Here is a 228595-nt window from a genome sequence, read left to right on the forward strand (position 1 = left end):
ACGCGGTCGAGCTTGGCGCGCTCACGCGACATCATCAGCTTCTCGCGCTTAGCCAGTGCGGCGTAGGCGGTGTTTTCTTTCACCATCTTGTCGATGGTGGCCATCTTCTTCAGGCTCTTGCGAACCGTGGCGAAGTTGGTGAGCATGCCGCCCAACCACCGGTCGGTCACGAAGGGCATTTTCAAGCGCTCGGCTTCCGTCGTAACGATTTCCTGCGCCTGCTTTTTCGTGGCTACGAACATGATTTTGCGGCCGCTCTTCGCGATGTTGCGAATAGCCTGGGCTGCGTAGTCAAGCGAAACCAGCGTTTTGTTGAGGTCAATGATGTGGATGCCGTTCTTCTCCATGAAGATGTACGGCGCCATTTTGGGGTCCCACTTGCGGGTGAGGTGACCAAAATGGGCACCTGCGTCGAGCAGGTCCTTATAGGTTGTCTGGGCCATGATGTATTTCCTCCTGGATTAGCGTTTCGAGAACTGGAACGAACGACGAGCCTTGCGCTTGCCGAATTTCTTGCGTTCCACCATGCGCGGGTCGCGGGTCAGGAAACCTTCCTTCTTGAGAGCAGGACGGGTTTCTTCGTTGTCGCTCACGAGCGCCTTGGTGATGGCCAGACGGATGGCTTCGGCCTGAGCCGAAATGCCGCCGCCGCGCACGTTCACCTTGATGTCGTACTGGCCGACTTGCTCGAGGATTGCCAGGGGTTGGTTCACGACGTTCTCCAGCAGTTCGTTGCTGAAGTACGACTTCATGTCCCGGTCATTGATAGTGATATTCCCTTGCCCGGCCTGCATGTAGATGCGGGCCACCGAGGTTTTTCTTCTACCAGAGGTGTTGGTAATTGCCATTTAGTGGAAAAATAAAAGCGTAAGCCGGCGTTGGCTTACAGGTTGGTCAGTTCGATGGCCACGGGCTGCTGGGCCTCGTGGGGGTGCTCGGTGCCGGCGTACACGTACAGGTTGCGGTACTGTGCGGCGCCGAGGCGGTTGTCTTGCAACATGCCTTTCACAGCGTGCTCAATTACACGACGCGAGTCGCGGGCCATTTGCTCGCGCACGGTGCGGCGCTTCTGGCCGCCGGGGTAGCCCGAGTGCGTGATGTAGACCTTCTCGGTCATTTTCTTGCCCGTTACGCGCAGCTTGTCGGCGTTGAGCACGATGACGTTGTCTCCGCAGTCCGAGTTGGGGGTGAACGAAGGCTTGTGCTTGCCGCGCAGGATGTTGGCAATTTGGCTGGCAACGCGGCCCAGCGGGGCCACGCTGGCGTCTACGATAACCCAGCTCTTCTGGGCGTTGGCCTTATTGACGTGGGTCGTCTTGAAGCTCAGGTGGTCCATGAGTCGAAAAAAAGGTATGCTAAACTATTGAATAAGAGTACGGAGCCGCGAAGGCTTCGGGAAAAACGGACACAAAGGTACTGATTTATGGGGAAATAGCCAAAAGTGTCGGAATAGTTTTCTGCTGCCCTCCCCGGGCACCCGGTCTGGCGGTAGCCGGGCCGGGTGCGTCCCACATTGCCCACGCGTACATTTGAGGCTTATTATTTCTTATGAATCCCTCTGCTCGTTTATCTGCTGCTGCTGCAAATCCGGCCGATGCCCACCGTCGGGCGTTGCTTTTGCTGGCCGCGTTGCTGCTGGTTTCGGTCGTGATGGCTTTCGTCACTACTAATACTTACGACTCGGGCGACAGCATCAAGCACTACTTGTTTGCGCGCTATGCCTTTCAGTACCCCATGAACTACATGGACTCGTGGGCCAAGCCGTTGTTTACGCTGCTGGCGTCGCCGGCCGCGCAGGGCGGCTTCATCGGCATGAAGCTGTTTCAGTGCGCGATTGTGGCCCTATCGGCGTGGTGCGCCTACGTGGTGGCCCGCACCCTGCGGCTGCCCGCGCCGGAGCTGGCCATCGTGTTTGCCTACGCGTCGCCCGATTATTTCATCATCCAGTTTTCCGGGCTCACGGAGCCCTTGTTCGGCCTTATCCTGGTGGCCTCGGTGGCGCTGCTGATGACGGGCCGGCCTGGGTGGTCGGCGGCGCTGATTACCTGGCTGCCCTTTGTGCGGTCGGAAGGGTTTATCCTGATTGGGCTGTGGGTGGTGTACTTCTTGTGGCGGCGGCAGTGGCGCTATCTGCCGCTGCTGGTGCTGGGCTACGCGGTGTATAGTGCGGTGGGCGCCGCGGTGCTGGGCGAGCCCGGCTGGGTGTTTGGCCACAACCCCTACGCCACCAAATCGGTGTACGGCCACGGCGAGTGGGACCATTTTGTGTTCAGCCTGCCGGGCCTACTAGGCTGGGTGGTGCTGTTTCTGGCGGTGGTGGGCGGCGTGCGCATGGCGCTCGATTTGCTGGACCCGGAGCGGCGGCAGCGCCGCTTGTTCAGCGCCGAGCTGTTGCTCGTTTACGGCAACATCTGCGTGTTCATTGCGGCCCACACCATTTTTTGGGGCGCGGGCCTGTTCAATTCTTTTGGCATGACGCGCGTACTCGACGTGACGGTACCGCTGTTCGCTGTGGTCGCACTCAATGGCCTGACCTGGCTCGTGCAACTGGGCAAAACGCCGGCCGCTCAGCGGCGCATCCGCCTTGGGTGGGTGGCCGCTGCGGTGGTGTTTCTGTTTCTGGGCACCCGCCAGGGGTTCCGCTGGCGGCGCGACTTCACGCGCCCGCCCGACCAGGAAGTGGCCGAAAACGCCGCCGCCTGGATTCGCAAAGCCTACGGGGAAGGCACCCGGCCGCTGGCCTACGAGTTTCCCTACGTGGCCGTGGCCACCAACAACGACTTCTTCGACGCCAAACAGCACCCCGATTTTCGCGCGCACGGCGACCAGCTGGCCGAGGTGCCCGTGGGCACGCTCATCGTGTGGGACGACTGGTTTTCGCGCACCGAAGGCTACGTGCAGTTGCCCATGCTGCGCCGCGACGCCCGGTTCCGGGAAATGTGGCACGACGCCCAACCCCGCAACCGCTACCACCCAGAGCGCGACACCACGCAGGTCATTGTGTTTGAGCGGGTGCGCTAGCCCGGGGGCTTACTGGTGCTGCCGCAGGGTTTCTACCAGCACCCGAAAGTCTTTCGGGTAAGGCGCTTCCACGGCAATTTCTTCGCCGTTGAGGCCCGTGAACTGCAGCCGGAGGGCGTGCAGCGCGAAACGCTTGATAAAGGGCTGCTCTTCATCGCCTTCCTTCATGTTGAATTTCTTCTTCAACGAAGACAGGTAAAAGTCTTCGCCGCCGTAGTCTTTGTCGCCCACGATGGGCGCCTGCAAATACATCAGGTGCAGGCGAATCTGGTGCATGCGGCCGGTCACGGGCTCGCATAGCATGAGGGCGTGGCGGGTGAAGGTTTCGAGGGTGGTGAAGTGCGTCTCGGCGGGCTTGCCCTTGTAGGCCAGGCGGGCCTTGCCGCGCGAAGTGGTTTCGATGTTGCGCTCCACTACCTCGTCCTGTAGCTGCGGCGTGCCCCACACCACGGCGTGGTACTGCTTGTTCACCTCGCGGTTCTCGAACTGCATGGCGAGGTGGCGGTAGGCGGCCGGGTTTTTGGCGAAGGCCAGCGCGCCGCTGGTTTCGCGGTCGAGCCGGTGGGCGGCCTGAATGTCGTCGTGGTGCTGACGGGCCAGGCGCAGCATGTTGGGCGCGCCGCCCACCCGCTCGTCCAGCGTGGCCAGAAACGGGGGTTTGTTGACGACAACGTAGTCGTCGTTTTCAAAAATGACGAGGTCGGAGAAATGGGGAAGCTTCATACGCAGCCCCAAAGGTACGGCGTGCAACCGGCGGGCGGGGAAGCCCCGTGCCGAACGCAGCCTCGGCAGGGGGGTGGATGGCTAGCTGCCCGCGGCGCCTTTCGGCTTGCTCAGCTTGAATTCCAGCGTGGTGCCTTCGCCCACGGTGCTCTTCACTTTGATGGTGGACTTGTGCGCCTCCACAATGTGTTTGCTGATGGCCAAGCCCAGCCCAGAGCCGCCGGACTCGCGCGAACGGCTTTTGTCGATGCGGTAAAAACGCTCGAAAATGCGGTTTTGGTGTTCGGGGGCAATGCCGGTGCCGTCGTCGCGCACGGCAATGCGCACGCCCCGGCTGCCTTCGATGAGGGCCACCACCACGCGGCCGTTGTCGCGGCCGTATTTGATGGCGTTATCCACCAAGTTCACCAGCACTTGCCGGATGCGGTTGCGGTCGGCCACCACGGGCAGCTCGGCGGGCAGGTTGGGCGGAAACAGCTCCAGGGTGGTGCCCCGCCGGGCGGCCTGCTGCTCCAGCAGCTCGAATATTTCGCGCACCAGCGCCACCAGGTCGAAGCGCTGGCGGCGCATGCGCACCACGCCTTTTTCGAGCTGCGCAATGGTGACGAGGTCCTGCACCAGCGCGTCGAGCGTATCGAGGCTGGCGGCGGCTTTAGCCAAGAACTTGCGCCGGGTGGGGGCGTCGATGTCGCCGTCTTCGTCGTCGAGAATGGTGTGCACAAAGCCCTGGGCGGCGAACAGCGGCGTCTTGAGCTCGTGCGACACGTCGGCCAGAAACTCGCGGCGCAGGGCCTGCAGGCGCACCAGCTCGTCCAGCTCCTGCTGGCGCCGCTCGGCCATGAGCAGGATTTCGTCGCGCACGCGCTTCACCGGCTCGGGCCGAAAGAGAAACTTGCTGCTGAGCTTCTTGAATTCCTTGCGTTTGATGTGTTCCAGGCCCGCGTAGATGCCGTTGATTTCGCGAAAAATCAGGGCTTCAAACGATAGGTACACCAGCAGAAAACACGCCGCCACCGTGACGCCCGCTGCCAGAAACGCCTCCCGGAACGGCAGCGTGGGGCCGATGCGGGCGTAGGTGGTGAGCACGCCCGCCACCAGCAGCGCAATCAGAATGGCAATGGTGCGAGAAGAGAGGTTCATTGGGACAGTAAAATAATTGAAAAAGCACGCCGTGCAGCGCGCAGCGAAGCATCTTGCGTGCAATAGTAAATAATTACTGCCTGCGGGAAAGATGCTTTGCTGCGCGCTGCACGGCGTGCTTTCGTCAGCACATGCTGCCGGACTTAGTCCACGTTGAACTTGTAGCCCACGCCCTTGATGGTCTGGATGTGATGGTCGCCCACTTTCTCGCGCACTTTGCGCACGTGCACGTCCACGGTGCGCGCCAGCACAAAGACGTCGTTGCCCCAAATGTTCTGGAGCAGTTCTTCGCGGTTGAAGACTTTGTGGGGCGTGGCCGCCAGGAAAGCCAGCAACTCGAATTCTTTTTTGGGCAGGCTGATTTTTTTCCCGTCCTGGTACACGGCAAAGGCCGTGCGGTCGATGCGCAGGCCGTTGATGTCGATGGCATCCACGGCGCCGTGGGGGTCTTGGTCGCGGCGCTTCACGGCGGCCAGGCGGCCCAGCAGGGCGCGCGGCTTGATGGGCTTGGCGATGAAGTCGTCGGCGCCGGCTTCGAAAGCGGCCACCTCGGAGAATTCCTCGGCGCGGGCCGTCAGAAACAGGATGTAGGTGTCTTTGAACTTGGGTTGCTCGCGCAGCAGGCGGCAGGTGGCAATGCCGTCGAGGTTGGGCATCATCACGTCGAGCAGGATGATGTCGGGCTGAAAATCGGCAGCAATTTCCAGGGCTTTGCGCCCGTCCGCCGCCGAAGCGGTTAGGTAGCCTTCCTTTTTGAGGTTGAACTCCAGCAACTCAACGATGTCCGGGTCGTCGTCGACCACGAGAATCTTGTACACGGCGGATTTGGGAGCAGTCACGGCGTTACGGGCTTAAGTGAAGCAAGGGTTGCGCCTGCAAAAGTACCGCTCTCCACGGCCCGCCCGATGTTACGATTATGTGACGCCGCCCGCCGGAGCGAGTGGGCTGGCCGGTGAGGGGACCACCGGGTTCACGCACAAGGCCACGGTGTACAGCACGTTGGTGAAGATGTAGAGCAAACCGTGAATGGCCCATACCTGTATGCTCAACTCCCGCGAAAGGTTGAGCACGTAGTTGCTGGACAAGAAAATGAAGATGTTGCTAAGAAAATAAAGCAACAGCGCCGCCGACACCCACAGCATGGGCTCGCGCTCCAACCGGCGATTAATGGTTTGCCGCGTTGCCTCGCGCTGAAAGTAAACGCCCACAAAAACGAGTACCAGCACGCTCTCGATGAAGTGCTGCACCGGGCTGAATTGCAAGGTGTCGAGCCGCGGCGAGTAGGTGAACGCCGAACCCAGCAGAAATCCGATAAGCAACAGCGGAATGCAGCGGCTCAGGGCCGACGGCCGCAGCGCCCGCCGGTACATGAGGGCCAGGAAAGTGAATTCGATGGCCGTATCAATCGGGGCCAGGAACAGGTTGGGCCGATGGAAATAGCCCAAGGTGCGCGACGCAATTTCCATCAGCAAGCAGGCCACCAGCAGCGGCACCAGGTAGCGCGGGGCGGGCCCCAGCCGCCGGTAGCGCCACAGCCCCACGAGCGTAGCCACGACGACGGGGACGACCGAGAATTCGAGAATGAATTGCTGAACGGATTTCATTAGGTGAGGCGTAACGCGCACCGCGCTAGCGCAAAAGAGAAATCCGTGGGTGAGAAACGGCGATGCCAGCTTCAGGCCAAATAGCAGCAGGTGGCAAAGCCATTGGTTACGCGCAAAGGTTGAGCTAATTTACAAGGTTCAGCCGCGACTTCAGGCCTTGGTAGCGCACCATGTCCACTTTCACCGTGCCCACAAACATTTCGGCCTGAAACAGCACCGGAATCTTGTTGCGGTCGTCGGAGAAGTACACCGAAATGGCGTTTTCGCCCCGAAACAGCTTGTTGTTCGGCATCTTGGGCACCAGCTTGAAGGCGCGCACGTCGCCGGCCTTGGTTTCCACCACTTCGCGGCCTTTGAACACCACTTCCAGCATAAAGTTGTCGCCGTCGAAGTAGCCGGGCACGCGCACCACGTCGCCCACCTTCATGCGCTCAAAGTTGAGGGTGCGCAGGTAATAGAAACCGCTTACCAGTTCCAAGGTGTTGTTGGCCACCTTCACGGTGCTGCGGGCGTTGTTGTGGGTGTGGTCGGTCACCTCGGCCACGTCGTGCAGGTGGTCGAACTCCACGGTTTCCTTTTTGCGGTAGTTCTTCTCGGCAATCTCGCGCTGCGCGCGGATGGGCAGAATGCTGGTGGTGTCGATGTAGGCGCGCCACTGGTCGCGAATGCGCAGAAAAAAATCGAACGAACCCGTGGTCTTGCCGCTCACCGTGGCCTTGTAGCAGGGCCGGTCGTTGATGCGCTCCAGGCTGCCGCCGGTTTCCACGGTGGCCTCGCCGCCGTTGATGAGGCCATAGTGCACGGTGTACTTAATGACCTCGCCGCGGCCGAAGCTGGACTGCGGAATGCTACGCACGGCGTCGCCGGGGCCCAGCGCCAGCTGCGCCGATGCCAGTAAGAAGAGAATAACGGGGGTAAAAATGAGCCAGCGGCGATTCATAACGGAATAAGTAGAAGTAACGATTGCAGCCATAGACAAACGCAATGCCAGCCAAAGCATTCCCAAAGATACGGACGTAAAAAAAGCCCGTTGCGGATGGCAACGGGCTTTCATTCTTACCGGTTCTGGCGCGCTTAGAGCGTGTCTTCGCCGTCTTCAGGGCCGGCCAGGTCCACGGGGATGACGTCGGTGTCGCCCTTGGCCATGGTCCGGATTTTACCCTCGATTTCGTCGGCCAGCTCGGGGTTATCGAGCAGCAGCGTCTTCACGGCTTCGCGGCCCTGACCAATTTTCTGGTCGCCGTAGCTGAACCACGAGCCCGACTTGGCGATGATGCCCATGTCGACGCCAAGGTCCACGATTTCGCCGACTTTGGAGATGCCCTGGCCGTATATGATGTCGAACTCAACCACTTTGAAGGGCGGGGCCACTTTGTTCTTCACCACCTTCACCTTGGTGCGGTTGCCGGTCACGTTGTCCTTGTCTTCCTTGATTTGGCCGATGCGACGGATGTCGAGGCGCACGGAAGCGTAGAATTTCAGAGCGTTACCACCGGTGGTGGTTTCGGGCGAGCCGAACATCACGCCGATTTTCTCACGCAGCTGGTTGATGAAAATACAGGCGCAACCCGTCTTGTTGATGGTGCCGGTGAGCTTGCGCAGGGCCTGGCTCATAAGGCGGGCGTGCAGGCCCACTTTCGAGTCGCCCATGTCGCCTTCGAGTTCGCCTTTCGGCACGAGGGCCGCCACGGAGTCGATGACGATGATGTCAATCGCACCCGACGAAATCAGCTGGTCGGCGATTTCGAGGGCTTGTTCGCCGTTATCGGGCTGGGCGATGAGCAGGTTGGTGGTGTCGATGCCGAGTTTCTCGGCGTAGGATTTGTCGAAAGCGTGCTCGGCGTCGATGAAGGCCGCCATGCCGCCTTTCTTCTGCGCTTCGGCAATCATGTGCATGGTCAGGGTCGTCTTACCCGACGATTCCGGACCGTAAATTTCAATCACGCGGCCGCGGGGCACGCCGCCAATGCCCAGGGCAATGTCGAGCGAGAGCGAACCGGTGCTGATGCTCGGGATGTCGCCAACTTTGTTGTCGCTGAGCTTCATCACGGTGCCTTTGCCGTAGGCTTTGTCCAGCTTATCGAGCGTGAGCTGGAGGGCTTTCATTTTTTCGGCTGCGACGTTGGTCTCCGCCTTGTCGGCTTTCGAGGCCTTTTCGGTAGCTACTGCCATGGGGATGGGAAAAAGGAATTAGGTTTGGTAAAGTTAAGGGTTTTGGCGACGTCGCAATCAGATAATTCTATTCCTTGGTTAAAACTTCGGAAAGGCCCTTTTGCGACGGCTTTTTGTAACACAGAGCCCACCGGAATCGTGCCGTAGAAAGCGGAAATATATGAGGAATTATCTAAGAATTTTAGTTGGCCTTGTGGCTGTGCTAATTAGAATAGAAACAGCGCAGGCGCAACTGGACAATCGGGCGTTTTACCAGGAGGTACCGGGGCTCACCCGCAACACGGTTTATGCGGTTGACCCCGAGCATGACCGGAAATGGCGGCGCACCGACTCGGGCGATACCATCGAAATAAAACAGCCGGAGGCCGGCAGCTTGCTGCTTTCCTTCAAAGCTTTCACGTTCTTTAAGGACAACGAATACTTTAATAAGATTGTCGACGGGTATACCCTATATGGCACGCAGCTAAATCCCCAACTGGTGTATTATCCCATCAAAGACCTGCGGCTGGAGGGCGGCGTGTTTTTGTGGAAGGACTTTGGCAACCCGGTGCTGCAGCAGGTGCGGCCCACGTTTCGGGCCACCTGGACGGTGGGCAAGCAACAAATCATTTTGGGCAACATTCGGCCCCATCTGGGCCATAACTACATCGAGCCGATGTTCAACTTTGAGCGCGTGATGCTCAACCCACTGGAAGAAGGCATTCAGGTGCGCTACCAGGGCACGCGGCTGTTTGTGGACCAATGGGTGGACTGGCAGCGCCAGCAGTACCGCTACAGCAACTACCAGGAAGAAGTGGCGGGCGGCATCAGCAGCAGCTACCGCATCAGTCCCGACGGCAGCCGCTGGACGGTGGCCATTCCGTTTCAGTTCACCGCCATTCACCATGGCGGCCAGATTGATACGCTGAACAAACCGCTGCAAACGGCCTTCAACGAAGCCCTTGGGCTGGAAGCGCGCTACCGCATGGACGGCGCCACCGTGCCGGCCGTGCGTTTCAACGGTTATGTGCTGGGCTTTCAGGATTATTCATTCACCGCCGGCCAGTTTCCTTACAAGTACGGGCGGGGCCTGTACCTGAACGGCACGCTCGAAACCCGCTTCGCGGACGTGATGCTGAGCTATTGGCAGGGCTCACGGTTTATCGCGCCGCTGGGCGGCGACTTGTACCAAAGTGCCTCGCGGACGGTGTCGAATCCGGACTTTCGGGACCCCCAGCGCAAGATTGTGATGCTGCGGCTGCTGCGCGATTTTCGCATCGGCGACGCGGCGGCGCTCACGGCGCGGGCCGAACCCTTGTTCGACCTCAACGCCAAACTGCTCGACTACTCGTTTGCCATGTACCTGAACGTGCGCACCGAGTGGCTGCTGGGCAACCTGAGCAAGCGCGTGCGGGTGGGGCAGTAGCTACTCGTCGCGCGAGAGCCAGAAGCGGCGGATGTTGCTCGTGGCCTCGGTGGCCCGGAACCATTGCGGGCGTTTGGGCGGGGATTCGGGCCGAAAGCCGGCGGCTTTGGCCACGGCCTGGCCGCGGGCGTTGTCGACGAAGCAGCGAATGAGCAGCTTCTGGCTGCCCACGGGCCCAAAGCCGAAGTCGATGACGGCATGCAGGGCCTCGCGGGCAAAGCCGTGGCCTTCGGCGGCCGCCGCCAGGTAGTAGCCAATTTCGGCCTGCCCGCGGGACTGGGGCATCAGGCAGATGTCGCCCAGATAGTCCCGCGTGGCGCGGTGCCAGATGCCAAACACGTAAAAGCGGCCCGATTCCCAGTCCTGCGCAAAGGCCTGCAGGGCCGTAATGGCATCGGTGGGCACCCGCACGGCCTGAAGGCGGTCGGGGAAGGAGGTGCGAAACCGGGCCCGGTCAGAATCCAGCAGTGCAAAGAAAGCGTGGGCATCGGCCGGCTCATAGGGGCGCAGGCACAGGCGGGCAGTGAGCAGTGGAGAACGGGGCAACATGGCGGCAAATACGGCAGAAGCGCCGCCGTGGTAACCTGAACGATGCTTGTAAAGTAAGGAAAGGTAGCTCTGGCTCCAGCATTGGGCATCCTTCCTTTCCACGTAACCCCCGCCCAAGCTGGAGATTGGGCATGTTATTTTATGGCAAACAGACTGAGTGGCAAAGTGGCCATCGTGACGGGCGCGGGCGCTGGCATTGGCGAAGCCGTGGCTAAAAAATTTACAAGCGAAGGCGCGGCCGTGGTTGTGGCGGGCTTTGCCGAAGACCCGGTGCAAGCCGTGGTAGAAGAAATTCTGGCGGCCGGCGGCCGAGCCGTAGCGTTTCAGGGCGACCTCTCCCACGAGGCCACGGCCCAGGCCTGCGTGCAAGCGGCCGTAGGCCAGTTCGGCCAACTCGACGTGCTGGTAAACAACGCCGGCGTCTTTCCTGCCGCCGAAGAGCTGGATAAATACCCGGTGGAAGCTTTCGAATACATGGTGAAAAACAACATTTACAGCATGTTTCACATGAGTCGGGCCGCCCTGCCCGAGCTCAAAAAAACGCGGGGCAACATCGTGGCGGCCGGCTCGGAGGCGGGCCAGATGGGGGAGCCCATGAACACGCCGTACGGCGGCACCAAGGGTTTCGTGCACGCCTTCATCAAGGGCATTGCGGGCGAGCAGGCCAAAAACGGCGTGCGCGCCAACTGCGTAGGTCCGGGCCCCATCGACACGGCTTGGACCCACAAAGAAACCGGCCCCATGACGTCCAAAATGGAGAAGCAAACCGTGGACGGCGTGCCCATGGGCCGCCGCGGCACCGCCGAGGAAGTGGCCAATGTGTACCTATTCCTGGCTTCCGATGAAGCCAGCTTTGTCACGGGGGCCATCTATTTCGTCGACGGCGGCGTCACCATCTCCAAGAGCAGCTCGGGCGCCGAAGTGCCCAGCGACCTTAAAAAAGAGCCCGCCGGCGAGCTAAACCTGCAACACAGCAAAGACGGCCACACCGAAGTGCGCGACCAAGACGCTGGCCACATGATGGGCCGCAGCGCGCAGTAAACAGAACGCCGGCTAATGCAACAAGGCCCATCTGCACGTGCAGATGGGCCTTGTTGCGTGGGGCGAAGCCTGATTTACTTATTCACGCCCACGTACTGGCTGGGGCTGCCCAACGCCTGTTGGGTGCGCATCACGTTTACCTGCCGGGCGGCTTCGTTGAAGAATTCGAGGCGGCGGATGAGCATTTCTTTGGTCAGCACGCGGCCTTCGGGCGTGCGCATGGTGCCGCGTTTGTCGGCCAGCACGCGCTGCATGGCGGCCAGGGTCTGGCCCTCGTGCTTCATAAACTGCTGCTGAAACTCGGCCAGCCGCGCTACACCGCTGGCGGTGAGCACGAAGTCTTCGCCGGCGCCCTGGTTCAGCACCTCGCACAGCACGTATACCTCAATGGGCAGGCTGGTTTCGAGGGCGGTGGTGCGCAGGTCGAGGCCGGCGGCCAGAGCGTCGAGGATGATGCGCACGTTGCGCTCAAATTGCTGGTAATAGGCTTGGGCTTCCATTCTTAACTAAGGTCTTTGCAGCTACAAAGAACGTCATGCTGAGCGAAGCAGAGGCATCTCTACTGTCGGAGTAAATAATTACTTACCCGGCAGAGCTGCTTCGTCTTCGCTCAGCATGACAGTTATACTACTCATTCTTATAACAACTCCTTCACAATCTGCTCCACGCCCACGCCTTCGGCTTCGGCTTTGAAGTTGCGCACCAGGCGGTGGCGCAGGATGGGCACGGCCACGGCGCGCACGTCCTCAATGTCGGGCGAGTACTTGCCGTTGAGCAGGGCGTTGCATTTGGCGCCCACAATGAGGTGCTGCGACGCCCGCGGGCCAGCGCCCCATTCCAGCAGCTGGTTGGTGCGGGCGTGGGCGCGCTCAGTGTTGGGGCGGGTTTTCTGCACGAGGCCCACGGCGTATTCCACCACGTTGTCGGCCACCGGCACGCGGCGCACCAGCTCCTGGAAGGCCTGAATGTCGGCGGCGTGGAGCACTTTGTTCACCGTCGGCTTGCGGTCGGAAGTGGTATTCTTCACAATGTTCAGCTCCTCGGCGTAGCTGGGGTAGCCCAGCTCGATGTTAAACATAAAGCGGTCGAGCTGCGCCTCGGGCAGGGGGTAAGTGCCTTCCTGCTCGATGGGGTTTTGGGTGGCCAGCACGAAGAACGGGCGCTGCAGGGCGTAGCGCTGCCCGGCCACCGTCACGGCGTATTCCTGCATGCTTTCGAGCAGGGCGGCCTGCGTTTTGGGCGGCGTGCGGTTGATTTCGTCGGCCAGAATGATGTTGGCAAACACGGGGCCTTTCACAAAAGTGAAGTCCCGCTGCTGGTTCATAGTTTCCGAGCCCACAATGTCGGACGGCATCAGGTCGGGCGTGAACTGAATGCGGTTGAACGACAAGTCCAGCGAGTCGGCGATGGTTTGAATCAGCAGGGTTTTGGCCAGGCCGGGCACGCCCACCAGTAAACTGTGGCCTTGCGAAAACACGGCGGTGAGCACCAGCCGCACCACTTCGTCTTGCCCCACAATGACTTTGCCGATTTCCTGGCGCAGCTTCTGGAAGGAGGCGGCCAGGGCGTCGGCGGCTTCTTTGTCGGAGGGGTATTGGGCCATTCGGGGTCGAGTTCTAATCTGCTTAAAAACGTCATCCTGAGCGCAACAAAGGACCTTATCAATACCGAACAGTTGCAGTTAGAACTGCGGCTGACGTGATGAGGTCCTTCGCTCCGCTCAGGATGACAGGGAGAAATACTATCTGTTTTCCGTCGATTCCAGCACTTTGCACTGGGCGTATTCGGGGGCCACTTCCAAGTACACGCTGTTGCGGTTCTTCTCAAACCACTCATCCAACGCCTTGTTGCGCTTTTCGTTGAGGGCGGCGGCGGCAATTTTCTGGTAATCCTGCTCCAGGTTGGCCTGGTGGGGCGGCGTGTTCGACTTCAGCCACAGGATGCGCATGGCGTCTTTGCCGTCGTCGGTGCGGTAGGGCATGGGCGGGGTGATGTGGCCCACCTTCATGGTGTCGATGGTGAAGAACACGGCCGGGTCGAGCTTGTCGAGGGGCAGGCGCGAGCCGCCGTCCTGGCGGTTGGCCAGCAGGCCGCCGTTGGTGCTGCTTTGTTTGTCGGAAGAGTTGTCTTTGGCCGCCTTGGCAAAGCTGATGCTGTCGCTCAGAATCTGGCGGCGCAGGCGGGTGAGCTTCTTGGCGGCTTCGCTGGCATCGGCGGTGCCCGTTTCGGGCTTCAGCAGGATGTGGCGCGTCGAATACGTATTGCCCTTGCGCTCAATGAACTGAATGAGGTGAAAGCCGAACTGCGACTGCACCACCGGCGACAGTTGGCCCGGTTCCAGCTTCATCGACGCGGCTTCGTATTCCGGCACCAGCTCGCCGCGCTTGAAAAAACCCAGGTAGCCGCCTTCCTTCGCCGAGCCCGGGTCTTCGGAATACTGCTTGGCCAGCGTGGCAAAGTCGGCCCCGGCCAGCACCTGCGCCCGGATGTCGTTCAGCTTGGCCAGCGCGGCCTGCTTGGCTTTCTCGTTCACCTGCGCCGGAATCACAATCTGGCCCACTTCCACTTCGGTGTTGAAGTAAGGCAGGCTGTCCTTGGGCACGCGGCTAAAGTACTGGGCCACCTCGCGGGGCGTCACAGCCACTTTGCCCGTGATGGTTTCCTGCATTTTCTGCTGGGTGAGCTGGTCCTTTATGGACGGCCGCAAGTCATCTTTCAGCGCCTTGATGGGCTTGTTGTATTGCTCTTCCAGGCGCTTCTCGGAGCCAATCTGCTGCACGAAGTAGGCCATGCGGCGGTCCACTTCGTCGTTTACGCGCTTGTCTTCCACTATCACCGAGTCCACCTCGGCGCGGGCCAGCATCAGCTTGTTCAGCACAAGGCTTTGCAGGATTTTGCACTTCAGGTCGGGCGCCACGGGCTTGCCGGCGGCGCGGGCCATCTCCTGCATGTAGATGTTCTCCACGTCGGAGCGCAGCACAATCTGGTTGTCCACTTTTACCACAATGCCGTCGAGCAACTCCTGGCCCTTGGGGCGGCTAATGCCCAACTGGGCTTTTGAGGCGGGCACCAGGCCCACGAGCAACAACAGCGTAAGCAGGGCCGACGCCGCGGCGCGATTCACTTTAACAAGCATAAACAAATAAATAAAGCCCTTCGGCCAAATGCCGGGGCCTGAGCCATACGAGCGCATTAACACGCAAACGGTCCCACAAATTTCACGATAAATCCGTGGGCGGACAAAAACAAGGAGCGCCGCCCGCTTCAGATGGTTGCAGAGGCTTAAAATCAATGAGGAAGGAAGAATTATCCTGGGGGCAATTCTTCCTTCCTCATGCTTTACCCCCTCATGGCACTGGAGTTATTTCGTCACGAGCTTGTTGACTTCGGCCTCGTTCACCTTCACCGGGCGGGCGGCGCGCATCTGCGCAATCCACTCCTTTTCCAGGTAGGTTTGGTAGTCGGAAGTGGCCTGGCCGCGGGCTTCGGCCAACGTTTTGGGGCCGGCGGGCAAGGTCTTGTCGATGGTCACGGCGTAGTAGCGGCCGTCCTTCTGCACGTTGTAGGTGCCGGGGCCTTTGCTCATCAGCTCGTCCATCACCTTGTTGTCGCCCTTTTGGAAGATGCGCTGGCTGATTTGGACCGACAGCGGGTTTTGCTCGTTCATTTCCGCCTCAATGGCGGCGGGGTTGGCGGTGGTCAGCGCAATCTGCACCTGGCTATCGGCGGTGGCCTTTTGCACCGCTTTGCCGATGCGGCGGGCGGGCACGCCGCCGCGCGTCCGCAGGTAGCGGGCGGCCGAGTCGGCGCGAGCGGCGGCCAGACTGGCTTTTTCGCCTTTTTTCACGCGGCCAGTCAGCGTCACGCGGGCCAGGGTGTCTTGCAGCATGCGCTTGGCCACTTCCTGCAGGGCCAGTGCGCCAGTCTTGGAGAAAACGGCCGAATTGGGACGGAAGGCGGCCGTTTTGGGGACGTTGCGCGTCACGGGGAAGCGGCCGCCTTTCAATTCCTTCTGCACGCGGCTCAGCAGGGCGGGGGTGGCGGCGCTCACCACGCTGCCCTGCACGCGCTGGTCCCACTGGTACTTGGCCTGGTTTTCGGCGAAATATTTTTTCAGGCCCACGGTGTCTTCAATGGCCTTGCTCCACACCTTCTCGTCCATCAGCTGGAAGAGCAGGATGCCGTCGCGGTACTCTTTCACCAGCATGCGGTAGTCCTCGTACTTGGTTTCGAGGCTGTTTTTCTCGAAGTCGGTCAGCGACTGCTCCACGTACTGGTCGTAGAGCTGCTGCATGGCGAAGCTGGGCTGGGCGCCGGTGCGGGGCCGCTGGTTTTGCTGGGCATAGGTCAAGAAGTCCTTCACCGTGTAGGGCTTGCCCTTGATGGTGAACAGCGCCGAATTGTCGTTGCCGGCGCCTTTGGCCGGCTTGCCGGTGGCAGCAGCGGGCGCCGTATACTTGAAGCGGCCGGCCACCAGTGCCGTATCCGCTTTGCTGAAAGCGTAGGTTTTGGCGGCGGGCACTTCCACAAACTGGTCTTCCTGGCGCACGCGCTTCAGGAAAGCAGCTTTGTTGAGCTCCGAGCGCGAGTCTTTGGCCACTTTGCTTTTCAGGCCGGCTTCGAGGTCGGCGAACTTGGCCAGCGGCTGCTTTTCAATGAGCTTGATGACGTGCCAGCCGTAGGGCGTTTGCACGGGCGCCGAGAGGTCGCCGGGCTTTTGGAGCTTGAAAGCGGCTTCTTCAAACGAGGGAATCATGCGGCCGGTGCCGAAGGGCGGCAGTTCGCCGCCGTTGGCCGCCGAGCCGGCGTCTTCCGAGAACTGCGCCACGAGCTTGTCCCAGTTTTCGCCTTTCTTGAGGCGGCTGTACAGTTCGTCAATCTTCTTCTTGGCCGTGAGCGAGTCGGATTTGGCCGCGTTGGCGTTCATCCGAATCATGAGGTGAGCCACCTTGATTTCGCCCTGCGCGGCGCGCTTGTCGTTCACCTTGATGATGTGGTAGCCGAAGCGCGTGCGCACCGGCTGCGACACCTGCCCCACGGGCGTTTTGTAGGCCGCCGACTCAAACGGGTACACCATCTGCATGGCGGTGAAGTAGCCCAACTTGCCGCCGTTTTCCTTCGCCGAGGGGTCTTCGCTGTTGGCGCGGGCCAGTTGGCCAAAGTCTTCGCCGGCCAGCGCCTGCTTGCGAAGCTGCTCAATTTTCTGGTATGCCGCAAGGGTGTCCTGCGGCGTGGCATCGGGCGCCACGCGCACCAGGATGTGCGAGGCGTTCACCTCCTGGCTCATGCGGTCGTAGGCCTCGCGCACCAGCTGGTCGGTCACGCTCTTCTCCGTGAGGTAGGGCTGGGCCAGCTGCTGGCGGTAGCCGTCCAGCTCGCGCCGGAAGGCCTGCGTGGTGTCGAGGCCGCGCTTTTCGGCTTCCAGCACCTTGAGGCGGAAGTTGGTGTAGAGGTCGAGATAGTCGGTCACGCTTTGGCGGGTGCCGTAGTCGGGGGCCGAGCTGTTGTTCTTGCGGTACACGTAGGCAAACTCGTTGGCCGGCACCGGGTAGTCTCCCAAGGTTTCCACCACGGGGCCCACAGCGGTAGCAGCCGTGGTGGCCGAGGCAGCCGGTTTGGAGGTCTGGCAACCAGCCAGCAGCGTGACGACGGCAGCGCCGGCGTACAGAATGCGTTTGTGCATATAAGAGAAAAAGGAAACAAAAGCGCTGGCCCGGAAAGGAGCAGCCGCGCGGGCATAAAATTACCGGTGCGAAATTAACTAATTTCCGTACGGAATGAAAGGCAGCACACAAGGCGCAGCGGTGGGCCATAAAACGGCCGGCCAAGCGCCGCGAAGCCTCTTTGCCGTGCTAGTAACCGGAGTTACTGCGGCGGCAAAGAGGCTTCGCGGTGTTCGGCCGGCCGGAATGCGACCTCAGGCCAGGTGCTTGCTCAGGTGGCACACCGTGTGGTTGCCGCGGGTGAAAAACTCCACCCGGTCCATGAGGCGGTTGACCAAGGCCATGCCCATGCCGCCCTTGCGACCTTCCTTGATGTAGGCGCGCAAATCGGGGCTTTGGTGCGTGCCGGGCAGGTAAATGGTGTCGCCGTTGTCGGCAATTTCCACGTTAAGCTCGTGCTGGCTGAATGCCAGCTTCAGGTCCAGAAACTGCGTTTCGTCCTCGCCGTTGGCGTGGATGATGAAGTTCGCCACTACCTCGTCGATGGCCAGCACTACCTGGTTGACCGTGATTTCGGGCAGGTTGCGGCTGTTCAGGTAATTCCGCACAAAGTCTCGCACCTGCTGGAGGTGGCTGCGAGAACAGGCAATGCGGAGGGTAGACTTCATGCTGAGATATGAGTTAAAAGGGTTGAGTTAGAAGTTATCAGCTATGCGTTCGGAGGGCGTTGAAGCCCGCTTCCAACGCATAACTGATAATTTTTAACTCATCACTCAACTACGCGGCTTCGGCTTCGGCGGCGCTCGGCACGATGGTCATCAGCGCGTCGAGGCCCAGGATTTCGAACACGTTGAACACTTTTTCCTGCATGTTGAAGAACACCAGCTTCACGTTGGCATCCTGAAAACGCTGCAGGTGCGAAATGAACACCCCCAGGCCGGCTGAGGAGATATAGCTGAGCTTGGCGCAGTCAACCAGCACCTTGCGGTAATTGAGGATGTCCGGCTTGGCCAGTTCGGTGTCAAGCACAATGGCGGAGCTGGCGTCCAGCTCGCCATCAAGCAGGAGGGTGAGGGTTTCGGCGGAGGGTTGAGCAGTTACTTTCATAGTGAGGTCGATACGTCAGGCCAACGGTGGGGGTTGAGCCGACTTGAATTTAATGACCAGCAGGGTCTGGTCGTCGTGAATCGGATGCCCGTGGGTGAAGGCGTTGAGGTCCTTCAGGATAAAGTCCTTGATTTCATTCGCTTCCTGGTAATAGCTTTCTTCGAGGCGCAGCTTGAGGCGGTCCTCGCCGTACTCCGCGGTGCCGTCGCCGCCGCGGGCTTCCACGATGCCGTCGGTGTAAATCACCATCACGTCGCCGGGGCTGTAGTCGTAAAACTGGTTCTTGATGTGCTTCTCGTAGCTCTCGTTGCGGATGATGCCGAGGCCGAGGCCCTGCGACTCGAAGTAAAACACTTCTTCGCGCAACGCGTGGTAATACAACGTGTGGCAATGCCCGGCCCGGGCAAACACGAAGCCGCCCTGCTCATAATCGATGATGTAGAGCGACGAGGTGATGAAGGACGACTTCTCCAAGCAGTGGGTGAGGGCCGCGTTGGCCTGGGCCATGAAGCGGCTGGGCACTGGGAATTTGTCCCGCTCGTTCTTGGCCAGCGGGTTTTCCTGCATCAATGAGTGGAAGATGCCCTTCATCTGGGCCATGTGGAAGGCCGCCGTCACGCCCTTGCCGCTCACGTCGCCGATGATGACGGCCAGCCGCCGGCCCGGCAAATGCAGGAAGTCGTAGAAGTCGCCGCCCACTTCCTTGGCCGCCAGCGAGTGCGAACTAATGTCAAACCAGTTGTCGGTAGGGAGGTTTTTCGGAATGAGGCTGTCCTGCACCTGCGAGGCGATTTTCAGCTCCTCCTGCGTGCGCTGGTTTTCCAGCGACGTGCGCACCAGCTCCAGGTTTTCGATGCTGAGCACGGCCTGGCTGGTGAAGGTTTGCAGGATGCTCAGGTCTTCGCGGTCAAAGGTATTGGGCTCTATCTTAAGTAGATAGAGCATGCCGTAGTTGAAGTGCAGACCGCGCAGGGGCAACTGCAGCAGCGAGCGGTAGTGCTGCGTGGTGCCCTCGAACCCGATGCGGGCGTGCAGGTCGTTGGTGATGAACTCGCCCTCGGGCAGGTCGTGGCCCTGCAGGCGGGCGCGGAGGGCGTCGGCCTGTTCGGGCTCGAGATTGAAGTACTGCGTAGCCGCTGCCGCGGTCACGCCCGAGTGGCCAGGGTCGAGGTCGAGCCAGGCGGCATCGGCCTTCACCGTCTGCACCGCCGACTCCAGCAGAATGTGGTACACCTCGGCCGTGGTCTGGCCGCGCTGAATGATTTGGGTGAGGCGCTGCAGGCGCAGGATTTCGCTGCGCCGCTGCTCGATGACGTCGGCAATGGGCAGGTTGAAGAACGTCACCAACAAGCCCATCAACGCATAAAACGCCGAGAAGAAAGCCGTGAGCAGCAGAAACGCGTGCTGCGGCTGCGGAGCAATGAGCTGCGGGTCGACCTGCGTGACGCGGAAGTACTGCACAAACACGAGCACGCTAAACAGCAGGCCGGACTGCAGCAGCACCGCGCGCCACTTTTCGCGCTGGCTGAGGTAGGCCACCCATTTCTGGTGCCCGCTGAGGTAGATGCCGTACAGGCCCAGCAGCACCACGAGGGGGATGCCGACGTAGTTTGGCGGGTTGACGCCCACCAGCCGGAACAGCAGCGTGGCGCCCAGCAGCACCTCAAAAACCGTCCATTCGCGCTGCAGGCGGGGCGAAGACCGAAACAGCACCAGCGCCCGCCAAGCGTAGTTGGTGCGCGCCAGAAAAACGACGAACAGCCCCAGGTTCAGCGTGTAGATGCTGGTGAAAAACAGGCCGTTGCTGTCGAACACCGGCTGGTCCTTCATCAGGCGCTCCAGCAGGTGCAGGCCCATGCAGGCCAGCGCCAGCAGGCCCGGCCCCGTGAGCAGGCGCCGCAGCAAGCGAATAAACGCCTGCCCGTGCAGCGGCGAGCGTTGGTAACGGTAATACAAAAACACGCCCAGCACGAACACGCCCTGCGCCAGCTGCGTGGTCCATTCCGGCCAGGTGCCCAGCCACGGCCCGGCCCCCGAGTGGCTCAGGGCACTCAGCAGCAGCAATACCCAGCTCAGGAAGCTAAGTGGCAGTAGAAAAGAGGGTAAGCGTTGAGGCACAGACACAAACTAGGAATAACACAAGCCCACCAGCCCGTTGCGCCGTCGTTGGCGCTCAACCGGCATGCAAGATACAATCCCCTCCGCAAAAGCAAGTCCAACATTATGGCCTACGCAGAAGAGCCCCGCCAGCGTAGGCCGGCGGGGCTCCTTGGAGGTCAGGCTCCTAAAAAACTTCGCTTAGCGGCTCGAATAGTTTGGGGCTTCGCGGGTGATTTGCACGTCGTGGGGGTGCGACTCGCGCAAGCCCGCCCCGGTGATGCGCACGAACTGTGCCGCCTGCAGGGCCTCGATGTTGGGGGCGCCCACGTAGCCCATGCCGGCGCGCAGCCCGCCCGCCAGCTGGTAAATCACCTCGCTCACGTTGCCCTTAAACGGCACGCGGCCCACGATGCCTTCGGGTACCAGTTTTTTCACGTCGTCCTCGGCGTCTTGGAAGTACCGGTCTTTGCTGCCATCTTCCATGGCCTCCACCGAGCCCATGCCGCGGTAGGATTTGTACTTGCGGCCTTCGTAGATGATGAGGTCGCCGGGAGCTTCTTCGGTGCCGGCCAGCAGCGAGCCCACCATCACGGCGGCGGCACCCCCGGCCAGGGCCTTCACGATGTCGCCCGAGAACTTGATACCGCCGTCGGCCACCAGCGTCACGCCGGTGCCTTCCAGGCCCTTCGCGGCTTCGAGCACGGCCGAGAGCTGCGGCACGCCAATGCCGGCGATGATGCGGGTGGTGCAGATGGAGCCCGGGCCCACGCCCACCTTCACCACGTCGGCGCCGGCATCGGCCAGGGCCCGGGCACCCGCGGCGGTGGCCACGTTGCCGGCCATCACAGGCAGGCCGGGGTGGGCCGCTTTGATGGCGCGCACGGCGTCCAGCACGCCCTTAGAGTGGCCGTGGGCAGTGTCGAGGCTCACGAGGTCGACGCCGGCTTCGACCAAGGCCGTGACGCGGGGCAGCAGGTCGGCCGTGACGCCCACGGCGGCGCCCACGCGCAGGCGGCCCTGGCCGTCTTTGCTGGCGTGCGGGGCGCGGCGGCGCTTCCGAATGTCCTTATAAGTCATGAGGCCGGCCAGGCGGCCTTCGGTGTCCACGAGGGGCAGCTTGTCCACTTTGCTGTCGGTGAGCAACTGCTCGGCGGCGGCCTGGTCGATGCCGGCGGGGGCGGTCACGAGGCGGTCGAGCGGAATCATGACCGTGGTCACGGGCTGGGTCAGGTCGGTTTCGAAGCGCAGGTCGCGGCTGGTGAGGATGCCCTGCAGGGTGTGGTCCGGGGCCACCACCGGGATGCCGCCGATGTTGTGCTTGCGCATGAGCTGGCGGGCGTCGGCCAGGGTGGCGGTGGGCGGCAGCGTGAACGGGTCCTGAATCAGGGCCGACTCGCTGCGCTTCACGCGGCGCACGTGCTCGGCCTGCGCCTTGATGGACATGTTCTTGTGAATGATGCCCAGGCCGCCCTCCTGCGCCAGCGCAATGGCCATGTCCGACTCCGTAACGGTGTCCATGGCCGCCGAAATCAGCGGGGTGTGCAGCCGGATGGTGGGGGTGAGGCGGGTGCCGGTGTCGCAGTCTCGGGGAAGCACCTCGGAGTATGCCGGCAGCAGCAGCACGTCGTCGTAGGTGAGGGCCTCGAAGGCAATTTTGGGGGTTGCGGAGTCCGCCATGGCAAAAGGGGTTGGGGGTTGGTACCTTTTGCCAGTCAAAGTTACGGCGAGAAGTTGAGTTGGGCGTTGTGCCGCGGCGACTATGCACGGTTTGGGGCGCGGGCCAAACAATTCGGGGCCGCAATCCGTCTTAGCGCCTACCATTTCATAGCATTCCATCATGCCCGATTCCACTCCCAAAACCTGGTTTATCACCGGGGCCTCGTCCGGCTTCGGCGAAGCCCTGGCCGACCATGTGCTCGAACAAGGCGGCCGCGTGGCCGCCACCTTCCGCAAGCCCGAGCAGGCCGCCGACTTCACCGCCAAAACCCCCGACCGCACCCTCGGCGTGGTGGCCGACGTGACCAACGAAGGCCAGGTAAAAACCGCCGTTGCCGCCTCCATCGCGCATTTTGGCCACCTCGACGTGGTGGTGAACAACGCCGGCTACGGCTCCATGGGCAGCATCGAAGAGGTGCCGGCCGAGGAAGTGCAGCGCCAGTTCGACGTGAACGTGTTCGGAGCCCTGCACGTGCTGCGGGCCGTGCTGCCGCACCTGCGCGAACGCAAAAGCGGCCATGTGCTCAACATCACCAGCATCGGCGGGCTGCGTACCTTCCCCGGCGTGGGCATCTATAACGCTTCAAAGTTTGCCCTCGAAGCCATTGGCGAAAGCCTGAGCCTGCAGGTGGGGCCGCTCGGCATCAAAGTCACCAACATCGAGCCCAGCGGCTTCCGCACCAAGTGGGCGGGCGAGTCGGCCACCATCGCCAACACCACCATCGACGACTACCAGGCCACGGTGGGCGAAAACATCCGCGGCATTCAGGGCTACAGCGGCCGCCAGCCCGGCGACCCCGTGCGCGCCGCCAAAGCCATGTACGAAGTGGTGCACATGGAAAATCCGCCCCTGCACCTGCCCCTGGGCAAAGCCGCCGTGAAGGGCGCCCGCGACAAGTTCGCGGCCCTCACCAAAGAGCTGGAGCAATACGCCGACATGGGCGATGCCGCCGATTTTCCGGCGGGAGAGTAGCGCTGGTTGCTGAAAAAAAGGGCCTGCTGAGCGCAGGCGAAGCATCTCTGCTACGGGAGTAAATAATTACTTCCACGGCAGAGATGCTTCGCCTGCGCTCAGCAGGCCCTTTTTTTAATGATTTCTTAAACCCAATCCGGCTGCCTGCCCGGCGTATCTTCGTTTCATGCCACTTACCACCAACGACCACCGCGCCGATTCCTGGGAGGACTTGCAGCGCCTGCTGTTTCAGAACACCTGGGACGGGCGCATCGGGCGGTTTCGCTCGCCGTTTGTGTACCGGGGCAGCCGCTCGCGCCACTACCTCCTCGACACCAGCCTGCAGCGCCTCGGCGGCGAATACCACCGCCTGGAGCACCACCTGCTGCGCAACTTCCGCAAATACGCCCGCGACACGCCCATGCAGGCCGCCGGCGCCAGCACCTGGGACTGGCTGGCCCTGGCCCAGCACCACGGCCTGCCCACCCGCCTGCTCGACTGGACGTACTCGCCCTACGTGGCCCTGCACTTCGCCACCGACGACCTCGACGCCTACCACGAAGACGGCATCGTGTGGGCCCTGAACTACGTGAAAGCCGCCGAGCACCTGCCCGAACGCCTGCGCCAGGCCCTGCGCCAGGAGGGGTCCAACGTCTTCACCTCCGAGCTGCTGCAACCCGTGAGCAGCAGCCTGCACGAGCTGGAGCAGCTGCAGGCCGAACCCTACGTGCTGTTTCTGGAGCCGCCCAGCCTCGATGCCCGCATCGTGCACCAATACGCCTTGTTTTCGCTGATGAGCACCGCCCAAAGCGTGCTGCATGACTGGCTGGCCGACCGCCCCGAACTGTATTTCCGCATCATCATCCCGGCCGAGCTGAAGTGGGAAGTGCGCGACAAGCTCGACCAGGCCAACATCACCGAGCGGGTGCTGCTGCCCGGCCTCGGTGGCCTCAGCCGCTGGCTGCACCGGCACTACTCGCCCCGCACCGATGGCCGTAGCTTCTTGGATGAGAACGAGATGCGGTGATTTAGCTAGCAGTGAACAGTGAGCAGTGAGCAGTGAGCAAGGGATATTTTGTTTCAATTGCTAGCTGTTCACTGAATTTACTGCCCCAGTCGCTTTTTGGTCAGTTTGGTGGGAATGTGCTCCATGGGCTTGTCAGGCCAGGGATGCTTAGGGTAGCGGCCCTTCAAATCCTTGCGCACTTCGAAATACCCTTTTTCCCAAAAGCTACGCAGGTCGCGCGTGACCTGCGCCGGCCGCCCGCCCGGCGACAGCAGGTGCAACAACAACGGCACCCGCCCGCCCGCCACCGTGGGCGTTTCGGTGAGGCCGAACAGCTCCTGCAGCTTCACGGCCAGCACGGGCGCGGCGGGGTCGCTGTAATCGAGGGTGATGTGCGAGCCGCTGGGCACCTCCAGCTCGGCCGGGGCGAGGCGGTCGAGGGCCTGGCGCTGGGCCCAGCCGCCGGGCAAGCGGGCCAGCAGCGGCTCCGTCAGGTCGAGGCGCTGCACGTCGGCGAGGGTTTTGAGGCCGGCCAGATGCGGGCCCAGCCACTCGGCCAGCTCCTGGGTCAGCGTCTCCTCGTCGAAGGCGGGCCACGCTTCGGCCGCGCCATCTGCGGCGGCGGGGAAGTGCTGCCGCAGAAACTCCAAGCGCTGCTGCAGCTGCCGGGCGTGGGCGGTCCAGTTCAGCTTGCTCACGCCGGCCTCCTGCAGGTAGTGCAGCAAGGCCGCGGCCACCAGCTCGGCGTTGGGCTGGCCGATGACTTTTTCGTCGAGTAGTAGGGCGCCAAGGCGCCGCACCCGGCGGCCGGTCACGCGCTGGGCGGCCGGGTCATAGCGCACTTCGTCGGTGGTCGTAATCTGGTCGGCAAAGGCCAGCTCCAGTTCGTCTTGCCCCAGCGGTGCCGCCAGCGTAGCCCGCGGGGCCGAGGCCGTGCCCGCCAAATGCGCCACCGCAAAAAACGTGGCCTGCGGGTCGACGTCGGTGGTATTCAGGCTCACGCGTTGGCCGGTCACGAGGCGCAGGCGGTCATGGGTTTCGCGCTGGGCCAGCCGGTCGGGGTAGGCCAGCGCCGTGAGCAGGCCTACAGGAGCATCAGTGAGTGCGCGAGGAGCAGCGGCCGCGGCTTTACCCAGGCGGCCGGTGAGGTTGCGGGCCACGTCGCGCGCCCGTTGCAGCGTAGCGTGGTGCAAGGCCAGGCCCGGCAGGGGAGGGCGGCCGCTGGCCAGGGCTTCCAGGCGTAGGCGCAGGTCGGGCGGTGCCGGGCGCGTGTCGGTGGGCGATGCCCAGCGCAGCAAGTCACGCTCGGCCAGCAGGGCCGCCAACGCGGCCGCCGCGGCTCCGTGTCCGAGCTCCTGCCCGCGCACCACCAAGTGGCCCAGGCGCGGCGGCAGGCCCAGCGCGGCCAGTTGCCGGCCGTGCGGAGTGGGCTTTGTCGACGTTGCATCGGTTGCCAACGCCCCTAGCCGCAACAGCAGGTCGCTGGCCTGAGCAAAGGCGGCCGCCGGCGGCATATCCAGCCAGCGCAGGCCGGCGGGGTCGGCAGTGCCCCAGAGGGCCAGCTCCAGCGCCAGGCCGCTGAGGTCGGCGGTGTGGATTTCGGGCGGGCGGTGAGCGGGCAGGTTGTGGTGTTCGGCTTCGGTCCAGAGGCGGTAGCAGGTGCCGGGCGCGAGGCGGCCGGCGCGGCCCCGGCGCTGGTCGGCGGCGGCGCGGGCCACGGGCACGGTTTCGAGGGTGGTGAAGCCGGTGCGCGGCACAAAGCGTGGCACCCGCGCAAAGCCGCCGTCAATCACCACGCGGACGCCCTCGATGGTGAGGCTGGTTTCGGCAATGCTGGTGGCCAGAATGACCTTGCGCCGTCCGGGTTTCGATGGCCGCAGGGCAGCGTCCTGGGTTTCAAGCGGCAATTCGCCGTGCAGCAGGTGCAGGTCGGCGTACTCGGGCAACGCATCCTCCAGCTTGCGGGCGCTGCGCTGCAGGTCGCCCACGCCGGGCAGGAAAACCAGGATGTCGCCCTCGGCGTGGGTGTTCAGCGCGGCGCGCACCTGCGCGGGCACCAGCTCGGCCAGGCGGTCGGCAGGCTTATTGGGCAGGGCGGCGGCCCGGCGCGGGTCGAGGTAGTGCGTTTCAATCGGAAACAGAAAGCCCGCCGACGACACCACCGGCGCGGGCAGCCACTGGCCCAGCCGCTGCGCTTCCAGCGTGGCGCTCATGATGAGAATGCGCAGGTCGTCGCGCAGCACGGCCTGGGCGTCCAGCGCCAGGGCCAGGCCCAGGTCGGCGTTGAGGCTGCGCTCGTGAAACTCGTCAAACACCACGGCGGCCACGCCTTCCAGGGCTGGGTCGTCCTGCAGCATGCGCGTCAGAATGCCTTCGGTGATGACTTCCACGCGGGTTTCGGCGCTCACTTTGCTGTCGAGCCGCACGCGGTAGCCGATGGTGCGGCCCACGGGTTCGCCCAGCAGCTGAGCCAGGCGGGCCGCCGCGCCGCGCACGGCCAGCTGGCGCGGCTCCAGCACCAGAATCTTGTCTTGGGGCGCGCGCCAGGTGGCGGCCAGCAGCTCCAGGGGTACCACGGTGGTTTTGCCGGCGCCGGGCGGGGCTTCCAGCACCACGCGGCGGTTGGCCGCCAGCGCGGCCCGCAAGGCAGGCAGCGCCGCGAGAATGGGCAAGTCGGGCAGCGGCGGCAGGACAAAGGCGTTGGGCATCGGCCCAAAATTACGGCCTGAACCAGCGGGAGCAGCGGATAAGAAGCGGGTGGGGCATCTGCCGGAACGGGAAATGATTGAAACGTCGTTGCGTTTAGCTTGCGGCCGTTTCTCAGCTCTGCCATGCCTCACAACCACTCTGCCTTCCGCTCCGCCGACGCGGCCGCCCTTGCTTACTTGCCCGCCATGCGGCGGTTTTTAACCGAGATTGGCATTCCAACCCAGGAAGCTGAGTTGACCACCGATACCTTTCTGCCCGGCATTCTTATTGAGAGCGGCGGCTTGCTCATCGACCCTGCCAAGCTGCTTTACCCCGGCGACATCCTGCACGAGGCAGGCCACCTGGCCGTGACGCCCGCCGCCGAGCGGGCCCGGCTGTCGGGCAACGTGATGGCCGGTAAGCCCGAGCAGGCCGGGACCGACGGCGATGAAATCGTGGCCATGCTCTGGTCGTACGCCGCCGCCCGGGCCATTGGCGTGCCGCCCGAAGTCGTGTTTCACTCCGCCGGCTACCGCGACAGCAGTGTTTGGATGCTGGAAAATTTCAGGCAGGGCATCTTCCCCGGCCTGCCCCTGCTGGTGTGGATGGACCTGACGACCACCGAGGACTTCCCGCGCATGACGCGCTGGCTACGCGCGTAGCCACCCGCTACACCCGCTGCATGGGCCACAGCTCCACGCTCACGGGGCCGCCCGCGTGCACCAGCGGCGCCCCGGCGGGCGTGGGCAGCCCGTGACTTTCCACCAGCGTCGACTCGTAGTGCAGCACCTGCGCCGCACTCAGCGGCCAGGGCTGGTGGGCCACCAGGCCCCGGTAGAGCTTGGTGTGGGCCTTGTTGCTGGCGTAGAGGCAGTAGCGCTCAGTAAGAAAAAAGGCCAGCGAGCCGGGCTCGGCCGGGGGCAGGGGCGCCCCGATTTTCCAGGTGGCGCGGAAGCTGGCGGCTGGCATGCGCCCCTGCGCGCGCCGGGCCGTGAACTGGCGCAGCTGCGGGCCGGGGCTGTCAAGGCGCATGGTGGCGCGCAGGTAGGGCAGGTGAAAAAAGGTGCGCGCCACCCACACGGCCAGCGGGCTGGTGGCATCGAGCGAGAAAAACCACACGCCCGGCACGCCGTCGAGGTGCACGTAGGTACGCACGTTCAGCTCCAGAAACTCGTCGGTGCCGGGCACGGGCGGCGTGACGCGGGTGCTCACCTTCGACATCTTGAAGGGCACCACCGCCAGCCAGGCCAAGCCGTCGTAGGTGTCGACGCGGAGGCGGGGCGGCAGCAGCGGCTGCAGCAGCGCCGCCGGCACCGGCCAGTGCATAAACAGCAGGTCGCTCCACTGCTGGCGCAGCAGGGGCGCGCCCAAGGGCCGCTCGCGCAAGGCCAGGCGAGCCGCCAGGGTGGGGGCGTTGGGGTTGGCAACGCCCGGGGGCGCAAATGCAAAATCGGCCATAAGTAGAAGCGTTGTTCTCCTACAACGGATTCAGGCCCCAAACGATTACGGCGCGCGGCGGTGCGCCGCCGTTAGTAGGTCGGAAACGTGGGGTCCACCTGTTCGGCCCAGGCCGCCACGCCGCCGCGCAGGTTCAGCACGTTGGTGCGGCCCAGGCGCTGGCGCAGGTAGCCCGCGGCCTGGCCCGAGCGCACGCCATGGTGGCAGATGACGACCACGGGGCCCGCCTCCCGAATTTCGGCGGTGCGGCGCGTGAACTCGCTCAAGGGCACGAGCTGGCTGCCGGGCAGGTGGCAGTAGTCGTATTCTTCGGGTTCGCGCACGTCGATGAGCTGCAGGTCGTGGCCGGCTTGCAGGCGGCGGTGCAGTTCGGCGGCGGTTATTTCCAGCGGGGCGCTTTCCATGGCAGGGCGTTAGAGGGCGCAAAAGTAGGGGAGGGGCTCTACCTTGCGGCCTCGCTTGTTTCTGTTCCGTGGCTGCACTGGTTTTGTTTGATGTTTTGACGGCGGTCCGGGTTGCCGTTCAGTCGTCCTCCCCGCTGGAGGTGGCGGCGGTGGTCACCGGGGCGGCCTGCGTGTGGCTGGCGGCCCGCAATTCCATCTGGAATTTCCCCGTGGGCATTGTCAACGGCATCCTTTACCTGGTGGTGTTCTGGCAAAGCCGGCTCTACTCCGACGCCGGCCTGCAGCTGGCGTTTATTGCCTTGCTGATATATGGGTGGGTGAAGTGGTTGCGCAAAGCCACGGGGCCGGAGCTACCCATCACGCGAACGCCCCGCCGGCTGGCGGCGTGGCTGGGCGTGGCGGGCGTGCTGTACGCGGGGGTAGCAGGCGTATTATTGGCGACGTACACCAACGCCGCGCTACCCTATTGGGATAGCACCACCACGGCCATCAGCCTAGTGGCCCAGCTGCTATTGTCGCGCCGCCACCTCGAAAACTGGCTGCTTTGGATAGGGGTCGACGTGGCTTACGTGGGCATGTACTGGCACCGCGACCTCTACCTCACCAGCGGCCTCTACGTGGTGTTTCTGGGGCTGGCGGCCTACGGCTACTGGCAGTGGCGGCGCGAGGTGGCCGCGGTGGTTACTCCTTCAGAAGGAAGCAGATAGTGAAAGAAAAAGGTAATTAAGTCGTGGCTTCCTGCAATCTTTGCCATGCCACACCGCTCGGAGACACCCGCGTTATCCACCCCTAACGACTCCGAGGCGTCGGCGCCTTCCCCATCCCCGCCGCCCTCTCCACCACCCCCCTTTGCTGCGCATTTCTTTAACTGGCCCCGAATCAACGGGCAAATCGACGTTGGCTGCCCAGCTGGCGGCGCACTACGGCACGTCCTTCGCCCCCGAATACGCCCGCGAATACCTGGCCGAAACCGGCCCGCACTACACCCTCGCCGACCTGGAGGAAATGGCCCGCGGCCAGCTGCAGGCCGAAGCCGACGCCATGCGCACGGCCCACCGCGTGGTGTTTTGCGACAGCGACCTGCTGGTGATAAAAATCTGGGCCGAGCACGCCTTCGGCACCTGCCCCGAGTGGATACTGCGCCAGATTGATGAGCAGCAGTACGATTTGGTGCTGCTTATGGGCGTCGACATGCCCTGGCAACCCGACCCCTTGCGCGAGCATCCCCACCTGCGCCAGCAGTTCTACGACCTATACCAGCGCGAATTGCGGGACCGCATGTCCAACTTTGCCGAAATTTCGGGGCCGCCCGCCCGCCGGTTTGCCCAGGCGCGCTTCCTCGTGGATGAGCTCCTGCACGCCGCCGAGCACCGGTTTTCATCGCCAGAAGTTTTGTTGCCCACTGCCGCCATGCCCACCTACACCCTGCGCACGCCGCACTGCCAAGCCGTGTTTGCCGCCCACGGCGCCGAGCTCACCAGCCTCGTCACCACCGCCCACCACCTGGAATACATCTGGCCCGGCGACCCCGCCGTGTGGGCCCGCCACGCGCCCGTGCTGTTTCCGCTGGTGGGCCGCCTGCCCAACGACGCTTACCACTACGAGGGCCGCGACTACAAGCTGCCCCAGCACGGCTTCGCCCGCGACCAGGAATTTGCGGTGCTGCGCCACAACGATACCGAGCTGGTGTTTCAACTGCGGCACGACGAGGCCACCCGGACGGTGTTTCCGTTTGCCTTTGAGCTCACCATCACCTACACCCTGCGCGACGCCCAGCTCACCGTGCGCTGGGACGTGCGCAACCCCGCCGAAAACCAGCCGCTGCTGTTTAGCATCGGCGCGCACCCGGCGGTGCGCTGCCCCCTGCTGCCTGATGAGTCTTTCGACGACTATTTCTTTCAGTTCGACCACCCCGTGACCCTGGAGCGCCACCTGCTCCGGGGCGGCCTGCTCACGGGCCAGACCGCGCCCGTGCTGAACGATGAGCAGGAACTGCCGCTCAGCTACGCGCTTTTCGCCGACGACGCCTTGGTGTTCAAGCACTACGACTTCACGAGCCTCACGCTGCGCTCGCGCAAGTCGGAGCGGTTCGTGCGCTTTCAGTTCGACGGCTTTCCCTACCTGGGCCTTTGGACCAAAGGGCCCGGCGCGGGCTTTGTGTGCGTGGAGCCCTGGCACGGCGTGGCCAGCCCCGACGGTGCCCCCGGCGAACTGCGCGACAAGGAAGGCATCCTGACCCTGGAGCCGGGCCAGGTGTTCACGGCCGCCTACACCATTGAGGTGGGCTAGTTCGACGACGAGTTTTTCCGGTTCCTGTTCCCATGCCCAGCGCCGTCTCCATTCGCCCCATTGCGCCCGCCGATACCTACGCCCTGCGGCACCAAGTGCTCTGGCCCGACAAGCCGCTGGAATACGTCAAACTTGCGGACGACCACGCCGGGCACCATTTCGGGGCCTTCCGGCGGGGCGAGCTGGTGGCCGTCATCTCCCTGTTTGTGACGGGGGCGGAGGCCCGTTTTCGCAAGTTTGCCACCCGCCCCGACTGCCAGCGGCAGGGCGTGGGCAGCGCCCTGCTGCGCCGCACGTTTACGGAAGCGCAGCGGCTGGGAGCCCAGCACATCTGGTGCGATGCCCGGCAGGACAGCGCCGCGTTTTACGCGCGCTTCGGTTTGCGGCCCGCAGGCGAAATTTTTTACAAAGGCCCCATCCCGTACGTGCGCATGGCCGGCCAGCTGCAGGAACTGGCCGGCCATGAAGCAGGCGGAAACCCGGCATAAGGACCACTACACGCCGATGCGGCGGCGGTTGTACTCGGGCTCCCAGTCGTTGATGGGGCGCGAGATGCCGGGCGGCAGGTCGAGGTCGGGCAGGCCGGGGTCGTGCGGTTCGCCGCCGTCGTCGTCGCCGTCGTGGGGCGGGGGCGGGGGCAGCACACGCCGCCGACGCGGCATGACCAGCACGAACAGGAAAAAGGCGCAAAAGGCGACGGCGTAGACGAGGCTGAACATGACAAAAACGACTTGAGCGGTGCGGAATCCTACAACGCAGGCGCGCGGCCCGGCGTTGCGCGGCCGACGTCCCTAAATTAACTGACAGTCAGTAAACGTCCGCGCTTCGGGCGTGCGGAACGAGAAAAAAAGATGGCGGGCGCCCCGGGTGTTACCTTTGCGGCATGTTTAGGGGTGCTGCGGTTGAGGTCAACCGCGGCTGAGATGATACCCATCGAACCTGAACCGGGTAATGCCGGCGCAGGGAACAAACAATCCGCGGACGTTTCCGCCGCCGCTCCGACCCCTGGGGCGACGGCGCGTTCCACTCATAGTCTTTTCCTTTTTTTGAAAACTGTACTGCTTGCGGGCGCCGCCCTAATGGGGCTGGCCACTGCCCCGGCGCGGGCCCAACAACCCCCCGCCTTGCCCGATACGAGCAAGGTGCGCCGCATTCTCACGCCCGAAGCGGTGGTGACGGCCACCCGCGCCACCGACAAAACCGGCACCGCCTACCAGAACGTGAGCCGCCAGGAACTGCAGGCCCGCAACTTCGGCCAGGACATTCCCTACCTGCTCGACCAGACGCCGAGCGTGGTCACGACCTCCGACGCGGGCACCGGCGTGGGCTACACCGGCATCCGCATTCGCGGCACCGACGGCACCCGCATCAACGTGACGCTGAATGGCGTGCCGGTGAACGAAGCTGAAAGCCACGGCGTGTTTTTTGTGGATTTGCCGGATTTGGCCTCGTCCACCCAAAGCATTCAGGTGCAGCGCGGGGCCGGGCCCAGCACCAACGGCGCGGGTGCCTTCGGGGCCAGCCTGAACGTGGAAACCCTCGGCCTGCGGCCCAAGGCCTACGCCGAAGTGAACAACTCGGCCGGCTCGTTTGGCACCTGGAAATCGACCATCATGGCCGGCACGGGGCTTATCAACGGCCATTTTACGGTGGACGCCCGGGCCTCGCGGGTGCAGAGCGACGGCTACGTCGACCGCGCCTCGTCGCGGCTGAAGTCGCTGTACCTGACCGGCACGTACTCCGACGACAAGACCCTGCTGCGCGCCCTCGTGCTCACCGGCTACGAAACCACCTACCAAAGCTGGTACGGCCTGGCCGACTCGCTGCTGCGCCGCAACCGCCGCTACAACGAGGCTGGCACCGACGCCGGCCAGCACCTGCCGGCCTATAAAAACCAGACCGACAACTACCAGCAGGACTACTACCAGTTCCTGATTTCGCGCCAGCTAACGCCCACCCTCAACCTGAGCGTGACGCCCTTCTGGACGCGGGGCGGCGGCTACTACGAGGAGTACAAGGCCAATCAGGAGTTTGAGAAGTACGGCATCAGCGGGCCGGTGTACCAGCTGGCGGCCGGCGGTGGGTTCGACACGCTGCGCACCACCGACGTCATCCGGCGGCGCTGGCTGAAAACCGACATGTACGGCGCCACCTTTGCCCTGCAGGCCCGGCCCGCGAGCGGGCGCATCACCGAGGCCACGCTGGGCGGGGCCGTGGTGGGCTACCGAGGCCAGCATTTTGACGAGCTGACCTGGGCGCAGCGCGGCGCCTTCATTCCCGAAACCGGCACGCGCTACAACGACGAGCCCAACGCCCACAAGCAGGACGTGAATGTGTACGGCCGCCTGAACCTGGACCTGACGAGCCAGCTGGCGGGCTTTGCCGACCTGCAATACCGCTTCGTGCGCTACGAGCTGTACGCGCCCGACGGCCGGCCCAACGGCGCCAAAAGCCAGCAGGCAACTCGCTTCAACTTCCTCAACCCCAAGTTTGGCCTTACCTATCAGCTGCGGCCCGCTACGCAGCTGTACGCCTCCTTCGCGCTGGCCCAGCGCGAGCCCACCCGCACCGACTACACCGACACGCCCGCCGAGCGCCGGCCCACCGCCGAGACGCTCTACAACTACGAGCTGGGCCTGCGCCGCGCCACCGAAAAAGTGCAGGCCAACCTGAACTTCTACTACATGTATTACCGCAACCAGCTGGTGCTGAGCGGCCGCCTCGACGACGTGGGCAACGCCATTCACACCAACGTGGCCGAGAGCTACCGCCGCGGCGTGGAAGGCCAGGTGACCTATAAGCCCGTGTCGGCCCTGAGCCTGACGGCCACGGCCACCGTCAGCCAGAACAAAATCAACAACTACACCGATTACCTGACCGATTACGACCAGGGCGGCGAAAAAGCCACCACGTTCTCCCAAACCAACATCGCGTTTTCGCCCGGCTTCACGGCCGCCTACACCGTGGAGTACGAAGCCCTGCCGGGCCTGAAGCTGGCCACGCTGGTGCGCTACGCCGGCCGCCAGTACCTCGACAACACCAGCACCGAAGCCCGCAGCATTGCCCCCTACTACGTGCAGGACGTGCGCTTGCGCTACCTCTGGCAGCCACAGAAATGGGGCTTCCGGGAAGTGGAGCTGGCCGTGCTGGTCAACAACATTTTTGCCACCGAGTACGTGAACAACGGCTACACTTACGGCTACGTGTACGGCGGGCAGACGCAGTACTTCAACTACTATTACCCGCAGGCCAAAACCAATTTCCTGGCCTCGCTCAATGTGCGGTTTTGATGTCTGAACCACGGATTCCTGCGGATTTTACGGATTGCGCGGACTTTGTAGACGAATGCTATAATTGCCCATCTGCAAAAAGGTCACTCTGATGAGTGGCCTTTTTTGTTGAGCTTCCGCTGCTTGCTGCCCGCTGCTCCTTGGCGCCGTCCACAAAATCCGCGCAATCCGTAAAATCCGCAGGAATCCGTGGTTCAGATAATCAACCGCACGCCGCCCAGCTCCGAAATCTGATACGGAAACCGGTCGCCGGGCGAGCCGATGAACATGAAGTTTTTGGGGATGTTCCACTGCTCGGAAAGCTCCTCAATCAGGGCCGGGCCGAAGGTGCCGTGCATGGTCACAAATTCGACCTCAATCTGCTCGTAGGCGCGGTCCAGCACCCGGATGTCGTTTAGTAGCTCCTCGGGGTATTTTTCGCCTTCCCTGAGCAGGGTCACGATGCGCAGGCGGTTGGTGAATTCGTTTTCTACCACGTAGGCCATCACTTTGTTGAGGTTCGAGACGTTGTCGCCCTTGGTGAAAAACACGAATTCCTGCTGGGCCAGCTCCTTCAGCTGCCGGCGCACCTTGAGGCGGGCCAGCCGCGCCACCCGCGGCAGGTGCCGGGCCAGCGACTCAGCTGCCGACAGCGCCAGGTTGAGAATGGCAATGCGGTTGAGCATGATGGACACCACGGCCATGGCCGGCAGGAAGTACTGCAGGAACACAATCAAGTATTCGGGGTGGATTTTGACGTTGCCGAACAAAGCCAGCAGCACGCCCAGCAACGCCAGTGTGACCGTGAGAATGCCCGCGTACACGGGCCGCGGCAGGTTGGGCCGCTTGCCCTTCAGCAGGAAGTTGCCCAGCGCAAAAAAGGCCATCACCGACAAGAACGAGATGGTGTAGACGCCCGCCAGCGGGCCCAGCTGCCCCTGCGTGATGAACAGCACCGACACGCACAACAGAAAGAACACCGACAGGATGAGGTAGTTGCTGCCGCGCTTGTTTTCTTTCAGGAAGAACTGCGGCAGGATGCGGTCCAGGGTCATGCGCTTCATCAGGCCGCTCACGCCCACGAAGGACGTGAGCACGGCCCCGCTCAGCACGGCCACCGCATTCACCGAAATGGCCATGCCCAGCCACGGTCCGCCCGTCACGGTGCCCAGGTGCGAGAGCAGCGTTTCGGTGTGCTGGCCCACCTCCGCCAGCGGCAGCACCGCAATGGCCAAGAAGGCAATGAGTGGGTTGAACACCGTGACCACCACCCACATGTTGCGCAGCGTTTTCTGAAACACGCCTTGGGCCTGCTCCTCCACAAAGTTGGCCGAGCTCTCGAAGCCCGAAATGCCCAGCATGGCCGCGCTAAACCCAAAAAACAGCGCGTTGAGGATGCTGCCGCCCTTCACCGGCACCTGGAAATTGAGCGCCAGGTTGTGCAGGCCGTGGGTGGCCAGGTACCAGCCCGCCACGCCCACCAGCAGCGTGAGCGAAACCAGGTGCGTGAGAAAGATGACGACCGCCACGATGGCCGACTCCGACATGCCCAGGATGGTGAGCAGCAAAAACAGCCCCAGCAGCCCCACCGTGGCCCACAAAATGGGCAGCCCTTCCCACAGCGTGTGCAGGTAGTGCATGGCCTCGTTGGCCGAAAGCACGGCCGTGGCCATGTACGACAAGATGGTGAGGCAGGCGGCCAGCGCGGCGTTGCGCTTGCTGGTGGTGTTCAGCAGCACGTTGTAGGCGCCGCCATTCAGCGGCAGGGCACCCACCACCTCGCCGTAAATTTTACGGAACAGAAACAGCACCGCGCCCACCACCAGCAGGGCCAGCCAAGCGTACTGCCCGGCGTAGGAAATGGCCAGCGCCGATACGTAGAGGCACGATGAGGAAATGTCGTTGCCGCAAATGGCGGTGGCTTCCAGCTCGTTGAGTTTTTGGTGGGAAGGGACAGGTAGTGAGCTCGGCATAGTGGCAAGGTAGGACAAGCGCTTTTACGGCGAAGACTTTAGAGAGGACCATTTGAGATGCTGAAACGCAAGGTTTTGCCGATGGCGATTTCTTGATAATATATCCAATTATATACATGCCCTGCAATAACAACTGAGCGCAATGATGATAAAGTCAATATTTTTCAGACTGTTAGCTGTGCTGGTTTCCCTGACTGCCAACGCCCAAGGCGTGGGCATCGGCACGGCCGGCGCCCCCGATGCATCGGCGGCGTTTGAGGTTAAGAGCACTACCAAGGGGGGGCTTCTTCCGCGCGTCACCTCGGCGCAGCGCGCGGCCATTGCCAACCCCGTGACCGGACTGATGGTGTTTCAGACCAACTTTGGGCGGGGGGTCTACTATTTCGACGGCAACGTCTGGCGCAACCTGACCACCGGCGACCTCGCCGCCACCACGGCCACCGTCACCACCCTGGCCGGCAGCACGGTCGGCTACCTCGACGCCACCGGCACCGCTGCCCGGTTCAACAGCCCCACCGGCGTGGCCTGCGACGGCGTCAATGCGTTCGTGGCCGACCAAAGCAACCACCGCATCCGCCAAGTTGTGCTGGCCACGGGCGTGGTCACCACCCTGGCCGGCAACAGCACGTTCGGTTTCGCCGACGGCGTGGGCACGGCCGCCCGGTTCTTCCTGCCCTATGGCGTGGCCTGCGCCGGCGGCAACGTGTACGTGGTCGACGGCCAGCGCGTCCGGTTGGTGAGGTAAAGGCAGGCGGCAAGAACGGTACGGGGTGATGCAGACTGCTTCACGTCAGGGGAAATGGCTGGTGGGCCCCGACGTGCCCGGCGCGAGCCGAACCGCGCCTCGGTCCCGGCTGTTACCTTTGCGGCCATACTCCCACCCAATTCCCACCACCCCACTTTTCCGCTTATGTCCTCGCAAGCCGACGTACTCTCTCCCGAAGCCAAAGCCCACACCGCCCAGAAAGGCAGCACCAACGCCAACGGCTTCACCGACTATTTCGACCTCGACGGCCTGCTGACCGAGGAGCACCTGCTCATTCGCCAGAGCATCCGCGACTTCGTGAAAAAGGAGATTTCGCCCAACATCGAAAAGTGGGCACAGGACGCGCACTTCCCCTCCGAAATCGTGCGCAAATTCGGCGACGTGGGCGCGTTCGGCCCCACCATTCCGCAGGAGTACGGCGGCGGCGGCCTCGACTACATCAGCTACGGCCTCATCATGCAGGAAATTGAGCGCGGCGACTCCGGCATGCGCTCCACCGCCTCGGTGCAGGGCTCGCTGGTGATGTTCCCCATCTACGCCTACGGCTCCGAAGAGCAACGCAAAAAATACCTGCCCAAGCTCGCCAGCGGTGAGTGGCTGGGCTGCTTCGGCCTCACCGAGCCCGACCACGGCTCGAACCCCGGCGGCATGACCACGAACATCAAGGACATGGGCGACCATTACCTGCTGAACGGCGCCAAGCTCTGGATTTCGAACTCGCCCGAGTGCCAGGTGGCCGTGGTGTGGGCCAAAAACGAGCAGGGCCGCATCAAAGGCGTCATCGTGGAGCGCGGCATGGCAGGCTTCAGCACCCCCGAAATCCACAACAAGTGGAGCCTGCGCGCCAGCACCACCGGCGAGCTGGTGTTTGAGGACGTGAAAATCCCGAAAGAAAACATCCTGCCCAATATCGACGGCCTGAAAGGCCCCCTGTCCTGCCTCGATTCGGCCCGCTTCGGCATCGCCTGGGGCGCCATCGGCGCGGCCATCGACTGCTACGAGTCGGCCCTGAAATACTCGCTGCAGCGCGAGCAGTTCGGCAAGCCCATCGCCAGCTACCAGCTCCAGCAGAAGAAACTGGCCGAGATGATTACCGAAATCACCAAGGCCCAGCTCATGGCCTGGCGCCTGGGCGTGCTCAAAAACGAAGGCAAAGCCACCAGCGCCCAAATCTCAATGGCCAAGCGCAACTCCGTCGACATGGCCCTGCACGTGGCCCGCGAGGCGCGCCAGATTCACGGCGGCATGGGCATCACGGGCGAGTACCCCATCATGCGCCACATGATGAACCTCGAGTCGGTGATTACCTACGAGGGCACGCACGACATCCACCTGCTCATCACGGGCGCCGACATCACCGGCATTCAGGCATTCAAGTAAGCTGCCCATATCCTGAGTTACACAAGAGCCGCTCCAGGTATGGGGCGGCTCTTGTGGCAACAATGGGCGACTCCAATCAGCGTTTTTCCAGCAAGTAAGTGGTCTCGTTGATGACGCCCTGGAAACTATTGCCCTGCGTCACGCTGATTACGCGCCAGCCTTGGGCAGTGAGTTGGTTGATTTTGGCCAGTTCAGCCCTGTGTAAATCGACAAAGCCGGCCACGGCATTCTTGCGATTCAGAAGTTTGGTATCTACTTCTTGGGTTTGCTGCTCCCCATCGGACTGCACCACCGTAACGGCGGCCGTGTAGGAAGCCAGGCCCGAAGTGCGGCCGGTGCCAATGACCATCATGTAACCCGCCGAATCGGCGGGGGCTTTCGGGTAAAAGGCCCACGAGCCAGCCACGGCCAGCGCCAGCGCGGCGGGGAGAAACATTCTTTTCATGCGGTTTGAAGGAGTGAAGTGTGAAATGGGCGCGCAACTTACTGAAACTTTATGCTTGCAATGTCGAAGTTGCATAAAACCAAAACCCGCTGCCAGCGCCGTAATTTGGCCCCATGATGAAAATCGTGACCGACTCCGAACCCCTTGTGCTGCTCGAGTGCCTCGTGGCCGGCACCTCGCACCGCCCCAATCTGGAGAAATACGAGCCGAAGCTGCAGGTAGGGCAGGCCCTGCTGCTCACCCGCGAGCCCGATAACCACTACGACGACTGGGCCGTGCAAGTGCACACCGCCCCCGCCGACTCGGCCGACAACGTGTGGCTGGGCTACCTGCCCGAGGGCCGCAACGAAACCGTGGCCCGCCTGCTCGACGCCGGCAAGAACCTCTCGGCCCGCCTCAACCACAAATCCTGGGAAACCGACTGGCTGCACCTCGACATTGAAGTGCTGCTGCACGAGTAGTCGGCGATTGAAACCGTCTGTCATCCTGAGCGCAGCGAAGGACCTTATCACGTCAGCCAAAATCGTTTGGATGAGGCAAGGTCCTTCGCTGCGCTCAGGATGATAGCCAAATATTTACTTCCCCACGGAGCTTTTTCGCTGCCAATTCAGTTACTCATGCGCTTAGCAAGCACTGACCAATCATTTTAGCAATATCAATATGCGCGAAGCCTTTCTCACCGGCGGAACCGACGGATTCGATGCCACCGATAAGGACATCGACAAAGCCCTCCGGCCGCTCAGTTTTGATGACTTCACGGGCCAGGACAAGATTCTGGAAAACCTGAAAGTCTTCGTGGCGGCCGCCAAGCAGCGCGGCGACGCCCTCGACCACGTGCTGCTGCACGGCCCTCCCGGCCTGGGCAAAACCACGCTGTCGCACATCATTGCCAACGAGCTGGGCTCGGGCATCAAGATGACCAGCGGCCCGGTGCTCGACAAGCCCTCCGACCTGGCCGGCCTGCTCACCAACCTGGAGCCGCACGACGTGCTGTTCATCGACGAAATCCACCGCCTCAACCCCGTGGTGGAAGAGTACCTGTACTCGGCGATGGAGGACTACCGCATCGACATCATGCTCGACTCGGGCCCCAACGCCCGCTCGGTGCAGATTTCGCTGTCGCCTTTCACCCTCGTAGGCGCCACCACGCGCTCGGGCATGCTCACGGCGCCGCTGCGGGCCCGCTTCGGCATCTCGGCCCGCCTGGAGTACTACGATTCCAAGCTGCTGACCACCATCGTGCAGCGCTCGGCCGAGATTCTGGGCACGCCCATTCACGAGGACGCGGCTTTCGAAATTGCCCGCCGCTCGCGCGGCACGCCCCGCATTGCCAACAACCTGCTGCGCCGCACCCGCGACTTCGCCCAAATCAAGGGCGACGGCACCATTACGGTCGAAATCGCGCAGTTTGCCCTCAACGCCCTCGACGTGGACGCCCGCGGCCTCGACGACATGGACAAGCGCATTCTCACCACCATCATCGACAAGTTCAAGGGTGGCCCGGTGGGTATCAGCACCATCGCCACGGCCTGCGGCGAGGAAGGCGAAACCATCGAGGAAGTGTACGAGCCCTTCCTCATTCAGGAAGGCTACATCAAGCGCACCTCGCGCGGCCGTGAGGCCACCGAGGCCGCGTACCAGCACCTCGGCCGCCTGTTGCCCAACCACCTGCGTGGCAACAACGGCGTGAGCTTATTTGATGAGATAACCTCGTGATTTATTGTTGACCACACGACAACGCACCGCCAATCGGCGGTGCGTTTTTGTTTACCGATTCTAGCCATGCACACGTTTACCGCGCCGCTGGAAATAATTGGCGTAAACCCTTTCGTGCAGGTGCCCGAAGAACTATTGGCCGACATTTTTGCCCAAGCAGGGCGCAGCAAAGGTCCGATACGAGTGCACGGCACCGTGAACGGCCAGCCCTACCAGCAAACGCTGGTGCGCTACGCCGGCCTTTGGCGTTTGTATATCAACCTGCTGATGCTGGCCAACTCGCCCCGACGCGTTGGGGAGGTGCTGGCCGTTGCCATTGAGTACAACCCGGAAGCCGCACCGGTGCTGTCCTGCCCGGCCTTCGAGCAGGCGCTGGCCGAAACTCCCGAGGCCCGGGAGGTGTTTGCCCGCCTGTCGCCCTCGCGGCAACACGAAATAGTGCGCTACCTGGCCCGATTGAAAAACGAGGACACCCTGGCGCGCAACTTGGCGCGCGCCGTCGGATTTTTGCTGGGCAAAAACCGGTTTGTCGGCCGCGACCGGCCTTAACAGTTAACCCCGCTACACATGCTTCCCCAGTCGCAATGGGCCCCGTTTATCAAGCGCCGCGCGGCGGAGCTGGGCTTCATGGCCTGTGGCATTTCGAAGGCCGAATTTCTGGAGGAAGAAGCGCCGCGGCTCGAAACCTGGCTCACGCGCCGCATGAACGGCAAGATGGGCTACATGGAAAATCACTTTGACAAGCGCCTCGACCCGCGCCTGCTGGTAGACGGCGCCCAATCGGTGATTTCGCTGCTGCTCAATTACTACCCCGCGCCTGAGACCCAACAGCCCGACGACACGCTCAAAATCAGCAAATACGCCTACGGCCGCGACTATCACTTCGTCATCAAAGACAAGCTGAAGACGCTGCTGGCCGACATGGAAGCCGAAATCGGGCAGATTGGTGGGCGCTGCTTCGTCGACTCCGCGCCGGTGCTGGACAAGGCCTGGGCCAAGAAATCCGGCCTCGGCTGGGTGGGCAAAAACTCGAACCTGATAACGCCCGGCACGGGCTCGTTCTACTTCATCGCCGAGCTGATTGTGGACGTGGAGCTGCCCGCCGACGGCCCCATCCGCGACTTCTGCGGCACCTGCACCAAGTGCCTCGACGCCTGCCCCACGCAGGCCATCACCGAGCCCTACGTGGTGGACGGCAGCAAGTGCATCAGCTACTTCACCATCGAACTCAAGGACCAGATTCCAACCGAGGTGGCCGGCCAGTTCGGTAACTGGGTGTTTGGGTGCGACATCTGCCAAGACGTGTGCCCCTGGAACCGCTTCTCGACACCGCACAACGAGCCACAGTTCAACCCCGCGCCCGGCCTGAAAGACCTGACGCCCGGCGACTGGCGCGAGATTACCCACGAATTGTTTACGGAGCTGTTCCGCCAGTCGGCCGTGAAGCGTACGGGCTACGAGGGGCTGAAGCGCAACATTCGGTTCGTGACCGGGGACTAACCCAACGCCACCACCGGCGAAGTGCCTTGAGGATTGCCGAATACCTTTTTTAACACTCGCCGGTACACACGTGCAAACTGCTGGTAACACCACGCCCGAAAATCGGTGAGCTCGGCGGGCACCAGCATCTTGATGGCTTTGCGCAGCTCTTTCTCGAACAGCGCTTTGCTGAAACTGACTTTGAGCAGAATCATTTTCACGTAGTCTAGCATAGCATCAAAGAATACGGGGAGGGGAAAGGGTGGAGGGGCCTTGAGCTCCCGGGAAGAGCTTGACAGCCACCTGATAAGAAAGATACAACATGATGGCGGCGCAGCGCAAGAGAGGCAAGAGGCGCAGCCAGACCCGGGTGCCCCAATACGCAAAAAGAGCAGCCTGGGCCGCTCTTTTTCCGGACAATGCCAAAATTATGTATCGTTCTATATTACCTTACTTAGTAGAATAAATTGAGCGCAGCCTGCGCTACGGTAGTGCTTGCGGGCTCGTCAAATGCCTCTGCTGTAGAAGCTTCGCTCACGAAAGTGAGGCGTAATACGCTCAGCAGGCTAGCAAAGGGCACCAGGGCGCCGGCTTGTTGCTCTTGCGCAAGATTGTCTTCGCCACCGGTAGCGGCCGTGGCCAGCACCTGGGCCGCTGCCGGCCGCGCAATGGCGGCATCGGTGGCGCTGGGCCAGCTTTTCACGGCCACGCCGCGGTTGCGGCGCAGGGTGCGCACGTGGGCCGAGTGTTCGGCCTCCACGGCCGCTATGCTCAGGGCCGCTTTGTAGAGCTTGGGGTCGTAAGAAATGTTGAAAACTTGGCTCCGGTAGATACGGGCGCTCAGGTCTTCGAGCTGCTGCGCCAGGGCAAGGAAGTCGTCGTAGACCGTGAGCACGTTGGGGAACAGCACGGGGTTGCCGGATGCGTTGCGCTGGCCGCTAAAGTCGAAGGTGGGCATGGCGGGCATGACGGCGCCACTGTCCTGCAGGGCTTGCGTGAACAGGGCCACGTGCTGGTTCTGATGGCGCAGGATGCGCTGGAAGTCGGGAACCTGTGCCGCCGGAATCAGGCTGGGATTGGCCAGCGCCCGGGTGTAGAACGCCGACACCAGCCGCTCGAGCAGCAGGAGCTGGGTCAGGGCATCGAGGGAAGTGTCTTTGGTTTCGGCGGCGGCGGGCAGGGCAGCGCCCAGGCCCAGGGGCAGCGCGGCCACGGCGGCCCGGCCCAATTGCTGAAACAAGGCCCGACGCGGCGCTGCGGCGGAGGGGGCAGCCGCTACGTGGTCAAGAAAGGACATCAGCTTCATAGAACGGGAACGGGCAAATTGGCGACGGAAATAACGTAAGGAGCAAAAAACGGCGCCAAGGCGGTGTTCACCTCTACCGGAGTTTTGGGCTTGAGCTGGCCGGCGGCGTCCACTACGTCGTCGTTGGCAAACGAGCCGGGCGTGAGCAGGTCGCGCACCACGGCGGCGTGCCGGGCCTGCACCGAGGCGGCCTTTAGCAATAGCACGCGCTGGTAGGGGGTGCTGCTGGCCAGCAGCGGCACCACCACCGGATAAGTGGCCGCGGCCAGGTCTTCGAGCTGCTGGGCAGCGGCCAGCACCCCCGCCCGCGTGGTGAGCGTGAACGAAGTGAGCTTGAAGGCAAAGTCGGTGGGGAAAAGCTGCGCCGCCTTGGTGGGGTCGAGGTAATTAGGGTCGAGGATGAGGTGGAGCAGTTCACGGTAAGCCACCTCATGGTCGCGCAGGTCCGAAAAGATGGCGCGCTCGGCGGTCGTCAGGTCGGTGGGCGGCGTTTCGTACACCTTCTGGTACAGCGTGGCCTTGGCCAACGCCAGCAGGTAGAGGGAATACAACAGGCCATTGTCGCCGGTGGGCAGCGTTATCAGGTTCGGGTCGGGGAGCACGGGCTCCGGGGTCGAGGTGTCGCACCCCGTGGCAGCCACCAGCGCCACCGTGGCGGCCGAAGCTGCCGAAACCCGCAAAAAACCGCGCCGTCCCAGCGGCTGGGCCCGCCAGGCAGGCGAGAAAGAGTGTTCAGACATGCGTAGTTAAATCAATCGGCCGGCCCGAAACCTCGGGCCACGAGCTACTGCAAAGGTACTCGCTACCTGTTCAATGGTTGCAAAGGCCCAAAAAACAAAGCCGGTTCCGCAACAGCGAAACCGGCTTTATCAGCAAAACATGTTCAGGGCTGTGGCCCGGCAACTTAAGCGCCAATCAGGCCGCCAGCGCGCGAGTTGTCCGTCACCTCAGCGGGCGTCAGGATTTCGTCGAACGAGGCCGCGGCATCGGCCGCCGAATACGTGGTGTTCGGGGTGATGGAGTTGGCGGCAATGAGGTTCACGTTCGATTGCGTGGTGTTGCTTTCGGGAATGGCGCCGGTGTAGTGGGGCTGCGAGTCGAGGTCGCCGGTGCCCGTAATCCAAGGCGTCTGGTTGCGCATGTAGCGGATGTGGGCCGCGTGGCGCGCTTCCACCGAGTGAATTTGCAGCGCAGACTGCAGGGGATTGATGGTGCCGATGCCGGTGATGGTGACGTCGGCCAGGCCCAGCAAGTCGCCGGCGCGGCCTTTGTAGGCCCGCACGCCGGTGTCTTCCAGCAATTGTGCCACCTGCAGCTGCGCCGCAAACGACGTGAGCGAAGCAAACGTGGCTGATTTGAACGTGACGGCCGGCGTGGGCGTCCCGCCGATGCCGGTTACCACGGCCTTCAGCAGGTTCACGTGGGCGGTTTCGTGCTTGGAAATCTGACGGATGGCGGCTTGGGCAGCAGCCGACGCCGTGGAGAAGTACGGCGAGGCAATCATCTTATTGTAAAAGTCAGCCTCCAGGTACTCCAGCGTCAGGGCGTAGTTGAACACCTCTTTGGGGTCGCCGGCGGTGGTGCCTGCGTAAGCCTTGGTGAAGAACGAGGCCAGCAAGGCCGGGCCGGCGGCCATTGCGGCGCGCTTGCTCATCGACGTGAGCGAGTTGAATACCGAGCGACGGGTGTCGAGGCGGCCCATTACGTCGGGGTCCACTTCGGCCAGCTGATTGATTATATTGAAAAAATTCATGGCGAGGATTGATTACGATTGGAAGGGAATGAGCTACGCGTTGACGCCGATGCTGTCGCCGCTCAGCTTCTCCGTGATGAAGTTCTGGGCGGTATTGAGCACCTCTTTGGGCGTCATGGCCATGTCGAGGCCGGAGGCGGCGGCCACTTGGTCGTCGGCGGCAAACGAGCCGGGCGTAATCAAGTCGCGGATGTAGGCGGCGTGGCGGGCTTCCACCGACACAATCTGGCCGGCAATGACCAGGTAAGCCGGCGTTTTGATGAGCTTGCCGGCGCCGTTGTAGGCGGCCACGCCGAGGTCTTCAAACGCTTTGGCGGTGGCCAGGATGTTGGTCTTCGAGTCGAACGTGCCAGCGGGGTACTTCGGCGTGAGGTTGCGCAGCACCTGCCCGGCCGCATCGCGGGTAAGGGCGGCCTTGAAGAAGTCGCGGTGAATGGCTTCGTGCTTGGCTACTTGCTGGAAATAAGCAAATTCCGTGGCGCCGAGCAGGCTGGCGCCGTTGGACAGGGCGGCCACTTTGCTGTAGAAATCGGCTTCCAGCTGCTCCAGCGCATAGGCATAGTTGAGCACGCCCACGTCGCCCGAGCCCAAGCTGATGGAGCCATCGGCGGTGGTGGAGTTGCCGGTGGGAAGGTTAGGTTTCACTGGGTCAGAGTCTTTCGAGCACCCGGCCAGCACCAGGGCCGAGGCCCCGGCCGTGGCGCCGGCGTACATGAAGAAGGACCGCCGCTTGATGGGCGTGTACAGCGGCTGAGCGAACGTGGCGTCGTCGGAGCCGCGGGGCTGGAGATTGTCGGACATGGGTGAGAAGGATTTGGTGAAAAATGAATGACGCTTGAGAAAAGGCAAGGCGGTGCCGCAGCGGGCCAGCAGCCCGTTTCGAAAAATGAAAACCTGAACAGTGGGGGAATTGTGAAGGCAGATACGGTGGGAGAAGCTCAAAAGGATTCAATAGAGCCAAAATATATGTTGCAAGAATCCGGATTTATGATTATACCCTTAAGGTACAGCCTGCGCTGAAATCCCGATTCCACCGTTTAAACCTACTTTTAGGGGCTGCAATGGCGCCAACATCTATGGGGAGACTTTTTGGGATACTAGCGTGGCTGTGGTGGCTAGGGGCCGTCGGTTTGGCGGCAGCCCAGCCCGGCACCCCGCCCCCGGCCGCACGCCCGGCCCCCGCCGCCGACGTGGTGCTGGTGCCCGGCCCGGCCACGCTGCCGGTCACGGGCACGTTCACGCTGGGCTTCCGGGTGCGCGGCGGCACCCTCGACAAGTACTCGGACTTCCCGGAGCTTGATGGCTTCAAGAAAACCACCAAGGTGCGCACCAACACCACGCGCACGGTGCAGGGCCGCCGCTTTACGGATGTCACCATCACCCAGCGCTACGTGCCCTACGGCGAGGGCGAAGTCGTCATCAAGCCGTTTCAAATAACCGTGAATGGCGTGGTGCTGAAAAGTGCCGGCGCCACGGTGCGCGTGGGGCCCGCGCCAACTGCTCCTGCCCCGCCGGCCGCGGCCACGCCCGCCACGGCGCCGGCCCTGACCAAACCGGCCAACCCCGCCGCGCCACTGCAGGCCGTGGGCGACCTCGATAAGCTGTTTGGCAAGCCCAAGCCCGCGCTGTACCAGGACGTGCCCGACCACGCCTTTCTGGCCGTGGTGGCCGAGCGGCCCAGCGTGTTTGTGGGCGAGGGCGTGCGGGTGGGGCTGTATTTCTACCTCAAACCCGAAGACCAGGCCCTGCTGGCGTTTCACGACTTCAACGACCAGCTGCCGCCGCTGCTGCACGAGCTGCACCAGCCCACCGCCTGGCAGGAGCCCGGCCCCGACGCCAGCGTGACGCCCGACACCGTGCGCCACCTGGGCCAGCGCTACCTGCGCTTCCGGCTGGCCGAAAACGTGTACTACCCCCTCACGGCCCAGCCCCTGCGCTTCCCGTCGCTGGCCCTGACCATGGTCAAGTTCAAAATCTTGAAAAAGCCCGAAGCCGGCCAAGACAACCGCCTGGCCGGCTACAAAACCTACTACGCCCCGGCCGTGGCTGTGCAGGTGCGGCCCCTGCCCGAATCGGCCCAGCGCGGCCCCGTGCCGGTGGGTACTTACAAGGTGAAAGAAGCCATCAGCCGGACGCGGTTTCGGGTGGGCGAGTCGTTCACGTACTCGTTTGGGGTAGAGGGGCAGGGCAACCTGTCGGCGGTGCTGGCGCCGGTGTGGCCCGCCCGGCCCGGCCTGGAGGTGTACGGCCCGGAAGTGCGCGAGGAGCCAGAGCCGGGCGGCGGGCGTAAGCTGTTTCGCTACCGCCTGGTGGCCCGCCGGCCCGGCGTGCTGCCGCTCGATAGCCTGCTGCGCATTGTGGTGTTCAACCCCGCCACGGCCCGCTACGACACGCTGCGGCCGGAGCTGCGGCCCCAGGTGCGCGGCGCCGCGCAAGTGGCCACCTCGCTGCCCAAGCCCGAAGACGACCCCTTCTACGGCCCCGCCCTGGCCAGCGCCGACACCACCCTGCAGTCGGTGGACGTGTACCGCGACGTGCGCCGCTACGCCCAGTGGCTGCTGGTGGCGCTGGCCGGGGTGGCAGCGTTTGGCTGGTGGCGCGCCGGCCGGCGGGCGTAGTTTTGCGGGGCTTTTCGTGGTTGTTAGCTGCTTGGTGCTTGTTGTCGGTTTGGTAGGCAACGGGCCACGCGAGCCCTGACAACTGACAACAACCAACTGATAACCATTCTCATGTCCAATACCTTCGGCTCCCTCTTTCGCATCACCACTTTCGGCGAGTCGCACGGCGCGGGCATCGGGGTCATCATCGACGGCTGCCCGGCCGGCGTGGCCGTGGACGCGGCCCGCATTCAGGCGGCGCTGGACCGGCGGCGGCCCGGCCAGTCGGCCCTCACCACCCCGCGCAAGGAAGCCGACACGGTGCACATCCAGTCGGGCCTGTTCGAGGGCGTCACCACCGGCACGCCCATCAGCCTGTTCATTCCCAACGCCGACCAACGCTCCGACGACTATTCGCACATTGCCCACGCCTACCGTGCCAGCCACGCCGACTACACCTACGACGTGAAGTACGGCCGCCGCGACTACCGCGGCGGCGGCCGCAGCTCGGCCCGCGAAACGGCGGCCCGCGTGGCCGCCGGGGCCGTGGCCATGCAGCTGCTGGCGCATTTTGGGGTTGAAGTTGCTGCCTACGTCTCGGCTGTGGGCGAGGTGGAAGTGCCCGTGGCGTATCAGGAGCTGGATTTTGGGCGTATCGACACAAACCTGGTGCGCTGCCCGCATCCCGAAACCGCGGCCCGCATGGAAGCGCGCATCCGCGAAGCCCAGGCCGCGCACGACACGGTGGGCGGCGTGATTACGGGCGTGGCCCGGCACGTGCCCGCCGGCCTCGGCGAGCCGGTGTTCGACAAGCTGCCCGCCCTGTTGGGTCACGCGCTGCTCAGCATCAACGCCGTGAAAGGCTTTGAGTTCGGCTCGGGTTTCGAGGGCACCAAGCTGCCTGGCTCGGTGCACAACGACGAGTTTTATACCGACGAAACCGGCGCCGTGCGCACCCGCACCAACCACAGCGGCGGCAGCCAGGGCGGCATCTCCAACGGGCAGGACATCTACTTCCGCGTCGCCTTCAAGCCCGTGGCCACGCTGCTGCAGCATCAGCAAACCATCAACGACCAGGGCGAGGCCATCACGCTGGTGGGCCGCGGCCGGCACGACCCCTGCGTGCTGCCCCGCGCCGTGCCCATCGTGGAAGCCATGACCCAGCTGGTGCTGGCCGATTTGCTGCTGCGCGCCCGGGCCAACCGGCTGTAGATGAGGTTACTTTATGACATAAATAAATTTGCTTATTTGATGAATTAATTTCATTTTTATGTCGGCGTGCGTGCTCTTGCATTCCGGCCCAATTGCCTTGAGTAGAGAAAGAAAGGCGGGAAGCGCGCATCGCGGCTGCCGGACAACCAGTGGCCCTTGGTTTGGCTGTCGTTACCGCTCACTTTTCTATTTCTATCAACGCCGTGACTCCCTATCCCTCTACCCCCGTACGCCGCCTTCTGGTGGTCGTTCCCGGACTGCGTGGCAAAGCCGTGCAGTGGGAAGATTTTAAATCGGTGGCTCAGGCCCAGCCTGGCCACGCGCAAGACGAGTGGCTGTTTTATGAGCACGGCGCAACCCCGTTTAGCCGCGAGGGAGTGGCGGTGCTGGCCCAGCGGCTGCGCGACCGCATCCGCAACAAAGCAGAAGTGCAGGGGCTGCCTGATGAAATCCTGTTGCTGGGCCACAGCCTGGGCGGGCTCATCGTGCGAGAGGCCTACCTGGCCGCCGTAGACGCCACGTATGAGGGGGAAGAGGTCGACGCTTGGGCCCGCAAAGTCACGCGCATCATCTTGTTTGCCGCGCCCAACCAGGGCGTGGTGGTGCCCGGCGCCAAACTCTTCGGCGTGGTGCCTTTTCTGGGGCTGGCCCGCTGGCTTTCGCCGCTGCTCGACGACACGGTGCAAGGCGCCGATTTCATTAGCAACCTGAAAATTGGCTGGCTGCGGTATTTCCGCCGCACGCCCCCCAGCCAGCAGCCCGTGGTGCTACAATTGCTCGGCGACGCCGACAGCATCGTGGATGAATCGGAGAGCCTCGAAGTAGAGCAGCTGCCCACCGGCGAACAGCGCCGGCTGAGCGGCGCCACCCACAACAACGTGCACCGCTGGGATTGGCTGCCCGCAGGCAACGAACGGGAGGAGTACAAGCGCATGCTGATGTACTACACCTTCGAGCACCTGCCGTCGGACGCACCCTCTCCTAAGCAAGCGGAGCGCAACGCCGTCCAAAACGTGGTGTTCGTCATGCCGGGCATTCGCGCGCTCAACCCCGATTGGACCACCCAGCTGCGAGACGTGCTGAAGCAACCGGACACGGACGTGCGCATCGGGAACTACGGATACTTTTCGGCGGCCAAATTTCTTCGTTCCGGCGTGCGGCGTGCCAACACCCGCTGGTTTAAAAACAGCTACAGCGACGCGCTGGCGCAGTACCCCAACGCCAACTTTCATTTCGTGGGGCACAGCAACGGCACCTACATATTGGGCGAGAGCCTGCGGCGTTTGCCCAACATGCGCTTTCAGCGCGTGTACCTGGCGGGCACGGTGTTGCCGGTCGATTATCCCTGGGGAGACCTGTTTAAAAAACGCCAAGTGGAAACGTTGCGCAACGACAAGTCCTGCGCCGACTGGCCGGTGGGGATTTTGTGCCGGGTGATGAACAAGGTATTGGGCATCCGCGACGTGGGCACCGGGGGCATCGACGGCTTTCAGGGCGCCTACAACGGCAAGCAGGTGCAGGAATACGCCTACTTTGCGGGGGGCCACGGCGCCCCGTTGGAAGCGGGAAACCACCGCAGCATCTCGCAGTACATCAACAACGCCGACCCGAACGAGCCCGACCGGACGGCGTTTGTGGGTGAAATTTCGCCCGCGGTGAATTGGGGCGGCCGGCTGGCCCCGGCGCTGGTGGTCCTGTTGCTGGCGGCGGCGGCGATGTGGGTGGGATGGGGACTGGTCACGGGCGCCACCCCCGCAGAACGGTTTGGGCCCTTGACGACGGTGCTGGCCGCGACCATCGTCGGATATTTTGCGCTGGACAAAGTGTAACCCCATTGCCGGGCCGTCCGGGGGAGAGTCAATCAATGTAGGTACATTTGCAACCTCTAACCCCCCGTTGCGGTTGTACCTTTGCCGTTGCAAACGCGTCAAGCTTTCTCCTTGATTTTAAGCCCCCAGCCATGTCTGTTTCCATTTATGCCGAAGCTTCTCCCAACCCGGAGAGCATGAAATTTGTCCTCAACAACAACCTGCTGGCCGATGGCGTGAGCGTGGACTACCCCAACGTGGAAGCCGCCGCCAACTCGCCGCTGGCGCAGGAGTTGTTCAATTTTGACTACGTGGGCCGCGTGTTCATCGCCCAAAACTTCGTCACCGTCACCAAAACCCAGCCCGAGCTGGGCTGGACGCAACTCATCCCCGAACTGCGCCAGTTCCTGAAGAGCTACGTGGAAGCCGGCGGGCCCATTTTCACCGTCGACCCCGCCGCCGAGCAAAAGGCCGCCCAGGCCGCCACAGCCGGCGACCCCACCCAGCAGGAAGGCCAGATTGCCCAGAAGGTCATCGACCTGCTCGACAACTACGTGCGCCCCGCCGTGGAGCAGGACGGTGGCAACATCACCTTCAAAAGCTACCACGAAGGCATTGTGACCGTGAACCTGCAGGGCTCGTGCTCCGGCTGCCCCTCGGCCACCGTCACGCTGAAATCGGGCATCGAGAACCTGCTCAAGCGCATGGTGCCCGAGGTGCAAAGCGTAGTGGCCGAAGGCGTGATGGTATAATCCTCGAAACCACATAAGTACAAGCAAAAGGCCCGCTGGAGTGTTCCAGCGGGCCTTTTGCATGGCGGTCAGTTGTCTAATCCCGCGACTTTACCGTGAAGTTGCGGGCCACGGTGAAGCCGAAGAAGATGTCGCCATCGAAGAAGTTGCCCGTGGTCTGGGGCACGAAGAACTTCTCCACCATGCCGCTGGAGTTGGTGAGGTGCAGCTGGAACACGTGGCCGCCGGTTTCGATGTCGACGCCCACGCCCAGGGCGTTGCGGTAGTTGTCGGCCACGTACCCGGGCAGCAGGTAGAAGTAGTCGGCGGTGAGGGCCAGGCGCTTGGTCAGCTTCTGGCGCAGGCCCGCGCCGATGGAGTACACGTCGTTTTGCATGCCTTCCAGCGCCACGTAGTTGCGGTGAATGAGCGTGGGCATAAGCTGCACCGACAGGCTGGGGCTGAACTTGCGCGCCAGCAACACTTGGTAGGTGTAGTCGAGGCGCGAGGCGGTGCTGCGCTCGGTGGTGTTGGCGGTTTGGTTGAACTTGAGCGTGGTGATGGCCGACGAGGCGAACAGCGTGACCGAAACGGGCATGGGGTGCGCGCCGGTGCTTTGCTGCAAGGCCTTGTATTTCACAAAACCGTCAAACGTTTTCTCCTGCGAGCTGCGGCCCAGGCCCAGCGCCAGCCGGTCGGTGACGCCGTACTCGAAGCTGAGGCGCAGCACGGCGTTGTCGAGCCCAAAAAACTCGTACGGGCCGCTGTTGATGGTGCCGAAGCGGTGCTGAATCAGGAAAGCCAACGTGCCTTCGCCGGGTGTTTCTACCGACTGCGAGTTGATGATGTGCGTGCCCTTGAAGGTGGCCGCCACCGCCTCGCGCTTGGTCGAGTCGGTGGTTTGCTTTTCGAGGTCGCGCAGCAGGTCGTTTTCGGTTTGGGCGCGGGCGGCACCGGCCCAGGCCAGCAAGCAGGCCAGCAATAAGCCCTTAAGTGAAAATGCGTAAAAATTGCGGAGCATGGAATAAGATGTTAAGCGGCAGAAAATCAGTTGGTGGGGCGCGTGGTGGCACCCACGGCGGCGGGCACGGGGTCGCAGGCCAGGGCCACGCGCACGCTCACAATTTTGGCGATGTTGTTGCGCACAATCAGCGGAATCTCGATGTTATAGTCGGCCGGAGCCACCGAAAACACGGCCGCCGCCAGCAGCTGGCCGCCTTTTAGCTCCACGGTGGCCGGTACCTTGATGCGGTGCGTCACGCCGTGCAGCGTAAGGTCGCCCTCCACCTGGGCGGTGTGCGAGCCGGGGGTGGCCAGGGTCGCCGCGTCTATCCCCACAAAACGGCCGGTGAAGGTGGCTTTGGGAAATTTGTCCGACTCCATGTAGTTCTCGTTGAAATGCTCCTGCATGAGCGTGTGCTTGAACACGAACCCCTTCACGGGCAGCGAGAAAGCCAGCTGGCCGGCGCCAAAATCGAGCACGGCGGCCACCTCCTGGTTTTTGGCCTCGATATCTTCGATGGGGCTGGCCGAAAAAAACGACACCCGCCCCGCCTTGGTCATGAACTTGCTTTGCGCCCGTGCGTGGGGTTGGGCCAAGAGCAACAGCAGCAACGGCAGCAGGAAAAGGGAGCGTTTCATAGCAGTGAGAAGGAAGGGGCGTTAGTTGTTTTTCTTGCCGGCCGCTATCCAGGCTTCGATGCGCTGGATGTCGCAGTCCGACAGCTTGGGCCGGCCCTGGGGCATGGGGTCGAAGCCGGGGTCGTGCCGAATGCAGCCGAGCAGCTTGCTGGGCGAGAAGTAGCTGTTGATGGCCTGGTAGTCGCCAAAATTGTTGCCGCCACCCTTCACCGAATACACGGTACTCCCGTGGCATTCGCGGCAGTGGGCGTCGAAAATGGGCGAAATGACGTTGGCGTACGTCACGTTTTCGCGGGCCACGTCGCAGGCCGGGGCCGGGTCGCCGTGCGAGTAGGTGCAGCTGGCCGCCGCGCCCAGCGCCAGCAGGGACACGCCCGCCAACGCCGCGCGCAGCCGGGCCGATACAGTGTAATTGTCGGACATACCGAACATCGTCAGAAAGTGAATGATGAATGAACCAGGCGTGAAATTCCAACCCGCAAGCTACGGCGCAACCAGGGCATTTGAGGGCAGCTAAAAACCGTATTTCACGCCCACAAACACGCCCGCGCTGGTCAGCTTTAGCTTGTAGACGCCCACGCCGGCCAGGGGCACCTTCACGTAAGGCTCGGCGTGCAGGCTCCAGCGCGAGCTCAGGGTGCGCTCGTAGCCCACCGACAGGTTGAGGATGCTGAACAAATGCCGGTTGGCGTTCATGGCCTCGCCCTCCCAGTAGCCGGGCTTGTTGTACTCCACGTAGGCGTAGGAATAGGTTTCGCGCTGCATGAAGAACGACGACAGGCCGGTGCTGCCGTACAGCGCGTAGCCGGGCCGCGAAAGCAGGTCGTAGCGCAGGTTCAAGGGCACGTCGAGCACGGTGCAGGTGCCGTCCACGTCGTCGAAATAGCGGTGTTTTACGTAAGGCGCGTACTCGCCAAAATCGCAGTCTTCGCGCCGGGCGCTGTACTGTTTCGTTGAGCGCAGCAGGCCGGTGCTCAGGCGCAGGCGGCGGCCCAGGCGGTATTCCAGCACCACGCCCAGGTTGGGCAGCGGGCTCTCCACGCTGGCAAATTTTACGGTCGTTACATCGGGCGCCCCCACCAGGCCCACGTAAAAGCGGGGCTGCCGGGCCGGAGCGGGCACATCAGGCCGAGGCGGAGTCGGCGTTGGGGCCACCGAAGCCAGCGGGGCCGGCAGGCCATTGCCCGTGGGCAGAGTCAACCGCACTTCCTTGAGCGCCAACGCGGCGTTGTCAGAGGCGGTGGGAGCAAGGTTTCTTGAAGCCGTAGGCGCAGCGCCGTCAGCTTGCGCCACGGATAGCGCCGAGGAACCATTATCAGTCGCCTGATAAGATGGCTGGGCATGCCCCAGGCGGTGCGCTGCAGCGCGGACAACAGCAACCGGCTGCTCGTGCGCACCTCGCTGCAAGGCCCGCCGCGAAGGCCGCCGCCCAACTGCCGCCGTTGCCCAGGCCGCTTTCGGCGCGTTGTAGCGAGCTGTAGCAGCCGGTTGGGCTTCGGCTGGTGCAGCTGCATTGGGTCGTTTGGTTGGCGCAGCGGCCACCGCATCAGCTAGCACTACCCCGCCCGACCGGCCTTCGCGCGGCGCGGCAGTGGAGCGAGCCGGCTGGCTGAGCAGCAAGGCTGCCAGCGTGGGCGCTGGTTTTTTGGGCGCGGCTGGTTGCGCAGCCGGGGCCACCGTAGCGCCAGAAGATGGCGATAAGGCGGTGGTTGGTACGGTCTCCGTTGGCATTGCCGCAGCGGACGTAGTGGTGGCTGCTGAGGCCGGTGTGACAGGCGAAGCCACCGGGACGTTTGCCCCTGAAGCGGACCAAGCAGCACTCTTTCGGTTGGCTGGTTGGTGTCCGGTATGCTCGGCGTGAGTGGCGGCGTGAGTGGCGGCGGGTGTGCTCGCGGCAGCCGTCGTTGTGGCGCGCGACGCCGGGCCGGCGGGCCACCACAGCAGCCAGCCTAGCCCCATCAGTGCTACTACCAGCACTTCCGCCGCGAAAAACTTCCACATTTTCCGCCGCACCGCCCGCTGAATCTCGGCCTTGTCCAGCTGCGTTTCCAGGCGCAGCCAGGCATCCAGCGGGAAGGGCGCGGGGTCCGGCTCCGGTGGGTTTAGCCGTTGGAAAGCGTTATCAATATCGTTATCCGACCACATAGCGGGCTGAAGTAATAGGAGTGATTTGGGCCAGCATTGTGCGCAAATGGGCTCGGGCTTTAAACAAATTCGATTTGGACGTGCCCACCGAAATGCGCAGCTGTTCGGCGATTTCCTCGTGGCCAAATCCGTCAATCACCGCCAGGTTGAACACCGCGCGGTAGGCCGGGGGCAGGCGCTGCACCAGGCCCAGCAGTTCGTCGTAGCTCAGCGCGTCGAGGGGCGTGGCGCCGCCGTCGGCCTGGTTCAGGGTCACGTCGTCGAGCTCCTGCTGGTGCTGGTGGCGCTCGTTGGCGCGGTAGTGGTCGATGGCCGTGTGAATCATGATGCGCTTGAGCCAGCCCCGAAACGAGCCCAGCACGTCCTCGGGGTGGCGGGCCGCGTCGAAGCGGTACAAGTCGCGGAATACTTTCAGGAAGCCGTCGTTGGCCGCTTCCAGGGCTTGGTCGCGGTCGCGGGCGTAGCGCAGGCAAATGCTCATCGCAAAGCCGTGGAATTGTCCGTACAGCCGGCGCTGAGCCACGCGTTCCTGCCGTTGGCAGGCCGCCAGCAGCTCGGGCAGGGTAGGAGGAGCAGAGCTAGGTGAGGAGAGGTGCAGCATGCGAGCGGCGGTTGGCGAGGCTTCACTAAACGACTCGGAAGATAAGCCAAAACGGTTGCCCCAGGCACAAAAAAAGCCCGGCGCGCGGCCGGGCTTTTTTTTAACTAATCAGCTGGGTAAGCCGTGGAACACTACACGTTGGCTTGGCTCAGCTTGGGCGTGCCAGCGTCCACGCCGGTCACGTCTTCGCCGCGGGCCAGGCGCTCACGCTCCTCTTTCTTGCCGTAGGTGTCGAGGATAATCGGGGTGGCGATGAACAGCGACGAGTACGTGCCGAAAATCACGCCGATAATCATGGCGAAGGAGAACGAGCGCAGGGTCTCGCCGCCGAACACGTACATCACAAACACCACCAGGAACACCGTGGTGAACGTAATCATGGTGCGCGAGAAGGTCGAGTTCAAAGCCGGGTTCACCACCTGGGCGAAGGTCAGCTTGGGGTTCTCGCGCAGGTACTCGCGGATACGGTCGTAGATAACCACCGTGTCGTTCATTGAGAAGCCGATAACCGTGAGCAGAGCCGCCACGAAAATCTGGTCCATCTCGTAGTTCAGGCCGAACAGGCGGGCAATCGGGAAGGCCGCAATCACGAGCAGGGCGTCGTGGAACAGGGCCACTACCGCGGCCATGGAGTACTGCCAGCGCTCGAAGCGGAACAACACGTACACGAAGATGCCCAGCAGCGTGAGGCCCAGCGAGAGCACCGAGGTGCGCTTGATGTCGTCGGCAATCGTGGCGCCCACTTTCGAGGTCGACTTAATCACCGGCGCGTCGGCGCTGTAAGCCTGCAGGCCCTTGTTGAGGGCGGCCACCACTTTCTTGTCGGCCACGGGGCTTTCGTCTTCGGCCAGGTAACCGGTGGTGATGCGCAGGCGGTCGGGCGAGCCGTACTGCTTCACTTCCAAGCCAGCACCTTCGAACACGGGGCGAATTTTGTCGGCCACATCGGAGGCCACCATGGTTTTGTTGAAGTCGACCACGTAAGCGCGGCCGCCTTTGAAGTCCACGCCCAGGTTGGGGCCGCCCTGCACGGCCATCAGTACGAAGCCGGCCACGATGAACAGCGTCGAGAAGGTGTAGGCCAGCTTGCGCTTGCCCACGATGTCGAAGTTCAGGTTCTTGAACAGGTTGCGCGAAATCACCGTGCTGAAGGTCATCGGGTGGTTTTCGTTGCCCTTCACCATCCACTCGATGATGAGGCGCGACACGAACACAGCCGACAGGAACGAGGTGAGCACACCAATGCCGAGCGTGATAGCAAAGTTTTGCACCGGGCCCGTGCCGAAGAAGCCGAGAATCACGGCAATCAGCATGGTGGTCACGTTCGAGTCGAAAATGGCCGAGAACGCACGCGAGTAGCCTTTGTTGATGGCATCCGTCAGGCTCAGGCCGTGGTCGAGTTCTTCGCGAATCCGCTCGAAAATCAGGACGTTGGCGTCCACCGAGGTGCCCATCACCAGAATCAGGCCGGCGATGCCGGGCAGCGTGAGGGCGGTGCCGAACTGGGCCAGCACACCCAGAATCAGGAAGATGTTGAAGAGCAGGGCGATGTCGGCCACGATGCCGGCGCGGCCGTAGTAGAAGGCCATAAATAGCATGATAATCACCACGCCGGCCAGCGACGAGTACAGGCCTTGGTTGATGGCTTCCTTGCCGAGCGAGGGGCCTACCACGGCTTCTTCCACGATGCGCGTGGGGGCGGGCAGCTTACCGGCCTTCAGCTGGTTGGCCAGGTCCTGGGTGTCTTCAATCTGGAAGCTGCCCGTGATGCTGGTGCCGCCGCCCGTGATTTCGCCCTGCACCACCGGCGCCGAGCACACGTAGTCGTCGAGCACCATGGCCACCTGGCGGCCGATGTTGGCGGCCGTCATCTTGGCCCACTTGCGCGAGCCGGCGGGGGTCATGTTCATCAGCACTTCCGGCTGGCCGTTCTGGCCGATGTCGGCGCGGGCATCGTTCACGGCTTCGCCGCTCAGCATGGGCACGCCGTCGCGGGTTTTGCGCACCGGAATCAGCTCCAGGTACTCCTGCTTCTCAATGGTGGTGGGCTTCAGGCTCCAGAGCAGGGCCAGGGTGGGGGGCAGAGTGGCTTTGGCTTCGGGCGAGCGCAGAATCTGGTTCATGCGGGCCGTGTCGCGCAGGTTCACGCCCAGGCGGCCGGGCATGGTGAAGAGCTTGGCGAGCACGCCGCCCTGCGCCGAGTTGGCGGCCGAGTCGGCCGTGGCATCCTTGGTTTTCTTGGCCAGCTGGGCCGCCAGCGAAGTCGAGTCGCCCGCCGCGGCGGTAGCCGTGGTGTCGGTGGTCGAAGCCGTGGCAGGGGCCGCTTTGGCGGCAGCCTGCTTGGCCGAAAGCTGCTTGTCGAGGGTCACGAGGTAGGGGCCCACTTCGTTCTGGTTCCACACTTCCCAGAATTCCAGCTTGGCCTGGCCTTGCAGCAGCTTGCGCACGCGGTCGGGGTTGTCCACGCCGGGCAGCTCGATTTGCAGGCGGCCGGTGCCTTTCACGCGCTGAATGCTGGGCTGGTTCACGCCGAACTTATCCACGCGGGTGCGCAGGATGTTGAACGAGCGGTCGATGGCTTCTTCCACTTCCTTGTCGATGGCGCCAATCACCTTCTCGTTCGAGGAGTTGATGTCGATGCCGCGGCTCTTGTTGGTGGTGTTGGCGAAGATGGTGGCCAATGGCTTGCTGGGCGCCAGCTGCTGGTAGGCCTGGGCAAACAGCGCCGTAAACGGCGTGCTGGAGTTGGTCTTTTGGGCTTCCTGGGCGTTGGCCAGGGCGCGGTTGAAGGCGGGGTCTTTGCTGTTGCCGCTCATGGCGCGCACAATTTCCACCGGCGACACTTCCAGCGTCACGTGCATGCCGCCTTTCAGGTCGAGGCCGAGGCCGAGCTCGCTCTGGCGCACTTCGCGGTAGGTGAAGGGGCCGAACACGGGCGCGCGCCACACCGAATCGAGGTAGTGCTGGCGGGCGGCTTCGTCGAGCTTGCCGTTGCGCGTGGCGTAGGCCACGGCCTTGCTCTGCACCCCGCGCGAGACGTAGGTGAAGAACAGGAAGTACGCGCACAACGCCGTGACGACGAGGGTGAGCGCGATGATTAATCCTTTGTTACGCATGTGAAAATCAGTAATCAGTTAGTAGTTGTCAGTGAGCAATGAAAGCGGGAAGGGGCATGCAAGCAGCCACCAGCCGGCAGTTCAGGGCCACGCCCACCAACTGCTAACTGTTCACTGCTAACTGCCAACTGAATTTAAGGGGCCTGCGGCGACAGGGCCACGGCCAGCAGCCGCGCCCGAAACACCTCGCCCGCCCGGATGCCGGCCCGCAGGCGCGGCACGGCCAGGGCCTGGCGCAGGCTGGGCAGCCACACGGCCGGTACGGCGCTGGGCAGCCAGGCCACCATCGGCGGCGCCACAAAGTGGTCGAGGGCCGTGGTGGCTTCCAGCAGTACTTTTTGTTTCACCACCGCCACGCGGGTGGGCTGCGCCCAGCGCGTTTCACCCTTGCCCACGGGCCGCAGCACGCTCACGGCGCGCTGGTTCAGGCCCAGCACCAGCAGCACCGTGGCGGCGAGCAGGGCAAAGCGGAGCGAGAACCAAAAACGGGAAAGCAGAGCCAGCATGGGTATGGACGGGGTCTGCAAAGATACCCATTTGGCGGGAATGCAGGCAAGGCCCATTTTCGGCCCCGCAAAACGCCCTCGCCGGCGTGTAAGGCCCGCTCGCAGGCCGGTATTCCGAACCCGCACCCCGGTTTGGGCCGCTCACATGCGCGTAGGATGAACTCGCAGCTCGGTTTGACGGACTCGCACGCGTGTATGCCGAAGTCGCACCCTTGTTTGACAAACTCGCACACCGGCTCAACGAGCTTACATCCGTCTACCGGCAACATAAAAAAGGCCCCTATAACAGGGGCCAGCCAAGGCAAAATAGAAACACTAGCAGCTAAAGCTTCTCCAGACGCAGGGGCTGAATCCAAACGAAACAAAGCTTTTACCGCGGGGCCAAGTGGTATTTGACCAACTCCCAGGTGCCGAGGTTGGCGTAGGCCTTGCGCGTGTAGCCCACGCCGCGGGTGAGGTGGTAGTCGTAGCGGGCCGAATCGAACAGGAAGGGGATGCGCAGGTGCACCGAGCGGGGGAAGCGGCCGGCGGGCACGCTCACGGAAAGGGTGTCGAGCAGGATGGGGCCGGTGGCGGCGATGGGCTGGCCAATGAACCGCTGGGGATAGGACCAGAGAATTCCTAAGGGGATAGGTTTGCGGCTTCACTATTTTGAGCGACGCCCCATTGGCTTTCCTGCCCCTCCGCTTGAAAGTATTCAAGTCCGCGGAAGCCGCTATTAGGACTGACGCCGGGGAAGTAGCGGCGGTTGGAGTGCCAGCAGGTGTAGTCGTAGAGCTCGGTGCAGGTGGGCAGGCCGTAGGTGGTCTGACCCGGCTGGAACACGCGCACCCGGCTGCCGATGACGGTGACGGTGTCGACCTCGACCGGGGTGGACCCGCGCTTCTGGTAAACCCAGTAGGAGCCCTGGGGGAAGTGCCAGTAGGCCGGGAACGCGGCCGACGCCCGGGCCACTTGGGTGCATTCGGTGGGCCCGGCCGGAGACTTTTGGCAGCCGCCGGCCAGCAAAATCACTGAAAATAAAGAAATGAGTACCCGTTCCATAAGATGATGTTGGAGAGTTGGCAAGAGCCATTCAACGACGCTGGCAGCGCAATCGTGACGCGCAACAGCAACCCCAGAAGTGCCGCTGAAAAGAACCCGGAAAAGAAAAACGTTACGGGTCGGAAGCCGACAAGCAGCGTGCAAAACCAACGAGGTGCACGAACGCCGAGTGCTCTGCCTAAAGGCGCAGAGAGCCACGAGTTCGGGTGAAAACTCAGGGTGGCGGGGCGGTGGAAGGCGCCCCAAGCCGGGCGCAGTGGAAAGGGGCCGGCCAGTAGGTCAAATATATACCGACAGGCTAGTGCAGCGGAAGGCCTAATCGAGAATTATGTAAGCTTGTCAGGCCTCCCCGGTGCAAGAAAAATCGTTGCCGTAACAACAGCGCAAAGCCCCGGCTGCAACGGCAACCGGAGCTTTACTGATACACGCGCGTCCAGTTCGGCGGCGCGTTTAATAGCTTATTTCAGCGCCTCAAACGTGTACTGCGCATCGGCCCAAAAGGCATCGAGCGCCACGATGCGGGGCTTGAAAAACGAGATGAGCTTCGGCCAGTCGTCGCGGTTGAACAGGTTCACCGGCTGTAGCTCCGTGTAGATGCAGCTCAGCGGCAGGCCCTGGGCGTCCAGGGCCTCTTCTTCCCAAATCCATTCCTCGCCCAGCGTTTCGTGCAGCAGCGTTTTCAGCTCCCGAAACTGCTCAAAAAATAGCTCCCGAATGCCCGCGTCCGGGTGGTTCAGCTCAATGGCGATTTTGGCCTGCCGGTTGTCGGCCTGCATTCGAAAATACAGGTGCTTGATGCCCGTCTTGTAGTTAATCCAGTTGGTGGTTTCGCCCTCGGCCGAGGGCACGGGGGCCATGTATTGCCCAAAGGCGGTCCAGAAAGCCTGGCGCAGTTGGGTAGCTTCCGCTTTGCTATACATTTTAAGAGGAGGGAAGTAGTAAGGAAGGGAAAAGGCAAAAATAGAACGTCCTGCTGAGCGCCGCCGAAGTGTCTCTCACGCAATAGCAAAGAATCTTCTTCGCGGGCGAGATGCTTCGGCGGCGCTCAGCAGGACGTTCTACTGATTAGGTGCCTCGTTTTGCCGCCCTACAGCGGCGTGGCCCACCAGCCGGCCTCGTTGCTCTGAATGGCCACGCCACCGGCGTTGTGGTAGTATTCCTCCACACACTCTTTAAAGCCGGGGTTGTTGGTGCTGGCAAAGCACACGGCGTGGTCGGCGGTGGGTAGCGGGCCGGTGTGCATGGCAAACACGCTGCCCCGCTCGGCCTTCGTGATGATGAGGTAAGTCGTGTCGTTGAGCTTGCCCAGGCTGGCGTCGAACACCTCGCCGTAGGCTTTGTCGGGCGTCACTTCCACGCGGTAGGCGGCGTTGCCGGCCGGGTGCTGCATGATGCCGGCCTGACCGTTTTTGTCGCAGCTCAGCAAGCCCAGCACGCTCGCCGAAGCAACGACGGCGGAGGCTAGCCGGGAAAAGAGTAAAGGTGTGCGTTTCATAAGCAGCAAAGCAAAGGATGACTGGGTGGCGCTGAACCGGCTGCGGCGGCTCAGCTAGCCGCGGCCCGCTTCCGGTAAGGTGGAGATTGCAGGTCCAAGATAATCCATTTTTACTGCTATTGCGCAACGCAGCCAAAAAAAGGCCGCTCAACTGCCCGAGTGGGCAGTTGAGCGGCCATTATAGAAATGGTCAGCTGTGGCCGGCGCGCGGCTAGCGTTGCGCCGCTACTTTGCTCTGCAGAAAGCCCACCAGCACCTCCAGCCCCTTCTCGAAGTGGCGGTTGTTGGGAATCACGATGTCGGCGTAATGCTTGTAGGGCGCGATGAACTGCTCGTAAGTCGGCGCCACGTGGTGGGTGTAGCGGTAAAGCACATCGGCCAGGTCGTAGCCCCGCTCGTCGCGGTCGCGGATGATGCGGCGGTGCAGCTTCACGTGCTCCTGGGCGTCGATGTACACCTTGAGGTCGAGCAGCTTGGCAATCTCCTCGAAGTGAAACACGAAGATTCCCTCCACCACCACAATGGGCGCCGGCCGAAACACCAGCTCCTTGGGCGTCACGGCTGCGTTGTTAAAGGTGTACTCCTTGCGGCGCACCTCGTGGCCTTGGCTGATGCGCAACACGTCGTCGGCGTAGGCCGCGGCGTCGATGCTGGCGGGCAGGTCGAAGTTTTCCACGCCCTGGTCGTCGCGCAGCTGTTTTTCGCGGGGGTGGTAATAGTTGTCCTGCGAGATGAGGCAAATCTCCTCTTCGGGAAAGGACGCCAGGAGCCGGCGCAAAAACGTGGTTTTACCAGAAGCGCTGCCTCCGGTGATGCCAATTAGATACGGGGTGTGCATAGCAGGCAAAGATAATGCTGCGCTCAGGATGACAGACGATTTTAGTTGCTAACTACTCACTTCACTTCTCACTCTTCAAAAACGCCAGCAGCCCCGCCACCGCCCGTGCCCGGTGGCTGATGCGGTTTTTCTCGGTGCTGCTCATTTCGGCGAAGCTGCGCCCGTCGCCCTCGGCGGGCACAAACACCGGGTCGTAGCCGAAGCCGCCCGTGCCGTGGGCTTCTGCCGTAATGTGGCCCGCCACCTCGCCGGCAAACTCGTGTACGCTGCCATCGGCCTGGGCCAGGGCCACCACCGTGCGGAAGCGGGCCGAGCGGTCGGCGGCGCCGCGCAACTCCTGCAGCAGCTTGGCCACGTTGTCTTCGGCCCGGCGCTGGGGCCCGGCGTAGCGCGCCGAGTACACGCCGGGCTCGCCGTTGAGGGCCGTTACTTCGAGGCCGGTATCGTCGGCGAAGCAGGCCACGCCGTAGTGCTGGCGCACGTATTCGGCCTTCTGGCGGGCGTTGCCCTCCAGGGTATCCTGGGTTTCGGGCAGTTCTTCGTGGCAGCCGATGTCGGCCAGGCTCAGCAGCGTGAAGCCGGCCGGCAGCAGCGGCCGGATTTCGTCGAGCTTGTGCTCATTATTGGAGGCGAAGCAGAGTTGGGTAAGCAAGGGAGAAAGTATGTTGGGTTTAAATCAAAACGTCATGCTGAGCGCAGTCGAAGCATCTCGCGTGTGGTAGTAATTCAATCGCAAGAATTACTTCGGCACGCGAGATGCTTCGACTGCGCTCAGCATGACGTTCTCAATAAATCAGATTCCCTACCTAAACATCGACTTGATGGTGCCCCAGGAGCGCTGCACGGCGCTGGGCGTGCCGGCCAGCACCGTGAGGTAGCTCTGGTCGCCGGTGGGGCTGTGCACGGTGAGGCGGTAGGTGAAAGGCCCCCCGGCTGAGGGCGCGGGCGTGCCGGGCGTGCTGCCGGGCGCGGTGCGAAACACGTTGGCGTCGTAGTACTGGTAGCGGCGCTGCCCGTTGGGCACCACGCTGGTCACCGTGTTGTAGCTGGTTTCGGTGGCCGACTTGCGGGCCAGCTCGAAGCCCGTCACGTCGGCTTCGCTGTTCACTTCCCAGTCCACGCGCACCCGGGTGCCTTCGTAGGCGGCGGTGAACATGGTGAGCGACGCGGCCACGGCCAGCACGGCGCTGCACAACACCAGCAGCAGGGCTGCGGGGCCGGAGCGGCGAATCAGGCGACGGACGGGTACAAGTTTCAGCACACGCAGCAGCGGGCCCCGAGTGAGGGCCGAATTCAAATGTACAACCTTTTCAGAAAGGCAACAACCTCAGGAGCACGGCTTGCCCGGCCCGAAGCTGCGGAAAATGTTAGCGCCGGGGTTGGGTATTTCGGAGCTAAGCTGTACTTTTGCAGTCCCTTCCGCAAAATCGGCAGGGTTCAACCGGTAAAACTGACCCTCGATATGAAAAAGGACACCCACCCCGAGTACCAGGAAGTCGTATTCCAGGACTCTTCTTCGGATTTTAAGTTCATCACCCGCTCCACGATGAAGCCGACCGACACCATCACGATGGAAGACGGCAAAACGTACCCGCTGGTGAAAATTGAAGTGAGCTCGGCCTCGCACCCCTTCTACACCGGCAAAAACATGTTCATCGACACGGCCGGTCGCGTGGAGAAATTCCGCAGCCGCTACGCCAAGAAAGAGCAGAGCAGCGCCAACAAAGAATAGCTTTTTAGTTGTTAGTTGCTTGTTGTCAGTTATTAAGCTGATGAGCGGGCAGCCAAAAGCTCCCGGTAGCCCAGCTGCCGGGAGCTTTTCTTTTTACGATAACCGAACTTTGCCCCGGCGTTGTCTGCCCCGGCATTGGTCCGGCCCCGACAACTGACAACAAGCAACTGACAACTACCTCCATGCACGTTCTGCTTTTCGACGACCCGGCCATCCGGCCGCACCTGCTGCCCTTCACCTTCACGCGGCCCGTGGCGGCGCTGCGCTGCGGCATCCTCACGCTGGCCGAAAAGTGGCAGCGTCGGTTGGGCGTCGAGGCCGTGGGCTACCTCACGCAGCCGTACCTGCAGGCCAAGTTTCCGGCGGGTGACGTGCGCGGCGCCGCCCTCATCGTCAACGGCGCCGTGTGCCCCGACTACTTGCTCACGCGCCAGGTGCAGGCCCTGCAGCCCGGGCAGGCCCTGTATAGCGACGATCTGCTGGTGGCCGCCCGCGTGGCCGATGCCTCGCTGGTGGCCGAGCTCATTCAGGACGGCATCCCCGAAACCCGGCAGGTGGCCGAGCCCGTGACGGTGATTGACCGCCCGTGGCAGCTGTTTTTGCGCAACGGCGTGGAAATCCGCCGCGACTTTGCGCTGCTCACCCAGGGCCGCACCTCGCAGCCCGTCGGCGATGCCCACACCATTGTGTATGGCGCCGAGAATATCTTCATTGAGGAAGGCGTAAAAATCCGCGCGGCCATTCTCAACGCCGAGGACGGCCCCATTTACCTGGGCAAAAACTCGCAGGTGCACGAGGGCGCCATCATCAAGGGGCCGCTGGCGCTGTGCGAGGGCGCCCACATCAACGCCGGGGCCAAAATGCGCGGCGACAACACCGTGGGCCCGTTCTCGAAGGTGGGCGGCGAAGTGGGCAACAGCATTTTGCTGGGCTACAGCAACAAGGGCCACGACGGCTACCTGGGCAACTCCGTCATCGGCGAGTGGTGCAACCTGGGGGCCGACACCAACACCTCCAACCTCAAGAACAACTACGCGCCCGTCAAAATCTGGAGTCACGCCGCCAAGCGCTTCGTCGACACCGGCCAAACCTTCTGCGGCCTGATGATGGGCGACCACAGCAAGTGCGGCATCAATACCATGTTCAATACCGGCACGGTGGTGGGCGTGGGGGCCAACATTTTCGGGGCCGGCTTCCCGCGCACCTTCATCCCGAGCTTTAGCTGGGGCGGCGCGGCGGGCTTCGAAACATTCAAGCTGCCCAAAGTAGGCGAGGTGGCTGAGCGCGTGATGGCCCGCCGCAACCTGCCATATGATGCCGTGGAGCAAGGCATCATGCAGGAAGTATTTGCGGCTACGGAGGGCGATAGAATCTGGGAAAAGGCTAAAGCATGACCTTCGCCGAAATTCCCAACCAAACTGCCGTCAAGCAGCTCCTGCGCCAGTCGGTGCAGCGGCAGCACGTGGCGCATGCCCAGCTGTTCCGCGGCAGCGAGGGCGGCGCGGCGCTGGCGCTGGCATTGGCCTACGCGCAGTTTTTGAACTGCGAGGAGCGCACCGCCGATGCCGCCGACAGCTGCGGCCACTGCCCGGCCTGCACCAAAATAGCCAAGCTGGCCCACCCCGACCTGAACTTCATCGTGCCCGTCACCACCACCAAAACGGTGACCAAGGACGCGGTGAGCAGCAAGTTCATGGCCGAGTGGCGCAGCTTCGTGCTCGACAACCCCTACCAGGGCCTCAACGACTGGATGCAGCACATCGGAGCCGAAAACAAGCAGGGCAACATCAGCAAGGACGAGGCCGTGCAGATTCTGAAGCTGGTGAGTCTCAAAGCCTTCGAGGCGCGGTTCAAAATCGTCATCGTCTGGCTGCCCGAGCTCATGCACCCGGCCGCCGCCAATGCGGTGCTGAAGCTGCTGGAGGAGCCGCCGCCCGCCACTATTTTCCTGCTCGTTAGCCACGCGCCCGAGCAGCTGTTGCCCACCATCATCAGCCGGGTGCAGCCGGTGGTGGTGCGCCCGTTTTCCGAAGACGACATAACCGACTTTCTGCACACCGCCTACCAGGTGCCCGAAGCCAAAGCCCGCCAGGTGGCGCAGCTGGCCGAGGGCAGCTTGGGCGCCGCCATCGCCAGCCGCGACGCCAATGCTGACCACGACTATTTCGAGTTTTTTGCGAAGTGGATGCGCCAGTGCTACAGCCAGAAAGCGGCCGACATTCTCAAGCAAAGCGACGAATTCCAAAAGCTGGGCCGCGAAAACCAGAAGGAGCTGCTGAGCTACTCGCTGGGCCTGCTGCGCAAGGTGCTGCTGTTTGGCATCGACCCGAAATTTGTGCCCCACCTGGCCAGCGGCGAGCAGCAGTTCGTCACGGGTTTTGCCAAATTCGTGACCCCGAGCAACGCCGATTTACTCAGCAAAGAACTCACCGACGCCCACTACCACATCGAGCGCAACGCCAACGCCAAAATGGTGTTCGTGGACAGCTCCTTGCGGCTAGGGGGATTTTTGCGCGCCTGAACGAAAAAGCACGGTCATGCTGAGCGCAGCCGAAGCATGACGTTTTAAACGATAACTGACTGATAATGAAAATCCGCCTCGCCACCCGCGCCAGCCGCCTTGCCCTCTGGCAAACCGAACACGTGGCCGCCTTGCTGCAAGCGGCCGGTTTCGAAACCGAAATCGTGCCCATGCAAACCACCGGCGACGCCGTGCAGGACCGCAGCCTGGCCAAAATCGGGTCAAAAGGCGTGTTCACCGAAGAGCTGGAAAACAGCCTGCTGCGGGGCGAAACGCACTTGGCCGTACACTCGGCTAAAGACGTGCAAAGCAGCATTCCGCGCGAGCTGGAGCTGCTGGCGTTTCTGGAGCGCGAGCAGGTGAACGACGTGGTGCTCAGCTTCAACGAAGAGTTTTCGCTCGACAAGCCCGGCATCGTGCTGGGCACCAGCAGCACCCGCCGCAAGGCCCAGCTGCGCCGCTTCTACCCGCACGCCGAAACTGCCGAAGCCCGCGGCAACCTCCAGACCCGCCTGCGCAAGCTCGAAGAAGGCCAGTTCGATGCCCTCGTGCTGGCCTACGCCGGCGTACACCGCATGGGCTACGAGCACTTGGTGCGCCACACGTTGCCCGCCACGCAGTTTGTGCCCGCCACCGGCCAGGGCAGCATCGCCGTGGAGTGCGCCGCCGACTTGGACGAGGCCCTCAAAGCCCGCCTTAAAGCCGCCCTCGACCACCCCGCCACCCACACCTGCCTGCTGGCCGAGCGCGCCTTCCTGCACACCATGGAAGGCGGCTGCAGCATTCCCTCCTTTGCCCTGGCCACGCTCGAAAATGGCCGCCTGCGCCTACACGGCGGCCTCATTAGCCTGAGCGGCGAAGAATACGTGGAAGAAATCCAGACCGCCGACTCGCCCGCGGAAGCCCATGCCCTGGGCGTGGCCGTGGCCGATGCCGTGCTGGGCCGCGGTGGCCGCGAAATCCTGGCCAGCATCCGCGAGCAGCGCGGGTAGCCGGGGCTGGCGGTTAGTTTTGTCGAGCGTTTTACTTTCCCTCTTCTATGAAACATTCCATTCTGCGCACCACGGCGTTTTTGCTGGTGCTGCTGTGGGCTGCGGCCCCCGTTTTCGCGGCCGATAAACCCGGCAAGCCCAAAAAGAGCGGCAAAGACGAAGTCGTGACCATCACCACGCCGCAGGGCGTCATCCGCCTCGTGCTCTTCGACGACACGCCCCTGCACAAAGCCAACTTCTTGCAAAAGGCCAAAAGCGGATTCTACAACGGCACTACCTTCCACCGCGTCATCGACAACTTCATGATTCAGGGCGGCGACGCCAACACCAAAGACGCCGACCCCAGCAACGACGGCCTGGGCCAGCCCAACGACCCCACCATTCCGGCCGAGCTCGCACCCGGCCACCCGCACGTGTACGGCGCCGTGGCCGCCGCCCGCATGGGCGGCCCGCGCGGCACGCCCAGCAGCAACTCCCAGTTTTACCTGGTCGAAAACCACGAGGGCACCCACTTTCTCGATGGGCAGTACACCGTGTTCGGCCAGGTTATTCAGGGCCTCGATGTCATCGACAAAATTGCCAAGGTGAGCAAAGACGCCCGCGACCGGCCCCTCGCCGACGTGAAAATGACCATGAAAGTGGAGAAGCTGAAGCGGAAGAAAATCAGCAAGCTCTACGGGTACAAGTACGAATAGCCACCCGGCGCCCACTGCCAGCGTATGAAAATCCTCGTCACCGGTTCCAATGGCCTGCTGGGCCAAAAGCTAGTTGCCTTGCTGCGCGCACAGCCCGAAGTGGAGCTGGTGGCCACCTCCCGCGGCGCCAACAAGCTGGCTGCGCTTTACCCCGGCCTGGACTTTATGCCCCTCGACGTGACCGATGCCGCGCAGGTGCGCCAAGTGCTGGCCCAGGAGCGCCCCACCCACCTCATCCACACGGCCGCTATGACCAACGTGGACGAGTGCGAGCTCAACCACGAAGCCTGCTGGCTGCACAACGTGACGGCCGTGGCGCACCTCGTCGACGCCTGCGCCGAGTTTGGCATTCACTTCACCCACCTCAGCACCGACTTTATTTTTAGCGGCGAGGCCGGCCCCCTGGCCGAAGACGCCACGCCCGGGCCGGTCAATTTCTACGGCCGCAGCAAGCTGGCCGCCGAAGAGTTGGTGCGGGCCAGCCCCGGCCGTTGGGCCATTGCCCGCACCGTGCTGGTGTACGGCGTGGCCCACGAGTACGGCCGCACCAACATCGTGCTGTGGGTGCGCGACTCGTTGCGCGCCGGCAAAGCCATCAAAGTGGTGTCGGACCAGTGGCGCACGCCCACCCTGGCCGAAGATTTGGCGCAGGGCTGCTGGCTGCTGGCCCGCCACTCGGCGCAGGGCATCTACCACATCAGCAGCGACGAAATGCTCACGCCCTATGCCATGGCCCTACAGGTGGCCGACTTTTTTGGGCTCGACCACGGCCTCATCGAGGAAGCCAACGCCGCCACGTTTACGCAGCCGGCCCGGCGGCCGGCCCGGACCGGCTTCATCATCCATAAAGCCAAGCGCGAACTGGGCTACCGCCCCCACACTTTTGCCCAGGGCATTGAGCTGGTGGGCCGCCAGAGCGACGAGCGGTAAGGGCAAAAAAAACCCGCCGGGGTAGACGGCGGGTTAAAACTCGGCAGGGGTAGCCAGCGAGCGGTAGAAGTAGCGAATGGGTAGATAGGGTAAGGGTATTATACCAAATGCGGGAAGTTGATAGGTAATGGGTAATCGACTGGATGCGATGGCTAAGCGTTAGAGCGGAAAGGAGGAATCAGGACTGCGGCCATACGCCTACCAGCAGGCCACCCACCAGTACGGCGGTGCGGCCCAGCAGGGCAGCTTCGCCCAATGCGCGCGGCACAACCATGCCGTCGGGAGTCACGAAATCAATGCCCACCGATATGGGGCGAGCCGCCTGTGAGGTAGCCTTGGGGCGACGGGAGGAGCCCAATGATGGGTAAACGAGCAGATACATAACAGAACGGGGTAGAGAAAAAGAGGAGTTGGGAGAGCGTCGAAATGGCTTTGTGCTGAAAAGCAATACAATGTTACCACCTCATTTTACCCTTTAAAAGGACATACCTGCTCATAGTGAGACATCCAACTGCCAGGCTCCCTTATTAGAAAAATCAAACTATTAGCCGGAAAATGTACTGCTATGATTTGCCGCCACGTTTTTGTCTCATTATAAAGATTTGATTTTCATAGGATTGTAAAAAATGGGTGTTACAACTTTCTGACTTTTATTTCAGAAAAAATCGTCGATTTGAGACATCGAAACCATGAGGTTTGCGTCCTGTTCCGAGAAGTTTTCTGCCTGCTTTTTCAATCTTGCTTGGGCCATTTTGCTTTCTAACGTCGGCGCACTGATGATAGAATATACAGGCTTAAAAGACTGGAAGCCAATAGTGTCATGGGAAAGGCAAACGCCCACCACGTGCTTGTGTCGTAGCGGAATGACGCCATGAGCCGGCCCCAGCTGGCCACCTCGGGTGGCAAGCCGACGCCCAAAAACGACAAGGTACTTTCCAATCCTAGCAACCGGGCAATACTCAAGGGAAATGCGGCCCGCAACGGGCTGATTGCGTGTGGTATGGCGTGCTTCAGCCAAATTCGCCAAGTGGAAATGCCGGCAGCCTGTGCGGCTTCGGTAAACGGCAGCGCCCGTGTGCGCAGCATCTGGGCCCTGACCAACCGAGCGGGCGTCGGCCAAGCCGTGAGCGCAAGAAGCGCCAGCAGGCCCGATGCCGAGACGCCGCCTGCGCCGGCCGCAATGGCCAGTACCAGTACCAGGTGTGGAATCGTATCGAGAGCCGTGGCCACCCCCATCACTGCCGCATCGAGGGGGACGGAGGCATTGTAGGTAGAGCCATGGCGCGGGCGTAGGAACAGGCGCGCCAAGCCACCTGCGGCCACCAGCAGCCCCAACTCAGGAACGGGCAGGTGCAGCACCCACCACGCCGCGCCGGTGGCCAGCAGCCAATAGGCGGCATCTGCCCGCACCCGGTTCCCCCAAAAGCCAGCTGCGCCGCCTAGCACGCCACCCACCACGGCCGCAATCATGGCGGCGGGGAACGTAATGAATACAGCGGTATGGCTCCCGTAAACCAGCAAGCTGAGCACGTCGAGCCCCTGTGGGTCAGTGCCCAGCCAGTGTTGCCCGGACGTGAGCGGGGCCTGCGCTACGTGTGCAAGGTCGGGCACATTGGGCTGATAGGGCAGCGGCAGCAGGGGCGCAGCCACGGCCACCAGCGCCAGCAGGCTCAGCCATGCAGCAGCTGCTTTCTGCATTCGCGAAAGGGAAAGCGAACTCAGGACTGCCACCGGATGCGAGGGTCAATCCAAAAATTTAATACATCGGTGGCCAGCAACGCTAGCATGCGGGCCGCGCCCACCAGCAGCACGCCGCCCACCAGCACGGGCGCGTCGCGCGCGGCAGCGGCCCCGGCCAGCAGGCGGCCCATGCCTGGCAGCGCAAATACTACCTCAACCACTACTGCTCCAGCCACCAGCGCAGGCAGCAGCTCGGCCAGTTGTGCCAGCGAGGGCAACAAAGCATTGCGCAGGGCGTGGCGGCGGATAACGACCGGCTCGGCCAGCCCCTTGGCACGGGCCGTCACGACGTAGTGGGAGCCCAACTCCTGCAGGAGGCTGGCGTGTAGCTGCAGGGTGAGCTCGGGAAGGGCGCTGAGAACGAGGGCAGTAGTAGGCAATACCAAGTGCCATAGGTAGGCGGCCAAGTATCCCCAGGTACCGGGCGGCTGGTCGGTGGTTTGCCCCAGGCCATACCCCGGAAACCAGTCCAGCGCCTCGGGGTTGGCAAATGCTAGGAGCAGCACCAGCCCCACTCCAAATAGCGGCAGTGCCTGCAGCCCCACCAGTGCGGCCCGCACCGGGCGGTGCCACCACGGCCTGCCCGCTAAGCCCAGGGCAAGCAACAGGGCGCAGCCTACGGAGAGAGCCACCGCTAAGCCGGTGAGGGGCAGCGTAAACGCCAGTGCATCGGCCAGTTCCGCGCTTGCCGCGCGCCCCGTTCGGAAGGACTGACCAAGGTCGCCGTGCAGGAGATGTGCGGTCCAGCGGTGGTATTGGTTGTGTAGGCCGTTCCAACGCCACGAGCCGCGGGGCCCGGCGGGAGGGCTCACGTAAAAGAGCGGTTCATTGAGGCCTAGTCGCTGGTCGATAGCCTGCTCGGTGGCGGACTGAGCCGTGGCAGAAAGGGGGGCACCGCTGCCGCGTTGCTCTGACGCATCGGGTGAGGTTAGTTGCACGGCGCCTAAATCGCGGTGAATGAGCAGGAATACCACCGACACCAGCGCCCACGCCGCCAATCCTGTGCGGAACAAATGCCTGGCTATGCGCAGGACCATGATTAGGGCGTGGGTTGAGCACCCCGCTCAATGGTGGCCGCCGCAAAGCCCGGCCTGAGGCTGCCTACGTGCAAGCCGGTTAGCGCACGGTTGGCCGCAACGCGGTTGGGCAGGTAAAACAAGGGTACAATGGGGGCCTCCGTCTGCAAAAGGGCTTGGAACCGCCGCAGCAGCACCGAGCGCTGGGCAGGAGTATCGGCTCCGGCGATGGCCGCAATAAGGCGGTCGCTGGCTGGTGTACCAAACTTCGTGACGTTGGTGGCGCTTGCCGAGTGCAGCATCGGCATAAAGTTGAACATGAACGGATTGCCCCGAAGCATGCGTAGATATACGTCGAAGTCGCCGCTACGCATAGCCGTGGCAAACGTGCCCGGTTCGGTGGGCCGTAGCGTGACCGGCACGCCAATGCTGCCCGCTGCTGCCTGAAACTGCAGCGCCACCGTACCAAACAGCACTTCCTCGGCGCGGTAGCGCACCAACAGGCGCAGTTGCTGGGCGGCGCCCCGGCCCGAGCTACGGAACCATCCTTCGTGGGGAGCAGCCCGGTGCTGCCACCCGGCGCGGCGCAACAGCGCCACCGCCGAGTCGGGGGCGAAGGGCACGGGGGACAGGCTGTCGTTGTAATTGGCGCGGTCGGCGGGGCTGATGATGCCCACCGTGCGCTGGCCTTCGCCCAACTGCGTGGCGCGCAGCAGGCCCGCCGCGTCGAAACAGCGGCTGAGGGCCCGACGGGTCAGGGCATCGGCCAAGACCGGATGCCGGGTATTGAAGCCGGCCGTGGCCACGTCGTACGACGGGCTCGTGTAAAAGCGCAGCGCCGACCGGGCAGCCGGCGCGGCACGCAACCGCGCAAACTCGCGGGCCGGCATCTGCGGAAACACGTCTACGTCGCCTCGTTCCAGGGCCAAGGCGGCCGTGGCCACGTCCGGAATGATGACGTATTCGAGTTGTTGGGACTTGGCCTGCAACACCAGCGGCGCTGGCTGCAGGCGGCTGCCCCACCAGTGCGGCTTGCGCCGAAACGACAGAAACCGGTCCTTTTCCCATTTCAGCAGTTCGTAGGGGCCGCAGCCGGGTAGGCGGTTCGACGAGCGGCTTGCCACCGCCGCGAGGTACTGTTGGGCTACCGCCCGGGCGCTGGAGTCGACGGGAGGAGGCAGGGGCTGGCGCTGCAGGTCGGCCAGGGACCACCGACGCAGTAGGCCGCGGGGGTCGAGGCTGCGTTCAGGCAGAATAAAAAAGTCGCCCGATGCCTGCGCGTATTCCAGGCTCTGGCCTCGGCACAGCAGCGTGAAGCGGCGAGGGTCCTGGGGATGAGGCAGCACGGCCCGAATGAAGCCGTACTGGTTGCGGGCGGCTTCGTTGGGCAGGCTCGGGCAAAGCATCAGCTTAAGGGTAAAATCGACGTCGCTGGCCATCACGGCCCGGCCGTTGTCCCAAGTAGCGGTGGGCCTGATGCGGTACTGCAGCCGGGTGAGCGAGTCGCCCACCAACTGGACGGTGGGCAGTTGTTCGGCCAGTGCCGGGGCTAGCTGCTGAGTAGCAATGTCGCCCTGCAGCAGGCTGACGTGAAGCAGGTTGTTGGCGTCGTAAGCGGCCAGATTGGACGCAAAAAGCGGGTCGAGCGTTTCCGGGTCGCGGGCCCAGCGGATGCGCACGGTGTCGCGTTGGGCGTGCGGGCTGCCGCAACTGCACAGCAGCAGGGCTATTGCAACACGCAGCAAAAAGTTAGCTGGGAGAGAATGCTTCACGCGATACACCTAGCCTGAAAGTCGCCCCGCGGCGGTGAACAGGCAATATAGGTACGAAACGCGACCTGCGGTGGAATTAGGCTACGTCGTTGCCCCAGCCGCCGGTGCCGCCGTCGATGTCGTTGCCCCACCCGCCGGTGCCGCCGTCGGCGCTATCGATATCATTGCCCCAGCCGCCGGTGCCGCCGTCGATGTCGTTGCCCCACCCACCGGTGCCGCCGTCAAGGCTGGTGCTAATGATGTCGTTGCCCCAGCCACCCGTGCCACCGAACGCAACGATGTCGTTGCCCCAGCCGCCGGTACCGCCATCGATGTCATTGCCCCAGCCGCCAGTTCCACCGTCGATGTCGTTGCCCCAGCCGCCGGTGCCGCCATCGATGTCGTTGCCCCACCCGCCGGTGCCGCCGTCAAGGCTGGTGCCAGTACCGCCGGAGGTAGTCGAAGTGCTTGTTACAGGCACCTGCAGGGCGAGCGCTTTTTGGGGCGCGCTGGTGGCGAAGCTGGCAAACTGGAACAGGGCGATGGCGAAGAGGTTCAACATGTCTATTTGATTTATAAAGAGTGTGTCAGGCGATTGATTGACACAAAGTTGGGGGGAGCGGCCACCCTACAAAAGGACAATGTTGTTCTAAATCAGACTTGTGTATAGCTAATATTTAAAATAATTTTTGAAAGAAGTGTAACTTGACATATGCTTTCTTGAATTGCAATAAAAGTTTTTAAAGCAACAGTTTTAGAAAAAATATGCTATTTGCGACGTCAAGCCCTGAAAATGACCGTAACAAATCACGATACAAAGGTGGAGGGGTTTATTCCAGTAAAAAAGGAAAGAAGGGCTCTGTTTGCGACATCGGGTTTACAGAGGTGTTTTTTTCATAAAGGCCGAATTTGAACTCATAGAGCGCTTTTGCAATGAATGAAATTTCAAATTTGGCGCGAATTGTGACATCGCGCAGCTTGACGTCTTTGCCGGTTTTGGACCTGGCGAGCACCCGGCCGAACAAGGAAAATCAATTTGTGGCCACCCTGACCGCTACGCCGGGGGCCACGCAGCTGCAGGTGGTGAAAGCGCTGTATGGCAAGCCCACCGCCGCTAACGTGCGCGCCCTGCAACGCCTGCAGTCGCGCGTGAAAAACAAGCTGCTCAACCAACTCTATTTTCTGGACCATTCGGACCCGCGCCACTTGGTGTCGCGCCGCTACCAGATGGAGTGCCTCGACTTATTGCACAAGATAAACATTCTGTTTGCAGAAGGCGAGTATGTGCTCACCGAGCGCCTTCTCTACCGTTGCAAGCGCCTGGCCGAGGCCGGTAGCTTCACCAACTACAGCGTGGAGTGCGCCCGGCTTATGTGCACGGTGTACTCGCAGCAGCGCCAAGCCCTGCGCTACCAAAAAGCCACCCGCCAGCTCCTGAAGCTGCAGCAAACCCTGGCCTGGGAAGACGAGGCCGAGCGCATTTATTCTGACACGCAGATGGCCTTGGCTCACACCGTGCGCAGCCGCCGGGCCGTGCTGCCCCTGCTGCCCACCTACATTGCCCAGCTGGAAGCCCTGCACCGCAAGGCTCGCACCTTCAGCACCTACAACCACCTTTATCGGTTGCGCCTGGCCTACGAGGAGCTGCAGGGCAATTTCAAGGAGATGATTAAGGTGACGGCCGAAGCCTCGCGGCGCTTTCGGGAGGGCAAGCTCAATGCCCGGCGCTTTGACCTGCGCTTCAACCATTTTGTGAGCATCTACGCTTACCTGCGCAGCCGGCAGCCGGTGCAGGGCCTGCGCCTGGCCGAGCAGTACAGCCGCGACTTCCACCCGTCGTCGAGCAACTGGTTTTATTTTCAGGAACACCACGTGCTGCTTGCCCTGCACGCTGAGCAGTACGAGCGCGCCCAGCAACTGCTGACCACCATCACCAAAAACCCCGCCTACCTCATCCAGCGCGAGGCCGCTCTCGAACGCTGGGACTTATACAAGGCCTATATCGACTTTGTGCTGCCGCCCCAGCGCGCCACCGCCCGGCAGCGCCAGATGGCGCAGTGGGTGCTGCAGCTGCCTGAGTACAGCCGCGACAAGCGCGGCCACAACGTGGCCATTCTGGTGCTGCAGCTGCTGCACTTCCTGCGCGAGCGCAGCTTGGAGGAGGTGCTGCTGCGCCTCGAGCGCCTACGCAAGTACCAGCAGCGCCACCTCTACGAGGCCAGCACGCTGCGCAGCCGCTTGTTTTTGCGCCTGTTGCAGGTGATTGTGGAAAAGAACTTCGACGCGGCCGCCGCCGCTGAGCGCGGCAAAAACATGCTGCTGCAGCTGCAGGATACGCCTCCGCCCGGTGAGGCCTTTGCCGAGGTCGAAATCATTCCCTACGAACAGCTGTGGAAGCTGGTGCTGGGGCTGCTGCGCGAAGGCCGCCCCATGGCCACAGAAGCTGCCGCCTAGGCCCTGGAAAAACGGCGCAAGCCCCCGCCGCACAAGTAGTTGCGCGGCGGGGGCTTGCCATTAAGAGAGACTGTGGCCTTTAGGCAGTAGATACTAGGCGCTACGGCTCCACCACAATTTCGCGCGAGACGCAATGGCTGGCGATGCAGGCCGCCGAGCCGTAGCCGCGCATGCTGAAACGAACCTGGTAGGTGCCCGGCCGCCGGAAAACGTGTTGGGCCGTGCGGCCCTGCTGCACGGTGCCGTCGCGAAAATCCCACACGTACTGCACGTTGTTGCAGCTGAGCAATTGGGCTTCGGGCGAAGCAAAGCTGACGGGCTGGCCCACGCGCACGCGGGTGGTGGAAGCGGTGAAGTCGACGACGTCCTGCTGAACGAGGTTGATGGGAATGTATTTCTGCCCGCGGCGTATTTCGCCGGTTTTGTCCACGATGACGTCGAGCTGCACCACGTAGTTTTTGCGCTCCTTGTAGCAGTGCGTCACGGTGGGGCCGGTGAGGGTGGTACCGTCGCCCATCTGCCACTGGTAAGTGAAGGGGCCGGCGGCCTCGTCGACGGAAGGACGGCCGTCGAGGTCGACGCAGAGCATGCGCGGCAGCGGCGGTCCGCAGTTCACGCTGGTGGTGTCGCCGGCCTGCTGGGCGCGGGCGACCAGGGCGGCCAGGCTCAGCAAGAAGGCCAGGGCGGCTGCGCGGCCGCGGGAAGCTGCTGGGAAAAAGCGCATAGATAGAGCGATAAACGAAATTAAAATTTGTTGAGGCGCTGCATCACGTCGCGCAGGTAGGTTTGGCCCACCGGAATGTGCTTGGATTCCACCACCAGCGAGTTGTCTTCGAGGGCCTGGATGTGGTCGAGGTTGACGATGAACGAGCGGTGCACTCGCACAAAGCGGGTGGCCGGAAATTTCTCTTCCACGGCCTTCATGGTGCTGTACACGATGAGTTTGCTGCGGTCGGTGATGACGTGCACATAGTCGCCCAGGGCCTCCACGTAGCGCACGTCGTCGAAAGTGACGCGCACCAGTTTGTTGTCCACCTTTACGAAGGTGAAGGCGGCGTTGGGCGCCGACGCTTGGATGGCATCGGGGTCGTCGGCGGTCTGCCGCTCGGCCATTTCCAGGGCTTTTTGCGCGGCCTGCAGGAAGCGGGCGTAACTCACGGGCTTCACCAGGTAGTCCACCACGGCCTGCTCAAAGGCCTGCACCGCGTAGTCTTTGCTGCTGGTGATGAGCACCACCAGCGGCGGGTGCTGCAGGGTTCGCAGCAGCTCGATGCCCGACATGAGCGGCATTTCTACGTCCAGGAACAGCAAGTCTACCGGCTGGGTGCGCAGCGCTTCGGCGGCTTCCACGGGGTTGGTGTAGCTGCCGGCCGCGGTCAGGAAAGGGGTGTTGGCGATGCAGTTGAGCACCACTTGCACCGAAAGCGGGTCGTCGTCGACGACCAGGCAGCGAAGTACGGATGTAGACATAAAAGCAGTTACGAGGAACGTTAATTTGACGAATGTAAGACCGTCAACCGATTTACTAACTGAGGGTTCGCGCTTCCAGTTGCGGGTATAGCTCGCCCAATTGCTGGCGAATGGCTTCGACCAGCGGCGGGCAGTAGGGGCAGTCGGGGAGGCGGGCGGCGCGCTCCAACTCGTCGAGCTGGGCGTGCAGCACCGGCACGCCAAAGTACGCCACCTGGCCTTTTAGCTTGTGCGCGGTGCTGGCCAGGGCGGCGGGGTCGTGGGGGCAGGCGGCGGCCAGCAGCGCTTCCAGCGCCGGCGCTTCGGTCAAGAAGGTGCCCACAATCTGGCGCAGAAAGCCTTCATTGCCGCCGGCCAACTCTTCCAGCAAGTGCCAGTCGGGCTTGATTTTGAAAGCAGCAGGGGCGGCACTAGCGTCGTTGCCCTCGCGCCTGCCGGGCCGCTCGCCCGCCGGCCCAGCGCCGCGCCCTGTGAAATGGGCCAAGCGTGCATACAGCACGGCCGGCTCGAAGGGCTTGGCCAGGGTGTCGTTCATGCCGGCGGCCAGGGCCAGCACCCGGTCTTCGGGCAGTACCGAGGCCGTGAGGCCGATGATGGGCAGCTGCTGGGCGTCGGGGAAGAGGGCGCGCAGGCGGCGCGACGCTTCGTAGCCGTCCATTTCGGGCATTTGCACGTCCATCAGCACGGCGTCGAAGGGCTGGGCAGCGGCCGCGGCGGTTTCCACGGCCAGGCGGCCGTTTTCGGCGATGACGACCTGCACGTTCCAGGCTTCCAGGGTTTTGCGCGCCACCATCTGGTTCAGGGCGTTGTCTTCGGCCACCAGCACGCGCAGGGCGGGCTCGAAGGGCGCCAGCGGGCCGGCGTGGGCGTCGGGCTGGGCGGCGCTGGCGTCGGCCACTTCATAGGGCAGCTCAAAGAAAAACTCCGAGCCCTGGCCTTCCTCGCTGGTTACGCCGAGCTGGCCGCCGTGCAGCTGCACCAGGTTGCGGGCAATGCTCAGGCCCAGGCCCGTGCCGCCAAACTCGCGCGTGGTGGACGTATTGGCCTGCGAAAAATCTTCGAAAATGGCCCCCAGCTTGTCGGCTGGAATGCCAATGCCCGTGTCGCGCACCGCGAAGCGGATGAGCTGGTGGGCCGGTGGGGTGGTGGACTGGTCGGTTTGGGATACCGCTTCCACCGCCACCGTGACGCCGCCCTGCCGCGTAAACTTAATGGCATTGCCGACCAGGTTGACCAGAATCTGGTTCAGGCGCACCGGGTCGCCGAGCACGGCGGCGGGCACGTTATCGGCCACGTTAATGTGAAGCGCCAACCCCTTGCTCTCGGTGGCAAACTTGAACATGGCCCCCAGCCGGCGCACCGCTTCGGGCAGGCGGAAGGGCACTTGCTCCAGCGACAGCTTGCCCGCCTCCATCTTGGAGCTGTCGAGGATGTCGTTGATAATAACCAGCAGGTTTTGCGACGACGACTCGATGGCCGTGAGGTATTCGCCCTGCTCCTGCGTGGGCCGGGTGGCCTGCAGCAGGTTGGTGAGGCCGATGACGGCGTTCATGGGCGTACGGATTTCGTGGCTCATGTTGGCCAGAAACTGCGCCTTGGCCCGCCGCGAGGCTTCGGCCGCGTCGCGGGCCACCACCAGGTCGGCGTTGATGTGCTCGATGTGGGCTTTTTGCTGGCGCAGCTCGGCGGTGCGCTCGCGCACGGTGCGTTCCAGCACCAGCTGGGTGCGGCGCAGGCGTCCCTCCCGGGCCCGCACCACCCCGAACACCAGGCCGCCCAAGCCCAGCGCGGCAAACGTGGCGAACCACCACGTGCGCCAAAACGGCGTGGCAATGCCAAACGCCGCCGCCACCGCCGGGCTCCAGGGCCCGGCCGCGCCGCGCCGCACCCGCGCCTCAAACACGTACCGGCCGGCGTCGAGGCCTGGAAACTGGGCTTCGCCCGCCGCGCTGGGCCGGCTCCAGTCGTCCGACAGGCCGCGTAGGCGGTACTGGTAGGCAAGGGCTTCATTCGGACTCAGGCTGATGCCCTGGAAGGCGAAGCTGAGCCGGTGCCGGGTGGCCGAGAGCTGGCCTAGCGCGTCCACGGGCTGCGGGGCACCGTCTACTTCGGCCGCGGTGAAGGCCAGGCCGGGCGGCCGGGCTGTGGCGTAGCGCCGGGCCGCGGCCAGGTCGAGGCGCAGCAGGCCGGCGCGGGTTGGCAGCCAGGCCACGGCGGCATCAGGGCCCTGCGCGGCGAGGGCCCCGGTGCCCAGGCACTCCCGCACCAGCGGGTTGTCGGGCGCGGCCAGGGCGGCGAAGCGCAGCCGGCGCACGTCGAGCAGGGTGAGGCCCTGGCGGTGCACCAGCAGCAGTTCGGGCCGGGCCGGTGGAGCCGGCAGCGGGAGCAGGCCATACACGTAATCGGACGGCAGGGCGCCGCCCGCAAACTGCTCCCATTTGCCGGTGGGCGGGTGGTAAAACACGCCCTGCCCCTCGGTGCCCACCCAGAGGCCGCCGTCGGCGTCTTCGGCAAAGCAGCTGATGTCGAGCCCTGTGGCGGTGAGGCGGGCGTACTCGAAAGTGCGGGTGCGTGGCTGAAACACGGCCAGGCCGGTGCCGCGCGTGCCCACCCACACCCGGCCGGTGCGGTCGGCCAGCAGCGCGGTGATGGTGTTGTGCAGCAAGCCGTCGGCCGTGGTATAGTGGCGGATGGCCTGGCTCGAATCGGTCGGGACGAGGTAGATGCCATCGGCGGCGGTACCCACCCACAGGCCGCTGGTGGGGGCGTAGGCGAGGGCGGTGACGTTGTAGTCGGTATTCTTTGATAACCCAGGTACTGCCACGCCGCCCGAGCCAGGTCTGGGGACGATGTAAACCCCCGTTGACGTGCCCACCCAAAAGCCGCCGCCTAGCCGGGTCGGGCGCGGCAGTAGGGCTTTCACGGGTTCGCCGGGCAGGGGCGGCACGCGCCCATTGCCGGCATAAAGCAGCGGCGCCGAGCCTGCGAGCGGGAGCTGAAAGAAACGGTTGCCGCCGAAAGCAGCCCAAGCTTCGAGGTTGCTGTTAGCTGAAATAGTGGCCAGGGCCGGCGTTTGGCCCAGCGGGCCGGCGTGCCGCGGCAGCAGCCGCAAATGCCGGTCCGAATGCCGCCACAGGCCCTGCCCGGCAGTGCCCAGCCAGGCGTTGCCCTCCCGGTCTTCGAGTAGGGAAACAACCTCGGTGCCGGCGGGCAGGCGCAGGTGGTAGCGGCGCATATACCGCCCAATGGCAGCCGTGTCGATGGCAGGCGGGCCGTCGGCGCTCAGCTTGAGGCCGGCGGGCACGGTGGCGCGGTTGGCGTGGGTGAAGGAGCCAGTGGGCGTTTTCTTAACCGAAATGCCGCCCTGATAATGGCCTACCCACAGCCGGCCGGTGGCGGGCTCTTCGCGCAGCGACACCACAAAATCCTCAGCCAGCCCGTCTTTTTTGGTGAAGGTGACGAAGCGCGTGCCGTCGTAGCGCACTAATCCGTCGCCGGTGCCGAGCCAGAGGTAGCCCTGCCGGTCCTGCAGCAAGGCGTAGATGAACGGGGCCCGCAGCCCTTCGGCCGGCCCAAACTGGCGCACATAGGCCTGTTGCGCCTGCGCCGGCCGCACCAGCAGCAACAACAAGCCCAGCAGCGCGAGCAACAGCAGGCCCAGCCGCCGCACGTACAACAAGTGAAGGAGAGGTTTCAAGCAGAGGCAGCCGAATGGACCGGCGGGCTGGGGCCGGGTCGTTTCGGTGCACAAGGTAGAGGCCGGTGCCGGGCTGTGGTTTGGCATTCCGATTATCAATGGCCGTTTCGCGGCCAACGGCGGAATTTTCCCGGCCGCACCGGGCCTACTTGGCCGTCACCTTAAACTCGGTGCGGCGGTTGAGCTGGCGGCCGGCCTTGGTGGTGTTGGGGGCCACGGGTTGGGTTTCGCCGTAGCCGGCGGCCGTGAGGCGGGCGGCGGCAATGCCGTGCTGCGTGAGGTAGAGCACCACGGCCTGGGCGCGGCGCTGGCTCAGGTCCTGGTTTTTGGCGGCCTCGCCCACGTCGTCGGTGTGGCCGGCCATTTCCAGCTTTAGGGCCGGGGTTTCGGTGAGGAGCTTTTGCAGGCGTTCCAGCTCGGCGGTGCTTTCGGGGCGCAGGCTGGCCTTGCCCGTGTCGAAGAAAATGTTGCGCAGCACGATGGTGGTGCCCACTTCCAGCTTTTTCAGCGGAATGTCCTTCACCACTTCGGCGTAGGCCGCGCCGGTGGGCAGGTCGAAGTTTTCGGAGTGGAAGAGGTAGCCGTCCTGCCGCACCACGATGCCGTAGTTGGTGCCGGAGGGCAGGCTCACGAGGTACTTGCCCGAGGTGGCGTTGCTGCGGAAGGTGGCAATGGTCTGGCCGCTGGTGTTGTCGATGAGGTCGATGGCGGCGTCGAGCGGCTGCTTGGTGGCGTCGTCGGTCACAGTGCCTTTGAGGATGGTGACCTGGGCGGTGGCCACGGCCACGGCGGGCGCTAGCACGGTCTGCTTCACGGGGCTGAGGCGCGAGGCTAGCAATTGGTCTTCCTCGCTCAGCACGGGCAGTTTCTCAGGCCCCAGAAAGGTGATGCGGTAGATGTCTTTGGCGCCCAGGCCGCCGGGCCGGTCGCTGCTGTAATAGCCGTGCCGCCCCGACGCCGAGGTCACAAAAAATACGTCGTCGTCGGGCGTGTTGATGGGCCAGCCCAGATTCTCCGGCTCGCCCCACTTCCCGTTCTCAAACACCGATTTGAAGATGTCGTAGCCACCCATCGAGTTGTGGCCTTCGGAGGAAAAGTACAGCGTCTTGCCATCGGGCGCCATAAAAACGCCCTCTTCGCCGTAGGCCGTGTTGATGGCCGAGCCCAGATTGACCGGCTGGGTGCGGCCTTCCATGTCCACTTTATAAATGTCGGAGCCGCCGAGGCTGCCTTCCTGCCGGTCGCTCACGAAATATAGCCAGCGCCCATCGGGCGAGTAGCTGGCCGACGACTCATGGTACTTGGTGTTGATGCGCGAGCCCAGCTGCTTGGGCTTGGTCCAGGCGCTGCCCGCGAGGTTGGCTTCGAGCAGGTCGCCGCCGTTGGTGCCCACGTACACGAGCATGCGCTGGCCGTCGGGCGCCAGGCCCACGGTGGCGTTGTGGTCGTCGGTGTTCACGGGCGTGCCCAGGTTGGTGGCGCGGCTCCACTTTTTGCCCTGCCAGGAGGCTTGGTAGATGTCTTCAAAAAAGCCGTTGCCTTCCGGGTCTTTCTTGCCGCCCGTCGAGCCCGCCCGGCGCGAGGTGATGAGGATGGTCGACTCGTCGGCCGATACCACCGGGCCGTAGTCCGAGTCGGCCGAATTCAGCTCCGGCCCTGCGTTGTCGATGAACACGCGCACCGGGCGGGCCGCCAGCTGCTGGCCCGTGCGGCACTGCTGCATGTAGCGCTGCAAGTCGTTGGCCGTAAGGGTTTCGGCGCTGCCGTTGCGGGTGTTGCCGCCCACGGGCTGGGCCTGCTGGTACTCGGCCAGGGCTTCGCGCCACTTGCCGCTCAGGTGCAGGGCGCGGGCCAGCAGGAAGTGGGTGCGGGCGTCGGCGGTGGCGTCGAGCTTGGCCGCTTTTTGCAGGTAGGGCAGGGCGGCGGTTTTGGTGGGCGAGTGCAGGTAGCAGTCGCCGATTTTCACGTTCAGGGCCGCATTGTTGGGGTTGAACTGCTGCGCGGTCAGAAAGTGCGGCAGGGCCTGGGCGTAGCGCGCCGGGTCGGCGTTGTACTCGGTGTCGCCGTCCTTCAGCTCGCGGTTGGCTTCGCGCAGGCCTTCTTTGTTGTCGCCAAAGTTGTCTTTGGTGAAGGCAATGCTTTGCGCGGCCGCGGGTAGGGCGGCGCTGGCGAGGAGCAGGAAAAACAGGCGTAATAACATCGTGGATAGATAGTTTAGGGAATGTTCTGTCGGGCGCCGCGCCCCCTGCCCCCCTCTCCCAAAGCAGAGGGGGCACCGGTTAGGCTCCTCTCGGAATCGTTAGGCTCCCCTCTGCTTTGGGCTTCGCGCTTCAATGCGAATCGGGGCCGGGGGAGGCGCCACGGCCGCGCCGTATGGATTATACCAATTACTCCGTAGCCTCGCCCGCGCAGCCAGCGGCAGCGGCGTAGTCGTTGCCCACTTTCAGGCCCAGCTCGGCGGCTTTGCGCCAGTCCTGGCAGGCTTCGTCGGCTTGGCGGAGCATTTCGCGGGCGTGGCCGCGGTTGAGGTAGGCTTCGGCGTAGTCGGCTTTTAGCTTGATGGCTTCGCTGGCATCGGCAGCGGCTTCGGCGTATTTCTCCAGCTTGAGCTGGGCGGCGGCGCGGTTGTTCCAGGCGTAGGCGTATTTGGCGTCGAGCTTGATGGCCTGCGTGAAGTCGGCAATGGCGCCGGCGTAGTCCTTGTTCTCGAAGCGGGCGTTGCCGCGGTTGTTAAAAGCCAGGGCGTTGTCAGATTTTTTGGCCAGGTAGGCGTCGTAGTCTTTCAGGGCCTGGGGCAGCTGGCCGGTGCGGCGCTCGGTGGTGGCGCGGTTGAGCAAGGCCGGCAGCAGGTCGGGCTGCAGGGCCAGGGCCTGGGTGTAGTCCTGGGTGGCGGCGGCGAAGTTGCCCAGCTTCTGCTGGGTGCTGGCGCGGTCGTGGTAGGCGTAGGCCAGCTTGGGGTCGGCCTTGAGGGCGCCGTCGAAGTCGTCGCGGGCGGCTTGGTAGTCGCCTTTCTCGAAGCGCAGCACGCCGCGGTTGTACCAGGCCGGGGCGTAGTCGGGTTTGGCCCTCACGGATTCGCTGTAGTCCTGTTCGGCTTCCGGGAGGTGGTTCTGGGCTTCCTGGGCGCGGGCGCGGCCAAAGTAGCCGGCGTAGTTGCCGGGCTCCAGCTTCAGGGCCTGGTCGTAGTCGGCTTGGGCCTGGGAGTACTCTTTGAGCTCGAAGCGGGTGGCGGCGCGGTTGGTGTACGCGGCCGCGAAATCAGGCTTGGCCGCGATGGCTTGATCGAAGCTGCGCAGCGCCGCCGGGTAGCTCTGAGCCTGGAAGCTGGCCAGGCCGCTGTTATACGCTTTCTCCGCCAGCTGGGGGCCCGGCAGGGTGCTGGCCCGCACCGTATCGACCTGCGCGCGGGCGGCAAAAGGCGCCGTGAGCAACACGATAAAAAGTAGAGGTTTTTGTATCATAGCCAGATGATAAGCTAAAGCAGAAGCGTATGAAGCGAAGATATAGGATTTTTGCTTTTGGCCAATAGCGCGGCCAATAAAAAGAACGTCATGCCGAGCGCAGCGCAGCACCTCGCCCGCAGTTACTGCTTAGTGGTGACAGGCGAGGTGCTGCGCTGCGCTCGGCATGACGTACTGAAGGGCGCCTCTTACCTTTTCTCTGTTTTCTGCTTCTCCGCTTTCACCTTCCCGAAAATGCTCTTCGGGAGTAGCATGTGGGCCCCGCGGGTGCCATCCACCACCTGCGTCGTGTTCAGGTCGCCGGCCACGCTGCACAGCATGTAGGCGTCGTCGCGCGTCAGGTGCTTTTCGGCCACCAGGAAGGCTATCATTTCGCGCACGGCATCCTTGGCGGCCAGGGTCAAATCTTCGTTCAACCCCATGCTGATGTAGTGCGTGGGCGTTTCGGCGCGCGGCAGGGTCAGGTGCAGGTCCTTGCGCACAATGAACTGCAGCATGCCGGTGAGCGAGGTTTCCAACGCCGTAATGTCCACCTCGCCGTTGCCCTGCCCGGCGTGGCCGTCGCCCACAAAAAACAGTGCGCCCGCCGCGTGCACCGGCAAATACAGCGTGGTGCCGACCACCAACTCCTTGTTGTCGAGGTTGCCGCCGTGAATGCTGGGCGGCGCGCTGTTCACCCGGCCCGAAGCGGCCGGCGGCGCCACGCCCATGCTCCCGAAAAACGGCCGCAGCGGCACGTCGATGCCCGGCAGGAAGTGCGCCACCATCTTCTTCTCATCGAGCGGAATGATGCGCATTTTGGCGTAGCCAAAATCCTCCGGAATAAAGCCGCTCTTAGCCCCAAAGGCATTGTAGGCGTAAGGAATGGCCAGCTTGACGGACTGAATGCGCACCTCCAGCACGTCGCCGGGCTCGGCGCCTTCCACGAAAATGGGGCCGGTGAGGATGTGCCCGCCGGGCCCTTTGTTGGTTACGTGCGCCACGATGTCGCGCAGGTTAGGCTCGACCTGCGCCGGGGGCAGGCCGGCGCCTTCCAGGCGGGTGGGGGTGGAGGTGATGAGCGTGTGCACTTCCACGGTTTCGCCGGATTTGATGCGCAGCACGGGCGGCGCGGCGGCATCGTAGTAGCCCCAGGCGGCAGTGGCGGGCGTGATGGGCAGCTGGTGCGTGGCTTTCTGGGCGTGCGCAGCTCCGGCCAAGCCCAAGCACAGCGCCAGCAGGCGGGCCCGGGGAGCGAATGATTCGTGGAATTTCATGGCAGCAAGTACGCACCTGCGCAGGGATGGACGCCGAAAAGGCGGCCACATAAAATTCATGTCAATTATAGGATTTCATCCCGTAGATTTGGCCCGTAAACTTTAGGGGTGCTTCGCTTCGGCGCGGCTGAGAAATACCCTTGGAACCTGATTCTGGATAATACCAGCGAAGGGAAAAGTAACGGTCCGCATCGCGGCTGCCTATGGGGCGGGCCGTGGCCGGCACCCACTATTGTTTATGGATTTGATTCACTGCCAACTCATTCAGTTGCCATGGTCTGCTACGTAAACAATTCGCCCCAGGAAACCCCCGACGCCCAGACGCTTACCCAACTTCTCGCCGACCTGGCCCTGGCCGGGCAGCGCGGCCTCGCCGTGGCCGTGAACGACGAAGTGGTGCCCCGCGCCGCCTGGGCCGCGCACGAGCTGCGCGAGCACGACCGGGTCACGATTATTCGCGCCACGCAGGGCGGGTAAGGCTTTACGCTTAGTTGTCAGTTGCTCGTTGTCAGTTGTTAGGTCTTTTGTTGACGCAACGACAGCAGGTTTTTTGACAGCTGATTTCTAACAACTGACAACAAACAACTGACAACTAACCCCGTCATGAAAAAGAAAGACCAGGCCCCGCAGCAGACGCTGGTGGAACGCCAGCCGCTCACCGGCTCCCGTAAAATCTACGTGCAAGGCAAGCTGCACCCTGAAATCCGGGTGGCCATGCGCGAAATCGCCCTGGCCGACACCGAGCGCAAGTTCGATTTTGGCTTCCCTTCGGAGCAGAACGCGCCCGTGACGGTGTACGACACCAGCGGCCCCTACACCGACCCCAACGTCGAAATCGACCTGAAAAAAGGCCTGCCCCGCCTGCGCCAACAGTGGATTCTCGACCGCGGCGACGTGGAGCAGCTCAGCGGCACCACTTCCGAATACGGCCAGCAGCGCGCCGCCGACTCCAGCCTCGACCACCTGCGCTTCGAGCACATTGCAGACCCGCTGCGGGCCAAGCCGGGCTACAATGTGAGCCAGATGCACTACGCCAAAAAGGGCATCATCACGCCCGAGATGGAGTACATCGCCATCCGCGAAAACCAGCGCTTCGACGAGCTGCCCGCCGACGACCCGCTGCGCACGCAGCACCGCGGCCACAGCTTCGGGGCCAACACGCCGGAAGGCCACATCACGGCCGAATTTGTGCGCCAGGAAGTGGCCGCCGGCCGGGCCGTCATCCCCAGCAACATCAACCACCCGGAGAGCGAACCGATGATTATCGGGCGCAACTTTCTGGTAAAAATCAACACCAACATCGGTAATTCGGCCGTCACGTCATCCATTGAAGAAGAGGTTGATAAGGCCGTGTGGAGCTGCCGCTGGGGTGGCGACACGCTGATGGACCTGAGCACCGGCAAAAACATCCACGAAACCCGCGAGTGGATTATCCGCAACTGCCCGGTGCCGGTGGGCACGGTGCCCATCTACCAAGCCCTGGAAAAGGTGAACGGCAAGGCCGAGGACCTGACCTGGGAGCTGTTTCGCGACACGCTCATCGAGCAGGCCGAGCAGGGCGTCGACTACTTCACCATCCACGCCGGCGTGCTGCTGCGCTACGTGCCGATGACCGCCAAGCGCGTGACCGGCATCGTATCGCGCGGCGGCTCGATTATGGCCAAATGGTGCCTGGCGCACCACAAGGAGAGCTTTTTGTACACGCACTTCGAGGAAATCTGCGAAATCATGAAGGCCTACGACGTGGCCTTTTCGTTAGGCGACGGCCTGCGCCCCGGCTCTATTGCCGATGCCAATGACGAAGCCCAGTTTGCCGAGCTGGAAACCCTGGGCGAACTCACCAAAATTGCCTGGAAGCACGACGTGCAGGTGATGATTGAGGGCCCCGGCCACGTGCCCATGCACCTCATCAAGGAAAACATGGATAAGCAGTTGAAGGAGTGCCACGAGGCGCCCTTCTACACGCTGGGGCCTCTGACCACGGATATTGCACCCGGCTACGACCATATCACCTCGGCCATCGGCGCGGCCATGATTGGCTGGTTTGGCACGGCCATGCTCTGCTACGTGACGCCCAAGGAGCACCTCGGCCTGCCCAACAAGCAGGACGTGAAGGACGGCGTCATCGCCTACAAAATCGCGGCCCACGCCGCCGATTTGGCCAAAGGGCACCCGGGAGCCCAGTACCGCGACAATGCCCTGAGCAAGGCCCGCTTCGAGTTCCGCTGGGAGGACCAGTTCAACCTCAGCCTCGACCCCGACACTGCCCGCGAATACCACGACGAAACCCTGCCCGCCGAGGGCGCCAAAGTGGCGCACTTCTGCTCGATGTGCGGCCCGCATTTCTGCTCGATGAAAATCACGCAGGAAGTGCGCGACTATGCCGCCAAGCAGGACCTGACCGCCAGCGAGGTGCTGGCCCAGGGCCTTGTGGATAAGTCGCGTGAATTTGTGGAAAAAGGCAGCGAGATTTATCTGTAGAGACGCAATATTTTGCGTCTCGTCGTTGAACGACCAGTGCCGTGCCGGCAGGTCCCGTTCCAGCGTCACTGTTCAACGACGAGACGCAAAATGTTGCGTCTCTACACCGTTCAATCCCATGCCCCAACCCCTCCGTCCCCACGCCCTCAGCATTGCCGGTTTCGACCCCAGCGCCGGCGCCGGCCTGCTGGCCGACGTGAAAACATTAGAGATGAACGGCGTGTACGGGCTGGGCGTGTGCTCAGCCCTCACGCTGCAAAACGACGTGTCGTTTGAGCGGGTGAACTGGGTGCCGGCCGCCGAAATCCGGGAGCAGATTCGCATTCTGTTTGCGCGTTTCAAAGTCGATTTTATCAAAATCGGTCTGGTGGAAAGCCTGCCGCAGCTGCTGGAGCTGGTGGGCTGGCTGAAAGTGCAAAACCCCAAGCTGCAAATCGTGTGGGACCCGGTGCTGAAGGCTTCGGCCGGCTACGAGTTTCACCGCAAAACCGACCGCAACCTGTTGCAAGCCCTGTGCGCCGAAATGGCCCTCGTGACGCCCAACAAGCCCGAAATGCTGCGCATGTGGCCCGGCGAAGCCGCCGCCGACATCGCAGCCCAGGCGGTAAGCTCCTTCTGCCCGGTACTGCTAAAAGGCGGACACGACGAAGGCGCCCAGGCCACCGACGTGCTATTTGATAGCGGCAAGTGGCACTCGTTCACGGCGCCGCGGCTGCCGCACGGTGAAAAGCACGGCAGCGGCTGCGTGCTCTCGGCGGCGGTGCTGGCCCACCTGGCCAAGGGCAAAAGCCTGGTAGAAGCCTGCCGCGCGGCCAAGGACTACACCACCGCCTTTTTGGCCAGCAACGACACGCTGCTGGGGTACCATTCGAAAAGCTAACCAACCATGAAAATCAACGCTTTGCACTACATCACCACCAGCCCCGAAGCAGCCGAGCTGGCCTGCCAGGGCGGCGTGCGTTGGGTGCAGCTTCGGGTGAAAAACCAGCCCCCCGCCATCTGGAAGCAGCTGGCGCTGGACACGCAGGCCGTGTGCCGCCGTCACGGTGCTACGCTGCTCATCAACGACAACCCGCGCCTGGCGCAGGAAATAGGGGCCGACGGCGTGCACGTGGGCGCCACCGACATGCCGCCCGCCGAGGCCCGCGAAATGCTGGGCCCACGCTTCATCATCGGCGGCACGGCCAACACCTTTGCCGACGTGCAGCGCCTGGCGGCCGCTGGCGTCGATTACGTGGGGCTGGGGCCGTTTCGCTTCACCAGCACCAAGGAGAAGCTGAGCCCGATTTTGGGTTTGGCCGGCTACGCCGAAATTATGCGGCAGTGCCGGGCCGCGGGCCTTGCGGTGCCAGTACTTGGCATCGGCGGCATTGCGCTGGGCGATGTGGCGGCATTGCTCGAAACGGGGCTGCACGGCGTGGCCGTGTCCGGGGCCATCGGCAGCGCAGCCGACCCCGAGGAATCGGCGCGTCTGTTTATCAGGGAGTTGTCGGCCGTAAATCCCATTTAATTATTATGTTAAATAAAAATCTAGTCATTGCCGACCGCACGTTTGGTTCTCGGCTGTTCACCGGGACGGGCAAATTTAGCTCGTCGGTGCTGATGGAAGAAGCGCTGTTGGCGTCGGGTTCGGAACTGGTGACGGTGGCGCTGAAAAGGGTGGACGTGGCCGATGCCGAGGACGACATCCTGCGCCACCTGTCGCACCCGCAGTTCAACCTGCTGCCCAATACCTCCGGCGTGCGCACGGCCCGGGAGGCGGTTTTTGCCGCTCAGCTGGCCCGCGAGGCGCTGGAAACCAACTGGCTCAAACTCGAAATTCACCCAGACCCCAAATACCTGCTGCCCGACCCCATTGAGACGCTAAAAGCTGCCGAGGAGCTGGTGAAGCTGGGCTTCGTGGTGTTGCCCTACATCCACGCCGACCCGGTGCTGTGCAAGCGCCTGGAAGAAGTGGGCGTGGCGGCCGTGATGCCGTTGGGCTCGCCCATCGGCTCGAATAAAGGCCTGCTGACGCGCGAATTCCTAGAAATCATCATCGGCCAGAGCAAGGTGCCGGTGGTGGTGGATGCCGGCATTGGGGCGCCCTCGCACGCGGCGGCGGCCCTGGAAATGGGCGCCGACGCGGTGCTGGTAAACACGGCCATTGCCGTGGCCGGCAACCCGGTGGCCATGGCCACGGCTTTCAAACTGGCCGTGGAAGCCGGACGCATGGCCTACGAGGCGCGGCTGGCCGCCCCCGTAGCGCACGCCGAAGCGGTGGCCAGCTCGCCGCTCACGGCGTTTTTGGATATGTGATTTTAGTTGTCAGTTGTTCGTCGTCAGTTGTTAGTATGTCGAAAGACATAACAGTTGGTGCCCAACAACTGGCAACGAGCAACTGACAACTACACCATGAGCTTCCGACCCTTTTTTGAGGCCCACCCCTGGGACGAGGTGAAAGCCCGAATTTACGCCAAAACGGCCGCCGACGTGGAGCGCGCCCTGGCCGCGCCGCACCGCACGCTGGAGGACTTCAAGGCGTTGATTTCGCCGGCTGCGGTGCCCTATCTGGAGCAGATGGCGCAGCTCAGCCACCAGCTCACGCGCAAGCGCTTCGGCAATACGGTGCAGCTGTACGTGCCCCTGTACCTGAGCAACGAGTGCCAGAACATCTGCACGTATTGCGGTTTCAGCCTCGATAACAAAATCCGGCGGCGCACCCTGAGCAGCGTGGAAATGCTGCAGGAAGCCGCCGTGCTAAAGGACTGGGGCTATGAGCACGTGCTGCTGGTGACCGGCGAAGCCAACCAGACCGTGGGCGTCGACTACCTCGAAAAAGCCTTGCGCACGCTACGGCCGCACTTCGCGCACCTTTCCATGGAAGTGCAGCCGCTCGACCAGGAAGACTACGAGCGCCTCATCCCCGAGGGCCTGAACACCGTGCTGGTGTACCAGGAAACCTATCACCGCGACGACTACAAAAAGCACCACCCCAAGGGCAAGAAGTCGAACTTCAACTACCGCCTCGATACGCCCGACCGGCTGGGCCGGGCCGGCATCCACAAAATGGGGCTGGGCGTGCTCATTGGGCTGGAAGACTGGCGGACGGACTGCTTCTTCACCGCCCTACACCTCGACTACCTGGAGCGCACGTACTGGCAAACCAAGTACAGCCTGTCGTTTCCGCGCCTGCGGCCGGCGGAGGGGCTATTGCAGCCCAAAGTGGAGATGAGCGACCGGGAGTTGGTGCAGCTCATCTGCGCCTACCGCCTGCTGAACGAGGAAGTGGAGCTGTCAATTTCGACCCGCGAAAGCCCGGTTTTCCGTGACAACGTGGTGAAGCTGGGCATTACGAGCATCAGCGCGGGCTCCAAGACCAACCCGGGCGGCTACGTGGTGGCGCCGGAGTCGCTGGAGCAATTTGAGATTTCGGACGAGCGCAGCCCGGCCGAAATTGCGGCCATGCTGCGCCGCCAGGGGTATGAGCCGGTTTGGAAAGACTGGGACGCCACGCTGGTGGGCTTAGCCCGCTAGAAAAACGTCATGCAGAGCGCCGCGAAGCATCTCGCGGGCAGGAGTAAATCAAAACCACGAAATTGTGAGTTAGTGCTAGCACGCGAGATGCTTCGCGGCGCTCTGCATGACGTTCAGCTATTCCATGAGTCCCACCAGTTCCCCGCTCTCCCCCGCCGAAAACAACCGCTACAGCCGCCACTTGCTGCTGCCCGAAATCGGCCTAGCCGGGCAGCAGCGCATGAAAGCCGCGCGGGTGCTGGTGGTGGGCTGCGGCGGCCTGGGCTGCCCGGTGCTGCAGTACCTGGCCGCGGCCGGCGTGGGCGCGCTGGGCCTGCTCGATTTTGACACCGTGGACGACAGCAATCTGCAGCGCCAGGTGCTCTACGCCACCGCCGACGTGGGCCGGCCCAAGGCCGTTGTCGCCGCCGAGAAGCTGGCGGCCCAAAACCCGTTCATCACGCTGCAAACCCATCAAACACTGCTGTCGAGCGACAACGTGCTGGACCTCTTTACGCCCTACGACTTGGTGGTGGACTGCTCCGACAATTTCGCCACGCGCTACCTCGTGAACGATGCCTGCGTCATGTTGGGCAAGCCGCTGGTGTTCGGGGCCATCTTCAAGTTTGAGGGGCAGGTGTCGGTGTTCAATTACCAGAATGGCCCCACCTACCGCTGCCTCTACCCCGAGCCGCCCGCGCCGGGCGACGCCCCCAACTGCGCCGAAATCGGGGTATTGGGCGTGCTGCCGGGGCTGGTGGGCACGCTGCAGGCCACCGAAGCGCTAAAAATCATCCTAGACCTGGGCGAGGTGCTGAGCGGCCGCCTGCTGCTGGTGGATGCCCTGGGCATGCGTTTCCAAAACATCAAGTTTCGCGCCGTGGTGGCCAACCAGCGGCTCACGGCGCTAGCACCTGACTACGCCGCCTTCTGCGGCGAAGCGCCCCTGGAAGCCGCCCCGCGGCGCGCGCCCGAACTCTCGGCCGATGACCTGAAAGCCTGGCAACAGAGTGGCCGGCCATTGCAATTGCTGGATGTGCGCGAGCCCCACGAGGCCGCCCGGCGCAGCATTGGCGGCCGGCTCATTCCGCTGGGGCAGCTGAGTGAGCAGTTGGCCGAAATAGCCGCCGACGTGCCCGTGGTGGTGCATTGTGCCAGTGGCGTGCGCAGCCAGAAAGCGGCGCAGCTGCTGCTGGCCCAGGGTTTTGGGGAAGTGTACTCGTTGCGCAACGGGCTAGCCGATTATTGATTGCAACGCCCGAAAAGCCGCCACCGGGTCGGGGCTTTGCCACACGGCGCCCAGCACGGCGGCGCCCTCAAACCCGGCCTGCTGCACGGCGCCCAGGCGGTGCGCTTCGATGCCGCCCAGCGCCAGCACCTGCGGCGCGTAGCCGGCCCGCTGCCGCAGCTTGCGCAGCGTGGCCGCCACGTCGGCCAGGTCAAAGGCCGCGGCGTACTGCTCTTTGCTGAGGCTGTCGAAAATCGGGCTCAGAAACACGTAGTCGTAGCGGCGCCGGTACTGCCGGATTTCGGCCAGCGTGTGGAAAGACGTGGACAGCGTCTGACCCGATGCCAGAGTTGGCCGGGCCTTCGCCGCGCGGCCGGCGGCGGTGAGGTGGGCACCGCCCAGGCCCAGCTCGGCCACCAGCGCGTGGTGCGAGTGCAGCACCAGCCGGGGGCGGTAGCGGACCGGAATATCGGCCACGTAGGCGGCTATTTCGCCCTGCTCCCAGCCAGGTTTGCGCACGTGGAAGCGGGCCAGGCCAGCGGCCAGCAGTTGGCTCACCAGCGCGGTTTCGTGGGGGACGGAATGCGGGGGCGAAATGACAAGGAGCCGCATGGAGAATTGAAGCGCCCGCCTCAGGCCGCGGGGCCGGGTGTGGGCCAGTTGGCCAGCAGGGCCAGAATGTGGTCGAGCCGGGCCTGCTTGGGCGCGGCGCGGCGGGCAATGGTGGTGCGCGTCCAGAAGCGGTGGCCGGTGAGAAAATTGGCTTGCAGCTGAAACCAGGCGTGCTCACCGGCGATGAGCTGCCGGGCGGTCAACTCGTGAAACAGGCTGGTCGAAATCGGCTCGAAGTCGTCGCGGCCCAGGTAGTCGAGGTCGGCGTCGCAGAGAATTTCGGCCAAATGGCTTTGGGGCTCCTGCGGGTATTGGGTGGCCATTATCAGGGCGCAAATCTGCTCAATGTGGTCGGGCGTGTAGCCAAAGCCGGGCAGCGTGGCCCGGGCCAGCGCGCAGCCCTGCGCCTCGTGGCCCTGGTAGGCCTGCAGAAAACCGGCGTCGTGGTAGAGGGCGGCGGTGCGCAGCAGGACCCGCGGCTCGGGGTCGGTCAGGCCCTCGGCGGTGGCCAGCTCCAGGGCCACCTCGGCCACGTCGAGGGTGTGGTGCAGGCCGTGGTAATAGAGCGTGGGGGAGAGGCCGCGCCGCAGCTCGTTCACAATAAAATTTTCGGCGGCGTGGTGGTTCATGCGGCGGGAGGCGTGGCCCGGATTGGCCCGGGGCGGCGCAAAGCAACTACGTAAAATGCGAATCGGGGAAGCAATTGGTAGCCAACGGATAAGACGGGCCGACAATTACTGGGTCGGACTTGGGCCGATGCGCAGAATTCTTTCATCTTTACGGCATGACAGTGCAGGCAGTAGCTTTGGGAGTTGTGCAGGCAGCTGCCCGGGCCGGCGTTCGGCTTAGGGCGTTGCTTGCACGGTTTTTGTGTATTGCGACGGCGCCCGGCTGCGGGCGGGGCGCGGCGGGCCGGGAGCCGGCGGCGGGCCCCGCCACGGCCGGCATCGTTGCGGCGTTTGCCTGCCGCCTTCACGCTGGTTTCTACCCATGAAATGGATTTTTACGGTGTTGGCGGTGTGGGCGCTGAGCGGGGCGGCGCATGCCCAGCGGCGCTACTGGGACGCCGACGCCGACTCGCTGGCCCGCTTGCTGCCGCAGCAGCCGTCCGACTCGGCCCGGCTGCGCACGCTGGTGCACCTGCTGGACCTGCGCCCCTCCAACGCCGCCGCGCTGCCCCTGCTCGACCAGCTGCTGACCCTGAACCAGCGCCTCCAAACCCTCGACGACGAGCCCTACCGCCGCCTGCGCGCGGGGCTGGCCCTGTGGCAGCGCACCCCCAACGCGGCCGCCCTGGACGCCATGAAGGCCGCCGTAGCTGAGTTTGACCGCGCGGGCCGCCCCATTCCGTGGCTGCTGATGAACCTGGTGGGCCTCTACAACCAGCTGAACCAGCTAAAGGAGCGCAAGCAGTACTACGACGAAAAACTGGCCTACTACCGGGTGCGCGGCAATACCGAGAACGTGGCCGCCTGCTACGTATCGCAAGGCGCGTACTATCGCCGCCTGGGCGATTACAACCGTTCCATCAATAACACCCTACGCGCGGCCGACATGGCCTTGCGCTTCAGCCGCAAGCTCTACATCAACGAAATCATCGTGACGGGCGGCATCTACGCCGACTGGGGCAACCACGCCAAGGCCGTGCAGTACCTGAGCCAGGCCCAGGCGCTGCCCGAATTCCGACGGGTGCAAGGCACCAACCGCGTGTTCACGTTTCTGGCGCTTTCGAAGCTGTTTGTGCAGCTGGGCAAATATCCCGACGCGCTGCATTCGGCCGATTCGGCCCTGGCCGCCCACGTCGACGAGCCGTATGAGCGGCAGCTGGACCGGGCCTTTGCGCTGGTGCAAAAAGCGGCCGTGCTGCTCCAGATGCGCCTGCCGGCCCAGGCCCAGCCGCTGCTGCGCCGCGCCCAGCAGCTCGACGACTCCCTGGACCTGCCCACCTCCAGCGGGCCGGGCGAGTTTGAGCTGGACGCCACCTGGGCCCGCTACTACGCCACCCAAGGCAACCACCGCCAGGCCGAGCACCACTGGCTGCGCGCCTACCAAAAAGCCACCGCTGCCCGGCTCGACAAGCTGCGCCCGCGCTACCTGCAAGAGCTGGCCGCCTTCTACGATGCCCGCGGCCAGCTGGTGGAAGCCCAGCGCTACTCGCGCGCCTACATCGCCCTCGCCGATACCCTGAGCGCGGCGCAGGCCGCCTTTCACGTGGCCCAGTACGAAAACGAGCGCATGGAACAGGCCAAAAACGCCCAAATCAACGAGCTGCGCCAAGCCCAGGCCGTGCAGGCCGAGCGGCTGCGCCTCGGCAACTGGCTGCTGCTGGGGGCGCTGGTGGCGGTGCTGGTGGTATCGGGGCTGAGCGCCTTCATTTACCGGCAGCTGCGCGTGAACCGCCGCACGCTGTACCAGCTCCGCCAAACGCAGTCGCAGCTAGTGCAGGCCGAGAAGATGGCCTTCCTGGGCGAACTCACGGCCGGCATTGCCCACGAGCTGCAGAATCCGCTCAATTTCATGAAAAACTTCGCCGAAGTCAGCACCGACCTCGTCGAGGACATGAACGGCCGCGGCCCGGCCCGGTCGGCGGGCCTGGAGCAGGAAATCCTGACCGGCCTGAAGCAGAACCTGCAGCAAATCAGCCAGCACGGCCAGCGGGCGTCGTCCATCATCAAAGACATGCTGGCGCACTCGCGCTCCGGCACGGGCCCGCGCGAACTCAGCGACCTCAACGCCCTGGCCGACGAGTCGCTGACGCTGGCCTACGAAGGGCTGTGTGCCCAGGACAAAACCTTCCGGGCCACGCTGGGCAAGGATTTTGATTCCCGGCTAACCCCGGTGCCCGTGGTGGCGCAGGACCTGGGCCGCGTGCTGCTCAACCTGTGCACCAACGCCCTGCACGCCGTGCGCCAGCGCCAGCGCGAAGCCCTGGTGGCGGGCGCCGGCGCGGCCTACGAGCCCACCGTGACCGTGAGCACCCACCGCCCCGGCGGCCGAGCGGTCGAAATCCGGGTGAAAGACAACGGCACGGGCATGCCCGAAAGCGTGCAGGCGAAAATCTTCCAGCCCTTCTTCACCACCAAGCCCGTGGGCGAGGGCACGGGCCTGGGCCTGAGCCTGAGCCACGACATCGTGACCAAAGGCCACGGCGGCACCCTCACCGTGGAAAGCCGGCCCGGCGAAGGCACCGAGTTTGTGGTGCGCCTGCCGGCGTAGGGGCTTGCGGGCGCGGCGCCGGCAATGGTTCGGCGGCTGCTGATTAACATTGCCACGCACTTCGTCGGGGCCGGGTCCCGACTGCGCGCTGCATCGACTTTCATGGCAAACTATTCAAGCTTTGGCGACATTCTAATCATAGCCCCGCTGGCGTATGGCGTGGTGGGGGCGCTGCGCAAGTTCCTGGACTTGCCCCGGCGCTTGCCGCGCGGCAACAAAGCCCTGAACTGGATTTGGGTGCCCGGCGTGCTGCTGTACCTCGGTGCCCGCGCGCTCGACGTGCGCAGTACCAACCTCGACGATGCCTATTTGCTGCTGGTGCTGAGCGTGGTGGTGGCCGTGGTGGTGGCCGTGCGCGACTACCGGCCGGCCCGCTCGCTGCTGCTGGCCGTGAGCCCGTTTTTGCTCTACAAACTGGTCGAATTTGTGGTGGAATCGCCCACGGGCAAGGTGCCCAAACAGTACGACGCCGCCCTCGATACGACGCAAGGGTTTGCCATTATCTGGCTCATTACCTTCATTTTTATTGCGCGCAGCCAGAAAAAGCAGCTGGAAAAAGAGCGGCTGCTGCGCGAAGAAGAAGACAAGGCCAAGCGCCTCATCGAGGCGCAGAACGCCGAGCTGGAACGCCTGGTGAACGAGCGCACCGCCGCCCTCACCCACCAGGCCGAGGAGCTGCGCACGGCCCTCACCGAGCTCAAAACCACGCAGGCCCAGCTCATTCAGAGCGAAAAGATGGCCAGCCTGGGCGAGCTCACGGCCGGCATTGCCCACGAGATTCAGAACCCGTTGAACTTCGTGAACAACTTCGCCGAAGTCAGTGCGGAGCTGGTGACCGAGCTGGAAGAGGAGCGCGAGAAGCCTGACCGCGACCTGGAGTTGGAAGCCGACCTGCTGGCCGACCTCAAGCAGAATTTGCAGAAAATTCATCAGCACGGCGGGCGCGCGGCCAGCATTGTGCGGGGCATGCTGGAGCACTCGCGGGCCAGTTCCGGCGAGCGGGTGCCCACCGACCTCAACCAGCTGGCCGACGAGTACCTGCGCCTGGCCTACCACGGCCTGCGCGCCAAAGACAAGAGCTTCAACGCCACGCTCAAGCCCGACTTCGACCCCAGCCTGCCGCCCGTCGAAGTCATTTCGCAGGACCTGGGCCGGGTGCTGCTCAACCTGCTCACCAACGCGTTTTACGCCGTGAAGCAACGCCAGCAGCGCGGCGAGCCCGGCTACGCGCCCACCGTGAGCGTGAGCACGCGCCGCGTGGGCGACCAAGTGGAACTGCGCGTGAAAGACAACGGCACGGGCATGCCCGAAAGCGTGCAGGCCAAAATCTTCCAGCCCTTCTTCACCACCAAGCCCACGGGCGAGGGCACGGGCCTGGGTTTGTCGTTGAGCTATGACATTGTGACCCAGGGCCACGGTGGCACGCTGGCCGTGGAAAGCCGCGAGGGCGAAGGCACTGAGTTTGTAATTAGCTTGCCGGTCTAAAAGTCAATTTTTACTGGAATTAATTCCATTCGCGCGCAGAAAGCCTCTGCGCGTCGCTCGTCGTTGCCTATGCGCTACTTTTTACTGCTCGCAGCCTTGTGGCTGTTTTCCGGGGTTGCCACCGCCGCGCCGCTGCCGGCCGATACAGCGGTGCTGCGCATCGACCGCCTGGCCGCCACGGGCGGGTTCCTGCTGCAAAAAGGTTGGCGCTACCACGCCGGTGACGACCCCGCCTGGGCCCGGTCCGACTTCGACGACCGCGCTTGGGACACCCTCAATCCCACCCGGCCACGGCGCGCGCAGCCGCGGGCTGTGCAAACCGGCATCAGCTGGCTGCGGCTGCGCTTGCGCCTCGGCGACAGTTTGCGCGGGCACGACCTGCTGGTCAATTTCGGGGAACTGGGTGCTATTGAAGTATACCTCAACGGCCAACTGGTACAACGACAAGGTATCATCAATGCCGAACCCGCTCGGGTGGTGCCCCGGGGGCGCTTTCCGCAACCTGGGCAAGTGCCGGCGGGCGGGCCAGCTGAGCAGGTGCTGGCCGTGCGCTACGCGCCGTGGCAGCCGCCTTTCCTGATAGGAGCTGACCGAGGCCCGCAGTTAACAGCCTTTTTGTTCAGCCCGCAGGTATTCTGGCAGAGTCAGGCCAGGGAAAGAGATAACGCCCGGGTGTTCCTAGTGTTGCTGGGATTTTCGGTTATGCTGGCCTTGCTGCACTACGCCTTCTATCGCTACAACCCCAAGCAACGAGCCAACCGCTTTTTTGCCCGTTTTGCCCTGGCGGCGGCGCTGGCTTCATTCGGGGCATACTGCCGGTACACGATGGCTTTCGACTCGCTAGGACCCTTCTTGGTGGTGTTGGCAGCAACGAACATGCTGGCTTCCATGACCGGTTTGTGGGCCGTGCGGGCCTTGTACGACTTATTCAACGTACGGCCCGGGCGCGTTTACGCTGGCCTGTGGCTGTGGTACGGAGGGGTGGTGTTGGCGTTGCTGCTGGCTCCTTTTCACCCGATGCCTGGTTACCTGTGGGGGGCCATGAGCATTCTGTTTACTGCCGAGGAGCTGCGCCTGACCGTGAGGGCGGTGCGGCAGCGGCGGCGCGGGGCTTGGATTATTGCCGTCGGCTTTGCGGGCGGGCTGCTGGCCGCATTGGGGTATTTGGGCGTGCGGCTGCTGGCGGCGCCGTTGCTGGTGGAGAACCTGTGCATCGTGGCGGTCTTCGTGCTGCCGGCGCTGGGCATCTCGTTGTTTCTAGCGCGGGAGTTTGCCCTCGATGCCGGGCTGCTACAAGTGAAACTGGCCGAGGTGGAGCGGCTTTCGGCCCAGACCATCGCGCAGGAGCAGGAGAAGCAAGCCCTGCTGGCCCAGCAAAACGAAACCCTCGAAACCCAGGTGGCCCAGCGCACCGGCGAGCTGCAACACTCCCTGACGGACCTGCGGGCCACGCAGGCGCAGCTGATTCAGAAGGAAAAGATGGCCAGCCTGGGCGAACTGACGGCCGGCATCGCCCACGAGATTCAGAACCCGCTCAACTTCGTCAACAACTTCTCGGAAGTGAGCACCGAGTTGGTGGAGGAGCTGCAAGAGGCACTGGCGGCCCGCGACACGGCCGAGGCCGCCGAGCTGGCGAGCGACGTGGCCCAAAACCTGGGCAAAATCACCGAGCACGGCAAACGGGCGGCGGCCATTGTGAAGGGCATGCTGGAACACAGCCGCACCAGCACCGGCGAGCGGGCCCCGACGGACCTGAACCAGCTCTGCGACGAGTACCTGCGCCTAGCCTACCAGGGCCTGCGCGCCAAAGACAAAACCTTCAACGCCAAGCTCGAAACCGACTTCGCGCCGGGCCTGCCGCTGGTGGAGGCGGCCGGGGCCGACCTGGGCCGGGTGCTGCTGAATCTGTTCGGCAACGCGTTCTACGCCGTGCAAAAGCGCCAACAGGCCGGCGAGGCGGACTATGGGCCCACCGTGCGCGTGAGCACGAAGCAAGTCGGTAATCAGGTGGAAATCCGGGTCAGCGACAACGGCCCGGGCATACCCGAGTCGGTCAAAGCCAAAATCTTCCAGCCTTTTTTCACCACCAAGCCCACGGGCGAGGGCACGGGCCTGGGCCTCTCGCTCAGCCACGACATCATCGCCCAGGGCCACGGCGGCACGCTCACGGTGGCGTCTCAGGAAGGGAAATTCACCGAGTTTCTGATTAGCTTGCCGATTAATTGAGTAAGCCAGCTAACGGCCAGCTTACGAGTCCGTTTGCTCAGGGAGGCACGAGCGGTTATGGGCTGGGAAACTCCCAGCGCTTTTTCGTCAGAATGCATCCCCGAATCGGAATTTGCTGAATTTTACCCCCGGCTTGGTACCTCCTCTATTGCGCACATTTATTTCTCTTTATCGGGTCCGGGCTGTTGGGTTGGCATGGGTGGCCGTGGCCGCGCTGCTGCTGGCCGTGCCGCGGGTGGGGCTGGGCCGGGTGGTGCCGCCGCCCAGCCGCGCCGTGGACAGCCTGCGCCACCTGCTGGCCCGCCCGCTGCCCGACACCAGCCGCGTGGTGCTGCTGTGCCAGCTCAGCGACCAGCTCTGGACCCAGCGCACCGACTCGGCCGCCGTGTATGCCTACAAGGCCCTGGCGTTGGCACGCCGCGTGCACTACCGCCACGGCGAGGGCGAGGCCCTGAACCGCCTGGGCGCCGCCCTGCGCGAAAGCAACCTGGCCCGTGCGCTGGAGGTGTTTCAGAAGTCGTTGCGCATTGCCGAAGTCACCCACGACCGCGCCCTGGCTGCCCAAAACCTGCGCAGCATCGGCATCATCTACGTGTACCTGCGCGACCAGCGTCAGGGCTTGGCCTACTACTTCCGGGCGCTGAAAATTGGCGAGGAGCTGCGCGACGAGCGCCGCGTGGTGATTGAGCTCAGCAACATCGGCCTGGCCTACGACTTGTTCAACCAGCTCGACTCGTCGCGCATCTTTCAAGAGCGGGCCTACGCGCTGGCCCGCCGCCTGCGCACGCCCACCAACTACATTCTCTACGGGCTGGGCAACGTGGCCCGCAAGCAGGGCCGCACGGCGCAGGCCAAGGCGTTTTACCGGGCCAGCATCACGGAGTCGAAGAAGGTGCAGCACCTGCGCAGCCTCAACTTTGCCTACGTGGGCCTGGCCACGCTCTACCAGCAGCAGGGCCGCCTCGACTCCAGTGTTTACTACGCCCGGCTGGGCTGCCAGGCCGCCCAGACCAACGGCTTCCTGCGCGGCGTGCTCAACGCCAGCACCCTGCTCACCCAAGACTACAAAACCCGCCGCAACGCCGACAGCGCCCTCAAGTACCAAAGCCTGATGCTGGTGATGAAGGACACCCTGTTTGGGCAGGAAAAGGTGATGCGCCTGCAAAACCTCAACTACCGCGAGCAGCAGCGCGCCCAGGAGGCCGCCGCCGGCCAGGCCCGCCTCAAAGCGCGCTACCGGACCTACGCGCTGGTGGTGGGCCTGGTGGGGCTGCTGGCGCTGGCCCTGCTGCTGGCTCGCCACGCCCGCCAGCAGGAGCGCGCTCGCGAAGCCCTGGAGCAGTCGCTGGCCGAGCTCAAAACTGCTCAGGACCAGCTGGTGCAGCGCGAGAAGATGGCCTTCTTGGGCGAGCTCACGGCCGGCATTGCCCACGAGCTGCAGAACCCGCTCAACTTCGTGAAAAACTTCGCCGAAGTCAGCACCGACCTGGTGGACGAAATCACCGGCGAGCACCGCGACCCTACCCGCAGCACCGGCTTGGAGCAGGAAATCCTGACCGGCCTGAAGCAGAATCTGCAGCAAATCAGCCAGCACGGCCAGCGGGCCACGTCCATCATCAAGGGCATGCTGGAGCACTCGCGCGCCGGCACCAGCCAGCGCGTGCCCACCAACCTGAATGCCGTGGTGGAAGACAGCCTGCGCCTGGCCTACCAAGGCTTGCGCACCAAAGACAAGGAATTTACGGCCGAGCTTGTGACCGAACTAGCCCCCGAGCTGCCCCACATCGAGGCCATGTCGCAGGACCTGGGCCGCGTGCTGATAAACTTGTTTACCAACGCTTTCCATGCCGTGCAGCAGCGCCAGCGGCAAAGCCCGGGCTCAGGCTATCGGCCCACCGTGACCGTGAGCACCCATGCCGTGCCGGGCGCGGTCGAAATCCGGGTGAAGGACAACGGCACGGGCATGCCCGAAAGCGTGCAGGCCAAAATCTTCCAGCCCTTCTTCACCACCAAGCCCGTGGGCGAGGGCACGGGCCTGGGCCTGAGCCTGAGCCACGACATCGTGACCACGGGCCACGGCGGCACCCTCACCGTGGAAAGCCGCGAAGGCGAGGGCACCGAATTTGTGGTGCGCCTGCCGGCTTAAGTTGGGCCGGGCCTACCTTTGGGCCCAACTTTTACGCTGCAAAATTGACCCTATGCAAATTCTGGTAGTTGACGACGAAACCGACGTGCGCGACTTGTTTCAGCAGCGTTTCCGGCGCGAAATCCGCAGTGGCCAGTGGACCTTCAGCTTTGCCTTCTCGGGCGAGGAAGCCCTGGAATTTCTGCGGGCGCACCATTCCGAAGTGCTCATCATTCTCTCCGACATCAACATGCCCGGCATGAGCGGGCTCGACCTGCTGGGGCACGTGAAGGAGGAATTTGAAATGCCGCCCACCACCATGATGATGATAACGGCGTACGGCGACGATGAAAGCCACCAGAAAGCGCTGGCCCTGGGCGCCCACGATTTCCTCACCAAGCCGGTGGATTTTGCGGTGCTCAAAGATAAATTAGCACATTTGCTGCCTTCCTAAGCGCGTAGCCAACCGTTCTACCACAACCCGTGTCATGAAAACGAAAATTCTGGTGGTCGACGACGAAACCGACCTCGAACTGCTCATCAAGCAGAAGTTTCGGCGCAAGATTCGGGAGGCCACCTACGAATTTGTGTTCGCCACCAACGGCGAGGAGGCCCTGACGCGCATCAACGAGCACCCCGATACGGACGTTATTCTGTCCGACATCAACATGCCGGTGATGGACGGCCTCACGCTGCTCAGCCACACCCACGCCCAGCACCCGGCCATGAAAACGGTCATCGTGTCGGCGTACGGCGACCTGGGCAACCTGCGCACCGCCATGAACCGCGGCGCCTTCGATTTCGTGGTGAAGCCCGTCGATTTCACCGACCTGGAAGTCACCATCGAGAAAACCGCCGACCAGGTGCGCCAGCTGCGCGAAACCCTCAAGGCCATTCAGGAAAACAACATCCTGAAAATGTACGTCGACGAGACCGTGCTCAATTTCATGACGCGGCCCGACTTCGAAAACCGCCTCACCGCTTCCGAAACCGTGGAAGCCACCGTGGTTTTTCTGGACGTGTGCGGCTTCACGGCGCTGGCCGAAAAGCTGGCGCCCACCGACGTGGTGAGCCTGCTCAACACGTATTTCGACTTGGTGGTGAAGGAATTCATTGCCCAGGGCGGCCACGTCGACAAGTTCATGGGCGACGCCGTGATGGTCGTGTTTCGCGGCGAGCACCACCTCGACCGGGCCATCGACGCGGCGCTTTCGGCCCGCCAGGCCCTGCAGCAGAGCGACGCCCCGCTGCCCCCCGGCTTCGAGTACCGCCCGCAGGTCAGCATCGGCGTCAACACCGGCGAAGTGGTGTCGGGCAACATTGGCTCGGCCTCGCTCAAGCGCCTGGATTACACCGTCATCGGCGACGTAGTGAACATGTCGCAGCGCCTGCAGTCGGCCGCCAAGCCCGACCAGATTATCATCAGCGAAGCCGTGTACCTGAAAGTGAAAGAATCCTTTCAGTGCCAGTTCGTGAGCGAAGTCATGCTGAAAAACAAGGCGCTGCCGGTGAAGATTTACGAGGTGGTGGAGTAAACCCTCTGCCTGTCAGCCTCATCTGGCGTCCGCGCAGCGAAGGATGACAGATAAACTACCCTGCCGTCAGCCCGCGCATTTTCTCGTTCTGCAGGCGAATGCGCTGGCAGAGAATGCGCAGGATGTTGCGCAGCACCTCGCCGCGCTCCTCCATCACGTCGTAGAAGTCTTCCTGGTCGATGCGGAAGGCCAGCACTTCGCTCAGCGCAGCGGCCGTGGCCGAGCGCGGCTCGGCATCGAGCAGGGCCAGCTCGCCGAAGAAGTCGCCGGGGCCAAAGGTGGCCAGCTGTTGGGTGCCCGTGAAAATGCCCACCTGTCCATCGTGCAGAATGAAGAGCGAGGTGCCGATATCGCCTTGGGCGAAAATCTCCTCGCCTTCGCGGAACGTCACCTCCTTCATGATGGGCACGATGCTGCTGAGCACGTTTTCGGGCGTTTGGGCAAACAGGGCGGTGCTTTTGAGTATCATCACCCGCTCCAGAGACGAGACGCGGGCTTCGGGCTGATGAGAGGAATGCTGGCTCATGTCGGGCAAAGCGAGAGGAGAAATGGGCTGGTGCTGAGTGGCGGCCAGCGTCGCTGCGGCCACCTGTGCGCTTTCGCGCAGCAGCTGGTAGGGCGAAGTGAGGTAAGGCCGCAGAATGTCGGCGGCATCGGGCTCGGCGGGAAGCCAGTGGCGCAGAGCCAAGCCCAGCGTCCAGGAAGTAAAGGCCATGTGGCCGCGCCGCAACAGCAGCGTGGGCAGCGGCTCGGCGGGCGGGGCGGCGACGGCCGCGGGGTGGGGCGGGGCGACTGTGGCGCTGCCGGCCACCGCGGCCGGACCGGCCGGCGTGAGCACGTGGGCCCGGGCGGGCTGCGCCGGGGCCGTGAGGCGGGCAAACAGCGCGGCTTTTTCGGCCAAGGGCGAGTCGTCGAGCAGCGCCTGCAGGCCCTGGTACACCGGGCGGGGAATGAGGTTGTCGAGGATTTCGAGGGCGTTGGCTTGGCGTTCGCGGGCGGCGTGGGCCACGTTGCGCTGCGCCGTGGCCACCGATTCGGCGTCGTAGAGCTGGGCCAGCAGCCCAAACACGCGCTGGTGCAGCAGGCTCAGCTCGTAGTCGATGGTGGCCTGGAATACACTTCGGCCATCGGCCACCAGGCCTTGCAGCAAGTGCGTGGCCAGGGCAAATTCTTCGCGCAGCAGGTGCTCAAACACGGCCCGGTCGGCCGGCCGGGCCGGGAAGCGGCGCAACGAGCGCAACGCCACGCCGCGGGTGAACAGGTGCGGGTGCTGGGCCAGTTCGACCAAGGCGGCGCGGCTGGCGCCGGTGTTGAGGCGCTCCAGCACCAGGGCCGTGCGCTGCGGGTGCAGGGGCTCGGGCTCGCGGCGCAGGGCCTCGCGCAGCAGCGGCACCACGGCCGGGCCCAGGGCCACTAGGCTGTCGGCGGCCGGCTCCCAGAGGTGCTTGTCGTTGAGGGCCGTGAGCAGGTGCTCCGCCAGCTGCAAATGGCCCACCGTGCCCAGGGCCGTGAGGGTAGCCCGGACAATGTTGGCGTCGGGACTGGCCAGCCCGCGCTCCACGAGCTGGGCCTGCACATCGGGCGGGAAAAACGCCAGCAGGCGCAACGCTACCTCAATGGCTGTCGACGGGGCATTGGAGCCCGGCAGTAATTGCAACAAGCTGGACTGGGCCGCCGCGTGCTGCGGCGCCGCGCTCAGGCTGCCCCGGATGGCGCCCTGGCGCGCGTCCCAGTCATTGCCGGCCAGCAGCAGGCCCACCTCCGGCGCATCCGGCGCAATGGCGGCCAGCTGCTGGGCGGCGGCGGCGCGCACGGCCGGGGCGGGGTCGCGCAGGGCCAGGGCCTGCAGGGTTGCCACGGGCAGCGTCGCGGCTTCGGCCGACGCCAACAAGGCCAGGCGTACCCGCTCGTCGGCGTGTTCGAGCAGGGTGGGCGCGTGGCTGGCCAGGGTAGCGGGCTCGCGCTGGCGCAGCCACGCCACGGCGTTCAGCACTTCGGTGGGGTGGGGGCTGCGCAGCTGGGCCAGCACCACGTGGCGCGCAGCGTCGGGCAGGGCCAGTTCGGCCGTTTCGGCGAAGCGACGGCCCAGGCCTTCCTTCAGCTCGGCCAGGTAGCTGCGGTAGGTGCGGGCCAGTGCCAGCAGCGCCAGCAGCAGCAGCGCGCCCATCCAGGCAAAGGGCAGGCCGCCGTCGAGGCGGCCCAGGTAGCCCAGCACGAAAAACAGCAGGCCGGTGAGGCCCATGCCCAGCGGCTCGTAAAAGCCCTTGGCCAGCGTGTGCGCAGCCAGGCGCTGCGTGGGTGCCAGCGGCTGAAACAGCACCAGAAACACGGGGTCGAACACGGTGCGGCGCAGCACTTCCAGCAACAGGTAGAGGCCGCAGAAAAAGGCCAACTGTCCGGCTCGGCTGTAGCCGCCGGCCACCTGCAGGCCGCCAAAAATGGCCAGCGCCACCAGCGCCACCACCGGCAGCAGCCGCAACGACCATTGCACGCCGTAGCGCTCCAGGGCCTGCCGGCTCACCAAAAGCTTGAAAAACGTGGCGGCGCCGTAGGTAGCGGCCAGCACCCAGCCCACCGACTGCATGACGTCGGCCGAGGCGTGAAACTTGTGCTTCACGTTCAGGAAAAACATGTATTCTACGCCGGTGACGACGCCCGCAATGGCCACCAGGCTCAGGCACATGGCCTGCACCAGCTCGCTGCCGCCAAACAGCTGCTGCACCAGCCGGCCCGGTGGCCGCCGCACCCGCCGCACCGCCCGAGCCGTGGCTTCCACCACGTGCGAGCTGAGCGTGGCCCGCAGCGTGAACAGGGCCCCGAGGTACGCCACAAACGACAGCCCCAGCAGCACCGGCAGCTGCGCATCGCCGTGAATGAGGGCCGCCAAGATGGCGCCTAGTGCCTTGGCCGGCATGTCGCCGGAGCTGATGACGCTGAACAGGCGCTTGCTCTGCCGCACATCAAACACCACCGCCGACACGCCCCAGAACTCCAGGTTGGTGAGCAGGTAGATGACCCGGTAGCCCGCCATGATGGCCACCGCGGCCGCCACGGAGTGCCCCACGTACACCAGCACGCCCAGCACGGCCGCCAGCGCCACCACGGCCAGCAGCACGCGCACGGCCAGCTTGCGCAGCAGCAAATGGTGCTCGAAATGAGTGTAGATTTTGCCCACGGCCATCATGGCCAGGGCGCCGGCCACGTAGCCCAGCGGCAGGCTTTGGGCGGGGTCGTGCTCCAGCAGCAGCACATTGGCCGCCACGTACACCAGCACCGAGCCGATGCCGAGCAGAAAGTTGTGCAGCGAAAACAGCCCCACGGTGCGGGCTTCGCCGGCTTTGATGCCGAACAGGCGTTGAAGAGAGGTGGCCGAAAGCATGGGAAAGGGCAGCCGGCACCACCGGGCACGGCCGTTGCCAAAGATACGGGCCGCGGGAAGCTATGCGGGGCAACAGGAGTAAGGCAGGGGAATAAAAGAAGAACGTCATGCTGAGCGCAGCCGAAGCATCTCGCGTGCAAGAGTAAATGATTACTACCCCACGCGAGATGCTTCGGCTGCGCTCAGCATGACGTTCTGCCAAGCCCGTTGCCGACCTCCGCCGCAGCCTAGTACACCCGAATGGGCCGGCTGAAGCTGTTGTTGCTTTCCAGCCACTCGGCAATGGCGTTGGTGCCATCTACCACGGCGCCCACCGTGAAGGTGCCGCTGGCGGTGGGCTTCCAGTTGTTGGTGGTAGCGGCCAGCAGGCGGGCCTGGCCGGGCAGCAGCGGCTGCGGCAAGCCCTGTAGGCTGCCCACCACGGCTTTGTCGATGGTGAAATTCACGCCCAGCTTGCTGCCGGTGGCCACCGGCGCGGTGCCCATGTTTTTCACCATGGCGTAGAACGTCACCGCCTGGCCCGGCTTGGGGAAGCGCGGCACGGTGAACACCTGCGTCACCTTCAGGTCGGGTTTGGCGGCGCCGGCCTGCAGCGTGAAGGCGCCGCCCAGGGGCAATTTATCGGAAGCGCTGCCCACGTTGAAAGCGTAGGCGCCGGGGTGCACCTCGTAGGCTTTGGTCTGCTCGTTCCAGAAGTAAAAATCTTCGGCTGAGAGGGTGAAGGTCACGGTTTTCTTCTGCTTCGGGGCCAGGCTGATGCGTTCGAACCCCTTGAGCTGCTTCACTGGCATGTCCAGCTTCGAGGACTTGTCGCGCAGGTAGAGCTGCACCACTTCGTCGCCGGCCACAGCGCCGGTGTTGGTCACGTCGACGCTGATGGTGACGGGCGCCCCCACGGCCACGGGGGCCGTGGGCTGCTGCAGGTTGCTGTACTGAAAGGTGGTGTAGCTCAGGCCAGCCCCGAAAGCAAACTCTGGCTTCATCCCTTTCTTGTCATACATGCGGTAGCCCACGCCGTTGGCGTCGCGCAGGTCGTCGCTCCACGGGGGCAGCTGGCTGTCGCCGGTAGGCATGCTCACGGGCATGCGGCCGGCGGGGTTGTAATCGCCCAGCAGCACGTCGGCCAGGGCGGTGCCAGCCTCCTGGCCGGCGTAGAAGCTATATACGAGGCCTTTCATGCGGGGCAGGCTCTCGTGCATGGCGCACACGCCGCCGCTTTGCACCACCACCACCACGTTGGGGTTGGCCCGGGCCAGGGCCATGATGAGGGCCTGCTGCTGGCCGGGCAAGGTGGCCGAGTTGTTGGCGCGGTCGTGGCCGGAGTTGTACTGCTCGCCCTCTTGGGTGCTGTCGAGGCCGGCGGCGAAAATCACCACGTCGGCCTTGCGGGCCAGCTCGCGGGCCAGCCGGAAGCCGGTGGTGTCGGCGCTGTTCATGTCGCAGCCTTTGGCGAAGGAAATCTTGTTTACGCCCAGCTTGGTTTCCAGGCCCTGCTTCAGGCTCACGGCGTAGGGCGGGGTGGTTTCGGAGCTGCCGAAGCAGTTCAGGTTGCCTTTATCGGCGTTGGGGCCGATGAGGGCAATGCGCTTCACGGAAGCCTTTTTCAGGGGCAGGATGTTGCCCGAGTTCTTCAGCAGAATGATGGACTCGCGGGCCGCCTGCTGGTTGAGCTTGGTGTGGGCCGGCGTGTTGGCGTCGGCCTTGCTGCCCTTGGGATAGTAGTCGAGCAGGCCGACCATGATTTTGGTGCGCAGCACGTTGCGCACGGCCGCGTCGATGGCCGTCATGGGCACGGCGCCGCTGGCCACCAGGCCGGGCAGGTCCTTGAGGTAGTCGTCGGAACCCATGCACACGTCGTTGCCGGCCAGGATGGCCTTTTTCGTGTCGTGCACCGCGTCCCAGTCCGACACCACGTAGAACGGGAAGCCCCACCGCTCGCGCAGCACCGTGTTCAGCAGGTAGGGGCTTTCGGCCGCGTGCTCGCCGTTAATCAGGTTGTAGGCCGACATCACGCTGAGCACGGCGCCCTCCTGCACCACGGTGCGGAAATTGTAGCCGTAGTGCTCCATCACGCCGCGGTCCGTGAACAGCTCGTTGCGCGTGTGGCGCGTGGCCTGCTTGCCCTCAATCATGAAGTGCTTCACCGTGGCCATCACCGGCGTTTTCTGAATGCCGAAAGCCACGCGGGACTGCACCTGGCCAATTAAATACGGGTCTTCGCCGCCGCTTTCGGCGCTGCGGCCGCCGCGCGGGTCCTGCGCCAGGTCGATGCAGGGGCCCAACTGCTGCTGCTTGCCAAAGGCCCAGAACTCTTCGCCCATGGCCTGGCCCACCTGCTCGGCCAGGCCGCGGTGCCAGGTCGAGACCAGGCCCATGCCCGTGGGCCAGGCCGTGGCTTTCTCGAAGCGCACGCCGTGGGGGCCGTCGTCCATCACGAAGCCCGGAATGCGGAGCCGGGCATTATCCGGCGTGGTCATGAAGGTGTTTTTGGTGAGCTGGGCCAGCTTTTCCTCGGTGCTCATGGCTTTGAGCAGCGAGTCGATGCGGGGCTCCAGGCCCAGGCGCTGGGCCTGGGCGGCGGGGCTGCCGGCCAGCACCAGGGCGGCTCCGGCGGCCAGCCAGCGAAAGAAGGGGAAGGGTTTTTTCATAAAGAAATAAGAAGACGGAGGGAAGGCTGCAGAAGGAACAGGCCGCGCCGGGCTCCCCCCAAGGATGCCCGATGGCCCGTTCCTTCGAGATGACGCCGGGAGCTAGCAGCACCGGCGTCGGCAGCACCGGACGGAATCTCACCAATCCGTCGGCGTGAGGGAGAAAACGAGTTGAGGTGTTGAGAAGAACTGTGAAAGGCGTGGCGTTCGATGCGCCAGCGTGCCCGGAGTCAGCTCTTTTTCATGTGGTAAAACCGCACGTAGTCCACCAGCATCTGCTGCGGGAAAGCGGCTTCGTCGATGCCTTTCTGGCCGCCCCATTCGCCGCCCACGGCCAGGTTCAGCAGCAAGTGGAAGGGCTTGTCCCAGGGCCAGGCTTCCCAGCCGGTGTTTTCGTTGCGGGCCGCGAAGTACAGCTGCCCGTCAATTTCGGCCGTGATGGTTTCGGGCGTCCATTCCACGGCGTACACGTGGAAGGCGGTGGTGGCATCGGGCAGCTTCGTGACGCCGGTTTTCTGGTTGTTGATGCGGAAGTAGTAGGCCTTGCAGTGGGTGCTGGCGTGAATCACGTTGGGGTCGTAGCCCACGTGCTCCATGATGTCGATTTCGCCATTGTCGGGCCAGCTGTGGTTGCCGTAGGGGTTCTCGTCGGGCAGCATCCAGATGGCGGGCCAGGTGCCGCGCCCGGCCGGAATCTTGGCCCGCACCTCGAAGCGGCCGTAGGTCTGGCTGCCGCCGGGGCCGCGCGATACCAGCCGCGCCGAGGTGTAAGCATTGGCCGGCACCAGGGCCTCCTTGCGGGCTTCTACAATGAGGTGGCCGCCTGCCACGCGGGCGTTTTCGAGGCGGCGCTTGGTGTAGTACTGGGCTTCTTTGTTGCCCCAGCCGCTGCCGCCCACGTCGTATTTCCACTTCGTGGAGTCGGGCAGGCCGGCGTAGTTGAACTCGTCGCTCCACGCCAGTTTGGTGAAGGTGTAGCGCGGCTTGGCGGGCGGGGCCGCAGGAGGCGGGCTGCCGGGGCTCAGCCACAGAAACCCGGAAAGGAGGAAGGAAAGCATGGCGTTGAGATAAAGCCTGTCGCGGTGCTGCGGGCACCAGTTCAGGCGAAGTGTACCATCGGGGGCAGCCGCCCCGGTTTGTCCGAACCGGGAGCGGCTGCCGCCCTATCCGGCGGGTTCATATCCCACCAATTCCCGGCCGGAATGGTAGCAAGCGGGCGGGGTAGCGCGCTTATTTGTATTGGTACTGGCGCACGTAGTCCACCACCATTTGCTGCGGGAACACGGTGCTGGCGTCGGGGTTGCCGTCGAAATCGCCGCCCACGGCCACGTTCAAAATCACGAAAAACAGGTTGTTGAACGGGTTGGGCGACGCGCCCCCGTTGCCGAAGGTGTAGTACTGCTGCCCGTCGATGTAAAAGCGCAGCTGGTCCTTGCTCCGCACCACCGAGTAGATGTGGAAAGCGTCGGACAGGTCGGCGGGCTGCAGCTGCGTGGTGCCTTGCTGGCCGTGCGTGCCCTGCGCGGTCTGGAAGTGCATGGTGCTGAGCAGCTCGCGGGGCTTGCTGCCGCGCACTTCCATGATGTCGATTTCGCCGCATTTGGGCCAGGGGTTCTGGCCGATGTCGGAGCCCAGCATCCAGATGGCCGGCCAAATGCCCTTGCCCTTGGGCACCTGGGCGCGCACGTCGATGCGGCCGTACTGGAAGTCCTTCTTGCCGCTGGTCAGAATGCGAGCAGAGGTGATGTTGCCCGAGCTCGACTTAATGGCTTTGATGTACAAGTTGCCGCCGCTCAGGTAGGCGTTGTCGGTGGAATTGGTGTAGGTTTCGAGCTCGTTGTTGCCCCAGCCGCCGCCACCGAGGTCGTATTTCCACTTGCTCTGGTCGAGCGCCGCGCCGTCGAACTCGTCGCTCCACACCAGGTCGGTGTAATCGGCGTAGGCGCGCGCGTCTTCATTGGTCACCGGCGTGGCCGGGCCCGGAGGCGTCATCGGACCGGGTGTGAAGGAGCTGCCTTTGTCGGTGCAAGCCAACAGGGTAAGGGCGAGGAGCAGGCCAGCCCCGTGGCGGGGCTTGAAGCGGAAGCGGGGAAATCTCATGGGGCGGAGGAAAGGAAAGCGTTAAGCAGGCAAACGCGGCTACTTCGCAACTAATTTCATGTCGAACACCACGCCAGCGGCCGTGCTGCCGGCGCGCACCAACATGTGCTGCGAATCGATGGAAAGAATGCGGTAGGTAAATCCGGGGGCATCGGTCACGCCGATGAACGGCGACGGCGTGGCACTAGCTAGCGTGAGCTGGGCCAGGCCCGCGCCCGTGGCGTTGCCAAAAGTGAACGACGTGCTCACGTTGCGCGGGGCATCGCAGGCACCACCGGCCACGAAGGTCTGGCCCTTGGCGTCATAGGTGAATACGTTGGCGGTGCTGAACGTGTACTCGTCGTCGGCCTGGCAGGCGGGCAGTTGACCGGGCATGGGGTTGCCGGCGTAGTAGCTGGTGGGGTCAGAATCCGACGGGCCCACGGTGATGGGCGCTATTACGGTGTTGTCGAGCTTCCACGTTTTGGAGGAGCCGCCCGTGAGAATGCCTTTCACGATGGCCGACACCTGCGGCAGCACCACGTCTTTGGTGGCCGACACGCTGGTGCCGCCCCGGTACGCCGTGATGAGGCGCGCCTTGAGCGTGCCGCCGCTGGTGTAGGTGTGGCTCACGGTTTGGCCCGTGCCCACGGTACCGTCGCCAAACTCCCACTGGTACAGGAAGCCGTCGGTGTTATTGGCCCGAAAGGTGGCCACTGTGGTGAGGCCCGTGGTGACCGTGGTCACGGTGAAGTCCGACGCCGGCACGGCGCCTTCCAGCTGGTTTTCTTTCTTGGAGCAAGAGGCCAGCAGCATCGGCGTCAGCAAGAAACCGAGGGCCGCGGCGCGTACAATATTTTTCATGAGTTGAATCTGGACAAAGGGTGAAAGAGCAAAACGGCCCGCCCGCGCGCACATGGTTTCCGCGGCGCGGGCGGGGAGTGGGCTAGTAGCCCGGGTTTTGCTTCAGGTTGGGGTTGATGTCGAGCTCGCTCTGGGGCAGGGGCAGCACCACGTTGTTGGGCTTCACGCCCTTGGCCAGCAGCTGGGGCGAGGTAAGCAGCTCGCCGGTGCGCTTCATGTCGAACCACCGGTCGTTCTCGAAGGCCAGCTCGTACTTGCGCTCGCGCCACACGGCCGTCTTGAACGCCTGGGCGCTGATGCCGGCCGCCACGTCGCGGGCCGAGGGCGCGTTCAGGGGCAGGCCGAAGGCGCGGCGCCGCACGATGTTGAGGGCCTCCAAGCCGCCCAGGGGCGAGGTGCCCGTGGTGGGGCCCGTGGCCTCGGCGTAAATCAGATAGATTTCGGCCAGGCGCAGCACCTTGATGTTCAGGCCCGAGTCCCACACGCGGGTGTCCACTTTGCCGATGAACCACTTCTTGCAGCCGTAGCCGTTGGGCGAGCCCGGCAGCGAGGCCGGCTGGGTGCGGCCGTCGGGGTACACGTCGCCGGGCTTCCAGATGGTCACGTCGCGGCGCAGGTCGCCGGTTTCGTAGCCGGCCACGAAATCGTTTTCCGGAATGTTGAAGCCGTAGCCGCCCTGTGGCACGATGCTCTGGCCGCGGGGCCCGAAGAATTCGTTGCCCACAAAGCCGAGGCCGTCGAACGTGTATTCGTTGCGGCCCGACACGTACTGCACTTCAAACAGGCTTTCGCGGCCGTTGTCGTTGGCAATCTTGAAGATGTCGGCGTAGCTCGGGAACAGGCTGTATACCCCCGAATCAATCACGGCCTTGGCCTGCTGCGCGGCGGCGGGCAGGTTGCCCTGGGTGAGGTACACCTTGGCCAGCAGGCCCTGGGCCGCGCCCTTGGTCACGCGCCCGATGTCGTCGCCCGAGTAGGTGGTCGGCAGTTTGGTGATGGCGTCCGTGAGGTCGTTCACAATCTGGGTGTAGACCTGCGCGGCCGGCGTGCGCGGAATGTTCACCTCGGCCGGCGTGAGGGGCGGCACCGTGAGCAGGGGCACGTCGCCGTAGGCCCGCACCAGGTCGAAGTAGTACTTGGCCCGCAGGAATTCGGCCTCGCCCAGGCAGCGGTTCTTGATGGCCGGGTTCATGCCCGCGATGCCGGGCACCTTCTGCAACACGATGTTGGCCCGCCCGATGCCGATGTAGCTGCCGCCCCACAAGCGGTTGATGATGGGATTGGTGCTGGGAATGTTGAAGTTGTCGAGCTGCTGCTGCTCAATGCCGTCGCCGCCGCCGCCGCCGCCGGTGTAGGAAATGTCGGAGCCAATGTCGCCGATGCCCCACAGGGCGTAGTTGTACTGGCCGCCCTTGCCCAGCTCGCTATACACCGCGTTGGTGGCCAGAATGGCGTCTTGCTCGGACTTGTAAAAGTTGGCGTCGGTGACCTGGTCGTTGGGCGTCTCTTCGAGGAATTTTTCCCCGCAGCCGCTCAGCAAGCTCATGCCTAGCAGCGCACCCCAGGCGTATTTATGAAGAATTGACATCGTATTGTCAGCTAAGAGTTAGGTGGGAAGGGGGGTTAGAACCCGATGTTGAGGCCGCCGAGAAAGGTGCGGGGTTGCGGGTAAATACCGCGGTCGACGCCGCTGGTGGGCACCTCCGGGTCGAAGCCCGTGTATTTGGTGAAGGTGAAGAGGTTCTGGGCGCTCACGTACACCCGAATCTGCTGGGCGCTGATGCGGCCGAGGAGGCTGGTGGGCAGCGAGTAGCCGAGGGTCAGGTTTTTCACGCGCAGGTAAGAACCGTCTTCGACGTAGTAGGTGCTCACGCGCAGGTTGTTGTTGGGGTCGCCCGAAATGGCGCGGGGCACGTCGTTGCTGGTGCCGGCACCGGTCCAGCGGCCCAGCACGCGGGTGCCGCCGCTGGCGTTGCCGTACAGCGGCGCTTCCTCCAGGTAACGGTTCAGGTTGTACACGTCGTTGCCCTGCACGCCTTGAAGGAACACGCTCAAGTCGAAGCCCGCGTAGGTCACCGTGTTGGTCAGGCCGTAGGTGAAGTCAGGGTTGGGGTTGCCGATGAAGGTGCGGTCGGCGGCGTCAATTTTGCCGTCGTTGTTCAGGTCCTTGAAGCGAATGTCGCCGGGGCCGGTGGCCTTGGTGGGGTCCACGTTCACGGTTTGGGTGGCGTGGTTGCGCACGTCTTCCGGCGTCTGGAACAAGCCGTCGGCCACGTAGCCGTAGAAGGAGCCAAACGCGTAGCCCGGTTCGTAGCGCACGATGTCGCCGCTCAGCGAGTTCTGGCCGTTGAAGGGCAGGCCCGCGCCCAGCGAGGTGAGGCGGGTTTTGAAGGTCGAAAAGTTGAACGTCGTGTTCCAGGTGAGGCCGCGGCCCGCGTTGCGGAAGTTGTGCGAGGTCACCGAGAAATCGAGGCCGCGGTTGTAAGCCGCCGAGGCGTTGCGGTTCACGTTCTCGTAGGTGCCCGACACCAGCGACACCGGCACCGAGGTAATCAGGTTCGGCGACTCGCGGTTGTACACGTCCAGAGTGGCCTCGATGCGGTTGTCAAACAAGCCCAGGTCGATGCCGAAGTTGGCTTGGTTGTTCGTCTCCCAGCGCAACTCGGTGTTGGGCTGCCGGGTAGGCGCGCCCCCCGTGAAGATGGTGCCGTTCGGCCCAAAGGGATAGGTAATCTGCGAGTTGATGGAGTAGAGGTAGGCGAAGCGGCCGGCGTTGTTGGGGTTGCCCACTTTGCCGTAGCCGGCGCGCAGCTTCAGGTTGCTCACCACGCGGTTGTCTTTCATGAAGCCCTCTTCCGAGATGCGCCAGCCCACCGACACGCCGGGGAAGGTGCCGAACTTGGAGCCGGGAGGGAACTGGCTGGAGCCGTCGGCCCGCACCACCGCCGACAGCAAGTACTTGCCCGCGAACTCGTAGTTGAGGCGGGCGAAATAGCTGGCCAGGTGCGAGGCTACGCCGAGGTAGCCAAAGTTGCCCAGCTGCGGGTTCACCGGGCCGTTGTTGAGGTTTTGCAGGTCGTTGGTCAGGTAGCCGCTGCGCGAGGCGCCCAGTTCCTGGCCGTTGAACCATTGCGCCGACTGGCCCACCAGCAGCGTCACCTGATGCTTGTCGGCAAACAGGTGGTCGTAGGTGCCGGTGTTTTCCACCAAAAAGCTGTAATTCGTGTTGGCCTGCGAAAACGAGCCCGCCGTGGAATAGCGCGTGGTGTACACCTCGCTGCCCACCGTCAGCTCCGGGATTTTAGGACCGAAGCTGTTGTTGTTCGTGAAGTTGAAGTCGACGCCCACGTTGGTGCGGAAACGCAGGCCCTTCACCGGCTCCAACTCCGCAAACACGCTGCTCAGCATGCGGTTGCGGATGTATTTGCGGTTGGCGTATAACAAGGCCAGCGGGTTCTCTTCCACGAAGTTGTCTTGCTGGCCGCGGGGTTCGTAGTAGTAGCCGTCGGGCCGGTACACGGGCACGATGGGAATCATCCGAATGGTTTGCTGCACGGTACCGTACTCCCCGTTGTTGGAGGTAATTTGGCGGTCCTCCTGATGGGTGAGCTGAATGCTGTTGCCCATTTTGAACATTTTGTTCACCTGCACGTCGCCGTTGGCGCGCAGCGTAAAGCGCTCGAAGTTGGTGCCAACGATGGTGCCGTCTTGCTTAAAATAGCTGCCCGACACGGCGTAGCGGGCTTTTTCGCTGCCGCCGGTGGCACCCAGCGAGTAGTTTTCGATGGCGGCCGTGCGGAATACTTCTTTTTCCCAGTCGGTGCCTTCGCCCAGGGCGGCGGGGTTGCGCAGCCGGTCCACCACAATGGGCTGGTTGGCCGCAATGCGGTTTTCGTTGTTGATGACGGCGTACTCCTGCGCGTTCAGCAGGCCCAGCTTGCGCCAGTTTTGCGCCACGCCGCGGTAGCCATCGAAGTTGACGGTGGACCGCCCGGCCTTGCCGCGCTTGGTGGTGATGATGACCACGCCGTTGGCGGCCCGCACGCCGTAGATGGCCGTGGCCGAGGCATCTTTCAGGATGTCAATGCTCTCGATGTCGTTGGGGCTGATGACGTTGAGCTGGTCTTCGCCCGAGTTGGGCAACGGGAAGCCGTCCACCACAAACAACGGGTTGTTATTCCCCGCCGACGTGATGCCGCGGATGCGAATGGACGTACCGGCCGCCCCGCCCGGCGCGCCGCCGTTGGAGGTGATGGTCACGCCCGCGGCTTTGCCTTGCAGCGCCTGGGCTGCGTCGGCCACGGGCAGGGCCGCAATTTCCTGGCCGCTCACCGAGGCCACCGAGCCCGTCACGCTGCCGCGCTGCTGGGTGCCGTAGCCCACCACCACCACTTCGTTCAGCTTCTGGGTGTCTTCTTTCAGGCTCACGCTCAGGGCGCCGGCGTTGCCGGCCGTCAGCACCACGCTCTGGGTGGTGTAGCCCACAAAGCTGAACACCAGCGTGCTGCCTTCGGGCGCCGTCAGGCTGAAAGCGCCGTCGGCGTTGGTGCTGGTGCCCACCGACGTGCCTTTCACCAGCACGGTCACGCCGGGCAGGCCGGCCCCGTCGGGCCCGGTCACTCGCCCGCTCACGGGTACGTCGGCCGCGGGCCGAACCAGCCGGCTCTCGGCCTCGGCTGGGTTGCTGTACGCCAGCGCGGGAAGCCCGCAGGCCAGCATCACCGCCGTGCGGCGGAGCAGCGCATTTAAGTAAACAGGTCGCTTCATAATGAGAATTGTGAAGTGGGTGGGAAAAAATGTTAGGAGGTGAGGCCGCCCGCAACGAGCGGCGGCAGTTGGCAGTTCGGTTAATTGGTTGAGTTTGCTGGGGCGTTGGGACGCACTACCGCGCCGGTGGTTTTGGCGGGGGCGCTGCTATTGGCGCTGGCGTTGCCCGCGTAGCGAAACCGCGCCGTTTGGGTGCCCACGCGCAGCGTGTACCAGCCGTTTTCCAACTGGGGGCGGCCCTGGCCGTCGGGGTAGCTCAGGTCGCGCAGGGGTTCGATGGTGAAGGTCAGTTCGCGGGTCTGGCCGGCGGCGTAGGGCTGCTTCTCGAAGTGCTTGAGCAGCCGCACCGGCCGCGCAATGCGCCCCACTTCATCGGTCAGAAACCACAGGGTAGCTTCCTGCCCGGCCCGGGCACCGGTGTTGGCCACCTGCACGGTGGCCCGCAGCCGAGCGGTGGTGCCCGTGAGCACGGAGTCGCTCAGCGTCAGGCCCGAGTAGGCGTAAGCGGTATAGCTCAGGCCCTCGCCAAACTCGGTCAGCATCGTGCGTTTGTATTGAGAGCCCGGGGCCGAGAAGCCGGCCGCAAAGTCTTTCAGCTCAGCGCTGTTCTCGTTGGCGTCGTGGTGGTAGTTGGTGATGTGCCCGGCAAACTGCGGGTAGGTAAACGGCAGCCGGCCGCTGGGATTGGTCTTGCCGCTAATGACTTCGGCCAGCGCCGTGCCACCGCCGTAGCCCGGCAGACCCGCCCAGATGACGGCCGCGCTGCCGCCCGCCACCGCCCGAATGATGCTCGGCCGCCCCCCGATGACGACCAGCACCGTGGGCTTGCCGCTGGCCTGGGCCGCGCGCACCAATTGCTGCTGGTCGTCGGGCAGGGTCAGGTCCGAGGTGTTGCCCAATACTTCCGTGTAGGGCCGCTCGCCCAAGGCCAGCACCACCGCGTCGGCTCGTTTGGCGGCGGCCGATATGCTGGTCAGCAACGGCTTGCCTTTGGCGTCGCGGTAGGGCAGGGTTTCGACGGTGGCGTTGGGGTATTCCTTGCGCAAGGCTTGCACCAGCGTGGGCACGTCTTTGGGGTAGCCCTCTTCGGCGCGGCCCTGCCAGGCCAGTGTCCAGCCGCCGCACAGGTTGGCGCGCGACTCGGCCGAAGGGCCCAGCACCAGCAGGCGCTTCACGCGGGCCGGGGCCAGCGGCAGCACATTTTTCTCGTTTTTGAGCAGCACCAGCGACTCGCGGGCCGCCGCCACGGCCTGGGCGAGCAGGGCGGGGTCGCCCACGCGGGCCAGCCGGTCGGCGCGGGGCATGGGGTTGTCAAACAGCCCAATCTCCTCTTTCATCTGCAGCACCCGGCCCGCCGAGAGCGTGATGCGCTCCTCGCTCAACCGCCCTTCCTGCACCAGCTCCTTCACGTAGCGGCAGAAATTGGTGTCGTAGGGCGTCATGGCCACGTCGATACCCGCGTCGAGGGCCATCCAAGTAGCTTCCTTTTCATTGGGTGCCACCTTCTGCACCTTCACCAGCCGGTTGATGTCGCCCCAGTCCGTCACCACCACGCCCCGGAAGCCCATCTGGCGGCGCAGCAGGTCGGTGAGAATGGCTTTGGAGGCGTGTACGGCTTCGCCGTTGATGGCGCCGGAGTTTACCATCACGCTTTTCACCCCGGAATCGATTGCGGCCTGGAAAGAAGGACGAAACAGCTCCTGCAGCCGCTGGTCCGGGATGAGGGCGTTGGTGCGGTCCCAGCCGTTGCGCGGGTCGGAGTACCCAATAAAATGCTTGGCGCAAGCCGCTATTTTGTAAGGCGCTATCTCGCTGTTGGTCTGAGCTTCGCGCACAAATGTGGCGCCCATGGTGGCCGCCAGCAGCGGGTCTTCGCCGTAGGTTTCGTAGAGGCGGGGCCAGTAAGTGTTCACGCCCAAGTCCAGCACCGGCGCAAATAGCCAGTGGTGCCCCAGGTCCGCCGACTCCAGCACCGTGGCGCGGGCCGTCTGGCGGGCCAGGTCGGGGTTGAAGGTGGCGCCCAGGTTGAGGTTGTGCGGGAAAATGGCCGTGCCGCTCACGTAGCTGGCGCCGTGCATGTGGTCGATGCCGTAGAGGATGGGCACCCGCAGCCGCGACTCGCGCAGGGCAATGCGCTGCAGCGCGGCCGAGTAGCGCACCCACTGCGCCGCCGGCACTGCCTGGCCGTTGATGAACGAACCCACGTGGAAATCGCGCACCAGCGCCGTGGCTTTGGCCGAGTCCAGCACCACGTCCTTGTCTTCGCCCGTGGTATTTATCGCCGACAGGTTGAGTTGGGTCATCTGCCCGATTTTCTCTTCCAGGGTCATCTGGGCCAGCAGCTGCTGCACCCTCGGGCTGAAGGCGGCCACGGCCGGGGCGGGCACCGCCGCCACGCTCACCGAAGTGGCGGGCGCCACGCTGGCGGTGGGCACGGCGGCCCGCTGGCAGGCGGCCAAAAGCGGCGCACTCAGCAGCAGCGTACGCCAGCTGACACGGCTCTGAAAGGCCGACCGGCGGGTACACGCAACAGCAACCGAAAAGGAAGTGGTTACGGAAAAAAACACGAGCGTCGGGTGGGATAGGACGCTCAAATGTATAGGCCTGTGTTTGGCAAATGCAAGTGCAAAAACGGCCTCAGTTGCTCGTTTTGAAGGTTTTTACGCTTGTTTGCCTAAGCGGTTATACGCTTGCTGCACACGTAAAAAAAATGCTTTGTGCGCCAACTTGCCCGGCAGCGCCTTTTCGCCGATTCCCGTCTTGGGCTAAAAAACAACGAAAAAAAGTACGGCAAATCGAAAAAAAATTGTCTTCTCGCCATTCTTACCTAGACTGTTCCCGAATTCTGTGCTCAATATGCCGCTAACACCGAATAGAGGGAAGGCAGGCACTCGCAATCGTTACCGGAAGTTTGGGGTCATCATTTTTCGCTTTCGAAGGGCGCTTCTTCGACCACTTCGGCGTCGGCGGTGGCATCCAGTAGCACGTGCGTCCATGGCTCACCTTCTTCGTAGTCGGGGGCCTGGCGGCGGCGCTGCAGGGCGGCCAGCACTTTCTGGGCAAAGGCCCAACTGGTAGCCTGCCGCAGCTCCAGCACGCGGGCCAATTCCGAGGGCGAGTAATTGCCTTTGTGCGCGTGTAGCAGGAACACGGCATACAGCGCCTTCACAATGGAGAATTTACACTTTTGGAGTAGGGTGCCAGCCGTGGCCGACTCTACGTAGCGGCAGCGGGTGCAGCGGCGGGCGTGGGGCTCGCGGGCTTCGCAGCTCTTCTCGTGGCCGCACTTGCGGCAGCGGTAGGTGCCATGGTCCCACTTCAAGCCGGCCAGGTAGCGCAGGCAGGCGTCCTTGTCGGGGTAAATCTGGCTGAACTCGCCAAAGTCGACTTCGCGCGCTTCGATGCGGGCGGCCTTCTCGGCGTGCAGGTCGCGGCTGAGCTCGGCGTTGAGCGTTTCGATGGCGGCCGACTGCAGGGCCAGCAAGCCGTTGGCTTCCAGCAGCTCGCGGTTCTGAGCGGCCACGGTATCGTTTTGGCGGCGCAGTTCGGCGGTGCGCTGGGCCACCAAGGCTTCGAGTTCGGTGTTGAGGCGGTCTTTGAGCTCCTGGTTTTCGCGCATCTGCTCCACCAGGCGGTCCTGGGCCTGGTGCTTTTTGCGCAGCTGCTTCAGCAGCCGGTGCTGGGTGAGCAAGGTCGTATCCATCAGGCTTTTGAGCTTTTCGCCCAGGGCGTAGCTCAGAATCACCACTTCGGCCACGAAAGCGGCGTAGAGGCTATACACGGTATAGGCATTGTTGTAGAAGTCAATGCCCAGCTTGCGCATGATGAGGAAGGTGAGGCTGCTGGCCACCAGCGCCTGCGCCAGCAACAGGTAGCGCGCCGGCCGCAGTCCGCTACGGTAGGCCCGGAAGGCCGAGTAGTACAGCAGGCCATACGGCAGCAGGTAGAGCCAGAAGCTGAAGCCCGAATGCACCACGGCCGCATCCAGCACCAGCAGGGCCGTGCTCAGGCCCACCACCCAGCGCCCCAGGCGGTAAAGGGTAGGCACGCGCGAGGCCATGTCGAGAAAGCCGCTGGCGTACACGGCAAACGTGATGAGCAGCAGCACCGGCGCCGCCGCCCCAATGAAATGGTTCAGTCCCGGCCCGCTAGGCCACAAGTACTGAAAGCCCAGTCCGTCTTCGGTCAAGAAAAGCAGCGTGCCGCTCAGCACGTAGAGCACGTACGACAGATACGTCTGCTCCTTCAAAAAGAAGAACAGAATCAGGTTGTACAGCAGCATGATGACCAGGATGCCGTAGAATATGCCCAGCAGCCAGTACTGCGCCGACAGCTCCGGAATGAGCCCCGGCCCGCTGTGCAGCATGGCCCGGAAGCTGGTGCGCGTATCGGAATGCAGGCGCAGGTAGTAGGTCGCGGTTTGGCCCGGCCGCGGCGGCAGGTCAAACAGGAAGTTTTTGTAGGGGTGCGGGCGGGTGGCAAAGGGCAGGCTGGCGCCGGTCAGCACGCTGTCGTAGGCGGCCGTGCTGCCGGGGCGGGGCCGGAAAAACACGGCTTGGCCGATGTGCGAGTCGTAGAGCTCCAGATACCAGGCCGCCGTTTCGTTGGGCGCGTGGCGCACCGTGATGCGCAGCCAGTAGGCGCTGCGCGTGTGGTCGATGTTGGCCGGGTGGCCCGAACCGCGCAGCCGCACAAAGCGCCGGCTCCAGGTGGGGCCCTGCACCTGTGCCAGCGTGAGGCGGCCCGTGGGGTCTTCCAGCAGGCTGTAATAGTTTTCGTCGAGGTAGATGGCCGACTGCGCCGGGTCAACCACCAGCGTGTCTTCGGGCGCGGCCTGGGCTTGGGGCGCGCCGCCCAGCAGGCCTGCTAGTGCCAGGCTCAAGAGGAAGAAAAACTGCCTGAGCGGGCTTTCCAACGCCCGGCATCGGGCCCGGGGCCCATAGGCAATGTCTGGTTGTTGCATGAGGCGTCTAAAATACAAAAAGCCCACCGGCTTTGAACCGGTGGGCTTCCCGAACCAAGTGGGGCAACGCCTTACAGGCGGAACTGGGCACCCACTTTGATGCCGAAGTTCTGGTGCTTGGGCGTGAGGGGCGTGTCGCGCACGGGCTGGTCGCGGTAGGTAAGGCGATGAATGAAATCGACCCGCACAAACTTGAAAATGTTCTCAATGCCATAGCCCACTTCCACATAGGGCTGCTTGTCGAGGGTGGGGATGGGGGCCAGTTCGTGGCCGCTCATGTCGCGGCGGGGCTGGGTGGTATTGGCAGCCGAGAGGGTGCCGTAGAGCAGGTTGGCCGTGCCCACCAGGCGCCAGTTGAGCGACCGAATGCCGGGAATGCCGTTGAGGAGCAACCCTTCAAAGTGGTGGTCGAGCCGCAGCGACACCGAGTGGTCGGTCACGAACTCGAAGTAATTCATCAGATTAAACGAGTTGGCGTTGTAGAACGGCGTTTGGTTGCCCAACGGGGTTTTGAGAATGAGGTAGGGCACAGCATCCGGAATATAGCTGCCTTCCACGCGGTAGTTTAGCCGGCCCAACTGGCCCACCGAGGCGCTGTGCGTGATGAGCAGGTTGAATTTCTGGTAGGGCGGCGGAGTGTTTTTCTCAAACAGATTGCGGTAACCGAACGTGTAGCGGAACGTGAACACCGGCCAACGCTTGAGGCCCACGGCCCGGCGGCGGTTCTCGCTCTGCACCAGGTTTTCGTCGGGGGCGTAGCGCGATTCCAGCACCGCCTCCGACAGCGTCAGGTCGTGGCCGATGGGCGCCGTAGGGCCGCGGTCGGGCGTGGAATAATAGGCAAAATCGTGTAGCGGCGTGATGTCTTGGTGGCGCACGGTCAGGGTTTGGGTGAAGCCGTGGAACAAGTCGCGCTGCACGCTCAGCGAGTACAAGTCGCGCAGGATGGGGCGGCCCTGGATGAAGCGGCCCCAGCGGGAGGCCGCCGCAAACAAGTTGTCGGAGGAGGTAAAATCATTGTCCAGCAAGGCCACCTGCTCCACGTCGTGCTTGAATTCGCCGGTGAGCAGCGTCCAGTGCCGGCGCTCGGCAATGTAGTAGGTCCGAATGCCGTACTTGATGCGGGTATCGCGCGTGCCGTAGGCCACGTAGCCCTGCGTCACCCAGTCGCGGCTGATGCTGGGCGTGGTGCGGAAGCCCAGCCGGATGCGGCTGCCTTCGTAGTCGTTGTGAGCGTAGGAGGTGAGGATGGGGCCAATGTCCCAGCGGCCCACGCGCTTGTAGCCGTTCACCAGCAGGTCGACCCAGTCGAGCACGTTGCGCACCGACGGCAGTTGCTTGGCCGAGTCGAGCACGGCAAACGTCTGGCGCTCCGAGAGGCTGAGCGTGTCGGGGCGGTGCTCGTCGAAGTAGCCGCGGGCGCCGGCCGGCGGCTGGCTCGACAGGAGGCCGCCGTCGCCCTGCTCAGCCGGCTCCATGAGCGACGACACGATGGGCTGGTCGTAGAAGCCCGGCTCGGTGTGGAGCTTGTTGCGCACAAAGTTGCTGCTCACCGTGGTGAAGCGCACCAGCATGGCGGCCTGCTTTTCGTAGGGCCGCACGCTGATGACCAGCTTGGTGCGAATGGGCAGGCCCGGGCCGTCGCCAGGCGAGGTGAGGTCTTGGTAGATGCGCAGGTCGCTCACAAAGTTGATGTTGGCCTCGGGGCTGGCCACCACGTCGATGCGGCGCAGCGCGTAGCCTTCCTGCGTAATCCAGATGGTGCCTTTGAAAGCCAGGTCGTGGCTGCGCTTGGGCGTCACGGCTATCTTGTAGCACCAGTCCTTGCCCACAAACACGGAGTCCTGCAGCTCGTAGTCATAGGTGAGGCGGCCGCCTTCGGCAATGGGCGAGATGAAGTCCTTGCCCAGCACGTTTTGCCAGTTGGGGTAGAAGTCGAAATTCTGAAAGTTTGAGCCCAGCATCTGCGACAGCACCGAGCCTTCGCGCGGGCCGGCGCCGCGCATTTGCTTGTGCAGCAGGTCTTCGCGGCGGCGCAGCGGGGCGTTGCGCTGGTACACCCGCGAGCCTACTTCTGAGGCAAAAACCGGGAGCGGGGCATCGCCGTCGGCGGCCGCGGCGGCGCCCTGGCGCACGGCCAGCGCCCGAATGTCCTTGATAACCTTGCGCTTGGCCAGCGCGGCGGGCAGGTCAATCAGGCTGGTTTCGATGCGGTTGTAGGAGTCGTACTCGGCCGCCTGCAGGGCCGAGCGCTCGTTTTCGGGCTTGTGTTTCTGCACTTCGCGCAGGATGCGGAAAGCCGGGTTTTCGGGCTGGCGCGACGACACCACCACTTCGGCCAGCGCTACGCCGCCGGTTTTCATCCGGAACAGGATGGTTTGGGTGGGGGCGTCGCTGAGCTTGCGGCGCTGGGTGGCAAAGCCCATGGCCGAAGCCGCAATGGAGTCGGGCGAGCCCGTCACGGCCAGCCGAAACTTGCCGTCGGCGTCGGCGGTGACGCCTGCGCTGGTTTTGGGAACGAAAATGGAGGCAAACGGCACCGGCTCACCGTTCGTAGCCTCCACTACCTGGCCGCTGATTACAATACGCTGGGCTGCGGCTGGCAACCCCAACAGGAGTGCCAGGAGCAACGGAGCAAGAAATTTCATACTGAGTAGTAAGGAGCCAAATGCCAGGAACTGTTGCAGTCCCGCAATTTACGCAAAGCGTGCGCGGCTCCCAACTAGTTCCAGGCCGAAAGTATGAAAATTTCGGGCCAACAATTAAACCTGACGGACCAACAGTTGTCCTGGCCCGGCCAACGTCAACGGAGCCGTTAAAAAAGCCCGCTTAAGGCAGCTGTCCGCTTCACTTTCTGCCAATTGGCGATTGACGGGCGAGCTACAACGTTTGCACCGCAGGCCGGACTCAAAAAAAGCCCGTGCGCGGGCACGGGCTTTTTGATTTGGACGAGAAAGCCGTCGGCGATTGAGCCGGCCGGGCCTAGCGGATGACGATGGCGCCGGCGCCGCTGGTGGGCATGCGCTGTTCGCCGGCCGAGAGCAAGCTGCGGCTCGAGCCAAACGCGAAGCCCGGCGTGCTGGTGCTGAGGCCCGTGATGTTGCCGCCGCCCGCGGCCACCATGTTGCCGCCGCCAGCCGCCACCACGTTGCCCCCACCGGCGGCTACCACGTTGCCGCCGCCCGCGGCCACCACGTTGCCGCCGGAGTTCAGCACCGAAATGGCGGCCACTTGGTTGCCGCGCAGCACGCCCACGGCAAAGTTGCCACCGCTGAGCGGAGCATACGCCAAGCGCGTGCCGCTGGCCAGGAATTGCCGCACGTAGCCGAGCAGCTCGTTATAGTTGCCCCAGCTGCCGTTGTTGTAGAGGTGGATGTTGCACTCGCAGGCTTCGCCCTGGCCCACGGGGGCACGGTTGGCGGCTTGTTTATAAGCTTGAGCAATCCAGGGGTCGCGGCACTGGGCCGAAGCGTTGAGGGTGGGCGTGAGCAAGGTGAGCAACGCCGCGCAAGCCAGCAATAGACAGGTTTTGAACATGAGGTGGGAACGGAAAAGATGGAAATGGAATAGCGTGGGAGCGAATGGCCCCAACGAGCCCCGGTCGGGGGCATCATCGGATATTCAAGCCCTGGGCCAAGCTATTGGGCCATTTCAGCGTTTCCAACGGCTGTCGAGCAAGTGGGGCAAAAAGTCGACGGGCGGGTTAGCCCGTCTGCCAACGGCAGCCGGGCCGAATTAGCCAAGCGACAACGCCACGTCTGGACCGGCGGCATCGGTTAACCAGATTTCCGTGCCCGCGGGTAAGGTGGCCGCCCCGACATCAAGCAGCAGCCCGCGGGTGGAGGCGCCGGGCGTGTCGGGCCGCGTCATTTCCTCCACGGTGGCCACGGCGGCGTGGCGCGCGCCGTCGGGCAGCCGCGCTTCCACCGCGAGGGCGGTGTGCAGGGCGTATGGCGCCAGCGTGGGCGCAGGGCCCTGGGGCAATACCAGCAGGCCCAAACCCGGCAAGGGCCAGGCTGCGGCCACGCGCAGTAGCAGGCAAGGGGGCGTATGATGGGCAGCAGAAGGCATCAGGGCTGGGCCGGGTTTTCGGGCAGGGGCGCTTGCTTGCGGCGGGGCCTGGGCCGCAGGAAGTTGGCCGCGTTTGAAATAACGAAAACCGTGGACACGAAGCCGGCTATTTTTTCCAACAGCAGCAGGGCCTGGGCGGCGCCCACCGCGGGCGTGGCGCTGCCTTCGGTGTTGCTGATGAGCGTGCCCACGCTGAAATAAAAAAGCTGGCCAAAAACATCCAGCTCGCTGCCTGCGCGCAGGCCGGCAAAGGCGTTGCTGTTCACGCGGTGGAGGCAGTAAAAATCGAGCGCGAATGACAGGGAAATCATAAACAGATTCAGCGACACCAGCAGCACAAACTGCCGGAAGGCTTGGCGAAGCGCGGCCAGGGCCCGGAAGTTGTGCAGCAGGAAATAGCCGGTTTTGCCTGCCGCGGCCAGCAGCAGCACGCCGGTGATGGCGCCGGGCGTCAGGCCTTCGTATTTGTCAACCAGGTACAGGGCCAGGCCCAGCACCAGCAGCAAGCCGTGCTGCCAAAGCAACTGGTGCCACTGGTTTTGGGGCCGCGGGCGATTCATATAGCCGAAGAAGAACCGAGCGGGTGAGCGCGGAATGAAAATGCAGCCACGAGGCACTGGCCCAGCCTTATACCTCCACCTTCAGCGTGGCCGGGGCTTTGGTTACCTCAAACAGTTCGCCGTGGGGCACGATGGTGATTTGGCCGTATTCCTGCAGCAGCATCTTGTAGCACTCGGCCACGGGGCGGGGCTTGCGGTCGAGGTCGAACAGGCCGCAGGGGTTCACCTTGCCCACTTTGCGGGCCAGGCCGATGTCCCAGTCCAGCTGGTCGATGAGCGAGTACCAGGTGAAGCCGAGCACGGGCACGCCCTCGTCGCGCATGCGCAGGATGTTCACCCACTGCTTCCAGAGCCAGGTGGGGGCGTTGTGGGCTTCCAGCACGTTGGTTTCGGTGTGCATCACGGGCTTGCGGTAGCGGCGGTAGTATTCCAGCGTGATGTTGTACCAGCCCAGCACGTCCATGCTGGTGCACACCTCGCCGTCGGGCAGGATGATGCGCTCGTTGCGGCCGTAGTAGTCGTTGCCCATAATCTGGTAGCCGGGCGGCTCGCCGGCCATGAACCAGTCGTACTCGCGGCGGGTCAGGCCGTGGTCGAAGAGGTAGTTGAGCACGTCGCCGTCGGGGTGGTGGGCGTAGAGCAGGTCCAGCGACACGAAGCGCAACTTGTTTTCCAGCGTTACCTCGGGCGAGGGGTTGGCGCGCAGTTCGTGGATGTATTCGGCCGACTCGCTTTGCACGATGATGCAGTCGGGGCGGTGCACGGCAATCTGCTGGGTGGCCATGATGCTGGCCGCCACCAAGTGCTTCATGGCCGTCACAAAGCCGCGGTCAGATTTCAGTTGCTCGTTCCAGAGGCCGTCCTTGGCGCTCATGCGGGCCGTCACGTAAATTTCGTTGATGGGCGTGTAGTAGCGCACCCAGGGGTAGCGCCGGGCCACGGCCCCTGCGTACTCGGCAAAGTGCACCGGCAGCTCGGGGTTCTGGAAATTGCCCAGCCAGTCGGGCACGCCGAAGTGCAGCAAATCCAGAATGGGCGTGATTTCCAGGCGCTGCATCTCGGCCATCACCTGGTCGGCAAATTCCCAGTCGTACTGGCCCGGCCCCAGGTGGGTTTTGTGGTAGGGCAGGCCGTAGCGCAGCACTTTCAGGCCCAAGTCCTTCACCAAGGCCAGGTCTTCGCGCCACCGCTCGTAGTGGCCGCACTCTGCCAGCAGGTCGCGCCGGGTGCGGCCGTGGTCGATGGTGGGGTTGGAGCATTCGATGCCGGTGGCAAACATGAAGTTGTTGGGCAGGCCGGTGGGCAGGCCGCGGCCGTCATGCCCGCGGGCGCCGCCAAACTCGTCGCCGGCGTAGTTGCCGTCGCCGTATTTCTCCTTGATGTGGGTGAGGAAGGCTTTCATTTGGGGATAGTTGTCAGTTGCTCGTTGTCAGTTGTTGGCTCTTTCAAGCAGCTGTCAGATACTAACAACCGACAACGAGCAACTGACAACTAAAATCATGCGTCGCGCCGCTGCTGTTGCTCCAGAAACTTGTCGGCTGTGCGCAGGCTCAGGGCCATGATGGTGAGGGCGGGGTTCACGCTCAGGGCGCTGGGGAAGGTGGAATTGTCGGCGATGTAGAGGTTGGGCACGTCGAAGGCGCGGCCGTTGGCGTCCACCACCGCGTCGTCGCCGCTCAGGCCCATGCGGGCCGTGCCGATGACGTGCGCGTAACGCTGAAACGCCCAGATATCCGTAGCGCCGGCCGCTTCCCAGATGCCGCGCATGATTTTCTCGGCGTGGGCATTCATGCGCTGCTCGTTTTCCTTGGCCGTGAAATGCAGGCGGGGCTTGGGCAGGCCGCGGGCGTCTTTCTCCTCGGCCAGCTCCAGGAAGTTGTCGGCGTGGGGCAGGCAGTCGCCCAGGATGTTGATGCCGGCCACGTGGTTGTAGTTCTTCATGTAGTCGCGCAGCGGCTGGCCCCAGAGCTTGCGCCCCCGCGTCACCTGCCCCGCAAACGTGACGGGCATGATGCCAATGCTTTGCAGCAGGTAGCCACCCGCAAAGTCGGCGTCGGCCGGCCGGTGGGTGTCCTGAGAAATTAAAGCGCCCGGAATGCCCTTGTACGGCCGCACGGCTTCTTCAAACGTGCCAAACACCTGCAGCCCGGGGTGGGCCATCAGGTTTTTGCCCACCTGCCCGCTGGTCAGGGCCAGCTCGTTCAGCAGCAGCAGGCGCGGCGTTTCCACCGAGCCGGCGCAGAGGAACAAGTGACGGCAGCGCTGGCGCTGCTGCGCCCCGTTCTGGGTATACACCACGCCCGTGATGCGGCCCTGGGCGTCGCGCTCAACCTCGGTCACGAAGCTGTTGGGGCGAATGTCGGCCCCGTGCTTCACCGCCAGCGGAATAAACGTGACGTCCATGCTGGCCTTGGCGCCGTTGGAGCAGCCGGCCTGGCAAAAGCCGCGGTTGGTGCAGGCTTCGCGCCAGCCAATGCCTTCCTGGTAATAGCGCGCCGACAGCGCCGCATTGGCCGCCGGCGAGGTGCGAATGCCCAGCTTCTCGGCCCCGCCCACCATGAGCTGGGCGGCGCCATTGAGCGGCAGCGGGGCCAGCGGGTAGCCCTTGCGCCGGGCCGGTCCCCAGGGGTAGGGCGTGGGCCCCGAAATGCCCAGAAACTGCTCCAACTCCTCGTAGTAGGGCGCCAGCTCCTCGTAGCCCACAGGCCAGTCCTCGCCCTGGCCAAAGTCGCGCTTCAGGTGCAGGTCATCGGGCAGGGGGCGGGGCGTGTAGGCGGTGTAGTGCAGCGTGGAGCCGCCCACGCCGGTGCCCGAATTGTTTTTGCCCATGGCCAGCGGGTCGTGCCCCGCGCTCAGCCGCTCGTCGTTCCAAAACAGAAAGTTCTGGGCGTGCTCGTCGGTGGCAAAATCTTTCTCGGGGTTGTGCCAGGGGCCGGCTTCCAGCGCCACCACCTTCAAGCCGGCCATGGCCAGGCGGGCCAGCAGCGGCGCCCCACCCGCGCCCAGGCCAATCACCACGCAGTCTACTTCGTCGGCCTCGGCCGGAATGGCTTGCGGCTGTTCCTGCGGAATGTCGGCGGCGGCCGGGGCGGCGGGCTCGTCGGCCAGCAGCGTGCGCAGCAGCGGGTCCTGCACTTCGGGCTTCACGGGGTTGAGGAGGCCTTCTTCGAGAACTTCTTCGTCGGGCATTTTTGCAATGGGTGAATGAGTGAATAGGTGAATGGATGAATAAGCGGCCGGGCGAGTGAGCAAACGACCCGAAAGTCAGTCACCCATTCGGCCATTCGCTCATTCACCCATTGGGTTCACCTCCCGGTCTTCTTTTTCGTTGAGGCCGATGCGCGTCCAGGCCGGCAGGTCGGCCATGCCCACGTAGCCGATTTCCTCCTGGGCCAGCGGGTGGGCGTAGTAATACTCCGTGAGCTCGGCCAGCAGCTCCTCGAAGAAGCGGCCGGCGTGCAGCGTTTGCCAAGTGGCGCCGGGCGGGCGGCCGTCGGCCAAGGCCTGCAGCACCGCGTCCTGCTGCTCAGCCGCCAGCGCCAGGAAATCGACCTGAAACAGGCTCTGTGCTATTTCCTGAATGCCGCCCAGGCCCAGGCGCAGGGCTTCGCGGTCGGGCGGCAGCACGTCGTAGCGCCAGCCGTCGGCGCGGCCTTCGGCCAGGCGCTGGTCCACGGCCGGGGCCAGGGCAATGGGGGCTTCGGGGCGGTCGGGCTGCGGGAAGAGGCGGGCGGCCACGGCTTCGAGCAAAGCAAAAGACTCGGTGCTGAGTAACTGCGGCGCGTAAGCAGCGGGAGCGTCGAGGCGCTCCTGCAGGGCGGCGCGGGTGGCTTCGGAAACGTGTTCGGTGCCGAGCAGGGCGCGCACGGTGCCGCTCGGGTACGTGGGGACGGGCATAGTAAAGGCTGTAGCTGATGGCAACGCCGCCTCAGACGGCTCAGCTAATATTCCCTTACGAGCAAAATCTTCTTCGCGGGTGAAAGCCCCGGCACTTCGCGCGCAAAAAGTCTGGCCTGCCACCGCTGGGCCGCAGTGGCGGCGCTACTTCAGCAGCATAATGGCGGCCATGGTTTCGATGCCGTCCCAGAGGTTGCCGAGGCGGATGTTCTCGTTTTCGGCGTGCTGGTTGTTGTCGTAGTTGGCCACGGGCACCGTGATGGTGTGGGCCTGCAGCTCCTGCTCAAACACGTAGAGCGGCAGGCTGCCGCCCATGGTGGGCAGCTCCACCACGCGGTCGGGGGTGGTGGCTTGCACGGCGGCCACCACCTGCCGGGCAATGGGCAGGTCGAGGCGGGTGCGCTGGGCGTTGTAGCCGGGCTGGGGCTGCACGCGGGCCAGAAGCGGGTACTGGGCCCGCTCGGCCGCCGTGGGCTCGGCGCTGATGACGTGGTAGCCCTGCCGCTCGATGTGGCGAATGACTTTCTGCACCTGGCGCTGCACGTCGTTGCCGGGCACCAGGCGCAGGTCGAGCATGGCCGCTGCCGTGGTCGGGATGACGTTGGCGGCCTGCGCGCCCACGTTGGCGCTCTGCATGCCGTTGATGTTGAGCGAAGGCTGGTTGAGCAGTTCCACCAGCGCCTGGCCCGTGCCGTAGGGCCGGGCAAAGCCCAACTCCTGCCGGATGGTTTCGTCCAGGTTGGGCACGCGGGCCAGGGCGGCTTTCTCGGCCAGGGTGAGCGGGGTCACGTCGTCGTAGAAGCCGGCCACGCGCACCCGCCCGGTGCTGTCCTGCATCGAGGCCAGCAGGCGGGCCAGGGCCAGGGCGGGGTTGGGCGCCCAGTTGCCGTAGTGGCCGCTGTGCAGGGGGCGGCGCGGGCCGTACACGGTCAGGCCCAGGTTCACGTCGCCCCGCGCGCCAAACACCACCTGCTTGCGGCCCGACTGGTGCACCGGCCCGTCGCAAATCACCCACACGTCCGACGCCAGCAGGGCCTTGTGCCGCGCCAGCAGCTCGGCCAAGTGCGGCGAGCCCCGCTCTTCTTCGCCTTCAAAAAAGAACTTAAGGTTGGCGGTGGGCTTGAGCTTGCTGGTCACCAGGGCCTGGTAGCCGGCCAGAATGGCCATGATGCCGGCCTTGTCGTCGGAGGCACTGCGGGCGTAGAGGCGCCAGTTGGGGTCGAGGGGTTGGCCGGCGGGGAGCGAGGCCAGGCGGCCGTCGCGGTCGAGCGGCCCGGTGGCCAGCACGGGCGTGAACGGGCTCAGGCCCTCGCGCCACTGCGCGGGGTTCACGGGCTGCCCGTCGTAGTGGGCGTAGAAAATGACGGTGCGGGTGGCGCCGGGCGTCTTCACCTCGCCAAACACCACCGGCGGCACGCCCGGCGTGGGCGCCGCCAGCAGCTGGCTCCGGATGCCGCGCTGCTGCATCATGCCCTGCACAAACACGGCCGTGCGCCGCAGGTTGGCCGTGTCGGCCGCCACGTTGGGAATAGCCACCAGTTGCTCAAACTCCGTGAGCAGCGCCCGCTCGTTGGCCTGCCGGAAGCGCCGCACTTGCTGCAGCGGGGTGGTGGCCGTAGTAGCGCCGAGAAGTGCCACTAGGGCCAGCGCGCAAAGCTTTTTCATGCCGGTAAGTTACTGGCTTTCGCAACTGGAAAAGCGGCCGTTTCGGCCATGCTATGCCCGGCCGAAACGACTTAGCGGAAGAGCGCGAGGGCTTTGATAAACGTCTGAAAGACGCCCCAGGCCAGTGGCACGCCCACAAACAGCCAAGCCAGCACCACCGAGCCGCCCACGCTGGCTTCGGCCGGGGCAGATGGAGGAGAAGAATCTGTGTGTGAATTCATGACAGTGATAAGCAAAGGCGGAAGATGAAAAGCAACTCAGTGCCCGCCAGCTTCCGGCGTGACGGGGCCTTGCTCGGCGTATTTCTCGTTCACGGCCGTTACGGCGAAATTGGCCAGCAGGCCCACCACCAGCAGGCCGGCCATGGTATAAAACACGGGCTGGTAGGCGGCGGCCCCTTTCAGCCCCTCGGCCTTGCGGCCTTCCGACAACCAGTTCACAATGAGCGGGCCCAGCACGCCAGCCGTGCTCCAGGCCGTGAGCAGGCGCCCGTGAATGGCCCCCACCTGGTACTTGCCAAACAAGTCGGACAGGTAGGCCGGAATGGTGGCAAACCCGCCGCCGTACATGCTAATAATCAGGCAAGCCACTACCACAAACAGCGTGAGTTGCGCATTGTGGCCCAGCGTTGGCACCAGCGCATACAGCACCATGCCCAGCCCGAAATAGAGGGCGTACGTGACCTTGCGGCCCAGCTTGTCCGACGCCGACGACCAGAAGAAGCGGCCCAGCAGGTTGAACAAGCTGAGCAGGCCCACAAACCCGGCCGCTGCGGCCACCGTCACGCCACGCCCAGCCCCGAGGACCTTGTCCGAAAATGTTTCCTGAATGAGCGGCGAGGCGGTTTCGAGCACCCCGATGCCGGCCGTCACGTTGCAGAGCAGCACCACCCACAGCAGCCAGAACTGCGGCGTTCTGAGGGCGTTGTCGGCCGACACGTTCCGGTCGGTGATGAGGGCGCTGTGCTCCTGGTTGGGCACGTAGCCGGCGGGCGCCCAGTCGTCGGCCGGCACCCGAATGGTCCACACCCCAAACTGCATGAACAGGAAGTAGAGGAGGCCCATGGCAATGAACGTGGGCGCCACGCCCTGCGGCGCCACGTCGTTGAAACGCGCCATCAGGGCCACGGCCAGCGGCGAGCCTATCATGGCGCCGCCCCCAAAGCCCATGATGGCCATGCCCGTGGCCATCATGGGCTTTGGGGGCGGGAAACCACTTGATGAGCGTGCTCACCGGCGAAATGTAGCCGATGCCCAGCCCGATGCCGCCCACCACGCCGTAGCCGAAATACACCAGCGCCAGGCTGTGCAGCCGCACGCCCAGCGCCGCCAGCAGAAAGCCGCCCCCAAAGCACAGCGCCGCCGCCAGCATGGCCTTGCGCGGCCCCACGCGTTCCAGCCACTTGCCAAAAATGGCCGCCGACAAGCCCAGTAGCACAATGGCAATGGAGAAAATCCAGCCAATCTGGCCCGCCGTCCAGTCGCCGGCGGCGGGGTGGTCTACGTCGCCGCTGAGCAGCGCCCCCAGCGGCTTCTTGAACACGCTAAAGGCGTAGGCCTGCCCAATGGCCAAGTGAATGGCCAGCGCCGCCGGTGGCACCAGCCAGCGGTTGTAGCCAGGGCCCGCCACGGTGCGGCTGCGGTCGAGCAGCGAGGAAGAAGTTTCGGCCATGAAGAGGCGGGTTAGGAGATGGGTAACGGAGAATTCAGTTGACCAGGCGTGGCAGAAGAGCCCAACGCCCGGCCAACTCCGGCTATTCGTCGCTGCTGAGCTTGCCGCCGGTGACGTGCACGAGGCTGCCGGTCATGAATGAGCCGTCCTGCGAGGCCAGCAGCACGTAGGCGGGGGCCAGCTCCTCGGGCTGGCCGGGGCGCTTGAGCGCCACTTCGTGGCCAAACTTCTCGATTTCCTCGCGCGGCATGGTAGCCGGGATGTTGGGCGTCCAGACCGGGCCCGGCACCACACAGTTCACCCGAATATTCTTCTCGCCCAAATACAACGCCAGCGACTTCGTGAGCGCGTGAATGCCGGCCTTGGAACAGGCATAATCCACCAGAATCGGAATGCCCGTGATGCCCACGATGCTGCCTGTGTTGATGATGCAGTCGCCGGCTTGCAGGTGCGGAATGGCCGCCTGCGCCATCCAGATGTAGCCGAGAATGTTGGTGTCGAAGGTGCGGCGGACTTGCTCTTCCGGAATCTCCTCAAACTTCTCCTGGCTGTTCTGGAAGGCGGCGTTATTTACCAGAATGTTCAGGCCGCCCAGCTCGGCCAGGGTGCGGCGCACGGCCTGTTTGCACTGCTCCGAGTCGCGCACGTCGAGCTGCAGCAGCAGGCACTTGCGCTTTTCGCGCTCCACCAGCCGGCGGGTTTCTTCGGCGTCCTCCACGTTTTCGTTGAACACCACGGCCACGTGGGCGCCTTCTTTGGCGAAAGCAAGGGCCACGGCCCGGCCGATGCCCGAATCGGCCCCGGTGATGAGGGCAATCTTGTCCTGCAGCTTGCCGGCGGCGCGGTAGTTGGCCAGGTCCGAGTCGGGCTGCAGGCGCATGTCGGCCTGCTTGGCCGGGTAAGGCAGCTTCTGGGCGCCGGCTTTCATGTCTTTGGCAGTGGGGCGGCGCTCAGGCGTGGCGGGGGCTTTCTTAGCGGCCGCAGGGGCTTTTTTGGCGGCCTGCTTGGCCGGTGCGGGTTTTTTGGTGGGCATAAGCTGAAAGAAATGGACTGTGCAGCTTACGCGTAAACCCGGCAAATGGCTACCCCGGCCGCCGCCCGGGCCCGGAAGGCTAGGCGGTGGGGTCGGGGTACACGGGCGGGCACTCGGCCACGGCCCGGCCCTGGCGCCAGCGCCCGAAGGCTTCGGCCGTGGCCCACATAGCCAGCAGCGGGCCCGCCACGTAGAGCCACAGCCCCGGCCCACGGCCCGCCGCGGCCGCCGCGCCCACGGTGCGGGCCGGGTTCAGGCTCATGCCCGACAGCGGCGACTCGACCACGATGAACACGGCCAACAGCCCTCCGGCCAATGCCCCCGCCCATTTTTTGCGCGTGGGCGAGTGCAGGGCCCACAGCAGCCCCAGCATCAGCACGGCCGAAATCAGCATTTCGGCCCCCAGCGCCAGGGCCCAGCCGTGGGGCGCGTCCAAGGGCTCGGTAGTGTTGTGGTGAATGAGGTGGTGCCCCAGCCACGGTGCCAGCAGCCAGCGCATGCCAAAGCCCGCGGCCAGCGCGCCCGCCACCTGCGCCAGCCCGTACCACAGCGCATCGGCGGTGCGAATGTGGCCCAGCTGCCAGAAGCCCAGGGTCACGGCCGGGTTGAAATGGGCTCCCGAGCGTTTGCCCCAGGGCGAGTAGGCCAGGGCCGCAATCAGGCCGCCCACCACCAAGCCCACGCCCACGCGCTGCACCCACTCGTGCGGCCCCAGCGCCCGCGCCACCGCCGAATCGGGGTGGTGAAACAGCACGGCCGCCGTGCTCGATACCGCCAGAAAGGCCATGATGCCGCCGGCCTCGACCAAGTAATGGCGCCAGTGCCGGCGCAGGGCCTGCGTCATGCGGGCGGCAAAAGCCATATGGAAAGAAGAAGGATGAGCTTCTGGAACGCAGAAAAACGCGGCGGGTTGATGCTACGCCCGCGTCTTTCAGCCCTCAGAGCCGGCGCAGGGCCACGCGGCGGTTGCGCGGGCGCTGGGCCGGGTCGGCGTTGTCGGCCACCGGCTGGGTGCCGCCGTAGCCCACGGGGCGCAGCTGCCCCTCGGCCACGCCGTGGGCCGTGAGGTAGAGGCACACCGCCTCGGCGCGCTGCTGCGAGAGCTGGCGGTTGAGCTCGGCGTTGCCCACGTTGTCGGTGTGGCCCTGCACCTCGAAGCGCAGGGCGGGCCGGGCGCGCAGCGCAGCGGCCAGCCCGTCGAGGGCGGTGCGCACGGCGGGCAGCAGCCGGGCCTGCCCCTGGTCGAAGTACAAGTCGGGCAGAATAATGGCCTCGCCCACGGCCAGATTCGCCAGGCGCGCTGGGCGGCTGGAGTCGGCCGCGGCCACAGCGGCCGGCGGTGGGGGAACTGTCGGCGCGGGCGCGGGACGCGGCTCCGGGGCCGCTGGCCGGCGGGGCCGCGGCACCACCGTTGCGGTGCGTGGCGCGCGGCGCGGCGCAGGAGGCGGGGCCACGCTGGCCGCCGGCAATGCCTTGGGCGCGGGCGCGGCGGCGGCAGATGCCGCAGGCCTAGCCACTGGTTTGGGATTGTTCTGAAACAGATAAGCCGCCGAAATAGGCTCGGGCCGGGCCTTTTCGGAAGTCATTCCCCACAGGTTTCGCCAGGAAGCGGCCGTGGCAGCGGGCTGTTCCCACGTCACGAATACGCGGGTGTCCAGCCCGTATTGGCAGTAGTCGACCCGCAGGCGGTACGGCTCGCCGGCCCGTAGCTCCACGGCTGCCGTGTAGCTGCTTTGGGGCTGGCCGCGCCACTCGTTCAGCAGCAGCCGGTCGTTCAGCCACAGCCGGATGCCGTCGTCCACGGTCACGTGGAAAACGTATTTGCCGCTGGTGGGCGGCATTAGCCAGCCCGTCCAGCGCACCGAGAAATCCTCGGCCGGGAGCCTCGGCGCGGGCGGCTGCTGGCCCCAGTTGAAGTTAATGGTGGCGTCGCGCCGGGTCAGGACGTATTTCTCAAAATTGGTTCCTTCGTAGTAGTCGCCCTTCAGGCCGGTGCCGGTTTGGGCGCGGGCGGGCGCGATGGCCGCGGCCAGCAGCAGCGGCCAGGCATTGCGCAAAGTGGGAAGCCGGGTGGTGGCCATGCCGCTACAACGCCGGAGCAGGCCGGGATGGTATGCTGCCCAACAAAACCGCTAAGCTCAGGGCGCTTTGGAAATTCTGTGTACCTTGAAGGCCAGACCACTGCGGCTGTCGCAGAGGTCGAACTCACTCTTTCCACACTTTATGAAAAAAGGCTACCCCCCCCCCCCACGTATTGCCGGCTGAAGCAGGCATTATTCGTACTCGCTATGTTGATTAGCTGGCGACCAGCCGCGCAGGCGCAGCTCTACCCGGCCCCGGACTGCAGCCAGCCACAAACCTACACGGCTACCCTGGGCGACCCCACTCAGGTGACGGTATACAGTTCCAACACCACCTTTGGGCCCGGCGACTACCACGTCGTTGGCGACTTGTATTTCCGTAACTGCACGGTCGACATTCAACCGGGCGCCTACTTTCACGTCGATGGCAAAAGCGCCGCTCTGCCCCGCAAGCCCCTGCAAGTGACCGGCTACTCCATCATCCTGGGCGACAAAGTGACCGTGACGGCGACGGGGGCTCAGTTCAACGCTAGCTGCAAAACCAACATGTGGAAGGGATTGACGTTTGACCCGGCTGGCACGGCGCAGGTGCTCACGCTCACGAACTGCACGGTTGGCAATGCCAACTTCGGCCTCAACGTGCCCTCCGGCTGCACCGATGCCACCTATTACCTGGACCGTTGCGATTTCAGGCAAAACCTTTATCACGTAGTCGATTACAGCTACCACTCCACGGCCGCGGTCGGGAGCATTCCCTGCTTCATCAAGGACTCGCAGTTTCTCTCCCAGCCCAGCCTGCTGCCGCCCTATGCGCCGGCCAAGCTCGACAGCTGGACGACCGAAGCCCTGCACCTTACCCCTACCGGCAACAACGACGGCCGGGCCAAGATACGCCTGATTGGCAACAACACTATTGACGGCTGCCTGTACGGACTGGTGGCTAATCGGGTGGGCCAAGGCACGATTGAGGCCGACAACGGTACTCTGCAGATTAACCGCGCGGTGCGTGTGGGCGTGTGGCTCGACGTGATGACGGATGCCATCAACCGCCTGCCCCTGAACGTCAACATCGGCATGAACAATCTGATTGCCGGCCGCACGTATCAGGCCCTGTACACCAGCCCCGGCGAGCAGCAGTACGGGCTGGTGGCCGCGGCCACCAAGGACCTCGATTGGAATTTCAACCTCACGGTGGCCGGGGCGCCCGGCGACACCTCCTCTATCCGCTGCCAGACCGGTGTGCTGCTCGACGAGGTGAACACCGACCTGAAGCGCATGAATCTGAGTACGCTCAGCTACGGGCTGAGCCTGCGTTCGGGCACTTCCCTGGTGAGCGGCAACACGTTTAATGGCAACCTGCACGGCCTGCGCATCCGGCCCAACAGCGCCGCTTATACCACTGGCTTCGATGTCTCCTGCAACTCGTTTATTGCTTCCGGCGAGCCATCCTCGTCTGGCATCTACATCGACCGACTAGCCTCGCTAAACGACCAAGGCTCTCTGGACTATCCCGTGGGAAATTTATTCACGAGCTACGGCACGGGCCTGCAGGCCGGAAGCCGCTCTATCGTGAATGACGGGCCTAACAATAATTTTACATATTATCGCTTCTCTAATTCAACTGATGAAGAGATAACGAGTATTAAAACTAGTTCTACGGGGTCAACATTGCCGCAATCTAATGGAAGCGTAATAAGTACTTTCCCAAACCGAAATTCCAATGCACAACTTGTTGACTATTGCAAAAACTTGCGAAATGTGAATACTGGCGCGCAAATGCGCAGTGGTTCGCGGGCGGCATTTATGCAGGCCCTGATGGATACGCTACGTAGGCAGGCTGCGCCAACCGTTCGACTGGGCCGTTACCAAGGCGTCATCCGGCAATGGCTGCTGCTGCAGGAACCCGACACCGCGGCTCTCGACGCTTACGTGCGCTCCCTGCCCCTAACTAACCCTGGTGCTTTTCTGGGCTTGGGCCTTGACTTGCTGGAGCAGTACCGCCGCACCGGCAAGCCTGTAGCGGCGGCTTCGCTGCGGCGGGTGCTAGCCGGCCCGGCAGCCTTGCAGCCCGCCGCCAGTGCGCGCCTGGCGCTGTCCGACGTGCTGAGCCGCATGCGGCCCACCAGCGTGCCGCTGCTGAACTTGCGGCCCCTTACAACCAACGACAGCACGTCCTTGCACCGCTTGGCCCGCACTCCCGGTGGCACGGCCGAAATGGCCGCTTTGTGGTTTAATTATCTCTATCCCCGCGAACGTCCCGCAACAGCGGGGCTGCGCCCGTCCGAAACCAGCGGCTCCTCCGTGCAGTACACTTCAGAAGTGGCCGTTCGTGCCCTTTATCCTAGCCCAGCCACGGACCAGCTGCATGCGGAAGTAAGCGGCCCAGCGAATAAGGTCGAGTTGCAGTTGTACAGCCTGGTTAGCGGCAAGTTGATGACGCAAGCTGAGTTGCAGTCCACCGGGCAAGGCATTTGGCGTGCTGATGTGAAAGTGCGGGGCGTACCGGCTGGTCAATATGCTGCGCGGCTGCTAGTAGACGGGGTGCCGGTTTCAATGCAGAAAGTAGTTGTCAACCGTTAATTAGAAGGGCCGACTTTGGGATTTACTACCAAGGTCGGTTTGCTTATTATATGTGGTGCAAGAAATGGGCAACGGTATTATTGCTGGGAGCAATAACCGTTTTCTCTGCTGCTGCGCAGGGAGTTGGTGGGTGGGAGCGGTTGGACTTATTTGGCAACCCAGTTTCCAACAATGTGGGAAATACATATGGACGTTTTATACTTCAGCAAGGCACTATCACTGTGTGCGCCAGCGCTTCTACTTATTTTGGTTACTGGGCGCAATATGATGAGTCAGGCAGTCGGAAATGGCAAAAAAGAGGGCGTAAAACTTCGGGTGGGTTAGTTGATGAGCCCTGGGGCCGCGGGGTGTTTGCTGCCGGTACCCAACCCGCCAATAATGCTCTAGGCGTTACAAGCATTTTTCATTGGCTGAATGCTCAAGGCGATACCATACGGGTGCTAGGTAGGCCAACAATTAATGTAGCACTCGAATACGGTAGTACGTTAGGATTACACGGCCGCTACTACGTGGGAGGGGGCGGCGACGGCAGCGGGCTGGGGCAGCGCCCCATTGCCCTGCACTATTCGCTGGTGTGCCTCGACACGGCCGGCCGGTTTCGCTGGCAGCGGCAGTATCCCAACCCCGCCATTCGGCTCGGGCCGGCCGCCCCAGCTTTCGTGGGCGGCTACGCCTACCTGATGCAGGTACTGGAAGCCCCGCGCCAGCGCCTGCTGCTGCTGGGCGACACCCAGCGCGACTCCGTTAGTTTCCAGCTCTATGCCATGGAGGTAGACACGGCCGGGCAGCTGCTGCGCACGCGCTGGGTCGAGCCCTTCGGGCGTCGGGCCTCGGTCACGATGACCAGCCTGACCAACGCCGTGCGCCTGCGCGACGGCAGCGGCTACGTGCTGACGGGGTTTGCCAAGATTGACTCGCTCACGCGCACGCGCAGCCGCGGCTTCGTGGCCAAGCTCGACACGGCCCTGCGCGTGGTGTGGCGCACGCTGCTGCCCACCCCCAGCGCGGCCGGCCCGCCGGTGCAGGGCGTCGACGTGCAGCCGGGGCAGGTGCGCGAGCGCGCCGACGGCGGCTTCACCGTGCTCGTGACCGAGCAGGGCGGCCTAAGCCGCCGCCGCGAAAACGAGGTCGATTTCATTCGCCTCAGCGCCCAGGGCCGGGTATTGGGCTGGGACAGCTACTGCGCCCAGACCTGCAACCGCGTGGAGCCTTACTCCTGGCAATACCTGCCGGGCGACTCGTCCATCATCGTGAGTGGCTGGGGCGAGCAGCGCGACGTGGTGGGGCGGGTGCTGGCCCGCCCGGCCTGGCTGGCGCGGCTGGCCGGGACGCCCTGCCGCCGCTACGTGGTGCCGGCCGTGCCCACCGCTGCGCGGGCCGGCGCAGCGGTGGCCGTGCCGGGCCTCTACCCGCAGCCGGCCCGCGCCGGCGACGTGGTGCGCCTCACCAATGGGGGACCCGCCCGCCCGGTGCGCCTGCTCGACGCGCTGGGGCGTGAGGTGGCGCGCTGGCCCGCGCCCGCCCGCGCCGACGGCGCCCTGGTGCTGCCCCTGCCCGCCGGCCTGCGCCCGGGCCTCTACCTGGTGCAGGCCCTGGGCGGCGCACCCATCACGGCCCGGCTGCTGGTGAGCGAGTGAGGCCCATCCGGAGTGGGCGCGACTACCGGCGCAGAAATCCCGAGTAAAACGGAACGTCATGCTGAGCGCAGTCGAAGCATCTCGCTTGTGGCAGTAATCCTATCAACCGGATTTACTCTTGCACGCGAGATGCTTCGACTGCGCTCAGCATGACCGCCTTTTATTAGCTGTTCCGCCGCCCCGCCTACTTGTACTCGTTGCCGCAATGGAAGCAGTGGTAGCGCTTGTCGGGCACGGGATAGCGCAGCAGCACCGTCAGCAGCGTCGAGGCCCAGGTGTAGCTAGGGCCGGTGGCCGGCCCGTAGGCCACGTCCGACGACCCGCAGCGCGGGCAGCGCGGCGCCACGGGGTCGGGGGCGTCGGCTTCGAAGGAAGCAAAGTCGGGGGTGGTGGCTGGCGGCACCGGCACCGAGCGCAACAGCTCCAAGGCGGCTTCGGCGTCGCGTTGGTACACGTGCAGCCGCACCCCGCCCGTGATGGGGCTGTAGAGCGGCATGAGCGACACCAGGTTTTCGTTGCTCAGAAAGCACGGAATGCCCGCCGCCGCCAGCCGGGTGCGGGCCAGGTTGGCGGCCATCGGCTCGTAAAACGATTCGAGGAAAACGACGGAATCGGGTTTGGGCACTTTTTGAGATATGAGTTAAAAACTAAATGTGCCTGTCATCCTGAGCGCAGCGAAGGACCTTCTCACGCTTGCGCCGTTTGATTTTATTGCAAACTGTTCTGCGGTGAGAAGGTCCTTCGCTGCGCTCAGGATGACAGATGTATTTACCTCCCAGCTCACAACTCACTTCGCCTGCTTCGTGGCCTCGTTGATGCCTTTGGCGGCGTGGCCGGCTTGCAGGGCCACAAACTCGGCCTGGCGGGCCCGAATGGGCACTTCGTAGCGCGTGGGCATGTCCATCCGAATCTGCTTGAGCTGGTCGTTCAGGCGCTGGTACACGGCGCGGGCGTAGTCCCAGTCGCGGTCGGTGAAGGTGGCGCGCTTGGCGCGCACGGCCCGCACAAACTGGGCGTAGGCGTTGGGTAGGTCGGCGGGCGTAAGGGCGTTTACCTGGCCGGAGTAGGGGCCCAGCAGCCGGGTTTCCATCGCAATCTGCTCGCGCGGGTCGAGGGGGCGGGCGCGGCGGGCGCGGTTGGCCTCGTGGTAGGTGGCGGTGGCTTTGCCCACGTTGGCAATTTTGCGGGTGGCCTTGCGGGCCAGGGTGTCCAGCTCGTGGCCGGCGGTGCGGGCGGCTTCCTGCCGCTCGCGCGGGGTCGAGTCGCAGCTGCTGAGCGAGAGCGCGGCCAGGACCAGCAGGGACCACAGCGGCCGGCCGGAATAGGGGGTCGAACGTTCAACTAGTCGTTTCATGGGGCGCCAAAATAGGGTGGGAGGGCTTGGGGTTGCCGCCTTCTACGGCAGTCCCCGGCGAAGGTAGGGGTCCGGGCCCGGGCTACTCCAGCGGGCCGCCGTCTTCGAGCAGCTCGCGCAGGGCCAGCTGCTGCTCGTGCAGGCCGGGCAGGTGGGCGCACAGCGCGGCCAGCTGGTCCAGGGTGCGCAGGGCGCGGCGGTAGTCGCCCAGCTGCCGCAGGATGCCCGCTTTGCCCCACAGCGCCCCAAAATGCCGCGGCTCGCGGTGCAGGGTTTCGGCAATGTCTTCGAGCGAAGCTTTGTACTCGCCGCGCAGGTAGTGGGCCGTGGCGCGCTTGTTCCAAGCCTCCGCAAAATCGGGGTTAATCTGGAGGATGTGCGTGAACAAGGCAATGGCCAGCGTGTGGTCCTCGGCTTGCATGGCGCGCATGCCGGCTTCGAGCTCTTTGTCGAGGGCCGCGTCGCCGCTGCTCAGCCAGGCCTGCCAAATGCCGCTTTGCAGGGCTTCAATCTCGGCCGGCGCGGTGGCCGTGCGCAGCTGGGCAAACAGGTCGTCGAGCATTTTCAGTGAACAGTTAACGGTGAGCAGTGAACAGTGGGCCATGACGGGCACTGTTTCGGTAGCATAAACGAGCCCTGCGGCTAACTGTTCACTGTTCACCGTTCACTGAAATCAAAACAGCTCCTTGGCCACGCGTCGGATGCTTTCGGCCTTGCCCATGGAGTAGTAGTGCAGGCAGGGCACGCCGTGGGCCATCAGCTCGCGGCTCTGGTTGAGGCACCACTCGATGCCAATGGCCCGCACCGCGTCGTTGTCGCGGCACTGGCTCACGGCCTCCACCAGCGGCTCGGGCAGGTTGAGGTAGAAGGAGCGAGGCAGCATCGAGAGCTGGTTTTTGGTGGTGAGCGGCTTGAGGCCCGGAATGATGGGCACGTGGATGCCCGCCGCCCGGCACAGCTTTTCGAAACGAAAAAACTCCTCGTTGTCGAAAAACATCTGGGTCACGATGTAGTCGGCCCCGCGGTCCACCTTGTGCTTGAGGTAGCGGATGTCGGCGTTGTAGTTGGGGGCTTCGAAGTGCTTTTCGGGGTAGCCGGCCGTGCCGATGCAGAAGTCCGTGGCCCAGGCTTCGTCCTGCTCCTGGTCGAGGTATTCGCCCTTGTTCAGGTTGGCCACCTGGCCAATGAGGTCGCAGGCGTAAGCGTGCCCGTCGGGCTCGGGCTTGAACACGCCCTCGCTCTTGATGGGGTCGCCGCGCAGGGCCAGAATGGAGTCGATGCCCAGGAAATGCAGGTCGATTAGCGCATTTTCGGTTTCCTCTTTCGTGAAGCCGCCGCAGATGAGGTGGGGCACGGTGTCCACGTCAAACCGGTTTTTGATGGCCGCGCAAATGCCCACCGTGCCGGGCCGGCGGCGCACGGTTTTCTTCTCCAGCAGGCCATTGGGGTGGTGCCGGTACACGTATTCCTCGCGGTGGTAGGTCACGTCGATGAACGGCGGCTTGAACTCCATCAGCGGCTCGATGTTCGAAAAGAGCGTGTGGATGTTTTCGCCCTTTTTGGGCGGCAGCACCTCAAAGGAGAAGAGGGTTTTGCCGTTGGCCTGGGCAAGGTGGTCAGTAACTTTCATTGCGTGTAGCGTGGACTCTGCGAGTCCGCGCCTGGAAGCGTGAGGGTAAGAGGTTCTTCTGGCGTGCTGCGGGCGCGGACTCGCAGAGCCCACGCCCGCAGCGCTACTGCTTTGGCTCGTAGTTGAGGTTGGGCATCAACCACCGCTCCAGCTCGGCGGTTTCCATGCCCTTGCGCCGGGCAATGTCGGCCACCTGGTCCACGCCAATGCGGCCGAGGCCGAAGTAGCGCGAATCGGGGTGGGCGTAGTACATGCCGCTCACCGACGAAGCCGGGTACATGGCCAGGTTTTCGGTGAGCGAGATGCCGGTGTTGCCCTCAGCGTCGAGCAGCTGGAACAGCGTGATTTTCTCGGTGTGGTCGGGGCAGCCGGGGTAGCCGGGGGCGGGGCGCACGCCGCGGTATTTCTCCTGCACCAGGTCTTCGTTGGTGAGGTGCTCGTCGGGCGCGTAGCCCCAGAACTCGCGGCGCACCCGCTCGTGCAGGCGCTCGGCAAAGGCCTCGGCCAGGCGGTCGGCCAGGGCCTTCACCATGATGCTGGAGTAGTCGTCGTGGTCGGCTTCGTACTGCTCCAGCAGCTTTTCGATGCCGATGCCGGCCGTCACAGCGAAGCCGCCCAAGTAGTCGGCCCGGCCCGATTCTTTCGGCGCCAGAAAGTCGGAAAAGGCGATGTTGGGGATTTTTGGGCCCTTCTCGCCCTGTTGGCGCAAGGTGAAAAACTCAGTGGCCACGGTTTCGCGCGAGTCGTCGGCGTACACCTCAATGGTGTCGTAGTCCTTGGTGTTGGCCGGCCAAAAGCCCAGCACGGCGCGGGCCGTGAGCAGCTTCTCGTCGATGATTTTCTTCAGCAAGGCCTGCGCGTCGGCAAACAGCCGGGTGGCCGCTTCGCCCAGGTTTTCGTCCTCCAGAATGCGCGGGTAGCGCCCTTTCAGCTCCCAGGTGTGGAAAAAGGGCGTCCAGTCGATGTACTCGGCCAGCTCGGCCAGGTCGTAGTTTTCCAGTACTTTGGTGCCGAGGAAGCTGGGCTTGGTGATGGGCACCGCGTTCCAGTCCGACTTAAAGCCGTTGGCGCGGGCCGCTTCGATGGGCAGGTAGCTTTTGTCGCGCTGGCGGCTGGCGTAGTCGGCGCGCAGGGCGGCGTAGTCGTCGGCCACGGTCTGGGCGTAGGCGTGTTCGCCCGAGCCGAGCAGGCCGGCCGCCACGCCCACCGAGCGCGAGGCGTCGTTCACGTGCACCACGGCGCCGCTGTAGGCGGGCGCGATTTTCACGGCCGTGTGCAGGCGCGAGGTAGTAGCCCCGCCAATGAGCAGGGGCGTTTTCATGCCGCGCTTTTCCATGGCCTGGGCCACGTACACCATTTCATCGAGCGAGGGCGTGATGAGGCCGGACAGGCCAATGACGTCCACGTTTTGCTTCTGGGCTTCGTCAAGAATTTTCTCCAGCGGCACCATCACGCCGAGGTCCACGATGTCGAAGTTGTTGCAGGCCAATACCACGCCCACAATGTTCTTGCCGATGTCGTGCACGTCGCCCTTCACCGTGGCCATCAGGATTTTGCCGGCCGTCTGGCGGTCCGAGCCCTGCTTATCGGCCAGCAGATACGGCTCCAGGTAGGCCACCGCCTTTTTCATCACGCGGGCCGATTTCACTACCTGCGGCAGGAACATTTTGCCGGCCCCGAACAGGTCGCCCACCACGTTCATGCCGGCCATCAGCGGGCCCTCAATCACGTCGAGCGGGCGGGCCAGCTCCCGGCGGGCGGCCTCGGTGTCTTCGTCGATAAACTCGGTAATGCCCTTCACCAACGCGTGCGACAGGCGCTCCTGCACCGGCAGGCTGCGCCACTCGTCGGCTTTCACTTCGGCCTTGTCCTTCTGTTTCACCGTGTCGGCAAATTCCACCAGGCGCTCGGTGGCGTCGGCGCGGCGGTTGAGCAGCACGTCTTCAACCAATTCCAGCAAATGGGGCTCGATTTCATCGTACACGCCGAGCTGGCCGGGGTTCACGATGCCCATGTCCAGGCCGGCCCGGATGGCGTGGTAGAGGAAGGCCGTGTGCATGGCCTCGCGCACCACGTCGTTGCCGCGGAAGGAGAACGAAATGTTCGAAATGCCGCCGCTGGTGAGCGCGCCGGGCAGGTTCGTCTTAATCCAGCGCACGGCCTCGATGAAGTCGAGCGCATAGTTGCGGTGCTCGTCCATGCCCGTGCCCACGGTCAGGATGTTGGGGTCGAAAATGATGTCGGACGGGTCGAAGCCCACTTCCTTCGTCAGAATGTCGTAGCTGCGCTGGCAGATTTCGATGCGGCGCGCCAGCGAGTCGGCCTGGCCGTTTTCGTCGAAGGCCATCACCACCACGGCCGCGCCGTACTGGCGCACCGTGTGGGCCCGCTCGCGGAAGGCCGCCTCGCCTTCTTTCAGCGAGATGGAGTTCACGATGCTCTTGCCCTGCACGCATTTCAGGCCGGCTTCGAGCACGCTCCACTTCGAGGAGTCAATCATGACGGGCACCCGCGCAATGTCGGGCTCCGAGGCGATGAGGTGCAGAAACGTCGTCATCACCTGCTCCGAATCGAGCATGCCCTCGTCCATGTTGATGTCGAGCACCTGGGCGCCTTCTTCCACTTGCAGGCGGGCCACGGCCAGGGCTTCCTCGTACGCGCCGGTGCGAATGAGGCGGGCGAAAGCGCGCGAACCCGTCACGTTGCAACGCTCGCCCACGTTCACGAACAGGCTTTCCTCTTTGATGGTAAACGGCTCCAGTCCGCTCAGGCGCGTGGAAGGCGTGGGTACGGAGGGCAATTGGCGGGGCTGGTATTTCTCGGCCAGCTTGCTCAGCTCGGCAATGTGCTGGGGCGTGGTGCCACAACAACCACCCACCACCGTCACGATGCCTTCCTTCAGATATTCCTCCACCAGCGCCGCAAATTCCTGCGCCGATTCATCATACCCACCAAAAGCGTTGGGCAAACCCGCGTTGGGATAAGCCGAAATGTGCACGTCGGAAATGCGGCTCAATTCCTCCACGTACTGCTTGAGCTGGTGGGCCCCGAGGGCGCAATTCAGGCCCACGCTCAGCAGCGGCAGGTGGCGGATAGAGTTCCAGAATGCCTCCACCGTCTGGCCGCTCAGCGTGCGGCCCGAGGCGTCGGTGATGGTGCCCGAAATCATGACGGGCACCACGCGGCCGCCTTCGTCGAAGAACTTCTGCACGGCGTAGAGCGCGGCTTTGGCGTTCAGCGTGTCGAAGATGGTTTCGATGAGCAGCGTGTCCACGCCGCCGTCCACGAGGCCGCGCACTTGCTCCAGGTAAGCCGTGGCCAGCTCGTCGAAGGTCACGGCGCGGAAGCCGGGCCGGTTCACGTCGGGCGAGAGCGAGGCGGTGCGGTTGGTGGGGCCCACGGCGCCGGCCACGAAGCGCGGCCGCTCGGGCGTGCTGTACTCGTCGGCCGCCTCGCGGGCCAGGCGGGCCGACTCGTAATTCAGCTCGTACACAATGTGCTCCAGCCCATAGTCGGCCTGCGCAATGGTAGTGCCGGAGAAGGTGTTAGTTTCCACCATGTCGGCCCCGGCGGCGAAGTACTCGGCGTGAATGCCCTTGATGATGTCGGGCCGCGTCAGGCTCAGCAGGTCGTTGTTGCCGCGCAGGGGCTTGGGGTGGTCGGCGAAGCGCGTGCCGCGGAAATCCTCCTCCGTGAGCAGATGGCGCTGAATCATGGTGCCCATGGCGCCATCGAGAATCAGCAGGCGCTGGCGGAGCAGCTCGGGAAGGGGAGAGGGGGCGGCGAGGGTGGCAGTGGACATTTCTTTCGGGGGCGAATAGCTACGGAAGCGCGTATCCAGAAAGAAACCCGTGCGCAGGCGCACAGTTCCGGCTGTCATCTTCTTTCACCAAAACGGCGGTGAAACGGGAGTTGGCACCTACTCGCGGTAGGTTGCCAAGACGTCATCGGGCCCGGTCCCTCGGTCTTTCTGGATAGCAGCGTAGGACGAAGATACAACACTGCCACAAAAACAACCCCACGTCGAAATCAGACCAAAAAACTGCGGCCCCGGCCCACGCCAACAAGGGCGCAGGCCGGGGCCGTTTGGCATAACGAAAAGAACGAAGGCTAGTCTTTCTTCACGCAATTGGGGACGGTTTTGCCGTCCTTTTTCTTGGTGCCCTCCTGCTCGTAGCCTTTCCAGCAGGGGTCTTTTTTGGCGGTGCTTGCTTTTTTCGTCGGCATAATCGGGTGGGTTGCGGTGAGAAAAAAGACGGTGGCCAATGCGCCGGGCCACCTTCAACACTCAGCCGCTGGCGCTGCGGCTCCCGTTGCTTTACGGAGCCAGCGCACGGAGGTTCCCCAACATCCGGCCTACAGCGCCCACGCCGGCCACGCGCTGCCCGCCGCAAACACGGCCGGCTCGGGCGGCAGCTCCAGAAATGCGGTGGCGCCCACAAGCCCCATCATGTCGCCGGAGCCGCCCACGCGCAACGGCGTGGCCAGACGGCGGCCCTCGGCGTCCACGGCCAGACGCACGGGCACGAAGTGCGTGAGCGGGGGCTTGAAATTGATGTTCGCGGTGAGCACGGCCGGTTGCGGGGCCTCGTCCGTGGCGGCCGCTTCGGCGGCGCCTTCGGGCTGTTGCACGGCGCGCAGCCAGGGCCGCACGTAGCGGCAGGCCGTGATGAAAGTCGACACCGGATTGCCGGGCAGCCCAAACACCACCGGCCCGCCGGCCCGCGCCCCAAACCACAGCGGCTTGCCCGGCCGCTGCTGCACTTCGTGAAATATTTCCCTGACGTGCAGTTCGCGCAGCAGGCCCGGCAGGTGGTCGGCGCGGCCCTTGCTCACGGCGCCGCTCAGCACCACGGCGTCGAAGCCCGCGCCCAGAATTTTGGTGAGGCCGTCGCGCAGTTCGTCCAGCGCATCGGGCAGGTGGAACAGGGAAACGTCGGCCCCCTGCTGGCCGAAAAGCGCCTGCAAGGCATAGGCGTTAGACCGCCGAATCTGGTGCGGCAGCGGCGTTTCCTGAATGCCCACCAGCTCGTCGCCGGTGCTCACTACGGCCACGCGGGCGGCGCGCGTTACCTGCATTTCGGCGGCGCCCACGGTGGCGGCCACGGCCAGTTCGGCGGGCCCGAGGCGGGTGCCGGGCAGCAGCAGGGCCTCGCCCGCGCGGCGGTCGGCGGCCTGGTGGTGGATGTTGACGCCGGGGGCTTCGGGCGGCGGAATCTGGACGGTGGCGCGGTTGTCGTGCAGCAGGATGTCCTCGTAACGGACCACCACATCGGTACCGGCGGGGAGCACGGCGCCCGTCATCACCTCCACTGCTTGCCGGGGGCTGAGCAGCGGCCGGGGCGGGGCGCCGGCGTACTGGGCGTGTTGGATTTCAAACTCGGTCTGGCCCCCGGCCCAGGCGGCGTGGGCCACCGCAATGCCGTCCATGGCCACCCGGTTGAAGGGCGGGAAGTCGCGGTCGGCCGTCAGCGTCTCGGCCAGGATGCGGCCAGCGGCGTGGGGCAGGGCGACGGTTTCAGTCGGCAGGGGGCGGGCCGTGGCGAGTACGCGGGCCGTGGCTTCGGCGGGAGTGAGCATGGAGAATTTTGTTGCGGTGCGGAACAGGGGGAACGCAGGTCAAAGAAAACAGCCCGTCATGCTTCGGCTGCGCTCAGCATGACGGGCTAAGTATTTTTTCGTTGACGCTACGGAATCAACCGGTCCTCGCGCAGCTGGGCAAACAAATCAAAGAAGGAATCCTCCGTTGACTGGAACACGGTGAAGCCGCGCTTGCGGCTGTTGGCCATGTCGGTTATCACTTCAATGGGCCGGCCCAGGTCCAGGTCGGTGTGCCAGGGCGAAGCCAGGCGGCTCAACTCTGCCTCGGCCAGGCCGTGCTTGGTGGCAATTGCACGCCACAGCTCCGCGTCGCCCGCCATTTCGGCTTCCAGCGGGTGGATGCTGCCATCGAAACCCACGGCCGGCACGCCAAACCAATCGGCCAGGCGGCCCCACAGCTGGCTCCAGCGGAAAACGTCGCCGTTCACCACGTTGTAGGCCTCGTTGCGGGCGGCGTCGGTGGTGGCGGCCCACACCAGCTGCTTAGCGATGACGCGGGCATCGGTCACGTCCGACAAACCTTCCCACTGGGCCTTCGAGCCGGGCCAGCGGAACGGCCGGCCGGTTTCCTTGCAAATGCTGGCGTACACGGCCAGCGTGGTGCCCAGGTTCATGAGGTTGCCCACCGCTTTGCCGATGATGGTGTGCGGCCGGTGGATGCTCCAGGTGAAGCCGTCGCGCGCGGCGGCGTACACTTCGTCTTCCTGGGCGTAGTAAAAATTGTCGAGCGCCAGCCGGGGCTGCGACTCGCGCAGCGGCGTGGGCGGGGCCACCCCGCCGCTCACGTACGCTTCAAATGGCCCCAGATAATGCTTCAGACCGGTTACCAGCGCCACGTGCTGCACCGAATGCTTTGGGCCGAGCACGGCCAGCAGGTTGCGCACCATGGCACTATTCACGCGGATGTTCTCCGCTTCGGTGTCGTTGCGCATCCAGCTGGTGATGAAAACGTGCGTGGGCCGAAGGTCGGCCAGGGCGGTTTCGAGGCTGGCTACGTCCAGCAGGTCAGCGGCCACGGGCTGCAGGCCGGCGATGTCGGTGCCGGGGCGGCGGGCCAGGCCGTAGGTGGTCCAGTTATTGGCCAGCAGTTCCTGGGCCAGGTTGCTGCCGATGATGCCGCTGGCACCAACAACTAATGCGGTATTGCTCATGATGAAAGTCGAAAGGAATAGAGCCGGCCCGGATGGGTCGGCGCGACGGGTTTCGTCGGATTGCCGGGGCGGCTTGGCCCGGTGCCGGGTTGGAAACGGCTGCCAGTCTCAATAGTTTGCGGCAAAACAATTGGCTGCTGAGTTGGCTAAGTGAGAAGCAGCGCGGACTTTTAGTCCGCGACACCGGTTGTCCTTTGGCGCCGCCAACCAAAAGTTCGCGCCATAATCTGCCCAACGATTAGACGCCATTATGCGTCTCTACGGCCTATGCTTACCAAGAATTTTACCCACGTCAACGCCGCCAACCAGCCCACCATGGTGGATGTGGGCCAGAAAACGCCCACCCGCCGCGTGGCCCGTGCCCACTGCCGCGTGGTGCTGGGCGAAGAGCTGCTGAGCCGCGTGCAGGCCGGCGAAATGCCTTCGCACAAAGGCCCGGTCATCCACACGGCCATCCTGGCGGGCATCATGGGGGCCAAAAAAACGGCCGACCTCATCCCCCTCTGCCACCCGCTGGGGCTCGACGATTGCAGCATCACCATCGAGCCGGAGGGCGCCGATGCCCTGCGCGTGGTGTGCACGGCCGTGGTCACGGGCCGCACCGGCGTGGAGATGGAAGCCCTGACCGGGGCCACGGTGGCCGCGCTCACCATCTACGACATGTGCAAGGCCTTTTCCCACGACATTGCGATTGACAACGTGCAGCTTATCACCAAAACCGGCGGCAAGAAGGATTTCAATCGATTTGAAAATTTGTAAATTCCGGCATGGATAGTCTGCCTAGTTCAACCGTAAAACGCTTCAAGCACGCCGCCCTTGCCCGTCCCGACGTGGGCGAATTTGGCCGCCACGAGCTGGCCATTCTCGGCGCGCCCTGCGGCGACATTCAGACGCTGGTGGCCCGGCTGCTGCCCCACCTGGCGCCGCAACTGCGTGTGGCCTACGTGGATGCCGACCACGCCGCCGGCGACGCCGCTGCCGAAGGTGCTGCTGCCGCCGCGCCTGCCAAGCCCGTGCCCTACGTGGCCAAGAACGGCCTCTCCGCCGAGCTGGTCGATAAAATCACCTACCGCCAGCTCAACCTCACGCGGGCGCTGGACCGCTTCACGCAGCCCGAGCTGCTAGCCCACGACAGCGTGGTGTTGGTGAACGGCAACCACTTCCGCGCCCGCCAGCAGGTTGTCGTCGTCGACCCGCGCAAGCCGCTGGACAAGAAGCTCGACCGCCTCACCGACGTTCGTCTCATTCTCCTCGCCGATGGCCAAGTTGAGCTGCCGGCCGTGCTGGCCGAGCACCTCAGCGCCGCGCCGCTGCCGCTGGTGCTGCGCTTGGCCGAGACCGAAAAAATAGCCGCTTTCATCAAGCAATGGTACGCCCAGGCGGTGCCGGTGCTGCGCGGCCTCGTGCTGGCCGGTGGCCGCAGCGAGCGGATGCAGACCGACAAGGGCGCCCTGCACTACCACGCTCTCGACCAGCGCCAGCACACCGCCGCGCTGCTGGCCGAATTTTGCCCCGACGTGCGCGTGTCCGTTCGCCCCGACCAGGCCACCGAGCTGCCCGGCGGCCTCACCGCCCTGCCCGATACTTTTCTGGGGTTGGGCCCGCTCGGGGGCATCCTGTCCGCGTTTCAGGCCGACCCCAACGCGGCGTGGCTGGTGCTGGCCTGCGACCTGCCTTTCCTCACCCGCGAAACCCTGGAATACCTGGTGAGCAACCGGCAGCCGGCGCGCATGGCCACTTCGTTCCGCAGCCCGTGGGACGAGTTTCCTGAGCCGCTGGTGAGCATCTGGGAGCCGCGCAGCTACGGGCAGCTGCTGCGGTTTCTGGGCCTGGGCTACTCCTGCCCGCGCAAGGCCCTGATTAATTCCGACATCGAGCTGCTGCACCCGCCCGTGCCCGAGGAGCTGCGCAACGTGAACACGCCCGACGAGCGGGCCGCGGCCACGCAGGAGCTGGCCCAGCGGCCGTAGCGGCCGGGCCTTTATGCTGCCATCGGAGATAACCGCCCCACGGGCGGTTATTTTTTTGCGCTGCGATTCAGACAATTATTGGGAGTATGGTCGTTTAAGGCCGGTGCTGGCACGTTTTTGAATAACGAGCCCCTGACACACCTTATCAATCAATCGTATTTCATTATGAAAAACACTGCAATCGTAGCTGCCGCGCTTCTGGCCACGGCCGCTGTTTCTTCGGCGCAGGCGCAGGACGTGCGCTTCGGCCTGCGCGCCGGTGCCAACTACTCCAACCTGGCCGGCGACATTAAAAACGAATCGACCTACAACAACAAAGCCGGCTTCCTGGGCGGCGTGATGGTGAACGTGCCCGTGCTGGCCGACGGGTTCTTGTCGGTGCAGCCCGAAATCCTGTACTCGCAAAAAGGCTTCGAGAACAAGCCCACCGAATACACCAACCTGCTAGGCGCCAAGCAAAAGCGCGAAGGCAATGTCAATTACAACTACCTCGACGTGCCGGTGCTGCTGAAAATCAACGCCGGCGGCTTCATCGTCGAAGCCGGGCCACAATACTCGTACCTGATTAGCTCCAACAACGAAACCAAGTACACCACCACCCCCGCGCTGGGCGGCACCCCCACCGTAACCGAAACCCAAAACAAAAACGACGTGAGCGGCCTCAACCGCAACGAGTTGGGCTACCTGGCCGGCGTGGGCTACCAGGCCGACAACGGCCTGAGCCTGAGCGTGCGCTACACCGGCGCCTTCAGCGACTTCGTGAAGAGCGACAACAACACCTACTTCAACGGCGACCTGAACAACGCCCGCCACTCGGCCTTCCAGCTCTCGCTGGGGTATCTGATTCCGAGCAAGTAAGCCCCAGGCCGATGGCAAAAAAGCCTGCCCTCCATCCGGAGAGCAGGCTTTTTTCATGCTAGAAATGACGTTTACGGGTGCGCGGCCACCCACTCCGTGCCGTCCTCGTATTCTTCGCGCTTCCAGATGGTCACGACTTGTTTCAGCGTATCGATGATGAACTGGCAGGCGGCGAAGCTCTCGGCGCGGTGCGGCGTGGCCACGGCCACCACCACGGCCACGTCGCCGAGCTCTAACGTGCCTTTGCGGTGCACCACGGCCACTTCCTGCAGCATGGGCCACTTTTCGTAGGCTTGCTGCACCACGTGCCCCAGCTGGGTGAGGGCCATGCTGTCGTAGGACTCGTAGTGCAGCCGGCGCACCGGCCGTCCGCCCGACTGGTTGCGCACCGTGCCAATAAAGGAGTTGACCGCCCCGGCCGTGTCGGTTTGCACGGCCGCGAGGGCGGCGGCAATGTCAATGGGCTGGTCGGTGATGGTGAGGGTAGGGGTCATTTGTCAGTTAACAGTTGTCAGTGAGCAGTTATCAGTTGCGGATGCTTGTTGAACAGCATTGTTCACTGCGCACTGATAACTGTTACCTGGAATCAGCCGCCGGCCACGGGCGGGATGAGGGCAATTTCATCGACGGTGTGCAGCGGCTGGTCGTGCGAGGCGTACTCGTTGTTGACGGCCACGGCGCAGCTGCGCAACTCGCCCAGGGCGGGGTATTGGCGGCGCATTTCGGCCAGCAGCTCGCCCACGGTGGCGGGGGCCGGCGCGGGCAGCTCAATCACCGACGTGCCCACGATGTCGCGGGTGATGCCGAACAGGGAAATTTTTAATGACATATCTTTCGACGTAAACGTGTGGGCGAGCCAAGGCCGCCGGTCTAGTGGCCCGCGGCACCCACCGCGCCTGAACACCTTTGGCGCCGGGCGGGTTATCGCAAGCCGGCAGTCTTACGTACAGCCGGACAAAATTGGTGATAAACGTGCTTCCAACTTCTGCTTCCGTGACCCCGCCGGCCGTTGCGCCCCTCTACGACCAGCACGGCCGGCCGCTGGAGTATCTGCGCTTGGCCGTGACGGACCGCTGCAACCTGCGTTGCTTCTACTGCATGCCCGAAGAAGGCATCAAGTACATGCCCAAGCACGAACTGCTGAGCTACGAGGAAATGCTGCGCCTCACGGGCCTGCTGGCCACGCTGGGCGTGCGCAAAGTGCGCCTGACGGGCGGCGAGCCCTTTGTGCGGCGCGACCTGGTGCCCTTCATGGAGCGCCTGGCCGAGCTGCCCGGCATCGATGATATCAGCCTCACCACCAACGGCGTGCTCACGGCGCCGCACGTGCCCGCCCTGGCCCGCCTGGGCGTAAAAGCCGTCAACCTCAGCCTCGACACGTTGGACCGGGAGCGGTTCTTCCACATCACGCGGCGCGACGAGCTGCCGCGCGTAATGGAAACGTTTTACGCGTTGCTGGAGGCCGGCATTCAGGTGAAAATCAACGCCGTGGTGATGGACGGCCAGAACATTGCCGACCTCATTCCGCTGGCCGAGCTCAGCCGCCAGCTCCCCGTCGACGTGCGCTTCATTGAGGAAATGCCGTTCAATGGCGGCAGCCACGAGGCCGGCCCCGCCTCGCTGCCTTGGAACCACCGGCGCATCCTCCAGCACTTGGAGCAGCATTTCGGCGCGCTCGCCCCGGTGCCCACGCCCGCCGGCGCCACCGCCTCCGAATACACCATAGCCGGGCACCGCGGCACGGTGGGCATCATTGCGGCCTACTCGCGCACCTTCTGCGGCACCTGCAACCGCCTGCGCCTCACGGCCGAAGGCGGCATCAAAACCTGCCTCTACGACCAGGGCGTGCTCGACACCCGCGTCCTGCTGCGCGGCGGTAAAACCGACGAGGAAATAGTAGCTGCCCTCGCCGCCGCCTTCCGCTACCGCGCCGCCAACGGCTTCGAGGCCGAGCGGCAGCGCCCGCTGCACCAGCTCAGCTTTGAGAGTATGGCCACCATCGGGGGCTAAAGTCGGAGCGGTTGCTTCTAAGTTACTTCGGAGTGCAGGAGGAAGGTTGGGAAGGAAAATACAGGCTTGCGCATCACGTCAGCAGCTTATTAAGGCAACTACTGTTCTGCTGTGGCTGTACCGACTTCCGCGTGCCAGCCCTGAAAAGTTAGAATAGCAGGCAGAAAATAGTATCGTCGCTATGAGTTTGTTTAAATTTATTCACTTTTTAATCATGTGTTAGCAAGATGGTTAGCCTACATTAAGGACATATCTTTGTTGCCTTATTAATTATACATTATTTAGGCAATGTCCTTTTCTACACGTGTTTCTGCTTCCGACGCTCTTCCTCCGGCCGCGGCCGAGGTTGAATCGCGCAGCAGCAAAACCGTGGAAGAAGAGCTACTTGCCTTGCGAGCAGCCCTGGCTGCTGCCCAAGCCGAAGCTGCTACCGCGGCCCAGCGCCTTGAAGAGCAGCAGGATTTTTACGAAACCATCCTCAACAACCTGAAGGTGGAAGTGGTGGCCTTCGACGCCGAACACCGCTACCGGTTCGTGAACGCCCTGTGCTTCAAAGACCCGCAGGTGCGGCGCTGGGCTATTGGCAAAACCGATTTTGACTACTGCGAGCTGCGCGAACTGCCCGTGGAGCTGGCCGAAAACCGGCGCCGGGCCTTTGCGCAAGCCGTGCAGTCGCGCACCGAGTCGCGCTGGGAAGAAACCTTGCCGTCGGCCACGGGCCCGCGCCGCATCCTGCGCCAGTTCATTCCCGTGTTTCAGCCCGATGGCCAGCTGCGCACGGTGGTGGGCACGGGCACCGACATCACCAAGCGCTGGCTGGCCGAACAAAAGCTGGCCGAACAGCGCGAATTCTACGAATTCACCCTCGACCACATCCCCTGCGACCTCGGCGTGTTCGACGCCCAGGGCCGCTACCTGTACGTGAACGCCGTGGGCATCAAAGACCCCGTGCGGCGCAGGTGGGCCATCGGCAAGGACCATTTTGAGTACCACGCCCGCTACGGCCACCCCCTCGCCCAGGCCGAGGAGCGCCACGCCCGCATCATGGCGGCGTTTGAAGGGGGGCAACTGGTCACGTTCGAAGAATCGTTGGACCGGGCGGGCGGCACCCGCCACCAGTTGCGCTGCCTGCAGCCCGTGTTCCACGCCGACGGCACGCCGCACCTGCTGGTGGCCTACGGCATCGACATCACCGAGCGCGTGCTCACGGAGCAAGCCCTGCGCCACGCCAAGCTGGCGGCCGAAAGCGCCGTGCGGGCCCGCGAGATTTTCCTGGCCAACATGAGCCACGAAATCCGCACGCCTATGAACGCCATTCTGGGCATGAGCCAGCTGCTGGCCAAGACGCCCCTGGAGCCCGACCAGGACAGCTACCGCCAGGCCATCGCCACCTCGGCCGAGCACCTGCTGGTCATCATCAACGACATTTTGGACCTCTCCAAGCTGGAGGCCGGCAAGATGACGCTGGAGCACGTGGGCTTTGAGCCCGCTCAGCTGCTGGCCGAAGTGGACCAGACCCTGCACTACCGCGCCGTGGAGAAAGGCCTGGCCCTGCTGGTGCGCGCGGCGCCCACCGTGCCGCCGGTGCTCATCGGCGACCCCTACCGCATTCGGCAGGTGCTGCTGAACCTGGCCGGCAACGCCATCAAGTTCACCGACGCGGGGCAGGTGAGCGTGAGCTGCGACTTCGTGCCCGGCCCCGACGGCGAGCTTGGCGAGGTGGTGTTTGAGGTGGCCGACACGGGCGTGGGCATCGAGCCGGAATTTGTGCAGAAGATTTTCCAGGAGTTCAGCCAGGAAGATTCGTCCGTGACGCGCAAGTTTGGCGGCACGGGCCTGGGCCTGAGCATTTGCCGCAACCTGCTGAGCCTGATGGGCAGCGACGTGCAGCTGGAAAGCGAGAAAAACCAGGGCACGGTGATGCGCTTTGCCCTGCGCCTGCCGGTGGGTACTGTGCACGACCTGCCGCCCAAGGAAGTACTGCCGCCCGACAGCCCCATGCGCAACGACCTGCGCAACAAGCAGGTGCTGCTGGTGGAAGACAACCGCTTCAACCGCCAGATTGCCAAAACCTTCCTCACCCACGCCCACGTGCAGGTGACCGAAGCCGAGCACGGCGCCCTGGCCGTGGAGCTGGCCCGCCACCAGCCCTTCGACCTCATTCTGATGGACATTCAGATGCCGGTGATGGACGGCTACGCGGCCACGGCGCTGCTGCGCCGGCAGCTGGGGCTCACCACGCCCATCGTGGCCCTCACGGCCAACGCCATCAAGGGCGAGCGCGAAAAATGCCTGGCGGCCGGCATGAGCGACTACCTGGCCAAGCCCTTCAAGGAAGAAAGCCTGCTGAAAGTGCTGAGCAAGTGGGTGCTGCCCCCCGGCGCCCCCGCCGAGGCCGCCGAAACCCCGGAACCGGCGCCCGAGCCCCTGCCGCTGGCTGACTCGGACGGGGTGCAGCTTTACCAGGTCGACGAGCTGCTGAAGGTGGGGCAGGGCGACACTGACTTTGTGGCCTTCATGCTGGACACCTTCCTCGAAAGCTGCGAAGAAGCCCTGCGTGAGCTCGCCGAGGGCCTGCAACGGGCCGACATCGGCCTGCTGAAAGACGCCGCCCACAAGCTGCGTCCCAACCTGGTGCACCTGCGCGCCCTGCACCTGCTGCCGCCCGTGGAAGCGCTGGAACAATGGCAGGGCGAGTTCCGGGCCGATGCTCTGGAGCCGTTGGTGGAATCGATGGGCTTGTTGCTGCGCGAAATCATGCTCCAGATTCGCCTCGATTTGGAGGAATAGCCTTCGCCGGCAACTTCTGAGCGAGCCGGGGCGTTGGGGGAGCTTGTAGTTTTGCAAAACCGCCCGGGCCCGGCCCGCGGCGCGGCGCGTGAGGACCCGTGTTTATGATTTCGTTGACTGCATCGGCCCGGCCGATATCGCGCAAGGCCCACCGCGTGGCCGTGGGCGCCTTGTTTTTTTTGTTGGGCCTGTGCTTTGCGACCTGGGCGTCGCGCATTCCGAGCGTGCAGCAGCGCATGGGCATCTCGGAGGCGGCGCTGGGCGGCGTGCTGCTGGCCATTCCGCTGGGGCAGCTGCTGTCGCTGCCCTTCACGGGCTGGCTGGTGGCCCGCGAAGGCAGCCGCAAGGTGGTGCTGTGGGGCGTGGTGCTGTACGCCGCCGCGCTGCTGGGCCTGGGCTGGGCCAGCAGCCTCTACCAGCTGGTGCCCTGCCTGGTGCTGTTTGGCGTGGGCGGCAACCTCACCAATATTTCCGTGAACACCCAGGCCGTGGGCGTGGAGCGGCTCTACAAGCACAAGCCCATCATGGCCTCGTTTCACGGGCTCTGGAGCCTGGCCGGGTTCGTGGCGGCGGCCATTGGTTCGTTTATGATTGGGCACGCCGTGGTGCCGGGCCTGCATTTTATTTTCATCGCGCTGTTCATTCTGGCGGGCCTGGCCGTGAGCGCCGGCTACACCGTGCGCCAAGACAGCGGCGTCGACCCCGACCAGCCCATCTTCGTGAAGCCCGACAAGGAGCTGCTGGGCTTGGGCGCCATTGCCTTTTGCGCGCTCATCTGCGAAGGGGCCATGTTCGACTGGAGCGGCGTGTATTTCAAGAAGGTGATTCAGGCCGACAAAGACTGGGTGGGTGCGGGCTACACGGCCTTCATGAGCACCATGGCACTCGGCCGCTTCGGGGCCGACTGGCTGGCCCACCGCCTGGGCCCGAAGCGCGTGATTCAGCTCTGCGGCCTGCTCACGGCCAGCGGCTTGCTGATTGCGGTGCTGCTGCCCATGCTGCCCACGGCCCTGCTGGGCTTTTTGCTGGTGGGGTTTGGCACCTCGGCGGTGGTGCCGCTGGTGTACTCGGCGGCCGGCAAATCCACGCACATGTCGGCCGGCATGGCCCTGGCCTCGGTCTCTACGATTGGCTTTTTCGGCTTTCTGCTGGGCCCGCCGGTGATTGGCATGGTGGCCGGAGCCACCAGCCTGCGCGTGTCGTTTGCGCTGATTGCCTTGATGGGGCTGTGCGTGTCGGCGGTGGCGGGCCGGGTGCGGGTGTAGGGCATTGGGGAGATGAAAGCTGGGGAGAAGGGAAGAAAAAAAGAACGGTCATGCTGAGCGAAGCCGAAGCATCTCTACTGCGGCAGTGATTCCAACATTTAGGTTAGCATTGCGGTAGAGATGCTTCGGCTGCGCTCAGCATGACCGTTTTTTCTATTCTCGTAATAACCCAATCCAAAACATCTCATGCCCGAACCCTCACAAGTGACCAAATACGCCTGGGACGACATGCCCAAGGAGCAGCTATCCGACCAGCTGTCGCGCCGCCTCATCACCGGCGATAAAATGATGCTGGCCCACGTCTACCTCAAAAAAGGCTGCATCGTGCCCCTGCACCACCACGAAAACGAGCAGATTACCTACATTCTGGAAGGCGCCCTGCGGTTTCACATCGGCTCCGAAGACGGCGAGGAAGTCATCGTGCGGGTGGGCGAAGTGCTGCACATTCCCTCCAACGTGCCGCATATGGCCGAAGCGCTGGAAGACACGCTGGACGTGGATATTTTCAGCCCGCCCCGCCAGGATTGGCTGGATAAATCGGACGACTACCTGCGTCAGAAATAGCCGCATGGACCTCGGACTACAAGGCAAAGTGGCCCTGGTGGCCGCCGCCAGCAAAGGCCTGGGCCGCGCCGTGGCCGAAGAACTCGCGGCCGAAGGCGCCGCGCTGGTGCTCTGCGCGCGCCATGATGACGCGCTGCAAGCAACCTGTGCCGCCCTAGAGGCCGCCCACGGCGTGCCCGTTCTCGGCCTGACCGCCGACGTGGCCAACCCCGCCGACGTGGCCCGCCTGGTGCAGGCCGCCCAGGAGCGGTTCGGCCGCATCGATATTCTGGTGACCAACGCCGGCGGCCCGCCCGCCGGCACCTTCGACACGCTGAGTGCCGAGCAGTGGCAAGCCGCCACCAACCTGCTCCTCACTAGCGTGGTGGAGCTGACGCGCGCCGTGCTGCCCGGCATGAAAGCGCAGGGCTGGGGCCGCATTCTCAACATCACTTCCATCTCGGTGAAGCAGCCGGTGGAAAACCTCATGCTTTCGAACAGCCTGCGGGCGGCCGTGACGGGCATGGCGCGCACGCTGGCCACGGAAGTCGCGCCGCACGGCATCACCGTCAACAACATTCTGCCCGGCTACACGCGCACCGAGCGCGTGGTGAGCCTGGCCGACGCCACGGCGGCCAAGGAAGGCATTTCGGCCGCCGACGCCACGGCGCGCTGGGAAAATCAGATTCCGATGCGGCGGCTGGGCGAGCCGCGGGAGTTTGCGGCGCTGGCGGCGTTTCTGTGCTCGGAGCGGGCCAGCTACATCACCGGCACGTCCATCCCGGTAGACGGCGGCTGGATACGCTCGCTGCTGTAACCTCTGCGGCGCGTTGCGTATAACAAAACGTCATGCTTACTCTGGCGCGGACGCCAGAGTAAGCATGACGTTTTGTTTTGCCTGGCCTTCTCCCACCGCTCGCATTTTTCATTTTGACCGAAACCCTCACCCACCGCCAGAAGATGCTCACCTTCGCCGGCATTTTGCTGGCCATGTTTCTGGGGGCGCTGGACCAGACCATTGTGAGCACGGCGCTGCCGCGCATCGTGGCCGATTTGCAGGGGCTCGATAGGTTTACGTGGGTGGCCACGGCCTACTTGGTGGCCAGCACGGCGCTGGTGCCCATCTACGGCAAGCTGGCCGACATGTACTCGCGGCGCACGATTGAGGTGGCGGCGGTGAGCATTTTCCTGGTGGGCTCGATGCTGTGCGGGCTGGCGGGCGAGTTTGGCCCGCTGCCGCTGCTGGGCGATGGCATGAACCAGTTGGTGGTGTTTCGGGCCATTCAGGGGCTGGGCGGGGCGGGGTTGTTTGCCATGGCCTTCATCGTCATTGCCGACCTGTTTGCCCCGGCCGAGCGGGGGCGCTATCAGGGTTTTACGGGGGCGGTGTTCGGCACGTCGTCGGTGCTGGGGCCGCTGCTGGGCGGCTTTCTTACGGACCGGGGCACGGGGCTGATTCCGGGCGTGGCCGGGTGGCGGCTGGTGTTCTACGTGAACTTGCCGCTGGGCGCGCTGGCCCTGTGGTTTATCCTTACCCAAATGCCGCCGCTGCGCCCCACCACCCAACCCAAGAAGTTCGATTTCCTGTCGGCTGTGCTCTTGATGGTGGGCCTGGGGCCGCTGGTGGTGGCTTTGCAGCTTAACAAAGTCACGTATGGCTGGACATCGCCGCTCACGCTGGGCTTGCTGGCGGTGGCCGTGGCGGCGCTGGGCCTGTTTGTGGGGCGCAGCCTGCGGCACGAAAACCCCATTCTCAACTTCGGCTTGTTCAAAAAACCGGTGTTTCGGACGGCCAATGCGGCGCTGTTTCTCATGGGCGGCGCGTTTTTGGGCGTCATCATTTTCGAGCCGCTGTTCATGGTGAACGTGCTGGGCGAAACGGCCACCCGCGCCGGCATCAGCCTCATTCCGATGTCGCTGGGCGTAGTGACGGGCTCGATGCTGGCCGGGCAGATGGTGTCGCGCTTCGGCCACTACAAGCGCTGGATGCTGGCCGGGCTCTCGCTGCTGCTCGTGGGCCTGTCGCTGCTGGCCACCATGCCGGTAGACGTGCCCTACTACCGCGTGCTGCTGTACCTGGCCATCTGCGGGCTGGGCCTGGGGCCCACCATGCCGCTCTACACCCTGGCCGTGCAAAACGCCACCGAGCCCGCGCTCATGGGCCAGGCCACCTCGGCCAGTCAGTTTTTTCGGCAAATTGGCGGGGCCATTGCGGCGTCGGTGCTGGGCACGGTGCTCACCCTCACGCTGGCCCAAAACCTGCCCGCCACCGCCGCCAGCCCCGCCACCCAGCAAACGGTGGTGGCCGAAGGCCCGGCCTTGCCCGCTGCTACTGCCACGGGCCCGCCCACGGAGGCCATGCGGCAGGCTTTCTCCAAAGCCATTTCGCGGGTGTACTTTTTCAACATCTTCCTCGTGGTGGGCGGGCTGATAATGACGCTGTTTGTGCCCGAACTGCCCCTGCGGAAGGCGAATGAGAATGTGCCGGTCGCGGTCGAGTAACAACGCCCCCGGTCTAATGGCAAAGCCGTCAGACCGGAGCGTTAAGCTATTACTTGCCCAGCCCCACCCAGCCGCGTTGCATGGCGTAGTACACGGCCGTACCTACCACCAAGCCCACCAAGTAGCCATACGGCAGCCCCGCGCACAGCAAGCCCACCAGCAGTGCCACCAGCAAGTCGCTGCGCTCGGCGCTGATGTCGCGCAGCAGCGTGGCCAAGGACAGCGCCTCAAACAGCAGCAGCACGCCCAGCACCGGCAGCGGAAAAATCTGCACCACCTCGGCAAAGCCCTGGCTGAAAAACAGCCCCATCGTCAGGAAAAGGCCGCCGTAGATGACCACCGAGCCCCCGGTGCGGGCCCCAAACGCGTAGTGCCCCACCATGCCGCCCGAGCCGTGGCACACCGGAAAGCCGCCGAGAAACGGGTTCACCAGATTCATGAGCGCGTAGGTGAAGCTGATTTTGCGGGTGGTAAGCTGGCGCTCGGGGAATAAATCGTGCGCCACCTGCCGGGTGGCCAGCACCGAGTTGCCGAGCGACAGCGGAATCTGGGGCAGCGCCAGCAGCAGGGCGCCGGTGAGGATATCCGGCGTTTGGGGCAGGTGCCAGGCGGGCAAGTGCAGGCCGATGGCCTTTTGCGCGGTGGCCAAATCGAGCTTGAAGACCAGCGCATACGCCACGCCCAGGGCGATGACGAGCAGCGCCGCCGGCCAGCGCCGGTTGCCGAACAGCACCACCGTGACCACAAAAGCGGCCGCCGCCAGCGCGTAGCCCGCCGCGCCGTCGGCCCCCACGTACTTGGTGAGGGCCAGCGTGGCCAGCTGCATGGCCAGCCCAAACTGAATGCCGCGCACCACCGCCTTGGGCACCAGCCGCGCCAGCGCATCAATCAGCCCCGTCACCGACAGGAAAAACATGCTGACGCCAATGGCCAGCCCGCCCCCAAAAATGATGCGTCCGGGAAGTTTCTGGGCAATGACCAGGGCCGCAAACGCCTTGAGCGGCTGCACCGGCATGGGCATGCGGTACCACAGCCCCGAAAACACCTGCATCAGCCCGAACATGATGAGCACCCCGGCGCTGTCGACGCCCGAAGCGGCGATGACGCCGATGAGCAGCGGCAAGTCGGTGCCCAGGTCGCCAAACGCGCCGGCCAGCTCGTTGCGGTCGAAGCGCAGGGACGGGCGGGTGGGAGCAGGGGGCGCAGGTTGGGTTTGGGTGAGCATCGTGCAACTATTTCTTGTTGTCCCGCAAGCGCGCCAGTTCGCTGGCTTGCTCGGCGGCTTCGCCCAGGTACTCGCCGCTGGTGTAGCCTTTACGGAAGCGCAGCGGCTTGAGGCGCTTGCCCAAGGCCTCCACGGCCATTTCGTGGTCGAGGGCGCCTTCGTTATGGGCCAGGAACACCGTGGCCACGCCGTTGCCAATGAAGTTGGTGATGCTGCGGGCTTCCGACATAAACCTATCCACGCCCAGTAGCAGGGCCAGGCCATCCACTGGTATCACCTTCATGGCCGTGAGCGTGCTGGCCAGCACCACGAAGCCGCTGCCTGCCACGCCCGCCGCCCCCTTGGAAGTCACCATCAAAATACCCATCATGGTCAGAATCTGAGCCCCGGAAAGGTCGACGTGGAAGACCTGGGCCAGAAATAAGGTCGAGAGGGAGAGATAGATGGTGGTGCCGTCGAGGTTGAAGGAATAGCCCGTGGGCACCACCAGCCCCACCACCGGCTGGGCACAGCCCATGCGCTCCAGCTTTTCCATGAGGCCCGGCAGGCCGGCTTCGGAGGAGGAAGTGCCCAGCACAATCAGCAGCTCGGCTTTGAGGTATTTCAGGAACGACCACATGCCCACGCCGCAGTAGCGCAAAATGGCCCCCAGCACCAGAAATACAAACACGCCCATCGTCAGGTACACCGTCACCATCAGCTTGCCCAACGGCAGCAGAGTAGCGATGCCGTACTTCCCAATGGTGAAGGCCATGCCTCCAAACGCCCCAATGGGCGCCAGCAACATGACGAGGTGCAGCCCCCGAAACACGTATTTCGAGGCTTCTTTTAGGAAATGGATGACGGGCTTGCGGCCGGCGTATCGGCTGAGCGCAATGCCCAGCGCAATGGCCACCAGCAGCACCTGCAGCGTGAGGTTGTCGGCCAGAAAGTGACCCCACGAAAACTCCGTGGCCCGCTTCGTGAATTCGCCCACCTTGCCCGTGTCGAGCCGGCCGGTGCTCACGCCCGCGCCCGGCCGCACCAGCGCCGCCACGCCCACGCCGATGAGCAGCGCCAGTGTGGTCACAATTTCGAAGTACAGCAGCGCCTTGCCGCCAATGCGGCCCACCTTCTTCAAGTCGCCCATGGTGCTGATGCCGAGGGTAATGGTGAGAAAGATGATGGGGTTGATGAACAGCTTCACCACGTCGATGAAGCGCTTGCCCAGGGGCTCCATCTGCACGGCGGCGGCGGGCGCAAAGTGACCCAGCAGCGCCCCGGCAACTATGGCCAGCAGCACCCAAAACGTAAGGTTGCGGGTGAGTTTTTTGAATTTCATAGGCGGCGGGTAGGGGCGGAAAGGAATTGCAAGAACGTCACGCTAAAAAGAACGTCCGTGCGGAAGAACGTCATGCAGCGCGCAGCATCTTGCCCGCCACCGCCAATCCTTTCGTTGAACGATTGGTTTACTTGCTGCGGGCAAGATGCTTCGCTACGCTCTGCATGACGTTCTAGATATCCACTTCGCCCACCCAATGAATCCTGCCATCCTGCTGCCCGCCGCCAGCTACGAATTCGCCAGCATCCAGAAGGTGAGCGGCGCTGGCCCACCCATCCCCGCCTCCGACCAACTCGCGGCCGAAGAGCCGCTGGAAATCCGCATCGGCTACGAGGCCGACGGCCAGCGCCAGCACCGTACCCTGTCGGTGACCATGCGCACGCCCGGGCACGACGAAGAGCTGGCCGCCGGCTTCCTGCTCACCGAGGGCCTCATCCACGCCAAAGCCGACCTGCTGGGCGTCATTCCCTGCCCCGACGTGCAAAAGGCCGAAGAAGCCGGCAACGTGGTGCGCGCGGAGCTGGCCGCGCACGTGCAGGTCAATTTCCAGGCCATGGAGCGGCATTTCTACACCAGCTCCAGCTGCGGCGTGTGCGGCAAAACCAGCATTGATGCGGTCCGCACCGCCTCCTGTCCCGTGCTGCCCACCGATGGCCCGCACCTCCGCTACGCCACGGTGCACCAGCTGCCGGAGAAGCTGCGCGCCGCCCAGGCCGGCTTCGAGCAAACCGGCGGACAGCACGCCTCGGCGCTCTTTTCGCCCGAAGGGGAGCTGCTGCTGCTGCGCGAAGACGTGGGCCGCCACAACGCCCTGGACAAGGTCATTGGCGCCGCGCTGCTGGCCGGCTGGCTGCCGCTGCACCGGCACGTGCTGCTGGTGAGCGGCCGCGTGAGCTTCGAGCTGGTGCAAAAAGCGGCCGCGGCGGGCATCGGGATTCTGGCGGCGGTGGGGGCGCCGAGCAGCTTGGCCGTGCAGGCGGCCGAGAGCTTTGGGATGACGGTGCTGGGCTTTGTGCGCAACGACCGGTTCAACGTGTACTGCCACGGCTGGCGATTAAGCAGCGAAGCGTAGCACAAAATCTATGGCCCAAGCCCCGGCCGATGGCAACGCCTGCCAGAGCCTTGCGTTAAACCAAGCACACATTCCCGCCCCATTCCCATGAAACTGCGCATCGAAGACGACACCCTCCGCCTGCGCCTCTCCGATGGCGAGGTGCGCGAATTTGCCGAGCAGGGCCGCGTGGAGGGCGCCGTGCATTTTGGCCTCGGCCCCGAGCAGCGCCTGACCTACGCCCTGGAGCGCGGCTCCGAACGCCCCCAGACCATGCCCAACGAAGAGCCTGTGCAAATCCACTACGAGCCCGGCGCCCTGACCGTGCTCGTGCCCTTCATCCTGGCCAAAACCTGGGTTGAAACCGACCAGAACGGCTTTTCGCACGAGCTGCCGTTGGCTGACAATCTGCATTTGCGCATCCTGGTGGAGAAGGATTTAGACTGCAAGCACTAAGGAAATGTTAAGGGTTGGGTGTTGAATGTTGAGTGCTCCGGCAGCCTCTGAAGATTCGGCCCTTTTGCATTCAACATTCAACACTTTAAAACTCAATCTTTCAAGATGCCCGATACTCCCAACTCCCCGCAAAACGACCCGAGCAAGGCCGGTCGCTCCCACGAGCAAGGCGCCCAAGATAATGCGCCCAAAAGCGGCGAGCGGCCCGCCCAGGGCAGCGCCCCCGCGCCCAACCACTACAAATCCGACCCCAACCGAACCCACGTGCACGCCCACATTCCTGCCCCCGACGTGGCCAACGCCAAGTACCAGCACCCCGTGCTGGCCCAGCCCCCCGAAGCCCTCACCGGCCTGCACCTGGAGGAGCGCCAGAAAATTGCGGCCGGCGTCACGGCCGTGCTCAAGTCCATGCAGTTTAGCTGGAGCGAGGCGGGCATGACGCGCGGCACCCACGCGCTGCTCAAAATGAACCAGAAGGACGGTTTCGACTGCTCGAGCTGCGCCTGGCCCGACCCCGACGAGCACCGCTCGGTGGCCGAGTTTTGCGAGAACGGCGCCAAAGCCGCTGCCTCCGACTCCGACCACCGCGCCGCCGGGCCCGAATTCTTTGCCAAGCACAGCCTGGCCGAGCTCTCGCGCATGACCGACCGCGACCTCAACAACGCCGGCCGCCTCACGCACCCGCTGGTGAAGCGCCCCGGCGACAACCACTACTCGCGCATTGCCTGGCCCGACGCCTTCGACATCATTGCCAGGGAATTGAACGCCATGGACTCGCCCGACGAGGGCATTTTCTACACCTCGGGCAAGGTGCCCAACGAGCCGGCCTTCCTGTTTCAGCTGTTTGTGCGCGAGTTCGGCACCAACAACCTGCCCGATTGCTCCAACATGTGCCACGAGAGCAGCGGCTCGGGCCTCACGCCCACCACGGGCCTGGGCAAGGGCTCCGTCACGCTGAATGACATCCACGAAGCGGAGGTGCTCATCATCATGGGCCAGAACCCGGGCACCAACCACCCGCGCATGCTCTCGGCCCTGCAAATCGCGAAGAACAACGGCGCCAAAATCATCAGCGTGAACCCGCTGATTGAAGCCGGCCTCAACCACTTCCGCAACCCGCAGGACTTCATGAACCCGCTCAAGGCGCTGGGGGCGCTGGTGGGCGGCGGCACCCCGATTACAGACGTGTACCTGCAGGTGCGCATCGACGGCGACATGGCCCTGCTGCGCGGCATCATGAAGCATTTGTTTGAGGCCGAGGAACTGAACCCCGGCCAAGTCGTGGACCACGCGTTTGTGCAGGAGTTTACCACTGGGTTTGAGGAGTTCAAGCAGAACATCCTCAGCACCAGCTGGGAGGACATTGAGGAAGTCAGCGGCATCAGCCGCGCCCAGCTGCTCGAAGCGGCCAACCTCATTGCCCGCAAGCAGAAAATCATCGTGTGCTGGGCCATGGGCATCACGCAGCAGCGCCAGGGCGTCGAAACGGTGAAGGAAATCGTGAACCTGCTGCTGATGAAAGGCGCCATCGGCAAGCCCGGCGCGGGCACCTGCCCCGTGCGCGGCCACTCCAACGTGCAGGGCGACCGCACCATGGGCATCTGGGAGCGCATGCCGCAGCACTTCCTCGACTCATTGGAGAAAGAATTTGGCTTCACGCCGCCCAAAAAAGAGGGGTTCGACGTGGTGGAGTCCATCAAGGCCATGCGACTGGGACACACCAAGGTGTACTTCAGCCTGGGCGGCAACCTGCTGGCCGCCGGCCCCGACACCGAAGTCATTGCCGAAGCCATGCGCAAGCAGAAGCTAACCGTGTACGTGGGCACCAAGCTCAACCGCGGCCACCTGGTGACCGGCGAAACCAGCCTGCTGCTGCCCACCTTCGCCCACGCCGACATCGACCTGCAAAAGGCTGGCCACCAAATGACCAGCTGCGAAAACTCCATGGGCGTGGTGAGCCAGAACAAGGGCGTGCTGGTGCCCGTGGCCGGCGACCAGCTCAGCGAAGTGGCCATCATTTGCGGCATGGCCATTGCCACGCTGGGCAGCAAAACCAAGACCGACTGGGTGGCCATGACGGAGAACTACGACGTCATCCGCGACCACATTGCCCGCGTCATTCCCGGCTTCGAGGACTACAACATGAAGCTGCGCAAGCCGGGCGGCTTCTACCTGCCCAACGGCCCCCGCGAGCGGAAATTCACCACCGACAACGGCAAGGCCAACTTCTCAAAAACCACCTTGGAGAAGTACCCCCTGGAGCCCGACCAGCTGGTGCTGATGACCGTGCGCTCGCACGACCAGTTCAACACCACCATCTACGACTACAACGACCGGTACCGCGGCATCCACAACGAGCGCCGCGTGCTGTTCATGAACCCCGCCGACATGGAAGCCCGCGGCATCAACGCCAAGGACCTCATCGACATCACGAGCCACTACAAAGGCGAAGAGCGCCGCGTGGAAAAGTTCGTGGCCGTGCCCTACGACATTCCCAAAGGCAACGTCTCGGCCTATTTTCCGGAGGCCAACCCGCTGGTGCCCATCGGCTCGGTGGCCAAAGTAAGCAACACGCCCACCTCCAAATACGTGGTGGTGACGGTGGTGCCGACGGCCATTAACAATCCGCTGCGCATGAAAGCGCGGGAGGAAATGTTGGCGGAATAATGCTCCCTTCGGCTTTAGAAGCCAGGCAACACCCGGCGCATGGCCGGGTGTTGCCTGGCTTCTAAAAGCGGATTCTGGTTGCTTAAGACGGAAATGGTGTGGCGCAGGGCTATTTTGCTCCCATGATTCGTTGCCCACTCATTGTTCTGTTGCTGTTGTGCCTGGCCTGTTCGAACCGGGGCTGGGCCCAGCAGAACCGCGTCAGGGTGGAAACTGACTTGGGCGTTGAGCTGGTCAATGCGTTGGTGGTGCAGATTTCGCCGGAGTTTCTAAAGGACTCTGCCGCCGACCCTCACCTGTTTCGTACCACGCGGCTGATGCGAATCAGCTACAACTACTTCGCGCCGTTTCGGCAACACGCGGCCGTGTTGCGCACCCAGCAGCTAACGGACAAGCTGGGCACCGGCGTGTATCTGTTGCCGCTTTTTTACGATGGTTTTCCCCGCCCGCGGCGGCACACGCCGGTTTCGGTGCCGCTCCTTGAAGCCATCCACCCCAACCTTGATTCTGCCGCTCGGCTCGCCGATGCCTACATGCAATTGCTCGGGAAGTTCTACCAAGAAAGCGGCTTCAAGCGCTTTCAGCAGCAGTATCGCGGGGTTTATTCCCTGGCTGTGGCCCAGGTGCGGCGCAACTTACCGGCCCCCGATTTTATCCCCACCATGGAGGCGTACTACGGCGCGCACAAAGTCGCGTACCGCATCATCGTCAACCCGTTTTTCAAGTCGCAATGGGGCATGGCCTGGCAAGTGGCCGGTACTAAGGGCTCCACGGCGGTTCAGATTGCGGCACCCTCCGGCGAGCAGACCCTGGAGCACGGGCAGGTCCTGAATGCCGGCTTCGACGACGCCGAATGGGTACGCAACCTCTCGGTGCACGAGTTTGGCCATACGTTCGTGAACCCGCTCACGGTCCTGCCCGCCTTTGCGCCGGGCATTGCCGCGCAGCAGGCCTTGTTCCGGCCCATTCCGCAGCAGGAGCAGTACCGCGACTGGCCGACTTCGTTCAACGAACACGTGGTGCGGGCCGGCGAAGTGCGCATCGCGCTAGCGCTGGGACGGCCCGAGGTAAGCGCCAAGCTTCGCGCCGATTACGCGGCGTGGATGTATTTGCCCTTTTTCGAGGCCCAGCTGCAACGCTACGAAGCCGACCGCCGGCGCTACCCAACCCTGGAGTCTTTCTTGCCCGAAATCATTCGCGCCCTGCCTTCCCTGACACGATAAGGCCGGCAGCTTGGTCGGAGGCCATTGCGAAAACAGCAAAAAAGCCCGGCCTCTGCAAGCCGGGCTTTTTTTCGGAAACAATTCGTTTTAAACGAGGGTGCTGTGCTTTTCCAGGTCAAACAGCTCGCCCAGCAGCTCCACCAGCTGGCCGGCGTCGTCGCGCTTGCAAGCGGCTTTGAGCTGCAGCACGTGCTGCTTCAGCACCTTCTGCATCAGCGAGCGGGTGGCCTCGTCGAGGAGCTTGCTTTCGGCGGGGGTGGCTTTTTTCTGGAACCGGTCGAGCTCTTCCTGGCGCAGCTGCTCCAAGCTGGCTTTCACGCGCTGAATGATGGGTGACACCATCATTTCCTTGCTCCACTCGCTGAGGCCCGCGATGCTTTCGGCAATGATGGCGCGCACCTGGGGCACGGCGGCCAGGCGCATTTCCAGCGCGGCCGACGCCTTGCTTTGGATGGCGTCGATGTTGTAGACCAACACGCCGGGCACCTGCTCCACGTCGGCGGCAATGCTGCGGGGCACGCTCAGGTCGATGAAGAACTTAAAGCTCAGCACGTCAAGGTGCTGCACCAGCTCTTTGGTGAAGAACGGCTCGGCGCGGTTGATGGACGAGATGATGACGTCGGCTTCTTTGAGCGCGGGCACCAAGTTTTCGAAGTCCACGATGCTCATGCCGCACTCCTCGGCCAGCGACTCGGCCTTGCTGCGGGTGCGGTTGCAGAGGGTGATGGTGCCAAACGCCTTGCTGGCGGCCAGGTGGCGGCACACGTCGGCCCCGATTTCGCCCAGGCCCACCACCAGTACGTTGGGGTTGGCCACATCGGCGGTCAGCTCTTCCACCAGCTCCAGGGCGGCGTAGCTCACGGAAGCGGCCCCGTCGCGGAAGCTGGTTTCGGTTTGCACGCGCTTGTTGGTGAAAAACACCGTGTGCAGCAGCCGGTGCAGGAAAGGGCCGGCGGCGTCGGCGTCGGCGGCCCACTGGTAGGCCGTTTTCACTTGGTTGCTGATTTGCAGGTCGCCCACCACCTGCGCGTCGAGGCCCATGGCCACTTCGAAGAGGTGTTGCACGGCCGCGTCGGCCTCGGTGAGCAGGTCGAAGTAGGGCAGAAACTGGCCGATGTCGGCGCGGTCCTTGAGGTGGCCCAGCGCGAGAATGATTTCGCGGCTGCGGTCGTCCTCGGCGGCGTAGTAGACCTCGGTGCGGTTGCAGGTGCTCAGCACAAGTAAGTCGGAGAGACCCAGCTCGTTGTGCAGCGTGTGTAGAAAGCGGCGACAAGCGGCCTCGTCTAAAGAAAGCAGCTCGCGGATGGCCAGCGGCGCTTTCTTGAAGGATAGGCTAACGGCCTTGAACGGATGGGACATAGAATAGACGACACGAAATCGGACTACAAAATTACGGCAGGATTTCGGTTCCGAATACTAACAGCCAGTGCCCGTCCGGGGTTCGGCCCCAAACCTGATGAATATCAGCCGGCGGGCCCATCCCAAGCGTAGCAAAGGCACCTGGCCGGCGGGCGGCTGATGAAAATCAGGTGCCCGGCGCCAGCCACCCAGCCTCAACACCGCAACTTTCCGGAAAAACCGCCGTGCGCAGGGCCCGTACCTTTGCTGCATGTTAGTGAAAACCCCCTCTGCTGCTGATTCTCCACTCGTGCCGCGCCCCGCCGGGGTTGCCTCGGGCGCAGGCCTGGCCGGCAGCGACCCCGGCGCCGTGGGCGCCGCCGACGAAACCGCGTCGCTGGAAGCAACCGAGGCCATGGCCGTGCCCGCGCCGGCTGTCACCTCGCCCGTGGCGTGGGTGCTGCTGCTGGTGCTGGCCTCCATCTGGGGCACGTCGTTTATTCTGATGAAGAAGGGGTTGGTGGTGTTTTCGGCCATGGAGCTGGGCGCCACCCGCGTGGCGGTGGCCTCGTTGCTGCTGCTGCCGTTTGCCCTTCGCCACGTGGGCGGTGTGGAGCGCAGCCGCTTCAAGTGGCTGGCCCTGAGCGGCATGGTGGGCACGTTTATCCCGGCGTTTCTCTTTGCTTATGCCGAAACCAAGCTGGCCTCGGGGCTGGCGGGCGTGCTCAATGCCCTCACGGTGGTGTTTACGCTGCTGGTGGGCGCCCTGCTGTTTGGGCAGCGGCTCACGGGCCTGCGGGTGCTGGGCATCGCGCTGGGGCTGGTGGGCACGGTGGTGATGCTGCTGGGCGGCAGCGGCGGGGCCGAAACGCCCACCGGCGAGGGCAACGCCTGGTACGGCGTCTACATTCTCATTGCCACCATTGGCTATGGCCTGAGCGTCAACGTTATCAAGCACAAGCTGGGCGGGATGACGCCGGTGGCCGTCACGTCGGTGCTGCTGCTGCTCATTGGCGGGCCGGCGCTGGCGTATTTGCTGGTGGGCACCGGGTTTGTGCACAAGTTATCCACCGTGCCGGGCGCCTGGGCGGCGTTTGGCTACATCGCGCTGCTAGCTACCATGAGCACGGCCGTGGCCATGGTGCTGTTTAATAAGCTCATTCAGCAATCCACGGCGCTGTTTGCCTCTTCCAGCACTTACCTCATTCCCATCGTGGCCCTGGCGTGGGGCGCCCTCGACGGCGAAGCTTTCAACGTCTGGCATTTTGCCGGCATGGTGGTCATCCTGGCCGGCGTGCTCATTATCCACCGCGCGAAGTAGGTGAGGAGTGAATAAGTAGACCGGCTTGCAGAGCGCAGCGAAGCACGCCGGTCTACTTATTCCTTTCACTCGTTCACATACGGCCACTCCTGGAACCGCGCGGGCAGGCCAGCAGCGCGGGCGTTGCCGCGCACGTAGGCCAGCAGGCGGGTGAGCTCGGCTTCGTCCTGCGCTTCGTATTCGTGCCAGCCCACTTGCCAGAACTCGGCTTCGGGCGGAAGCTTGGGGCGCACCAGGCGGCGGCAGGCCGTGCCGGTGCGCAGGTGCAGCAGGTCGATGGCTTTGGCAAAGGATAAGTTGCTGGTTTCGGGCAGCAGCACCACCAAATGGACGTGGTTGGGCAGAATGGCGAAGCCCAGCACGGCGAAGCCGGTTTCTTCCAGCATCAGGATTTCGCCGGCCAGCGCTTCGGCCATTTTCTCGCTGTCGAAGTAGCGCGGGCCGATGGGGGCGCGGTCGAGTACGGCGTCGAATGCGGCGAAGAACTGCTTTTGGGCGCGGCGGTGCTCGGTGCCGGCTGCGTAGGCCCGGTGCCGTTCGGCTTGCAACTCGCGGCCGGTGGCGGCCGGTATGGTACCGTGTAGGCGAAACGTGATGAAACTGGTGGGCATGGCCGGGCGTCGCAGTAGAAATAGAAAATATTGTGAAAGAAAGCTTTCCCAAAACAGCAGGAGCAAAAAATTAGCTGAAGCAGGGAAGAAATGGCTTTTTGGTACTCATGGGCTTATCCGCAGTGCCCATGGGGCGAGGCCGGCGGTAGGGCAAAGCGAGCGGAGTGCCGCGAGCGGTCGAGGAAGCGCCGGTGTCGGAGTTATTGCAGTTCTTGGGCCGTGGCAAAGGGCTTTGGTTGAAATTTCTGTAACAATCCACCACATGAACCTTGTCCCGTCAAGGCGCGCTACAGTTTTGGGCGCTGTTTAAAAATACCCGCCTATTCTCCTTCGCACACCGTGTGCAAACCGCTGCTGACATGGGCATTGCGTTTCACCGTTTTCTTCCCGGAGACTAACCCTCCTTCCTGCATGGACACTCTTCTCATCGATGACGACCTCATCGGCATTTTTCTTACCGAGCGCTTGCTTCGGCGCGAGGCATTTTCCGACGATATCGTCACGCTGAACACCGCCCACGAGGCCTTGACTTTTTTGCAGCAGGCCGCCCCCGACGAGCTGCCCCGCGTGGTTTTTCTGGACCTGAACATGCCCATGATGGACGGCTGGGAACTGCTGGCGGCGCTGCAGCCCATCGCCGACCGCCTGCGCGGGCGCTGTCGGTTCTACGTCCTCACGTCGTCGCTGGCCCAGGCCGATACGGCCCGCGTGGATGAGTTTGAACTGGTGGCCGGTTTGCTGCGCAAACCCATCGACAGCCAGCAGATTCGCTTGGTGCGCACGCAGCTGGAGCAGGCCGCAACAGGCTAAGCACCGGGGGCGGTGGGCAGTTCAATGTAGAAGGTGGTGCCCTTGTGTTCCTGGCTTTCGAACCAGACGCGGCCGTTGTGCAGCTGCACTATCGTGTGAATGAGGTGCATGCCCAGGCCAGTGGTTTTTTCGCCGCGCAGGCCCGGCCGACGGGCTTTGGTGAACCGGTCGAACAACACCGGGTGCAGCCGCTCGGGAATGCCGATGCCGTCGTCGGCCACGGCCACCAGCACGTGCTCGGCGCGCTGCTCCAGCGACACGGCAATGCGCCCGCCCTCGCCCGTGAACTTGATGGCGTTGGACAACAGGTTGTTGATGACCTGCAGGAATTTGTTGTGGTCGATTTCGACGTATATCGACGGGCGCGAGGTTTCGAACGAAAACCACTTGGCCACCAGGTACTCGTTTTTTTGGTAGGTTTCCATCACCTGGCCCAGCTCGGCGGCCAGGTCCACGCGCGTGCGCTTCAGCTCCACGCTGGCCGAGCCCATGAACTCCCCGTCCACGAAATCGCGGATGAGGTTCACGCTGTCGCGGCAGGTGTCCTGCATCACGCGTATCATGTTCTGCACCTGCGGGTCGTTCAGGGCCTGGGTTTTCTCTTCGAGAAAGTCGGCCAGCTGGCGCAGCATGTTGAAGGGACCGGCCAGGTCGTGCGACAGGATTTCCAGCGTCGTGTTTTTCTTGGCCATGTACAGGTCGGCGTTGCGCAGGTATTCCTGCTCCACGGTCACGTCCTGCACCGAGCCCGTGAGCAGCTCCTGGCCGTCGGCGGCGGTGGCGCGGTGGGCCTGCACGGCCAGCCAGCGCAGGGGCCGGTCGGGGCCGGGCTGCAGGCGCAGCAGCAGGTCGTCGCGCAACTCGCCCGAGGCCAGGTCGACAAAGCACTCGCGGGCGTAGGCTTGGTCGTCGACGGGCAGCCAGTGCAGCAGCCGCGGCAAGTCGGCGTCTACGTTTTCGCAGAGCAGGCCCGGAAACAGCTTCTCATAAGAGGGGCTCAGGTAGAGCACTTTGCCCGCGCTGATGCTGTAGATAAAGAAGGTTTGCCGGCTGCCTTCGAGCAAGTGCTGAAACAAATCCGGGGGAGTGAGCATGGGAAAGGGAAGCAGAAAAGGCGTGGTGTGGAGAAGCGGCCAACCATTAAAAAACGGGTTGATGCAGCCAAACCTGCAAGCGGGCTGAAATGCAAGCAGGCCGAAATATACACTGTTTTGCTCCAGCCGGCTACCCCCGGTAGGCGTAGGTGGCGGCGCCTGCAGCTGGGCCGCCGCTGGCTGCAGAATGCAGCGCTTCAACGGCTTCGGGCGGGCCTGGCACATTGGCAGCGCCTATGTCGCATTCGTGCAATACTTTACCTGGTAAAATATATACATTTAACTATGTTTTTGGTCGCTCCTATAAGGGGACGCGCGGCCAGGGGTGAGATGGCCACCCGCCGGGAGCGCAGAGTGGCAACAACGGCAAGGCCTATGATGCGACCAACTACACGCTTTTTTTAGCTGACCCGGCCGTGCCGCCCCAGGAGTTGTGGCCTGGGGCGCGCCACACGCCAGCCCTTTTCTCTCCTTTTTTCTGTTTTAACGTTCTGACCCATGAAAAATCCGTTGTTGCCCGTCGCCACCCGTTTCGGCCGGACGTGCGTTGTTGCCCTCCTGGGGGCTGCGCTTAGCCTTCTTGTTGCCAGTTCCAGCCAGGCTCAGGCCCCCCAGCGGTGGGCCGGAGTCATAAAAATGACCGATTTGAGCTACCGCGTGTGGGCCTGCAACCCAGCGGCCAAGCCGGGCTTCATCCAAATGGTGGACGACAAAGGCACCGTTTACTTCGAGCAGTACAGCTCGGCCACCAATTTTGGGCGCAAGCTCAATTTCAGTGCATTGCCCAACGGCAAGTACACCATTCTGGTGAAAATCGGCTACGACGAACACCGGTTCAACGTGAACATGCAAAGCTCGTCGCGCCAATGGGCCGACGTCGAGCAGGAGGAGCCCAGCCAGCGCCTCATTACCATGGAAACGGCACACAAGCCCGTGAAATAGCCGCGTTTTTCTCCACGAGCCCGGCGCGTGCCACAACCGGCAGGCTCGTTCATCGGCAGCACGGCCGACTTTATTCACCAAAAAGGGCCCTGGCGAATGCTCGCCAGGGCCCTTTTTGGTGTGCGGCTTCTGTGCCGGTGCGCCGGGCGCTACGCTACGGCAACCTGGGTGCCGGGCTGCCCCAGCTTGGAGTTCTTGTAGCCGTAGGTGAAGTACACGGCCAGCCCAATCAGCAGCCACACGAAGAACAAGGTCCAGTTGCTGATGCCCAGTTCGGTCATCAAATACAGGTTGATGAGCAGGCCCAGGGTGGGCAGCAGCGACAGTTTTTTGCGGAAGGAGAGCACGCTCAGGGCCAGGCAGAACAGGAAGAACACCAGCGTGGGAATCTGGTGGGCAAAGCCGCCCGTCACCTTGCCGCTCACGGCGTCGTGCTGCAGCCAGCCGTGCTGGCCGGTGGCATCCAGCCAGAACTCGTGGTTGCTGGCCGCGTTGTAGCGGATGACCAAAAAGGCGCCCACGGCCAGAATAAGCGGCACCAGCCACTGCCCGTTGATGTAGGGCACCTTGAAGCGGGCCTCGGAGCGGCCGTAAGGGTCGATGATGAGGATGCCGCCGCACACCAGCGCAAACGCGAACAGCGTGCCGATGCTGGTGAGGTCGACCACCAAATCCATGTTCAGAATAAGCGCCGGCACGGCCACGAAAAAGCCCGTGACGATGGTGGCAAACGAGGGCGTGTGAAACTTCGGGTGAATCTTGGAAAATACCTGCGGCAGCAGCCCGTCGCGGCTCATCGTGAGCCAGATGCGCGGCTGCCCCAGCTGAAACACGAGCAGTACCGAGGCCATGGCAAACACGGCACTCACCGCCACCAGGCCCGACAGGCGCGAAAGGCCCACCTTGGCAAACACGAACGAGAGCGGGTCGCCCACACCCAGCTCTTTGTACGACACCATGCCCGTGAGCACCAGCGTGATAACCACGTACAGCACCGTGCAGATGATGAGGGCATACATCATGGCCTTGGGCAGGTCGCGCTGCGGGTTCTTGCATTCCTCGGCCGTCGTCGAAATGGCGTCGAAGCCGATGTAAGCGAAAAACACCGCCGACACGCCCTTGAGCACGCCGCCCACGCCGTTGGGGGCAAAGGGCGTCCAGTTCGCAGGCTGCACGTAGAACGCGCCCACCGCAATGACGATGAACACCACAATCAGCTTGAGCAGCACCAGCAGGTTCGAGGCGTTTTTGCTTTCCTTGATGCCCACGTACACCAGCGCCGTGATGAGCACCGTGATGACGAAGGCCGGCAAATCGACCACCAGGTGGAAGCCGTTGAAAAGCTCGGGCGCCGAAGTCCAGGCCTTGTAGCCTTCTAGCTGAGCCGGCGTGGCTTCGGCCAGCGGCCGGCCGGCCTGCATGATGCTCATCACGGCCTCGTAGCCGGCGTGGCCGGTCTGGGTGCCCATCGTGAGCCACAGCGGGAGGTGAATACCGACGCCGTCGAGCAGCCCGGTGAAGTAGTCGGACCAGGAAATGGCCACCACGATGTTGCCCACCGCATATTCCATGATGAGCGCCCACCCGATAATCCAGGCCGCCAGCTCGCCAAACGAAGCGTAGGCGTAGGTGTAGGCCGAACCGCTGACCGGAATGGTGGCCGCAAACTGCGCGTAGCACAGCGCCGAAAACGCGCAGGCCACCGCCGTGAACACAAATAGCAGCGACACGGCCGGGCCGCCGTCGAGGCTGGCCTTGCCGATGGTGCTGAAAATGCCGGCCCCGATGATGGCCGCAATGCCAAGGGCCGTGAGGTCGCGCACGGTGAGGTGGCGGGCCAGGCCGCCGGCGGAAGGCCCTTCGTGGTCGGCGGGTGGGTTTTGGAGGATGGCCGCAATGGTCTTGCGGCGGAAAAGGGACTTGTCGGAGCTCATGAAAGGTGGGAGGAGCGGGTTTGAAGGGCAAAAGATAAAGCATAATGGCGGGGGCGTGTGCAATCGGGGCCGCGCGGGCATCAATCGGGCAAGCTCTTTCGCCTTCTTCCTCAGCTTATGCGCCCCACCGTTTCCCTCACCATTCCGCAGCCCTGCCACGAAAGCTGGGACGCCATGACGCCCGCCGCCCAAGGCCGCCACTGCGCCGCCTGCCAGAAAACCGTGGTCGACTTCACCCTGAAAACCGATGCCGAGATACTGGCCTATCTGGCCACGGCCGCGGGCGGCCCCACCTGCGGGCGCTTCGCGGCGGGGCAGCTGGAGCGGCCGTTGCAGCGCGCCGCCCCGGCTGCCCCAATGGCCCGGTGGCGGGCCTGGCTGGCGGCGGCCGTGGCCGTATGGGGCGTGCGCGAAGCAGTAGGCACGAGTGCGCAGGCGCAGACGCCGCAGGAGTGGCGCACCCGCTACTGGGGCGGCCCGGTGCCAGCCGCGCCAGTACCAGCAACCAGCGAAACTCCAGCGCCTACCGCAAAAGCCGCCGACGTGCAGCCCCCGAGCCCAGCCGGGAATCAGAGTGCTACAACGGGGGCTCCCATGTTGATGTCCTCCTTCCCAGACCAGCTGCCGCCGCGGCCCCTCACCGCGCCCGTGCTGCGCGGCGTGGTGACCGATTCTGCCAGCGGCGAACCAATACCCGGCGTAACAGTGCTGCTCGAAGGCACCACTGTGGGCACCAGCACTGGCGTGGACGGCTCATTTAGCTTGGCGGTGCCAATGGATTTGGTTAATAAAAAGGGGCTGGAGATAAAAGTTGCCTCACTTGGCTATGTCTCGCAGTTTCGGGCAGTAGCAGTCCAAGCCGGCATGCCTTTAATTTTCCGGCTGCAGCCAGATGTGAAAGGGCTCACGGGGGTAGTGGGCGGAATAACCATCACGAGTCGGTACCGCGCCATGCCGCCGGCCCCCTGGCACCCGCGAGCGTTGTGGGGCTGGGGCAAGTACTGGGTAACGCGGCCGTTTCGGCGCTAGAATTGGTAATCCAGCGTAAGTAGGCCATGAACCATTGAGCCCGGACTGAACCCCATGTACCAACCGAAGTCTGGGCCTAGAAAAGAGGATTCTTGCCTGTAAATACTGGTGTCAAAGTCGGGCTGAGGACGTGGGTTGCCCCGGAAACCCAGAAGCGCGTTGCCGAGTAGTCGGCCATTGCTGGCCCGGCGCAATACGTAGCGCCGGTACCCAAGCCCAATGCCGCCGCCAAAACTTGTGGCTTGGTATTGATAGGCCGCGTACTGCTTGGTTTTTACGTTTACAACACTTGCCGTTTGCTGGATATTAAGAATGTTGAGTTGAAATTGGAAGTATAAGCCGCCTGGAAACTGCTGCGTCAGAAATCGGCGGTAATAAACCGAGCCTTGCTCTCCCCGGTACTCACCCAGCACGCCGTAGTGGTAGCTGGCGTGCCCGCCCACCGAACTGCTTAGGCCCGTGCTGTGCTCGTAGCCCAGCTGCGCTTTGTAAAAAAGCTCGATGGGTGAAATCGAAACGATGTTGGCCCGGGTTGTCGGCGGCTCAGCGGGAGTTTGCGCTTGCACGGCTCCGCGGCCCAATAGCAGCAAGGCCAGTCCAAGCTGGAGGCATAAAAGGCGTTGGCATGCTTGCATGGCTTGAATTACAAGATGAATGCATTGGGTAATCAAATAAAAAATTGGCAAATAAGGACTTTTGCCAGCTGGGGTGCGCTGATACCAATGTTTCTACAGCGCCCGGCAAGGCCATTTGCAGCGCGGTAAAAAGGACTTTACACCCAAACCTTTCGGCCCCAAAAAGCCTTAAAGCAGGGTATGAGATTCCTGCGTTTTACCCTGCTGTTGCTGGCCACGGCGTGCGCTGCCCCCCGGCCCACCACCCGATTCAACCCCACCGCTACCCGCGCCGAATTGCCCCGCGAAGAAGCCGTGCACCCCAAAAACTCGCTGGAATGGTGGTACCTCACCGGCCACCTCACCGACCAAGCCACCGGCCACCAATACGGCGTGGAGTACGTTTTCTTCCACTTCAACCTGAAAGATGGCAAACAGGACTGGCAGATGGTGAACATGGCCATCACCGACCCACAGGGGCAGAAGTTCAACTACGACTACAAGCTAGGCCGGCTGCCGCGCCTGCTCACCGACTCCTTGCCGCTGCGGCTGCGCGACCAGCAGCGCGGCCAGGTGTGGAAGCTCGACGGGCAGGAAGGGGCCTACCACTTGCAGGCGGCCTTCACCGGCAAGCAGAACGCCGGTTACGCCCTCGACCTCACCACCCGGCCCACCCGGCCCGTGGTGCTGCACAGCGGCACCGGCTACGAAAACTACGGCAACGGCATCACGGCCGGCTACTACTCCTACCCGCGCCTGGCCACCACGGGCACCCTCACGGTGGGCGGCCAAGCCCACGCCGTGACCGGCGAGCTGTGGTACGACCGGCAGTGGAACTGCACCAGCATCGTGGACAAGAACGTGGGCTGGGACTGGCTCAGCATCCAGCTCGACGAGCCCCGCGAGGAGTTCATGCTCAATACCCTGCGCAACTCCGCCACCGGCCTCACCCTGAACAACGGCACCTTCAGCCGCGCCACCGGCGGCGCCGACCTGCACCTCTCCGGCACCGATTTCGTGCTCACTCCCCTCACGTACTGGACCAGCCCGAAATCCAAAAAGAAATACCCCGCCAAATGGCGCGTGCAGGTGCCCGGCCAGGGCTACGACCTCACCGTAGAGCCGCTGGTGCCCCAGCAGGAGCTGGCCTTGCGCTTCTTCCACGCCTTCACCATGTACTACTGGGAGGGCATGTGCCGCGTGACCGGCACCCACAACGGCCAGCCCGTGACCGGCAAGGCGTATGTGGAGATTACGAATCGGTAGGGGCCGCTCCTGTCATTGCGAGGCCGCAGGCCGTGGCAATCCGTCCTCTCAATGTGACAAGCCCAGAGTTGTGACAAGGCCTTTTTTAAATACTAAAAAGCCCCGTTACTGCGCAGTGCCAGGGCTTTCTGGTAGAAGAACGTGTCTCTGGTTTTGACAGGACCGATTGCCACGGCCCGCGGCCTCGCAATGACGGGCGGTTGCCTACTGGTTCAGCACCACGCGGAAAGTGGTGCCGCGGCCCTGTTCGCTCCATTTCACGAAGAGCCGGCCTTCGTGGTAGTTCTCGATGATGCGCTTGGCCAGGGCCAGGCCCAGGCCCCAGCCTCGCTTTTTGGTGGTGTAGCCGGGCATGAACACGCTTTCCATCTTGTTTTTGGGAATGCCCTTGCCGGTGTCGGTGATGTCGACGGCCACCTGCCGGGCGGGCGTGCCGCGGCGGTACCAAGTGCGCCGCGTGCGCACCCGCCGCAGGTGCAGCGTGATGGAGCCGCGCCCGTCCATGGCGTCCACCGCGTTTTTACAGATGTTTTCGATGACCCAGTCGAACAGCGGCACGTTGATGCGGGCGGGCGTGTCCGTCGGCAGGTCGGTTTCGATTTTGAAGACGACCTTTTTGGAAACGCGGCTCTGCAGGTACTCAATGGCGTTGCGGGTGGTCTGGAGCAGGTTTTCATCCTTAAGCACCGGCACCGAGCCGATGTTGCTGAACCGCTCGGTGATGATTTCCAGGCGCCGGATGTCCTTGCCCAGCTCCTCCACAATGGGCTCGTCCTTGAAGCGGTCGGAGTCGCGCAGGTAGTTCTGCCAGCCCACCAGGCTGCTGAGCGGCGTGCCCAGCTGGTGGGCGGTTTCCTTGGCCAGGCCCACCCACACGCGGTTTTGCTCGGCCCGCCGCGACGAGCTGAACGCGAAGTAGGCGATGACGGCTAGGCAGCCAATCACCACCAGCTGCACCAGCGGGTAGGTGCGCAACTGCCGCAGCAGCTGCGAGTCGCGGTAGAAAATGTAGTTCACCTGTCCGCCGCCGAATTTTACCACAATGGGCGGGTGCTTGGTTTTCATCAGCGCCAGCTCGGTTTGCAGGTGGGCCATCGAGTCGGCCAGCGGCAGGCGGCGCGGCATGTCGATGTTTTTGGCCGCGATGATGTCCTTGCCGTCGCTGCTGAGAATGACCGGAATGGTGGTGTTGCCGTTGATGATTTCGTCGAAAACAAAGGGGTTCGTTTCCGACTCCGAATTGACGATGAATTCCTGCGCCTTGGCGTAGAGCTGAATCTGCTGCTGCTCCCGCTCCGACACGCGCTGCACCAAGAGGTTGGTATACACCACGGTGGCCGCCCCGATGAGCAGGGCCAGCACCGCCACCAGGATTTTGATGCGGGTTTTCTTTTCGTAAATCGGAATCATGTAGTCGTTAGAAAGAACGTCATGCAGAGCGCAGCGAAGCATCTTGCTCGCAATAGCTAACTCTTCCGACTGAATTACTTACTGCGGGCAAGATGCTTCGCTGCGCTCTGCATGACGGGCAGCGAGGACGTTCTATTACCCCACCAGCACGGCGTCGCTGCTGGCAATCTCGGCCAGGATTTCCAGCACGGCGGCGGGCGTTTCGGCATCTACCAGGCGGGTGCGCCAGGCTTTGGCGCCTTCCAGGCCGCGGAAGTACTGGGCGTAGTGCCGGCGCATCTCAAACACGCCCACTTTCGGGCCCTTCCACTCCACGCTGCGGTCGAAGTGCATCTGGCACATGGCCACCCGCTCTTCCAGGGTGGGCGGGGCCAGCAGCTCGCCGGTGGCCACGTAGTGCTTCACCTCCCGGAAAATCCAGGGATAGCCAATGCTGGCCCGGCCTATCATCACGCCGTCCACGCCGTAGCGGTTCTTGTACTCCAGCGCCTTCTCGGGCGAGGTAATGTCGCCGTTGCCAAAAATCGGAATTTTGATGCGCGGGTTGTTCTTAATGCTGGCAATGAGGCGCCAGTCGGCTTCGCCCTTGTAGAGCTGGGCGCGGGTGCGGCCGTGCACCGTGAGGGCCTGAATGCCCACGTCCTGCAGGCGCTCGGCCACTTCTTCCACGTTTTTGGTGCCTTCGTCCCAGCCCAGGCGGGTTTTCACGGTCACGGGCAGGTGGGTGTGCTTCACTACGGCGGCCGTCATGGCCACCATTTTGGGAATGTCCTGGAGCAGGGCGGCGCCGGCCCCGCGGCAGGCCACCTGCTTCACCGGGCAGCCGTAGTTGATGTCGATGAGGTCGGGCCCGGCCTCGGTGCTGATGGCCGCGCACTCGCCCATCGTCTCCACATCAGACCCGAAGAGCTGGATGCCGATGGGCCGCTCGTAATCGAACACGTCGAGCTTCTTGCGGCTCTTGGCGGCCGCCCGGATGAGGCCTTCCGAGGAAATGAACTCGGTGTACATCAGGTCGGCCCCGTTGGCCTTGCACACGGCGCGGAAGGGCGGGTCGCTCACGTCCTCCATGGGCGCGAGCAGGAGCGGGAAGTCGGGAAGGGAGATGTTGGGACCGATGTTGACCACGGGGATATCTGTACGTTAAAGCGTGATGTTCTGGCGGGGCGCCTCACCCCCTGCCCCCCTCCCCAAAGGGAGAGGGGCACCGGACTTGCTCCGAATGAAAATCGTCAGGCTCCCCTCTCCCTTTGGAGAGGGGCCGGGGGGAGGCGCCCGCTGTGTGCTACAGCACTTTCTTTGTTTGAATGACTAAGCCTAAGTTAAAATCTGCGGTAAATTTACGCCCTTCCCAACTAGCGCCCCGCCATGAAAGGTTTCCTGCCCCGCACCCTGCACCCTGGCTTGCAGATACTCCTGTTGCTGGGTTTTATGGCGTTATGCTTTTGCGTGGCCTACGCCGTGATATTTGCCTGGGGCATGGGCGGGTTCGGCTTGTCGACGGGGCAACTGATAGAGGCGATGCAGCGGCCCACGACTTCCCCCAACGGCTGGGGCATCATGATGATGGTGCAGGGCGTCACGCTGGGGCTGGTGTTTGGCGGCGCCGCGCTGGCGCTGGCCTCGGCCCTGGGCTACCGTTGGGCCGAATACTTCAACCCGCGCCGGCTGGGCGCAGGCTGGTGGCTGCTGGCCGCGGCGGGGCTTATTGTGGTCATTTTGCCGCTGATGTCCGTCATCATTGCCTGGAACGCGGATGCGCATTTCCCGGCCGCGCTGCACGATTTTGAAGCCTGGGCCCGCGCCAGCGAAGACCGGGCCGCCGGCCTCACCAAGTTTCTCACGCGGCTCACGTCCACCGGGCGCTTGCTGGTGGCCATTGTGGTGGTGGCGCTGGTGCCGGCTATGGCCGAAGAGCTGGTGTTTCGCGGCGTGGTGCAGAAAAACCTGGTGCGCTGGTTTTCGCCGCACGTGGGCGTGTGGCTGGCGGCGGCCATTTTTTCGGCCATTCACATGCAGTTTTTTGGGTTTGTGCCGCGCTTCCTGCTGGGCCTGGTGCTGGGCTACCTCTACCTCTGGAGCGGCAATATTCTGGTGAGCATGGCCGCCCACTTCACCCAGAATGCCTTTCAGCTCCTCATCCTCTACTTCACGCAGCAGGGCCGCTTCGGCTGGGGCTTCGACCCCGACGCCACCGAGCCCCTGCCCTGGACGCTGGTAGTGCCGTCGGCGCTGCTCTCGGCCGGGCTGCTCTATTTCCTGCACCAGCGCATGACCGCGCCCGCCGCGCCCACCACCATGCTCACCCTCAGCAGCGAGGGCGTGGCCGTGCATCGCAACGAACCGTCGGCGTAACCCAACCGGCCAAAGTACGTCATGCAGAGCGCAGCGAAGCATCTCGCCCGCCCCGTTGCGTAATTGAATTACTATTGCACGCGAGATGCTTCGCTGCGCTCTGCATGACGGCCTGTTTTCTGTCCCCACTTCCCTTTCCACTTGTCCGACTCTACGCCTCCGATACCCGCTCCCGCCGAAACCCCCGCCGCCAAAGGCGGCCCCAGCAACCTTCGTTTGCGCGTCATCTGGGGCGTCATCGGCGCGGCGCTGCTGCTGGGCAGCGTCTGGTTCAGCCCCTGGACATTCGGGCTGTTTTTCGCCGCTGTGCAGGCCGTGATGCTGTGGGAATTCTACCGCATGATGCGGGCGGGTGGCTACGCGCCGGCTACGTGGATTGGGGTAGGGGCGGGGTTATTGATTTTTTGGTGCTTTTGGAGAGTTGTCGCTGCTTTTGGCTATCAGGGTTTGCTCGATAGATGGGATGACACCCTATTTCCGACCATTCTTATTTTGATGGTCCTGCCAGTTGTTCTAGTGCTCCTAGAAGTATATAAATGGTCAGGAATTTCATCCGTAAAGTCCCCTTTTGCTGATATAGGAATAACCCTGGCAGGCCTCATCTATGTAAGCTTGCCGATGAGTTTGCTTACCGTAATAGCCCTTGGAGGCCGCTATTACGACTACCGCCGCATCTTCGCCCTGCTCTTTCTCATCTGGGCGTCCGACATCGGCGCCTACGCGGCCGGCAAAACCTTTGGCAAGCACAAAATGGCCCCCAGCATCTCGCCAGGCAAAACCTGGGAAGGCTGGGCCGGCGGCTTTGCAATGACTTTAATCGTGGGCTGGACCATTGGCTACATGCTGCCTGATATGCTCCTCACGTACCGCCTCGTGGCAGCCGGCGTGGTGGCGGTGTTCGCGCCGTTGGGCGACTTGGCCGAGTCCATGCTCAAGCGCAGCGTGGGGGTGAAGGACTCGGGCAGCATCATGCCCGGCCACGGCGGCCTGCTCGATAGGTTCGACGCGTTTCTGCTGGTGCTGCCTGTGCTGGCGCTGCTGCAGCTGCTGGCGGGGTAGGGGCCTTCGGTCGTTGCGAATGGAGCGCTGCGGAATGCGGCAATCCGTTCTGTTCTCAGCGACCAACCCAATCATATGAGCAGCCCATCGAAAAGCCCCGACACTGCGCAGTGTCGGGGCTTTTTACTAACCGCAACTCATCGCAAAGAAAAGCGCCTAGCATTGAGCGGAAGGATTGCCACGGCTACGCCTCGCAATGACAGGCGGTTGCGATTTCCCCCAAACGTTTGCGGTCAATTCATCTCCGGTCTTGCCAAAAGCAATACCTTTGCGGCCCTCAATCGTATCCATCATCCCACCCAACGCTTCTTAAAACCAACCCCACCACGAATGGCAGCCCACACCGTGTATAAAGAGCCCGCTCCGCTAGTAGACCGCGAAAATCCGCTCGAATCGATGATGTCGCGCTTCAACATCGCCGCCGAAATCCTCGGCCTCGATGAGGCAACCTACAACGTTCTGAAGGCCCCCGACAAGCAGGTCATTGTCAACATTCCCGTGACGATGGACGACGGCCAGATTCACGTGTTTGAGGGCTACCGCGTGATTCACAACACCATCCTCGGCCCCAGCAAGGGCGGCATCCGCTACGACAAAAACGTGCACCTCGACGAGGTGAAGGCCCTCGCGGCCTGGATGACCTGGAAGTGCGCCGTGGTCGACATCCCTTATGGCGGCGCCAAGGGCGGCATCATCTGCGACCCCACCACCATGAGCCCTGGCGAAATTGAGCGCATGACGCGCGGCTATACGCTGGCCCTGAAAGACATTTTCGGCCCCGACCGCGACATTCCGGCCCCCGACATGGGCACCGGCCCCCGCGAAATGGCCTGGCTGATGGACGAATTCTCGAAAACCAACGGCATGACCTCGCCCGCCGTGGTCACGGGCAAGCCCCTGGTGATGGGCGGCTCGCTGGGCCGCACCGAGGCCACCGGCCGCGGCGTGATGGTGTCGGCCCTGGCCGCCCTCAAAAAGCTGGGCCTGAAGCCGACCGAAGTGTCGGCCGCCGTGCAGGGCTTCGGCAACGTGGGCTCGTGGGCCGCTGTGCTGCTGCACGCCCAGGGCGTGAAAATTAAGGCCGTGTCGGACATCTCGGGTGCTTACTGGAACGAGAATGGCATCAACATCGACGACGCCATTGCCTACAAAAACGCCCACAACGGCCGCCTCGAAGGCTTCGCCGGCGCCACGCCGATGGACCCGAACGACCTGCTGACCTCCGACGTGGATGTGCTGGTGCCCGCCGCCGTGGAAGACGTCATCACCGAGCACAACGCCCACAACATCAAGGCCAAGCTCATTGTGGAAGGCGCCAACGGCCCGACTTCGGCCTCGGCCGACCCCATCATCAACGAGAAGGGCATCATGGTGGTGCCGGACATTCTGGCCAACTCGGGCGGTGTCACGGTGTCGTACTTCGAGTGGGTGCAAAACAAGCAGGGATTCAAGTGGAGCCTCGACATGGTGACCGAGCGCGCCGACCGCATCATGTCCGACGCCTTCGAGAAAGTGTACCAGACCAGCCAGAAATACAAGATTCCGATGCGCATTGCGGCCTACGTGGTGGCCATCGACAAAGTGGCCCAGACGTACAAGTTCCGCGGCGGCTTCTAAGACGCAAGCGCAATGGAACAGGCAGATTTATTGGGTGTTAGCCTTGTTGGAATGTCCAGGTAGCATCTGTTTTTGAATTCCTTCCGTAATTGCTGGTGAAAAGGCACGTGCCGTGAGGTTCGTGCCTTTTTACTTTTCCTGCCGACCTTTGTTTGCGGATACCACCCGCCCGGCGGCCATTCGGAACCCCAAACCATCCGTTTTATCTGCCAAAATCCGTTTACGCTGCGGTTCATGAAAATACACAAAGAAGGACGACGCATCCTGTTCGTTACGCTGCTGATTTTGCTGGCGCTCAACTTGTTGATGTTTTATTTCAACCGGGGCAATACGCTGGTCAACCGCTTATTCGCGGGGGCTACGGTCATCATCTTTCTGCTGATTCTGCAGTTTTTCCGCAGCCCGTTTCGGCACATGTTCACCCACGAAGACCTGCTGCTGGCGCCCGCCGACGGCAAGGTGGTGGTGATTGAGAACGTGTTTGAGCCCGAGTATTTCGAGGATGAGCGCAAGCAAATCAGCATTTTCATGTCGCCCATCAACGTGCACGTCACGCGCAACCCGATTTCGGGCATCGTAAAGTACTTCAAGTACCACCCCGGCAACTACCTGGTGGCCTGGCACCCCAAAAGCAGCACCCAGAACGAACGCACCACCGTGGTGGTGGAAAGCGACGCCGGCCCGCTGGTGCTCTTCCGGCAGATTGCCGGCGCCATGGCCCGCCGCATTGTATGGTACGTGAATGAAGGCGACGAAGTGAGCCAGGGCGAAGAGTTTGGCTTCATCAAATTCGGCTCCCGCGTCGACGTTTTCGTGCCGCTCGATACGGAAGTGAAAGTGGAGCTGGGCCAGAAGGTGAAAGGCGGCGAAACCGTAATCTGCCAGTTGAAAGTGTGATAAGCGGGAGCAAACCGCAACGGCAACGACCAGAAACACGAATTGCCACAACGAACAAGGCCACTCATTGAGTGGCCTTGTTCGTTGTAGCGGCCCCGCACTGCCAACGCCGTGGCTGCACCGACTGCCGGCTATGCGGTGCGTTTGGGCCTACATTCGCGTCCTTTCACACTTTTTCAGTTCAGTTTTATGAAGCTGCCCCTTCTTTGCCTGTTCCTGACGACGGGAACCCTTAGCGCCGCAACGGCCCAAACCCCTGCATCGACTGCGGCGGTGAAACGCACCGAAGAGTATTGCCAAGTGGTGGCCCAAGCCAAGCTGAACGGACGCTACGTGGTGTCGATTGATTATGGCCAGCAGCAGAAGCTGGTCTCGGCCAATCTTTTTCGCGATGCATCGGGCAAGGCGGTTGAGTTCAATTCGGCCATGGACGCGCTAAACTGGCTGAATGCACAAGGCTGGGAACTGGCTAGCACCTTCATCGACCCGGCAAATACCGGGGCGTATTACGTGATGCGGCGCCGAATTCAATAGTCGGCCGGGCCGTGCCACCCATTCCGAGCGCGGTAAGGAGAACTTGCTCATCGCAGCCTCGCCCCGCCGAATTTCAAATCAGCACGTGCGGCACAAACTCCGAAAGGTTGGTGATGAGCCCCGCCTCGCGGCGGAAGCCAATGGCGCAGGCCTCGCCGGCCCAGAACACGCCGGCCTGGTAGCGGCGGCCCTGCGCGTCGGTGGGCAGTTCGGCCCAGCGCTGGTAAAGCTGGGGCTGCTGGTCAAACTCGCCGGGTACTTCAGCTCCGGCGCGGCCGTCGGGCCGGATTTCGGCCACGTTTTGGCCTTCGCGCCCCAGCACGGGCTTGCGCACGTGGTGGCCGGCCAGCGGCTGCAGGCTGGCTTCGAGCAGCAGCGGGTGGTGCGGAAACGTGTCCCAGAGGTGAGCCAGCAAGGCCTTGCTTTGGAAGAGCAGGCCATACGCTGGGTTGGCCGTCACCACGTCGCGGGTGAGCTGGAGCTGCACCAGGTCGGCGGTGAGTTCGGGTTCTTCTTCGGCCAGAATTTCCCAGGGCACGAGCTTGAACAGAAAGTCGAACTTTTGCCACTGCCCGGGCACCGACTCGGCCCACACGCCCCGGTCTTCGCCCTGCACCGATACGGTCATGGCATCAACGGAGCAGACGAATACATCGGCAAAGCCCGCCGTGCGGGCGGCTTCGGCCAGCACGGCGCAGTTGGCTTCGTCCTCGGCGCTGTCGGGCAGGTGCACGAGCAGAAGCGTGGCTTGCTTGTCGTTGTTCAGGGCGCGCCAGTGGCGAAACTGGTCTTCGAGGCATTCAAACAAGCCGTTGGCCTGTCGCTCGTCATCGGACTGGCCAGCGGCTACCAGGCTGGCCCACTGCACCACGCTGGTTTCGGGCAGGCCGGTGGCGGTGTCGGCGTTAAACTCCAGAAGCTTGGGGCCGTCGGCCGTCAGCGCCACATCGAAGCGGCCGTAGAGGTGCCAGTGCCGCTCATCGTTCCAAGAGTGGCGCACGGCCTCCCACAGGTTGGTCGGAATGGCCAGCTTGTGCAGCAGAGCATCCGGAATGGGGTCGGGGATGGCTTCTACCAACATGTCGTAGAGCGTATCGGCGGCTTGCAGCAGCGTTTCAGCGTCGGTTTCTGCAAGCTGCACGGCTTCGCGGGCCACGTAGTTCTGGCAGGCGTCTTCAATGGCCCAATCCCAGCCCAGGGCCTGCACGGCCGGGGCTACTTCGCCGAAAAGCGGAAGGAGGTTAATCATTTGTTGGGGTGTCTTAAAGGTCGCAGAATGCTCAGGATGACAAACGAAGCACGCGAGATGCCTCGGCTGCGCTCGGCATGACCGTTCCTTGTTTAAGCAAAAACCTTCGCTCACCCCCCGAAGCCCCGGAAGCCACCGCGGCTGCCGAAGCCACTGCTACGGCCCGACGGCGCGCTGCTGCGGAAGCTGGGCCGCGGCGAGCTGCGCATCGTGGAGCGGCTTTCCTGGATGCCGGCCGTGGGCGTGCGGCGCCCCGTGAAGCCCCGGCCGAAGAAGCCGCGGCCTTGGTCCTGTCGCTCGCGGGCCACGTTGGCGCGCCAGCCCTGGTTGCGCTGAATAAGGCCGGGGTTGGCGTAGTAGCCGGGGTTGGGGGTGAGGAAGCGGCCGGCCATGTAGCCGATGCCGCTCCACATCAGCACGTCCATCAGGCCGGTGCCGTTGGCGCGGTTTTCGGGGTACTGGCGGCTGTAGTCCTGCATCTGGCGCTGCAGGGCCTGGCCTTGCAGGGTGTCGGTTTTGCCATCGAAATGGTGCAGCACAGCCGCCACTTCTTCCTTGCCGGCCGGGCGCTCGGCCGTGATTTTCCACTGGCCGGGCTGCACTTCGGTCATTTCCGTGATGACGCCCTGGCTGTAGCTTTCGCCGCCCCAGCTGCCTTCGGCGCCGTTGTCGTCGCGGCGGTTGTCGTTGGAGCAGGCGGGCAGGGCGAGGCCCAGGCTGCTGGCCGCAGCAATCAGCAGTACGTTGCGGCGCCAGTCGCCGAGGAGGTGAAAATGCTTTTTCATAGTCTGAACCACGGATTCGGGCGGATTTTTCGGATTCCACGGATTTCGTGGACGGTGTTAAAGTGTAATGGGGCGAACGCCTGAACTGGTTGGTTGTTAGCTTAGTGCCGAATGTACGGGAACGGGTTGGTCGGACAGTCGTCCACAAAATCCGTGCAATCAAAAAAAATCCGCCCGAATCCGTGGTTCAGACAAACCATTGGCCCGCCAGCTGCACGAGCTGCTCCAAGGCGGCTTGGTCGTCGTGGTCGAAATCGTTGAGCTGGTCACTGTCCACGTCCAGCACGGCCACTACTTGTCCGTTCCGGAAAATGGGCACCACGATTTCCGACTTCGACTCCGAGCTGCAGGCAATGTGGCCGGGAAAGGCTTCCACGTCGGGCACCAGCAGGGTTTCGGCCCGGGCCCAGCTGGCGCCGCACACGCCCTTGCCATGCCGGATGCGCGTGCAGGCAATGGGCCCCTGGAACGGGCCCAGCACGAGCTCATCGCCTTTCACGAGGTAGAACCCCACCCAGAAAAACCCGAACGCCTGCCGCAGCGCTGCGGCCGTGTTGGCGAGGTTGGCGGTGAGGTCGGGCTCGCCGGTGGTGAGGGCTTCAATTTGGGGCAGCAGCTGCCGGTATTGCTCGGCTTTGGTGAGCGTGGCGTCGAGGGAGAGGGTTTCGGCCATGGAAAATGTGCGAAGTCAGGACTCGCGGAAAGGGTGAAGGCGAATGATTAATCGGTAAAAGACGCCGGCCATTACATGCGCTGCGGCGATGAACCCGTGCAATTACTCGTTTACGTACCAGAACAGCTCATCGGGGCCAACGTTTGTGCGGCTGCGCAGGCCGCTGAACCCGATGCGCGGCGCCGCAATGCCCTGGCCCAGCTTGGTAGGCGCGCGAAACACGCGGATTTCGTCCCATAAACCGGCCTGCAGTAGGGCATTGAGCACCGTGGGGCCGCCCTCCACCAGCACCGACTGCACCTGCCGCTGGTGCAGGTCGGCCAGCATTTGCGGGATGAGGTCGTCGGCTTCCGACAAGGTCACGAGGTCGAGGTTGGCCTTGTGGTAGGGCTGGCGGTAGGTGTAGATGAGGGTGGGCTGGGAGCCGTCGAGCAGGTTGTGGGTCGGCGGCAGGCTCAGGTTTTTGTCGATGACGAGGCGCGTGGGCTGGGGGCCGGGCCAGTCGCGCACGTTCAGGCGGGGGTTGTCGTGCAGGGCCGTGCGGGTGCCCACCAGAATGGCCTGTTCCTCGGCCCGCCACTGGTGGGTGAGCAAGTTGGCCTGCGGCGAGCTGATGCGAATGGGCTGGAAGTACTTGCCGGCCAGAAAGCCGTCGGCCGTTTCGGCCCATTTCAGCACCAGGTAAGGCCGCTTCTTTTCGTGAAAGGTGAAGAAGCGGCGATTCAGCCAGCGGCCTTCCGGGGCCAGCAGGCCGGTTTCGACGTGCACGCCGGCGGCGCGCAGCTTTTCCAGGCCGCGGCCGTCCACCAGCGGAAAAGGGTCTTCGTTGCACACCACCACTTCGGGCACGCCCTTGGCGATGAGCAGGTCGGCGCAGGGCGGCGTCTTGCCGTGGTGGGCGCAGGGCTCCAGCGTCACGTACACGCGGGACTGCTTCAGCAGCTCCTGGTCGGCCACGGCGGCCAGGGCGTTCACTTCGGCGTGCGGGCCGCCGTATTGCTTGTGCCAGCCCTCGCCGATGATGCGGCCCTGGTGCGTCACCACGCAGCCCACCAAGGGGTTGGGCCGGGCGTGGCCGGTGCCGAGGTGAGCCAGCTGGAGCGCGCGGCTCATGCAGGAAACGTCGTCGATTTTCATGGCCGCGAAGGTAGGAACGGGGGCGTGGCTGGGCCCGCCCGCTACCTTTGCCCCGATGACTTTACGCGACGCCACCGCTTCCCTGACCGCTGCGCTCACGGCCCTCTACCCCGAGTCGGAAGCCGATGCCATTGCCCGCATGGTGCTCCAGCACCTGCTGCACCTCGATGGCCTGCATTTCATGATGGCCGCCTCGCAGCCGGTGCAGCCCAGCGTGTTGGCGCAGCTGCCGGCCCTGCAAACCCGCCTGCTGGCCCACGAGCCGGTGCAGTACGCGCTGGGCACGGCCTACTTCGCCGGCATGGAGCTGGAAGTGACGCCCGCCACCCTCATCCCCCGCCCCGAAACCGAAGAGCTGGTCCGGCTAATTGAGCGCGAGCAGGGCACCACGCCCGGCCGGCGCGTGCTGGACGTGGGAACCGGGTCTGGCTGCCTGGCGCTGGCGCTGGCCCGCGTCTTACCCGCCGCCGAGGTGCTGGCCGTCGACATTTCGCCCGAAGCCCTGGCCGTGGCCCGGCGCAATGCCGCGCTGTGGGCGCCCGCCGTGGCCTTTCAGCAAGTAGACATTCTGCAAGACGTGCCCACTGGCGTGCTGCCCGGCTCGCTGGACGTGCTGGTGAGCAACCCGCCTTACGTGCGCGAAAGCGAGCGCGCCCAGATGCGCGACAACGTGCTGGCCTGGGAGCCGGCCACGGCGCTCTTCGTGCCCGACGACGACCCACTGCTGTTCTACCGCCGCCTCACCGAAATCGGCCATGACCTGCTGCGCCCCGGCGGGGCCATCTACTTCGAAATCAACGAGGCCTTAGGTCAGGAAACCGCCGACCTGCTCACGCAGCGCGGCTTCGCCGAAGTGCGCGTGCAGGAGGACATATTTGGGAAGGCGCGGGTGGTGAGAGGGGAGAAGTAAGTCCCAACCCTGTCATCCTTCGCGGCGCAGACGCCAGGTGAGGATGACAAGGTTAATAATTACTCCACCTGCAGCTTCTCGCGGTAGGTGCCCCCCGTGGTGGTCACTTCGTAGAAATACAGCCCGGCGGGCAGCTTGGCATTCTGGTACTCAAAGTGGTGCGTGCCGCTGCCGAAGACTGCGCGACTGGTGGCTACTTCGGCTACTTTGGCGCCGCTGATGCTGTAGAGCACAATGCGCACGGGGCCCGGCGTGGGCTGCGTCACGTCAAACGTCACGGAGCCGGCCATGGGGTTGGGGAAAGCCTGGGCATGCGGGGCCGCGGCACCGGAGCTTTGCCGGGCAGCCAGCACCTGAATGGTGCCCACGGCATTGGCGCAATTGGTGGGCACGATGCGGTTGCCGGTGATTTCCAGCCAGTCGATGTCGGCAAACGAGGCCGCAGCGGTGGTTTCCAGGCGGATTTCGTTCACGCCGTTGTCCAGCGTCACGTTTTGGGTGGCGAGGCCGAAGGTGGTGCTGCTGGCCGTGCGCGGGAACGGCGCAGCGGCGTTCACCACCACGCCGTTCACCACGAGCTTGCCGGTGAAGCCTGAGCTGGCGCTGCTGTTGGTGTAGCGCCATTTCAGCTCGTAGGCGCCCGCCGGCGTCACCTCCACTTTCCACACAATGGCCTTGGCGGCCGAGTTGCTCAGGTTGATGACCGCGCCGTTGTCGGCGCCGGTGTTCTGGCTGATGGCGCCGTCGAAGCTGCACAAGCCGGTAAGGGGCGTGTTGGTGTCCTCGATGCGGATGAGCGGGCCCGGCGCGCCCGTGCCCGGAATGAGCGTGAACGTGGCCCGCAGCACTTTGCTGTTTTTCACCCGGAACGTGAGCGGGTTGGTGGTGGCGGTGGTGTCGCCGCTCCAGCCGGCAAACTGCCAGCCGATGGCGGGCGTGGCCGTTAGCGTCACCGACTGGCCCAGGGCATACGTGCCGCTGGCCGGCGCCACCGTGCCCTGGCCCAGCGCCGAGGCCGTGACGGCAAACGTGCCCGGCGCCAGCGTGGGGCCCACCTTGCCAATGCCGGCATTGGCCAGCACAATGGCCGGCACATCGGCTGCCGGGTTCAGCACGCCGCTGTACGCGTACGGAATGGCCAGCGTGCAGGCCGTGAGCACGTGCACGTCGGAGGCGTACACGAAGGGGCTGTTCACCAGGGTATTGCCCGAAATGTCGCCGAAGCCGTCCTGCGGGCTGTAGGCGGCCACGTAGGGGTTGCGGGCGTTATCGAAGTAGTTGTTCTCGATTTTGAGGCAGGCGCCCATGCGCGAGTTTACGCAGGTGGAAGCAATGTCCTTGTAGTAGTTGTTGAACACGTGCCCGGTGCCGAAGCGAAACAGCGGCAGGCGCGAGTTGATGTTTTCGAAGCGGTTGTGGTGGTAGGTGATTTTGCGGTCGAAGTTGTCGGTTTCGGTGAAGCCGCAGAGGCTGGCCTTCCAGCCGTCGTGCAGGTAGTTCCAGGAATAGGTGATGTACTGGCAGTCGGCCTTGGCGTCGAGCAGGCCGTCGTAGTCGTCGGTGCCCACGCCCTGGTACACGTTGTACATCTCGCAGTGGTCCACCCACACGTGGTCGGCCGGGCCCTCGATGCCGATGCAGTCGCCGTCGCCGGTGCCGGCCAGCACGTTGTGCACCTTCACATTCTGAATGATGATGTTGCTGGCCCGAAATACCTTAATGCCGATGCCGTTGAACTCGCCCAGCCGGTCGAAGCCGATGATGGACAGGTTGCTCACGTCCTTCACGTCAATCTTGCTCAGGCCCGGCGAGTTGGCCAGCGTGATGGTGCCGTTGACGTAGATGGTGAGCGGCTGCGTGCCCTTGGTTTTGATGGCGTTTTGCAAGGCTGTGCCGGTGTTCACCGTCACGGAGGTGCCGCCGGCACCCCCCGTGGTGCCTGTCGTCATCGAAGCAAAGCCAAACAGGCCGAACGTGGCCCCGGGCGTTTGGGCCGCGGCGGGCAGCCAGCCGATAAGTGCCAGGAAGGCAGCAAAAAGTAAGGGTGTTTTCATGTGAGAAATTGGGTGGGGAAGAGGTTAGTCAGCAGTAATAGTAAGGGCCAGAGGAGCAGAAATTGGCCGGCTGGCCGGAGTAAATTCGTGCAATCGATGTCGGGAACGTTGCCGGCCCCATAAAGCCTCAGATTATCAGTTTTCAGACGTGGCTAACGTGCTGCTTTCATGGGCCGGAGCCGTGCTTCGGCGGGCCGGTGGTAATGGCGGTATAAGCAAAATCTATCGAACGCCGGACCTGCTTTTGGCGTTCTTTGCGCAGCAAACAGACATTTCTCTTCCACCATTTAGCGCATTCTTTCCATGAGCGAACAGCAGAATCCCACGTCCGGCGACGGCACGGGCACGGCCGTGAACGGGGCGGGCACCTCGCAGGACGGCCGCATGGCGTCCGGCGAAAACGCCCAGACCCTGACCACCCGCCAGGGCCACCCCCTCACCAACAACCAGAACACCCGCACCGTGGGCAACCGCGGCCCGGCCACGCTCGAGAACTACCAGTTCATTGAGAAAATCAGCCACTTCGACCGGGAGCGCGTGCCCGAGCGCGTGGTGCACGCCCGCGGCGCCGGCGCCCACGGCGTGTTCGAAGCCTACGGCAAAGTGGGCAACGAGCCCATTGAGAAGTACACCCGCGCCAAGCTGTTCAACACGGCTGGCAAAGAAACGCCGGTGTTCGTGCGCTTCAGCACGGTGGGCCACGGCGGCCACTCGCCCGAAACCCTGCGCGACCCGCGCGGCTTCGCGGTTAAATTCTACACCGAAGACGGCAACTGGGACTTGGTGGGCAACAACCTGAAGGTGTTCTTCATCCGCGACGCCATGAAGTTTCCGGACCTCATTCACTCGCAGAAGCCCGACCCGGTGCACAACCGCCAGACCGGCGAGCGCATCTTCGACTTCATCTCGAACACGCCGGAAGCCATGCACATGGTGAGCTTCCTGTTCTCGCCCTGGGGCATTCCAGCCAACTACCGCCAGATGCAGGGCTCGGGTGTGAACACCTACAAATGGGTGAACCAGAACGGCGACGCCGTGCTGGTGAAATACCACTGGGAGCCCCAGCAAGGCATCAAAAACCTGACCGCGGCCGAAGCCGAAGCCATTCAGGCCAAAAACTTTAACCACGCCACGCAGGACCTGTTCGAGAACATCGAGAAGGGCAACTTCCCCAAGTGGGAACTGCGCGTGCAGATTATGAGCGACGACGAGCACCCGGAACTGGACTTCGACCCGCTCGACGATACCAAAATCTGGCCCGAAGACCAGTTCCCGCACCTGCCCGTGGGCATGATGACGCTGAACCGCAACCCCGAAAACTACTTCGCCGAGGTGGAGCAGTCGGCGTTCGGCACGGGCGTGCTGGTAGATGGCCTCGATTTCTCCGACGACAAGATGCTGCAAGGCCGCACCTTCTCGTACTCGGACACGCAGCGCTACCGCGTGGGCACCAACTACTTGCAGCTGCCCATCAACGCGCCCAAAAAGCACGTGGCCACAAACCAGCGCGACGGCCAGATGGCCTACCACGTGGACTCGGCCCCCGGCCAGAACAACCACATCAACTACGAGCCCAGCTCGCTGAACGGCCTGAAGGAGGCGCCCCGCACAGCGCCCGACCACATGCCGCAGTACAACGGCCGCCTGATGCGCGAAACCATCGACCGCCAGAACAACTTCAAGCAAGCTGGTGAGCGCTACCGCCTGCACGAAGACTGGGAGCGCGACGACCTCATCAGCAACATGGTGGGCGCCCTCGCCACCGCCAACCGCACCGTGAGCGACAAGATGGTAGAGCTGTGCACCAACTGCGACCCGGACTGGGGCAAGCGTCTGGCCGAAGGCCTGGAGGCTGCCCGCGCCGGCCAGAACGCCGAAGGCGGCAACCAGTACAACGAAGCCCAGGGCTCGAAAGCTGCGGCCGAAGCCGAAGCTGTGGCCCACGACGCCAAACCGTACTAACTTCGGGTCACAGGACTAATTAAAAAAGGGCGCCCAGAAGTGGGCGCCTTTTTTATGTGCTGAGCCGTGGACGGCTGCTTAATTTTTTGGCAGTTCGCGGGAGAAAGCCGCCAGCGCCCGGCTTACTTCGTTGGGGGTTTCGAGCAGCACGTAGTGCTTGCCGGGCAAAGCCACCACGCGCTGGTGAGGGAAGCGGAAGGACTCATGTTGCGGACCGGTTACGTCGTCGGTTTGACCCGGCAGCACGAGAACGGGCATGGTCATTTGGGGGGTGCTGGCCGTCAGGTCCTCCAGGTAGCCGTCAATGACGCCGGGCTGGTAGAGGGACGCGGCAAAGTCGTGGTTGGCGGTGGCCTGGCGGCGTTGCGCGCGGGCCACCCGGGCGGCCACCGAGTCGGTAGCGTACATGAGGCGGCCCATCAGGCGTTGCTGGTTGAGCAAGGCCATCACCATGCCGAAGCGCTGGGGCAGCGGGGCGGCGGCATCGAGCGGGGGACGGGTGGCGGCGGGCAGCAACGCGTACCCTGTGGTGGCCATGCTTTCCATGGAAGCCGGCAGGTTCAGGATGCTGTTGGTGAGCACCAGGCCCAGCACGTGCTGCGGGTACTGCCGGGCATAAGCCGTGGCGATGAGCCCGCCGAAGGAGTGCGACATGAGCACCCAGCGCTCGAGGTGCAGCTGCTGCCGCAGGTCTTCGAGGTCCTGCACCAGCCGGGGCAGGCCATAGGCCTTGGTGGGCGAACTGGCCGAGCGGCCGCTGCCGCGCTGGTCGAGGTAAATCATTCGGAAGCGCTGCTCCAGCATGGGGCCCGCCAGCGTTTCGATGGTTTCGCTGCCGGCGCCCGGCCCGCCGTGCACAAACACGCAGGGCCGGCCCTGGCCCGCCACGCGCACATAAAGGCGCACCCCATCGGAGGTGCTCACGGCGGGCGTGCCGTTGGCCAGCGCCTGGGCGCGGGCGGCCGGGCCAACCAGCAGCAGATAGAACAAGCACAACAGGGTGGGGCGGAGGAAACGGAGCGTTTTCATGTTTCAAAGGTGCGCCCGCCGGCCGCCGGCCCTCAAGCCCAAGCCGCCGAACCGTAGCAGGAGGGCGACGAAGCGTAGCCAGTGCGCGAAGAATGGGCCCGGCCGCCCCCGTAAGCCAACAGGCCACCGGGCCGGGCAGTGCCCAATCCGGTGGCCTGTTGGCGCGTTCACCCGCTTCGGGAACTACAAATTTTGCAGCACAAAATTGGTCATCTGGCGGTAGAGGTGCAGGCGCGTGTTGCCGCCCGCAATGCCGTGGTTGCGGTTGGGGTAGTACAGCGTCTGGTAGTCCTTGTTGGCCTTGATGAGGGCCTCGACGAAGGCAATAGAGTTTTGAAAATGCACGTTGTCGTCGCCGGTGCCGTGCACCAGCAGGAACTTGCCTTTCAGGTTCTGGGCAAACTGCACGGGCGAGTTGTCGTCGTAGCCGCCGGGGTTTTCCTGGGGCGTTTTCAGGAACCGCTCGGTGTACACGGTGTCGTAGTAGCGCCAGTTGGTGACGGGTGCCACGGCGATGCCCATTTTGAAGAGGTCAGCGTTTTTGGTCATGGCCAGTGAGGTCATGTAGCCGCCGTAGCTCCAGCCCCAGATGCCAATGCGGGCCTTGTCGACGTACGGCAGTGTGGCCAGGTACTTGGCGCCCTCGGCTTGGTCGATGGTTTCGAGCTTGCCCATGTTGGCGTAGGTGCTCTTTTTGAAATCGGCGCCCCGGGCCCCGGTGCCCCGGTTGTCAACTGACAACACGATGTAGCCTTGCTCGGCCAGCAGTTGGTGCCAGAGGTAGTTGGTGAAGGCGATGCCGGCGCCGGTGTCGTCCCTCACGGTTTGCGAGCCCGGGCCGCCGTACACGTACATCAGCACGGGGTATTTTTTGCCCGGGTCGAAGTTGCTGGGCTTCAGCATGGAGGCGTTCAGTTCGGTGCCTTCGCTGGTTTTGAAGGTGATGAACTCCAGCTTGCCGAGGTCGTACTGCGTCAGGGTTTGGCGCAGCTTGGCATTGTCCTCCAGGGTTTTCACCAAGTTGCCGGTGCTGCCTTGGCGCAGGCTCACCACGGCGGGCACACCGTTCGAAGAGTGCGTATTGAGAAAGTACTGGGTGTCGGGGCTCATGTTCACGGCGTCGTTGCCGCCGCCGGCCTCGCTGATGCGTTTTTTGCCGGTGCCCTGCAGGTTGATGCGGTATAGGTGGCGCTGCAGCGGCGAGCCCTCGGTGCTGGTGTAGTACACGAAGCCCGATTTGGGGTCGAAGCCGTTGATGGCCGTGATTTCCCAGTTGCCCTTGGTAAGCTGGCGCACCTGCTGGCCCTTCATGTCGTGCAGGTAGAGGTGCTGGTAGCCGTCTTTCTCGCTGGTAAAGAGGAACTGCTTGCTGCCGGGCAGGTAGCGCAGGTCGTCGCTGATGTCGACGTAGGCTGGGCTAGTGTCGGTGAGCACCACTTGGGTGTTGCCGGTGGTGGCGTCGCCGTGCAGGATTTCGAGCTTATTCTGCAGGCGGTTGAGGCGCTGGATGCTGAGCGTGTTGGTAACCTGCGTCCACATCACGCGGGGTAGGTACTGGTCGGTGTTCGGCCCCACGTCCATTTTGGTGGTGCGGCCGCTGGCCACGTCGTAGCTGCTCACGCTCACCACCGAGTTCTTCTCACCGGCCTTGGGGTACTTGAAACGGTATTCCTGGGGGTAAAGGCTGCCCCACTTCTGCATGTCATATTCCGGCACTTGGCTTTCGTCGAAAGTGTAAAAGGCAATCTGCCGGCTGTCGGGCGACCAGAAAAAGCCCTGCGCCATCGTGAACTCTTCTTCGTACACCCAGTCGGCAGAACCGTTGATGAGGTTGTTTTTCACGCCGTTGGTGGTCACGGCGGTTTCCGTCATCGTGGCCAGGTCGGTTACAAACACGTTGTTGTCGCGGGTGAAGGCCACGCGCTGGCCGTCGGGCGAGAACGTGGCGTAGCCCTGCTTGCCGGTGCTCAGCGCAGTGAGCTTCTTCGTGCCGCGGTCGAACACGTAGTAGGCCGACTGCGCGCTGTGCCGGTAAATTGGCTCGGTGGCCGTGGTGAACAGGATTTTCTGCTCGTTGGCGTTGAAGGAGTAGCCGTCCACGTCCAGCGGCTTGGCGGCGCCGGCGGGCTGCAGGTCGGCAGCGGCCACCAGGGTTTGCACGGCTTTGCCGGTGGTCACTTCGTGCTGCACCAGGCTGCCGCCCTCCAGGGCGGAGTAGTAGCGGCCGTCGTTCATCCAGTTGAAGCCGGGCACCGAGGCCGAGCGGAAGGTGGGCTTGGCCCAAATGTCTTCGAGGGTGAGAGGCAGCTTTTGCTGGGCCTGCACGGCGGTGGGGGCAAGGCCCGGCAGCAGGGCCGGGCCGTTGGTGGCCAGCAGCGCGGCCAGCGCAAAAAAGCGAAAACGCATAAAGGAGAAAATCGTGAGCGAAATAAGAGTTAGAATATGACGTTAAAGGTACTAGCTGCCCCAGCACCGGCACGCCCCGTTACCTTTGCGCCATGCGATTTCGCCTGCTTCTGCTTTGCCTGCCCGTGCTGCTGGGCGCCTGCTCCAAAACCAACCCCGGCGTGCAGCTCGACCTGATTGGCGCCACGGGGCTGACGTCGGGCAACCGCACGGCCAGCCCGAGCGACACGCTCCTCACCCGCGTGTATGCCGTGGGCAACAACGACTCGCTGCGCCGCCTGCGCATTGTGGTGAACTACGAACCGGGCCTCACGCCCATTGCGTACCCCACGCCGCTTTCCAGTTTCGACCCCGCCAAGAACGCCCCCGAGCCGCAGGAAATCGTGTACCTCGACTCGCTCATCAAGCCCGCCTACAAAAGCACGCCACCCTTTCCCGGCGGCGAATACTTGTTCAACAATTCCTTCGCGGCGCGCACCACCTCGGGCACCGAGCGCTGGCAATACACCATCACCGACAAGCAGGGCGAAACGGCCAGCCGGGCCTACCGCATCACGGTGCGCCAGTCCGACTCGGCCCAGGTGTACCACCGCTATACGGCCCTGCTGCGCCCCGTGCCCGGCAACCGCCTCCGCGCCGACAGCCTGCGGGCCGTGCGGCGCGTGTTTCTCAACCTGCGCACCGGCCTGCTGCTGCCCAAGTTTGCTGTGCTGAGCCGTGTGCCGCTGGCGGCCAATCAGGCGCTGGTCGACCTCATTGCCCTGAGCGCCGACGGCAACAGCGTGAGCTTAAGCTCGCCCAGCGACGCGCGCGTGCTGAACCTCAGTAATGCCCGCTGGCCCACCCGCCGCACCACCGTGCTGAAAAGCACCATACTTTCCGACACCAATTTTGCCAACGCCAACACCGCGGCCGCTTTTACATCGGCCTTCGCCGCGGGCAATGATTTCCCTGCCGTCACCAACACCGGGCCGCTGAGCAAAAACCAGGTCATCGCCTTCCAGGTGCAGGACGATGGGGGCGCGGTGTATACCGGGCTGCTGCTGGTCACCAACATCGTGCTGGGCACCTCGCCCACCGTGGCGTGCACCGTGAAAGTGCAGAAAGTGCCGTAAGCGCTGTTGCCCACAAAAAAGGCGCCCTCCGCACGGAGGGCGCCTTTTTTGTGGGCAATGGAAGGGGCTAGAACGTGAGGCCCGCCGTGACGCTGGTGGTGAAGCGCGACTGGTTGATTTTCACCAAGGGCTCCAGGCCGCCCAGGTCGTAGGCGGTGTAGTCCTGGTTGAAGGTGGTGTACACGCCGGCCAGGTCGAGGAAGAAATTGTTCTGCCGCAGGCCAAAGCCGCCGGTGTAGAAGTTTTGGGCGCGCTCGTTGTTGGTGTCGGCCTTGTACGGGTCGCCGTAGCGGGCGTAGCCCAGGCGCACCCGGAAGATGTCGAAGCGGCCCTCGGCGCCGAAGCGCAGGTTCACGGTGTTTTTGTAGAGCGCCTGGATGTCGCTGTTCTCGGCCGTGAAGGGGTAGTCGCTGCCGTTGGCGTCGTTGGCGTTGTTGTGCAGGCGGGCTTGGCCGTAGCCCACGTATTCCACGTCGCCGCTCACGAAGCCGTGCTTGCCCACGGTATAGGCCAGCCCGCCATTGGCCCGGAAGGGCGTGGTGAGCGTGTAGGCGTAGGGCGCAAACGTCTGGTCGAGCGACTTCACGCCCACCGGGCCCGTGGGCAGCGACGTGGCCACCACGTCGTTGCCCTGCGCCGTAAACGTCGTCGTAAACACGGCGTTGTAGTCGTCCGTCAGCCAGGTGAAGGTCGGGGTTTGAATGGAGGCGCCAATGCGCAAGGCGTCGGTGGCGCGGTAGATGGCCCCGATGCGGGCGTTGATGCCCGTGCCGCTGGTTTTGAGCTCTTCGCGTAGCGTGTATTCGCTGAGGTGGGTGTTGGGGTCCGATTCGCGCTCGGTAAAGGTTTTGACGGACGTGTAGTTCGAACTCACCAGCCCCACGCCAATGCCTAGGTAGAGGCGGTCGCGGTAGCTGGCGCCGTAGCCCAAGTCAAACTGCGACGCCGAGCCTTTGGCATAGCTCGTTTCGGCCTGTTGGATGGGCCCGCTGCGGGTGGTGGAGGCGATGCCAATGTCTTTGCCGGTGCGTGGGTCTTTCACAATGCGGCTCAGGTAGGCCCCGTAGGCCAAGGCGTTGAGCGAGTAGTACTCACCGTCGGCTGCTTGGCTGCGCAGGTTGTCGATGTTGTCTTGGCCGTAGCCATCGAAGCCCACCGTACGGCGCAACGACGCCAAGTAGGACTGGTCGTCGCCGGTCAGGGCCAGGTTGCCGATGGTCCGGTCGTTCAGCGTGCCGCCGTAGCGGAAAGACGTGTTGAAGTCGGCCAGCCGCGTGAAGCCCAGGGCAAATGCCCCGCCGCGCCAATTGGTGCTCTGGTCGTCGTCGGGGCGGCGGGTGGCCAGCACCACGCCTGCGCTGCCAATGTGGAAGCTGTTTTTGGTGTCGTTTTGCGCAGCTGCGCTGTTGCCCTCCATGCGGGCCGTACTTTCGCCCAGCCCCAGGCCGGGCGAGAGGTGAACCTCCGATTTTTGGAACAGGCCCAGGCCGGCCGGGTTGCTGCTGAGGTTGCCAAAGTCGGCACCTACCGCCACGTTGGCCCCCCCAATGCCCTGGGTGCGGGCGGGCCCCCCAAACTGGAGGCGGGAATAGCGCAGGGCATCGGTGGCGCCTTGGGCAAAGGCGTGGCCGGCCTGCCCTGCTACGAGGGCCAGGCTAAGCCAGTATATCCGTTTTTTCATAGGGGTGGGAAGAAAAGGAGCCGGCCGTTGGGCCGGCTCGCTTGGAAAATTAATTGCAGAAACCGTAGGTGAAAACGTGGGTTAGTCGGCGCGGCCACGGCCACGGCCGCCCCCTCCACCGCCGCCGTTCGACGGCGCCGAGTACGAAGGCTGGCTGGGCTGGCTGTACGAGCGCTGCGGCTGCTCGTAGCTGCGCTGCTGCGGCTGTTCGTAGGAGCGTTGCTGGGGCTGTTCGTACGTGCGCTGTTGGGGTTGCTCGTAGGTACGCTCTTGGCGGGGCTGCTCGAAGCGGCGGCGCTGGGGCTGCTCCGTCACTACTTGCTCGGGCGCGTTGTTCGGCTGCTGTGCGGGCACGTTCTGGAAGATGCCGCCGCGCCGGCGACCCTCCTGCGGTTGCGGAGCGGCGGGTTGCGCTTGGTCGGTTTGGGTGGCGGCATCAAGGTTGCGCCATCGGGGGCGATTATCCTCGCGCGTCACCTGGCCGGAGCCGGGGTTGGCGTCTTGCGGCTGGCGGCCCTCGGCGGAAGGCCGCTGGTCCATGTTGCGGTAGCGGGGCTGCAAGCCGTCGTCGGTCATCTGCCGGGGGCGGTTGAAGCCGCCGCCGACGGGCGTCGTGGCTTCGGTGCCGGGGGCGGCCGTCAATACCTCGGTGCGGGTGCGCCCACCGGCTTCCACCATGCCGGCGGTCGGTTGCGGGGCGTTGGGCGACTGCGGGCGCAGGTCGTCGCGGGTGCGGCCACTGCCGGCCGGCGCCGGAATACCGGTAGAGCCGGGGTTGCTGCCGGCCACGCTGCTGCCAGCCCGGCGGCCGTCGGAACTGCGGTCGTTGCGGTGCACCGGGGTGCTGGTGCGGCGGCCGTTATCGTAGTAGCCGCCGTTGCTATAGCCGTAGTTGCTGCCATAATAACGGTTGCCGTAGTAGCCGCCACGGCCGTAATAGCCGCCGTAGCCCCAGGGGCTGCTGTAATAGAAGGGGTCGTAGTAGCCGGCATAGCCGTAGCCATAAGGACGGCCGTAGCCATAATAGCCGCCGTAGCCGTACCCCCACGGGCGCCCAAACCCGAACGTGATGCTCAGGCCCGAGCCGTAGTAGGGGCTGTAGAAGGGGCTATAAAACGGGCTGTAGAAAGCCGTGGTGCAGAACGGGTCGGCAAAGCCATAGGGCGAAAAGCCGCAGGCTCCGCCGCCCCAGCCGTAGCTCAGGGTGGTGTAGGCGCTGTAGGGCGTGTAGTAGGCTAGGCCGGGGCCGTAGCTGGGCACGCCCTGCATGTAGGTGTAGGTGTTGTCGTAGTACTGGTCGGAGCCGCTGCCCTGCCGGGCCGACGACCTCGACTGGCTGCCGCCGTTGTAGTCGGGGTTGGCGGCTTCGTCGGTGCTAGCCGGGGCCGGCGCGGCACTCACCAAGGCCGTGGTGCGGTCCTTGGAACTGTAATAGACGCCGTCGTCTTCCGAGGTGGCGACGGCCGAAGTGCTCGCGCAGCCGCCCAGCGCGAGCAGGGCCATGGCGGGCAACAAAGCAGTGAGCAGGTTTTTCATGACGAAAGACGTGAAGAGTGGGAGGAGCGCATCAATAGTAGTAAAGTAACAACGCAAATGATGGAAAGGGTATGAACACGGGAAGACTCGATGAGACTTTAACAAGCAGAAAGATAAGGCGGTGTTGCAACGACTGCAGGATACCAGCCCAAGGCCTTGGTGCGTGCCCTTATCAGGTCCACTTATTCCTAACGTAATTTGGCATCGAAACGGTGCCACTTGGTCAATTCAAATCTTGTACCAGAGTTGGGAACTTTTTCATTTACCCCTAAGATGCCTTCCATGAGCAAAAAGTTGCCTACCCGCCAAGAAGATTATTCTCTCTGGTACAACGAGTTAGTGAAGCGCGCGGGCTTGGCCGAGAATTCGGCTGTGCGCGGCTGCATGGTGATTAAGCCCTACGGCTATGCCATTTGGGAAAAAATGCAACGCCAGCTCGACGACATGTTCAAGCGCACCGGCCACGAAAATGCTTATTTCCCCCTCTTCGTCCCCAAAAGCTTGTTCGAAGCCGAGGAGAAAAACGCCGAAGGCTTCGCCAAAGAGTGCGCCGTGGTGACGCACTACCGCCTCCAGACCGACCCCGACCGCCCCGGCAAGCTGCGCGTGGACCCCAACGCCAAACTGGAAGAAGAGCTGGTGGTGCGCCCCACTTCCGAGGCCATCATCTGGAGTACCTACAAAAACTGGATTCAGAGCTACCGCGACCTGCCGCTGCTCATCAACCAGTGGGCCAACGTGGTGCGCTGGGAAATGCGCACGCGCTTGTTCCTGCGCACGGCCGAGTTCCTGTGGCAGGAAGGCCACACCGCCCACGCCACCGCCGAAGAAGCCGTGGCCGAAACCCGCCAGATGCTGGACGTGTACGCCGAGTTTGCCGAAGAGCACATGGCGCTGCCCGTGGTGAAGGGCGTGAAAACCCCCAACGAGCGGTTCGCCGGTGCCGAAGATACCTATTGCATTGAGGCGCTGATGCAGGACGGCAAGGCCCTGCAGGCCGGCACTAGCCACTTCCTGGGTCAGAACTTCGCCAAGGCCTTCGACGTGCAGTTTGCCAATAAAGAAGGCGGTCTGGAGCACGTGTGGGGCACCAGTTGGGGCGTGAGCACCCGCCTGATGGGCGCCCTCGTGATGGCGCACTCCGACGATGAAGGCCTGGTGCTGCCGCCCAAGCTGGCGCCCATTCAGGTGGTCATCGTGCCCATCTACAAAACCGGTGAGCTCGACGCGCTGCTCGAGCGCATCCGGCCCATTCAGCAGGGTCTCATTGCCCGCGGCATTGCCGTGAAGGTGGACGCGCGCGACACCGAGCGCCCCGGCTTCAAGTTTGCCGAGTGGGAGATGAAAGGGGTGCCCGTGCGCCTAGCCATCGGCGCGCGCGACCTCGACGCCGGCACCGTGGAAGTGGCCCGCCGCGACACTAAGGAGAAAATGAGCCTGCCGCTGGCCGACATCGTGGCCAGCGTCGACCAGCTGCTGACCGACATCCAGAGCAACATCTACAACAAGGCGCTGAAATTCCGCGAAACGCACACCACCCGCGTGGATAGCTACGATGAGTTCAAGCGAATGCTGGACGAGGAGCCCGGCTTCCTGCTGGCGCACTACGACGGCACCTCCGAAACCGAAGAGCGCATCAAGGAAGAAACCAAAGCCACCGTGCGCTGCCTAGCCTTGGCCGAGCCCGACGAAGACGGCGTGTGCATGGTGACAGGCAAGCCGAGCGTTCGGCGGGCTTATTTTGCCCGTGCTTATTGAGGAATATTCTTGTTTAAAAATAAATCCTTCTTACTGATAGTGCTATTTTAAAATAGAATAGTACCTTCGGATGGCATTGGGTCGCGCATCGTTGCGCGGCCCATTAAGCCGTGTTCCGATGCGTATTTTTCTACTCAGCTTACTCGTCCTGGCAGCTAGCTCCGGCTATGCCCAAAATACTTCGCCCATTGAAGTGCCTGCCAAAGCGGCGGCAAAGTTGGAGCGAGTGCTCAAGCAGACCCAAGAAGCGGTGGTCATCGGCAAGCGCGCCGAAACGTTGCCGGTTGAAGCTCGGCCCATGCTGAACCGCATTTTGGCGCAGTCGACGGCAGAATTTTTGGCGATTACCTCGCAAAGTCCTAGCAAGGAAGCCTATTTTAAGAGCGTAGACGCGGGCTTGAACCGCCTCAGTCCGATAGCCAAGTCGCTGGAAGACCGCCAGCAAGTAGCCGCTTACTATGAAGACCTGCTCGATATTGTGGGCATTGACAGCTCCGATGGCCGGCTGCCGGCTTTTGTAGAAAACAGCCCGGTTGCGGCCAAGCAGTAAGCGCCCCCGCGGCAGCTATGGCCTTCGGGGGGCAGGTTGCGTATCTTTAGGTAAACAATTCTCTGACGCTCATGCCCTGGCTCACCATTGCGCTGCTGTTGCTGTTCGGCCTGCTCTTCGTGGCGGCCGAAGTCATTTTCATTCCCGGTACCACCATTGTGGGCATTGTGGGGTTCGTGCTGCTGGTGGTGGGCGTGTGGCTGGGCTACCGCGACCTGGGCACGCCCGTGGGCCACTACGCGCTGGTGGGCGTGGTAGCGCTGGCCGGGCTGATAGTGTATGTGGGGCTGCGGCCCAAAAACCTGGCCCGGGTGGCCCTCACCAACGTCAACGACGCTTCGGTGCGCGACGCGCGCTGGCCCGATGTGGCGCCCGGCACGGTGGGCCGCACGCTGTCGGCGCTGCGCCCGGCGGGCACGGTGCTGTTCGGCACCGAGCGGCGGGAAGCGGTAACGCGGGGCGAGTTTGTGGCCTCGGGGCACGAGGTGCGGGTGCTAGGCATTGAGCACAACCGCATTGTGGTGGCCGCGGCGTAAGGACGGTGTGAAATTCGGCGTTACTTTACGCCATGAATTTTCCCATCTTTCCCTTGGCCATAGCAGCCGTTGTGCTGCTGGTGTTCCTGTATTTCTTCCCGATTAGCCTGTGGGTCACGGCTATTTTTTCGGGGGTGCGGGTGAGCTTGTTCCAACTGGCGTTTATGCGGGTGCGCAAGGTGCCGCCGTCGCTCATCGTCAACTCGCTCATCACCTCCACCAAAGCCGGCTTGCAGCTCACGGCCAACGATTTGGAAACGCACTTCCTGGCCGGGGGCAACGTGCCCAGCGTTATCAAGGCCCTGATTTCGGCCGACAAGGCCAACATTCCGCTCAGCTTCAAGCAGGCCACGGCCATCGACCTGGCCGGCCGCAACGTGTTTGAGGCCGTGACCACGAGCGTGAACCCCAAGGTGATAAACACGCCGAGCGTGGCCGCCGTGTCGCAGGACGGCATTCAGCTCATCGTCATCGCCCGCGTCACGGTGCGGGCCAACATTGCGCAGCTGGTGGGCGGCGCCGGCGAAGAAACCATTCTGGCCCGCGTGGGCGAGGGCATCGTGACGAGCATTGGCTCTTCGAAGTCGCACAAGGAAGTGCTGGAAAACCCCGACAAGATTTCCAAGCTGGTGCTTTCCAAAGGCCTTGACGCTGGCACGGCCTTCGAAATCCTGTCCATCGACATCGCCGACGTCGACATCGGAGAGAACATCGGCGCCAAACTCCAAACCGACCAGGCCAGCGCCGACCTGCGCGTGGCCGAAGCCCGCGCCGAAGAGCGCCGCGCCATGGCCGTGGCCATGGAGCAGGAAAACCGCGCCAAAACCCAGGAAGCCAAATCCCGCGTGGTAGAAGCCGAAGCCGAGATTCCCAAAGCCATTGCCGAAGCCTTCCGCAGCGGCAACCTAGGCGTGATGGACTACTACAAAATGCGCAACGTGCAAGCCGATACCGAAATGCGCGACTCCATTGCCAACCCCGGCGGCAGCAGCGGCAGCATCAAGCCGGGCCGGGAAGAGGGGCGGCAGTCCTGACGGGCGCCTCCCCCCCTGCCCCCCTCTCGAAAAAGGAGAGGGGGCACCGGTTTGGGTGTAACGACTGAAAATGTAAAAAGGCCCGCTGAGCAGCGGGCCTTTTTTGTGTTAAAGCTAAAACGAGCATTTTCGGTGCCCCCTCTCCTTTTTTGGAGAGGGGGCAGGGGGGAGGCGCCCGTCAGAACGAGCGTTACTTCTTCGTGATGGTGAACTCCACGCGGCGGTTTTTGGCGCGGGTTTCTTCTTGGTCGTTGCTGGCAATGGGCTTGCTGCCGCCGAAGCCTTCGGTGGTGATGCGGCCGCCGTTGATGCCGTGGCTCACGAGGTACTTCTTCACTTCGTTCACGCGGTCCACGCTCAGCTTCAGGTTGAGGGCGGGGTCGCCCTGGTTGTCGGTGTGGCCCGAAATCTTGATTTCGACCGACGGGTACTCCTTCAGGATGCGGATGAGGCGGGCCAGTTCGGGGTAGGAGGTAGTGGTGAGGTAGTACTTGCTCTGCTGGAAGAAGATGTTGTTCAGCTTCACGGTCTGGCCCACGTCGAAGGGCACGAGGTAGAGGTCTTCCTTCTGCTCCGAGTACTTGTCCTTGGCCGTCACGTCGAGGCTGGCGTTTTCGGAGATGTAGCCTTTGGCTTCGGCGCGCATGCCGTATTGCACACCGCTGGGCAGCACAATGGTGTAGGAACCGTCGCGCGGGTCGGTTTCGGTCACGCCGATTTCTTCGCCCGTGAGCAGGTTTTCGTAGTGAATGATGGCCCGGATGGGCTTTTTGGTGTTCACGTCCAGCACCTGGCCGGTCACCAGCGTCACCACTTCGGGCTGGAAGGCCGGGGCCAGCGAGATGCGGAAAATGTCCTTGGAGTTGTCGATGCCGTTGCGCGACGACACCAAGTAGGCGTCCTGGCCGGCGGCCGAGATGGTGTAATAAGCGTCAAAATCGGGCGAGTTCACCACCGGGCCCAGGTTGCGGGGCGTGCTCCAGTTGGTCCAGCTGTCGTCGAGGCGCTTGGTGTAGAAAATGTCCGACTTGCCGTAGCCGCCGCGGCCCTCGCTGGCGAAGTACAGCGTCTTTTCATCGGCCGCCAGGAAAGGGGCGAAGTCCGACTTATCGGTGTTCACGTTGCGGCCCAGGCTTTTGGGCTTGGTCCAGGTATTGGGCGTTTCGGGCACCGGGAAGCTCACGAACAGGTCTTGCCCGCCTAGGCCGTCGGGGCGCTCCACGGCCATGAGCAGGGCCTTGCCCGAAGTAGCCAGGAAGAAGTCGACGTGCTCCTTGTCGAGGTTGATGAAGTCTTTGATGTCCTGCTTGATGGGCTGCGTCCAGCCCATGCGGGTGCGCTTGCTGAGGCTGCAGCCCTGCGGGTCGATGGTGCCGTCGCGGTTGTAGATGTTGATGACGATGGCGCTCTGGCCGTTGGCCGACACCGAGGCCAGGCCGTTGGGGTCGTCGGGGGTGTTGATGGGGCCGCCGATGTTTTTGGCCTTGCTCCAGGTTTTGTTGCGGCCGCTCACCAGCGTAGAGTAGTACACGTCCTGCGGGTCGCGGCCGCCGCCCACGTTTTCGGGCATGCTTTGGCGGGCGAAGTAGAGGGTGCGGCCGTCGGGCGAAATCACGGGGTGGGTGTCCACGTAGCGCGTGTTCACGTTCGGGCCTAGGTTCACCAGCGAAGAGTCGAACTGCGTGGACTTCACGGCGTCGGGGCCCTTGGGGGCGTCGAAGGCCTGCTTCACCATGGTGGAGGCCACGTCGGCGATGCCGATGGCGTCAATCTGGTTCACGCCTTCCACCTTGGCCGTGTTCATGTACACCTTCACGCCCAGCGTGCGGTAGTCGGCCGGTGGGAAGCGTACTTCCAGCGTGCGGAAGGCTTCGGGCAGCGGGCCGGGGTTGGCGTTGGTGTACACCTCGTGGTGCTCGCCCTTGGTGTCCACCAGCTCCACTTTGGTGATGGAGCCCGGATTGAAGTTCTCCACGATGGTGACCTGCTGCGCCTGGATGGAGCGGGCAAAGCGGACTTCGATGAACTCGTTGGGCCCTTCCTTGCGCGGAATCCAGGCGTCGTTGCTGATTTGGCCCAGCGGCAGGGCGTTGGGCACGCCCAGCACTTGGTTGGGCGAGAAGGGCTCTTTGCCTTCGGCTTTGTAGGACGAAACCGCTACGAGGCGAGCGGCCCACTGCACGTGTTGGGCGGCAGCCGGGGCGGCCGCCAGCAGCACCGTGGCGGGCACGGCCAGCAGCAAATTCCGGATAAGATAATTATTCATAGTATCGGCAGCATGAAAACGTAACGACAGCGCTAGGTCTGGCAAATAACGGGATTTGCAACGGAACCGGGAAGCGGTTTTGCACAGCTAACCTAACGAAAAAGGATTTGCGGAGCCTCCCAGGCGAATGTATTACCTTCCCGATACGGTTCCGCGAGGCAGCATTTCGGGGGCCGCCTATTCGTGGCAATTCCAGTGTTTTCGGTGCGTGAGCGGGCGTTTGGAGCGGGTAACTGCTCCGTATTTGGGCGCGTCGGTGCGGCACTGATTTTATTGTTTTTCCTAGTAGGCAGTTTTTCGCTCCGGGCCCAGGTGCTGGTGGGCGCCACGCAGTTTGGGCCGGTGTTCAGCGGCCTGCGGCCGGCCGGGGCCGACACCGCCCTGTTCCTGCTGGCCCGGGCCCGGCGGGTGGGCGTGAGCACCTTCGTGCAAACCACCGGCGCCCGCGGCTACCTGCAGCTGGGGCCGCGCCAGCAGCTGCGCTACCGCGTGGGCACCGACATGATTTACGACTCGCGCGGCACGCCGCCCTTCGTGCGCGAGGACTACGGCGCCGACGTGGCCCACGTCTTTGCCCTGGACGCGGCCAACCACTGGCAGCTCGGCCAGCAGCTGCACTACGACCAGAGCCGCGCCAACGCCACCCGCACCGGCCTGTGGCTGGGCCGCCTGGGCTACCAGCGCCGCCTGCGCCCGGCGGGGGCGGCCGACTCGCTTTCCCAGCTGCACCTCACGGTGCTGGGCGGCCTGGCCACCGACCGCCGCAACGGCCGCACCGACGCCGGCGTGGCCTACGGCTTCGACGCCGCGGCGCTGTATTTCCTCAACGGCACCGCGGCGCCGCCGTTGGCCCTGCGCGTGCTGGGCACCCGCTCGCGGCTGGGCCCGCGCACCATGCAGCGCCTGGTGGCCGAAGCCGCCGGCGAGCAGGCCTTCCTGGCCGACGCGCCCGTGACGGTGCAGGGCCGCCTGGGCTACCGCACCAACCGCGCCGAAGACTACCTGCTGGGCTCGGTGCAGCGCATTCAGTCCGACACGGTGCTGGCCCAGGCCGGGGCTACCTACAAGGTGAACGACTACGCCACGCTGCGCTCCGACAACAGCGTGCTGCTGCCCACGCGCGCCTTCCTGTACCGGCGCCTGAGCGAGGGCGCCGACACGCTGCAGGACGTGGGCTACCGCCAGCGCGAGCTCGACACGCGGCAGGAGCTGCGCTTTGGCCGGCCCCGGCTGCAGGCCAGCATCGTGTTCAACTACCGGGAGCGCACGCGGGCTTACTACCTCGACAACTCGCGCCGGCTGAGCGCCCCGCGCCTGGCCGCCGCCCTCAGCCGCGAGCAGGTGAAGGACATCACCGAGCAAACCACGCTCTGGCAGGGCAGCCTGACCTGGCTGCCCACGCCGCGGCACTCGCTCGACGTGGTGGGCACCGCCCAGCTGCTGCGCGTGGACGCCCCCAGCAAAGACAACCAGCAAACCCGCGACGAAGCCCAGCACCTGGCCCGCCTGACCTGGACGGGGCGCTGGGCCGGGGCCTTCCGCACCACGCTGGGCGTGGCCGGCGAGTACCGCCAGACGGTGTTCATTCGGGCCGGGCTGAGCGCGGAGAACTACGTGGACCACCTGCTGCACTGGGAGCCGGGCTTTACGTGGGCGCCGGGCAAGTGGAGCATCCGCTCGCAGTACCACCTGTGGGTGAGCTACCAGGTGCGCGACCAGCCCACCGAGCAGGCCCGTAACCGCGCCAGCCGCGTGCTGGAGCAAACCCAGAGCATCACCTACCAGCTGCGGCCCCGCCTGCTGCTGCTGGCCGACTACGTGCGCCGCGAAAACCGCGTGGGCCAGCTCAACTGGGCCCAGTTTCGGGAGAGCCCCCTGGATACGAGCGTGACGCACGACTTCTCCATTGGGGCGCGGCAGGGGTGGGCGGGGCCCAAGGGCAGCACCAGCCTGCGCTTGGGCTACCGCCTGCTGGAGCAGCGCAACTATGGCCGCGCCGCCCTGCTGCCCGAAGCCACGGCGGCCAACCCCTCGCCCCAGCTCATCTACCTGCACAACATCACCCGGCAGCACGGCCCCGAGGTGGCGGTGGAGCGGCATGCGGTGGCGGGCTTCAACCTCACGGCCAGCCTGTGGCTGCAGTGGCTGCGCACCTTTTCCACCTACACCGTGGGCAAGGGCACCTTCCTCGGCAGCAGCTACTCGGCCCTGGACCTGGACCGCGAAACCACCCGCGTGCTGCCCTACTTCGAGCTGACGGCGGAGTGGCGGGTGGGGCGGCGGTAGGCCGTAGCGCGGAATATGTAGTCCGCGTCCCCGCGCCAGGTGGCCTAGGGCAAGACGCCCCGACGCTACACCTCTTTCGGCAGCCCCGCCAGCAGCGCTTCCAGCCCCGCCACCAGCTGCTCCGCCCCGGCCTGGCGCTCGGCATCCGTCGAATCCGACGACTCCACGGCGGCGAGGGGCGCCACCACCTGGGCCGCTCCAATCAGGCGCAGCGAAGGGCGCAGCTTGTGGGCCACGGCGGCGGCGGCGGGCCAGTCGGCAGCGGCCAGGGCGGTGCGCAGCTCGGCCACGCTGGCGGGCGTGTTGTTGTGAAACGAGGCCAGGATGCGGTTCATGAAAGTGGTGCTGCCGTGGGCCGTTTCGCGCAGCAATGCCAGGTCGAAGAGCGGGCCGGCGGCTTCGGCGGCGGCCGGCAGCGGCGCGGGGGCGGGCGGCGCCGGCGCCGGGCTGCGGTCGGCGGGCTGGCTGCTCCCGCCGGCCATCAGCGCGGCCAGCTTGCTGAGCAGCTCGGCCTCGTCGAAGGGCTTGGGCAGGGTGTCGTTCATGCCGGCGGCCACGTACTTCTCGGCGTCGGCCCGGAAGGCGTTGGCCGTGAGGGCCAGAATGGGCGTGGCCGCCTTCACGGGGTCGGCGTGGGCGCGAATGCGGGCCGTGGCTTCCAGGCCGTTCATGCCCGGCATCTGAATGTCCATCAGAATGACGTCGTAGCGGTGCTGCTCAAACTGCTCCAGGGCGTCGACGCCGCTGGCGGCTTCGTGCACCACCACGCCGTGGCTTTCGAGCAGCAGCTGGGCCACTTCGCGGTTCACGGGGTTGTCTTCCACCAGCAGCACGCGGGTGCCGCGCACGGCGGCTTCCTGCCCGGCCGCCAGAGGCGCCAGGGCCATTCGTCGGGCTTCCGGGCTGGCCTTGGGCAGGGTCGTGACGAAAGAGAACGAGCTGCCCTTGCCCTGCTCGCTCTGCACCGTGAGCTGGCCGCCCATCTGCTGCACCAGCGCCCGGCTGATGCTCAGGCCCAGGCCCGTGCCGCCAAACTGCCGCGTGGTGTCGGCGTAGGCCTGGGTGAATTCCAGAAAAATGCTTTCCAGCTTGTCGGGCGCAATGCCAATGCCCGTGTCGGTGACCCGAAACTCGGTGGTGAGCGTGTCGTCGGTTTCGCTCACGAAGTAGCCGCCTATCGACACGGTGCCGCCCGCCGGCGTGAACTTGATGGCGTTCGACAGCAGGTTGATGAGCACCTGGTTGAGGCGGTAGGAGTCGCCCAGCACCCAGGGGTGGGGGCAGGAGTCGCGCAGCAGCGTGCCCACCACCCGAATGCCCTTTTCCTGGGCCTGCAGCACCAGGGGCTCGGCGGCTTTGCCCATCGAGTCGCACAGGTTGAAAGCCGACTGCTCCATCTCCAGCTTGCCGGAGGTGATTTTGGCCATGTCGAGCACGTCGTTCACCACGCTCAGCAAGTGCCGCCCCGAGTGCTGAATGATGGCCGCATAGTTGCGCTGCTGCTCGTTGAGGCCGGTTTTGGCCAGCAGGTTGGTCATGCCCAGCACGCCGTTCAGGGGCGTGCGGATTTCGTGGCTCATGTTGGCCAGGAAGTTTTCGCGGGCTGTGGCCGCGGCTTCGGCCGCATGCTGGGCCGTTTTCAGGGCCGTAATGTCGGTGCTCACGCCCAGCACCTGGGTGGTGCCGTCGGCCGGCACCAGGGGGCAGCGCACGGTCTGGTACCATTTGACTTCGCCGTTGGCCAGCTTCACCGACATTTGCGTGGTGAGCGACTGGCCGGTGTTGAGCACCTGCTGGTCGGCCAGAATGGCCACCTGAATTTCGTCCTTGCTCATGGCCGCCTCCATCGAGGGCGCCCCGGCCACCTCGGCAATGTGGCGGCGTTGGGCGCGCATCTCGGCGTTTTCGAACACGGTCCGGCCCTGCGCGTCGCGCACCCAGATGAGGTTGGGGTTGAGGTCGAGCACCAGGTTGGTAAACGCCTGCTGGGCCTTCATTTCGACCTCGTTTTGCCGAATGCGCGCTTCGGCCTGCCGCCGGATGGTGATGTCGAGGCCGTAGCACATCACCTCGCGCAGTACCCCGTCGGCCCCAAAAATGGGGTGGTAGTAGCACAGCCAGTAGAGCTGTATCTGGCCGTCGGGGCCGGGCCAGCGCTCCTCCCAGCTCACCATCTCGCGGCTGCTCACGGCGCGCTCAAACAAGCGGTGGCGGCGCGTCACCAGGGCGTCGGGCAGCCCAATGGCGGCCGCGTGCTCGGCAAACGAGAGGCCGATGCGGGCCTGGCGCTTGGCCGGGTCGGGCTCGGCATAGGGGTTGATGTAGCGGTAGCGCTGGTCGGGGTCGAGCACGGTCACCACGGCGGGCAGGTGGGCCAGAATGGTCTCGTAGAAGTTGCGCTGCTGGTGGTTTTCCTGCTCGGCCTGGCGCTGGGCCGTCACGTCGGTGAGGTAGAGCATGGCGTGCTCGTCTTCCACCACCGGCACCGTGAAGAGCAGGTAGTGGCGGCCGTTGGCCGTCATCTCGCTGTGGGCCACGTTGCCCGTGCGCAGGGCCTGGGTGGCCGCGTGCGTTAGCTGGGGCCGCACCCGCGAGGGCCCGGTCGTTTCGAGCTCCTGGGCCAACATCCTGGCCGATTCATTGGCAAACAGCACCCGTCCGGTGGCGTCGAGCCGCAGAATGGGGTTGGGGTTCAGCAACGGGATGCGACTGAGCGCGTGGTACTGCCGCAGCTCGGCTTCGGCTTGTTCGCGGCGGGCGCGCTCAGCCAGCAGTAATTCACGCAACTCGGCGGTGTCGGTGGGCAGGACGTCGGTTTTCACTCCGTAAATATGCCGACGCGCGGCTTAATGAAGCAGCAGGACAGACGCCCCCGTCCCCTACAACTCCTTGCGGAGCCGCGCCACCGGAATGTTCAGCTGCTCGCGGTACTTGGCCACGGTGCGGCGGGCAATGTTGTAGCCGCGGGCGTTGAGCATCTTTTCCAGCTTGTCGTCGCTGAGGGGGCGCTCCTTGTTTTCCTTGCCGATGAGGTCTTTCAGAATGCTTTTCACCTCGCGGCTGCTGGCGTCTTCGCCCGAGTCGGTGGCGATGCCTTCGGAGAAAAAGTACTTCAGCGGGTAGATGCCGAATTCCGTCTGGATGGATTTGGAGTTGGCCACCCGGCTCACCGTCGAAATGTCCATGCCGATGCGCTGGGCAATGTCTTTCAGAATCATCGGCTTGAGCTTGCCCTCGTCGCCTTCCAGAAAAAAGTCGCGCTGCAGCTCCACAATGGCGTTCATGGTGCGCAGCAGCGTGTTCTGCCGCTGCCGAATGGCGTCGATGAACCACTTGGCCGAGTCCAGCTTCTGCTTCACGAACGTGACGGCCTCCTTCATCTTGGTGTCCTTCTTGGCCGCCTTGTCGTAGGTCCGGAACATCTCGGTGTAGGCCGGGCTCACGCGCAGCTCGGGGGCGTTGCGGGCGTTCAGGGTCAGGTTGAGCACGCCGTTGTCGTTCGTCAGAATGAAGTCCGGCATCAGGTACTGCGTCTTGCCCAGGCCGCTGGGGCCGCTGCCGCCCGGCTTGGGGTTCAGCTTCAGAATCACGTTGATGGCCTCCTTCAGCTCGTCGTCCTCCAAATCCAGCTTCTGCTGAATGCGCGGGTAGTGCTTCTTGCTGAACTCCTCAAACGTCTCGGTCAATATCCGCTCGGCGTTCACGGTGTTCTCGTCCTGCGGGCGGCGCTCCAGCTGCAGCAGCAGGCACTCGGGCAGGTCGCGCGCGGCAATGCCGGGCGGGTCGAACTGCTGCACCACGCGCAGCACGGCCTCAATCTCGGGCACGGTCACCTCCAGGTTCTGGCTAAACGCCAGGTCGTTGGCAATGGCCGAGAGGTCGCGCCGGATGTAGCCGTCGCCGTCAATCGAGCCGATGAGCTGCTGGCCAATGGCCTCCTGGCGCTCGTCGAGGTCGGCAAAGTGCAGCTGGTCGAGCAGCGAGTCCAGCAAGGAGCCGCTGGTGTCGGCCAGGGGCGTGTCGCGCTCCTCTTCCTCGCCGGGACCGTCGCCCTGCATCTTGTAGCCAGCTATTTCGTCGTCGTTGAGGTAGTCGCTCAGGTCGAGGTCGGTGTTGTCAGGGGCGTCGTCCGGGCCTTCGTCCTTGGCAGGGGAGAGGTCAGGCTCGGGCATCTCGTCGGCCGAGTCCTGGCCGCTGCGGTCCTCAAAATCCTCGTCCAGGGTGTTCTCGTCATTGTCGAGGCTGGCGTCGGGGTCGTCGGAATCGTCGGCGTCGTCGCTGTCGCGGTCCAGGTCCTCGGGTTCGTCGGGCTCGTCTTCCTCCAGCGCGGGGTTCACCTCCATCTCTTCCTTGATGCGCGTCTCCAGCTCCGCCGTCGGAATTTGCAGCAGCTTGATAAACTGAATCTGCTGCGGACTAAGCTTTTGGGAAAGGAGCTGTTTGAGGTCGAGGCGTTGCATAGTAGCGAAATTACGGAAAGGAGGGGCCGGCGGTCAATTTTACTAAAACTTGGCATGAAAAGTTGATGTAGCGCGGACTCTGCGCGTCCGCGCCTGGGCGACCGCTGGGCATGGCGCGGACTCGCAGAGTCCACGCTACAGTTCTACCTTTGCCCCCCTTACAATCCGCTTCCCCGCAAGATATGTCCCTCAAACGGTCCACCGTCAAAGAGCTCCTGGCCAGCCAGGACCTCGACCGCGAAGTCCTCGTCAAAGGCTGGGTTCGCTCCCGCCGCGGCAACAAGTACGTGCAGTTCATCATCGTGAACGACGGCTCCACCATCCACACCATTCAGGCCGTGGCCGCCGCCGAGAACTTTCCGGAGGAAACCCTCAAAGACGTAAGCAACGGCGCCTGCGTGGCCATTCGGGGCCAGCTGGTGGCCTCGCAGGGCAAAGGCCAGGCGGTGGAAATTCAGGCCACCGAAATCACCGTGCTGGGCACGGCCGACGCCGAAACCTACCCCCTGCAAAAGAAAGCCACCTCGCTGGAGCACCTGCGCGAGATTGCCCACCTGCGCCCCCGCACCAACACCTTCGGGGCGGTGCTGCGCGTGCGCCACGCGCTGGCCTTTGCCATCCACGACTACTTCAACCGCCACGGGTTCTACTACGTGCACACGCCCATCATCACCGGTTCCGACGCCGAGGGCGCGGGCCAGATGTTCCGGGTGACCACGCTGCCGCCCGAGCACCCGCCCCGCACCGCCGACGGCTCGGTGGACTTCTCCGAAGACTTTTTCGGCAAGCAAACCAACCTCACCGTGTCGGGCCAGCTCGAAGGCGAGCTGGCGGCCATGGCCCTGGGCAGCATCTACACCTTCGGCCCCACCTTCCGGGCCGAAAACTCCAACACCGCCCGCCACCTGGCCGAGTTCTGGATGATTGAGCCCGAAGTGGCCTTCAACGAGCTCGAAGAAAACATGGACCTGGCCGAGGATTTCCTCCAAAGCCTGGTGCGCTACGCCCTCGAGCACTGCGCCGACGACTTGCAGTTCCTCAACGACCAGTACGACAAGGAGCTATTGGGCCGCCTCAACTTCGTCATCGACAACGCCTTCCAGCGCCTCACCTACACCGAGGCCGTGGAAATCCTGAAATCGGCCAAGCAGAAGTTTGAATTCCCCGTGGATTGGGGCACCGACCTGCAGAGCGAGCACGAGCGATACCTGGTGGAGAAGCACTTCAAGAAACCCGTCATCCTGACCAACTACCCGAAGGAAATCAAAGCTTTCTACATGAAGCTGGACGACGACGGCCGCACCGTGCGCGCCATGGACGTGCTGTTTCCCGGCATCGGCGAAATCATCGGCGGCTCGCAGCGCGAGGAAGACTACACCAAGCTCACGACCCGCATGGCCGAAATGCACGTGCCTGCCGACGAACTGGACTGGTACCTCGACACCCGCCGCTTCGGCACGGCCCCGCACGCCGGCTTCGGCCTGGGCTTCGAGCGCCTCGTGCTGTTCGTGACGGGCATGAGCAACATCCGTGACGTGATTCCCTTCCCGCGCTATCCCAAGAACGCGGCGTTTTAGGTCTTATCTTATTCAAATACAGCAAAAAAGCGGCATAACAAGCCGCTTTTTTTGTTGCCCTATACTATGTAGAAATGAAATATTCATGAAGTAAGGTGGCTTTGTGGTAATTTGAGAACGTTTTTTCTTTTCACCCCCTTTCCCCTTTCCAACTCATGCGTAAACATTTTCTCTCTTCCCGAGCGGCCAAACGCGCCGGTAGCGCGTTGCTGCTGCTAATCCTTGGCCGCGCCGCACAGGCGCAAACTCCGGTCACCGTTACGATTGGTGCGGGTACTTCCGCCAGCGCCACCAACGTGCTGCTAAGCACCAGCACCACCACCAACAAGTACGCACGTACCATTTCCATCTTTTCGGCCGCCGAGCTTACCGCCGCTGGCGCTGTGCCGGGCAACATCGTTAGCATTGCCTGGTTCAAGGGCGGCACCGGGGAGCTCACCAGCGCTGACTCGCAACTCTCGGTGTACATGAAAAGCACCTCGGCCACAAACCTGGGCGGCGACCCCGTGACCTGGGCCACCGAAGTAGCCACCGCCACGCCCGTCTACACCAACCTCACGCTGTCTATGCCCACGGGCACGGGATTCAAAACCTTCGCACTGAGCACGCCCTTCGCCTGGAACGGCACCAGCAACGTGGAAGTGCTGGTGGACTGGTTCCGCAACGGAACCCCCACCGCCGACATCAGCTGGCAGTACACGGCCGTGACCGCCGCCTCGGGCGTGCACGCCACCCAAGTCAACAGCGTGGTCATTCCCACGGTGCGCTACGCCGCCAACCGGCCCAATACGCAGTTCGTTATCAGCCGCACCGGGCTGGCCAGCCGTGAAAACCGCGAGGCTGCCCTGGTGAGCCTCTACCCCAACCCCGCTCGCCAGCTGCTGAATGTACTGGTGCCCGCCGAACTCACCCACCAATCCGTGGCCACCACCCTCATAAACGCCTTGGGCCAGGTGGCCCACCGGCAGGTGCTGCCCGCCGGCCCGGCCGGCGCCCAAGGCCAACTCGACATCAGCCAACTGGCCGCGGGCGTTTACACCCTGCAACTCGCTACTGGCACGGCCTTTATCTCCAAGCGCGTAATCGTTGAGTAAGCCTCCTGTCAGCTACCACAAAAAGGCCCTGCTTTTCAGCAGGGCCTTTTTGTGGTAGCTAGCAAAGTCGAATTAGTCGCGGCGGGAGCGGCCGTGGCCGTTGTTATTGCCGTGGCCGCGGTTGTCTTCATAACGGCCTTGTGGGTACGCTTCGCGGTAGGCCCGGCGGACCTGGCCCGGCGGAATGGCGCGGCGCGGCTGCACCACCACCACGCGACGCGGGTACCTGTCGCGGTGGGCATTCACAAACACCCAGGGCTGACGGCCCCGGTAGTCGAGAATGACCGGGTGAAAGGCGTAGGGGTCGTAGTACGAAGGCGGCAGCGCCACCCACTGCCCGTTCTGAAACACGATGTATTGCTGGGCATACAGGTCGTAGTACCCATCAATTTCGGGAATGTAGTAAAACTGCGTGCCCTGCGGCACGGGCGGGCCCCAGGCAGGTGGGCCATAGGTCTGGGCCTGGGCGGCGGGCGGCGCGGTCAGCACCAGCAGGCCCAGCAGCGCGGCGCACAAGAACTTAGAGAGCGTTTTCATCGGTTTAGAAAAGAAACAAGACAACACTCCGATTGCAAGGAAGATGCCAAACGCCCGGCACAACAAAGCCCCGCAGGGTGGGCGAGGCTTTGCGTAAGTAACTGAAAGCAGGTGAGCTTAGTGCTTGCCTTTGCCGTGGCCTTTTCCATGGCCATGGTCGTCGTGGTCACGGTCATTGTAGCGGCGGTCGTCACGATAATAGCTGCCCATTTTCTTGGCTTGGCCGGGGGGGAGGCCGCCGTTGCTGGGGTTGGCGCGGTAGCCGTATTTTTTGGCCTGGCCGGGGGGCATGCCCTTGCGGTAGCGGCCGTCGCGGTACCGGTCGTCGGTGGGCACGCGGTCGACGATGACGGGGTTATTGCCGCCGATGATGACCGTGGGCTGGGTCTGGGGTTGGGGCGCCGGCTGCGAAGCGGGCGCGTTTTTGTCGAGCCACGGCGGCAGCTTGACCTGGGCCTGGGCCGGAACTGCGCTCAGGGCCAACAGGCCAACCAAGGAAGCGCAGAGAATATTAGGGAGCTTTTTCATGAGACCGAGCAAAAAACAAGGGTGAATAACCTGGCATACGCAAGGACAGTGCCAGGCTGCGGATGCGTCCTTGTACGCCGTAAAACTCCCGGCGTTGGTATTGGTCGGGAGGCCGCCAGCAGCATTTGAAAAAGCCGGGCACAAAAGTGCGCCCGTGGATGTTGTTCGCCGACGCCCCACCGGCTGCCGTATTCCACGGCGGTCTATTTCTCGTTAGCCTGCGGCAGGCGTTTCCCGTACTTTTGCAGAATTATTCGCTGCGTTCCTGAATGGCCAAAAAATCCACTGCTACCCCGGTTGCCACCGCCCCCAAAGCCAAAGCTGCCGCTCCGAAAACCACGGTCAAAAACGGCGCTTCCGCCGTTGCGGCCGATACGGCTGCCGCCGTGCGCGACATCGCCGAAATTCCGGCTGCCGGGCCCACCACCGGGCACGTGCACGGCCAGCTCAACGGGCACAGCCCCGCCTCGCAGCACCTCGAAGCGCCCTTCATTGAAGTGTACGGCGCTCGCGAGCACAACCTCAAGAACGTGAGCGTGCAGATTCCGCGCAACCGCTTGGTGGTGTTCACGGGCATCTCGGGCTCGGGCAAGTCGAGCCTGGCGTTTGACACCATTTACGCCGAGGGCCAGCGGCGCTACATGGAGACGTTTTCGGCCTACGCCCGCAGCTTCATGGGCGGGCTGGAGCGGCCCGACGTGGACAAGATTGAGGGCCTGTCGCCGGTCATCAGCATCGAGCAGAAAACCACTTCGCGCAACCCGCGCTCCACGGTGGGCACCATCACGGAGATTTACGATTTTCTGCGCCTGCTCTATGCGCGTACCGCTGAGGCCTTCAGCTACGCCACGGGCAAGAAGATGATTCGGCAGAGCGACGACCAGATTATCAACTACATCCTCAAGCACTTCGACGGCAAGAAGCTGGTGGTGCTGGCGCCGGTGGTGAAAGGCCGCAAGGGCCACTACCGCGAAGATTTCCAGAAGATTGCCAAGCTGGGCTTCGCCAAAGTGCGCGTCGACGGCGAGATTCTCGACATCACGCCCAAGATGCAGGTGGACCGCTATAAAATCCACGACATCGAAATCGTGATTGACCGGCTGGTGGTGAAGGAGGAAGACCGGTTTCGCCTCAGCGGCTCGGTGCAAAATGCCCTCACGCACGGCAAGGGCACCATGCTGGTGCTCGACCCCGACGCCAAAAAAGCCCAACCGCAGTTCTTCTCGCGCTTCCTGATGGACCCGGCCACCGGCATTGCCTACGACGACCCGGCGCCCAATACGTTCTCGTTCAACTCGCCCTACGGCGCCTGCCCCACCTGCAACGGCCTGGGCGAGGTGCAGGAAATCACGGAAGACAGCGTGCTGCCCGACCGCAAGCTGAGCATTGCGCGCGGCGGTATCGCGCCGCTGGGCGAATTCCGCGACATCTGGATTTTTCAGCAGCTCTCGCTCATCCTTAAAAAGAACAAGGCCACGCTAAACACGCCAATTGAAAAGCTGCCCGAGGAGCTGCTCAAGCGCCTGCTGCACGGCATTTCGGAAGACGAGGCCGACAGCGGCAAAGGCACGTTCACGGAGCCGTTCGAGGGCATTATTCCCTTCCTGCGCCGGCAGATGGACTCGGAGTCGGATAACATCCGGGAGTGGATTGCGCAGTACGCACAGGCCCAGCCCTGCCCCGAATGCCAGGGCTTCCGCCTCAAAAAGGAAAGCCTGCACTTCAAGATGGACGGCAAGCACATCGGCGAGCTGTCGGTGATGGATTTGAACGAGCTGGCCGGCTGGTTTGAGGGCTTGGAAAGCCGCCTGACCGAGCGCCAGAATGTGATTGCGCGCGAGCTGCTGAAGGAAATTCGCAAGCGTATCGGCTTCCTGCTGGAAGTGGGCCTGGATTACCTGAACCTGCACCGCCCGGTGCGCACGCTGAGCGGCGGCGAAAGCCAGCGCATCCGCCTCGCCACCCAGATTGGCACCCAGCTCGTGGGCGTGCTTTACATCATGGACGAACCCAGCATCGGCCTGCACCAGCGCGACAACGAGCGGCTCATCAAGGCCCTGCAGCACCTGCGCGACATCGGCAACTCGGTGATTGTGGTGGAGCACGACAAGGACATGATTCTGCACGCCGACCACGTGCTCGACATCGGGCCCGGTGCGGGCATTCACGGCGGTCACATTGTGGCCTCGGGCACGCCGCAGGAGATTTTCAACTCCGGCTCGCTCACCTCGCAGTACCTCAGCGGCCAGAAGCACATCGAAATTCAGAAGAAAAAGCGCAAGGGCGAAGGTGCCGAGCTGATACTGAAGGGCGCCAAGGGTAACAACCTCAAAAACGTGACCCTGAGAGTGCCGCTGGGCAAGCTGGTAGCCGTGACGGGCGTGTCGGGCTCGGGCAAGTCCACGCTCATCCACGACACGCTGTACCCGATTTTGAACCAGCATTTCTTCAACTCGAAGAAGGAGCCGCTTGCTTACGGCAGCATCGAGGGGCTGGATTTGGTGGACAAGGTGATTGAGGTGGACCAGTCGCCCATCGGCCGCACGCCGCGCTCGAACCCGGCTACCTATACCGGTGTATTCACCGAAATCCGGCAGCTGTTTGGCGAGATGGCGGAGGCGAAAATACGGGGCTATGGGCCCGGCCGCTTCTCCTTCAACGTGAAGGGCGGGCGCTGCGAAACCTGTGAAGGCGCGGGCATCCGCACCATCGAGATGAACTTCCTGCCCGACGTGCACGTGCCCTGCGAAACCTGCAAAGGCCGCCGCTACAACCGCGAAACGCTGGAAGTGCGCTTCAAAGGCAAGTCCATCACCGACGTGCTGGACATGACGGTGGAAAAGGCCGTGGAATTCTTCGAGTTCCAGCCCCGCATCCTGCGCAAAATCAAAACCCTGAACGACGTGGGCCTGGGTTACCTCACGCTGGGCCAGCAGGCTACTACGCTCTCGGGCGGCGAGGCCCAGCGCGTGAAGCTGGCCACCGAACTCAGCAAAAAGGACACCGGCAAGACGTTCTACATCCTCGACGAGCCCACCACCGGCCTGCACTTCGAGGATATTAATCACCTCGCCGACGTGCTCCAGAAGCTGGCCGACAAGGGCAACACCGTCCTCATCATCGAGCACAACCTCGACCTGATTAAAGTGGCCGACCACGTCATTGACATCGGCCCCGAGGGCGGCGCGGGCGGCGGCACCATCGTGGCCCAGGGCACGCCCGAGCAGGTGGCCAAGGCCGGCAAGGGCCACACGGCCCGCTTCCTGGCCGAGGAGTTGAAGACCAGCAAGTACGCTTCGGCATAGCGGAAGCTAGGCATATTGTGAATGAGGCCGGCAAGTGGTTATTTGCCGGCCTCATTTCGTTTCGTCCGATGCGTGCATTGCTACTGTTTCCATTTCTGGCGGTCCTGAGCGCCGCCCGCCCCGCCGCGCCCGCGGCCGGTACCCGCTTCGAAGGCAAGTTCACCAACGGGCTCAAGGGCAATACCCTGAGCTTCGTGCTGGCGCCCGACGGCAAAACCATCAGCGACCTCACCTTCAAAGGCTACTGGCGCTGCGATGGAAAGCTGGAGATGCTGGGCGGTGCCGGCCCCAGCAAAGGCACCTTTGCCGTGAGCAACGGCACCATTGCGGGCCGTATCTGCGAGCCGCCCACTGGCGGAGCCACGGCCTGGTGTTTCGATTTGGGCGGCAAGATTGCGGGCAAAACCGCCACCGGCCGTTTCCGCATGAACATCAACGCCCTGCGCTGCGACTCCTACGAACTGCAGTGGGAGGCCGTGGCCGTGGGGCCGGCCAAGTAGCGCAACGGGCCGCTTGCCCTTGGCTTAGTGAGTGGCTGCTTGCGGGTGATGCTTCTGCTCATACTCCCGCATTAGCCGACGGTAGCGCCGGCCGTACAGCATCATGAAAGGGAAGATGAGGATGAATACCGTGCGGCTGAGCCAAGAATGCGGAAACACCAGTGCCAGCACGATGCCCAGGGCAAACACCGCCGAGGGAATCAGGGGCCGGCCCAGGTCCAGGTCGGGGAGGGAGCGGGCCTCGGGGTGCACGTAGCCGCGCCTGGGGTTGGCTAGGCTGCGCTGCATCAGCAGCTGGAGCAGGCCC

At 63.7% G+C, this 228595-nt stretch carries 189 protein-coding genes, 1 pseudogene and 3 riboswitches (1 of these 193 running past the window's edge); of the genes and pseudogenes, 77 read left to right on the forward strand and 113 right to left on the reverse strand.

Annotated features, from left to right (window positions below; genetic code table 11):
• The 3 genes in view from rpsB to rplM are tightly spaced (at most 35 nt apart) and all read right to left on the reverse strand, a layout consistent with a single transcriptional unit that may run on beyond the window.
• Nucleotides 1-443, reverse strand: the 5' portion of a protein-coding gene (rpsB, locus tag JAO73_RS08005; RefSeq protein WP_190924986.1) for a 30S ribosomal protein S2. The gene continues 325 nt to the left of window position 1, outside the view; 443 of the gene's 768 nt are visible here — the first part of the coding sequence; its start codon is at nt 441-443; its stop codon lies off the left edge, out of view.
• Nucleotides 444-461: 18 nt separating this feature from the next.
• Nucleotides 462-848 carry a 30S ribosomal protein S9 gene (rpsI, locus tag JAO73_RS08010; protein WP_046246877.1) on the reverse strand — a complete coding sequence of 129 codons (387 nt, stop codon included), beginning with the start codon at nt 846-848 and terminating at the stop codon, nt 462-464.
• Nucleotides 849-883: 35 nt separating this feature from the next.
• Nucleotides 884-1336, reverse strand: coding sequence for a 50S ribosomal protein L13 (rplM, locus tag JAO73_RS08015; RefSeq protein ID WP_190924988.1), 453 nt, complete (start codon nt 1334-1336; stop codon nt 884-886).
• A gap of 212 nt (nt 1337-1548) precedes the next feature.
• On the opposite strand from rplM, the gene JAO73_RS08020 reads away from it, so the two are divergent.
• Nucleotides 1549-3021: a putative hexosyltransferase gene (locus JAO73_RS08020; RefSeq protein ID WP_198976561.1), complete on the forward strand. Its 1473-nt coding sequence runs from the start codon at nt 1549-1551 to the stop codon at nt 3019-3021.
• A 9-nt stretch (nt 3022-3030) separates the two neighbouring features.
• On the opposite strand, the gene JAO73_RS08025 is transcribed toward JAO73_RS08020, so the two are convergent.
• From JAO73_RS08025 to recA, 6 genes are all read right to left on the reverse strand, one after another.
• Complete coding sequence (locus JAO73_RS08025; RefSeq protein ID WP_198976562.1) at nt 3031-3744, reverse strand: RluA family pseudouridine synthase; 714 nt, start codon at nt 3742-3744, stop codon at nt 3031-3033.
• Nucleotides 3745-3825: 81 nt separating this feature from the next.
• The gene (locus tag JAO73_RS08030) at nt 3826-4884 is read right to left on the reverse strand and encodes a sensor histidine kinase (protein WP_198976563.1); all 1059 of its coding nucleotides are present in this window, start codon (nt 4882-4884) and stop codon (nt 3826-3828) included.
• A gap of 143 nt (nt 4885-5027) precedes the next feature.
• Nucleotides 5028-5723 carry a response regulator transcription factor gene (locus JAO73_RS08035; protein WP_317191210.1) on the reverse strand — a complete coding sequence of 232 codons (696 nt, stop codon included), beginning with the start codon at nt 5721-5723 and terminating at the stop codon, nt 5028-5030.
• Between the two features lie 75 nt (nt 5724-5798).
• Nucleotides 5799-6488: a hypothetical protein gene (locus JAO73_RS08040; RefSeq protein WP_198976564.1), complete on the reverse strand. Its 690-nt coding sequence runs from the start codon at nt 6486-6488 to the stop codon at nt 5799-5801.
• Nucleotides 6489-6612: 124 nt separating this feature from the next.
• Nucleotides 6613-7428 (reverse strand): DUF3108 domain-containing protein, encoded by an 816-nt coding sequence (locus JAO73_RS08045; RefSeq protein WP_233168888.1) that lies wholly within the window; start codon nt 7426-7428, stop codon nt 6613-6615.
• Between the two features lie 134 nt (nt 7429-7562).
• A complete protein-coding gene (gene recA, locus JAO73_RS08050) occupies nt 7563-8660 on the reverse strand; it encodes a recombinase RecA (RefSeq protein ID WP_198976566.1) in 1098 nt (365 codons plus the stop codon).
• A gap of 199 nt (nt 8661-8859) precedes the next feature.
• Here recA and JAO73_RS08055 point away from each other — a divergent pair, with 199 nt between their 5' ends.
• Entirely contained in the window at nt 8860-10065 is a 1206-nt protein-coding gene (locus tag JAO73_RS08055) for a lipid A deacylase (RefSeq protein WP_198976567.1), read from the forward strand.
• On the opposite strand, the gene JAO73_RS08060 is transcribed toward JAO73_RS08055, so the two are convergent.
• Nucleotides 10066-10614, reverse strand: a complete 549-nt coding sequence (locus tag JAO73_RS08060) for a GNAT family N-acetyltransferase (protein ID WP_198976568.1) — start codon at nt 10612-10614, stop codon at nt 10066-10068.
• A gap of 141 nt (nt 10615-10755) precedes the next feature.
• On the opposite strand from JAO73_RS08060, the gene JAO73_RS08065 reads away from it, so the two are divergent.
• Nucleotides 10756-11655, forward strand: a complete 900-nt coding sequence (locus JAO73_RS08065) for an SDR family NAD(P)-dependent oxidoreductase (RefSeq protein WP_198976569.1) — start codon at nt 10756-10758, stop codon at nt 11653-11655.
• 74 nt (nt 11656-11729) lie between these two features.
• On the opposite strand, the gene JAO73_RS08070 is transcribed toward JAO73_RS08065, so the two are convergent.
• The 8 genes from JAO73_RS08070 to guaB all read right to left on the reverse strand — a co-directional run bounded on the left by JAO73_RS08070 (nt 11730) and on the right by guaB (nt 22202).
• Nucleotides 11730-12155 (reverse strand): hypothetical protein, encoded by a 426-nt coding sequence (locus JAO73_RS08070; protein WP_190925010.1) that lies wholly within the window; start codon nt 12153-12155, stop codon nt 11730-11732.
• A gap of 137 nt (nt 12156-12292) precedes the next feature.
• Nucleotides 12293-13258, reverse strand: coding sequence for an AAA family ATPase (locus JAO73_RS08075; protein ID WP_198976570.1), 966 nt, complete (start codon nt 13256-13258; stop codon nt 12293-12295).
• 138 nt (nt 13259-13396) lie between these two features.
• Nucleotides 13397-14791, reverse strand: coding sequence for a peptidylprolyl isomerase (locus JAO73_RS08080; protein ID WP_198976571.1), 1395 nt, complete (start codon nt 14789-14791; stop codon nt 13397-13399).
• A 225-nt stretch (nt 14792-15016) separates the two neighbouring features.
• The gene (locus tag JAO73_RS08085; protein ID WP_198976572.1) at nt 15017-17338 is read right to left on the reverse strand and encodes a peptidylprolyl isomerase; all 2322 of its coding nucleotides are present in this window, start codon (nt 17336-17338) and stop codon (nt 15017-15019) included.
• Nucleotides 17339-17572: 234 nt separating this feature from the next.
• A complete protein-coding gene (locus JAO73_RS08090) occupies nt 17573-17986 on the reverse strand; it encodes an ATP-binding protein (protein ID WP_198976573.1) in 414 nt (137 codons plus the stop codon).
• Between the two features lie 109 nt (nt 17987-18095).
• On the reverse strand, nt 18096-18425 hold the full coding sequence (locus tag JAO73_RS08095; RefSeq protein WP_198976574.1) for an STAS domain-containing protein: 330 nt from the start codon (nt 18423-18425) through the stop codon (nt 18096-18098).
• Between the two features lie 15 nt (nt 18426-18440).
• Nucleotides 18441-20543: a PP2C family protein-serine/threonine phosphatase gene (locus JAO73_RS23350; protein WP_198976575.1), complete on the reverse strand. Its 2103-nt coding sequence runs from the start codon at nt 20541-20543 to the stop codon at nt 18441-18443.
• 180 nt (nt 20544-20723) lie between these two features.
• Nucleotides 20724-22202, reverse strand: coding sequence for an IMP dehydrogenase (guaB, locus tag JAO73_RS08105; RefSeq protein WP_198976576.1), 1479 nt, complete (start codon nt 22200-22202; stop codon nt 20724-20726).
• A gap of 160 nt (nt 22203-22362) precedes the next feature.
• Here guaB and JAO73_RS08110 point away from each other — a divergent pair, with 160 nt between their 5' ends.
• Nucleotides 22363-23214, forward strand: coding sequence for an oxidoreductase (locus JAO73_RS08110; protein WP_198976577.1), 852 nt, complete (start codon nt 22363-22365; stop codon nt 23212-23214).
• Between the two features lie 166 nt (nt 23215-23380).
• On the forward strand, nt 23381-24220 hold the full coding sequence (locus JAO73_RS08115) for an FRG domain-containing protein (protein WP_198976578.1): 840 nt from the start codon (nt 23381-23383) through the stop codon (nt 24218-24220).
• A gap of 77 nt (nt 24221-24297) precedes the next feature.
• Here JAO73_RS08115 and hrpB read toward each other — a convergent pair whose 3' ends face one another.
• Nucleotides 24298-26907, reverse strand: a complete 2610-nt coding sequence (gene hrpB / locus JAO73_RS08120) for an ATP-dependent helicase HrpB (RefSeq protein WP_198976579.1) — start codon at nt 26905-26907, stop codon at nt 24298-24300.
• Between the two features lie 123 nt (nt 26908-27030).
• Here hrpB and JAO73_RS08125 point away from each other — a divergent pair, with 123 nt between their 5' ends.
• Complete coding sequence (locus JAO73_RS08125; protein WP_233168891.1) at nt 27031-27549, forward strand: hypothetical protein; 519 nt, start codon at nt 27031-27033, stop codon at nt 27547-27549.
• A gap of 7 nt (nt 27550-27556) precedes the next feature.
• Here the strand turns inward: JAO73_RS08125 and JAO73_RS08130 are convergent, their stop codons facing one another.
• Both JAO73_RS08130 and JAO73_RS08135 read right to left on the reverse strand, forming a co-directional pair.
• Nucleotides 27557-28345 (reverse strand): YqjF family protein, encoded by a 789-nt coding sequence (locus tag JAO73_RS08130; protein ID WP_198976580.1) that lies wholly within the window; start codon nt 28343-28345, stop codon nt 27557-27559.
• A gap of 71 nt (nt 28346-28416) precedes the next feature.
• On the reverse strand, nt 28417-28749 hold the full coding sequence (locus tag JAO73_RS08135) for a rhodanese-like domain-containing protein (RefSeq protein WP_198976581.1): 333 nt from the start codon (nt 28747-28749) through the stop codon (nt 28417-28419).
• A 68-nt stretch (nt 28750-28817) separates the two neighbouring features.
• Here JAO73_RS08135 and pnuC point away from each other — a divergent pair, with 68 nt between their 5' ends.
• The 3 genes from pnuC to JAO73_RS08150 all read left to right on the forward strand — a co-directional run bounded on the left by pnuC (nt 28818) and on the right by JAO73_RS08150 (nt 31526).
• Nucleotides 28818-29456 (forward strand): nicotinamide riboside transporter PnuC, encoded by a 639-nt coding sequence (pnuC, locus tag JAO73_RS08140; protein ID WP_198976582.1) that lies wholly within the window; start codon nt 28818-28820, stop codon nt 29454-29456.
• Between the two features lie 142 nt (nt 29457-29598).
• Nucleotides 29599-31038 (forward strand): aldose epimerase family protein, encoded by a 1440-nt coding sequence (locus JAO73_RS08145; protein ID WP_198976583.1) that lies wholly within the window; start codon nt 29599-29601, stop codon nt 31036-31038.
• A 32-nt stretch (nt 31039-31070) separates the two neighbouring features.
• The gene (locus JAO73_RS08150) at nt 31071-31526 is read left to right on the forward strand and encodes a GNAT family N-acetyltransferase (protein WP_198976584.1); all 456 of its coding nucleotides are present in this window, start codon (nt 31071-31073) and stop codon (nt 31524-31526) included.
• Nucleotides 31527-31532: 6 nt separating this feature from the next.
• Here JAO73_RS08150 and JAO73_RS08155 read toward each other — a convergent pair whose 3' ends face one another.
• Nucleotides 31533-31757, reverse strand: coding sequence for a hypothetical protein (locus tag JAO73_RS08155; RefSeq protein WP_190925985.1), 225 nt, complete (start codon nt 31755-31757; stop codon nt 31533-31535).
• 160 nt (nt 31758-31917) lie between these two features.
• A riboswitch (TPP riboswitch) is annotated at nt 31918-32023 on the forward strand.
• A 61-nt stretch (nt 32024-32084) separates the two neighbouring features.
• Here JAO73_RS08155 and JAO73_RS08160 point away from each other — a divergent pair.
• A complete protein-coding gene (locus JAO73_RS08160; protein WP_198976585.1) occupies nt 32085-34328 on the forward strand; it encodes a TonB-dependent receptor in 2244 nt (747 codons plus the stop codon).
• A gap of 194 nt (nt 34329-34522) precedes the next feature.
• Here JAO73_RS08160 and JAO73_RS08165 read toward each other — a convergent pair whose 3' ends face one another.
• Complete coding sequence (locus tag JAO73_RS08165) at nt 34523-36280, reverse strand: APC family permease (protein WP_198976586.1); 1758 nt, start codon at nt 36278-36280, stop codon at nt 34523-34525.
• A 178-nt stretch (nt 36281-36458) separates the two neighbouring features.
• On the opposite strand from JAO73_RS08165, the gene JAO73_RS08170 reads away from it, so the two are divergent.
• A complete protein-coding gene (locus JAO73_RS08170; protein ID WP_198976587.1) occupies nt 36459-37025 on the forward strand; it encodes a phage tail-like protein in 567 nt (188 codons plus the stop codon).
• 165 nt (nt 37026-37190) lie between these two features.
• Nucleotides 37191-38426 carry an acyl-CoA dehydrogenase family protein gene (locus JAO73_RS08175; RefSeq protein WP_233168896.1) on the forward strand — a complete coding sequence of 412 codons (1236 nt, stop codon included), beginning with the start codon at nt 37191-37193 and terminating at the stop codon, nt 38424-38426.
• Between the two features lie 76 nt (nt 38427-38502).
• On the opposite strand, the gene JAO73_RS08180 is transcribed toward JAO73_RS08175, so the two are convergent.
• On the reverse strand, nt 38503-38871 hold the full coding sequence (locus JAO73_RS08180; protein WP_198976588.1) for a hypothetical protein: 369 nt from the start codon (nt 38869-38871) through the stop codon (nt 38503-38505).
• A gap of 113 nt (nt 38872-38984) precedes the next feature.
• Here JAO73_RS08180 and JAO73_RS08185 point away from each other — a divergent pair, with 113 nt between their 5' ends.
• The 4 genes from JAO73_RS08185 (at nt 38985) to queG (ending at nt 42087) form a co-directional block, all read left to right on the forward strand.
• A complete protein-coding gene (locus JAO73_RS08185; RefSeq protein WP_198976589.1) occupies nt 38985-39332 on the forward strand; it encodes an HIRAN domain-containing protein in 348 nt (115 codons plus the stop codon).
• A gap of 199 nt (nt 39333-39531) precedes the next feature.
• Complete coding sequence (gene ruvB / locus JAO73_RS08190) at nt 39532-40587, forward strand: Holliday junction branch migration DNA helicase RuvB (RefSeq protein WP_198976590.1); 1056 nt, start codon at nt 39532-39534, stop codon at nt 40585-40587.
• Nucleotides 40588-40653: 66 nt separating this feature from the next.
• A complete protein-coding gene (locus tag JAO73_RS08195; protein ID WP_198976591.1) occupies nt 40654-41136 on the forward strand; it encodes a YdeI/OmpD-associated family protein in 483 nt (160 codons plus the stop codon).
• A gap of 18 nt (nt 41137-41154) precedes the next feature.
• The gene (gene queG, locus JAO73_RS08200) at nt 41155-42087 is read left to right on the forward strand and encodes a tRNA epoxyqueuosine(34) reductase QueG (protein ID WP_198976592.1); all 933 of its coding nucleotides are present in this window, start codon (nt 41155-41157) and stop codon (nt 42085-42087) included.
• On the opposite strand, the gene JAO73_RS08205 is transcribed toward queG, so the two are convergent.
• The 5 genes from JAO73_RS08205 to JAO73_RS08225 all read right to left on the reverse strand — a co-directional run bounded on the left by JAO73_RS08205 (nt 42084) and on the right by JAO73_RS08225 (nt 45926).
• The gene (locus tag JAO73_RS08205; protein WP_198976593.1) at nt 42084-42299 is read right to left on the reverse strand and encodes a hypothetical protein; all 216 of its coding nucleotides are present in this window, start codon (nt 42297-42299) and stop codon (nt 42084-42086) included. The two genes, queG and JAO73_RS08205, sit on opposite strands and share 4 nt — an antisense overlap.
• 221 nt (nt 42300-42520) lie before the next feature.
• The gene (locus JAO73_RS08210; protein ID WP_198976594.1) at nt 42521-43363 is read right to left on the reverse strand and encodes a ferritin-like domain-containing protein; all 843 of its coding nucleotides are present in this window, start codon (nt 43361-43363) and stop codon (nt 42521-42523) included.
• 5 nt (nt 43364-43368) lie between these two features.
• Complete coding sequence (locus tag JAO73_RS08215; RefSeq protein WP_198976595.1) at nt 43369-44112, reverse strand: ferritin-like domain-containing protein; 744 nt, start codon at nt 44110-44112, stop codon at nt 43369-43371.
• 164 nt (nt 44113-44276) lie between these two features.
• Nucleotides 44277-45125 (reverse strand): ferritin-like domain-containing protein, encoded by an 849-nt coding sequence (locus tag JAO73_RS08220; RefSeq protein ID WP_190925064.1) that lies wholly within the window; start codon nt 45123-45125, stop codon nt 44277-44279.
• A gap of 33 nt (nt 45126-45158) precedes the next feature.
• Nucleotides 45159-45926, reverse strand: coding sequence for a ferritin-like domain-containing protein (locus tag JAO73_RS08225; RefSeq protein WP_198976596.1), 768 nt, complete (start codon nt 45924-45926; stop codon nt 45159-45161).
• Nucleotides 45927-46201: 275 nt separating this feature from the next.
• Between JAO73_RS08225 and JAO73_RS08230 the strand changes: the two genes are divergently transcribed.
• From JAO73_RS08230 to JAO73_RS08245, 4 genes are all read left to right on the forward strand, one after another.
• Nucleotides 46202-47743 (forward strand): BatD family protein, encoded by a 1542-nt coding sequence (locus JAO73_RS08230; RefSeq protein ID WP_198976597.1) that lies wholly within the window; start codon nt 46202-46204, stop codon nt 47741-47743.
• A gap of 111 nt (nt 47744-47854) precedes the next feature.
• A complete protein-coding gene (gene aroC / locus JAO73_RS08235; protein ID WP_198976598.1) occupies nt 47855-48934 on the forward strand; it encodes a chorismate synthase in 1080 nt (359 codons plus the stop codon).
• Nucleotides 48935-49137: 203 nt separating this feature from the next.
• On the forward strand, nt 49138-50763 hold the full coding sequence (locus JAO73_RS08240; protein ID WP_198976599.1) for an alpha/beta hydrolase: 1626 nt from the start codon (nt 49138-49140) through the stop codon (nt 50761-50763).
• A gap of 176 nt (nt 50764-50939) precedes the next feature.
• A complete protein-coding gene (locus tag JAO73_RS08245) occupies nt 50940-51494 on the forward strand; it encodes a NifU family protein (protein ID WP_233168900.1) in 555 nt (184 codons plus the stop codon).
• A 76-nt stretch (nt 51495-51570) separates the two neighbouring features.
• On the opposite strand, the gene JAO73_RS08250 is transcribed toward JAO73_RS08245, so the two are convergent.
• The 14 genes from JAO73_RS08250 to JAO73_RS08315 form a co-directional block, all read right to left on the reverse strand.
• Nucleotides 51571-52494 carry a DUF5777 family beta-barrel protein gene (locus JAO73_RS08250; protein WP_233168902.1) on the reverse strand — a complete coding sequence of 308 codons (924 nt, stop codon included), beginning with the start codon at nt 52492-52494 and terminating at the stop codon, nt 51571-51573.
• A gap of 26 nt (nt 52495-52520) precedes the next feature.
• Entirely contained in the window at nt 52521-53114 is a 594-nt protein-coding gene (locus JAO73_RS08255; protein ID WP_198976601.1) for a YceI family protein, read from the reverse strand.
• 21 nt (nt 53115-53135) lie between these two features.
• Nucleotides 53136-53537 carry a c-type cytochrome gene (locus JAO73_RS08260; RefSeq protein WP_198976602.1) on the reverse strand — a complete coding sequence of 134 codons (402 nt, stop codon included), beginning with the start codon at nt 53535-53537 and terminating at the stop codon, nt 53136-53138.
• A gap of 90 nt (nt 53538-53627) precedes the next feature.
• Nucleotides 53628-54407, reverse strand: coding sequence for a hypothetical protein (locus JAO73_RS08265; RefSeq protein WP_198976603.1), 780 nt, complete (start codon nt 54405-54407; stop codon nt 53628-53630).
• A gap of 838 nt (nt 54408-55245) precedes the next feature.
• On the reverse strand, nt 55246-55860 hold the full coding sequence (locus tag JAO73_RS08270; protein ID WP_198976604.1) for an RNA polymerase sigma factor: 615 nt from the start codon (nt 55858-55860) through the stop codon (nt 55246-55248).
• 131 nt (nt 55861-55991) lie between these two features.
• Nucleotides 55992-58976, reverse strand: a complete 2985-nt coding sequence (gene secDF, locus JAO73_RS08275; protein ID WP_198976605.1) for a protein translocase subunit SecDF — start codon at nt 58974-58976, stop codon at nt 55992-55994.
• A gap of 134 nt (nt 58977-59110) precedes the next feature.
• On the reverse strand, nt 59111-59482 hold the full coding sequence (locus JAO73_RS08280) for a hypothetical protein (protein WP_198976606.1): 372 nt from the start codon (nt 59480-59482) through the stop codon (nt 59111-59113).
• Nucleotides 59483-59852: 370 nt separating this feature from the next.
• Nucleotides 59853-60023: a hypothetical protein gene (locus JAO73_RS08285; protein WP_198976607.1), complete on the reverse strand. Its 171-nt coding sequence runs from the start codon at nt 60021-60023 to the stop codon at nt 59853-59855.
• An 80-nt stretch (nt 60024-60103) separates the two neighbouring features.
• On the reverse strand, nt 60104-60526 hold the full coding sequence (locus JAO73_RS08290; protein ID WP_198976608.1) for a hypothetical protein: 423 nt from the start codon (nt 60524-60526) through the stop codon (nt 60104-60106).
• A gap of 458 nt (nt 60527-60984) precedes the next feature.
• On the reverse strand, nt 60985-61446 hold the full coding sequence (locus tag JAO73_RS08295) for a DUF4268 domain-containing protein (RefSeq protein WP_198976609.1): 462 nt from the start codon (nt 61444-61446) through the stop codon (nt 60985-60987).
• A gap of 167 nt (nt 61447-61613) precedes the next feature.
• The gene (locus JAO73_RS08300) at nt 61614-62021 is read right to left on the reverse strand and encodes a hypothetical protein (RefSeq protein WP_198976610.1); all 408 of its coding nucleotides are present in this window, start codon (nt 62019-62021) and stop codon (nt 61614-61616) included.
• Between the two features lie 211 nt (nt 62022-62232).
• Complete coding sequence (locus tag JAO73_RS08305) at nt 62233-62859, reverse strand: uridine kinase family protein (protein WP_198976611.1); 627 nt, start codon at nt 62857-62859, stop codon at nt 62233-62235.
• 61 nt (nt 62860-62920) lie between these two features.
• The gene (rdgB, locus tag JAO73_RS08310) at nt 62921-63511 is read right to left on the reverse strand and encodes an RdgB/HAM1 family non-canonical purine NTP pyrophosphatase (protein WP_198976612.1); all 591 of its coding nucleotides are present in this window, start codon (nt 63509-63511) and stop codon (nt 62921-62923) included.
• Nucleotides 63512-63661: 150 nt separating this feature from the next.
• Nucleotides 63662-64120 (reverse strand): hypothetical protein, encoded by a 459-nt coding sequence (locus JAO73_RS08315; RefSeq protein WP_198976613.1) that lies wholly within the window; start codon nt 64118-64120, stop codon nt 63662-63664.
• Nucleotides 64121-64321: 201 nt separating this feature from the next.
• On the opposite strand from JAO73_RS08315, the gene JAO73_RS08320 reads away from it, so the two are divergent.
• The 6 genes from JAO73_RS08320 (at nt 64322) to JAO73_RS08345 (ending at nt 69729) form a co-directional block, all read left to right on the forward strand.
• Nucleotides 64322-64591 carry a type B 50S ribosomal protein L31 gene (locus tag JAO73_RS08320; protein ID WP_190925099.1) on the forward strand — a complete coding sequence of 90 codons (270 nt, stop codon included), beginning with the start codon at nt 64322-64324 and terminating at the stop codon, nt 64589-64591.
• Nucleotides 64592-64773: 182 nt separating this feature from the next.
• The gene (locus JAO73_RS08325; protein WP_198976614.1) at nt 64774-65985 is read left to right on the forward strand and encodes a GlmU family protein; all 1212 of its coding nucleotides are present in this window, start codon (nt 64774-64776) and stop codon (nt 65983-65985) included.
• A complete protein-coding gene (locus JAO73_RS08330; RefSeq protein WP_198976615.1) occupies nt 65982-67112 on the forward strand; it encodes a DNA polymerase III subunit in 1131 nt (376 codons plus the stop codon). Before JAO73_RS08325 ends, JAO73_RS08330 begins: the two co-directional genes overlap by 4 nt.
• A 65-nt stretch (nt 67113-67177) precedes the next feature.
• Nucleotides 67178-68104 (forward strand): hydroxymethylbilane synthase, encoded by a 927-nt coding sequence (gene hemC / locus JAO73_RS08335; RefSeq protein WP_198976616.1) that lies wholly within the window; start codon nt 67178-67180, stop codon nt 68102-68104.
• Between the two features lie 47 nt (nt 68105-68151).
• On the forward strand, nt 68152-68799 hold the full coding sequence (locus JAO73_RS08340; RefSeq protein ID WP_198976617.1) for a peptidylprolyl isomerase: 648 nt from the start codon (nt 68152-68154) through the stop codon (nt 68797-68799).
• Nucleotides 68800-68823: 24 nt separating this feature from the next.
• Complete coding sequence (locus JAO73_RS08345) at nt 68824-69729, forward strand: SDR family oxidoreductase (protein WP_198976618.1); 906 nt, start codon at nt 68824-68826, stop codon at nt 69727-69729.
• A 178-nt stretch (nt 69730-69907) separates the two neighbouring features.
• Here the strand turns inward: JAO73_RS08345 and JAO73_RS08350 are convergent, their stop codons facing one another.
• The 6 genes from JAO73_RS08350 to JAO73_RS08375 all read right to left on the reverse strand — a co-directional run bounded on the left by JAO73_RS08350 (nt 69908) and on the right by JAO73_RS08375 (nt 75261).
• Nucleotides 69908-70111, reverse strand: coding sequence for a hypothetical protein (locus JAO73_RS08350; protein WP_190925112.1), 204 nt, complete (start codon nt 70109-70111; stop codon nt 69908-69910).
• A 377-nt stretch (nt 70112-70488) separates the two neighbouring features.
• Complete coding sequence (locus JAO73_RS08355; RefSeq protein WP_198976619.1) at nt 70489-71427, reverse strand: ABC transporter permease; 939 nt, start codon at nt 71425-71427, stop codon at nt 70489-70491.
• A gap of 20 nt (nt 71428-71447) precedes the next feature.
• Complete coding sequence (locus JAO73_RS08360) at nt 71448-72506, reverse strand: ABC transporter permease subunit (RefSeq protein WP_198976620.1); 1059 nt, start codon at nt 72504-72506, stop codon at nt 71448-71450.
• 2 nt (nt 72507-72508) lie between these two features.
• Nucleotides 72509-74257 (reverse strand): ABC transporter substrate-binding protein, encoded by a 1749-nt coding sequence (locus JAO73_RS08365; protein WP_198976621.1) that lies wholly within the window; start codon nt 74255-74257, stop codon nt 72509-72511.
• A gap of 76 nt (nt 74258-74333) precedes the next feature.
• Nucleotides 74334-74798 carry a hypothetical protein gene (locus JAO73_RS08370; RefSeq protein ID WP_198976622.1) on the reverse strand — a complete coding sequence of 155 codons (465 nt, stop codon included), beginning with the start codon at nt 74796-74798 and terminating at the stop codon, nt 74334-74336.
• Between the two features lie 268 nt (nt 74799-75066).
• Nucleotides 75067-75261 carry a hypothetical protein gene (locus JAO73_RS08375; RefSeq protein ID WP_198976623.1) on the reverse strand — a complete coding sequence of 65 codons (195 nt, stop codon included), beginning with the start codon at nt 75259-75261 and terminating at the stop codon, nt 75067-75069.
• Between the two features lie 13 nt (nt 75262-75274).
• On the opposite strand from JAO73_RS08375, the gene JAO73_RS08380 reads away from it, so the two are divergent.
• Nucleotides 75275-76690: a hypothetical protein gene (locus JAO73_RS08380; RefSeq protein WP_198976624.1), complete on the forward strand. Its 1416-nt coding sequence runs from the start codon at nt 75275-75277 to the stop codon at nt 76688-76690.
• A gap of 100 nt (nt 76691-76790) precedes the next feature.
• On the opposite strand, the gene JAO73_RS08385 is transcribed toward JAO73_RS08380, so the two are convergent.
• From JAO73_RS08385 to JAO73_RS08410, 6 genes are all read right to left on the reverse strand, one after another.
• A complete protein-coding gene (locus JAO73_RS08385; protein ID WP_198976625.1) occupies nt 76791-77414 on the reverse strand; it encodes a PKD domain-containing protein in 624 nt (207 codons plus the stop codon).
• A gap of 20 nt (nt 77415-77434) precedes the next feature.
• Entirely contained in the window at nt 77435-78160 is a 726-nt protein-coding gene (locus JAO73_RS08390) for a LytR/AlgR family response regulator transcription factor (RefSeq protein ID WP_198976626.1), read from the reverse strand.
• 55 nt (nt 78161-78215) lie between these two features.
• Entirely contained in the window at nt 78216-81857 is a 3642-nt protein-coding gene (locus tag JAO73_RS08395) for a hybrid sensor histidine kinase/response regulator (RefSeq protein ID WP_198976627.1), read from the reverse strand.
• 145 nt (nt 81858-82002) lie between these two features.
• Nucleotides 82003-84057, reverse strand: a complete 2055-nt coding sequence (locus JAO73_RS08400; RefSeq protein ID WP_198976628.1) for an OmpA family protein — start codon at nt 84055-84057, stop codon at nt 82003-82005.
• Nucleotides 84058-84244: 187 nt separating this feature from the next.
• Entirely contained in the window at nt 84245-85318 is a 1074-nt protein-coding gene (locus JAO73_RS08405) for a tetratricopeptide repeat protein (protein ID WP_198976629.1), read from the reverse strand.
• 188 nt (nt 85319-85506) lie between these two features.
• Nucleotides 85507-86574, reverse strand: coding sequence for an acetamidase/formamidase family protein (locus JAO73_RS08410; RefSeq protein WP_198976630.1), 1068 nt, complete (start codon nt 86572-86574; stop codon nt 85507-85509).
• Between the two features lie 94 nt (nt 86575-86668).
• Nucleotides 86669-86766, forward strand: a riboswitch (TPP riboswitch).
• A gap of 81 nt (nt 86767-86847) precedes the next feature.
• Here JAO73_RS08410 and thiS point away from each other — a divergent pair.
• The 7 genes from thiS (at nt 86848) to moeB (ending at nt 93799) form a co-directional block, all read left to right on the forward strand.
• The gene (thiS, locus tag JAO73_RS08415; RefSeq protein WP_198976631.1) at nt 86848-87051 is read left to right on the forward strand and encodes a sulfur carrier protein ThiS; all 204 of its coding nucleotides are present in this window, start codon (nt 86848-86850) and stop codon (nt 87049-87051) included.
• A 126-nt stretch (nt 87052-87177) separates the two neighbouring features.
• Nucleotides 87178-89055, forward strand: coding sequence for a phosphomethylpyrimidine synthase ThiC (gene thiC, locus JAO73_RS08420; RefSeq protein ID WP_198976632.1), 1878 nt, complete (start codon nt 87178-87180; stop codon nt 89053-89055).
• A gap of 118 nt (nt 89056-89173) precedes the next feature.
• On the forward strand, nt 89174-89935 hold the full coding sequence (gene thiD, locus JAO73_RS08425) for a bifunctional hydroxymethylpyrimidine kinase/phosphomethylpyrimidine kinase (protein WP_198976633.1): 762 nt from the start codon (nt 89174-89176) through the stop codon (nt 89933-89935).
• Nucleotides 89936-89941: 6 nt separating this feature from the next.
• Entirely contained in the window at nt 89942-90565 is a 624-nt protein-coding gene (locus JAO73_RS08430) for a thiamine phosphate synthase (protein WP_198976634.1), read from the forward strand.
• A gap of 5 nt (nt 90566-90570) precedes the next feature.
• Nucleotides 90571-91353: a thiazole synthase gene (locus JAO73_RS08435; RefSeq protein WP_198976635.1), complete on the forward strand. Its 783-nt coding sequence runs from the start codon at nt 90571-90573 to the stop codon at nt 91351-91353.
• A 96-nt stretch (nt 91354-91449) separates the two neighbouring features.
• The gene (thiH, locus tag JAO73_RS08440) at nt 91450-92571 is read left to right on the forward strand and encodes a 2-iminoacetate synthase ThiH (protein ID WP_198976636.1); all 1122 of its coding nucleotides are present in this window, start codon (nt 91450-91452) and stop codon (nt 92569-92571) included.
• 124 nt (nt 92572-92695) lie between these two features.
• Nucleotides 92696-93799, forward strand: a complete 1104-nt coding sequence (gene moeB, locus JAO73_RS08445; RefSeq protein WP_198976637.1) for a molybdopterin-synthase adenylyltransferase MoeB — start codon at nt 92696-92698, stop codon at nt 93797-93799.
• Here the strand turns inward: moeB and JAO73_RS08450 are convergent.
• Together JAO73_RS08450 and JAO73_RS08455 are read right to left on the reverse strand one after the other, a co-directional pair.
• Nucleotides 93785-94390 carry a thiamine phosphate synthase gene (locus tag JAO73_RS08450; protein ID WP_198976638.1) on the reverse strand — a complete coding sequence of 202 codons (606 nt, stop codon included), beginning with the start codon at nt 94388-94390 and terminating at the stop codon, nt 93785-93787. The two genes, moeB and JAO73_RS08450, sit on opposite strands and share 15 nt — an antisense overlap.
• Nucleotides 94391-94410: 20 nt before the next feature.
• The gene (locus tag JAO73_RS08455) at nt 94411-95019 is read right to left on the reverse strand and encodes an HD domain-containing protein (protein ID WP_198976639.1); all 609 of its coding nucleotides are present in this window, start codon (nt 95017-95019) and stop codon (nt 94411-94413) included.
• A gap of 361 nt (nt 95020-95380) precedes the next feature.
• On the opposite strand from JAO73_RS08455, the gene JAO73_RS22940 reads away from it, so the two are divergent.
• The 6 genes from JAO73_RS22940 to JAO73_RS08485 all read left to right on the forward strand — a co-directional run bounded on the left by JAO73_RS22940 (nt 95381) and on the right by JAO73_RS08485 (nt 104977).
• Nucleotides 95381-97606: an ATP-binding protein gene (locus JAO73_RS22940; protein WP_233168909.1), complete on the forward strand. Its 2226-nt coding sequence runs from the start codon at nt 95381-95383 to the stop codon at nt 97604-97606.
• Between the two features lie 102 nt (nt 97607-97708).
• Nucleotides 97709-99091 (forward strand): sensor histidine kinase, encoded by a 1383-nt coding sequence (locus JAO73_RS08465; RefSeq protein ID WP_198976640.1) that lies wholly within the window; start codon nt 97709-97711, stop codon nt 99089-99091.
• A 69-nt stretch (nt 99092-99160) separates the two neighbouring features.
• Nucleotides 99161-101317 (forward strand): sensor histidine kinase, encoded by a 2157-nt coding sequence (locus tag JAO73_RS22945; protein ID WP_233168917.1) that lies wholly within the window; start codon nt 99161-99163, stop codon nt 101315-101317.
• A 199-nt stretch (nt 101318-101516) separates the two neighbouring features.
• Nucleotides 101517-103463, forward strand: a complete 1947-nt coding sequence (locus tag JAO73_RS22950) for a tetratricopeptide repeat-containing sensor histidine kinase (RefSeq protein WP_317191213.1) — start codon at nt 101517-101519, stop codon at nt 103461-103463.
• A 52-nt stretch (nt 103464-103515) separates the two neighbouring features.
• Nucleotides 103516-103896: a response regulator gene (locus JAO73_RS08480; protein ID WP_190925161.1), complete on the forward strand. Its 381-nt coding sequence runs from the start codon at nt 103516-103518 to the stop codon at nt 103894-103896.
• A gap of 34 nt (nt 103897-103930) precedes the next feature.
• Nucleotides 103931-104977 carry an adenylate/guanylate cyclase domain-containing protein gene (locus JAO73_RS08485; RefSeq protein WP_190925163.1) on the forward strand — a complete coding sequence of 349 codons (1047 nt, stop codon included), beginning with the start codon at nt 103931-103933 and terminating at the stop codon, nt 104975-104977.
• Between the two features lie 55 nt (nt 104978-105032).
• Here the strand turns inward: JAO73_RS08485 and JAO73_RS08490 are convergent, their stop codons facing one another.
• The 23 genes and pseudogenes from JAO73_RS08490 to JAO73_RS08595 form a co-directional block, all read right to left on the reverse strand.
• Nucleotides 105033-108356 (reverse strand): cyclic nucleotide-binding domain-containing protein, encoded by a 3324-nt coding sequence (locus tag JAO73_RS08490; protein ID WP_198976641.1) that lies wholly within the window; start codon nt 108354-108356, stop codon nt 105033-105035.
• Nucleotides 108357-108583: 227 nt separating this feature from the next.
• Nucleotides 108584-111004, reverse strand: coding sequence for a glycoside hydrolase family 3 C-terminal domain-containing protein (locus tag JAO73_RS08495; RefSeq protein WP_198976642.1), 2421 nt, complete (start codon nt 111002-111004; stop codon nt 108584-108586).
• Between the two features lie 230 nt (nt 111005-111234).
• The gene (locus JAO73_RS08500) at nt 111235-112062 is read right to left on the reverse strand and encodes a glycoside hydrolase family 16 protein (RefSeq protein WP_198976643.1); all 828 of its coding nucleotides are present in this window, start codon (nt 112060-112062) and stop codon (nt 111235-111237) included.
• Nucleotides 112063-112234: 172 nt separating this feature from the next.
• Entirely contained in the window at nt 112235-113104 is an 870-nt protein-coding gene (locus tag JAO73_RS08505; RefSeq protein ID WP_198976644.1) for a glycoside hydrolase family 16 protein, read from the reverse strand.
• A 39-nt stretch (nt 113105-113143) separates the two neighbouring features.
• Nucleotides 113144-113947, reverse strand: coding sequence for a PKD domain-containing protein (locus JAO73_RS08510; RefSeq protein WP_198976645.1), 804 nt, complete (start codon nt 113945-113947; stop codon nt 113144-113146).
• An 82-nt stretch (nt 113948-114029) separates the two neighbouring features.
• Nucleotides 114030-115535: a RagB/SusD family nutrient uptake outer membrane protein gene (locus tag JAO73_RS08515; RefSeq protein ID WP_198976646.1), complete on the reverse strand. Its 1506-nt coding sequence runs from the start codon at nt 115533-115535 to the stop codon at nt 114030-114032.
• 35 nt (nt 115536-115570) lie between these two features.
• Nucleotides 115571-118714, reverse strand: a complete 3144-nt coding sequence (locus tag JAO73_RS08520; RefSeq protein ID WP_198976647.1) for a SusC/RagA family TonB-linked outer membrane protein — start codon at nt 118712-118714, stop codon at nt 115571-115573.
• 80 nt (nt 118715-118794) lie between these two features.
• Complete coding sequence (locus JAO73_RS08525; RefSeq protein WP_198976648.1) at nt 118795-121173, reverse strand: beta-glucosidase family protein; 2379 nt, start codon at nt 121171-121173, stop codon at nt 118795-118797.
• A gap of 461 nt (nt 121174-121634) precedes the next feature.
• Nucleotides 121635-123596 carry a 7TM diverse intracellular signaling domain-containing protein gene (locus tag JAO73_RS08530; RefSeq protein WP_198976649.1) on the reverse strand — a complete coding sequence of 654 codons (1962 nt, stop codon included), beginning with the start codon at nt 123594-123596 and terminating at the stop codon, nt 121635-121637.
• A 152-nt stretch (nt 123597-123748) separates the two neighbouring features.
• Complete coding sequence (locus JAO73_RS08535; RefSeq protein WP_198976650.1) at nt 123749-126325, reverse strand: DUF5686 and carboxypeptidase-like regulatory domain-containing protein; 2577 nt, start codon at nt 126323-126325, stop codon at nt 123749-123751.
• 334 nt (nt 126326-126659) lie between these two features.
• Nucleotides 126660-127214, reverse strand: coding sequence for a hypothetical protein (locus tag JAO73_RS08540; RefSeq protein WP_198976651.1), 555 nt, complete (start codon nt 127212-127214; stop codon nt 126660-126662).
• A gap of 198 nt (nt 127215-127412) precedes the next feature.
• Nucleotides 127413-127703: a hypothetical protein gene (locus JAO73_RS08545; protein WP_198976652.1), complete on the reverse strand. Its 291-nt coding sequence runs from the start codon at nt 127701-127703 to the stop codon at nt 127413-127415.
• A gap of 44 nt (nt 127704-127747) precedes the next feature.
• Nucleotides 127748-128308 (reverse strand): hypothetical protein, encoded by a 561-nt coding sequence (locus JAO73_RS08550; protein ID WP_198976653.1) that lies wholly within the window; start codon nt 128306-128308, stop codon nt 127748-127750.
• A gap of 67 nt (nt 128309-128375) precedes the next feature.
• Nucleotides 128376-129710, reverse strand: coding sequence for a family 1 glycosylhydrolase (locus JAO73_RS08555; protein WP_198976654.1), 1335 nt, complete (start codon nt 129708-129710; stop codon nt 128376-128378).
• A 95-nt stretch (nt 129711-129805) separates the two neighbouring features.
• The gene (locus tag JAO73_RS08560; protein WP_198976655.1) at nt 129806-131497 is read right to left on the reverse strand and encodes a GMC family oxidoreductase; all 1692 of its coding nucleotides are present in this window, start codon (nt 131495-131497) and stop codon (nt 129806-129808) included.
• A gap of 99 nt (nt 131498-131596) precedes the next feature.
• Nucleotides 131597-132205 carry a gluconate 2-dehydrogenase subunit 3 family protein gene (locus tag JAO73_RS08565; protein ID WP_198976656.1) on the reverse strand — a complete coding sequence of 203 codons (609 nt, stop codon included), beginning with the start codon at nt 132203-132205 and terminating at the stop codon, nt 131597-131599.
• 144 nt (nt 132206-132349) lie between these two features.
• Complete coding sequence (locus tag JAO73_RS08570) at nt 132350-133870, reverse strand: M20/M25/M40 family metallo-hydrolase (RefSeq protein ID WP_198976657.1); 1521 nt, start codon at nt 133868-133870, stop codon at nt 132350-132352.
• 71 nt (nt 133871-133941) lie between these two features.
• Nucleotides 133942-134091: an MFS transporter small subunit gene (locus tag JAO73_RS08575; protein ID WP_198976658.1), complete on the reverse strand. Its 150-nt coding sequence runs from the start codon at nt 134089-134091 to the stop codon at nt 133942-133944.
• A gap of 36 nt (nt 134092-134127) precedes the next feature.
• Nucleotides 134128-135063 carry an MFS transporter gene (locus JAO73_RS08580; protein ID WP_233168928.1) on the reverse strand — a complete coding sequence of 312 codons (936 nt, stop codon included), beginning with the start codon at nt 135061-135063 and terminating at the stop codon, nt 134128-134130.
• A gap of 70 nt (nt 135064-135133) precedes the next feature.
• Nucleotides 135134-135541 (reverse strand): annotated as a pseudogene (locus tag JAO73_RS23485) (MFS transporter); the annotation flags it as partial.
• An 82-nt stretch (nt 135542-135623) separates the two neighbouring features.
• Complete coding sequence (locus JAO73_RS08585) at nt 135624-136469, reverse strand: SDR family oxidoreductase (protein ID WP_410504989.1); 846 nt, start codon at nt 136467-136469, stop codon at nt 135624-135626.
• Between the two features lie 184 nt (nt 136470-136653).
• Complete coding sequence (locus tag JAO73_RS08590; RefSeq protein WP_198976660.1) at nt 136654-137436, reverse strand: aquaporin; 783 nt, start codon at nt 137434-137436, stop codon at nt 136654-136656.
• A 76-nt stretch (nt 137437-137512) separates the two neighbouring features.
• Entirely contained in the window at nt 137513-138631 is a 1119-nt protein-coding gene (locus JAO73_RS08595; RefSeq protein WP_198976661.1) for a PA14 domain-containing protein, read from the reverse strand.
• A gap of 231 nt (nt 138632-138862) precedes the next feature.
• Here JAO73_RS08595 and JAO73_RS08600 point away from each other — a divergent pair, with 231 nt between their 5' ends.
• Both JAO73_RS08600 and JAO73_RS08605 read left to right on the forward strand, forming a co-directional pair.
• A complete protein-coding gene (locus tag JAO73_RS08600) occupies nt 138863-141235 on the forward strand; it encodes a T9SS type A sorting domain-containing protein (protein ID WP_198976662.1) in 2373 nt (790 codons plus the stop codon).
• 509 nt (nt 141236-141744) lie between these two features.
• Nucleotides 141745-142872, forward strand: a complete 1128-nt coding sequence (locus JAO73_RS08605; protein ID WP_198976663.1) for a hypothetical protein — start codon at nt 141745-141747, stop codon at nt 142870-142872.
• A gap of 184 nt (nt 142873-143056) precedes the next feature.
• On the opposite strand, the gene JAO73_RS08610 is transcribed toward JAO73_RS08605, so the two are convergent.
• From JAO73_RS08610 to JAO73_RS08640, 7 genes are all read right to left on the reverse strand, one after another.
• On the reverse strand, nt 143057-143497 hold the full coding sequence (locus JAO73_RS08610; protein ID WP_198976664.1) for a putative signal transducing protein: 441 nt from the start codon (nt 143495-143497) through the stop codon (nt 143057-143059).
• Between the two features lie 162 nt (nt 143498-143659).
• Nucleotides 143660-144226, reverse strand: coding sequence for a hypothetical protein (locus JAO73_RS08615; protein ID WP_198976665.1), 567 nt, complete (start codon nt 144224-144226; stop codon nt 143660-143662).
• Nucleotides 144227-144308: 82 nt separating this feature from the next.
• Complete coding sequence (locus JAO73_RS08620; RefSeq protein ID WP_190925212.1) at nt 144309-144830, reverse strand: tetratricopeptide repeat protein; 522 nt, start codon at nt 144828-144830, stop codon at nt 144309-144311.
• A gap of 69 nt (nt 144831-144899) precedes the next feature.
• Complete coding sequence (gene metF, locus JAO73_RS08625; RefSeq protein WP_198976666.1) at nt 144900-145856, reverse strand: methylenetetrahydrofolate reductase [NAD(P)H]; 957 nt, start codon at nt 145854-145856, stop codon at nt 144900-144902.
• A 103-nt stretch (nt 145857-145959) separates the two neighbouring features.
• Entirely contained in the window at nt 145960-149658 is a 3699-nt protein-coding gene (gene metH / locus JAO73_RS08630; protein WP_198976667.1) for a methionine synthase, read from the reverse strand.
• 71 nt (nt 149659-149729) lie between these two features.
• Nucleotides 149730-149837: riboswitch (SAM riboswitch) on the reverse strand.
• A 375-nt stretch (nt 149838-150212) separates the two neighbouring features.
• Nucleotides 150213-151436: a molybdopterin molybdotransferase MoeA gene (locus tag JAO73_RS08635; RefSeq protein WP_198976668.1), complete on the reverse strand. Its 1224-nt coding sequence runs from the start codon at nt 151434-151436 to the stop codon at nt 150213-150215.
• A gap of 107 nt (nt 151437-151543) precedes the next feature.
• On the reverse strand, nt 151544-152608 hold the full coding sequence (locus JAO73_RS08640; RefSeq protein ID WP_198976669.1) for an SDR family oxidoreductase: 1065 nt from the start codon (nt 152606-152608) through the stop codon (nt 151544-151546).
• A 267-nt stretch (nt 152609-152875) separates the two neighbouring features.
• Here JAO73_RS08640 and moaC point away from each other — a divergent pair, with 267 nt between their 5' ends.
• The 3 genes from moaC to JAO73_RS08655 all read left to right on the forward strand — a co-directional run bounded on the left by moaC (nt 152876) and on the right by JAO73_RS08655 (nt 155436).
• Complete coding sequence (gene moaC, locus JAO73_RS08645; protein ID WP_198976670.1) at nt 152876-153367, forward strand: cyclic pyranopterin monophosphate synthase MoaC; 492 nt, start codon at nt 152876-152878, stop codon at nt 153365-153367.
• An 8-nt stretch (nt 153368-153375) separates the two neighbouring features.
• Nucleotides 153376-154578: an NTP transferase domain-containing protein gene (locus tag JAO73_RS08650; protein ID WP_198976671.1), complete on the forward strand. Its 1203-nt coding sequence runs from the start codon at nt 153376-153378 to the stop codon at nt 154576-154578.
• A gap of 165 nt (nt 154579-154743) precedes the next feature.
• Complete coding sequence (locus JAO73_RS08655) at nt 154744-155436, forward strand: porin family protein (RefSeq protein WP_198976672.1); 693 nt, start codon at nt 154744-154746, stop codon at nt 155434-155436.
• Nucleotides 155437-155507: 71 nt separating this feature from the next.
• On the opposite strand, the gene JAO73_RS08660 is transcribed toward JAO73_RS08655, so the two are convergent.
• Complete coding sequence (locus tag JAO73_RS08660; RefSeq protein ID WP_198976673.1) at nt 155508-155930, reverse strand: molybdenum cofactor biosynthesis protein MoaE; 423 nt, start codon at nt 155928-155930, stop codon at nt 155508-155510.
• Between the two features lie 92 nt (nt 155931-156022).
• Nucleotides 156023-156265 (reverse strand): MoaD/ThiS family protein, encoded by a 243-nt coding sequence (locus JAO73_RS08665; protein WP_190925231.1) that lies wholly within the window; start codon nt 156263-156265, stop codon nt 156023-156025.
• Between the two features lie 143 nt (nt 156266-156408).
• Between JAO73_RS08665 and moaA the strand changes: the two genes are divergently transcribed.
• The 6 genes from moaA to JAO73_RS08695 all read left to right on the forward strand — a co-directional run bounded on the left by moaA (nt 156409) and on the right by JAO73_RS08695 (nt 164546).
• The gene (moaA, locus tag JAO73_RS08670; protein WP_317191211.1) at nt 156409-157446 is read left to right on the forward strand and encodes a GTP 3',8-cyclase MoaA; all 1038 of its coding nucleotides are present in this window, start codon (nt 156409-156411) and stop codon (nt 157444-157446) included.
• Between the two features lie 288 nt (nt 157447-157734).
• Nucleotides 157735-160236 carry a hybrid sensor histidine kinase/response regulator gene (locus JAO73_RS08675; RefSeq protein ID WP_198976674.1) on the forward strand — a complete coding sequence of 834 codons (2502 nt, stop codon included), beginning with the start codon at nt 157735-157737 and terminating at the stop codon, nt 160234-160236.
• A 104-nt stretch (nt 160237-160340) separates the two neighbouring features.
• Nucleotides 160341-161501, forward strand: coding sequence for an MFS transporter (locus tag JAO73_RS08680; RefSeq protein WP_190925236.1), 1161 nt, complete (start codon nt 160341-160343; stop codon nt 161499-161501).
• A gap of 186 nt (nt 161502-161687) precedes the next feature.
• Nucleotides 161688-162065, forward strand: a complete 378-nt coding sequence (locus tag JAO73_RS08685; protein ID WP_198976675.1) for a cupin domain-containing protein — start codon at nt 161688-161690, stop codon at nt 162063-162065.
• Between the two features lie 4 nt (nt 162066-162069).
• Nucleotides 162070-162861, forward strand: coding sequence for an SDR family oxidoreductase (locus JAO73_RS08690; RefSeq protein ID WP_198976676.1), 792 nt, complete (start codon nt 162070-162072; stop codon nt 162859-162861).
• Nucleotides 162862-162974: 113 nt separating this feature from the next.
• Nucleotides 162975-164546, forward strand: coding sequence for an MDR family MFS transporter (locus JAO73_RS08695; protein ID WP_233168936.1), 1572 nt, complete (start codon nt 162975-162977; stop codon nt 164544-164546).
• Nucleotides 164547-164595: 49 nt separating this feature from the next.
• On the opposite strand, the gene JAO73_RS08700 is transcribed toward JAO73_RS08695, so the two are convergent.
• Together JAO73_RS08700 and JAO73_RS08705 are read right to left on the reverse strand one after the other, a co-directional pair.
• A complete protein-coding gene (locus JAO73_RS08700) occupies nt 164596-165771 on the reverse strand; it encodes a putative sulfate/molybdate transporter (protein ID WP_198976677.1) in 1176 nt (391 codons plus the stop codon).
• Between the two features lie 7 nt (nt 165772-165778).
• Nucleotides 165779-167092 (reverse strand): cation:dicarboxylate symporter family transporter, encoded by a 1314-nt coding sequence (locus tag JAO73_RS08705; RefSeq protein WP_198976678.1) that lies wholly within the window; start codon nt 167090-167092, stop codon nt 165779-165781.
• Nucleotides 167093-167288: 196 nt separating this feature from the next.
• Here JAO73_RS08705 and fdhD point away from each other — a divergent pair, with 196 nt between their 5' ends.
• From fdhD to JAO73_RS08725, 4 genes are all read left to right on the forward strand, one after another.
• Nucleotides 167289-168164 (forward strand): formate dehydrogenase accessory sulfurtransferase FdhD, encoded by an 876-nt coding sequence (fdhD, locus tag JAO73_RS08710; protein WP_198976679.1) that lies wholly within the window; start codon nt 167289-167291, stop codon nt 168162-168164.
• A gap of 87 nt (nt 168165-168251) precedes the next feature.
• The gene (locus JAO73_RS08715; RefSeq protein ID WP_198976680.1) at nt 168252-168599 is read left to right on the forward strand and encodes a DUF7009 family protein; all 348 of its coding nucleotides are present in this window, start codon (nt 168252-168254) and stop codon (nt 168597-168599) included.
• A gap of 105 nt (nt 168600-168704) precedes the next feature.
• On the forward strand, nt 168705-171266 hold the full coding sequence (locus tag JAO73_RS08720; protein WP_198976681.1) for an FdhF/YdeP family oxidoreductase: 2562 nt from the start codon (nt 168705-168707) through the stop codon (nt 171264-171266).
• A gap of 122 nt (nt 171267-171388) precedes the next feature.
• Nucleotides 171389-172489 carry a DUF4932 domain-containing protein gene (locus JAO73_RS08725; RefSeq protein WP_198976682.1) on the forward strand — a complete coding sequence of 367 codons (1101 nt, stop codon included), beginning with the start codon at nt 171389-171391 and terminating at the stop codon, nt 172487-172489.
• A gap of 87 nt (nt 172490-172576) precedes the next feature.
• Here JAO73_RS08725 and hemA read toward each other — a convergent pair whose 3' ends face one another.
• Nucleotides 172577-173848, reverse strand: a complete 1272-nt coding sequence (gene hemA / locus JAO73_RS08730; RefSeq protein WP_198976683.1) for a glutamyl-tRNA reductase — start codon at nt 173846-173848, stop codon at nt 172577-172579.
• 256 nt (nt 173849-174104) lie between these two features.
• Here hemA and JAO73_RS08735 point away from each other — a divergent pair, with 256 nt between their 5' ends.
• Complete coding sequence (locus JAO73_RS08735) at nt 174105-175148, forward strand: DMT family transporter (protein ID WP_317191212.1); 1044 nt, start codon at nt 174105-174107, stop codon at nt 175146-175148.
• 65 nt (nt 175149-175213) lie between these two features.
• On the opposite strand, the gene JAO73_RS08740 is transcribed toward JAO73_RS08735, so the two are convergent.
• Nucleotides 175214-175759 carry a transposase gene (locus JAO73_RS08740; RefSeq protein WP_198976684.1) on the reverse strand — a complete coding sequence of 182 codons (546 nt, stop codon included), beginning with the start codon at nt 175757-175759 and terminating at the stop codon, nt 175214-175216.
• Between the two features lie 411 nt (nt 175760-176170).
• Between JAO73_RS08740 and JAO73_RS08745 the strand changes: the two genes are divergently transcribed.
• Complete coding sequence (locus JAO73_RS08745) at nt 176171-176569, forward strand: response regulator (protein ID WP_198976685.1); 399 nt, start codon at nt 176171-176173, stop codon at nt 176567-176569.
• Here JAO73_RS08745 and JAO73_RS08750 read toward each other — a convergent pair.
• Nucleotides 176566-177663 carry a sensor histidine kinase gene (locus tag JAO73_RS08750; protein ID WP_198976686.1) on the reverse strand — a complete coding sequence of 366 codons (1098 nt, stop codon included), beginning with the start codon at nt 177661-177663 and terminating at the stop codon, nt 176566-176568. The genes JAO73_RS08745 and JAO73_RS08750 overlap by 4 nt on opposite strands.
• Nucleotides 177664-178299: 636 nt before the next feature.
• Between JAO73_RS08750 and JAO73_RS08755 the strand changes: the two genes are divergently transcribed.
• Nucleotides 178300-178605, forward strand: a complete 306-nt coding sequence (locus JAO73_RS08755) for a hypothetical protein (protein ID WP_198976687.1) — start codon at nt 178300-178302, stop codon at nt 178603-178605.
• Nucleotides 178606-178754: 149 nt separating this feature from the next.
• Here JAO73_RS08755 and JAO73_RS08760 read toward each other — a convergent pair whose 3' ends face one another.
• Complete coding sequence (locus tag JAO73_RS08760) at nt 178755-180539, reverse strand: amino acid permease (protein WP_198976688.1); 1785 nt, start codon at nt 180537-180539, stop codon at nt 178755-178757.
• A 117-nt stretch (nt 180540-180656) separates the two neighbouring features.
• On the opposite strand from JAO73_RS08760, the gene JAO73_RS22955 reads away from it, so the two are divergent.
• On the forward strand, nt 180657-181568 hold the full coding sequence (locus JAO73_RS22955) for a carboxypeptidase-like regulatory domain-containing protein (protein WP_233168944.1): 912 nt from the start codon (nt 180657-180659) through the stop codon (nt 181566-181568).
• On the opposite strand, the gene JAO73_RS08770 is transcribed toward JAO73_RS22955, so the two are convergent.
• Nucleotides 181565-182239: a hypothetical protein gene (locus JAO73_RS08770; protein ID WP_198976689.1), complete on the reverse strand. Its 675-nt coding sequence runs from the start codon at nt 182237-182239 to the stop codon at nt 181565-181567. The genes JAO73_RS22955 and JAO73_RS08770 overlap by 4 nt on opposite strands.
• Before the next feature lie 144 nt (nt 182240-182383).
• On the opposite strand from JAO73_RS08770, the gene JAO73_RS08775 reads away from it, so the two are divergent.
• Nucleotides 182384-183448 (forward strand): lipocalin-like domain-containing protein, encoded by a 1065-nt coding sequence (locus JAO73_RS08775; protein ID WP_198976690.1) that lies wholly within the window; start codon nt 182384-182386, stop codon nt 183446-183448.
• Between the two features lie 204 nt (nt 183449-183652).
• Here the strand turns inward: JAO73_RS08775 and JAO73_RS08780 are convergent, their stop codons facing one another.
• Both JAO73_RS08780 and dusB read right to left on the reverse strand, forming a co-directional pair.
• Nucleotides 183653-184900 (reverse strand): ATP-binding protein, encoded by a 1248-nt coding sequence (locus tag JAO73_RS08780; RefSeq protein WP_233168951.1) that lies wholly within the window; start codon nt 184898-184900, stop codon nt 183653-183655.
• 93 nt (nt 184901-184993) lie between these two features.
• The gene (gene dusB, locus JAO73_RS08785; RefSeq protein WP_198976691.1) at nt 184994-185986 is read right to left on the reverse strand and encodes a tRNA dihydrouridine synthase DusB; all 993 of its coding nucleotides are present in this window, start codon (nt 185984-185986) and stop codon (nt 184994-184996) included.
• Nucleotides 185987-186289: 303 nt separating this feature from the next.
• Here dusB and JAO73_RS08790 point away from each other — a divergent pair, with 303 nt between their 5' ends.
• From JAO73_RS08790 to JAO73_RS08810, 5 genes are all read left to right on the forward strand, one after another.
• Nucleotides 186290-187213 carry a CPBP family intramembrane glutamic endopeptidase gene (locus JAO73_RS08790; RefSeq protein WP_198976692.1) on the forward strand — a complete coding sequence of 308 codons (924 nt, stop codon included), beginning with the start codon at nt 186290-186292 and terminating at the stop codon, nt 187211-187213.
• Nucleotides 187214-187429: 216 nt separating this feature from the next.
• Nucleotides 187430-188272, forward strand: a complete 843-nt coding sequence (locus tag JAO73_RS08795) for a phosphatidate cytidylyltransferase (RefSeq protein WP_233169032.1) — start codon at nt 187430-187432, stop codon at nt 188270-188272.
• A 330-nt stretch (nt 188273-188602) separates the two neighbouring features.
• A complete protein-coding gene (locus tag JAO73_RS08800) occupies nt 188603-189889 on the forward strand; it encodes a Glu/Leu/Phe/Val family dehydrogenase (RefSeq protein WP_190925292.1) in 1287 nt (428 codons plus the stop codon).
• Between the two features lie 234 nt (nt 189890-190123).
• On the forward strand, nt 190124-190786 hold the full coding sequence (locus JAO73_RS08805) for a phosphatidylserine decarboxylase family protein (RefSeq protein WP_198976694.1): 663 nt from the start codon (nt 190124-190126) through the stop codon (nt 190784-190786).
• 189 nt (nt 190787-190975) lie between these two features.
• Entirely contained in the window at nt 190976-191320 is a 345-nt protein-coding gene (locus JAO73_RS08810) for a hypothetical protein (protein ID WP_190925296.1), read from the forward strand.
• 73 nt (nt 191321-191393) lie between these two features.
• On the opposite strand, the gene JAO73_RS08815 is transcribed toward JAO73_RS08810, so the two are convergent.
• The 4 genes from JAO73_RS08815 to ribD form a co-directional block, all read right to left on the reverse strand.
• Nucleotides 191394-192569 carry a glutathionylspermidine synthase family protein gene (locus JAO73_RS08815; protein ID WP_198976695.1) on the reverse strand — a complete coding sequence of 392 codons (1176 nt, stop codon included), beginning with the start codon at nt 192567-192569 and terminating at the stop codon, nt 191394-191396.
• Nucleotides 192570-192679: 110 nt separating this feature from the next.
• The gene (locus JAO73_RS08820; RefSeq protein WP_198976696.1) at nt 192680-193354 is read right to left on the reverse strand and encodes a Cj0371 family chemotaxis-regulating polar lipoprotein; all 675 of its coding nucleotides are present in this window, start codon (nt 193352-193354) and stop codon (nt 192680-192682) included.
• 187 nt (nt 193355-193541) lie between these two features.
• Nucleotides 193542-194027, reverse strand: a complete 486-nt coding sequence (gene msrC / locus JAO73_RS08825) for a free L-methionine (R)-S-oxide reductase MsrC (protein WP_198976697.1) — start codon at nt 194025-194027, stop codon at nt 193542-193544.
• Nucleotides 194028-194129: 102 nt separating this feature from the next.
• Nucleotides 194130-195164 (reverse strand): bifunctional diaminohydroxyphosphoribosylaminopyrimidine deaminase/5-amino-6-(5-phosphoribosylamino)uracil reductase RibD, encoded by a 1035-nt coding sequence (gene ribD / locus JAO73_RS08830; RefSeq protein ID WP_198976698.1) that lies wholly within the window; start codon nt 195162-195164, stop codon nt 194130-194132.
• Between the two features lie 55 nt (nt 195165-195219).
• Between ribD and prmC the strand changes: the two genes are divergently transcribed.
• Nucleotides 195220-196074: a peptide chain release factor N(5)-glutamine methyltransferase gene (prmC, locus tag JAO73_RS08835; protein ID WP_198976699.1), complete on the forward strand. Its 855-nt coding sequence runs from the start codon at nt 195220-195222 to the stop codon at nt 196072-196074.
• Nucleotides 196075-196133: 59 nt separating this feature from the next.
• Here the strand turns inward: prmC and JAO73_RS08840 are convergent, their stop codons facing one another.
• A complete protein-coding gene (locus JAO73_RS08840; RefSeq protein ID WP_198976700.1) occupies nt 196134-198128 on the reverse strand; it encodes a pectate lyase family protein in 1995 nt (664 codons plus the stop codon).
• 303 nt (nt 198129-198431) lie between these two features.
• Between JAO73_RS08840 and JAO73_RS08845 the strand changes: the two genes are divergently transcribed.
• Nucleotides 198432-200090: a catalase gene (locus JAO73_RS08845; RefSeq protein WP_233168959.1), complete on the forward strand. Its 1659-nt coding sequence runs from the start codon at nt 198432-198434 to the stop codon at nt 200088-200090.
• A gap of 78 nt (nt 200091-200168) precedes the next feature.
• On the opposite strand, the gene JAO73_RS08850 is transcribed toward JAO73_RS08845, so the two are convergent.
• On the reverse strand, nt 200169-201119 hold the full coding sequence (locus JAO73_RS08850) for an alpha/beta fold hydrolase (protein WP_198976701.1): 951 nt from the start codon (nt 201117-201119) through the stop codon (nt 200169-200171).
• Nucleotides 201120-201302: 183 nt separating this feature from the next.
• On the reverse strand, nt 201303-203525 hold the full coding sequence (locus JAO73_RS08855; protein ID WP_198976702.1) for a S9 family peptidase: 2223 nt from the start codon (nt 203523-203525) through the stop codon (nt 201303-201305).
• A 92-nt stretch (nt 203526-203617) separates the two neighbouring features.
• Between JAO73_RS08855 and JAO73_RS08860 the strand changes: the two genes are divergently transcribed.
• Nucleotides 203618-204640: a hypothetical protein gene (locus JAO73_RS08860; protein WP_198976703.1), complete on the forward strand. Its 1023-nt coding sequence runs from the start codon at nt 203618-203620 to the stop codon at nt 204638-204640.
• 67 nt (nt 204641-204707) lie between these two features.
• Here JAO73_RS08860 and JAO73_RS08865 read toward each other — a convergent pair whose 3' ends face one another.
• Nucleotides 204708-206321 carry an OmpP1/FadL family transporter gene (locus tag JAO73_RS08865; RefSeq protein WP_198976704.1) on the reverse strand — a complete coding sequence of 538 codons (1614 nt, stop codon included), beginning with the start codon at nt 206319-206321 and terminating at the stop codon, nt 204708-204710.
• 81 nt (nt 206322-206402) lie between these two features.
• Complete coding sequence (locus tag JAO73_RS08870) at nt 206403-207857, reverse strand: hypothetical protein (RefSeq protein ID WP_198976705.1); 1455 nt, start codon at nt 207855-207857, stop codon at nt 206403-206405.
• Between the two features lie 282 nt (nt 207858-208139).
• On the opposite strand from JAO73_RS08870, the gene proS reads away from it, so the two are divergent.
• From proS to floA, 4 genes are all read left to right on the forward strand, one after another.
• Nucleotides 208140-209615: a proline--tRNA ligase gene (gene proS / locus JAO73_RS08875; RefSeq protein WP_198976706.1), complete on the forward strand. Its 1476-nt coding sequence runs from the start codon at nt 208140-208142 to the stop codon at nt 209613-209615.
• Between the two features lie 70 nt (nt 209616-209685).
• The gene (locus tag JAO73_RS08880; protein ID WP_198976707.1) at nt 209686-210165 is read left to right on the forward strand and encodes a DUF4844 domain-containing protein; all 480 of its coding nucleotides are present in this window, start codon (nt 209686-209688) and stop codon (nt 210163-210165) included.
• Between the two features lie 71 nt (nt 210166-210236).
• Nucleotides 210237-210701 (forward strand): NfeD family protein, encoded by a 465-nt coding sequence (locus JAO73_RS08885; RefSeq protein ID WP_190925329.1) that lies wholly within the window; start codon nt 210237-210239, stop codon nt 210699-210701.
• A gap of 32 nt (nt 210702-210733) precedes the next feature.
• Nucleotides 210734-211735, forward strand: coding sequence for a flotillin-like protein FloA (gene floA, locus JAO73_RS08890; protein WP_198976708.1), 1002 nt, complete (start codon nt 210734-210736; stop codon nt 211733-211735).
• A gap of 190 nt (nt 211736-211925) precedes the next feature.
• Here the strand turns inward: floA and JAO73_RS08895 are convergent, their stop codons facing one another.
• Nucleotides 211926-214001, reverse strand: coding sequence for an OmpA family protein (locus tag JAO73_RS08895; protein WP_198976709.1), 2076 nt, complete (start codon nt 213999-214001; stop codon nt 211926-211928).
• Between the two features lie 273 nt (nt 214002-214274).
• Here JAO73_RS08895 and JAO73_RS08900 point away from each other — a divergent pair, with 273 nt between their 5' ends.
• Nucleotides 214275-216287: a hypothetical protein gene (locus JAO73_RS08900; protein WP_198976710.1), complete on the forward strand. Its 2013-nt coding sequence runs from the start codon at nt 214275-214277 to the stop codon at nt 216285-216287.
• A gap of 65 nt (nt 216288-216352) precedes the next feature.
• Here the strand turns inward: JAO73_RS08900 and JAO73_RS08905 are convergent, their stop codons facing one another.
• A complete protein-coding gene (locus JAO73_RS08905; protein WP_198976711.1) occupies nt 216353-219109 on the reverse strand; it encodes a response regulator in 2757 nt (918 codons plus the stop codon).
• 57 nt (nt 219110-219166) lie between these two features.
• Entirely contained in the window at nt 219167-220747 is a 1581-nt protein-coding gene (gene rpoN / locus JAO73_RS08910; protein WP_198976712.1) for an RNA polymerase factor sigma-54, read from the reverse strand.
• A 182-nt stretch (nt 220748-220929) separates the two neighbouring features.
• Here rpoN and asnS point away from each other — a divergent pair, with 182 nt between their 5' ends.
• A complete protein-coding gene (gene asnS, locus JAO73_RS08915; protein ID WP_198976713.1) occupies nt 220930-222324 on the forward strand; it encodes an asparagine--tRNA ligase in 1395 nt (464 codons plus the stop codon).
• Between the two features lie 155 nt (nt 222325-222479).
• The gene (locus tag JAO73_RS08920; protein ID WP_198976714.1) at nt 222480-223418 is read left to right on the forward strand and encodes a T9SS type A sorting domain-containing protein; all 939 of its coding nucleotides are present in this window, start codon (nt 222480-222482) and stop codon (nt 223416-223418) included.
• A 72-nt stretch (nt 223419-223490) separates the two neighbouring features.
• Here the strand turns inward: JAO73_RS08920 and JAO73_RS08925 are convergent, their stop codons facing one another.
• Together JAO73_RS08925 and JAO73_RS08930 are read right to left on the reverse strand one after the other, a co-directional pair.
• On the reverse strand, nt 223491-223955 hold the full coding sequence (locus JAO73_RS08925) for a hypothetical protein (protein ID WP_198976715.1): 465 nt from the start codon (nt 223953-223955) through the stop codon (nt 223491-223493).
• A 117-nt stretch (nt 223956-224072) separates the two neighbouring features.
• Nucleotides 224073-224483 carry a hypothetical protein gene (locus tag JAO73_RS08930; protein WP_198976716.1) on the reverse strand — a complete coding sequence of 137 codons (411 nt, stop codon included), beginning with the start codon at nt 224481-224483 and terminating at the stop codon, nt 224073-224075.
• A 269-nt stretch (nt 224484-224752) separates the two neighbouring features.
• Between JAO73_RS08930 and uvrA the strand changes: the two genes are divergently transcribed.
• Together uvrA and JAO73_RS08940 are read left to right on the forward strand one after the other, a co-directional pair.
• Entirely contained in the window at nt 224753-227788 is a 3036-nt protein-coding gene (uvrA, locus tag JAO73_RS08935; RefSeq protein ID WP_233168967.1) for an excinuclease ABC subunit UvrA, read from the forward strand.
• A 68-nt stretch (nt 227789-227856) separates the two neighbouring features.
• On the forward strand, nt 227857-228288 hold the full coding sequence (locus JAO73_RS08940) for a hypothetical protein (RefSeq protein WP_198976717.1): 432 nt from the start codon (nt 227857-227859) through the stop codon (nt 228286-228288).
• Nucleotides 228289-228312: 24 nt separating this feature from the next.
• Here the strand turns inward: JAO73_RS08940 and JAO73_RS08945 are convergent.
• Nucleotides 228313-228595, reverse strand: a 283-nt coding sequence (locus tag JAO73_RS08945; RefSeq protein ID WP_198976718.1) for a hypothetical protein, incomplete at its 5' end; no start/stop codon positions are given.

Source organism: Hymenobacter miniatus, from assembly GCF_016427455.1.
GTDB classification, from domain to species: Bacteria; Bacteroidota; Bacteroidia; order Cytophagales; family Hymenobacteraceae; genus Hymenobacter; species Hymenobacter armeniacus.

Excerpts from the sequence above, each read along its gene's own strand:
- JAO73_RS08760 (WP_198976688.1), bottom strand. The coding sequence starts at position 180,539 with ATGAGCTCCGACAAGTCCCTTTTCCGCCGCAAGACCATTGCGGCCATC.
- JAO73_RS08125 (WP_233168891.1), top strand. The coding sequence starts at position 27,031 with ATGCCTCACAACCACTCTGCCTTCCGCTCCGCCGACGCGGCCGCCCTT.
- JAO73_RS08820 (WP_198976696.1), bottom strand. The coding sequence starts at position 193,354 with ATGAAAAAGCATTTTCACCTCCTCGGCGACTGGCGCCGCAACGTACTG.
- JAO73_RS08305 (WP_198976611.1), bottom strand. The coding sequence starts at position 62,859 with ATGCACACCCCGTATCTAATTGGCATCACCGGAGGCAGCGCTTCTGGT.
- hrpB (WP_198976579.1), bottom strand. The coding sequence starts at position 26,907 with ATGCCCAACGCCTTTGTCCTGCCGCCGCTGCCCGACTTGCCCATTCTC.
- JAO73_RS08690 (WP_198976676.1), top strand. The coding sequence starts at position 162,070 with ATGGACCTCGGACTACAAGGCAAAGTGGCCCTGGTGGCCGCCGCCAGC.
- JAO73_RS08385 (WP_198976625.1), bottom strand. The coding sequence starts at position 77,414 with ATGCGCTTTTTCCCAGCAGCTTCCCGCGGCCGCGCAGCCGCCCTGGCC.
- JAO73_RS08790 (WP_198976692.1), top strand. The coding sequence starts at position 186,290 with ATGGCGTTATGCTTTTGCGTGGCCTACGCCGTGATATTTGCCTGGGGC.
- metF (WP_198976666.1), bottom strand. The coding sequence starts at position 145,856 with ATGAAAGTTACTGACCACCTTGCCCAGGCCAACGGCAAAACCCTCTTC.
- ruvB (WP_198976590.1), top strand. The coding sequence starts at position 39,532 with ATGCGCGAAGCCTTTCTCACCGGCGGAACCGACGGATTCGATGCCACC.
- rplM (WP_190924988.1), bottom strand. The coding sequence starts at position 1,336 with ATGGACCACCTGAGCTTCAAGACGACCCACGTCAATAAGGCCAACGCC.
- JAO73_RS08130 (WP_198976580.1), bottom strand. The coding sequence starts at position 28,345 with ATGGCCGATTTTGCATTTGCGCCCCCGGGCGTTGCCAACCCCAACGCC.
- JAO73_RS08705 (WP_198976678.1), bottom strand. The coding sequence starts at position 167,092 with ATGAAATTCAAAAAACTCACCCGCAACCTTACGTTTTGGGTGCTGCTG.
- JAO73_RS08150 (WP_198976584.1), top strand. The coding sequence starts at position 31,071 with ATGCCCAGCGCCGTCTCCATTCGCCCCATTGCGCCCGCCGATACCTAC.
- JAO73_RS08070 (WP_190925010.1), bottom strand. The coding sequence starts at position 12,155 with ATGGAAGCCCAAGCCTATTACCAGCAATTTGAGCGCAACGTGCGCATC.
- floA (WP_198976708.1), top strand. The coding sequence starts at position 210,734 with ATGAATTTTCCCATCTTTCCCTTGGCCATAGCAGCCGTTGTGCTGCTG.
- JAO73_RS08565 (WP_198976656.1), bottom strand. The coding sequence starts at position 132,205 with ATGCCCGTCCCCACGTACCCGAGCGGCACCGTGCGCGCCCTGCTCGGC.
- JAO73_RS08135 (WP_198976581.1), bottom strand. The coding sequence starts at position 28,749 with ATGGAAAGCGCCCCGCTGGAAATAACCGCCGCCGAACTGCACCGCCGC.
- JAO73_RS08570 (WP_198976657.1), bottom strand. The coding sequence starts at position 133,870 with ATGAAAAAGCTTTGCGCGCTGGCCCTAGTGGCACTTCTCGGCGCTACT.
- JAO73_RS22945 (WP_233168917.1), top strand. The coding sequence starts at position 99,161 with ATGCGCTACTTTTTACTGCTCGCAGCCTTGTGGCTGTTTTCCGGGGTT.
- moeB (WP_198976637.1), top strand. The coding sequence starts at position 92,696 with ATGAGTCCCACCAGTTCCCCGCTCTCCCCCGCCGAAAACAACCGCTAC.
- JAO73_RS08465 (WP_198976640.1), top strand. The coding sequence starts at position 97,709 with ATGGCAAACTATTCAAGCTTTGGCGACATTCTAATCATAGCCCCGCTG.
- JAO73_RS22940 (WP_233168909.1), top strand. The coding sequence starts at position 95,381 with ATGAAATGGATTTTTACGGTGTTGGCGGTGTGGGCGCTGAGCGGGGCG.
- JAO73_RS08685 (WP_198976675.1), top strand. The coding sequence starts at position 161,688 with ATGCCCGAACCCTCACAAGTGACCAAATACGCCTGGGACGACATGCCC.
- JAO73_RS08300 (WP_198976610.1), bottom strand. The coding sequence starts at position 62,021 with ATGAAACGCACACCTTTACTCTTTTCCCGGCTAGCCTCCGCCGTCGTT.
- JAO73_RS08675 (WP_198976674.1), top strand. The coding sequence starts at position 157,735 with ATGTCCTTTTCTACACGTGTTTCTGCTTCCGACGCTCTTCCTCCGGCC.
- JAO73_RS08110 (WP_198976577.1), top strand. The coding sequence starts at position 22,363 with ATGCCCGATTCCACTCCCAAAACCTGGTTTATCACCGGGGCCTCGTCC.
- JAO73_RS08400 (WP_198976628.1), bottom strand. The coding sequence starts at position 84,057 with ATGTTATTACGCCTGTTTTTCCTGCTCCTCGCCAGCGCCGCCCTACCC.
- JAO73_RS08215 (WP_198976595.1), bottom strand. The coding sequence starts at position 44,112 with ATGTCTGAACACTCTTTCTCGCCTGCCTGGCGGGCCCAGCCGCTGGGA.
- JAO73_RS08185 (WP_198976589.1), top strand. The coding sequence starts at position 38,985 with ATGATGAAAATCGTGACCGACTCCGAACCCCTTGTGCTGCTCGAGTGC.
- JAO73_RS08815 (WP_198976695.1), bottom strand. The coding sequence starts at position 192,569 with ATGATTAACCTCCTTCCGCTTTTCGGCGAAGTAGCCCCGGCCGTGCAG.
- hemA (WP_198976683.1), bottom strand. The coding sequence starts at position 173,848 with ATGTCCCATCCGTTCAAGGCCGTTAGCCTATCCTTCAAGAAAGCGCCG.
- JAO73_RS08715 (WP_198976680.1), top strand. The coding sequence starts at position 168,252 with ATGAAACTGCGCATCGAAGACGACACCCTCCGCCTGCGCCTCTCCGAT.
- JAO73_RS08195 (WP_198976591.1), top strand. The coding sequence starts at position 40,654 with ATGCACACGTTTACCGCGCCGCTGGAAATAATTGGCGTAAACCCTTTC.
- JAO73_RS08755 (WP_198976687.1), top strand. The coding sequence starts at position 178,300 with ATGACCGATTTGAGCTACCGCGTGTGGGCCTGCAACCCAGCGGCCAAG.
- JAO73_RS08340 (WP_198976617.1), top strand. The coding sequence starts at position 68,152 with ATGAAACATTCCATTCTGCGCACCACGGCGTTTTTGCTGGTGCTGCTG.
- JAO73_RS08895 (WP_198976709.1), bottom strand. The coding sequence starts at position 214,001 with ATGAATAATTATCTTATCCGGAATTTGCTGCTGGCCGTGCCCGCCACG.
- JAO73_RS08155 (WP_190925985.1), bottom strand. The coding sequence starts at position 31,757 with ATGTTCAGCCTCGTCTACGCCGTCGCCTTTTGCGCCTTTTTCCTGTTC.
- JAO73_RS08925 (WP_198976715.1), bottom strand. The coding sequence starts at position 223,955 with ATGAAAACGCTCTCTAAGTTCTTGTGCGCCGCGCTGCTGGGCCTGCTG.
- JAO73_RS08495 (WP_198976642.1), bottom strand. The coding sequence starts at position 111,004 with ATGAAAAAACCCTTCCCCTTCTTTCGCTGGCTGGCCGCCGGAGCCGCC.
- metH (WP_198976667.1), bottom strand. The coding sequence starts at position 149,658 with ATGTCCACTGCCACCCTCGCCGCCCCCTCTCCCCTTCCCGAGCTGCTC.
- JAO73_RS08505 (WP_198976644.1), bottom strand. The coding sequence starts at position 113,104 with ATGAGATTTCCCCGCTTCCGCTTCAAGCCCCGCCACGGGGCTGGCCTG.
- JAO73_RS08345 (WP_198976618.1), top strand. The coding sequence starts at position 68,824 with ATGAAAATCCTCGTCACCGGTTCCAATGGCCTGCTGGGCCAAAAGCTA.
- JAO73_RS08855 (WP_198976702.1), bottom strand. The coding sequence starts at position 203,525 with ATGCGTTTTCGCTTTTTTGCGCTGGCCGCGCTGCTGGCCACCAACGGC.
- proS (WP_198976706.1), top strand. The coding sequence starts at position 208,140 with ATGAGCAAAAAGTTGCCTACCCGCCAAGAAGATTATTCTCTCTGGTAC.
- JAO73_RS08090 (WP_198976573.1), bottom strand. The coding sequence starts at position 17,986 with ATGAAGTCTACCCTCCGCATTGCCTGTTCTCGCAGCCACCTCCAGCAG.
- JAO73_RS08870 (WP_198976705.1), bottom strand. The coding sequence starts at position 207,857 with ATGAAAAACCTGCTCACTGCTTTGTTGCCCGCCATGGCCCTGCTCGCG.
- JAO73_RS08260 (WP_198976602.1), bottom strand. The coding sequence starts at position 53,537 with ATGTCCGACAATTACACTGTATCGGCCCGGCTGCGCGCGGCGTTGGCG.
- JAO73_RS08165 (WP_198976586.1), bottom strand. The coding sequence starts at position 36,280 with ATGCCGAGCTCACTACCTGTCCCTTCCCACCAAAAACTCAACGAGCTG.
- JAO73_RS22955 (WP_233168944.1), top strand. The coding sequence starts at position 180,657 with ATGCGCCCCACCGTTTCCCTCACCATTCCGCAGCCCTGCCACGAAAGC.
- JAO73_RS08725 (WP_198976682.1), top strand. The coding sequence starts at position 171,389 with ATGATTCGTTGCCCACTCATTGTTCTGTTGCTGTTGTGCCTGGCCTGT.
- guaB (WP_198976576.1), bottom strand. The coding sequence starts at position 22,202 with ATGGCGGACTCCGCAACCCCCAAAATTGCCTTCGAGGCCCTCACCTAC.
- JAO73_RS08355 (WP_198976619.1), bottom strand. The coding sequence starts at position 71,427 with ATGCAGAAAGCAGCTGCTGCATGGCTGAGCCTGCTGGCGCTGGTGGCC.
- JAO73_RS08635 (WP_198976668.1), bottom strand. The coding sequence starts at position 151,436 with ATGCTCACTCCCGCCGAAGCCACGGCCCGCGTACTCGCCACGGCCCGC.
- JAO73_RS08860 (WP_198976703.1), top strand. The coding sequence starts at position 203,618 with ATGCGATTTCGCCTGCTTCTGCTTTGCCTGCCCGTGCTGCTGGGCGCC.
- JAO73_RS08025 (WP_198976562.1), bottom strand. The coding sequence starts at position 3,744 with ATGAAGCTTCCCCATTTCTCCGACCTCGTCATTTTTGAAAACGACGAC.
- JAO73_RS08845 (WP_233168959.1), top strand. The coding sequence starts at position 198,432 with ATGAGCGAACAGCAGAATCCCACGTCCGGCGACGGCACGGGCACGGCC.
- JAO73_RS08840 (WP_198976700.1), bottom strand. The coding sequence starts at position 198,128 with ATGAAAACACCCTTACTTTTTGCTGCCTTCCTGGCACTTATCGGCTGG.
- JAO73_RS08665 (WP_190925231.1), bottom strand. The coding sequence starts at position 156,265 with ATGTCATTAAAAATTTCCCTGTTCGGCATCACCCGCGACATCGTGGGC.
- JAO73_RS08220 (WP_190925064.1), bottom strand. The coding sequence starts at position 45,125 with ATGAATTTTTTCAATATAATCAATCAGCTGGCCGAAGTGGACCCCGAC.
- JAO73_RS08580 (WP_233168928.1), bottom strand. The coding sequence starts at position 135,063 with ATGATGGCCACGGGCATGGCCATCATGGGCTTTGGGGGCGGCGCCATG.
- JAO73_RS08620 (WP_190925212.1), bottom strand. The coding sequence starts at position 144,830 with ATGGCCCACTGTTCACTGCTCACCGTTAACTGTTCACTGAAAATGCTC.
- JAO73_RS08115 (WP_198976578.1), top strand. The coding sequence starts at position 23,381 with ATGCCACTTACCACCAACGACCACCGCGCCGATTCCTGGGAGGACTTG.
- JAO73_RS08540 (WP_198976651.1), bottom strand. The coding sequence starts at position 127,214 with ATGTTCAAAACCTGTCTATTGCTGGCTTGCGCGGCGTTGCTCACCTTG.
- JAO73_RS08180 (WP_198976588.1), bottom strand. The coding sequence starts at position 38,871 with ATGAAAAGAATGTTTCTCCCCGCCGCGCTGGCGCTGGCCGTGGCTGGC.
- JAO73_RS08850 (WP_198976701.1), bottom strand. The coding sequence starts at position 201,119 with ATGAAAACGCTCCGTTTCCTCCGCCCCACCCTGTTGTGCTTGTTCTAT.
- JAO73_RS08600 (WP_198976662.1), top strand. The coding sequence starts at position 138,863 with ATGTTGATTAGCTGGCGACCAGCCGCGCAGGCGCAGCTCTACCCGGCC.
- JAO73_RS08880 (WP_198976707.1), top strand. The coding sequence starts at position 209,686 with ATGGCATTGGGTCGCGCATCGTTGCGCGGCCCATTAAGCCGTGTTCCG.
- JAO73_RS08430 (WP_198976634.1), top strand. The coding sequence starts at position 89,942 with ATGAAAATCAACGCTTTGCACTACATCACCACCAGCCCCGAAGCAGCC.
- JAO73_RS08490 (WP_198976641.1), bottom strand. The coding sequence starts at position 108,356 with ATGCTTTCGGCCACCTCTCTTCAACGCCTGTTCGGCATCAAAGCCGGC.
- JAO73_RS08805 (WP_198976694.1), top strand. The coding sequence starts at position 190,124 with ATGAAAATACACAAAGAAGGACGACGCATCCTGTTCGTTACGCTGCTG.
- JAO73_RS08410 (WP_198976630.1), bottom strand. The coding sequence starts at position 86,574 with ATGAAATTCCACGAATCATTCGCTCCCCGGGCCCGCCTGCTGGCGCTG.
- JAO73_RS08350 (WP_190925112.1), bottom strand. The coding sequence starts at position 70,111 with ATGTATCTGCTCGTTTACCCATCATTGGGCTCCTCCCGTCGCCCCAAG.
- JAO73_RS08205 (WP_198976593.1), bottom strand. The coding sequence starts at position 42,299 with ATGCTAGACTACGTGAAAATGATTCTGCTCAAAGTCAGTTTCAGCAAA.
- JAO73_RS08510 (WP_198976645.1), bottom strand. The coding sequence starts at position 113,947 with ATGAAAAATATTGTACGCGCCGCGGCCCTCGGTTTCTTGCTGACGCCG.
- JAO73_RS08230 (WP_198976597.1), top strand. The coding sequence starts at position 46,202 with ATGGGGAGACTTTTTGGGATACTAGCGTGGCTGTGGTGGCTAGGGGCC.
- JAO73_RS08065 (WP_198976569.1), top strand. The coding sequence starts at position 10,756 with ATGGCAAACAGACTGAGTGGCAAAGTGGCCATCGTGACGGGCGCGGGC.
- JAO73_RS08040 (WP_198976564.1), bottom strand. The coding sequence starts at position 6,488 with ATGAAATCCGTTCAGCAATTCATTCTCGAATTCTCGGTCGTCCCCGTC.
- JAO73_RS08320 (WP_190925099.1), top strand. The coding sequence starts at position 64,322 with ATGAAAAAGGACACCCACCCCGAGTACCAGGAAGTCGTATTCCAGGAC.
- ribD (WP_198976698.1), bottom strand. The coding sequence starts at position 195,164 with ATGAAAATCGACGACGTTTCCTGCATGAGCCGCGCGCTCCAGCTGGCT.
- JAO73_RS08485 (WP_190925163.1), top strand. The coding sequence starts at position 103,931 with ATGAAAACGAAAATTCTGGTGGTCGACGACGAAACCGACCTCGAACTG.
- thiS (WP_198976631.1), top strand. The coding sequence starts at position 86,848 with ATGGTCTGCTACGTAAACAATTCGCCCCAGGAAACCCCCGACGCCCAG.
- JAO73_RS08680 (WP_190925236.1), top strand. The coding sequence starts at position 160,341 with ATGATTTCGTTGACTGCATCGGCCCGGCCGATATCGCGCAAGGCCCAC.
- aroC (WP_198976598.1), top strand. The coding sequence starts at position 47,855 with ATGTCCAATACCTTCGGCTCCCTCTTTCGCATCACCACTTTCGGCGAG.
- JAO73_RS08210 (WP_198976594.1), bottom strand. The coding sequence starts at position 43,363 with ATGTCCTTTCTTGACCACGTAGCGGCTGCCCCCTCCGCCGCAGCGCCG.
- JAO73_RS08550 (WP_198976653.1), bottom strand. The coding sequence starts at position 128,308 with ATGAATCGCCCGCGGCCCCAAAACCAGTGGCACCAGTTGCTTTGGCAG.
- JAO73_RS08390 (WP_198976626.1), bottom strand. The coding sequence starts at position 78,160 with ATGTCTACATCCGTACTTCGCTGCCTGGTCGTCGACGACGACCCGCTT.
- JAO73_RS08295 (WP_198976609.1), bottom strand. The coding sequence starts at position 61,446 with ATGTATAGCAAAGCGGAAGCTACCCAACTGCGCCAGGCTTTCTGGACC.
- JAO73_RS08325 (WP_198976614.1), top strand. The coding sequence starts at position 64,774 with ATGCACGTTCTGCTTTTCGACGACCCGGCCATCCGGCCGCACCTGCTG.
- JAO73_RS08865 (WP_198976704.1), bottom strand. The coding sequence starts at position 206,321 with ATGAAAAAACGGATATACTGGCTTAGCCTGGCCCTCGTAGCAGGGCAG.
- JAO73_RS08700 (WP_198976677.1), bottom strand. The coding sequence starts at position 165,771 with ATGCTCACCCAAACCCAACCTGCGCCCCCTGCTCCCACCCGCCCGTCC.
- JAO73_RS08720 (WP_198976681.1), top strand. The coding sequence starts at position 168,705 with ATGCCCGATACTCCCAACTCCCCGCAAAACGACCCGAGCAAGGCCGGT.
- JAO73_RS08085 (WP_198976572.1), bottom strand. The coding sequence starts at position 17,338 with ATGCACAAACGCATTCTGTACGCCGGCGCTGCCGTCGTCACGCTGCTG.
- prmC (WP_198976699.1), top strand. The coding sequence starts at position 195,220 with ATGACTTTACGCGACGCCACCGCTTCCCTGACCGCTGCGCTCACGGCC.
- JAO73_RS08280 (WP_198976606.1), bottom strand. The coding sequence starts at position 59,482 with ATGCTGGCTCTGCTTTCCCGTTTTTGGTTCTCGCTCCGCTTTGCCCTG.
- JAO73_RS08940 (WP_198976717.1), top strand. The coding sequence starts at position 227,857 with ATGCGTGCATTGCTACTGTTTCCATTTCTGGCGGTCCTGAGCGCCGCC.
- JAO73_RS08745 (WP_198976685.1), top strand. The coding sequence starts at position 176,171 with ATGGACACTCTTCTCATCGATGACGACCTCATCGGCATTTTTCTTACC.
- JAO73_RS08045 (WP_233168888.1), bottom strand. The coding sequence starts at position 7,428 with ATGAATCGCCGCTGGCTCATTTTTACCCCCGTTATTCTCTTCTTACTG.
- JAO73_RS08590 (WP_198976660.1), bottom strand. The coding sequence starts at position 137,436 with ATGGCTTTTGCCGCCCGCATGACGCAGGCCCTGCGCCGGCACTGGCGC.
- JAO73_RS08615 (WP_198976665.1), bottom strand. The coding sequence starts at position 144,226 with ATGAAACGACTAGTTGAACGTTCGACCCCCTATTCCGGCCGGCCGCTG.
- JAO73_RS08930 (WP_198976716.1), bottom strand. The coding sequence starts at position 224,483 with ATGAAAAAGCTCCCTAATATTCTCTGCGCTTCCTTGGTTGGCCTGTTG.
- JAO73_RS08370 (WP_198976622.1), bottom strand. The coding sequence starts at position 74,798 with ATGTTGAACCTCTTCGCCATCGCCCTGTTCCAGTTTGCCAGCTTCGCC.
- thiH (WP_198976636.1), top strand. The coding sequence starts at position 91,450 with ATGAGCTTCCGACCCTTTTTTGAGGCCCACCCCTGGGACGAGGTGAAA.
- fdhD (WP_198976679.1), top strand. The coding sequence starts at position 167,289 with ATGAATCCTGCCATCCTGCTGCCCGCCGCCAGCTACGAATTCGCCAGC.
- JAO73_RS08175 (WP_233168896.1), top strand. The coding sequence starts at position 37,191 with ATGTCCTCGCAAGCCGACGTACTCTCTCCCGAAGCCAAAGCCCACACC.
- JAO73_RS08270 (WP_198976604.1), bottom strand. The coding sequence starts at position 55,860 with ATGCTGCACCTCTCCTCACCTAGCTCTGCTCCTCCTACCCTGCCCGAG.
- thiD (WP_198976633.1), top strand. The coding sequence starts at position 89,174 with ATGCCCCAACCCCTCCGTCCCCACGCCCTCAGCATTGCCGGTTTCGAC.
- JAO73_RS08640 (WP_198976669.1), bottom strand. The coding sequence starts at position 152,608 with ATGAGCAATACCGCATTAGTTGTTGGTGCCAGCGGCATCATCGGCAGC.
- secDF (WP_198976605.1), bottom strand. The coding sequence starts at position 58,976 with ATGCGTAACAAAGGATTAATCATCGCGCTCACCCTCGTCGTCACGGCG.
- rpoN (WP_198976712.1), bottom strand. The coding sequence starts at position 220,747 with ATGCAACGCCTCGACCTCAAACAGCTCCTTTCCCAAAAGCTTAGTCCG.
- JAO73_RS08500 (WP_198976643.1), bottom strand. The coding sequence starts at position 112,062 with ATGCTTTCCTTCCTCCTTTCCGGGTTTCTGTGGCTGAGCCCCGGCAGC.
- asnS (WP_198976713.1), top strand. The coding sequence starts at position 220,930 with ATGTCCCTCAAACGGTCCACCGTCAAAGAGCTCCTGGCCAGCCAGGAC.
- JAO73_RS08360 (WP_198976620.1), bottom strand. The coding sequence starts at position 72,506 with ATGGTCCTGCGCATAGCCAGGCATTTGTTCCGCACAGGATTGGCGGCG.
- JAO73_RS08560 (WP_198976655.1), bottom strand. The coding sequence starts at position 131,497 with ATGCCCGACGAAGAAGTTCTCGAAGAAGGCCTCCTCAACCCCGTGAAG.
- msrC (WP_198976697.1), bottom strand. The coding sequence starts at position 194,027 with ATGGCCGAAACCCTCTCCCTCGACGCCACGCTCACCAAAGCCGAGCAA.
- JAO73_RS08225 (WP_198976596.1), bottom strand. The coding sequence starts at position 45,926 with ATGTCCGACAATCTCCAGCCCCGCGGCTCCGACGACGCCACGTTCGCT.
- JAO73_RS08250 (WP_233168902.1), bottom strand. The coding sequence starts at position 52,494 with ATGCTCCGCAATTTTTACGCATTTTCACTTAAGGGCTTATTGCTGGCC.
- JAO73_RS08920 (WP_198976714.1), top strand. The coding sequence starts at position 222,480 with ATGCGTAAACATTTTCTCTCTTCCCGAGCGGCCAAACGCGCCGGTAGC.
- JAO73_RS08515 (WP_198976646.1), bottom strand. The coding sequence starts at position 115,535 with ATGTCAATTCTTCATAAATACGCCTGGGGTGCGCTGCTAGGCATGAGC.
- JAO73_RS08750 (WP_198976686.1), bottom strand. The coding sequence starts at position 177,663 with ATGCTCACTCCCCCGGATTTGTTTCAGCACTTGCTCGAAGGCAGCCGG.
- JAO73_RS08655 (WP_198976672.1), top strand. The coding sequence starts at position 154,744 with ATGAAAAACACTGCAATCGTAGCTGCCGCGCTTCTGGCCACGGCCGCT.
- JAO73_RS08030 (WP_198976563.1), bottom strand. The coding sequence starts at position 4,884 with ATGAACCTCTCTTCTCGCACCATTGCCATTCTGATTGCGCTGCTGGTG.
- JAO73_RS08095 (WP_198976574.1), bottom strand. The coding sequence starts at position 18,425 with ATGAAAGTAACTGCTCAACCCTCCGCCGAAACCCTCACCCTCCTGCTT.
- JAO73_RS08405 (WP_198976629.1), bottom strand. The coding sequence starts at position 85,318 with ATGATACAAAAACCTCTACTTTTTATCGTGTTGCTCACGGCGCCTTTT.
- JAO73_RS08800 (WP_190925292.1), top strand. The coding sequence starts at position 188,603 with ATGGCAGCCCACACCGTGTATAAAGAGCCCGCTCCGCTAGTAGACCGC.
- JAO73_RS08435 (WP_198976635.1), top strand. The coding sequence starts at position 90,571 with ATGTTAAATAAAAATCTAGTCATTGCCGACCGCACGTTTGGTTCTCGG.
- JAO73_RS08650 (WP_198976671.1), top strand. The coding sequence starts at position 153,376 with ATGGATAGTCTGCCTAGTTCAACCGTAAAACGCTTCAAGCACGCCGCC.
- JAO73_RS08885 (WP_190925329.1), top strand. The coding sequence starts at position 210,237 with ATGCCCTGGCTCACCATTGCGCTGCTGTTGCTGTTCGGCCTGCTCTTC.
- JAO73_RS08075 (WP_198976570.1), bottom strand. The coding sequence starts at position 13,258 with ATGGCCCAATACCCCTCCGACAAAGAAGCCGCCGACGCCCTGGCCGCC.
- JAO73_RS08330 (WP_198976615.1), top strand. The coding sequence starts at position 65,982 with ATGACCTTCGCCGAAATTCCCAACCAAACTGCCGTCAAGCAGCTCCTG.
- uvrA (WP_233168967.1), top strand. The coding sequence starts at position 224,753 with ATGGCCAAAAAATCCACTGCTACCCCGGTTGCCACCGCCCCCAAAGCC.
- JAO73_RS08255 (WP_198976601.1), bottom strand. The coding sequence starts at position 53,114 with ATGAAACGCTCCCTTTTCCTGCTGCCGTTGCTGCTGTTGCTCTTGGCC.
- JAO73_RS08450 (WP_198976638.1), bottom strand. The coding sequence starts at position 94,390 with ATGCGGCTCCTTGTCATTTCGCCCCCGCATTCCGTCCCCCACGAAACC.
- JAO73_RS08810 (WP_190925296.1), top strand. The coding sequence starts at position 190,976 with ATGAAGCTGCCCCTTCTTTGCCTGTTCCTGACGACGGGAACCCTTAGC.
- JAO73_RS08080 (WP_198976571.1), bottom strand. The coding sequence starts at position 14,791 with ATGCTTGTTAAAGTGAATCGCGCCGCGGCGTCGGCCCTGCTTACGCTG.
- JAO73_RS08555 (WP_198976654.1), bottom strand. The coding sequence starts at position 129,710 with ATGAAAGCCTTCCTCACCCACATCAAGGAGAAATACGGCGACGGCAAC.
- queG (WP_198976592.1), top strand. The coding sequence starts at position 41,155 with ATGCTTCCCCAGTCGCAATGGGCCCCGTTTATCAAGCGCCGCGCGGCG.
- JAO73_RS08660 (WP_198976673.1), bottom strand. The coding sequence starts at position 155,930 with ATGACCCCTACCCTCACCATCACCGACCAGCCCATTGACATTGCCGCC.
- moaC (WP_198976670.1), top strand. The coding sequence starts at position 152,876 with ATGCTTACCAAGAATTTTACCCACGTCAACGCCGCCAACCAGCCCACC.
- JAO73_RS08455 (WP_198976639.1), bottom strand. The coding sequence starts at position 95,019 with ATGAACCACCACGCCGCCGAAAATTTTATTGTGAACGAGCTGCGGCGC.
- JAO73_RS08290 (WP_198976608.1), bottom strand. The coding sequence starts at position 60,526 with ATGGAACGGGTACTCATTTCTTTATTTTCAGTGATTTTGCTGGCCGGC.
- JAO73_RS08780 (WP_233168951.1), bottom strand. The coding sequence starts at position 184,900 with ATGCTTCGCTGCGCTCTGCATGACGTTCTTTCTAACGACTACATGATT.
- rpsI (WP_046246877.1), bottom strand. The coding sequence starts at position 848 with ATGGCAATTACCAACACCTCTGGTAGAAGAAAAACCTCGGTGGCCCGC.
- JAO73_RS08245 (WP_233168900.1), top strand. The coding sequence starts at position 50,940 with ATGAAATTTGTCCTCAACAACAACCTGCTGGCCGATGGCGTGAGCGTG.
- recA (WP_198976566.1), bottom strand. The coding sequence starts at position 8,660 with ATGGCAGTAGCTACCGAAAAGGCCTCGAAAGCCGACAAGGCGGAGACC.
- JAO73_RS08480 (WP_190925161.1), top strand. The coding sequence starts at position 103,516 with ATGCAAATTCTGGTAGTTGACGACGAAACCGACGTGCGCGACTTGTTT.
- thiC (WP_198976632.1), top strand. The coding sequence starts at position 87,178 with ATGAAAAAGAAAGACCAGGCCCCGCAGCAGACGCTGGTGGAACGCCAG.
- JAO73_RS08775 (WP_198976690.1), top strand. The coding sequence starts at position 182,384 with ATGAGATTCCTGCGTTTTACCCTGCTGTTGCTGGCCACGGCGTGCGCT.
- JAO73_RS08520 (WP_198976647.1), bottom strand. The coding sequence starts at position 118,714 with ATGAAGCGACCTGTTTACTTAAATGCGCTGCTCCGCCGCACGGCGGTG.
- JAO73_RS08020 (WP_198976561.1), top strand. The coding sequence starts at position 1,549 with ATGAATCCCTCTGCTCGTTTATCTGCTGCTGCTGCAAATCCGGCCGAT.
- hemC (WP_198976616.1), top strand. The coding sequence starts at position 67,178 with ATGAAAATCCGCCTCGCCACCCGCGCCAGCCGCCTTGCCCTCTGGCAA.
- JAO73_RS08585 (WP_410504989.1), bottom strand. The coding sequence starts at position 136,469 with ATGAAAGCCGGCGCCCAGAAGCTGCCTTACCCGGCCAAGCAGGCCGAC.
- JAO73_RS08575 (WP_198976658.1), bottom strand. The coding sequence starts at position 134,091 with ATGAATTCACACACAGATTCTTCTCCTCCATCTGCCCCGGCCGAAGCC.
- JAO73_RS08740 (WP_198976684.1), bottom strand. The coding sequence starts at position 175,759 with ATGCCCACCAGTTTCATCACGTTTCGCCTACACGGTACCATACCGGCC.
- JAO73_RS08535 (WP_198976650.1), bottom strand. The coding sequence starts at position 126,325 with ATGAAATTTCTTGCTCCGTTGCTCCTGGCACTCCTGTTGGGGTTGCCA.
- JAO73_RS08060 (WP_198976568.1), bottom strand. The coding sequence starts at position 10,614 with ATGTTGCCCCGTTCTCCACTGCTCACTGCCCGCCTGTGCCTGCGCCCC.